The organism is Gelidimonas diazotrophica (genome assembly GCF_055694025.1).
Window position 1 is genome coordinate 1,034,614 of record NZ_CM146349.1, and the last position, 230,686, is coordinate 1,265,299.

At 55.0% G+C, this 230,686-nt stretch carries 207 protein-coding genes and 1 pseudogene (1 of these 208 cut by a window edge); 115 read left to right on the forward strand and 93 right to left on the reverse strand.

Features of this window, described 5'->3' with window-relative positions; translation table 11 throughout:
- A protein-coding gene (carB, locus tag KGFNPO_RS04820) for a carbamoyl-phosphate synthase large subunit (RefSeq protein ID WP_472633353.1) crosses the window boundary here: on the forward strand, window positions 1-2,563 show its 3' portion. Its footprint begins 656 nt before the window's first position; only the last 2,563 of its 3,219 coding nucleotides appear in the window; its start codon lies beyond the left edge, outside the window; its stop codon occupies window positions 2,561-2,563.
- A gap of 104 nt (window positions 2,564-2,667) precedes the next feature.
- Window positions 2,668-3,144 (forward strand): transcription elongation factor GreA, encoded by a 477-nt coding sequence (gene greA / locus KGFNPO_RS04825; RefSeq protein ID WP_472633354.1) that lies wholly within the window; start codon window positions 2,668-2,670, stop codon window positions 3,142-3,144.
- 192 nt (window positions 3,145-3,336) lie between these two features.
- Here the strand turns inward: greA and KGFNPO_RS04830 are convergent, their stop codons facing one another.
- A complete protein-coding gene (locus tag KGFNPO_RS04830) occupies window positions 3,337-3,810 on the reverse strand; it encodes a YhbY family RNA-binding protein (RefSeq protein ID WP_472615046.1) in 474 nt (157 codons plus the stop codon).
- Between the two features lie 47 nt (window positions 3,811-3,857).
- On the opposite strand from KGFNPO_RS04830, the gene KGFNPO_RS04835 reads away from it, so the two are divergent.
- The 4 genes from KGFNPO_RS04835 (at window position 3,858) to glmM (ending at window position 8,792) form a co-directional block, all read left to right on the forward strand.
- Window positions 3,858-4,502, forward strand: a complete 645-nt coding sequence (locus tag KGFNPO_RS04835; protein WP_472633355.1) for an RlmE family RNA methyltransferase — start codon at window positions 3,858-3,860, stop codon at window positions 4,500-4,502.
- 127 nt (window positions 4,503-4,629) lie between these two features.
- Complete coding sequence (gene ftsH / locus KGFNPO_RS04840) at window positions 4,630-6,516, forward strand: ATP-dependent zinc metalloprotease FtsH (RefSeq protein WP_472633356.1); 1,887 nt, start codon at window positions 4,630-4,632, stop codon at window positions 6,514-6,516.
- Window positions 6,517-6,600: 84 nt separating this feature from the next.
- Window positions 6,601-7,440, forward strand: a complete 840-nt coding sequence (gene folP / locus KGFNPO_RS04845) for a dihydropteroate synthase (RefSeq protein WP_472634391.1) — start codon at window positions 6,601-6,603, stop codon at window positions 7,438-7,440.
- Between the two features lie 20 nt (window positions 7,441-7,460).
- Window positions 7,461-8,792 (forward strand): phosphoglucosamine mutase, encoded by a 1,332-nt coding sequence (gene glmM / locus KGFNPO_RS04850; RefSeq protein ID WP_472633357.1) that lies wholly within the window; start codon window positions 7,461-7,463, stop codon window positions 8,790-8,792.
- Window positions 8,793-8,871: 79 nt separating this feature from the next.
- Here glmM and KGFNPO_RS04855 read toward each other — a convergent pair whose 3' ends face one another.
- The 5 genes from KGFNPO_RS04855 to KGFNPO_RS04875 all read right to left on the reverse strand — a co-directional run bounded on the left by KGFNPO_RS04855 (window position 8,872) and on the right by KGFNPO_RS04875 (window position 12,084).
- Window positions 8,872-9,789: a lipase family alpha/beta hydrolase gene (locus KGFNPO_RS04855; RefSeq protein WP_472633358.1), complete on the reverse strand. Its 918-nt coding sequence runs from the start codon at window positions 9,787-9,789 to the stop codon at window positions 8,872-8,874.
- Between the two features lie 164 nt (window positions 9,790-9,953).
- Window positions 9,954-10,457, reverse strand: coding sequence for an RDD family protein (locus KGFNPO_RS04860; RefSeq protein ID WP_472633359.1), 504 nt, complete (start codon window positions 10,455-10,457; stop codon window positions 9,954-9,956).
- 6 nt (window positions 10,458-10,463) lie between these two features.
- Window positions 10,464-11,090 carry a DUF3106 domain-containing protein gene (locus KGFNPO_RS04865; RefSeq protein WP_472633360.1) on the reverse strand — a complete coding sequence of 209 codons (627 nt, stop codon included), beginning with the start codon at window positions 11,088-11,090 and terminating at the stop codon, window positions 10,464-10,466.
- Between the two features lie 2 nt (window positions 11,091-11,092).
- Window positions 11,093-11,518: a DUF3619 family protein gene (locus KGFNPO_RS04870; RefSeq protein ID WP_472633361.1), complete on the reverse strand. Its 426-nt coding sequence runs from the start codon at window positions 11,516-11,518 to the stop codon at window positions 11,093-11,095.
- Window positions 11,515-12,084: an RNA polymerase sigma factor gene (locus tag KGFNPO_RS04875; protein ID WP_472615792.1), complete on the reverse strand. Its 570-nt coding sequence runs from the start codon at window positions 12,082-12,084 to the stop codon at window positions 11,515-11,517. The genes KGFNPO_RS04870 and KGFNPO_RS04875 overlap by 4 nt, the downstream gene beginning before the upstream one ends.
- A 537-nt stretch (window positions 12,085-12,621) precedes the next feature.
- Between KGFNPO_RS04875 and KGFNPO_RS04880 the strand changes: the two genes are divergently transcribed.
- The 8 genes from KGFNPO_RS04880 to KGFNPO_RS04915 all read left to right on the forward strand — a co-directional run bounded on the left by KGFNPO_RS04880 (window position 12,622) and on the right by KGFNPO_RS04915 (window position 20,240).
- On the forward strand, window positions 12,622-14,340 hold the full coding sequence (locus tag KGFNPO_RS04880) for an acetolactate synthase 3 catalytic subunit (RefSeq protein WP_472633362.1): 1,719 nt from the start codon (window positions 12,622-12,624) through the stop codon (window positions 14,338-14,340).
- A 1-nt stretch (window position 14,341) separates the two neighbouring features.
- Window positions 14,342-14,833 (forward strand): acetolactate synthase small subunit, encoded by a 492-nt coding sequence (gene ilvN / locus KGFNPO_RS04885; RefSeq protein WP_472633363.1) that lies wholly within the window; start codon window positions 14,342-14,344, stop codon window positions 14,831-14,833.
- 35 nt (window positions 14,834-14,868) lie between these two features.
- Window positions 14,869-15,885 carry a ketol-acid reductoisomerase gene (gene ilvC / locus KGFNPO_RS04890; protein ID WP_472633364.1) on the forward strand — a complete coding sequence of 339 codons (1,017 nt, stop codon included), beginning with the start codon at window positions 14,869-14,871 and terminating at the stop codon, window positions 15,883-15,885.
- 83 nt (window positions 15,886-15,968) lie between these two features.
- The gene (locus KGFNPO_RS04895; protein WP_472633365.1) at window positions 15,969-16,706 is read left to right on the forward strand and encodes an SIMPL domain-containing protein; all 738 of its coding nucleotides are present in this window, start codon (window positions 15,969-15,971) and stop codon (window positions 16,704-16,706) included.
- Window positions 16,707-16,717: 11 nt separating this feature from the next.
- Window positions 16,718-16,909, forward strand: a complete 192-nt coding sequence (locus tag KGFNPO_RS04900) for a hypothetical protein (RefSeq protein ID WP_472633366.1) — start codon at window positions 16,718-16,720, stop codon at window positions 16,907-16,909.
- Window positions 16,910-17,105: 196 nt separating this feature from the next.
- Complete coding sequence (locus KGFNPO_RS04905; protein ID WP_472633367.1) at window positions 17,106-17,744, forward strand: phosphatidylserine decarboxylase; 639 nt, start codon at window positions 17,106-17,108, stop codon at window positions 17,742-17,744.
- A 37-nt stretch (window positions 17,745-17,781) separates the two neighbouring features.
- Window positions 17,782-18,666, forward strand: a complete 885-nt coding sequence (gene pssA, locus KGFNPO_RS04910; RefSeq protein WP_472633368.1) for a CDP-diacylglycerol--serine O-phosphatidyltransferase — start codon at window positions 17,782-17,784, stop codon at window positions 18,664-18,666.
- Window positions 18,667-18,695: 29 nt separating this feature from the next.
- Window positions 18,696-20,240: a 2-isopropylmalate synthase gene (locus KGFNPO_RS04915; RefSeq protein ID WP_472633369.1), complete on the forward strand. Its 1,545-nt coding sequence runs from the start codon at window positions 18,696-18,698 to the stop codon at window positions 20,238-20,240.
- 165 nt (window positions 20,241-20,405) lie between these two features.
- On the opposite strand, the gene KGFNPO_RS04920 is transcribed toward KGFNPO_RS04915, so the two are convergent.
- Entirely contained in the window at window positions 20,406-20,942 is a 537-nt protein-coding gene (locus KGFNPO_RS04920) for a hypothetical protein (protein WP_472633370.1), read from the reverse strand.
- A 148-nt stretch (window positions 20,943-21,090) separates the two neighbouring features.
- Between KGFNPO_RS04920 and rpsO the strand changes: the two genes are divergently transcribed.
- The 3 genes from rpsO to dcd all read left to right on the forward strand — a co-directional run bounded on the left by rpsO (window position 21,091) and on the right by dcd (window position 24,427).
- The gene (gene rpsO / locus KGFNPO_RS04925) at window positions 21,091-21,360 is read left to right on the forward strand and encodes a 30S ribosomal protein S15 (RefSeq protein ID WP_472615064.1); all 270 of its coding nucleotides are present in this window, start codon (window positions 21,091-21,093) and stop codon (window positions 21,358-21,360) included.
- A 216-nt stretch (window positions 21,361-21,576) separates the two neighbouring features.
- The gene (pnp, locus tag KGFNPO_RS04930; protein WP_472633371.1) at window positions 21,577-23,703 is read left to right on the forward strand and encodes a polyribonucleotide nucleotidyltransferase; all 2,127 of its coding nucleotides are present in this window, start codon (window positions 21,577-21,579) and stop codon (window positions 23,701-23,703) included.
- Between the two features lie 157 nt (window positions 23,704-23,860).
- Entirely contained in the window at window positions 23,861-24,427 is a 567-nt protein-coding gene (gene dcd / locus KGFNPO_RS04935) for a dCTP deaminase (protein WP_472633373.1), read from the forward strand.
- Window positions 24,428-24,577: 150 nt separating this feature from the next.
- On the opposite strand, the gene KGFNPO_RS04940 is transcribed toward dcd, so the two are convergent.
- The 9 genes from KGFNPO_RS04940 to KGFNPO_RS04980 all read right to left on the reverse strand — a co-directional run bounded on the left by KGFNPO_RS04940 (window position 24,578) and on the right by KGFNPO_RS04980 (window position 37,095).
- A complete protein-coding gene (locus tag KGFNPO_RS04940) occupies window positions 24,578-25,327 on the reverse strand; it encodes an NADH-quinone oxidoreductase subunit B family protein (RefSeq protein WP_472633374.1) in 750 nt (249 codons plus the stop codon).
- Between the two features lie 8 nt (window positions 25,328-25,335).
- Complete coding sequence (locus KGFNPO_RS04945) at window positions 25,336-26,832, reverse strand: hydrogenase large subunit (RefSeq protein WP_472633375.1); 1,497 nt, start codon at window positions 26,830-26,832, stop codon at window positions 25,336-25,338.
- Window positions 26,832-28,286 (reverse strand): complex I subunit 5 family protein, encoded by a 1,455-nt coding sequence (locus KGFNPO_RS04950; protein WP_472633376.1) that lies wholly within the window; start codon window positions 28,284-28,286, stop codon window positions 26,832-26,834. Before KGFNPO_RS04950 ends, KGFNPO_RS04945 begins: the two co-directional genes overlap by 1 nt.
- A complete protein-coding gene (locus KGFNPO_RS04955) occupies window positions 28,283-28,897 on the reverse strand; it encodes a hypothetical protein (RefSeq protein WP_472633377.1) in 615 nt (204 codons plus the stop codon). Before KGFNPO_RS04955 ends, KGFNPO_RS04950 begins: the two co-directional genes overlap by 4 nt.
- Window positions 28,897-29,820, reverse strand: coding sequence for a respiratory chain complex I subunit 1 family protein (locus KGFNPO_RS04960; RefSeq protein ID WP_472633378.1), 924 nt, complete (start codon window positions 29,818-29,820; stop codon window positions 28,897-28,899). The genes KGFNPO_RS04955 and KGFNPO_RS04960 overlap by 1 nt, the downstream gene beginning before the upstream one ends.
- On the reverse strand, window positions 29,817-31,829 hold the full coding sequence (locus KGFNPO_RS04965) for a proton-conducting transporter transmembrane domain-containing protein (RefSeq protein WP_472633379.1): 2,013 nt from the start codon (window positions 31,827-31,829) through the stop codon (window positions 29,817-29,819). Before KGFNPO_RS04965 ends, KGFNPO_RS04960 begins: the two co-directional genes overlap by 4 nt.
- A gap of 889 nt (window positions 31,830-32,718) precedes the next feature.
- Window positions 32,719-34,983, reverse strand: a complete 2,265-nt coding sequence (locus KGFNPO_RS04970) for an Orn/Lys/Arg family decarboxylase (RefSeq protein WP_472633381.1) — start codon at window positions 34,981-34,983, stop codon at window positions 32,719-32,721.
- Between the two features lie 211 nt (window positions 34,984-35,194).
- Window positions 35,195-35,689, reverse strand: a complete 495-nt coding sequence (locus tag KGFNPO_RS04975; RefSeq protein ID WP_472633382.1) for a dihydrofolate reductase — start codon at window positions 35,687-35,689, stop codon at window positions 35,195-35,197.
- A gap of 86 nt (window positions 35,690-35,775) precedes the next feature.
- A complete protein-coding gene (locus KGFNPO_RS04980; RefSeq protein WP_472633383.1) occupies window positions 35,776-37,095 on the reverse strand; it encodes a cation:proton antiporter in 1,320 nt (439 codons plus the stop codon).
- A gap of 269 nt (window positions 37,096-37,364) precedes the next feature.
- Here KGFNPO_RS04980 and KGFNPO_RS04985 point away from each other — a divergent pair, with 269 nt between their 5' ends.
- Window positions 37,365-38,207 (forward strand): ferritin-like domain-containing protein, encoded by an 843-nt coding sequence (locus KGFNPO_RS04985; RefSeq protein WP_472633384.1) that lies wholly within the window; start codon window positions 37,365-37,367, stop codon window positions 38,205-38,207.
- Window positions 38,208-38,261: 54 nt separating this feature from the next.
- Here KGFNPO_RS04985 and KGFNPO_RS04990 read toward each other — a convergent pair whose 3' ends face one another.
- The 3 genes from KGFNPO_RS04990 to KGFNPO_RS05000 all read right to left on the reverse strand — a co-directional run bounded on the left by KGFNPO_RS04990 (window position 38,262) and on the right by KGFNPO_RS05000 (window position 40,754).
- Window positions 38,262-38,717: a tellurite resistance TerB family protein gene (locus KGFNPO_RS04990; protein WP_472615072.1), complete on the reverse strand. Its 456-nt coding sequence runs from the start codon at window positions 38,715-38,717 to the stop codon at window positions 38,262-38,264.
- A gap of 88 nt (window positions 38,718-38,805) precedes the next feature.
- The gene (locus tag KGFNPO_RS04995) at window positions 38,806-39,780 is read right to left on the reverse strand and encodes a thymidylate synthase (protein ID WP_472634392.1); all 975 of its coding nucleotides are present in this window, start codon (window positions 39,778-39,780) and stop codon (window positions 38,806-38,808) included.
- A gap of 623 nt (window positions 39,781-40,403) precedes the next feature.
- Window positions 40,404-40,754: a DUF5335 family protein gene (locus KGFNPO_RS05000; protein WP_472633385.1), complete on the reverse strand. Its 351-nt coding sequence runs from the start codon at window positions 40,752-40,754 to the stop codon at window positions 40,404-40,406.
- A gap of 325 nt (window positions 40,755-41,079) precedes the next feature.
- Between KGFNPO_RS05000 and KGFNPO_RS05005 the strand changes: the two genes are divergently transcribed.
- Both KGFNPO_RS05005 and KGFNPO_RS05010 read left to right on the forward strand, forming a co-directional pair.
- Entirely contained in the window at window positions 41,080-41,391 is a 312-nt protein-coding gene (locus KGFNPO_RS05005) for a cupin domain-containing protein (protein WP_472633386.1), read from the forward strand.
- A 45-nt stretch (window positions 41,392-41,436) separates the two neighbouring features.
- Complete coding sequence (locus KGFNPO_RS05010; protein ID WP_472633387.1) at window positions 41,437-41,988, forward strand: cysteine hydrolase family protein; 552 nt, start codon at window positions 41,437-41,439, stop codon at window positions 41,986-41,988.
- A gap of 5 nt (window positions 41,989-41,993) precedes the next feature.
- Here KGFNPO_RS05010 and KGFNPO_RS05015 read toward each other — a convergent pair whose 3' ends face one another.
- From KGFNPO_RS05015 to KGFNPO_RS05035, 5 genes are all read right to left on the reverse strand, one after another.
- On the reverse strand, window positions 41,994-42,254 hold the full coding sequence (locus KGFNPO_RS05015) for a hypothetical protein (RefSeq protein ID WP_472633389.1): 261 nt from the start codon (window positions 42,252-42,254) through the stop codon (window positions 41,994-41,996).
- A gap of 298 nt (window positions 42,255-42,552) precedes the next feature.
- Window positions 42,553-44,406, reverse strand: coding sequence for an ABC transporter transmembrane domain-containing protein (locus KGFNPO_RS05020; protein ID WP_472633390.1), 1,854 nt, complete (start codon window positions 44,404-44,406; stop codon window positions 42,553-42,555).
- Window positions 44,403-45,422 carry a lipocalin-like domain-containing protein gene (locus tag KGFNPO_RS05025; RefSeq protein ID WP_472633391.1) on the reverse strand — a complete coding sequence of 340 codons (1,020 nt, stop codon included), beginning with the start codon at window positions 45,420-45,422 and terminating at the stop codon, window positions 44,403-44,405. Before KGFNPO_RS05025 ends, KGFNPO_RS05020 begins: the two co-directional genes overlap by 4 nt.
- 122 nt (window positions 45,423-45,544) lie before the next feature.
- The gene (locus KGFNPO_RS05030; protein ID WP_472633392.1) at window positions 45,545-48,076 is read right to left on the reverse strand and encodes an FtsX-like permease family protein; all 2,532 of its coding nucleotides are present in this window, start codon (window positions 48,074-48,076) and stop codon (window positions 45,545-45,547) included.
- 13 nt (window positions 48,077-48,089) lie between these two features.
- Window positions 48,090-48,737 (reverse strand): ABC transporter ATP-binding protein, encoded by a 648-nt coding sequence (locus KGFNPO_RS05035; RefSeq protein ID WP_472633393.1) that lies wholly within the window; start codon window positions 48,735-48,737, stop codon window positions 48,090-48,092.
- Window positions 48,738-49,304: 567 nt separating this feature from the next.
- Here KGFNPO_RS05035 and KGFNPO_RS05040 point away from each other — a divergent pair.
- Window positions 49,305-49,673 carry a CzcE family metal-binding protein gene (locus KGFNPO_RS05040; RefSeq protein ID WP_472633394.1) on the forward strand — a complete coding sequence of 123 codons (369 nt, stop codon included), beginning with the start codon at window positions 49,305-49,307 and terminating at the stop codon, window positions 49,671-49,673.
- Between the two features lie 228 nt (window positions 49,674-49,901).
- Here the strand turns inward: KGFNPO_RS05040 and KGFNPO_RS05045 are convergent, their stop codons facing one another.
- The 3 genes from KGFNPO_RS05045 to KGFNPO_RS05055 all read right to left on the reverse strand — a co-directional run bounded on the left by KGFNPO_RS05045 (window position 49,902) and on the right by KGFNPO_RS05055 (window position 51,647).
- A complete protein-coding gene (locus KGFNPO_RS05045) occupies window positions 49,902-50,330 on the reverse strand; it encodes a hypothetical protein (RefSeq protein ID WP_472633395.1) in 429 nt (142 codons plus the stop codon).
- A 208-nt stretch (window positions 50,331-50,538) separates the two neighbouring features.
- Entirely contained in the window at window positions 50,539-51,168 is a 630-nt protein-coding gene (locus KGFNPO_RS05050; RefSeq protein ID WP_472633396.1) for a hypothetical protein, read from the reverse strand.
- A gap of 77 nt (window positions 51,169-51,245) precedes the next feature.
- Window positions 51,246-51,647, reverse strand: a complete 402-nt coding sequence (locus KGFNPO_RS05055) for a hypothetical protein (RefSeq protein WP_472633397.1) — start codon at window positions 51,645-51,647, stop codon at window positions 51,246-51,248.
- Between the two features lie 311 nt (window positions 51,648-51,958).
- Between KGFNPO_RS05055 and KGFNPO_RS05060 the strand changes: the two genes are divergently transcribed.
- The gene (locus tag KGFNPO_RS05060; RefSeq protein WP_472633398.1) at window positions 51,959-52,564 is read left to right on the forward strand and encodes a chemotaxis protein CheB; all 606 of its coding nucleotides are present in this window, start codon (window positions 51,959-51,961) and stop codon (window positions 52,562-52,564) included.
- 144 nt (window positions 52,565-52,708) lie between these two features.
- On the opposite strand, the gene KGFNPO_RS05065 is transcribed toward KGFNPO_RS05060, so the two are convergent.
- From KGFNPO_RS05065 to KGFNPO_RS05100, 8 genes are all read right to left on the reverse strand, one after another.
- Window positions 52,709-53,929, reverse strand: coding sequence for a hypothetical protein (locus KGFNPO_RS05065; RefSeq protein WP_472633399.1), 1,221 nt, complete (start codon window positions 53,927-53,929; stop codon window positions 52,709-52,711).
- 272 nt (window positions 53,930-54,201) lie between these two features.
- A complete protein-coding gene (locus tag KGFNPO_RS05070) occupies window positions 54,202-54,933 on the reverse strand; it encodes a hypothetical protein (protein WP_472633400.1) in 732 nt (243 codons plus the stop codon).
- Between the two features lie 24 nt (window positions 54,934-54,957).
- Window positions 54,958-55,524 (reverse strand): hypothetical protein, encoded by a 567-nt coding sequence (locus KGFNPO_RS05075; protein ID WP_472633401.1) that lies wholly within the window; start codon window positions 55,522-55,524, stop codon window positions 54,958-54,960.
- Window positions 55,521-55,808, reverse strand: coding sequence for a DnaJ domain-containing protein (locus KGFNPO_RS05080; protein WP_472633402.1), 288 nt, complete (start codon window positions 55,806-55,808; stop codon window positions 55,521-55,523). Before KGFNPO_RS05080 ends, KGFNPO_RS05075 begins: the two co-directional genes overlap by 4 nt.
- Window positions 55,809-55,977: 169 nt before the next feature.
- Window positions 55,978-56,772: a phosphonate ABC transporter, permease protein PhnE gene (gene phnE, locus KGFNPO_RS05085; protein WP_472633403.1), complete on the reverse strand. Its 795-nt coding sequence runs from the start codon at window positions 56,770-56,772 to the stop codon at window positions 55,978-55,980.
- A gap of 4 nt (window positions 56,773-56,776) precedes the next feature.
- Window positions 56,777-57,607, reverse strand: coding sequence for a PhnE/PtxC family ABC transporter permease (locus KGFNPO_RS05090; RefSeq protein WP_472633404.1), 831 nt, complete (start codon window positions 57,605-57,607; stop codon window positions 56,777-56,779).
- Window positions 57,608-57,614: 7 nt separating this feature from the next.
- Window positions 57,615-58,442, reverse strand: a complete 828-nt coding sequence (locus tag KGFNPO_RS05095; RefSeq protein ID WP_472633405.1) for a phosphonate ABC transporter ATP-binding protein — start codon at window positions 58,440-58,442, stop codon at window positions 57,615-57,617.
- Between the two features lie 13 nt (window positions 58,443-58,455).
- Window positions 58,456-59,334, reverse strand: a complete 879-nt coding sequence (locus KGFNPO_RS05100; protein WP_472633406.1) for a putative selenate ABC transporter substrate-binding protein — start codon at window positions 59,332-59,334, stop codon at window positions 58,456-58,458.
- Window positions 59,335-59,543: 209 nt separating this feature from the next.
- Between KGFNPO_RS05100 and egtD the strand changes: the two genes are divergently transcribed.
- The gene (gene egtD / locus KGFNPO_RS05105) at window positions 59,544-60,533 is read left to right on the forward strand and encodes an L-histidine N(alpha)-methyltransferase (RefSeq protein ID WP_472633407.1); all 990 of its coding nucleotides are present in this window, start codon (window positions 59,544-59,546) and stop codon (window positions 60,531-60,533) included.
- A gap of 18 nt (window positions 60,534-60,551) precedes the next feature.
- On the forward strand, window positions 60,552-61,760 hold the full coding sequence (gene egtB / locus KGFNPO_RS05110) for an ergothioneine biosynthesis protein EgtB (protein ID WP_472633408.1): 1,209 nt from the start codon (window positions 60,552-60,554) through the stop codon (window positions 61,758-61,760).
- A 192-nt stretch (window positions 61,761-61,952) separates the two neighbouring features.
- On the opposite strand, the gene KGFNPO_RS05115 is transcribed toward egtB, so the two are convergent.
- The 6 genes from KGFNPO_RS05115 to senB all read right to left on the reverse strand — a co-directional run bounded on the left by KGFNPO_RS05115 (window position 61,953) and on the right by senB (window position 71,882).
- A complete protein-coding gene (locus tag KGFNPO_RS05115) occupies window positions 61,953-62,627 on the reverse strand; it encodes a phosphatase PAP2 family protein (RefSeq protein ID WP_472633409.1) in 675 nt (224 codons plus the stop codon).
- Between the two features lie 221 nt (window positions 62,628-62,848).
- On the reverse strand, window positions 62,849-64,624 hold the full coding sequence (locus KGFNPO_RS05120) for a PAS domain-containing sensor histidine kinase (protein ID WP_472633410.1): 1,776 nt from the start codon (window positions 64,622-64,624) through the stop codon (window positions 62,849-62,851).
- A 171-nt stretch (window positions 64,625-64,795) separates the two neighbouring features.
- Entirely contained in the window at window positions 64,796-67,381 is a 2,586-nt protein-coding gene (locus tag KGFNPO_RS05125) for a chemotaxis protein CheB (RefSeq protein WP_472633411.1), read from the reverse strand.
- 165 nt (window positions 67,382-67,546) lie between these two features.
- Complete coding sequence (gene leuA, locus KGFNPO_RS05130) at window positions 67,547-69,253, reverse strand: 2-isopropylmalate synthase (RefSeq protein ID WP_472633413.1); 1,707 nt, start codon at window positions 69,251-69,253, stop codon at window positions 67,547-67,549.
- A gap of 460 nt (window positions 69,254-69,713) precedes the next feature.
- A complete protein-coding gene (gene selD / locus KGFNPO_RS05135; protein WP_472633414.1) occupies window positions 69,714-70,775 on the reverse strand; it encodes a selenide, water dikinase SelD in 1,062 nt (353 codons plus the stop codon).
- A gap of 114 nt (window positions 70,776-70,889) precedes the next feature.
- Window positions 70,890-71,882 (reverse strand): selenoneine biosynthesis selenosugar synthase SenB, encoded by a 993-nt coding sequence (gene senB, locus KGFNPO_RS05140; RefSeq protein WP_472633415.1) that lies wholly within the window; start codon window positions 71,880-71,882, stop codon window positions 70,890-70,892.
- A gap of 38 nt (window positions 71,883-71,920) precedes the next feature.
- Here senB and senA point away from each other — a divergent pair, with 38 nt between their 5' ends.
- Window positions 71,921-73,111 (forward strand): selenoneine synthase SenA, encoded by a 1,191-nt coding sequence (senA, locus tag KGFNPO_RS05145; protein ID WP_472633416.1) that lies wholly within the window; start codon window positions 71,921-71,923, stop codon window positions 73,109-73,111.
- A 265-nt stretch (window positions 73,112-73,376) separates the two neighbouring features.
- Here the strand turns inward: senA and KGFNPO_RS05150 are convergent, their stop codons facing one another.
- Both KGFNPO_RS05150 and KGFNPO_RS05155 read right to left on the reverse strand, forming a co-directional pair.
- Window positions 73,377-75,035 (reverse strand): methyl-accepting chemotaxis protein, encoded by a 1,659-nt coding sequence (locus KGFNPO_RS05150; RefSeq protein WP_472633417.1) that lies wholly within the window; start codon window positions 75,033-75,035, stop codon window positions 73,377-73,379.
- Window positions 75,036-75,317: 282 nt separating this feature from the next.
- On the reverse strand, window positions 75,318-76,565 hold the full coding sequence (locus KGFNPO_RS05155; RefSeq protein WP_472633418.1) for an HD-GYP domain-containing protein: 1,248 nt from the start codon (window positions 76,563-76,565) through the stop codon (window positions 75,318-75,320).
- Window positions 76,566-77,062: 497 nt separating this feature from the next.
- Here KGFNPO_RS05155 and KGFNPO_RS05160 point away from each other — a divergent pair, with 497 nt between their 5' ends.
- The gene (locus KGFNPO_RS05160; protein WP_472633419.1) at window positions 77,063-78,139 is read left to right on the forward strand and encodes a helix-turn-helix domain-containing protein; all 1,077 of its coding nucleotides are present in this window, start codon (window positions 77,063-77,065) and stop codon (window positions 78,137-78,139) included.
- Window positions 78,140-78,181: 42 nt separating this feature from the next.
- On the opposite strand, the gene KGFNPO_RS05165 is transcribed toward KGFNPO_RS05160, so the two are convergent.
- The 3 genes from KGFNPO_RS05165 to fabI all read right to left on the reverse strand — a co-directional run bounded on the left by KGFNPO_RS05165 (window position 78,182) and on the right by fabI (window position 82,398).
- The gene (locus KGFNPO_RS05165) at window positions 78,182-79,489 is read right to left on the reverse strand and encodes an MFS transporter (protein WP_472633420.1); all 1,308 of its coding nucleotides are present in this window, start codon (window positions 79,487-79,489) and stop codon (window positions 78,182-78,184) included.
- Between the two features lie 277 nt (window positions 79,490-79,766).
- Window positions 79,767-81,182, reverse strand: a complete 1,416-nt coding sequence (locus KGFNPO_RS05170; RefSeq protein ID WP_472633421.1) for a DEAD/DEAH box helicase — start codon at window positions 81,180-81,182, stop codon at window positions 79,767-79,769.
- Window positions 81,183-81,615: 433 nt separating this feature from the next.
- On the reverse strand, window positions 81,616-82,398 hold the full coding sequence (fabI, locus tag KGFNPO_RS05175) for an enoyl-ACP reductase FabI (RefSeq protein WP_472633422.1): 783 nt from the start codon (window positions 82,396-82,398) through the stop codon (window positions 81,616-81,618).
- Between the two features lie 319 nt (window positions 82,399-82,717).
- Here fabI and KGFNPO_RS05180 point away from each other — a divergent pair, with 319 nt between their 5' ends.
- From KGFNPO_RS05180 to truA, 12 genes are all read left to right on the forward strand, one after another.
- On the forward strand, window positions 82,718-84,517 hold the full coding sequence (locus tag KGFNPO_RS05180) for an extracellular solute-binding protein (protein WP_472633424.1): 1,800 nt from the start codon (window positions 82,718-82,720) through the stop codon (window positions 84,515-84,517).
- 144 nt (window positions 84,518-84,661) lie between these two features.
- Window positions 84,662-85,720, forward strand: a complete 1,059-nt coding sequence (locus tag KGFNPO_RS05185; protein WP_472633425.1) for a microcin C ABC transporter permease YejB — start codon at window positions 84,662-84,664, stop codon at window positions 85,718-85,720.
- A complete protein-coding gene (locus tag KGFNPO_RS05190) occupies window positions 85,717-86,748 on the forward strand; it encodes an ABC transporter permease (protein WP_472633426.1) in 1,032 nt (343 codons plus the stop codon). The genes KGFNPO_RS05185 and KGFNPO_RS05190 overlap by 4 nt, the downstream gene beginning before the upstream one ends.
- Entirely contained in the window at window positions 86,745-88,370 is a 1,626-nt protein-coding gene (locus tag KGFNPO_RS05195; RefSeq protein WP_472633427.1) for an ABC transporter ATP-binding protein, read from the forward strand. Before KGFNPO_RS05190 ends, KGFNPO_RS05195 begins: the two co-directional genes overlap by 4 nt.
- 203 nt (window positions 88,371-88,573) lie before the next feature.
- Window positions 88,574-89,413 carry a M48 family metallopeptidase gene (locus KGFNPO_RS05200; protein ID WP_472633428.1) on the forward strand — a complete coding sequence of 280 codons (840 nt, stop codon included), beginning with the start codon at window positions 88,574-88,576 and terminating at the stop codon, window positions 89,411-89,413.
- A 204-nt stretch (window positions 89,414-89,617) separates the two neighbouring features.
- Window positions 89,618-91,021, forward strand: coding sequence for a 3-isopropylmalate dehydratase large subunit (gene leuC, locus KGFNPO_RS05205; RefSeq protein ID WP_472633429.1), 1,404 nt, complete (start codon window positions 89,618-89,620; stop codon window positions 91,019-91,021).
- Window positions 91,022-91,045: 24 nt separating this feature from the next.
- Window positions 91,046-91,168, forward strand: coding sequence for an entericidin A/B family lipoprotein (locus KGFNPO_RS05210; RefSeq protein WP_472633430.1), 123 nt, complete (start codon window positions 91,046-91,048; stop codon window positions 91,166-91,168).
- A gap of 8 nt (window positions 91,169-91,176) precedes the next feature.
- Window positions 91,177-91,824, forward strand: coding sequence for a 3-isopropylmalate dehydratase small subunit (leuD, locus tag KGFNPO_RS05215; protein ID WP_472633431.1), 648 nt, complete (start codon window positions 91,177-91,179; stop codon window positions 91,822-91,824).
- A gap of 65 nt (window positions 91,825-91,889) precedes the next feature.
- Window positions 91,890-92,960 carry a 3-isopropylmalate dehydrogenase gene (gene leuB / locus KGFNPO_RS05220; protein ID WP_472633432.1) on the forward strand — a complete coding sequence of 357 codons (1,071 nt, stop codon included), beginning with the start codon at window positions 91,890-91,892 and terminating at the stop codon, window positions 92,958-92,960.
- A 116-nt stretch (window positions 92,961-93,076) separates the two neighbouring features.
- On the forward strand, window positions 93,077-94,204 hold the full coding sequence (gene asd / locus KGFNPO_RS05225) for an aspartate-semialdehyde dehydrogenase (protein ID WP_472633433.1): 1,128 nt from the start codon (window positions 93,077-93,079) through the stop codon (window positions 94,202-94,204).
- A 205-nt stretch (window positions 94,205-94,409) separates the two neighbouring features.
- Window positions 94,410-97,190 (forward strand): motility hub landmark protein FimV, encoded by a 2,781-nt coding sequence (locus KGFNPO_RS05230; protein ID WP_472633434.1) that lies wholly within the window; start codon window positions 94,410-94,412, stop codon window positions 97,188-97,190.
- 76 nt (window positions 97,191-97,266) lie between these two features.
- The gene (gene truA / locus KGFNPO_RS05235; protein WP_472633435.1) at window positions 97,267-98,106 is read left to right on the forward strand and encodes a tRNA pseudouridine(38-40) synthase TruA; all 840 of its coding nucleotides are present in this window, start codon (window positions 97,267-97,269) and stop codon (window positions 98,104-98,106) included.
- A gap of 336 nt (window positions 98,107-98,442) precedes the next feature.
- Here truA and KGFNPO_RS05240 read toward each other — a convergent pair.
- From KGFNPO_RS05240 to KGFNPO_RS05270, 7 genes and pseudogenes are all read right to left on the reverse strand, one after another.
- A pseudogene (locus tag KGFNPO_RS05240) lies at window positions 98,443-98,682 on the reverse strand (DUF2249 domain-containing protein); the annotation flags it as partial.
- Window positions 98,683-98,819: 137 nt separating this feature from the next.
- Complete coding sequence (locus KGFNPO_RS05245) at window positions 98,820-99,905, reverse strand: hypothetical protein (protein ID WP_472633436.1); 1,086 nt, start codon at window positions 99,903-99,905, stop codon at window positions 98,820-98,822.
- 251 nt (window positions 99,906-100,156) lie between these two features.
- Entirely contained in the window at window positions 100,157-100,336 is a 180-nt protein-coding gene (locus tag KGFNPO_RS05250) for a hypothetical protein (protein ID WP_472633437.1), read from the reverse strand.
- Window positions 100,312-100,563, reverse strand: coding sequence for a hypothetical protein (locus KGFNPO_RS05255; RefSeq protein ID WP_472633438.1), 252 nt, complete (start codon window positions 100,561-100,563; stop codon window positions 100,312-100,314). Before KGFNPO_RS05255 ends, KGFNPO_RS05250 begins: the two co-directional genes overlap by 25 nt.
- A gap of 56 nt (window positions 100,564-100,619) precedes the next feature.
- Window positions 100,620-100,886, reverse strand: a complete 267-nt coding sequence (locus KGFNPO_RS05260) for a hypothetical protein (RefSeq protein WP_472633439.1) — start codon at window positions 100,884-100,886, stop codon at window positions 100,620-100,622.
- 199 nt (window positions 100,887-101,085) lie between these two features.
- Entirely contained in the window at window positions 101,086-102,096 is a 1,011-nt protein-coding gene (locus KGFNPO_RS05265) for a DUF4062 domain-containing protein (protein ID WP_472633440.1), read from the reverse strand.
- Between the two features lie 165 nt (window positions 102,097-102,261).
- Window positions 102,262-104,019 (reverse strand): glutamine--tRNA ligase/YqeY domain fusion protein, encoded by a 1,758-nt coding sequence (locus KGFNPO_RS05270; RefSeq protein ID WP_472633441.1) that lies wholly within the window; start codon window positions 104,017-104,019, stop codon window positions 102,262-102,264.
- Window positions 104,020-104,215: 196 nt separating this feature from the next.
- On the opposite strand from KGFNPO_RS05270, the gene KGFNPO_RS05275 reads away from it, so the two are divergent.
- On the forward strand, window positions 104,216-104,974 hold the full coding sequence (locus KGFNPO_RS05275) for a sulfite exporter TauE/SafE family protein (RefSeq protein ID WP_472633442.1): 759 nt from the start codon (window positions 104,216-104,218) through the stop codon (window positions 104,972-104,974).
- 112 nt (window positions 104,975-105,086) lie between these two features.
- Here the strand turns inward: KGFNPO_RS05275 and KGFNPO_RS05280 are convergent, their stop codons facing one another.
- Together KGFNPO_RS05280 and KGFNPO_RS05285 are read right to left on the reverse strand one after the other, a co-directional pair.
- The gene (locus KGFNPO_RS05280; protein WP_472633443.1) at window positions 105,087-106,172 is read right to left on the reverse strand and encodes an alpha/beta hydrolase; all 1,086 of its coding nucleotides are present in this window, start codon (window positions 106,170-106,172) and stop codon (window positions 105,087-105,089) included.
- 453 nt (window positions 106,173-106,625) lie between these two features.
- A complete protein-coding gene (locus KGFNPO_RS05285) occupies window positions 106,626-107,114 on the reverse strand; it encodes a DUF1499 domain-containing protein (protein ID WP_472633444.1) in 489 nt (162 codons plus the stop codon).
- A 54-nt stretch (window positions 107,115-107,168) separates the two neighbouring features.
- Here KGFNPO_RS05285 and ugpQ point away from each other — a divergent pair, with 54 nt between their 5' ends.
- The 11 genes from ugpQ (at window position 107,169) to KGFNPO_RS05340 (ending at window position 121,992) form a co-directional block, all read left to right on the forward strand.
- Complete coding sequence (ugpQ, locus tag KGFNPO_RS05290; protein WP_472634393.1) at window positions 107,169-107,957, forward strand: glycerophosphodiester phosphodiesterase; 789 nt, start codon at window positions 107,169-107,171, stop codon at window positions 107,955-107,957.
- 144 nt (window positions 107,958-108,101) lie between these two features.
- Window positions 108,102-110,723 carry an alanine--tRNA ligase gene (gene alaS / locus KGFNPO_RS05295; protein ID WP_472633445.1) on the forward strand — a complete coding sequence of 874 codons (2,622 nt, stop codon included), beginning with the start codon at window positions 108,102-108,104 and terminating at the stop codon, window positions 110,721-110,723.
- A 287-nt stretch (window positions 110,724-111,010) separates the two neighbouring features.
- Complete coding sequence (locus KGFNPO_RS05300; protein WP_472615139.1) at window positions 111,011-111,238, forward strand: sulfurtransferase TusA family protein; 228 nt, start codon at window positions 111,011-111,013, stop codon at window positions 111,236-111,238.
- Window positions 111,239-111,737: 499 nt separating this feature from the next.
- Window positions 111,738-112,733 carry an ABC transporter substrate-binding protein gene (locus KGFNPO_RS05305; protein ID WP_472633446.1) on the forward strand — a complete coding sequence of 332 codons (996 nt, stop codon included), beginning with the start codon at window positions 111,738-111,740 and terminating at the stop codon, window positions 112,731-112,733.
- Between the two features lie 13 nt (window positions 112,734-112,746).
- Window positions 112,747-113,571, forward strand: coding sequence for an ABC transporter permease (locus KGFNPO_RS05310; RefSeq protein WP_472633447.1), 825 nt, complete (start codon window positions 112,747-112,749; stop codon window positions 113,569-113,571).
- A 12-nt stretch (window positions 113,572-113,583) separates the two neighbouring features.
- On the forward strand, window positions 113,584-114,375 hold the full coding sequence (locus tag KGFNPO_RS05315; RefSeq protein WP_472633448.1) for an ABC transporter ATP-binding protein: 792 nt from the start codon (window positions 113,584-113,586) through the stop codon (window positions 114,373-114,375).
- A gap of 308 nt (window positions 114,376-114,683) precedes the next feature.
- The gene (locus tag KGFNPO_RS05320; protein ID WP_472633449.1) at window positions 114,684-116,561 is read left to right on the forward strand and encodes a sensor histidine kinase; all 1,878 of its coding nucleotides are present in this window, start codon (window positions 114,684-114,686) and stop codon (window positions 116,559-116,561) included.
- Window positions 116,561-117,916: a sigma-54-dependent transcriptional regulator gene (locus KGFNPO_RS05325; RefSeq protein ID WP_472633450.1), complete on the forward strand. Its 1,356-nt coding sequence runs from the start codon at window positions 116,561-116,563 to the stop codon at window positions 117,914-117,916. The genes KGFNPO_RS05320 and KGFNPO_RS05325 overlap by 1 nt, the downstream gene beginning before the upstream one ends.
- Before the next feature lie 309 nt (window positions 117,917-118,225).
- Complete coding sequence (locus tag KGFNPO_RS05330; protein WP_472615146.1) at window positions 118,226-118,975, forward strand: electron transfer flavoprotein subunit beta/FixA family protein; 750 nt, start codon at window positions 118,226-118,228, stop codon at window positions 118,973-118,975.
- Between the two features lie 118 nt (window positions 118,976-119,093).
- Entirely contained in the window at window positions 119,094-120,023 is a 930-nt protein-coding gene (locus KGFNPO_RS05335) for an electron transfer flavoprotein subunit alpha/FixB family protein (protein ID WP_472633451.1), read from the forward strand.
- A 166-nt stretch (window positions 120,024-120,189) separates the two neighbouring features.
- Window positions 120,190-121,992 carry an acyl-CoA dehydrogenase gene (locus KGFNPO_RS05340; RefSeq protein WP_472633452.1) on the forward strand — a complete coding sequence of 601 codons (1,803 nt, stop codon included), beginning with the start codon at window positions 120,190-120,192 and terminating at the stop codon, window positions 121,990-121,992.
- A gap of 234 nt (window positions 121,993-122,226) precedes the next feature.
- On the opposite strand, the gene KGFNPO_RS05345 is transcribed toward KGFNPO_RS05340, so the two are convergent.
- Entirely contained in the window at window positions 122,227-123,483 is a 1,257-nt protein-coding gene (locus tag KGFNPO_RS05345) for a D-amino acid dehydrogenase (RefSeq protein ID WP_472633453.1), read from the reverse strand.
- 103 nt (window positions 123,484-123,586) lie between these two features.
- Between KGFNPO_RS05345 and KGFNPO_RS05350 the strand changes: the two genes are divergently transcribed.
- Window positions 123,587-124,075, forward strand: coding sequence for an Lrp/AsnC ligand binding domain-containing protein (locus KGFNPO_RS05350; protein WP_472633454.1), 489 nt, complete (start codon window positions 123,587-123,589; stop codon window positions 124,073-124,075).
- A 9-nt stretch (window positions 124,076-124,084) separates the two neighbouring features.
- Here KGFNPO_RS05350 and KGFNPO_RS05355 read toward each other — a convergent pair whose 3' ends face one another.
- Window positions 124,085-124,516 (reverse strand): NINE protein, encoded by a 432-nt coding sequence (locus KGFNPO_RS05355; RefSeq protein ID WP_472633455.1) that lies wholly within the window; start codon window positions 124,514-124,516, stop codon window positions 124,085-124,087.
- A 352-nt stretch (window positions 124,517-124,868) separates the two neighbouring features.
- On the opposite strand from KGFNPO_RS05355, the gene rpsP reads away from it, so the two are divergent.
- From rpsP to KGFNPO_RS05390, 7 genes are all read left to right on the forward strand, one after another.
- Window positions 124,869-125,120, forward strand: a complete 252-nt coding sequence (gene rpsP, locus KGFNPO_RS05360) for a 30S ribosomal protein S16 (protein ID WP_472615152.1) — start codon at window positions 124,869-124,871, stop codon at window positions 125,118-125,120.
- A 12-nt stretch (window positions 125,121-125,132) separates the two neighbouring features.
- Entirely contained in the window at window positions 125,133-125,687 is a 555-nt protein-coding gene (gene rimM, locus KGFNPO_RS05365; protein WP_472633456.1) for a ribosome maturation factor RimM, read from the forward strand.
- A gap of 55 nt (window positions 125,688-125,742) precedes the next feature.
- A complete protein-coding gene (gene trmD, locus KGFNPO_RS05370; protein ID WP_472633457.1) occupies window positions 125,743-126,489 on the forward strand; it encodes a tRNA (guanosine(37)-N1)-methyltransferase TrmD in 747 nt (248 codons plus the stop codon).
- Between the two features lie 124 nt (window positions 126,490-126,613).
- Window positions 126,614-126,997, forward strand: coding sequence for a 50S ribosomal protein L19 (gene rplS / locus KGFNPO_RS05375; protein WP_472633458.1), 384 nt, complete (start codon window positions 126,614-126,616; stop codon window positions 126,995-126,997).
- 72 nt (window positions 126,998-127,069) lie between these two features.
- A complete protein-coding gene (locus KGFNPO_RS05380; RefSeq protein WP_472633459.1) occupies window positions 127,070-127,741 on the forward strand; it encodes a CoA pyrophosphatase in 672 nt (223 codons plus the stop codon).
- A gap of 182 nt (window positions 127,742-127,923) precedes the next feature.
- A complete protein-coding gene (locus tag KGFNPO_RS05385; protein ID WP_472633460.1) occupies window positions 127,924-128,880 on the forward strand; it encodes a CobD/CbiB family protein in 957 nt (318 codons plus the stop codon).
- A 162-nt stretch (window positions 128,881-129,042) separates the two neighbouring features.
- Complete coding sequence (locus tag KGFNPO_RS05390; RefSeq protein ID WP_472615158.1) at window positions 129,043-129,375, forward strand: DUF3579 domain-containing protein; 333 nt, start codon at window positions 129,043-129,045, stop codon at window positions 129,373-129,375.
- Between the two features lie 417 nt (window positions 129,376-129,792).
- On the opposite strand, the gene KGFNPO_RS05395 is transcribed toward KGFNPO_RS05390, so the two are convergent.
- Window positions 129,793-132,684, reverse strand: coding sequence for an Rne/Rng family ribonuclease (locus tag KGFNPO_RS05395; protein ID WP_472633461.1), 2,892 nt, complete (start codon window positions 132,682-132,684; stop codon window positions 129,793-129,795).
- A gap of 575 nt (window positions 132,685-133,259) precedes the next feature.
- Between KGFNPO_RS05395 and KGFNPO_RS05400 the strand changes: the two genes are divergently transcribed.
- The 4 genes from KGFNPO_RS05400 (at window position 133,260) to KGFNPO_RS05415 (ending at window position 136,539) form a co-directional block, all read left to right on the forward strand.
- Window positions 133,260-134,267 (forward strand): RluA family pseudouridine synthase, encoded by a 1,008-nt coding sequence (locus tag KGFNPO_RS05400; protein WP_472633462.1) that lies wholly within the window; start codon window positions 133,260-133,262, stop codon window positions 134,265-134,267.
- 103 nt (window positions 134,268-134,370) lie between these two features.
- Window positions 134,371-135,030: an HAD-IIIA family hydrolase gene (locus KGFNPO_RS05405; RefSeq protein ID WP_472634394.1), complete on the forward strand. Its 660-nt coding sequence runs from the start codon at window positions 134,371-134,373 to the stop codon at window positions 135,028-135,030.
- Window positions 135,031-135,408, forward strand: coding sequence for a Rieske (2Fe-2S) protein (locus KGFNPO_RS05410; protein WP_472633463.1), 378 nt, complete (start codon window positions 135,031-135,033; stop codon window positions 135,406-135,408).
- Between the two features lie 126 nt (window positions 135,409-135,534).
- Complete coding sequence (locus KGFNPO_RS05415; protein ID WP_472633465.1) at window positions 135,535-136,539, forward strand: S49 family peptidase; 1,005 nt, start codon at window positions 135,535-135,537, stop codon at window positions 136,537-136,539.
- 295 nt (window positions 136,540-136,834) lie between these two features.
- Here KGFNPO_RS05415 and KGFNPO_RS05420 read toward each other — a convergent pair whose 3' ends face one another.
- Window positions 136,835-137,041 carry a hypothetical protein gene (locus tag KGFNPO_RS05420; protein WP_472633466.1) on the reverse strand — a complete coding sequence of 69 codons (207 nt, stop codon included), beginning with the start codon at window positions 137,039-137,041 and terminating at the stop codon, window positions 136,835-136,837.
- A 113-nt stretch (window positions 137,042-137,154) separates the two neighbouring features.
- Here KGFNPO_RS05420 and iscR point away from each other — a divergent pair, with 113 nt between their 5' ends.
- The 10 genes from iscR to KGFNPO_RS05470 all read left to right on the forward strand — a co-directional run bounded on the left by iscR (window position 137,155) and on the right by KGFNPO_RS05470 (window position 144,633).
- Window positions 137,155-137,634, forward strand: coding sequence for a Fe-S cluster assembly transcriptional regulator IscR (gene iscR, locus KGFNPO_RS05425; RefSeq protein WP_472633468.1), 480 nt, complete (start codon window positions 137,155-137,157; stop codon window positions 137,632-137,634).
- A gap of 19 nt (window positions 137,635-137,653) precedes the next feature.
- Entirely contained in the window at window positions 137,654-138,907 is a 1,254-nt protein-coding gene (locus KGFNPO_RS05430; protein WP_472633469.1) for an IscS subfamily cysteine desulfurase, read from the forward strand.
- Window positions 138,908-138,968: 61 nt separating this feature from the next.
- Window positions 138,969-139,367: a Fe-S cluster assembly scaffold IscU gene (iscU, locus tag KGFNPO_RS05435; RefSeq protein ID WP_472615164.1), complete on the forward strand. Its 399-nt coding sequence runs from the start codon at window positions 138,969-138,971 to the stop codon at window positions 139,365-139,367.
- A 57-nt stretch (window positions 139,368-139,424) separates the two neighbouring features.
- Window positions 139,425-139,748 carry an iron-sulfur cluster assembly protein IscA gene (iscA, locus tag KGFNPO_RS05440; protein ID WP_472615165.1) on the forward strand — a complete coding sequence of 108 codons (324 nt, stop codon included), beginning with the start codon at window positions 139,425-139,427 and terminating at the stop codon, window positions 139,746-139,748.
- Window positions 139,749-139,882: 134 nt separating this feature from the next.
- Window positions 139,883-140,398: a Fe-S protein assembly co-chaperone HscB gene (hscB, locus tag KGFNPO_RS05445; protein WP_472633470.1), complete on the forward strand. Its 516-nt coding sequence runs from the start codon at window positions 139,883-139,885 to the stop codon at window positions 140,396-140,398.
- A 27-nt stretch (window positions 140,399-140,425) separates the two neighbouring features.
- A complete protein-coding gene (locus KGFNPO_RS05450) occupies window positions 140,426-141,046 on the forward strand; it encodes a LysE family translocator (protein ID WP_472633471.1) in 621 nt (206 codons plus the stop codon).
- Between the two features lie 6 nt (window positions 141,047-141,052).
- Window positions 141,053-142,921, forward strand: coding sequence for a Fe-S protein assembly chaperone HscA (gene hscA, locus KGFNPO_RS05455; RefSeq protein ID WP_472633472.1), 1,869 nt, complete (start codon window positions 141,053-141,055; stop codon window positions 142,919-142,921).
- An 80-nt stretch (window positions 142,922-143,001) separates the two neighbouring features.
- Window positions 143,002-143,340 (forward strand): ISC system 2Fe-2S type ferredoxin, encoded by a 339-nt coding sequence (gene fdx / locus KGFNPO_RS05460; protein WP_472633473.1) that lies wholly within the window; start codon window positions 143,002-143,004, stop codon window positions 143,338-143,340.
- Between the two features lie 37 nt (window positions 143,341-143,377).
- Window positions 143,378-143,572: a Fe-S cluster assembly protein IscX gene (gene iscX, locus KGFNPO_RS05465; RefSeq protein WP_472633474.1), complete on the forward strand. Its 195-nt coding sequence runs from the start codon at window positions 143,378-143,380 to the stop codon at window positions 143,570-143,572.
- A gap of 215 nt (window positions 143,573-143,787) precedes the next feature.
- Window positions 143,788-144,633 (forward strand): class I SAM-dependent methyltransferase, encoded by an 846-nt coding sequence (locus KGFNPO_RS05470; RefSeq protein ID WP_472633475.1) that lies wholly within the window; start codon window positions 143,788-143,790, stop codon window positions 144,631-144,633.
- Window positions 144,634-144,718: 85 nt separating this feature from the next.
- Here the strand turns inward: KGFNPO_RS05470 and KGFNPO_RS05475 are convergent, their stop codons facing one another.
- The gene (locus KGFNPO_RS05475) at window positions 144,719-145,909 is read right to left on the reverse strand and encodes an acetyl-CoA C-acyltransferase family protein (protein ID WP_472633476.1); all 1,191 of its coding nucleotides are present in this window, start codon (window positions 145,907-145,909) and stop codon (window positions 144,719-144,721) included.
- Window positions 145,910-146,218: 309 nt separating this feature from the next.
- Here KGFNPO_RS05475 and ltaE point away from each other — a divergent pair, with 309 nt between their 5' ends.
- Window positions 146,219-147,238, forward strand: coding sequence for a low-specificity L-threonine aldolase (gene ltaE / locus KGFNPO_RS05480; RefSeq protein WP_472633477.1), 1,020 nt, complete (start codon window positions 146,219-146,221; stop codon window positions 147,236-147,238).
- 185 nt (window positions 147,239-147,423) lie between these two features.
- Window positions 147,424-147,990: a TIGR01841 family phasin gene (gene phaP / locus KGFNPO_RS05485; RefSeq protein WP_472633478.1), complete on the forward strand. Its 567-nt coding sequence runs from the start codon at window positions 147,424-147,426 to the stop codon at window positions 147,988-147,990.
- A 251-nt stretch (window positions 147,991-148,241) separates the two neighbouring features.
- On the opposite strand, the gene KGFNPO_RS05490 is transcribed toward phaP, so the two are convergent.
- The 3 genes from KGFNPO_RS05490 to prfB all read right to left on the reverse strand — a co-directional run bounded on the left by KGFNPO_RS05490 (window position 148,242) and on the right by prfB (window position 151,829).
- Window positions 148,242-148,943 (reverse strand): outer membrane lipoprotein, encoded by a 702-nt coding sequence (locus tag KGFNPO_RS05490; RefSeq protein WP_472633479.1) that lies wholly within the window; start codon window positions 148,941-148,943, stop codon window positions 148,242-148,244.
- Window positions 148,944-149,123: 180 nt separating this feature from the next.
- Window positions 149,124-150,653 carry a lysine--tRNA ligase gene (lysS, locus tag KGFNPO_RS05495; RefSeq protein ID WP_472633480.1) on the reverse strand — a complete coding sequence of 510 codons (1,530 nt, stop codon included), beginning with the start codon at window positions 150,651-150,653 and terminating at the stop codon, window positions 149,124-149,126.
- Window positions 150,654-150,724: 71 nt separating this feature from the next.
- Window positions 150,725-151,829, reverse strand: a protein-coding gene (gene prfB / locus KGFNPO_RS05500) for a peptide chain release factor 2 (protein ID WP_472615177.1) whose coding sequence is annotated in 2 segments (ribosomal slippage) — window positions 150,725-151,747 and window positions 151,749-151,829 — 1,104 coding nt in all. Because the reading frame shifts where the segments join, the coding sequence is not laid out codon by codon here.
- 510 nt (window positions 151,830-152,339) lie between these two features.
- Here prfB and KGFNPO_RS05505 point away from each other — a divergent pair.
- From KGFNPO_RS05505 to KGFNPO_RS05565, 13 genes are all read left to right on the forward strand, one after another.
- Entirely contained in the window at window positions 152,340-153,548 is a 1,209-nt protein-coding gene (locus tag KGFNPO_RS05505) for a cation:proton antiporter (protein ID WP_472633481.1), read from the forward strand.
- Between the two features lie 17 nt (window positions 153,549-153,565).
- Window positions 153,566-154,681, forward strand: coding sequence for a YbdK family carboxylate-amine ligase (locus KGFNPO_RS05510; RefSeq protein ID WP_472633482.1), 1,116 nt, complete (start codon window positions 153,566-153,568; stop codon window positions 154,679-154,681).
- Window positions 154,682-154,972: 291 nt separating this feature from the next.
- A complete protein-coding gene (locus KGFNPO_RS05515; protein WP_472633483.1) occupies window positions 154,973-155,224 on the forward strand; it encodes a heavy metal translocating P-type ATPase metal-binding domain-containing protein in 252 nt (83 codons plus the stop codon).
- The gene (locus tag KGFNPO_RS05520) at window positions 155,217-157,529 is read left to right on the forward strand and encodes a heavy metal translocating P-type ATPase (protein ID WP_472633484.1); all 2,313 of its coding nucleotides are present in this window, start codon (window positions 155,217-155,219) and stop codon (window positions 157,527-157,529) included. Before KGFNPO_RS05515 ends, KGFNPO_RS05520 begins: the two co-directional genes overlap by 8 nt.
- An 80-nt stretch (window positions 157,530-157,609) precedes the next feature.
- Window positions 157,610-157,750 carry a cbb3-type cytochrome oxidase assembly protein CcoS gene (gene ccoS, locus KGFNPO_RS05525; protein ID WP_472615183.1) on the forward strand — a complete coding sequence of 47 codons (141 nt, stop codon included), beginning with the start codon at window positions 157,610-157,612 and terminating at the stop codon, window positions 157,748-157,750.
- 258 nt (window positions 157,751-158,008) lie between these two features.
- Complete coding sequence (gene ccoN / locus KGFNPO_RS05530) at window positions 158,009-159,460, forward strand: cytochrome-c oxidase, cbb3-type subunit I (protein WP_472633485.1); 1,452 nt, start codon at window positions 158,009-158,011, stop codon at window positions 159,458-159,460.
- Between the two features lie 27 nt (window positions 159,461-159,487).
- Window positions 159,488-160,105 (forward strand): cytochrome-c oxidase, cbb3-type subunit II, encoded by a 618-nt coding sequence (gene ccoO, locus KGFNPO_RS05535; RefSeq protein ID WP_472633486.1) that lies wholly within the window; start codon window positions 159,488-159,490, stop codon window positions 160,103-160,105.
- 51 nt (window positions 160,106-160,156) lie between these two features.
- Window positions 160,157-160,312, forward strand: a complete 156-nt coding sequence (locus KGFNPO_RS05540; protein WP_472615186.1) for a cbb3-type cytochrome oxidase subunit 3 — start codon at window positions 160,157-160,159, stop codon at window positions 160,310-160,312.
- Window positions 160,313-160,314: 2 nt separating this feature from the next.
- Window positions 160,315-161,298, forward strand: a complete 984-nt coding sequence (gene ccoP / locus KGFNPO_RS05545; RefSeq protein ID WP_472633487.1) for a cytochrome-c oxidase, cbb3-type subunit III — start codon at window positions 160,315-160,317, stop codon at window positions 161,296-161,298.
- Window positions 161,299-161,336: 38 nt separating this feature from the next.
- Window positions 161,337-162,749 carry a cytochrome c oxidase accessory protein CcoG gene (gene ccoG, locus KGFNPO_RS05550; RefSeq protein ID WP_472633488.1) on the forward strand — a complete coding sequence of 471 codons (1,413 nt, stop codon included), beginning with the start codon at window positions 161,337-161,339 and terminating at the stop codon, window positions 162,747-162,749.
- A gap of 9 nt (window positions 162,750-162,758) precedes the next feature.
- Window positions 162,759-163,313: a FixH family protein gene (locus KGFNPO_RS05555; protein ID WP_472633489.1), complete on the forward strand. Its 555-nt coding sequence runs from the start codon at window positions 162,759-162,761 to the stop codon at window positions 163,311-163,313.
- Window positions 163,314-163,338: 25 nt separating this feature from the next.
- On the forward strand, window positions 163,339-163,596 hold the full coding sequence (locus KGFNPO_RS05560) for a hypothetical protein (RefSeq protein WP_472633490.1): 258 nt from the start codon (window positions 163,339-163,341) through the stop codon (window positions 163,594-163,596).
- 62 nt (window positions 163,597-163,658) lie between these two features.
- Window positions 163,659-164,417: a sulfite exporter TauE/SafE family protein gene (locus KGFNPO_RS05565; protein WP_472633491.1), complete on the forward strand. Its 759-nt coding sequence runs from the start codon at window positions 163,659-163,661 to the stop codon at window positions 164,415-164,417.
- 200 nt (window positions 164,418-164,617) lie between these two features.
- Here KGFNPO_RS05565 and KGFNPO_RS05570 read toward each other — a convergent pair whose 3' ends face one another.
- The 6 genes from KGFNPO_RS05570 to KGFNPO_RS05595 all read right to left on the reverse strand — a co-directional run bounded on the left by KGFNPO_RS05570 (window position 164,618) and on the right by KGFNPO_RS05595 (window position 172,212).
- Complete coding sequence (locus KGFNPO_RS05570; RefSeq protein ID WP_472633492.1) at window positions 164,618-166,756, reverse strand: 3'-5' exonuclease; 2,139 nt, start codon at window positions 166,754-166,756, stop codon at window positions 164,618-164,620.
- Window positions 166,753-167,124, reverse strand: coding sequence for a response regulator transcription factor (locus tag KGFNPO_RS05575; RefSeq protein ID WP_472633493.1), 372 nt, complete (start codon window positions 167,122-167,124; stop codon window positions 166,753-166,755). The genes KGFNPO_RS05570 and KGFNPO_RS05575 overlap by 4 nt, the downstream gene beginning before the upstream one ends.
- A 1-nt stretch (window position 167,125) precedes the next feature.
- Window positions 167,126-169,852 (reverse strand): ATP-binding protein, encoded by a 2,727-nt coding sequence (locus tag KGFNPO_RS05580; RefSeq protein ID WP_472633494.1) that lies wholly within the window; start codon window positions 169,850-169,852, stop codon window positions 167,126-167,128.
- A gap of 1 nt (window position 169,853) precedes the next feature.
- Complete coding sequence (locus tag KGFNPO_RS05585; RefSeq protein ID WP_472633495.1) at window positions 169,854-170,102, reverse strand: hypothetical protein; 249 nt, start codon at window positions 170,100-170,102, stop codon at window positions 169,854-169,856.
- Window positions 170,103-170,242: 140 nt separating this feature from the next.
- The gene (locus KGFNPO_RS05590; protein WP_472633496.1) at window positions 170,243-171,907 is read right to left on the reverse strand and encodes a cation acetate symporter; all 1,665 of its coding nucleotides are present in this window, start codon (window positions 171,905-171,907) and stop codon (window positions 170,243-170,245) included.
- On the reverse strand, window positions 171,907-172,212 hold the full coding sequence (locus KGFNPO_RS05595; protein ID WP_472633497.1) for a DUF485 domain-containing protein: 306 nt from the start codon (window positions 172,210-172,212) through the stop codon (window positions 171,907-171,909). The genes KGFNPO_RS05590 and KGFNPO_RS05595 overlap by 1 nt, the downstream gene beginning before the upstream one ends.
- A 444-nt stretch (window positions 172,213-172,656) precedes the next feature.
- Here KGFNPO_RS05595 and KGFNPO_RS05600 point away from each other — a divergent pair, with 444 nt between their 5' ends.
- Window positions 172,657-174,537 (forward strand): DUF294 nucleotidyltransferase-like domain-containing protein, encoded by a 1,881-nt coding sequence (locus KGFNPO_RS05600; protein ID WP_472633498.1) that lies wholly within the window; start codon window positions 172,657-172,659, stop codon window positions 174,535-174,537.
- 192 nt (window positions 174,538-174,729) lie between these two features.
- Here KGFNPO_RS05600 and KGFNPO_RS05605 read toward each other — a convergent pair whose 3' ends face one another.
- Window positions 174,730-175,569, reverse strand: a complete 840-nt coding sequence (locus tag KGFNPO_RS05605) for a universal stress protein (protein WP_472633500.1) — start codon at window positions 175,567-175,569, stop codon at window positions 174,730-174,732.
- A 238-nt stretch (window positions 175,570-175,807) separates the two neighbouring features.
- On the opposite strand from KGFNPO_RS05605, the gene KGFNPO_RS05610 reads away from it, so the two are divergent.
- Window positions 175,808-176,380 (forward strand): phasin family protein, encoded by a 573-nt coding sequence (locus KGFNPO_RS05610; RefSeq protein WP_472633501.1) that lies wholly within the window; start codon window positions 175,808-175,810, stop codon window positions 176,378-176,380.
- Window positions 176,381-176,393: 13 nt separating this feature from the next.
- On the opposite strand, the gene KGFNPO_RS05615 is transcribed toward KGFNPO_RS05610, so the two are convergent.
- The 5 genes from KGFNPO_RS05615 to KGFNPO_RS05635 all read right to left on the reverse strand — a co-directional run bounded on the left by KGFNPO_RS05615 (window position 176,394) and on the right by KGFNPO_RS05635 (window position 181,913).
- Window positions 176,394-177,038, reverse strand: a complete 645-nt coding sequence (locus KGFNPO_RS05615) for a response regulator (RefSeq protein WP_472633502.1) — start codon at window positions 177,036-177,038, stop codon at window positions 176,394-176,396.
- A gap of 170 nt (window positions 177,039-177,208) precedes the next feature.
- Window positions 177,209-177,673, reverse strand: a complete 465-nt coding sequence (locus KGFNPO_RS05620) for a universal stress protein (RefSeq protein ID WP_472633503.1) — start codon at window positions 177,671-177,673, stop codon at window positions 177,209-177,211.
- Between the two features lie 724 nt (window positions 177,674-178,397).
- Complete coding sequence (locus KGFNPO_RS05625) at window positions 178,398-178,859, reverse strand: sll1863 family stress response protein (protein WP_472633504.1); 462 nt, start codon at window positions 178,857-178,859, stop codon at window positions 178,398-178,400.
- Between the two features lie 169 nt (window positions 178,860-179,028).
- Window positions 179,029-180,723, reverse strand: coding sequence for a single-stranded-DNA-specific exonuclease RecJ (recJ, locus tag KGFNPO_RS05630; protein WP_472633505.1), 1,695 nt, complete (start codon window positions 180,721-180,723; stop codon window positions 179,029-179,031).
- A 137-nt stretch (window positions 180,724-180,860) separates the two neighbouring features.
- Window positions 180,861-181,913 (reverse strand): hypothetical protein, encoded by a 1,053-nt coding sequence (locus KGFNPO_RS05635; RefSeq protein ID WP_472633506.1) that lies wholly within the window; start codon window positions 181,911-181,913, stop codon window positions 180,861-180,863.
- Between the two features lie 209 nt (window positions 181,914-182,122).
- On the opposite strand from KGFNPO_RS05635, the gene crcB reads away from it, so the two are divergent.
- The 11 genes from crcB (at window position 182,123) to ftsB (ending at window position 194,112) form a co-directional block, all read left to right on the forward strand.
- The gene (gene crcB / locus KGFNPO_RS05640; protein WP_472633507.1) at window positions 182,123-182,506 is read left to right on the forward strand and encodes a fluoride efflux transporter CrcB; all 384 of its coding nucleotides are present in this window, start codon (window positions 182,123-182,125) and stop codon (window positions 182,504-182,506) included.
- Window positions 182,507-182,531: 25 nt separating this feature from the next.
- Complete coding sequence (locus tag KGFNPO_RS05645; protein WP_472633509.1) at window positions 182,532-182,849, forward strand: DUF190 domain-containing protein; 318 nt, start codon at window positions 182,532-182,534, stop codon at window positions 182,847-182,849.
- A 180-nt stretch (window positions 182,850-183,029) separates the two neighbouring features.
- Complete coding sequence (locus KGFNPO_RS05650) at window positions 183,030-184,295, forward strand: lipoprotein-releasing ABC transporter permease subunit (RefSeq protein ID WP_472633511.1); 1,266 nt, start codon at window positions 183,030-183,032, stop codon at window positions 184,293-184,295.
- Entirely contained in the window at window positions 184,288-185,058 is a 771-nt protein-coding gene (gene lolD, locus KGFNPO_RS05655; protein ID WP_472633513.1) for a lipoprotein-releasing ABC transporter ATP-binding protein LolD, read from the forward strand. The genes KGFNPO_RS05650 and lolD overlap by 8 nt, the downstream gene beginning before the upstream one ends.
- A complete protein-coding gene (locus KGFNPO_RS05660) occupies window positions 185,048-185,890 on the forward strand; it encodes a TatD family hydrolase (protein ID WP_472633515.1) in 843 nt (280 codons plus the stop codon). Before lolD ends, KGFNPO_RS05660 begins: the two co-directional genes overlap by 11 nt.
- Window positions 185,891-186,181: 291 nt before the next feature.
- Entirely contained in the window at window positions 186,182-188,635 is a 2,454-nt protein-coding gene (locus tag KGFNPO_RS05665) for a DNA internalization-related competence protein ComEC/Rec2 (protein WP_472633517.1), read from the forward strand.
- A 15-nt stretch (window positions 188,636-188,650) separates the two neighbouring features.
- Complete coding sequence (locus KGFNPO_RS05670) at window positions 188,651-189,457, forward strand: alpha/beta fold hydrolase (protein ID WP_472633518.1); 807 nt, start codon at window positions 188,651-188,653, stop codon at window positions 189,455-189,457.
- A gap of 344 nt (window positions 189,458-189,801) precedes the next feature.
- On the forward strand, window positions 189,802-191,460 hold the full coding sequence (locus KGFNPO_RS05675) for a CTP synthase (RefSeq protein ID WP_472633520.1): 1,659 nt from the start codon (window positions 189,802-189,804) through the stop codon (window positions 191,458-191,460).
- Window positions 191,457-192,308, forward strand: a complete 852-nt coding sequence (gene kdsA, locus KGFNPO_RS05680; protein WP_472633521.1) for a 3-deoxy-8-phosphooctulonate synthase — start codon at window positions 191,457-191,459, stop codon at window positions 192,306-192,308. Before KGFNPO_RS05675 ends, kdsA begins: the two co-directional genes overlap by 4 nt.
- Before the next feature lie 78 nt (window positions 192,309-192,386).
- Entirely contained in the window at window positions 192,387-193,670 is a 1,284-nt protein-coding gene (gene eno / locus KGFNPO_RS05685; protein ID WP_472633522.1) for a phosphopyruvate hydratase, read from the forward strand.
- Between the two features lie 64 nt (window positions 193,671-193,734).
- Window positions 193,735-194,112 (forward strand): cell division protein FtsB, encoded by a 378-nt coding sequence (gene ftsB / locus KGFNPO_RS05690; RefSeq protein ID WP_472633523.1) that lies wholly within the window; start codon window positions 193,735-193,737, stop codon window positions 194,110-194,112.
- Between the two features lie 34 nt (window positions 194,113-194,146).
- Here ftsB and KGFNPO_RS05695 read toward each other — a convergent pair whose 3' ends face one another.
- The 3 genes from KGFNPO_RS05695 to KGFNPO_RS05705 all read right to left on the reverse strand — a co-directional run bounded on the left by KGFNPO_RS05695 (window position 194,147) and on the right by KGFNPO_RS05705 (window position 196,671).
- The gene (locus tag KGFNPO_RS05695) at window positions 194,147-195,073 is read right to left on the reverse strand and encodes a delta(1)-pyrroline-2-carboxylate reductase family protein (protein WP_472633524.1); all 927 of its coding nucleotides are present in this window, start codon (window positions 195,071-195,073) and stop codon (window positions 194,147-194,149) included.
- A gap of 117 nt (window positions 195,074-195,190) precedes the next feature.
- Complete coding sequence (gene hslO, locus KGFNPO_RS05700) at window positions 195,191-196,144, reverse strand: Hsp33 family molecular chaperone HslO (RefSeq protein WP_472633525.1); 954 nt, start codon at window positions 196,142-196,144, stop codon at window positions 195,191-195,193.
- A gap of 2 nt (window positions 196,145-196,146) precedes the next feature.
- Window positions 196,147-196,671, reverse strand: a complete 525-nt coding sequence (locus KGFNPO_RS05705) for a gamma carbonic anhydrase family protein (protein ID WP_472633526.1) — start codon at window positions 196,669-196,671, stop codon at window positions 196,147-196,149.
- Window positions 196,672-196,728: 57 nt separating this feature from the next.
- Here KGFNPO_RS05705 and KGFNPO_RS05710 point away from each other — a divergent pair, with 57 nt between their 5' ends.
- Window positions 196,729-197,577 (forward strand): ferritin-like domain-containing protein, encoded by an 849-nt coding sequence (locus tag KGFNPO_RS05710; RefSeq protein ID WP_472633527.1) that lies wholly within the window; start codon window positions 196,729-196,731, stop codon window positions 197,575-197,577.
- 517 nt (window positions 197,578-198,094) lie between these two features.
- The gene (locus KGFNPO_RS05715) at window positions 198,095-199,123 is read left to right on the forward strand and encodes a patatin-like phospholipase family protein (protein ID WP_472633528.1); all 1,029 of its coding nucleotides are present in this window, start codon (window positions 198,095-198,097) and stop codon (window positions 199,121-199,123) included.
- Here the strand turns inward: KGFNPO_RS05715 and KGFNPO_RS05720 are convergent, their stop codons facing one another.
- Window positions 199,124-200,812 carry an acyl-CoA synthetase gene (locus KGFNPO_RS05720; RefSeq protein ID WP_472633529.1) on the reverse strand — a complete coding sequence of 563 codons (1,689 nt, stop codon included), beginning with the start codon at window positions 200,810-200,812 and terminating at the stop codon, window positions 199,124-199,126. It abuts the gene before it with no gap.
- A 61-nt stretch (window positions 200,813-200,873) separates the two neighbouring features.
- On the opposite strand from KGFNPO_RS05720, the gene KGFNPO_RS05725 reads away from it, so the two are divergent.
- The 10 genes from KGFNPO_RS05725 to KGFNPO_RS05770 all read left to right on the forward strand — a co-directional run bounded on the left by KGFNPO_RS05725 (window position 200,874) and on the right by KGFNPO_RS05770 (window position 210,336).
- Complete coding sequence (locus KGFNPO_RS05725) at window positions 200,874-201,761, forward strand: alpha/beta fold hydrolase (RefSeq protein WP_472633530.1); 888 nt, start codon at window positions 200,874-200,876, stop codon at window positions 201,759-201,761.
- A gap of 128 nt (window positions 201,762-201,889) precedes the next feature.
- Window positions 201,890-202,723, forward strand: coding sequence for a 3',5'-nucleoside bisphosphate phosphatase (locus KGFNPO_RS05730; RefSeq protein ID WP_472633531.1), 834 nt, complete (start codon window positions 201,890-201,892; stop codon window positions 202,721-202,723).
- A 162-nt stretch (window positions 202,724-202,885) separates the two neighbouring features.
- Window positions 202,886-203,773 (forward strand): protease HtpX, encoded by an 888-nt coding sequence (gene htpX / locus KGFNPO_RS05735; protein ID WP_472633532.1) that lies wholly within the window; start codon window positions 202,886-202,888, stop codon window positions 203,771-203,773.
- 92 nt (window positions 203,774-203,865) lie between these two features.
- The gene (locus KGFNPO_RS05740; RefSeq protein WP_472633533.1) at window positions 203,866-204,489 is read left to right on the forward strand and encodes an L-threonylcarbamoyladenylate synthase; all 624 of its coding nucleotides are present in this window, start codon (window positions 203,866-203,868) and stop codon (window positions 204,487-204,489) included.
- Between the two features lie 222 nt (window positions 204,490-204,711).
- Window positions 204,712-205,371: a site-2 protease family protein gene (locus tag KGFNPO_RS05745; protein ID WP_472633534.1), complete on the forward strand. Its 660-nt coding sequence runs from the start codon at window positions 204,712-204,714 to the stop codon at window positions 205,369-205,371.
- A gap of 10 nt (window positions 205,372-205,381) precedes the next feature.
- Window positions 205,382-206,584, forward strand: coding sequence for a tryptophan--tRNA ligase (locus KGFNPO_RS05750; RefSeq protein ID WP_472633535.1), 1,203 nt, complete (start codon window positions 205,382-205,384; stop codon window positions 206,582-206,584).
- A 28-nt stretch (window positions 206,585-206,612) separates the two neighbouring features.
- A complete protein-coding gene (locus KGFNPO_RS05755) occupies window positions 206,613-207,197 on the forward strand; it encodes a class I SAM-dependent methyltransferase (RefSeq protein WP_472633536.1) in 585 nt (194 codons plus the stop codon).
- A 101-nt stretch (window positions 207,198-207,298) separates the two neighbouring features.
- Window positions 207,299-208,201, forward strand: a complete 903-nt coding sequence (gene dapA, locus KGFNPO_RS05760; RefSeq protein WP_472633537.1) for a 4-hydroxy-tetrahydrodipicolinate synthase — start codon at window positions 207,299-207,301, stop codon at window positions 208,199-208,201.
- 74 nt (window positions 208,202-208,275) lie between these two features.
- Entirely contained in the window at window positions 208,276-209,466 is a 1,191-nt protein-coding gene (bamC, locus tag KGFNPO_RS05765; protein ID WP_472633538.1) for an outer membrane protein assembly factor BamC, read from the forward strand.
- 87 nt (window positions 209,467-209,553) lie between these two features.
- On the forward strand, window positions 209,554-210,336 hold the full coding sequence (locus tag KGFNPO_RS05770; RefSeq protein WP_472633540.1) for an MBL fold metallo-hydrolase: 783 nt from the start codon (window positions 209,554-209,556) through the stop codon (window positions 210,334-210,336).
- A 110-nt stretch (window positions 210,337-210,446) separates the two neighbouring features.
- Here the strand turns inward: KGFNPO_RS05770 and KGFNPO_RS05775 are convergent, their stop codons facing one another.
- Entirely contained in the window at window positions 210,447-210,674 is a 228-nt protein-coding gene (locus KGFNPO_RS05775) for a hypothetical protein (protein WP_472615231.1), read from the reverse strand.
- A 286-nt stretch (window positions 210,675-210,960) separates the two neighbouring features.
- Window positions 210,961-212,082, reverse strand: a complete 1,122-nt coding sequence (locus tag KGFNPO_RS05780; RefSeq protein ID WP_472633541.1) for a JmjC domain-containing protein — start codon at window positions 212,080-212,082, stop codon at window positions 210,961-210,963.
- 66 nt (window positions 212,083-212,148) lie between these two features.
- On the opposite strand from KGFNPO_RS05780, the gene KGFNPO_RS05785 reads away from it, so the two are divergent.
- Window positions 212,149-212,697 (forward strand): FKBP-type peptidyl-prolyl cis-trans isomerase, encoded by a 549-nt coding sequence (locus KGFNPO_RS05785; protein WP_472633542.1) that lies wholly within the window; start codon window positions 212,149-212,151, stop codon window positions 212,695-212,697.
- Window positions 212,698-212,878: 181 nt separating this feature from the next.
- Here KGFNPO_RS05785 and KGFNPO_RS05790 read toward each other — a convergent pair whose 3' ends face one another.
- Both KGFNPO_RS05790 and mutS read right to left on the reverse strand, forming a co-directional pair.
- Window positions 212,879-213,826, reverse strand: a complete 948-nt coding sequence (locus KGFNPO_RS05790) for a hypothetical protein (protein WP_472633543.1) — start codon at window positions 213,824-213,826, stop codon at window positions 212,879-212,881.
- 12 nt (window positions 213,827-213,838) lie between these two features.
- A complete protein-coding gene (gene mutS, locus KGFNPO_RS05795) occupies window positions 213,839-216,517 on the reverse strand; it encodes a DNA mismatch repair protein MutS (protein ID WP_472633544.1) in 2,679 nt (892 codons plus the stop codon).
- A 258-nt stretch (window positions 216,518-216,775) separates the two neighbouring features.
- On the opposite strand from mutS, the gene ada reads away from it, so the two are divergent.
- Window positions 216,776-217,903: a bifunctional DNA-binding transcriptional regulator/O6-methylguanine-DNA methyltransferase Ada gene (gene ada, locus KGFNPO_RS05800; protein WP_472633545.1), complete on the forward strand. Its 1,128-nt coding sequence runs from the start codon at window positions 216,776-216,778 to the stop codon at window positions 217,901-217,903.
- A 265-nt stretch (window positions 217,904-218,168) separates the two neighbouring features.
- Window positions 218,169-218,822, forward strand: a complete 654-nt coding sequence (gene alkB, locus KGFNPO_RS05805) for a DNA oxidative demethylase AlkB (RefSeq protein ID WP_472633546.1) — start codon at window positions 218,169-218,171, stop codon at window positions 218,820-218,822.
- A 162-nt stretch (window positions 218,823-218,984) separates the two neighbouring features.
- Here the strand turns inward: alkB and KGFNPO_RS05810 are convergent, their stop codons facing one another.
- From KGFNPO_RS05810 to KGFNPO_RS05855, 10 genes are all read right to left on the reverse strand, one after another.
- Window positions 218,985-220,016 (reverse strand): Glu/Leu/Phe/Val family dehydrogenase, encoded by a 1,032-nt coding sequence (locus KGFNPO_RS05810; protein ID WP_472633547.1) that lies wholly within the window; start codon window positions 220,014-220,016, stop codon window positions 218,985-218,987.
- Window positions 220,017-220,234: 218 nt separating this feature from the next.
- The gene (locus KGFNPO_RS05815) at window positions 220,235-220,939 is read right to left on the reverse strand and encodes an ABC transporter ATP-binding protein (protein ID WP_472633548.1); all 705 of its coding nucleotides are present in this window, start codon (window positions 220,937-220,939) and stop codon (window positions 220,235-220,237) included.
- Window positions 220,939-221,706: a high-affinity branched-chain amino acid ABC transporter ATP-binding protein LivG gene (gene livG / locus KGFNPO_RS05820; protein WP_472633549.1), complete on the reverse strand. Its 768-nt coding sequence runs from the start codon at window positions 221,704-221,706 to the stop codon at window positions 220,939-220,941. The genes KGFNPO_RS05815 and livG overlap by 1 nt, the downstream gene beginning before the upstream one ends.
- A complete protein-coding gene (locus tag KGFNPO_RS05825; RefSeq protein WP_472633550.1) occupies window positions 221,703-222,941 on the reverse strand; it encodes a high-affinity branched-chain amino acid ABC transporter permease LivM in 1,239 nt (412 codons plus the stop codon). The genes livG and KGFNPO_RS05825 overlap by 4 nt, the downstream gene beginning before the upstream one ends.
- A gap of 85 nt (window positions 222,942-223,026) precedes the next feature.
- Complete coding sequence (gene livH / locus KGFNPO_RS05830; protein WP_472633551.1) at window positions 223,027-223,953, reverse strand: high-affinity branched-chain amino acid ABC transporter permease LivH; 927 nt, start codon at window positions 223,951-223,953, stop codon at window positions 223,027-223,029.
- Between the two features lie 129 nt (window positions 223,954-224,082).
- The gene (locus KGFNPO_RS05835) at window positions 224,083-225,198 is read right to left on the reverse strand and encodes a branched-chain amino acid ABC transporter substrate-binding protein (protein ID WP_472633553.1); all 1,116 of its coding nucleotides are present in this window, start codon (window positions 225,196-225,198) and stop codon (window positions 224,083-224,085) included.
- 212 nt (window positions 225,199-225,410) lie between these two features.
- Window positions 225,411-226,838, reverse strand: a complete 1,428-nt coding sequence (gene lpdA, locus KGFNPO_RS05840) for a dihydrolipoyl dehydrogenase (protein ID WP_472634395.1) — start codon at window positions 226,836-226,838, stop codon at window positions 225,411-225,413.
- Window positions 226,839-228,182: a dihydrolipoamide acetyltransferase family protein gene (locus KGFNPO_RS05845; protein ID WP_472633554.1), complete on the reverse strand. Its 1,344-nt coding sequence runs from the start codon at window positions 228,180-228,182 to the stop codon at window positions 226,839-226,841.
- A 1-nt stretch (window position 228,183) separates the two neighbouring features.
- Entirely contained in the window at window positions 228,184-229,227 is a 1,044-nt protein-coding gene (locus KGFNPO_RS05850) for an alpha-ketoacid dehydrogenase subunit beta (protein WP_472633555.1), read from the reverse strand.
- A 2-nt stretch (window positions 229,228-229,229) separates the two neighbouring features.
- A complete protein-coding gene (locus tag KGFNPO_RS05855; protein ID WP_472633556.1) occupies window positions 229,230-230,462 on the reverse strand; it encodes a thiamine pyrophosphate-dependent enzyme in 1,233 nt (410 codons plus the stop codon).
- Window positions 230,463-230,686: the final 224 nt, after the last annotated feature.

Here is a 230,686-nt window from a genome sequence, read left to right on the forward strand (position 1 = left end):
AGTGGTGCGTGACAAGGCGGACAACTGCATCATCGTTTGCTCAATCGAAAATCTCGACCCGATGGGCGTGCATACAGGCGATTCGATCACGGTCGCGCCGGCGCAAACGCTCACTGACAAGGAATACCAGATCATGCGCAACGCCTCGCTGGCGGTTTTGCGCGAGATCGGTGTCGATACCGGTGGCTCGAACGTGCAGTTTTCAATCAATCCGGCAGACGGCCGCATGATTGTCATCGAGATGAATCCGCGTGTATCGCGTTCTTCTGCGCTGGCATCGAAAGCGACCGGCTTCCCCATCGCGAAAATCGCTGCCAAGTTGGCGGTCGGCTTCACGCTGGACGAGTTGCGTAACGAAATCACCGGTGGTGCAACCCCGGCTTCGTTCGAACCATCGATAGACTATGTTGTCACCAAAATTCCACGTTTTGCCTTCGAGAAATTCCCGCAGGCGGATTCCCATCTGACTACGCAAATGAAATCGGTGGGCGAAGTGATGGCGATCGGGCGCACTTTCCAGGAATCTTTCCAGAAAGCGTTGCGCGGTCTGGAAGTGGGCGTCGATGGCCTGAATGAAATGACCAAAGACCGCGAAATCATCGAAGAAGAACTCGGCGAGCCCGGCCCGGAACGTATCTGGTATGTCGGCGACGCATTTGCCCAGGGTTTTACACTCGAAGAAGTGCATCAGCTAACGCATATCGACATGTGGTTTCTGGTGCAGATCAAGGAAATTGTCGATATCGAATTGTGGCTGGAAACCCAGACCCTGGATGCGCTCGATAAACCGCTGTTGTACAAGTTGAAACAAAAAGGCTTTGCCGACCGTCGTCTGGCAAAGTTGCTTAAGACAACTGAAACTGTTGTACGTCAGAGGCGCCATGCGTTAAATATTCGCCCGGTCTACAAGCGGGTCGATACCTGCGCAGCGGAATTTTCGACCAAAACCGCGTACATGTACTCGACTTATGATGAAGAATGCGAAGCGCAGCCGACTGACCGGAAAAAAATCATGGTACTGGGCGGTGGTCCAAACCGTATCGGTCAGGGCATCGAATTCGATTACTGCTGCGTTCATGCAGCACTGGCGATGCGTGCGGATGGCTATGAAACCATTATGGTCAACTGCAACCCCGAAACGGTCTCGACCGATTACGACACCTCGGACCGGCTGTATTTCGAATCGCTGACGCTGGAAGACGTTCTTGAAATCGTTGCCATCGAAAAACCGTACGGCGTCATCGTCCAGTACGGCGGTCAGACGCCGCTGAAACTGGCACTCGAACTGGAAGCCAACGGTGTGTCCATCATCGGCACTTCGCCAGACATGATCGATGCAGCCGAGGATCGCGAGCGGTTCCAGCAATTATTGCAGGAATTAAACTTGCTGCAGCCGCCTAACCGGACTGCGCGCACTGAGCAGGAAGCGCTGGAAAAGGCAATGGAAATTGGTTATCCGCTGGTGGTGCGCCCATCGTATGTGCTGGGCGGTCGTGCGATGGAAATCGTGCACGAGCAACGTGATCTGGAACGCTATATGCGCGAAGCGGTCAAGGTGTCGCATGATTCGCCGGTATTGCTGGATCGTTTCCTCAACGACGCGATCGAGTGCGATGTCGATTGCATCAGGGATGGCACGCGCACCTTTATCGGCGGTGTGATGGAACATATTGAGCAGGCTGGCGTACATTCCGGCGATTCTGCGTGCTCGCTGCCGCCTTATTCACTGTCGCAGGAAACCATTGATGTAATGAAGCTTCAAACTGCACAGATGGCACAAGGCTTGAATGTGGTGGGTCTGATGAATGTGCAGTTTGCCATTCAGCAAAAGGACGGCAAGGATATCGTTTATGTGCTGGAAGTCAATCCGCGCGCCTCGCGCACGGTGCCTTTCGTTTCCAAGGCCACGGGTCTGCAACTGGCCAAGATTGCGGCGCGCTGCATGGTTGGACAGTCCCTGGATAGTCAGGGCATTCTGAACGAAGTAGTTCCGTCTTATTACAGTGTCAAGGAAGCGGTTTTCCCGTTCGTGAAATTCCCGGGCGTCGATACGATCCTCGGCCCGGAGATGAAATCGACCGGTGAAGTCATGGGAGTCGGCAAGACCTTCGGTGAGGCCTTTGTCAAATCGCAACTCGGTGCTGGCGTGAAGTTGCCCAAGTCCGGCAAGGTATTTATTAGCGTCAAAGCCAGCGACAAACCAATCGCAGTGCAAGTCGCCAAAGATCTGGCTCGGCTCGGATTTGCGATTGTTGCCACTAAAGGTACGGCAGCAGCCATCAGCGCCGCTGGGGTGCAGGTCACGATGGTCAACAAAAAGAGCGAAGGTCGCCCGCACGTGGTGGACATGATCAAGAATAACGAAATTGCCATGGTCATCAACACGGTCGAAGAAAAGCGTAGTGCGATCATCGATTCACGCGCCATCCGCACCTCTGCACTGGCAGCGCGTGTGACCACGTTTACCACTATTTTTGGCGCGGAAGCGGCGGTGCAGGGTATGGCGCATCTGGATAAGTTGCATGTCTATGATTTACAAGGACTGCATAAAACTCTACACTAAGACGATACTTAAATAGTTAAACCCTAACCTGCAGAGGTCATAAACGGTGTCGAGCTTGCTCGGTACCTTTTGTGGCCTCTGTAGCATTTATATAGTTGGAAATTATGAGCTCAGTACCTATTACCAAGCACGGCGCCGAACTTCTCAAGCAAGAGTTGCATCGTCTGAAAACAAAAGATCGCCATGAAGTTATTAGCGCAATCGCCGAAGCGCGCGCGCAGGGCGATTTATCTGAAAATGCCGAGTACGATGCGGCCAAAGAAAAGCAGAGTTTTATAGAGGGGCGTATTCAGAATCTGGAAGGTAAACTGGGCGCAGCCCAGATTATCGATCCATTGTTGCTGGAGGCCGAGGGACGCGTGGTGTTTGCTTCTACTGTCTACCTCGAAGATCTGGAGTCGGAGCAGAAAGTGACCTATCAAATCGTCGGTGAAGACGAGGCCGACATCAAGGAATTGAAAGTATCGGTGACGTCCCCAATTGCTCGCGCACTGATTGGCAAATCCGCCGGCGATGTGGTTGAAGTTATGGCTCCAGCAGGTATCCGCGAATACGAAATTCTGGAAGTGCGTTATATCTAAAGCGCATGCTCGGATGTGGTATCAGGGCTTTACGGGCTAAGTGGCCACGCCCGCCCTGTGTTCCGGATCGATTGCCAGTAATTGACTTTTGCAATGATTAACAGGCGTATATTAGAAAATGCACCGTTCTCCGCATATTAATAAAGCGAAAAAATTTATACTCCCGTTTTTCAGTGTTTTCGGTACTAGATGCTATTTGCTTCCGAGTGCGCTTTTTTTGGCACTGGTTTGACGGGGTTTGGCGCGTTTGATGGTGCCACCTTCGGTTACGCGCTCATTGCCTTTGAGCATCACCTTGCTCACTGAGGGGCGCTTTGTTCCGCTGGCGCTAGGTTTGACAATGGTCACCTCGCGCATGCCCCTGCCTTTTTTCTCGACGCGTCCTTTTGATGCTTCTTTTTGTGGACGGTAAACCACCAGAAGTTTGCCAATATGCTGCACTGGAGCAGCCTTGAGATTTTCGCAGATGGTGTCGTACATGGTAATCCGGGCTTCACGATCATCCCCGAAAACACGTACTTTGATTAATCCGTGCACATCCAGCCCCGCATCAATTTCTTTGAGCACGGCAGGCGTCAAGCCGGCTTCACCGATCAACACGATAGGATTGAGCGCATGCGCTTCTGAGCGGAGTGCGCTACGTTCTACGGGGGTAAGTTTCAACATGATTTCGGTAACCAACTAATATATTCTAAAGGCACTATTCTACGCGAATGGCTAAAAACAAATTAAACAAAAACTGGCTGCACGATCATATCAACGATCCCTATGTAAAGCTGGCGCAGAAAGAGGGTTATAGAGCCCGGGCTGCATATAAGCTCAAAGAGATTGATGAGGATGAAAAACTGGTCAAGCGCGGCCAGGTTATTGTTGATCTAGGCTCTACTCCAGGCAGTTGGTCGCAGTATGTGCGCAATAAACTCTCCGGCCAGGATGGAGGTGGCATTCATGGCACGATTATCGGTCTGGACCTGCTGCCCATGGAGCCAATTGCTGATGTGCACTTTATTCTGGGGGATTTTCGTGAGGACGGTCCCTTGCTTGCGCTGGAAAATGTGTTGGCTGGGCGCAAGGTAGATCTTGTGTTATCTGATATGGCTCCAAATTTATCCGGTATCGCTGTGACAGATGCGGCGCGCGTCGAATACCTGATCGACTTGGCAATAGATTTTTCCAAGGCACACATGAAGCCATCGGGCTGCTTATTGGTCAAATGTTTTAATGGCATGGGCTTCAATGATATTTTAGCAAAATTAAAACTGGAATTTAAAATTGTTGTACAGAAGAAACCAAAAGCGAGCAGGGACAAGTCTTCTGAGATATTTTTGCTGGGGAAAATTCTGAAAAATCCTGTGTAAATTACATTTCACACCTTGATTTTCATATTAGGCAGTCGCATATGCGCAATATCAAGCGCATGACATTGCGCGTAAAATAAGCACAGTGAGATAGGCAACAAATCGCGTTCGCGCTAAAGGAGTTCTTGTGAACAATATGTTTTCCAAAACAGCAATTTGGGTGGTGATTGCCCTTGTGCTATTTACCGTATTTAAACAGTTCGATAGCCGAGGAATGGCGGCTGGTGCTACACCTATTCAATATTCCGATTTTCTCGATGAGGTGAAGGCCCAGCGCATCAAGGAAGCGGTTATCGAGGATCGCAGCATCATTGCGACCACGAGCGACGGCAAGAAAGTTAAGACTTCAGTCACTTATCTAGACCGTGGTTTGATCGGCGACTTGGTCAACAATGGCGTTAAATTCGACATCAAGCAACCCGAAGAGCAGTCTTTCTTGTCGCAAATCTTCATTTCCTGGTTCCCGATGTTGTTGCTGATTGGGGTGTGGGTATTTTTCATGCGCCAAATGCAGGGTGGCGGCAAAGGCGGTGCCTTTTCTTTTGGCAAATCCAAGGCGCGCATGCTTGATGAAGCCAGTAATACGGTGACTTTCGGCGATGTGGCAGGTTGTGACGAGGCCAAGGAAGAAGTGCAGGAATTGGTCGATTTTCTGAAAGAGCCTGCCAGGTTCCAGAAATTGGGCGGCCGCATTCCGCGTGGTGTCCTGTTGGTCGGGCCTCCGGGCACAGGCAAAACTTTGTTGGCACGCGCCATTGCTGGTGAGGCGAAGGTGCCTTTCTTTACAATTTCAGGTTCCGATTTCGTTGAAATGTTCGTGGGCGTGGGTGCGTCGCGGGTACGTGACATGTTCGAGAATGCCAAAAAGAATGCGCCCTGTATTATCTTTATTGATGAAATTGATGCAGTAGGGCGTCATCGTGGTGCCGGCATGGGGGGCGGCAATGATGAGCGTGAACAAACGCTGAACCAGTTGCTGGTCGAGATGGATGGCTTCGAACCCAATGCCGGTGTCATTGTGATTGCCGCAACCAACCGTGCCGATGTTCTCGATAAGGCGCTGCTGCGCCCTGGGCGTTTTGACCGTCAGGTAGTGGTTGGTTTGCCTGACATACGCGGTCGTGAACAGATTCTGATGGTGCACATGCGCAAGGTGCCGGTTGCACCCGACGTCAAGGCGGATATTCTGGCCCGCGGCACTCCTGGTTTTTCTGGTGCTGACTTGGCCAATCTGGTCAATGAAGCCGCACTGTTTGCAGCCCGCCGCAATAAGCGACTCGTCGAAATGAAAGATTTCGAGGATGCCAAAGACAAAATCGTAATGGGCCCCGAGCGCAAGTCGGCGGTCATGCGCGAAGAAGAGCGCAGGAATACGGCTTTCCACGAATCCGGTCATGCGGTAGTAGCAAAGTTGCTGCCAAAAGCAGACCCAGTGCATAAAGTCACCATCATGCCGCGTGGTTTTGCGCTCGGCCTGACGTGGCAATTGCCGGAGCATGATCGCGTCAACATGTACAAGGACAAGATGCTGGAAGAAATTGCCATCCTGTTTGGTGGCCGTATCTCGGAAGAAATTTTCATGCATCAGATGTCGACCGGCGCCTCGAACGACTTTGAACGTGCTACTAAGCTGGCTCGCGCCATGGTCACTCGCTACGGCATGTCCGAGTCCCTCGGTACGATGGTGTATGAGGATACAGAACAAGATGCCTACTTTGGCCGCTCGTCTGCAAAGACAGTATCCGAGGCCACGCAACAAAAAGTTGACACCGAGATTCGACGCATTCTCGATGAACAGTACGCACTCTCACGTAAATTGCTGGAAGATAATCGTGAAAAAGTCGAGATGATGGCTAAAACCTTGCTGGATTGGGAAACCATCGATGCCGACCAGATCAACGACATTATGGAAGGCAACGCGCCACGTCCACCTAAAGATGGCATTCCGGTGAAGCGTTCTTCGTCCGATGACCATTCCGGTGATATATCGCCCACTGCAACTGCACCTGCTTAACAACGGAAAGTTGTACTCAGGCTGGACCCAGATGTAATTGCAAGGGTGAGACTATTCGGTCTCACCCTTTTTTCTATGGTTAATATGAAAAATTACTTTCAATGCGGGCGTTATCGCTTGCCGTTACACGAAGGTACGCGGCCACTCGTTATGGGTGTGCTGAATGTGACCCCGGATTCTTTTTCGGACGGGGGGCAATATCATGCGCTTGAGTCTGCGCTGTCGCATGCCGAACAGATGATTGCCGAGGGTGTTGATATCATCGACATTGGCGGTGAAACCACACGTCCCGGTGCCAAAGTGTTGCCTCTGGAAGAAGAATTGCAGCGCGTAATGCCGCTTGTCTACGCTTTACGCGATTGTGGCAAACCGATCTCGATCGATACCTACAAACCGCAGGTAATGCGCCAAGCCTTGGCAGCCGGCGCCGACATGATTAATGACATCAACGGTTTCCGTGCGGAAGGGGCGGTGGATGCTATTAAAGACAGTGATTGCGGATTGTGTGTGATGCACATGCAAAATCAGCCGCAAAATATGCAGAATTATCCGCAATATACAAACCCGGTGGATGAAGTGATTTGTTTTCTTCAGGAGCGCGTCGCGGTGCTGCAGGCAGCAAGTGTTTCCCGCTCACGCATTTGCATTGATCCCGGTTTTGGCTTTGGCAAAACTTTGCCGCACAACCTGGCTTTACTCAAGAGCATCGCCGCGATGCAGGAGACGCTGGACTTACCTTTGTTGGCTGGACTGTCGCGTAAATCCATGCTTGGTGCAATAACCGGGCAACCGGTTCAGAAGCGGCTTGCCGGCAGTCTTGCCGCTGCCTTGGCTGCGGCAGCAAATGGCGCCAAGATAGTGCGCGTGCATGATGTAGCAGAAACAATTGACGCTCTTGCCGTCTGGCAAGCGGCGACACGATAAATAGAATAATGAGGATCAATATGTCGAGGAAATATTTCGGTACTGACGGTGTGCGCGGTCGCGTGGGAGATGCGCCGATTACCCCTGATTTTGTCATGCGGCTCGGTTATGCAGCAGGAAAAGTGCTCACCCAGACCGGGCTGACCGATACCAAGCCAGCAGTATTGATCGGCAAGGACACCCGTATTTCCGGTTATATGCTGGAGGCGGCGCTGGAGGCAGGCTTTTCCGCCGCCGGCGTGGATGTAATGCTGGCAGGCCCGGTGCCGACGCCCGCAGTAGCCTACCTGACCCGCGCACTTCGTTTGTCTGCCGGTGTTGTTATTTCTGCTTCCCACAATCCTTACTACGACAATGGGATCAAGTTTTTTTCTGCCCAGGGCAACAAATTGCCGGATGCCGTCGAACTGGCAATCGAAGCTGCGCTGGAGACTCCCATGTCCTGCGTATCTTCTGAAAAATTAGGTAAAGCACGGCGTATTGATGATGCGCAGGGCCGATATGTCGAGTTTTGCAAATCGACTTTTCCAAATGAACTGGATTTGCGCGGGCTGAAAATTGTCCTCGACTGCGCTCATGGTGCCGCCTACCAGATTGCCCCGCTTGTATTTCACGAGCTGGGGGCTGATGTCGTGACTATTGGAAATCAGCCTAATGGCTTGAATATCAATGACGGCTTTGGAGCCACCTCGCCCGAGGCATTGATGGTTGCCGTGCGCGCCCATCAGGCTGATCTTGGCATCGCACTGGATGGCGATGCCGATCGCTTGCTGATGACCGACGCTAGCGGGTGCCTGTATAACGGTGATCAATTGTTATATTTGATGATCAAGGACCGATTAAAAAATGGGCCAGTGAACGGGGCGGTCGGCACGCTGATGACCAATATGGCACTGGAAGTTGCCTTGAAAAAAATGGGTGTCGGTTTTGCTCGTGCCCAGGTGGGTGATCGCTACGTGCTTGAAGTGCTGCAGGAACGTGGCTGGATTTTAGGCGGCGAGGGTTCTGGCCATCTATTATTTCTTGATAAACAGACGACAGGCGATGGCATCGTTTCAGCTTTGCAAGTTCTGTCTGCCCTGAAGCGCAGTGGTATGACGCTGGCCCAGTCGGTAGCTGATCTCCCGTTATTCCCGCAGACTTTAATCAATGTCAAAGTACCGGCCGGTTTCGATTGGCTGAAAAATGCTGGAATGGTGGCCGAGAAAGAAAAAGTGGAGCGTGAATTGGGTGACAACGGTCGTGTCCTGATCCGCGCGTCTGGCACCGAGCCACTGATACGTGTGATGGTTGAGGCTAAAAGCGCAGATTTGGCGCAACAGATGGCGCATCGTATTGCCGAGAAAATATGAACTCAAAATTATTATGGACTATTTGGCCATGGTATTACGGTGGAATAGGTACCTGCGGTTACGGGGCTTTCCTGAAAACCTAACCGTGCTCGGCTGCAAGCTTGATTTCTTCAAGAACCAGCGCTTGCACTACCGGGTGCAGCCCCAGTGCAACATGACCGATTTCAGACAATCCGATGTTTTTTGCGCCGGGCAGATGGCATGATCGTTGTGGCGCCACGATATTGTCGTGCAGCGAATAGATGGAGGTAATCAGCGCGCGACTGGCGGCATCTTCCGAGTTGGCCAAATTGCGCAGCCAGTCGGAGGGCTGGCCGTGCTCCGCATCGCCACACCATCGCATCTGCAGACTGTTGATACCAATGGAAAAATTCGCCAGCACAGTGCCATGATGCGGGGTGCCAACAGAGATGATTTTTGCTATCCTGCGGCCGCTGTACTGGCGCAGATATGCCCGTGCGACCAGCCCACCCATGCTGTGCGCCAGAATGATAATTTGCTCTTTCCCGGTTGCTTGGCAGAGGTATTTCACCGCTTTGTCAATGCCGGCAGCATAACCATCAATTCCACCCAATAGCGGCTCCAGGTCGATAGCTTTGTGACTGATGTGCGACTGCACCAGGCGCCGACGCATGCTGTGCCAATAGCCGCTATTGCAGCCATATCCATGTATGAGCAATACCGGCAACCCCGTTGCCTGCGGTGCAATAGCACCGGAAAATGATCGGAATGGCATATGCCACGAAGTCACCAGCATGCTAGCCCAGAATTCCTGCAGCAATAAGCGCATAGCCGTTTTCCAGCCAAGCCGCTGTTCGGCTGGTAGTGGGCTGCGGTGGCGGTAGGCAATGAAAAAGCTGTTGGCGATCAACATAAAGCGAGCGCCGACGACTGCGCTGAAACTCAAAATCCATGCCAAAGGAATGCTGGTAACAAGTAAAAAATCACGCAGCAGGATGTACAGACCAACGATTAGGACGATTTGTAAAACAATCAAAACATTTGTGAGGAGTGTAATCATGAAAAGCAAAGTGCGACCACATCGAGGCGGTGAGTGGTTAAATGCATTTTATTTTAAACGAATTTATGCGGGAGTATGCTATTAAACACCTTATTTTCCGCATAATAATAGGTGTATATAAATAATACATGTTTTGGTATTCATTTTGTGCTAACTGTTTTACTGGGTGCCAGACTGACCAATCTGGTGCCGGCAAGTTTGTCATGTAGAAACTGGCCGTCCTTATCCAGTTTTGCTGTCAGTGCCCACAAGCACATGCCGGCCGCTATAACGCTAATGCCTTCCCACCCTTTCACACCCAATGCAAAATTGAGTGCCATGGCCGGCAGAAACCACATCCATGCCAGAAGGTAACGTAGCGCCGCTTTGGCGAATGGGACGCTATCCAGACCAGGTGCTTCAAGTTTTATATGCCAGGTCTTCATCGCCAGTGTCTGGCCGCCGCGCATCCAGCTATACAGAAAATATGCACCCAAAACAATGAACAGCCAGAATTGTCGTGTGTGTCGCAATGTCAGAGCATGGCGGCTTTGCGTGAGGGTATCGAGCAGCAGCCCCGCAACGAAAACGACGCCAAAAACCAGCATGGCTTCGTACAGCATGCACACCAAACGACGTTTAAGCAGGGCAGGTGGTTTAAGCAAGGAGTTCTACTTTGTATTGAGTGGCGCGGAGGGCGTCAGTATACTGGAATCTTTGTCAGCTGTTTGATTGGGTTGCTGCGGTATTTTTTTGGGCTCGACAAGCAAAGTTTCATGGTTTTTGTGCGCCCTGGATAAGTTTGCTACTCTTTTTCTGCTGGCAGCGGCAGCAGCAAGACTTCTTTTCTGTTCAGCGGGAAGTTGTTGATACTTTTGCCAATGTGCGCTTTTTTGGCTTGGATTGATTTTTTTTGCACGCCAATAGTTCTCACGTGCAATGTGCCGTTGTTGTGGAGATAACTTGACCCATTCGCGCATCCGATTTTGTATTCGACGGCGCTCTTCCGGCTGCATCGAGGGAAATTTATTGCCGATTGCCAGCCATTTCGTTTTCTGGGCGGAGCCCATGCTGCCCCAATCGGCCGCCAATGGGGCAAGCGCCTGCTGTTGCGCTGCGGTTAATGTTGACCAGCCTGATTTGGCGTCGCTTTGGGATGCCGCGGCCGCTTTAGTTGTCGCGGCGGTTGTGCTTTGTGCCGCCGCTTCCGGGTTGGGGCCGCAGAGCGATAGTGCGATTGTTAAAGCAATAAGCGCGCATGCGCGAACTGTAGAGTGGAAAGTAATTTCATGCCCCATATTTACTCTCCGCGGTCAGTGAGATACGCGTTGAAACCATGATCGAGATAGGCGGCCGGCGGTAGTTCATCTGTCAGAATTGCGGTGTCGATATCTGCTGTGTCTGCAATACGCTGTTGCTGTTCAAATTGATAAATGCCGACTAGTCCGCCAATTAATACAAGCGCCGGCACGGCCAAGCCGATACGCCGCAACCAAGTGAATGGAGTATGCAAGCCTAATGTGCCGTGTGCGCCATATCCTGCAAGCCCTGCTGGTGTGACGGCTACGCGCAGCGGGGCATCTTTTTTCTTGCGCGACAATGCAATATTACGTGCCGTGGCCAATCTGGATACCGTGTCGTCTGGCAAGTTCGCCATGTTTTGATCCAGCGCGTGCCGAATTTTATAGGCGAATTCCAGTTCTTTGGCTTCTTTTGCGGTATTCATAATCGTATTCCTTTGGCGCGCAGAGAGATTGCGAGTGCATGCGTTGCCCTTGAACAATGCGTTTTTACACTTCCTTCAGAGCAACCCATTGCGTCGGCTGTTTCCGTTACATCCATGTCCTCCCAATAACGCATCAGGAATGCTTCTCGTTGACGGGCAGGTAGTTTTTGTACTTCCGCGTCAATCAAGGTCAGCACCTGCATGCGCTCTACCTTGTCCGCACTGGATTCGGTTGCCTGCGAATCTCCCTGCGCTTCATGGTGTTCGAGCAGATCGAAGTCTTCGCCTTCTTCAGTGTTGCCGCGCATTGCCGAAAAAAGCGTAACCCAAGTGTTGCGCACTTTTTCCCGACGGAAAAAATCCAGAATGGTGTTTTGTAGAATGCGCTGAAACAACATCGGTAGCTCAGCGGCTGGTTTATCGCCGTATTTTTCAGCGAGCTTGATCATCGCGTCCTGCACAATATCCAGTGCCGTTTCGTTTTTACGTACCGCATAGAGCGCGTGTTTGTAGGCGCGACGCTCAACATTTTCCAAAAAATCCGAGAGTTCTTTGTCAGTTGCCACGTGCAGAGATGATAATCGTACGTTAAATAAAGTAAATCCAGCCGGCGTCACAGTAAAACTGCAATTGAAGATACGGCATCGAACAGGCTGGGGGATTTGGCGCGGTTTTTAAATTACGGGGCAATCGTAGCAAATATGGGGAAATCCTGCCTGCTTTTTGTAAGGGATTCTTAATTTGCACAGGATTATGCTTGACCAAAATGGTGCTACGCATTAACGTTACATTCGCTTCGCAATCCCGGAGTTAATGGTCTTTTCGTGCGCCGCGCATGATGCAGTGCATCGATTAGACGTGCTTTTACTTAAGAAGCTGTTTGTTCTAACCCACGCCACAAGCGTGAGAAATCGTAGTGTCGCAACAAAACTCTGGCTGAACGAGTGGCGTTTAGCGCTCACTTTGAACCATGTCTACGGATATGCTACGAAGCGACGTGACCGCACAAGAAAGGGAAGCCTCGGATTGTTGTATTGCACAGCATGATTTCGTCAGGAAAGAACATCCGATCAATCTCCAATGGATCTTGAAAGGAATGTAGCATGAGTGCAGAAGAAATTTCAGGCGCAGAAATTGTCGTGCGTTGTCTGGCTGAAGAAGGTGTAGAACACGTTTTTGGCTATCCAGGTGGCTCGGTGCTTTACATATACGACGCCATTTTCAAACAGAATAAATTTCAGCATATTCTGGTGCGTCACGAGCAGGCTGCGGTGCATGCCGCCGATGCTTATTCGCGCAGTTCCAAAAAAATCGGTGTGGCCCTAGTCACGTCTGGTCCAGGCGTCACCAATGCGGTGACCGGTCTGGCTACTGCCTATATGGATTCGATTCCGATGGTGGTGATATCCGGTCAGGTGCCGTCGCACGCAATCGGGCAGGATGCGTTTCAGGAATGCGATACGGTGGGCATTACCCGTCCTTGCGTGAAACATAATTTTCTGGTCAAGGACGTCAAGGATCTGGCAACTACAATACGCAAGGCGTTTTTTATCGCTACTACCGGTCGTCCTGGCCCGGTTCTGGTCGATATCCCTAAAGATATCTCGATGCACAAGTGCGTCTATGAATATCCGCGCGAACTGGAAATGCGTTCTTACAAGCCGGTCGATAAAGGCCATTCGGGCCAAATTCGCAAGGCGGTGCAATTGTTGCAGCAGGCCGAGCGGCCGATGATCTATGCTGGTGGCGGCGTGATTTTGGCCAATGCTGCTCCCGAGTTGAATAAGCTGGTCGATAAACTGGGTTTTCCATGCACCAATACGCTCATGGGATTAGGTGCATGCAGAGCTTCCAGCGATAAATACGTGGGTATGCCCGGCATGCATGGTACCTATGAAGCGAACATGTCGATGCAGCATTGCGACGTATTGATCGCCATTGGCGCCCGTTTTGATGATCGCGTCATTGGCAATCCAAAACATTTTTGTTCGTCCCCGCGTAAAATTATTCACATCGATATCGATCCATCGTCGATTTCGAAGCGCGTCAAGGTGGATATTCCGATTGTTGGTAACGTCAAGGACGTGCTGCAGGAATTGCTGGCGCAACTGGATGCGTCCGAGCTCAAACCCAATGCAAACGCCCTGGCAAATTGGTGGAAACAGGTAAATGAATGGCGTAGTCGCGAGTGTCTGAAATACCCGACATCAACCGAGGTCATCAAGCCGCAATCGGTGGTGCAAAAATTGTGGGAAGTCACTAAAGGCGATGCCTTTATTACTTCCGATGTAGGCCAGCACCAAATGTGGGCAGCGCAATACTATCCATTCGACAAGCCACGGCGCTGGATCAATTCCGGCGGCTTGGGTACGATGGGTGTCGGTCTACCTTTTGCAATGGGCGTGCAGATGGCCAATCCGGATGCCACGGTCGCTTGCGTAACTGGTGAGGGTTCGATTCAGATGTGCATACAGGAACTGGCGACCTGCAAGCAGTATCACCTGACGCCTAAGATCATCATGCTCAATAACCGTTTTCTAGGCATGGTGCGTCAATGGCAGCAAATCGATTACGGCTCGCGCTATGCGGAGTCGTATATGGATTCGTTGCCGGATTTCACCAAGCTGGTCGAGTCTTACGGTCATGTCGGCATGAAGATCGAAAAACCGGGTGATGTCGATGGTGCAATGCGCGATGCGTTTGCGATGAAGGACAAGTTGGTATTCATGAATTTCATTACGGATCAAACCGAGAACGTCTGGCCGATGGTCAAGGCAGGCAAGGGTCTGACTGAAATGCTGTTGGGCTCGGAGGATCTGTAATATGCGACATATCATTTCTGTATTGCTGGAAAATGAGGCGGGGGCTTTATCGCGTGTAGTGGGCCTGTTTTCTGCACGTGGTTACAATATCGAGACTTTGACGGTCGCGCCAACGGAAGATGCAACCCTGTCCCGCATGACTATCGTCACAAGCGGGTCTGATGACGTCATCGAGCAAATTACCAAACACTTGAATCGCCTGATCGAGGTGGTCAAGGTGGTTGATTTGACCGAAGGTGCGCACATTGAGCGTGAATTAATGCTCATCAAAGTACGTGCAGTTGGTAAGGAAAGGGAAGAGATGAAACGCACCGCGGATATTTTCCGTGGCCGCGTCATTGATGTCACCGAGAAAACTTATACCATCGAACTTACTGGTAATAAGGGCAAGCTTGATGCATTTATCAATTCAATCGAGCGTACCGCCATCCTGGAAACGGTCCGCACTGGCGGTTCCGGCATCGGTCGCGGCGAACGCATCCTCAAAGTTTAATGTAATCATCACCTTCAACTGATTTAGGAATAATAATGAAAGTTTTCTACGATAAAGATTGCGACCTGTCGCTGATCAAAGGCAAAAATGTAGCGGTCATCGGCTACGGCTCGCAAGGCCATGCACACGCGCAAAATCTCAATGACTCAGGCTGCAAAGTTACGGTCGGCCTGCGCAAGGGCGGCGCTTCCTGGGACAAGGCTAAAAATGCAGGCCTGAATGTTGCCGAAGTCAATGACGCGGTCAAGGCTGCCGATGTCATCATGATCCTGTTGCCAGACGAGAATATCGCTCAGGTTTACAATGAAAACGTCGCGCCGCACGCCAAGCAAGGTGCCGTACTGGCTTTCGCGCACGGCTTCAATGTGCATTACGGCCAAGTCGTGCCACGCGCTGACCTCGACGTCATCATGATTGCACCGAAAGCGCCAGGTCACACTGTGCGTGGCACTTACACCCAAGGTGGTGGCGTACCGCACCTGATTGCCGTCCATCAAGACAAATCCGGCGTTGCCCGTGATATCGCGCTTTCCTACGCAATGGCCAATGGTGGTGGACGTGCTGGCATCATTGAAACTAATTTCCGCGAAGAAACTGAAACGGATTTGTTCGGTGAACAGGCTGTCTTGTGCGGCGGTACTGTTGAACTGGTCAAAGCCGGTTTTGAAACTCTGGTGGAAGCAGGTTATGCACCGGAAATGGCTTACTTCGAGTGCCTGCACGAGTTGAAATTGATCGTTGACCTGATTTATGAGGGCGGTATCGCCAACATGAACTACTCGATTTCGAACAACGCCGAGTATGGCGAATACGTAACCGGCCCGCGCATCGTGACGGAAGATACCAAGAACGCCATGCGCCAGTGCCTCAAAGACATCCAGACCGGCGAATACGCGAAGAGCTTCATCCTGGAAAACAAGGCCGGTGCACCGACCCTGATTTCTCGCCGTCGCCTGACTTCCGAGCATCAGATTGAGGAAGTTGGCAGCAAGCTGCGCGCGATGATGCCTTGGATCGCCAAGAACAAGCTGGTTGATCAAAGCAAGAACTAAGAAATAGTCGTATCCGTATTGTTGTTCATTTTTAAAAAAAGGGGTGTGCGGCGACGTACACTCCTTTTTGTCTGGGAAATGTCATGAAAAAAATCTGCACAGCAGTATCGTTATTGTTTGCAATCACCGGCGGGGCCATGGCTGCGCAAGTTGCAACTACCGGCACTCTGGTGAGCGTTTCTGCGGCCGGGGAAGTCCGGGCAGAAAACAATGAAGCGCGCGCCTTATTTTTTATCGAAGAGCAGGATAAGGACAAGGCAGCGGCCGCTTCGAGGGTTAACCAGAAAATGAAGCAGGGCGTAGATATTCTAAAGAAAGAAGATCCGCAAGCGAAACTGGCTTCGCGCAATTACTACACGTATCCGGTCTATGCAGAAGAACAACCGCAGAAAGGCAAAGGTGAGCCCAAGCGCTTGTTGACAGGCTGGCGGGTCGGGCAATATTTGGACATGAAAACCGAGAACTTGCAAAAATTGCCCACCACAGTAGCAGCAGCACAAAATATTCTGGCGCTCAACGGCGTCACATTCGGCCTGTCCGAAGCCTTGAGTAAGCGCCTTGATGCAGATCGCATTACCGACGCTTACCAGAATCTGATGGCGCGGGTGCAGGTGATTGCCAAGGCGATGGGGCGCAATGCAGCAGACGCCGTCATGGAGACGGTAGATTTTGACGGCGGCGATAATCCTGGACGGCCCTATATGGCGGCGTCAACGATGGGAAAATCGGCCAGAATGGATGGACAGGTTGCCGAAGCCAGTTTCGAGCCAGGAGAAAGTACGCTAGCCACGCGCGTGGTGGCGCACGTACGGTTCAAATGATGCGGTAGATTATGGACATTCTGTGCAAAGTTATCGGGTTGTTGCTGCTGTCCGGTTTGGCATCCTGTTCGAAGCCGGTGCCGCCGGAAAATAATCCGCTCATGGAGCCGGTGAAAGCGCTGGAACGAGCCAAGGCTGTGGAAAGCCAGATCATGCAGCAGGCCGAACTGCAAAAGCGCATGCTCGAAGCCGCAGAGAAATAGCGTGGTTTTCGTCGCAAGGAATTGACGTTATACTTGCCAGCCAAAATGTTTTTATGACATTTCCCTATTTTTCATGAGCATCGGAAGTGTAGGCAATTGGCGGGTAGGGCAGCGAAGCCGGCACCGCACCTACTGATTTAGAAATAGAATTACGCATTACAATTCGAGGCAAAAGCCTCTCTACTGGAGTTATTATTTGAATAATTACCCTCATCCGATCATTGCGCGCGAAGGTTGGCCGTTTTTGGCGATTGCCTTTGTAGTTGCCATTGTCGTTAGTACTTATTCAATCGCAATATCGATCCCATTCTGGATCATCGCCTTGTTTGTGCTGCAATTCTTTCGCGATCCTGCCCGGGTTATTCCACAACAGCCCAACGCAGTATTGTCTCCGGCCGACGGCCGAATCGTCGTGGTAGAAAAAGCGCACGATCCTTATGCCGGTCGCGAAGCGCTTAAAATCAGCGTCTTCATGAATGTGTTCAACGTCCATTCCAATCGGGCGCCGGTCGATGGCGAGATTGTGAATGTACAATATTTCCCCGGAAAATTCGTGAATGCCGACCTCGACAAGGCGTCGATAGAAAATGAGCGGAATGCGCTAACGATCACTGCATCGAATGGTCAAACCGTTACCTGTGTGCAGGTGGCAGGACTGATTGCCCGTCGTATCCTGTGCTATGTCAAAACAAGCGACAACTTGCGCCGTGGTCAGCGCTATGGATTCATCCGTTTCGGTTCGCGCGTGGATGTCTATCTGCCGCTGAGCGCAAAACCCAAAGTTGCGGTAGGCGACAAGGTATCGGCGACCGAAACGATTTTGGCCGAATTTTGATTCCTGCAACAATTGGGCATCACCAGAATGGAACTGCATGACAATCTTCAATCGTCGTAAAGCGAAAAGCAGCACCAACCTGTCGTCCAGGGCGCTTCGCGCAAAAAATAAATTATTGCACGGAGTGTCGCTGGATCAAGACGGGAATGCTGTTCGCCGGTTGCCGCGCCGCGGCATTTATCTGTTGCCCAATGCGGTGACTACCGCTGCACTGTTTTGCGGGTTCTATGCCATCGTGATGGCCATGAACCTGAAATTCGATCATGCGTCGATTGCCATTTTTGTCGCCATGGTGCTCGATAGCCTGGATGGCCGGATCGCCCGGCTGACGCATACCCAGAGCGAATTCGGCGCGCAATACGATAGTTTGTCCGACATGGTGTCATTTGGCGCCGCGCCCGCACTGGTGGTCTACGAGTGGTCCTTGCGCGGCATGGGCAAACTCGGCTGGCTTGCCGCTTTTGTTTATTGCGCTGGGGCTGCCTTGCGTTTGGCGCGCTTCAATACCAATATCACGGTGGTGGACAAACGCTATTTTCAGGGTTTGCCAAGTCCCGCCGCCGCCGCCCTGGTGGCGGGTTTTATCTGGCTGATGGACGACTTGCGTTTTGCCGGTGCCGATTTAAACTGGCTAGCCTGGTTCATTACACTCTCAGCTGGCCTGACGATGGTCACCAATGTCCCGTTTTACAGTTTCAAGGACATCAACTACCGAAAATCAGTCCCTTTCATCGCGCCTCTGCTGATTGTGCTGGCTTATGTTGCGGTATCGAGCGATCCACCCAAGGTTTTGTTTGGCTTATTTGTCTTGTATGGCTTGTCCGGGTATGTGCTGTATTTCTGGCGTTTGTTCAAGGGCAAGCCGGTCAGCATCATCCAGACCAAAACGGAATCGCACGACGATGATATCGATATCAAATAGAAATCTCGCGTCTTAATCAGGAGCACAGCATGGCCGCAGCAGAAAAACTCATCATATTCGACACAACTTTGCGCGATGGAGAGCAATCTCCAGGCGCTTCGATGACCCGGGACGAAAAAATCCGCATCGCCCGGCAACTTGAGCGTATGCGCGTCGATGTCATCGAGGCGGGTTTTGCTGCCGCATCCCAGGGTGATTTTGAATCGATCAAGGCGATTTCCGGCATCGTAAAAGATTCCATCGTGTGCTCGCTGTCGCGCGCCAATGACCGCGATATCGCACGTGCGGCGGAAGCGCTGGCACCAGCCGAGCGCTTTCGTATCCATACTTTCATCGCGACTTCACCGTTGCACATGGAAAAAAAGCTGCGCATGACGCCCGATCAGGTGTTTGAACAAGCCAAACAAGCGGTGCGATTTGCGCGAAAATTCACCGACGATGTCGAATTCAGCCCTGAAGATGCGAGTCGGTCCGACATGGATTTCCTGTGCCGGATACTGGAAGCGGTGATTGCCGAAGGTGCTACCACCATCAACTTCGCCGATACAGTCGGCTACGGTGTGCCGGAGTTGTACGGCAATATGCTGAAAAACGTGCGAGAACGGATTCCGAATTCGGACCAGGCAATCTGGTCGGTGCATTGCCATAACGACTTGGGCATGGCGGTCGCCAACTCGCTGGCCGGGGTCATGATCGGCGGTGCGCGGCAAATCGAGTGCACGATCAACGGCTTGGGTGAGCGCGCCGGCAATACGGCGCTGGAAGAAGTCGTGATGGCGCTGCGCACCCGCAAGGATTATTTCAATTTCGAAGTGGGTATTGACGCTACGCAAATCATGTCGGCTTCCAAATTGGTGTCGCAAATCACCGGTTTCGCGGTACAGCCGAACAAGGCCATCGTGGGCGCCAATGCGTTTGCCCACGCGTCAGGCATCCATCAGGACGGCGTCCTGAAGGCGCGCGATACCTATGAAATCATGCGGGCCGAAGATGTCGGCTTGTCGGCCAACAAAATTATTCTGGGAAAATTGTCCGGACGTAATGCATTCAAGCAGCGTCTGGACGATATGGGCATCGCTCTCGATTCCGAAGCGGAAGTCAATGCGGCATTCGCCCGCTTCAAGGAACTGGCCGACCGCAAATCGGATATTTTCGACGAAGACATCATTTCCCTGGTGTCCGACGAGCAGCAATCCCGCGAAAAAGAATGCTATCGATTCGTCGCACTATCGCAGCATTCCGAAACTGGCGAGCGGCCGGTTGCGAAAGTCGTATTTTCGATCGAGGGGAAAGAAACCTCCTGCGAAGGGCAGGGCAACGGTCCGGTTGACGCCACCGTCAATGCGATCGAGTCGATTACGCAAAGCGGCGCCGAACTGTTGCTGTTTTCAGTCAATGCCATTACCACCGGCACCCAGGCGCAGGGCGAAGTCACCATGCGCCTGTCCAAGGCCGGGCGTATCGTCAATGGCATAGGTGCAGACCCGGACATTGTGGTGGCATCTGCCAAAGCCTACCTGTCAGCATTGAACAAGCTGCAATCGAAGTCGGAAAAGCTCAATCCACAGTTGTAATGCCGGTGCTGGTTATGTACCGAGGAGCGCGCAGGCCTTGGCCGGCACGCTCAATATAGAAAATTATGGGGGGTATGCCCATAAAACATCACTTCCCGCATTAAATTTGTGCGCTGTTTAAAAACACAGCACGCAGTATGTTTTTATTCGTAAATGCTGCTTGTTCTACCGCATCCGATTGAAAAAATGTCTGCCTAGCAACTCTTCCCGCGGCTCCAGCCAGGTATCCGGCCCATTCATCATTTTTTGCACGATGCCATTGCGATCGAAATGAACGTGCATCATCGAATCCCACACGCCATTTTCCTTGTAGCGATAGGTCCACACCGTCAAGTCCGACAACGACAGATAAGAGGTTTCAGCCGGTTTGCCGAAAGTGTGCAAAATAGTTTCCTGGTTTGTCGCGCCGATCTTTACCGTTGCAAATTTTTGTGTGGTGAGCACTTGCTCATAAGATTTTAGACGTTTGCTGGCGTCCAGCCGCGCCATATAGGTTTGCTGTCCCCACGGGCCATGCACATACGCCAGGATGCTGTCGTCTCCTTCCTGGTAACGCGCGCTGGGTGCGCCCAGCTTGCTGATGATTTCGGCTTCGCTCTGGCCGGGCGTAACGGCCGCCACGCCAAGGTTGGCGCAACCTGCCAAACTTGCCAAGATGCAAGCCAGCAAAATTAGTTGGGCTGGTTTGGGGAATTTTTTCATCGGATTTTCTCGCTGTGACCAAGTGTTTGAATGGACTTTGCATTTCCGCTATAATGCGCGTCTGGTCTAAATTAAGACCAGATTTTTATTTATTTGTTCACGGTGTGTAGGGTTAATTACTCTGTGCATCGCATGTTAAAGGTTCATTATGACTATCGAAAAATCCGCAAAAGCTGCCATCGTTGCAGACAATGCCCGCGCCCAAAATGATACTGGGTCCCCAGAAGTGCAAGTTGCGTTGCTGACCGCGCGCATCAATGACCTCAATGGCCATTTCAAACAGCACGTTAAGGATCACCATTCCCGCCGTGGTTTGATCATGATGGTCAACCGTCGCAAAAGCCTGCTCTCTTACCTGAAGAGCAAGAACGTAAGCCGTTATCGCGACCTGATTCAAAAACTCGGTTTGCGCAAATAAGCAGATAACTAAGCAGTCAACGTTATTGCTCTCGGATCGTATAAGCCGAAATGCCTGCGCCAGTTCGCTGTCGCAGGCATTTTGCTATTTTGCGATTCTGCATCGCAATGTTTTTGGTGTAAAGCAAGAGGGTGGCACGTCAACATTGACTTGACACCTGCGGTGAGGTGAACGACAGCGCCTGAAATTCTGTCGGCAATTAGAAAGGAACTCTCCGTGTTTAATAAAGTCACTAAAACCTTCCAGTACGGCCAACACCAAGTCACGCTCGAAACCGGCGAAATCGCACGCCAAGCCTCTGGCGCAGTAATGGTATCGATTGAAGATACTGTTGTGCTCGCTACTGTTGTGGCACGCAAAGATGCCAAACCTGGTCAGGATTTTTTCCCCTTGACCGTTGATTATGTTGAGAAAACCTATGCTGCCGGTCGTATTCCCGGCGGTTTTTTCAAGCGTGAAGGCCGTCCTTCTGAAAAAGAGACATTGACTTCGCGCCTGATCGATCGTCCAATCCGCCCTCTGTTTCCAGAGGGTTACATGAATGAAGTGCAGATCATCATCCATGTGTTATCTGTCAATCCTGAAATCGACCCGGATATCGCAGCAATGATCGGTGCTTCTGCTGCGTTGAGCGTAGCCGGCCTGCCTTTCAACGGCCCGGTCGGTGCTGCTCGCGTCGGTTATGTCGATGGTCAGTATGTGCTGAACCCCACTACATCGCAGTTGGTGAACTCCCAGATGAATCTGGTGGTTGCGGGTACTGAACTGGCTGTATTGATGGTTGAATCCGAAGCACAGCAATTGTCAGAAGAAGTCATGCTGGGCGCTGTGATGTTCGGCCATGAACAAATGAAGGCAGTCATCGACGCGATCCACGATCTGGTGCGCGATGGTGGCAAGCCAGAAGTACAGTGGGCGCCGGCTGCCAAGAACGAGCCGTTGATTGCTGCTGTTGCCGCAGTCGCCGAGCCGCTGTTACGCGCTGCATATCAAATCAAGGAAAAGCAAGCTCGCACCGCCAAACTCAAAGAAGCGACCGCAAGCGTATCTGCTACCTTGGCCGAACAAGCTGCAGCACGCAGTGAAGCAGCTCCGGATGCGGCTGAAATTGGCAATATGCTGTTCGACCTCGAAGCCAAAATCGTGCGTTCCCAGATTCTGGACGGCGAACCGCGCATTGACGGTCGCGACACACGCACTGTACGGCCGATTTCGATCCGCACCGGTGTGTTGCCGCGCACCCACGGCTCCGCATTGTTCACCCGTGGCGAAACGCAGGCTTTGGTTGTTGCTACTCTCGGTACTGCACGCGACGAGCAAAAAATCGATGCCTTGATGGGCGAGTACGCTGATCGCTTCATGTTGCATTACAACATGCCTCCGTTCGCCACTGGCGAAACCGGTCGTGTCGGTACCCCGAAACGGCGTGAAATCGGCCATGGCCGTTTGGCCAAGCGCGCGCTTTTGGCAGCCTTGCCAGCGCCGGAAGATTTCAGCTATTCGGTCCGTCTGGTGTCGGAAATCACTGAATCGAATGGTTCTTCCTCGATGGCTTCGGTCTGCGGCGGCTGTCTGGCGCTGATGGATGCCGGCGTGCCGATGAAGGCGCACGTAGCCGGCATCGCGATGGGCTTGATCAAGGACGGCAGCAAGTTCGCCGTGTTGAGCGATATCCTGGGCGATGAAGATCACCTGGGCGATATGGACTTCAAGGTGGCCGGCACTGCAGAAGGCATCACTGCGCTGCAAATGGATATCAAAATCCAGGGTATCACCAAGGAAATCATGCAGGTCGCGCTGGCGCAAGCCAAGGAAGGCCGCATCCATATCCTGGGCAAGATGCAGGAAGCGGTACCGCACGGCAGCAAAACCGAGCTGTCCGACTTTGCACCGCGTCTGATCACGGTCAAGATCAATCCGGAAAAAATCCGTGACGTGATCGGCAAGGGCGGCGCAGTAATCCGCGCGCTGACCGAAGAAACCGGCACTCAGATCGACATCAGCGACGAAGGCATCGTGACCATCGCGTCGGTCGATGCCAGCGCCGGCCAGGAAGCCAAGCGCCGTATCATGGAATTGACGGCGGAAGTCGAAGTCGGCAAGATCTATGAAGGCACTGTCCTGAAATTACTCGATTTCGGCGCGATTGTCCAAGTCATGCCGGGCAAGGATGGCTTGCTGCACATCAGCCAGATCGCCAACGAACGCGTCAATGCGGTCGCTGACTATCTGAAAGAAGGCCAGCAAGTCAAGGTCAAGGTTCTGGAAACAGATGACCGTGGCCGCCTGAAGCTGTCGATGAAAGCTGCAGCCGCAGAATCCGGCGAAGCTGTGCCACAGTAGTAATCAGAGCGTGTCTGCATCAAACCGTCCGTACTGCAAAGCCGGGCGGTTTTTTGCATTTGCATCAGCTCGACTAAAATCAGGCCTGGAAATTTTCGAGCGATACCAGACCAGCTCCCGGCCTTTTATTCACTTTAGCTAAAATCGATCGTCCATTATGAGCATCAAATCCGATAACTGGATCCGCCGCATGGCACAACAGCACAGCATGATCGAGCCTTTCGAGCCCGGTCAGGTGCGTGAGAAAAACGGCCACAAAATCGTCTCCTACGGCACATCATCCTACGGTTACGACATCCGCTGTGCCAACGAATTCAAGATTTTCACCAACATCAACTCCACGGTAATCGACCCCAAGAACTTTGATGATGACTGCTTCGTGGACTTCACCGGCGACGTGTGCATCATCCCGCCCAACTCATTCGTGCTGGCGCGCACCATCGAGTATTTCCGCATTCCGCGTAGCGTGTTGACTATTTGCCTGGGAAAATCGACCTATGCGCGCTGCGGCATCATCGTCAATGTGACCCCGTTTGAGCCCGAGTGGGAAGGTTATGTGACGCTGGAATTTTCCAATACCACACCGTTGCCGGCCAAGATTTATGCCAACGAAGGTTGCGCGCAAGTGCTGTTCTTTGAAGGCGACGAGGTGTGCGAGACGTCTTACAAGGATCGCAATGGCAAATATCAGGGCCAGATGGGCGTGACACTACCCAAGGCTTGAGCCTTGATTTTTGTGAAGTAGGGAGTATCGTCTGTGAGTGCGTATTCCCGCACATATTCTATGCGTGTACGAAAATACGGATATGAGTATATTGATGCGCCGTAGCCTGGCGCCGGCATCTCGATTTAGGTGCTCTCATGCCGGTCGGCCTCAGCTTGGAATTCCAAGCAAGTCGAGAACGCCGCAAATAAATGTAAGCGGGTGCGGCGGGCAGCCTGGAATGTAGAGCGATGGTGTAAATCGATCCAGGAAACTGCGCTCGATTCCGGATGCTCCTTCAAATGGACTGCCGGAGATCGCGCATGCCCCGACGGCGATAACGAATTTCGGGTCTGGGATACCATCCCAGCATAGCTGTAGAGACTGCGCCATATTCTGGTTGAGCACACCCACCAACACCAAGCCGTCGGCATGCCGGGGTGAGGCCACGATGTCGATTCCGTATCTTCCAAAATCGAAATTAACATTCCACACCGCGTTGATCTCAAGTTCGCAGCCGCTGCATCCACCAGCAGAAACTACCCGAAGCTTGAGTGAACGACCGAACCTCTTGCGTAGCGCCGAGGACACCTTGATCGGGTCAATATCAGGTCGCGACTCGCTTACGACAAGTCCGGTACGTTCCGTGGACGCCAGCCTGAAATCGTTGACAAACGATATTTTGGCGGACGGACATGCCGGCTCGCAGTCACCGCACATCACGCAACGCCCCAAATCGATTTCGACCGGATTCAGGGTGATCGCATTAGTCGGACACGACGCCAGACAAGCGGTGCATCCTTCTTCACACGCGTTGGAGCCAACCACGGGCTTGCCACGAAAGCCTGCGGGATTTGCTTTCCGCGGGTCCTTGATATATTGGGTTCCTTGCGAAACCCTGACTGCGATTGATTTAAACATCATTTGTCCTAAAGATCATTTCCACAGTAGGAAAGATCAAAACTCTTATTGCAGATAGGGAAGTCCGATATCTCGTTATTTCTCACCGAAAGAGCTTCGCCAAACCAGTTCTGAAGTGACGGATCTTGCACTTTATAGTGAAGCAGACTTCCATCGTTTCCGGTCTCGATCACATGAACAACTTCTCCCCGGGAACCTTCGCGAACGGAAACGCAGAGCATGTCGGGGCGCAGCGCCTTAGTCACACGCGGCGCTGTGGCGCACAGATCGAGAGCTGGTTCTTTGAGAATCTGGGTGAGCCAACGGACCGACTCGTCGATCTCCCGCATGCGCAGCCGCAGGCGCGCCCAACAGTCGCCGCTTTCCTCGGTCACAACAGATATCGGGTAGGCGCCATGCAGGCGTCCAGGCATGCTCACTCGCGTATCAACCGTTACGCCACTGGCGCGCGTGGCAAGGCCGACCATCCCGATTTCTCTGGCAGCAGTTGTATTTATGACGCCAACATTCTGAAGCCGGGCCTGCACGCTACGTGCGCTAAGCATCAGCTCGTTGACTTGTGCAAAGTCCCGCGCAAACGCGGTGAGCGTAGCAAGCAGACCCTGCCGCAGCACGTCCGGCAGTCCAAACCGCACACCGCCCGGTCTGAGCCAACCGCGTCCAAAGCGACTGCCACAAATGAGCATCGACGCATTAATGATGGCAGTTCGCAGCCGCCCATAGGTCGCGGCACCTTGCAAAAAGGCAATGTCGCCGGACATCCCACCCAGTGCTCCAACGTGCATTGCCACCCGCTCCATCTCAAGAGCCACACCGCGAACCAGGTCTTGCTCAATGCTTACTTCCGTTTCCGACAACGCTTCCATCGCAGCGCAGTAGGCCCATGCATACGCAATGCTTGAGTCACCCACGATGGATTCAACGGTAGATGTCAGCAACAGCGGATTGCGGCGCAGCAATAGTTGTTCGACACCCCGATGCTGGTAGCCCAACTGAATTTCCAGATGGTGAACTTGCTCACCGAGGCACATGAAACGGAAATGTCCCGGCTCGATCACACTTGAATGAATGGGTCCTACCCCAACCTCGTGCACCTCGGCCCCGCGCACCTGGAAAAATGGGTAGTCCGTCATGTGCTGCTGGCGCGCACCTTCATGGCGAACCGGCTTGAGCCAGGGATGCCCGGCAGGAGTAATGTTCATTTGCTCCCATAGTTCGCGCTCGAACATGTGTACTGCCGGGTACCGGGGCGTGAGCGAATCGAAGCGATCGCCGCGCTTTGCATCGGCCCGCAATACTGAAAGTTGGCCGTCGGTTCCTTCGACCACGGCGGTCACGATAACGCTATCTGCGTCGTCGCCGACGTTGACATTGATCCGGCCGAAAAGCGTGAGTATCCTATCGCCGGAATCCAGGCGATCAGCGCACAAACGTGTAAATTCCTGCAGGCTGGTGCGCGGGATTTCGCGGGCAGGGAGGATGAGAATCGGTTCTGCGGGTTTCATTATTGTCCACCAATCGACTGAGCCACCAGCAGGAGAAGCTGGTTGACGGGTTCCGGTGTGTACACGCCTAGCAGGACCAGGGCGCCAACGAATCCTAGCTTTGGAATAGCGGTCACCAAGGGTTCATTGATAGTCGAACCCGTCCTGTTCGAGGGGCCCCAAAGCATCGGAAAGATCGAGCGGCCGGCCGCGACGAAAATGATAGTCAACATGGTGCACATCAGCGTGAAGGTGATCCAGTCGCTGGATTGCACGATGCCTGACAGGATCAGCATCTCCGCCATGAAGCTGCCGAATGGCGGGAATCCCAACAGGGCAAAAATACCCACCGCGAATAACAATCCCGAAAACGGCAGCACCCTGATCACGCCGCTCAACGCAGTGACATCGTTGGTTCCGTAGACCGCGCGTAGTCGGCCCGCCGTAAGGAACAACAGCGCTTTGACGAATGCACTGCTTACAACATATAAGACGACGCCGTAGGCCGCCACCTTGCCCACAGAAAGCCCGATAGCGATGACGCCCGACGAGCTAACACAGGCATAGGCGATCAGCCGCTTGTAGTTGCGTGCGGCCATGACCTGAATCGCTGCCACCGCCAACGAAAGGCATCCCATGATGAGTAACTCATGCGCGACGAAATTACTGTGGCTGCCGTGGAATACCTGCAAAATTCTGAATACAGCCAACACGCTGATGTTGAATTGCACGGCTGCCAGCAGTGCGCTGGTGCTGGTCGGGGCGGCTTCGTAGGTCTCAGGCATCCAGCCATACAGGGGCGCCAGGCCCAGCTTACCGCCGAGTCCGAACAGCATCAGCGCGAGCCCGAGGCGTTGCCAGTTATCGCCAGCCGAAGGCAGCGCCAATGCCAATTGGTCGAATGCGAAGTTGATCTCCAGGCCGTGCAGGTGCGCGGATCGGGTCAGACACATGAACCCGAGGAATGTTAGCGCCAGCGACATGCTCGAATACAGCATGTAGTGCCAGGCGACTCGCCGTGGCGTACTCGAACTGCCCTGCGCAACCAGCGGCACAGCGCACAGCGTGGTCACTTCGATGAGCGCCCATAACATGAGCAGGTTGTTCGACATTACTCCCAGGTTCATGGCTACCATGAACGCAAGTGAGAGGGCAGCTCTTGGCAGCATGTTTTCCGCCAGCACGCGAGAAGTTTGCACCCTCGAGTACATGTAGACGCTGATCCCGAGGAAGACTGTATTGATCAGCAACAGGAACAGCAATGAGGTTGGATCGAGCACGAAATAGCGCTGCACAAAGTACAGAGGCAAATTCGCGAGTGGAACCCGCACAAAGATCGCAAAACACACCAGAAAGTTGACTAAAGCCACCCCAACCAGCGCAGATCCCACCCAGCGGTGCCGCACCGAATTGATACTGGTGGCAGTGGGCTCGGTAGTGCGCTCGTTGGTTACCAACAATTCCGCGCCTTTCATAGAATTTCCTTTTGTTCTGCCTGAGCCACCGGTGCACCGGAAGCGAAGGGCGTTCCCAAGAGCCAGCATCCCACGCCGACAGTGAGGATATAGACCGCACCCAGAGCGGCATGCACCGGAAGGGGCCACGGTTCGGGTAGCAGTGACTCGAATAACGCCAGTGCATTTTCCATGAAGAGCAGGGCAACCAGTTGCGCCGGCGGGGAACTGTTGGTCGACAGAATAAGCAATGCGATCATCACCGTCGCAGCCACGACGCCGAGCGTGAGCGCACCGGGGTTAGTCATGGATACACCGCCGAATTCGAATGCCAGTACGATGAGTGCCGCACCGATTGCCCAGGCAAACAGGTTGGACGGCATCAGGTCCATGTTCGGCTCAGCCCGGCGGTGAATTGTGCGGCGCAGCAGAAACGGTGCCATGCAAACGCGCACGACTATGATCTCAAGCAACACCAGCAGCGCGTGGTTCGAGATCTCGGCGTGGTGAGCGATGCCGTTCCAGCCCAGCATGATCGCCTGCAAGCAGAGCCAAAAAGGCGCGGACCGGATTTTCCCAAAGAAGACCGGAATCACCGCGGCGAGAAGAAAGAAGATTAGTGGTAATGTCATTAGAGCCTTGCTCCCCAGCCTACGGCGGCCATACACAAGACGGCTGCAGCCGACGCCAGCAGCAGGTAGCGCGGAACCCATCGCATCGGCAAGCGAGCCATCAAGGACTCGACACATCCGACCGCCACCGCGACCGCGACCATGATGAACAAGGAGGTGAGAACACAAGCCACGGGCGCGACCAGCGGATCGAATGGATTGAGCAGGGCAGCAATCAAGCCCGCGTATATGCTCATCTTGAGCGCCGCCGCATAATGCATCGCCGCCAGATCAGGACCGCTGTGATCGAGGATCATCACTTCGTGAATCATGGTCAGTTCAAGGTGCGTATGCGGGTCGTCCACCGGCACGCGTGCCGCCTCGGTTTGCAGCAGGATGAACAGTGCCACGACAGCGGGAACCACCAGCCATCGGAAAGGTTCGGCTTGGTGAAGGTGACCAATCAGGCCGGCGAAGCTGGTGTATCCGGTGGCCACGCTGGCAGCGCCGATGAGCAGGAATAATGCCGGCTCGACGAAAGCGGAGAATGAGGCTTCGCGGGCGGCGCCCATGCCCTCGAACGCACTGCCGACGTCCATGGCAGACAGCATCATGAAAATGCGCGCCAGCCCGAGGGTGTATGCAAACAGAATGAAATCGAAATTGAACTGCACCAGCGATGCGCCGCCGAGGATAGGCGCGATCATTGCTGCCAGCAGGGACGCCATCAGCACCACATAGGCGCCGGCCCTGAACAGCGGTGTGGCCATGGTGCTATAGACCGGACGCTTTCCGAGCAAGCGGCGCAGATCCGACGCCAACTGTAGTATGCGGGGTCCCTTGCGGCCAGCCCACAACGACTTGATCCGGTTCACGATGCCGACCATCAGGATAGGCATTACTAGCGCAATGAGCACGTGAACGGTTGCGAGCAATGTTGTCATCGTAATGGCCCCCACAACAACAGCACCAGCCATCCGATTACGACGACGGCCACCAGACCCGCCGCAAAGGCGATCCGCGGATCGTCTTCGCGCAGTTTTTTGGATATGTCGGCGGCCGACGCGTCGCCGCGGCCGATGACGGAGAACAGGCGACGCTCAACCGCGTCGACGCAATTCGTGATCAAGTAACTATCGGACGGAAAGTATCCGACCGGGGATTTTTTGCGGCGCAGCAAGACCATCAGGCTGCGGAAGTGGGCTGCGAATTCCGAAGAGAAGCTGGCGCCGGTGTACTGCATCCGGGGACTCGGCGCAGCATAACCGCAAATCCAGGTCACATGGCTGGCTGCGGGCGCGGATGACAATTTTGATCGCAGCCACAGCACCAGAGCAATCGACGCGATGAGCCCTCCCGAAATCATGCCGATGTTAGTCAGCGAGTCGATGATAGGCGACAGTACCGCAGCTGCGGATACCGGCAACGGCCTCATTGCAAGCTCGGTGGGACCGCGTACCAGCATGAAGCCCAAGGCAGGTATGACGCCGAGCAAGATCACGCCTGCAGAGTGGAGGCCCATGGGCACCAGCATCCATCGACTCGCCTCGGTGGCGGCTGGGACACTGGCGTCGCGCGGCGCACCCAGAAAGACGACGCCAAAGGCGCGCGTGATACTTAATGCGGAGACCGCGCCTACGAACGCAAGCAATGCGGCTGCGACGCACAGTGCCAGCTTGGCCCAGACTCCCGCTGCGGCACCACTGAATAAGCCTGAATAGATCACGAACTCGCTGGCAAAACCGTTCAGAGGCGGTAGCGCAGAGATCGCGACGCCACCGATGATGAAGCTGGCCGCCGTTAAGGGCATGAGACGCGACAGTCCGCCGAGCCGTTCCATATCGACGGTGTGCATCACCTGATAAACCGCCCCCGCCGCGTAAAACAGCAGGCACTTGAAGAAAGCGTGATTCAGCAGGTGCAGCAAGCCGCCAGCGAAACCGAGGGCCGCCAGCGATGGGATGCCCCAGCTTAGGCCCAGGCAGCCGACGCCGAAGCCGATGCCGGCGATACCGACATTCTCGGTCGATGAATAGCCGAGCATTCGCTTCAGATCGCGTTGACCTACCGTGTACAAGCCCCCGATCAGCGCCGAACACGTCGAGAAGACGATCAGGAACCATCCCATCCACTCATCGGGCGTGCCGATCAGCAATATGAAGCGTATCAAAGCATACAAACCGGCCTTGTGAATGACCCCCGACATCAGAGCCGAGACATGGGCGGGCGCAGCAGCATGGGCACGCGGGAGCCAGGAGTGGAAGGGGAAGAAGGCAGACTTCAGGCCAAAGCTCGTAACCAACAGAAGGAACACGATGTTGCGTTCGGTGCCGCCGCTGTTGCTGAGCCAGTCGCCAAAGCTGGTCAGGAACCACGATCCGGAATGCGTGTACATGATCATGAAGGCGGCCACCAGGAAAATCAGGCCGATGTGCGTTGAGACCAGATAGTTGAATCCGGCAAAACGCACCTTCTGGTTGGTGTAGTCCCATATCACCAGTAGCCAGGCAGCGAGTGCTGCAATTTCCCATCCGAGCAGAAAGACCAGCGCGTGCTCGCCGGTATACACCAGCAAAAACGACACAGAAGTCAGATTGAGCAGAGCGAAATGCACTCCCAGATTGCGCTTGCCGTGGATGAACGGACGCATGTATCCAACCGCGTATATGCTTCCCAGCAACGTCATCGGTAATGACCAGGCCAAAAAAAACGCGCCAAGAGCGTCAAGCCTTACGCGCATTGTTCCTACCGGGTAAGCCCATGCCAGATCGCCAACGACTTGCTCCGCACCAAACAGGACCGGCAGTACCGTAATCAAAACTAATACCGTGGCAAGCAGTTGCGTAAGAACGCCGACACCGGCGCGGATGGTATTGCGCAAGGGAAGCAAACAAATGCCAGCTCCCAGAAGCAAAACAAGTACTGCAGCAATTAGTGCGGTAAGTGCGGTCATGATTCTTTCAAGTTAATGGCGGCCTGCGCTCGACTATTGGGTTGACGCAGGGCTTCGATCGATAAACGGTGTGTCTATCAAATTTCCCGCCTGGCAACATAGTCATGATTGGTTTTTACACCAACGAGTGGGTCACATGTTTCTGTGAGTTTTACAGTGCGTTCGTTGATACCGGAAAAAATAACTGGTAACAGAAATACATGTAATTTGTTCTTTGTTTCGTAGCCTGTTTTTTAGTTGCAGAGAACTTTTACAGGTGTACTCGCCAGCAACTGCTAGCGAGAGGTACATATTTCAGTTTTTGCCAGCGCATCTTGGCCATCACGGACTTGATTGGCGACTAGGTCAATCAAGTGCAAAACGGCACAAATTTGTTACTGCGAACGCTGACGAAAAGGGGGTTGATGTTAGCATATTTGGTGGCGGATATCCAATGTTTTCTTCCCGGGATGTGACCTTGGAGCCGTAATTCGGCATACACAAATCATGCATAAATACTTGGTCTTCCGTGTATGCGAAGCGCATCGCGCGGCAGCCGCAATTTTCCAGGCCGCTTTTCAAACATGATTCTCATCGACGCTGAGGCAATGCGACGCAGTAATCTTATTACTGCACCTTGTATTTTTGAAGTCGCTTTAATATATTGCGGTAACAGTGTATTTTTTGTATATACCCCACAATATAAAAAAGAGTGCTGGTGACTTTTCACTTCGTGGACATGAATGCGCCGGCCAGGCCGGCTGCATGCACTATTTTGATTTATACACCCGCCGCGGTGGCGGTTAGGAACTGTGAACTGTGCACTGTGATAAAGCGCCGATTTTTGAAATCAGCCACGGAGATGCGCCGTTAAAGCCTCTCCATGGCTAATATTCCGCACTGCATCAAATTATTGCTGAACGCAATCGACGTAGTAGCACAGCTTGCCGTCCACTTCGCCTTTCACCAGACCATGCACATCGGTCTCGAATCCCGGGAATTGTTCGTTGAAATCGCGGGCAAAGCGCAAGTAATCGACGATGATTTTGTTGAAGCGCTCGCCGGGGATCAGCAGCGGGATGCCGGGCGGGTAGGGCGTCAGCAGGATCGAGGTGACGCGGCCTTCCAACTCGTCAATCGGCACCCGATCGATGGTGCGGTGCGCCATCTTGGCGAAGGCGTCGCTCGGCTTCATGGCCGGCTGCATGTCGGACAAATACATCTCGGTGGTCAGGCGCGCCACGTCATAAGCCCGGTAGGTTTCGTGAATTTGCTGGCATAAATCGCGCAATCCCATTTGTTCGTAGCGCGCATTCTTGCCATTGTTGGCGGCGGCGAATTCGGGCAGGATGCGCCAGATCGGCTGGTTTTTATCGTAATCGTCCTTGAACTGCTGCAGCGCGGTCAGCAGCGTATTCCAGCGGCCTTTGGTGATGCCGATGGTAAACATGATGAAGAACGAATACAGTCCGCATTTCTCGATGATGACGCCGTGCTCGGCCAGATATTTGGTCACGATCGAGGCCGGGATGCCGGTTTCGCCGAATTTGCCGTCGATCGACAAGCCGGGCGTCACGATGGTGGCCTTGATCGGGTCCAGCATGTTGAAGCCCGGCGCCAGCTTGCCGAAGCCGTGCCAGGTATCTTCGGCCTTGATGACCCAGTCCTCGCGCGAGCCGATGCCTTCTGCGGCAAAGGTGTCCGGGCCCCAGACGTGGAACCACCAGTCCATACCGTATTCTTCATCGATCTTGCGCATCGCGCGGCGGAAATCCAGCGCTTCGAGGATCGATTCTTCCACCAGCGCAGTGCCGCCCGGCGCTTCCATCATCGCGGCGGCCACGTCCAGCGAGGCAATGATCGCGTATTGCGGCGAGGTCGAAGTGTGCATCAGATACGCTTCGTTGAAAGCATCCTTGTCGAGCTTGACCGACTCCGACTCGCGCACCAGGATCTGCGAGGCCTGCGACAGGCCGGCCAGCAATTTGTGGCTCGATTGGGTCGAGAAGATCATCGACTCCTTGGCGCGCGGCCTATCCTTGCCGATCGCGTGCATATCCTTGTAGAACTCGTGGAAGGTGGCGTGCGGCAGCCAGGCTTCGTCGAAATGCAGCGTGTCGATTTTGCCGTCCAGCATTTCTTTCAGCGTTTCGACGTTGTACACCACGCCATCGTAGGTCGATTGCGTGATGGTCAGGATGCGCGGTTTCTTGTTGGTCGCTTCACGGGCGAACGGGTTGGCTTCGATCTTCTTCTGGATGCTTTCCAGCGTGAATTCTTCCAGCGGGATCGGGCCGATGATGCCCAGATTATTGCGGGTCGGCATCAAAAATACCGGAATCGCGCCGGTCATGATGATCGCGTGCAAAATCGATTTGTGGCAGTTGCGGTCCACCACCACGATATCGCCCGACGCCACCGTCGAATGCCAGACCATCTTGTTGCTGGTGCTGGTGCCGTTGGTGACGAAATAGCAATGATCGGCATTGAAGATGCGCGCCGCGTTGCGCTCGGATGCGGCGACCGGGCCGGTATGGTCGAGCAATTGACCGAGTTCTTCGACGGCGTTGCAGACGTCGGCGCGCAGCATGTTTTCGCCGAAAAACTGGTGGAACATCTGGCCGATCGGCGACTTCAGGAAAGCCACGCCGCCCGAGTGACCGGGGCAGTGCCAGGAGTAGGAGCCGTCCTGCGCATAATGCACCAGCGCGCGGAAGAATGGCGGCGACAGGCCGTCCAGATAGGACTTGGCTTCGCGGATGATGTGGCGTGCGACGAACTCCGGCGTGTCTTCGAACATGTGGATGAAACCGTGCAGTTCGCGCAGGATATCGTTCGGGATGTGGCGTGAGGTGCGGGTTTCGCCATACAGATAAATCGGGATATCGGCGTTCTTGTAACGAATTTCCTGGACGAAGGCGCGCAGCGATTTGAGCGCGTGATTGGTTTCTTCCAGCGAGCCGCCGCCGAATTCTTCATCGTCAATCGACAGGATGAAGGCCGAAGCGCGGCTTTGCTGCTGCGCAAACTGGGACAGGTCGCCATAACTAGTGACGCCGACAACTTCCATGCCTTCCTGCTCCATCGCCTCGGCCAATGCGCGAATGCCCAGGCCGGAAGAGTTTTCTGAGCGGAAGTCTTCGTCAATGATGACGATCGGGAAGCGGAATTTCATGAGGTCTCCAATACAGTCGAATTACTTGGGAGACGCCTGGGCCAGTCGTGGCGAATGCCACTCCGCTTGCGCGCCGAAAAATTTAAGAACGGATTTTCCCAGATATGCGGGTCAATGGGGAAAAAAATAGCCCTGAATATCGTCAGAGCGCCGTCACAGCGGGAAAGCGTTATTTTAGAGCCACAAAACGGCGCTTGGAGGGAATATTCCGTTAACGTTTCTGATATGTCACGAACGCGTAATTAAAGTCGTTTTGTGCGCAATGATGCTGCTCTCTGGCAACTTCGCGCCAGTCTTGTGCGGAAATCGGCGGGAAAAAAACATCGCAATCAAAGTTTTTGTCGATTTCGGTCACGATCAAACGCTCTGCCAGCAGCAGTGTTTCGGCGAAAATCTGCGCGCCGCCGATGATGAAGGCTTCTGCCTCTCCAACCAGTTGCAGGGCAGCGGCGATGGAGGCCACAACTTCAACCCCGTCGTAGGATGTAGGGGCACGGCATGCCGTGCCCCTGCTGATGACGATATTGCGCCGGTTCGGCAGCGCCCGGCCGATCGAATCGAAGGTTTTGCGGCCCATGATGATCGGGTGTCCGGACGTGGTGCGCTTGAAGTGCGCCAAGTCTTCCGGCAAATGCCAGGGCAGGGTGTTATTGATGCCGATCCCGCGCAGGGCGTCGGTGGCGACGATGATGGTGAGTTTGCTCATGGAATGGCTGGCTTTTGGCTGAAACGGTTGAACAGCGAGGATACCAGAGGCAATCGGTGCAGGAACCTGTTTGGACTGACAGCTTTTTAAGGTTCGCGCTTGCGTCGCCAGAAAATATGCATCAAGGGCTTGACGCTGATGCCGTGCACCACGATGGACAGCGTGATCACAACTAGCGTCAATTGTATGAACTCCAGGGCCATCGGCTCTGGCAAGTCGTGCTGTATCGCATACATCAGGTAATACAAAGAGCCTATGCCGCGCACGCCGAACCAACCGGTCAGGTAGCGCATGCGCCATGGCGTGCCGCTACCCAGCATTCCCAGCATCACGCTCACGGGACGCGCCACCAGGAACAGGAAGAACGCAAAGCCCACCGCCCGCCAACTCCACGAATTAATAAACAGCATGCCGCCCACCAGCAGAATCAGCACCACTTCCGACAATCGCTCCAGATGTTCCTTGAACACCAGAGCGCCTTCGCTGACGGTTACCGGCGGTTCTGCATTGACCTCGGCATGGACATCAACACTGGAAGCGTCTTTTGATTCTGGCTGCGCCCGGCCAGACTGCTGGCCTTCGACGCCACTGGACAGCTTTAACTCGGTTTGATGCAGCGCGACGGCGGCGAAGAACACCGCCAGAAAGCCCCAGGCATCCATCAGCACGCTCAGGCCATACACGACTCCGATCAAGCCCAGCCCAAGAAAATCGTCCAGGAGTTTCCTGCTCTGCTGCGGGCCGCGTATCTTCCAGACCAGCCGTGCCAGGAATACGCCTGACGCCACGCCCAATGCGATGCCTGCCACCGTCGCCCATAGTACGTCCAGCAAGACCCAGCGGATTCCGGTTTCACCCACTTCATGCAAACCCAACATCCCCATGCCCAGCATCACAAACGGGAAGGCGCTGCCGTCGTTGATGCCTGCTTCACAGGTCAGGGTAAAACGCAGTTGGTCGTGGTCGCCAGGATGGCGGATTTGCACATCGGTTGCCAGCACCGGATCGGTGGGCGCGACGATGGCGCCCAGCAATATGCATGCGCCCAGCGGCAAATCCAACACATAGGTGCTAAAGACTGCGACCAGCGCGACGCTGGCCGTCATCGACACGGTGGCCAGTAGTACGGGGGTGCGCCATCGCTTGAAACTGATGGGCGCCGGCATTTTGACGCCGGCAGAAAATAGCGATATCAATACCGCGATTTCGGTCAGAATTTCCAGTAGTGCCGATTCATACAGCGGATTGAAGTGAAAGATATCCAGCACGGTAGGCCCTACCAGCAAGCCCGCCGCCAGATAAATAATGGCGGACGTGATGGGTAAATGCTTCAGTCTGGAAGAAGTCAGCCCCATGAAAAGCAGCAAACCGCCAACCAGTAAAAACCATAATGCAGTAGGAATCATGGTATCCGTTCAAACGATGACAAAGGCGGCAGGCAAGACGATTCGTCTATCGGATTCCGCACGGTGTTGCCATCTTGCATGGCGGGGTGAAGCTGAATGCGCTTGACAGCAGTTTACCCGTTTACGTCATCGCCGCAATGCGTTACGCGCTGCCGAGCGCTGGTGACCTCGGGTGACATTTGGTACTGCCGTATTGTTTTATACATAAGTGTTGAATCGAACCGCCGGCGCTTGTTATAGTCTTACCAAGAAAATAAGCGGGGATCGTTATGCCAAACCCAGATATGCACCTACCCATCGCCGCGTCGCATCCATGGTTGATTGAGCAGATTGCGTTTGACCGCATAGCGCATGAACGCATCGTCGCTGAGGACACGTGGTTTTATGTGCTTGCTGCGGCGTCCTTCGTCGAGAGTTTGGCGGATTTGTACGCAGACAACCTGTTGCGCCACATGGAGGACGATCCCGAAACCAGCCAATGGCTGCGCGAGCGCTGGGAACCGGAAGAGTTGCAGCACGGACGCGCGCTGCGTCGCTATGTGGAGACGGTGTGGCCCGCGTTCGATTGGCAAACCGCGTTTGACGGCTTTTGCGCAGACTATCGCCCGTATTGCAAACCCGAACTGCTGGAGCCCACGCGCACGCTGGAGATGGTGGCACGTTGTGTGGTGGAAGCAGGCACCGCAGGCCTGTATGCTCTGCTGCAGCAAATCAGCCCGGAACCGGTGCTCACCACGCTGGTGGGGCATATCCGTGACGATGAAGTGGGGCACTACAAATACTTCCACCACTTTTTCCTGCGTTATCGCGCGATAGAGCGTCCGTCACGCTGGCAAGTGGCGCGCGTATTGCGGCAGAGATTAGGCGTAATCGGTCAGGAGGATGCCTACCTGGCATTGAAAAATGCATTTGTAGTGCGCAACCCGGGGCAGACATTTAGTCCAGAAGATTTCCAGCGGTTTCAACACACAGCGGGTCACTGGGCACGCGCCGACTATCCTTACGAAATGACGGTGAAAATGCTGCTCAAGCCGCTGCGCCTGCCTGGCCTCATCAACCGCATGGCCTTGCCGCTGCTGGTGCACCATGCCCGGCGCGTGGTGGCGCCGTGAACGCCGGGGTTACCTTCGTCGGGGCGACCAAGGTAATCCCGGTCTTGAAAATAATTATTCCAGTTCAAATTCCGACGGATTAATCGCTAATTCCTTGGCGATTTTGACGGCTACCTTTTTCTCCGTATCATCAAAATTGCCATCGGAAGCGGCAATCGCAATAATCATGCGAATCAACAGGCGCGAAGCCTCGGCATTCGATTTCATCTTGCCCAATGCCTGATAAGCCTTGGCTTCACCAATGTCTTTATCGAATTCAATCTGCCCGACAAAATCCTGGAAAGCCTTGATGACATCACTGGTCGTAAAAATCGACAGTGCGTCATGGCTTTCAATGAATTTAATCATTTTTTGTTTTTCTTCTGAACTGATATTGCCATCAGCCATGGCAATCAATGCCGAACCAGCCATAGATGCATTCAGAAAATCCTTGTTTTTGTATTTCAAGGCTTCTGTCTTTAACTCACCGGCTTTTGTTTTTAGCTTACTCAGAAAATTATTGAAACTCATTATGGATTCCTTGGTTAAATATGTTGTTAGGTTTGACTGCGCACTTACTTTTTAATCTTACTTTTTATCTTACTTTTCAATCGCTTCCTTAAACTGCCATGGGCGCGGTTAAAGCGGGGTGGTGCTGATAGTTGCTCAATGAAAAATCGGACGGTTCTATTTTCTCAAGCCACTCTGGTTCGAACTTTCCTGTCGCAGCAAAATCCGGAATGCGCTCGGCAATGACTAACTCCGGCGCGGCGTATGGTGCGCGCTGCAATTGTTCCTGCAGCATATCGAGATGATTCTCGTAGATATGGGCGTCCCCGATGAAATACGTGAACCAGCGCGGTTTATACCCCGTCAGCCGGCCCACCAAGTGTAGCAGCGCTGCTGCTTCAGCCAGATTAAACGGCGTTCCTAAACCGATATCGTTGCTTCGGATATACAGGCAGAGCGAGATTTCCTTGCTCGCAGCATTCGGGATGAACTGGTACAAAAGATGGCATGCCGGCAGCGCAATGGAATCCAGATCGGCGCAATTCCAGCCGTGGAACAAAATGCGCCGGCTTCCAGGATTCGCGATAATCGTGCGCAGACAATCGCCCAGTTGATCGACTGCCTTATACAGAAGAATTTTGTTGGCGCCCTCGTCCTGCAGCGCCGATACCACCCGAAATCCTCTGCTTTGTGCGTCCGCAATTTGCAGCGTCTTGCTAGCGTCAAGCAGCTTGTAGGCCGGCCACGCGCGCCACTGGACGCCATACACCGGGCCCAGATCGTCTTCTTGCAGTCGATACGGGTTTGAAAGCCACTCGGCATTTTCGTTGGCGTTCTGGTCCCACACCTTGCAGCCCAGAGCGCGAAAATCGGCCGCACTGCGCGATGCTCGCAAAAATCCGACCAGTTCGCCCACCACTGATTTGAATGCAAGCCTCTTGGTTGTGATCGCCGGGAAACCGTCGTTTAACAAATCGAAGCGCAGCATGGCGCCAGGAATGCTGATCGTTCTTATCCCGGTGCGATTCTCTTGCCAACTCCCAGTGTCAATAATGGTTCGGACCAGATCGAGGTATTGCTTCATTGCATTTTTCCAATTCAGGTGCTGGATAGGTGGGGGCGCTTTTCGGTGGATTTTCTTGCGCGGGACCAGCGCAACGCAACACAACGCTATTTGCAGATTGACGCGCATCCGATGGCAGAATGTTGCGCGGGTGCCGGCACCGGTGCGATCTTTTTTTTCATGGGCATGATCATACACAGGGAGCATGAAGTTGCGTATTGGCGCAGGGTGATTCGGGTGAAAACGGAGTGTGAATTATATGGACTGATGTTGCGTGCTTTCCAAACGAAGCGCCGTAGGTGCGAATTTATTCGCATTCTTAACTATTCGATGCGAGCTGATGCGAATGAATTCGCACCTACGATCCAATCGCATTCCAATGGAGTTAATCGCCGATATTCTTCACCGGTCACTGTATCAACCTATTCTACTAATGAAATATAGTGGGGTATATATAAAAACATCATGTTTTACGCATATTTATAATGCGTATATAAATAATACATTGTGCAGTATATTTATTATTGCAAATCAGGCTTGGCGAGCGTAACCCGTCCATTTTTAATCTTCATGCGCTTGATGCATGCCGTCGGCATGGCGATAAAATCCTCCCTCGCCAACTTCGATTTCATCGATAGCCTTACTTACGGAGCCGGCTTTCCGGACAGCAATAACGGGTCTCTCAAACGAATGATGTGCTGTATGTCATCCTCATCGGTGACGCTAATACTGAGCAAGCCGGCAGCGCTCTCGTCCACAAATATCGTCTTTGGCTTATGAATCAGGTGGTCGAGCCCTTCCAGCCCGATTTCGAGCATGTCGCCCCTGGGGTTGTAGGTCACGCCGAACATCGGCACCCATTCTGCCGCGATATGGTCGCCGAGACTCAATCCCACCACCTCGATCTCGGCGCATTTCCGATCCAGGCCGCCAACTTTGGAAACGCCATCAAAAAACGTTTTCCATTCCGATTTTTCAATCTTGCGCGTAGTCATGATGCATTCTCCATCAAGTGAAATTACAGGCGTGTTGATTCGCGTGCCAAGCATGACAACAGAGTAGACCCGCATAAGCTGCATGTTTTGTCGAAAATCAAAAACCGCCTTGTTGGCATCCTCCAGATGCAATTGCGCGGTCTGCGACTCACTTGCGCGATTTTTCCACGTGGCAAAGAAATCGGCTGGCGTCGTGGTGTCATTTGAGCCACTATCAGTGTCGACGGGGAATTGCAACAATCAATCCCAGCGCGGAGACATAAATTATTTCGGCCTTGCGTTCAAGGACATTCCACCACCTCTTCATCAGGCATTTTGAAAAACCATGAAAATCATCCGAAGTCGTGAATTTGTCGCAGACCGCGCATGGGGCGCAATGGATGTCGCGAGCATGAATGGCATCACCACACGCGTGCACTGGACAGACCAGCCGTACGAATGGCACATCAACGACGGCAAGGAAGTATTTGCGGTACTCGATGGAACCGTCGAGATGTTCTACCGGGAAGATGGAATAGAGAAGTCGGTGGTGCTGCAGGCTGGCGATGTTTTCTTTGCCGACGTCGGCTGCGAGCACCTTGCACATCCTCGCGGCGAGGCACGCATTCTCGTTGTCGAGAAAGAGGGCAGTGTTTGAGGCAGTCGCTATTTTTTAATTATGCAATGAAAAGGAATTTACCCAATGAAAACAGCATTACTCATTATCGATATTCAAAACGATTATTTTCCCGGCGGGAAGATGACACTAGAAAACACCACGGAAGCAAGCAATAACGCGGCGGTCCTGTTATCGACTTTCCGTCGCATGCAACTTCCAGTGATACACATTCAACACATTGCAAAGCATGCCGGCGCGACTTTTTTCCTGCCCGATACCGAAGGTGCAAAAATCCACAAAAGTGTTGCGCCGTTAAGTAACGAGGCCGTCATCATAAAAAATTATCCGAACAGCTTCAGGGAAACTGCGTTGCTCGAATACTTAAAGGAGCATCAAATAACCAAGCTCGTGATCGCGGGCATGATGACCCACATGTGTATTGACTCGACTACCCGTGCCGCTTTCGATTTGGAATTTGATATCCAATTGGCACACGATGCCTGCGCGACAAAAGCGCTGTCATTCGGCGGCGTAGATATCCCCGCCAGCCATGTGCAGAATGCCTATATCGCCGCCTTGGATGGGAGTTTCGCCCAAGCTTTAAGCACGCAAGAGATCATTGCTGATTTAGGTTAGTTACGTTAAGGCTGTTTTTTGCTTAACTGTTTTTCAAACGCCACATCCAGCTTGCTGACGCGTCTGGTCACTTGCGGGCCGACGCTGTTGACGTACTTCACGAAGTCGTCCAGCGGTAGCGCCTGGCCCATTTTTTCCTGCACGCCCAGACCGGTGTTGAGTACCAGATAGAAAAGTTCGTCGCCGGTGCGCACCATCGAATAGGGCTTGTTGCCGTCGCGCGCTTTAAGGCGCTCGATGGCGGCGCTGGCTTTGGTTGATCGCATCTTGCTTGCTCCTCGGGAAAAATAGTTCGATGTGCAGTGTCGGTTTTCGCCGTGTGTGCTCGACTTGCAGATATTAATTTTTATAGGGAGTATGCCAAAAAACATCCACTATTGCGCATATTTTTAATGCGGTATATAAAAATACATAACATAGTATAAATTATTTCAATAAGACCGTAAGCCGCAATTCGTAGCGCCGCATGCACTGTGAAAATTTAGCATATTACCTACGGCGCAATGCGCTGCGCTTATTGACGCCCTACGAGAAAATGCTTGCCCGATGATTGAAAATTACAAATTATCCCGGCAACGTATGAAACTGCAGCGCCGCTAAATTCGCATACATTCCGCCCAGCGCAACCAGCGATGCGTGGGTGCCGGTTTCGACGATCTGCCCATCTTCCATCACGATGATGCGGTCGGCGCGCTGCACGGTTGCCAAACGGTGCGCGATGATGACGGTGGTGCGGCCGACCATCGCCGCTTCCAGTGCCTTTTGCACCAGCCGTTCGGATTCGGCGTCGAGCGCGCTGGTGGCTTCGTCCAGCAACAGCAGCGGCGGGTTCTTTAACAGTGCGCGGGCAATGGCGATGCGCTGGCGCTGGCCGCCAGACAGGCGCACGCCGCGCTCGCCCAAAAATGATTGATAACCTTCCGGCAGTTGTTCGATGAACTCGTGCGCGGCGGCCATTTTGGCGGCGGCAATCACTTCGTCGTCGCTGGCACCGGCCCGGCCGTAGCGGATATTTTCCAGCGCATTGGCGGAGAAGATGACGGTGTCTTGCGGCACGATGCCGATGGCGTCGCGCAATGTCTGTAAATCAAGCTGCTTGATATCGACGCCGTCGAGCGTGATCTGCCCTTGCTGCGGATCGTAAAAGCGCAGCAACAATTGGAACAGCGTGGTCTTGCCGGCACCGGATGGGCCGACCACGGCAACCGTTTCGCCCGGTTCGATTTCCAGCGTCAGTTGCGACACCGAGGCCGTCAGCGGGCGCGATGGGTAATGAAAGCTGACGTCTTTCAGCGCCAGCGCCGAGCCGACCGCAGCGCGCGGCGGTAACGGTTGCGGTTGGGCTGGCGATTGCACTTGCGAGTGTGCCGACAACAATTCCAGCAAGCGCTCGGTGGCGCCGGCAGCGCGTTGCGCCTCGCCCAGCACTTCCGACAGTGCGCCGATGGAGCCGGCCACCAGCACCGCGTACAGGATGAATTGCCCCAGTTCGCCGCCGCTCATGGTGCCTTGAATCACCGCATGGGCACCGAGCCACAGCACGAATACGATAGCCCCGAATACCAGCAGAATCGCCACCGCCGTCATCGTGGTACGGGTGCGGATGCGCTGCATCGCGGTATCGAACGCATCCTCGACCGATGCGCCAAAGCGCCGGCCTTCGATGGCTTCGTGGGTGAAAGCTTGTACGGTCGGCATCGCGTTGAGGATTTCGCCGGCCATCGCCGAGGCATCGGCAATCCGGTCTTGCGAGGCACGTGACAGTTTGCGCACCCGACGTCCGAAGAATACGATCGGCAGCACCACCGCCGCCAGCAAGACGATGATGATGGCGGTCAGTTTGATGCTGGTGACGAACAGCATGCCAAGCCCGCCGACGAACAGCAGCGCATTGCGCAGCGCCATCGAAATGCTGGTGCCGACCACGGCCTGGATCAAGGTGGTGTCGGCGGTCAGGCGCGACAACACTTCGCCGGTTTGTGTGGTTTCGAAAAACTGCGGACTCTGGGTAATAACGTGCCGGTACACCGCGCTGCGGATATCGGCGGTGACGCGCTCGCCCAACAACGACACCATATAAAAGCGGGCGGCGGTGGCGATTGCCAATATCGACGCGACGCCAAACAAGGCCAGAAAGTAAAAATCGACATTCTGAATGTTCTTGCTGCCGGCAGCGACGACAGCGCCGGCGTTGCCAAAGCCGAGATCGATCATCTGCCGGAACGCATACGGAATCGCCAGCGTGGCGCCCGCGGCGACCAGCAATGCAATCCCGGCCAGCAGGAATTCACGCTTGTAAGGCGCGAGAAAAGGCAGCAAGCCCTTGAGTGTGGACAAGCTGCTTTTCTGCGGCTTGAGCGCGATTGCGGTGCTGCTGGAAGTTGTACTGGTGCTGGAAGTTGTGCTGGTAGTAGTCATAATTTCTGTGGTTTGTCGTATCCGGTCATTTCAAGATAGCCGCGCCCGGCAGGTGCGCCGTCGCGGCTGATAGTCACAGCGCCTTCCCAATATACGGTGCCGGTGGAACGGCGCGCATCGAGTTCCTGATCATCCTGCAACGGGGTTATGTGCCAGCGATCGCCGCCGGTTTGTATCTGCATCGCCACCGGGTAAATCGCCTTGGTGCGCGGCGATTGCCAGCGCCGCTGCGGGGTAAATAGTACGGCGTCCGGCATGAATTGTGTCATCTTTCCGGCTGGATTGCGCAGCGCAGCATGGCTCCACAGTGTCGCGCCGGCTTTGCTTCTGATGCGAAACGCCATCAGCGCGCTGCCGTCATCCAGATTCGCGCCCAGCCAATCCCAGCCGGCTGCATCGGCGTCCAGCACGCTGCTCGACCATTCGTGATCGAGCCAGGCTGTGCCGGTTACGGTGAGCGGTTTACCCTGGCGGATCACAGTGCCGGCGACCGTCAATTGTGGCTCGCTGTAGTAATAACTGGCTTGTTGCGGCTTCGGCCCTTTGCGCGAGTAACCCTGTTCGCCTTGCAGCATCGGCGCTTGGTTTGGTTGCAGCGTCAGTTGTAACTCAAAATCGTGAGTACGGACCACCGCCTGATAGCGGCCATCGGCGCTGCGGGTAAGGTGCCAGTCGTCGAGCTTGACGTCGGTATCGCCTTGCGCCGCGTAAGCCAGGCCAAAACCCTGACGGGCGCTTTTTTCGCCATGCAGTAATTTTTTCTGGGCCGGATCGGACAAAGCCGCGTGCGCGATGATCAGTTGCTTCGGCGCAAAATTGCTCGGATTGGCGGCATCGTGCTCGGTGGCCGAGCGGAAGAAAGTGATCTGGAAACCGAGCGGCTTATGGTCCGGCGTTTGCAGCCAGCCGGTTGCGTACCACCATTCGGTGCGAAATTCAGGATGCGCGCCGAAATCGGATGGAAAAGTGAGCGGTTTGTCGGGCGTGACGGCGGCGAATTGCGGCGGCGCAGCCAAAGTATTTGGTAAGTATAAAATCTGCAAAAATAGAAGTACGCACAATAGTGCGGCTCTCCAGTAGTGCAGGCCTCCGTGCCTGCATGCAGGCACGGAGGCCTGCACTACTATTAAAAGACGCATCACCAATCCTCCTTCACCGCCCGAATCGCGCTGCCTGACAACGCTTGCCGTCCCGCCACCAGCGCCGTTAATGCGGCCGACGCCAGCAGCAAACCGGCAACCGTTGCCAGCAAGCCCCATGGCATGTGCAATTCCATGGTCCAGTGAAACGATTGCGGATTGACGATAAATACCAAAATCAAACTGATCAGCCAACCCAGCACGAAACCCACCGCAATCCCGATCGCCGTCAGCAAGCCGCCTTCTGCCGCCAATATCGCCAGAATCTGCCTGCGCGTCACGCCAATGTGACGCAACATCCCGAACTCCCGGGCGCGTGCCAGGGTTTGCGCGGAGAAGGTAGCGGCCACGCCGAACAGGCCGATCACGATTGCGATCAGCTCCAGCAAATAGGTCACGGCAAAGCTGCGATCGAAAATCTTCAGGCTGACAGCGCGGATCTGGCCCGGCTCAGAAAACTCCAGTGCGCTGCCGAACGGAAGCCGCTTCAGCGTGGCGCTGGCTTGTGCCGGATTGACGCCGGCTTGCAGCCATAGCGCAGCATCATTGACCGTCAAATCGCCGGTCAGGTTTTGATAATCCGATAGCCGGATTTGTATCGCTCCCGACTGCCGCGCATAGTCGCGCCAGATGCCGGCCACCACGAAGTCGTGAGGTTTGCCGCCAATCGGCAGACTAACGCGCTTGCCCACCGCATAGCCGTACAAATCGACCATTGCTTCCGAGACCCAGATCGGCATTGCATCGGAAGGGACGATGGTGGCGCCGATAACCGGCACCACCTTGCCCGGCGCGTTGACATCAATCGGGCGCGCCAGCAAAACCACATCGGCGCGGTCGGACGCCAGCGCCAGTTTCGACAGGCGCAAGAAATCGGCGCGATTGACGCCGTTGGCAGTGCGGATCGCTTGTTGTTCATTCGGCTGCAGGCCGCCAGTGTCGCCTGTCATCGCCGAGCGCACATAAAGTTGGGCCGGTAAAACCTGCGTCAACCAGTCATCGACCGAGACCCGGAAGCTGGCAACCATGATCGCCATCGCCACCATCAGCGCAAAACTCGACAGCACGCCGCCCAGCGCAATCGAAGCTTGATTCGGCGCATTCGCCAACCGCGCCAGTGTCAGGCTCAACACCACATTCGGTGTCTGTATCCGGCCCGTGAAAGAAAACAGGCCGGCTGCCAGACGCGGCATCAGCGCGATGCCGCCAATCAGCAGTAGCGCCACCGCCAGAAATCCGAATACCGGCAAGTCCGCCACCGGCGGCAATTGCGTGAATAGTGCACCCAATACCAGGCAAGCCAGCGCCGGCCAGGGCGATGCCAGTTTCGCCAGCGCAGCATCTTCGCTGCCGGATTTGAGCGCCAACGCAGGTTGGGCGCGGGCGGCTTCCCACGCCGGAGCCGCCGCGCCCAAAACAGCTACCGTCGTGCCGAGCACAAAGAACACCAACGCGGCAATAGGGCTGAAATGCACGCTCGGCTGCACGCCGGGGAAATAACCGCCGCCCAAATCGCCGCCGAAAAAATGCAGCGCGGCAGCCGCCATCCCGTATCCGGCTGCGATACCGCACGCGGCACCGAGTACACCCAGCGTTGCGCCTTCCAGCAATATTTGGCCCATCAAATGCCGGCGCGTCATGCCGACCACGCGCAATAACGCAAACTGGCTGCGGCGGCGCAACACCGACAACGCCTGGGTGGAAAACACCAGAAACGCCCCGGTAAACAAAGCCACCAGCGCCAGCACATTCAGATTGACGCGGTAAGCGCGCGACATATTGGCGGTGCGCGCTTCCTGATCGGCGGTTTCCGTCGCCAGCAAACGGCCTTGAAATTCGCGGTTGAGAGCAGCCTTGAAGGCAGCGCGATTGACGCCAGCGGCTAGTTTCAATTCGATGCGCGATAATTCACCGATGCGGCCGAAGCGCCATTGCGCCGCGCCTATGTCCATCACCGCAATGCGTTGTCCGGCGCGCGAGCGCAGCAAAGTGCCTGCCACCCGCAAGCGGATGGTGCGACTGCCTGAACGCAGTTGCAAAAACTCGCCTGACCGAATTTTCAGCCATTCCATGGCAGCCGGGGAGAGAAAAATCGCATCATCGGCGAGAGTGTCTAAAGGCTTATCGGCAGCGGGGACGCCGATCAGATCAGGCGCAATTTCGGCGGCGCGAAATACATCGATACCGAGAATTTTCAGCGCGCTGCGCTCACCCACAATGGCCGCGTCCAGTTCCAGCACCGGACTAGCCAGCGCCACGCCATCACGCTGCGCCAGCAGCGGGTAAAGCCGCTCGTCAAAGCGCGCCTGCACGCCGCGCACCTGCAAATCGGACAGGCCCGACAGGCTCTTGATCGCCGCCGAAAACTCATTAAAAGCCGCCGCATTGATCAGATGGATCGCAAACCCGAGCGCCACTCCCAGCGCAATCGCACCGATGGCGACCACCGCCCGCACCGGATGGGCGTGCCATTCGCCGAGCAACAGCCAGCGGGTCAGGAGTCGCAAACGGATCGGCATAGGCGCAGACATTGACGTAAGAAAATCAAGCCGGGCGCAAGCCGTTTTTGCTCAACACCAGCACGCGGTCGGCCAATTCCGCCGCCGCATACGAATGCGTTACCATGATCGCCGACGCGCCGCTAGCCTTGATTTCTGAGCGCAACAACAGCAACACGCTGTGCGCAGTGTCGGGATCGAGATTGCCGGTCGGCTCGTCGGCCAGCACCAGATTCGGCCGGTGCACCAGCGCCCGCGCAATCGCCACCCGCTGCATTTCGCCGCCGGACAATTGGCGTGGAAAATCCCCGCCGCGCCCCTGCAAACCCACCGCATCCAGCATTTCCTGCGCCCGATGCCGGCTTTCGCCATTCAGCAGCAAGGGCAGGGCGATGTTTTGTCGCAAGGTCAGATGCGGCAATACATGGAAAGCCTGAAACACGAAACCCATCTTCTTGCGCCGCAGCAAAGTCGCAGCGTCGTCATCCAGCGCCGACATGACGACGCCATCAATCACCACCTCGCCCGAGTCCGGCGTATCCAGCCCGGCAATCAAGTTCAACAGCGTCGATTTGCCCACGCCCGATTCGCCCATCACCGCAATGAATTCACCAGCAGCCAGCGTGTAAGACAAGTCATCCAGCACCGGTTGTGCATTGCGGTACGACTTGGTGATATGGCGCAGTTCCAGCATGGATGCTCCGGTGGGTGGCGGGTTTGGAGTTGCGGCGAATTGCTATTTATTTTTAATAATATAGGGAGTATCAATAAAAACTGCCATTCTCCCGCACATTTTTATTGGTTTTGATAAAAATACATTATTGAGTATATTTGTTAGTTAAATACGATTGATTGATGATTGGCGTTGCCGGCGAGTCGGATGCAAGCGCTGATTATCCTGCATACGGCGGTTGGACGGGCGCGAAGCAGCAGTGTTTAGGATAATCATCGCCCGAAAGAAGATTACACACAGTCCAAGTTGTAGGGCGTCAATAAGCGCAGCGCATTGCGCCGCATGATCCCGCCATGCAATCGGATTTCGGCAAAAGATTGACGATGAAAAATATGTGTTTCCAGGGTGCCTGGCATGACGATAATGCGACTTCGGTTGTATTGATCGCAGCATACGGCGCAATGCGCTGCGCTTATTGACGCCTTACGAATTGCGGCTTACGGCCTTGGAGTTGATCGGGCGGCGCAAGCGGTGACGCCGCGCATAGGTTAAGATTTTCCTTACCGCCCCAATTTCAGGAGATGTGTCATGAGTCCCAAATTGTGTTTTCCAGTCATTTTTACAGTCTTGCTATCCACTGCATGCGTGTCTCCAGTTGCTTGGACGCCTCGATCTGATCTTTTGGGTGATCCGGCACCAGTATCAGCCGCCGTGCGTGCGATTGTTATTACCCCGGACACTAAGTATGTAAACGTAACCGGCGGCGAAACCATCAAGTTCATTGTGGGTGACAAATCATTCGCCTGGGCTTTTGATGGCGCAAGAGACTCATTTTACTTAAACCAGATTGCACCACCAGGCGTGCTTGACCACAAAGTGTTCGCTTATGTCGCGCCCAATCCTCTATATACCGGCGGTAATGGCGATCGCGCGGGTGATGGCGGCGGTCATAAGTAACCCCCCGTGTCAGAACAGATGTCGCCTCGATAGGTTTTTAATCAACGGGGGGCGAACGCATGATTCGCGTGGAAGATCGCCGCAGTATTGCCTGCGACATTGAGCAAGCCTCTAACGACGGTGCGGTTACGAACCTGCTTGCCAACTCGCCGGCATCAGCTTGCGCTGAAGTCATGTAGGCCGGGTGCAACCCGCATAAAGAACACCAAGCACGAAGCCGCACATGGCTTATTTGTCATCCGGCACAACAAGTTCTCGCAACACGCCACCGTCACGCACGGTGCCGCTGGTCGTGCCTTCACCCTCTATGCGACGCTGACATGCATCACGGTCATTTGCCGGCAGTGCATTGCAACGTATCAAGGCATTTTGCTGATACGAACCTTTGCCGCTATCGAGCTGCCCTTTTTTTGACTCTTGGCGCGATGCCCCGGCCTCTTTCAGGCACGTTGCGCGATCCTGGTTTGACTGGCCGCTATTGCAAACTGCGCGATCTGCCTGGTAGCGTGCGTCCGCGTCTGACGCATTACTTGCCGCCATTGCTGTCGTTACGGCAAAAGCGGTGCTCAATACGAGTAGCGCCAGAGCCGACAGCCGAGTTGCTTTACGGTTGATATTAGTGGCTGCTGAAGCCCAATGAATTTGATTAATTGACATGATGATCTCCGATTTAGAACCTGAATCTATCGAAAAACGGTGCCTGCTGTATGTGCGCTACCCGACTTAGTGCGCGCTTAATTGTGCCCGCTAACGGAGCTCTGCGAGGCTTGCCTGGCGCAATCAAATTCCTTCCCACGGGCCTCGTAGAATGGATCTTTGCCGATGGGACCCAGACGCGCCTTATTGGCGCTTCTGTTCCTTTCTGTTAATAGCGCTCGCGGCGATCATCGCGCATCAACCGTTCCACCTCATCGCGCAACGCCGTCAACTCATTTCGTAATTGAAGCCGTTCTTGCCGGGTAACGATGCCATCAGACTTGAAACGGGCTTCTTGGCGTTCAATCTCGCGTTCCCTGCGCTCCAATCTGCGCGCTTCACCTTCCGTTATGCGACCGGAGCGAACCCCTTCTTCAATCCGATCGCCGATTCTGAATTCGCGACTGTCGATACCGGGCGTAGTGTCAGCCCGGTCAGACCGCTCATACTGCTCAGACTGTCGTGCATCAGCGCGAGGATTGGTGATTTTATATTCAACTTCAGCGCGAAGGGCATCCAGATCTTGCCTCAATTGCTGTCGTTCTTGCGGACTGGCAGAGCCATCAGACTTAAAGCGATTTTCCCGGATTTGAATGTCGCGTTCGCGGCGATACAGGTATTGCGCCTCAGAAGGGGTAATGTGCCCGGAGTCCAAACCTTGTTGAATTCGTGCGCTGATCTCTTGCTGGGCACGGTTGATATTGGGTGTATTCGTACTTTGCGCCATCACTGGGGAGATGCCTATGCCAGCAAACAAAGCAGAGGCTAATAAGGAGCGAGCTATCAATTTCGATTTCATATCGTTTTCCTCTTTTGTTTATGTTTTGACAAACAATGTATAGAACAATTTAGCGAAAGGCTTGAATAGCAACGTGTTTAATCGCGGTATGGGTTGTTCGGTCGGCGATCAAATCGATTTGGTACGCCGTCACCATCACCATCACGGTCACGGTCAAAGCGGTTTGGTACGCCGTCATAATCTCGATCATGCCGGGGGCGATGATCGCGATTCCAGCGACGTTGACGCCAGTCCTGCCTGTATGGCTGTTCCACATAGTAGGGTTGCGGCTGTACATAGTAGGGTTGTGGTTCCACATAGTAGGGTTGTGGTTCCACATAGTAGGGGCGCGGCTGCACATAGACCGGCGCTGGTTGCTCATAGAAACCCGGAACCCCGATACTGACTGAAACGTCAGCGCGCGCCATGGCAGGAGCGGCAGCTAACATCAGCATGGCGCCTGCCAATAATCCTGTGATAACTGCTAATCGGCTTTTCATCGTAAATCTCCTTGGAATATTTCCGGATTGATGTCCGTATTACATGCCAAACAACGATGCCCTGCAATACAGGATGAGTAACCGAGGTAACCAGATGTATCGGTACAGGGAAGCGGGAAGGGCAAGTCTGCTGATCAAATCAATTTCCAGTGCGCGCCAGCACCGGGCAGAAAAAATCTCGTGCCGTATTGATCCTCATCAGTTGTCTTTCTTGTAAGGTATGCTGGCAGTGCCTTATGATGATTTCTTGACAGACTGCCGGCTGCTATGAACGAAGCGTGCATTTTTGAACTGCTCTATTGGGGTGATATATGTCGATTACAGCGGGTGCCTCGGTGAAAGATTTTCCTATTGTTTGCGTCGGCGGTTCGGCCGGCGGTCTCGACGCCTATATTCGGCTATTGCAAAATCTTCCGGCTGACATGGGTGTCGCGATCGTCATCGTTAATCACATCACAATCATGCCTACTCATCTGCATGAAATTCTTCCTCGCTACACAACTATGCCGGTCGATCTCATCACGGAAAGTTTGCTAATCGAACCTAACCGTGTATTTATCATCCCTGAAAATCGGGATTTGCACGTTTGTGATGGAGAGTTCCGGCTAAAGCCAATCTCAAAGCCGCGGGGCTGGCCTGATGTCATCACGATTTTTCTACGGTCACTGACCCGTTATTGGGATGGCAAGCTTATCGCTGTTATCGTCTCTGGCTATGATGGCGACGGGGCCGCAGCGCTGTGCGGCATCCAACAAGTTGGCGGCATTACCATCGCCCAGAAACTGAGTACGGCGAGCCAGCCAGACATGCCGGAGAGCGCAATCGATAGCGGGTGCATCGATTTTGTGCTGTCGCCAGAAGATATCGCGCAAGAAATTGTGCGCATTGCGCGGCAGTCGAAGTCGAAGACGAAGTAACAAGAACTGCCGCTTGAGGGCGATATCACTGATCCAAATTGCCGATGTTAATCGATGTTAATAGCTGCTCAACTTGCAGATTGCAGAATCATTTCAGGAAGTAGGGTGCGCGGTGCGCACCGATTTGCGGCCAACCACGGCCAATCACGGCGTTTTCAGAATATTGCAGTTGTCCTTCAAGAAAGACAGGACTTCGACGAATTTTGTGTCCCAATCGTCCAGCAGGTATTTTTCTGCTTCCGCAAAAAAATCATCCCATAGCGCAACCAGGCCTTCGCGCATTTCGTATGGGGCAAATTGGTTGATGTATGCCGGCACCAATGCCGGATTAATGCCATCCTTGCGGATTTTTCGCACTATTTCCCGTGTTTTTTTCTCGTTGATACTGGTTTTTGGCGCGGCGCTTCCGGCCAGACAGAGGAATAGGGTCAGCAGGGAGTCCGAGTCCGATTTGCCTTCGGTGACACGGGTCCAATCTTTCGAGACGATGGCGTCGAAATTGCTCACATCGTCGGCGTCGTCGCTACGCAAGAAGTATTTTTGCTTGAGCTTGTCCAGCAACTCGGCCAGCGTGGTGGCTGGGTCGAGGATTTCCGGGATGTCGGTCTTGACGATTTTCTTGCGAATGCGCTCCACAATCACCTTGTACTTCTCCGGCATGTCGTCGGGGATCACGTGGGCACGTTTTCTGGCGTCGGCGGTAATGCCCTTGGTCCTGAGGGCGTCTATCAATTGTGCAAATTCGAATGCGTTCGGCATCGCGCCTGCCTTGCTCTGACTTTTGCTGGCGCTCAAACGCAGCAGTATTGCAGTGCGTATCACTAATTCGGCGGCTTCATCATCCAGTGCGTCAGCGGGCATTCCTGCTTGTTCGGCGAGCCAGATCGCTGCTGCAATTTCATCTTGGGCGCTTATGCGTTTCTTCTGTTCTTTCCGATAGGCAACTGGCGTCAGGCGCGACCATTTTTCCAGAAAATCCTTGACCTGCGTACTCTTGTGGCTGCCGATGATGGCGTCTTCCGGCAGGGCAAACAGTTTTTTGAGCAGCTCGGAACCGCCGCGCGAATGCGACAGGAAGGAATTGTCGCGCAACGATTGCGCTGCCTTTTCCACATCCCCAGCGGTTTTTTCTTCAAGGTACAGACTCACCAGATTGACCATGCGCGTCAGCGCAGTTTCCACATTCGGGCGCAGGTATTGGGAGCCAAAAAAGTCGGCAATCTGGATCATGCCTTTCGGCGCGTCATCCAGAATGGCGCGTACCTTGGTAGGATCAATGATGCCGTTTTGCACGCCGAAATGCAGCGCCTTTTCAAAAAACGGACGACCGTCGTACAGTGAAATCTTGTTGCTGTTATCGGGCATAGGAAATTGGAATTGGTTTAAAACGGTCTGATGCAGCACGGTGCAGGCAAGACATGAAAAGCATTGTCCACGAAAGACACGAAAAGCACGAACAGACTCAAGCGTAAATGCGCTTCGTAAATATAGGGTGTATAGCTATTTTTATGGCATTTACCGAATATATTTATTGGTAATAATGAATATACAATATCGTGTATATCTATTCCTACGCACCCCGTTACGATCTGTTTTCGTGCCTTTCGTGTTTTTCGTGGACAGTTGTACTGCATTATTTACAGCGCAGATTCCTCGCCCAATACAGCGGCAGGAGCTTCTTCCTGGACCTGTTCCTTGGCGTTCAAGGCCGCTTCTGCAAGCGCCTCAAGACGCATGCTGTCACGCCAGCGGGCGCGCAACATGAACAGAATTTCGCTGAACAGATCGGGGGTGACGTAGCGCAGCGTCCAGGTCAACTCCATCCAGTCGTGATCATTCACTTCTTCCAGGCTGAGGCGGGGGTGCTCGTCGGGGTCGGCTGCCAGGTCATAATCGACCAGAGCGGTTTTCGACTCATTGCCATACTTGAAAAGATCGAAGGTCGAGTATTGAAAGAAATGTTCAACCCGTTCGGCCTTGTCGGACAGATAGTCCACCAGCGCATCGCAGCCGCCATCGAGCGCGCCAATCGCACTCAGGAATTCGCCGGTATCGTGGTCTTCGCGAAAGATGACAGAGTTGATCATGCCGCGCAAATGCTCGTGGCTGACATCGTTGTAGCGCGTCTCCAGAACCACTGCGCGGGCGAATTGTTCCGGCGTGACCAGCATATTGACGATCGATTCCTTGGATACGTCATATTCCCGAATGATCGCCAGCAGGTCGGAGGGCGGCAGATCATCGAGGGCGACTACCAGTGCGTAATCGCCCTCGGTATCGGCCAGAGATACCAGCGCAAATTCCGCACCGATGATATCGCCGGCGCGGACCAGACTTTGTGCTTTCAGTAGTGCAGGAATGGTGTTCATGGGCTATCCAGTACGAAAAAGTGATTAGTTGTTACGGTCAAATCCCTGTTCGGCGAGCCAGTCTGATCCTGCTTCGGCAAGATCGGAATCTGCGTCATTCCTGTCATCATTTTCGTCGCCATAATCGTTGCCAGATTCGTCGCCATCCTCACTATCCGCGTCCTCTGCATCATCCGAACCGGCATGGAGCGGGATGCCGATATCGCCCCTGCAGTGCAGATATTCCAGGCCGGCTGTGACGATCAGGAATTGTTCGCCGTCCGGATGTGCAAGGATAGTTTTGGCAAGCTTGCTGGCCCATGCGGTTAATTCCAGCGACGGCAGCAGCGTTGTCCACAACGGGAAGTCTTCCGGCTCCTTGGTTACCAGCGCTTCCATTGCCTTGCCGCTGACAAAGTTGATGCCGTTATGGAAGGCGACTGCACCCATTTCCGGATAGTTCTTGATCATCGGCATCAGGGAAGGGATTTGGGCCCGCTTCGCTTCCAGTCGCGACGCCAGCACGTCATTGCCGGCAGAGTCGGTGCTCATGTCATCGAGTTCGGAATCGTAGGCGGATTTGAGGTCATGGAAAAATGGGGAAAGTCTCAATGCAGTACTCCTTGAATATAATTTGTCCAAATTTCTCTGGCTGTTTCAATCGGGTTGTCGAGCAGGTTGCGGCGGCGATTTTCATCATAGACAGACCGTTTTGCTGCGACCGACAGCGTGTCATACGCTTCCTTGATTTCCCGAAATTTGTCTGGTGCATCGTCCGATGCGTTCTTGTCCGGATGGAATAATGACGCTTTTTGCCGGAAGGCAGTTTTTACCTCCGCGAGTGAGGCGTCGCTTTCGATGCCTAATACAAGATAGTAATCTTTTATATTCTTCATTTAAGCTACTCTGGTATTTCGATGAGTATATTTAATAACAACAGTAAATATATGCGGAGAATGCCGCAAAAATAGTGATACTCCTTGTTTTTAAGAAATTGTCCGTAGGGGCAGGTTCCAAACCTGCCCTTGCATGATGGCCGCGAAAGGGCAGGTTTGGAACCTGCCCCTACCGGGTCATCACGCGCCGCAGCCAGAAACTGATTGCATCGACCACGCCGACCATCATCAGCATCGCAATGATGACGCTGGCGGCTTGCTGCATCTGGAATAGCGACAGGTGGTATTTCAGCATCTGGCCTAGCCCGCCGGCACCGACCACGCCCAGAATGGCGGCGGCGCGGATATTGTTTTCCCAGCGGTACAGTGTATACGACAGCATTTGCGGCAGCACTTGCGGCAGTGTGGCATAAAAGAAGGCCGCCATCGGCCGCGCGCCGTTAATGCGCAGCGTCGCCTCCGGTGCCGGCGGCAGGTTTTCCAGCGTGTCGGCGAACAGGCGTCCCAGTACGCCGGTGGTGTGCGCCGCCAGTGCCAGCGTGCCGGCGAACGGTCCCAGGCCGGCGGCAATCAGCAGGATCGAGGCCCAGACCAGTTCCGGTATCGAACGCAATATATTCAGTTTCAGACGGATCACCGCGCGCGCAGTGCGGCCAAAGCGGCCGCTGGCCGGCAGCGCCAACGCGATGCCGAGCACGACTGCGATGCCGGTGCCGAGCGCCGACATCGACAAAGTTTCCAGCGTGCCGATGGCGATTTTCAGCAGGAAAGGTCCGGCCAGCTCGGGCGGCGCGAAGCCATGCAAAAATTCCATGCTGGAGCGCAGCGCATCGGCACTGAACAATGCGCTCCATTGCAGCGGCAGCGATGCAAAACTGGCGACGATCAGTGCCAGCAGCGCAATGAGCATGGCAACAGCAGAAAAATCGGCTGCCGGCGGCGAGGGAACTTGACGGGTTTTCATGGCATTAACCCAAGCGCTTGCGCAAAAAGGTGCTGACCAGATCGGCGCCAGCCACCAGCAGCACGAAGATGATCAGCATGGTGGCGACTTCGCCGCCGGCCAGCATCTTCATCGATTCATCCATCCGTTGCCCGAGGCCGCCGGCACCGACGAAACCCATGATGACCGAGCCCCGGATCGCGCATTCCCAGCGATAGGTGGTGTAAGAAACCAATTCAGAGGCCGCTGCCGGCAAGGTGCCATACAGCAGCGCAGCCAGTCGGCTGCTGCCGTTTTTCAGCAGCGATTCTGTAGCATGGGCGTCGGTGGATTCGAGGATTTCGGCGTACACCTTGCCCAGCATGCCGCAGTAAGTCAGCGCGATCGCCAGCACGCCGGCAGTCGGCCCCAGCCCTACGATGCGCACGAACAGCAGCGCCCAGACCAGTTCCGGCACGCTGCGCAACAGCACCAGCAGCCAGCGGGAAATTTGCCGGATGATGAAGCCGGCCAGTCGCATGCGGCCGCTGCCGAGGCGGGAAATCGACAGCGACTGCGTCACCAGCAAGGTCAGCGGGATTGCTCCCAGCAATGCCAGAGTCAGGCCGGCGGTAGCCATGGCGACGGTTTGCCAGGTTGCTGCCAGCATCAGTTGCAGAAATTCGCCCGAATGGGCCGGCGGCACGAAATCGGCCAGGAAGCGCCCGGCAGCGCTCAGGCTTTGTGCATCGAGCAAAACCCAGGGTTTGAATTCGCTCGCCACCAGCATCGGCCACAGCAGCACCAGCGCGATGATGCTGCCCATCAGGCGGGCGCGCCAGGCTGGATCGGGGTGCTGCGAACGGGTTACAGGCATGGCGGTGTCAGCAGTGCCCAATGATGATTGCAGGTAGCGGCGGTGTACTGAAATTCGCCGGTTGCGACGTGCTGCCGGCATTCTGATACAGCGCCGCAATCATCGCGTCGGTCACTTGCGCACGCGCCGCATCGAATAGGATGCGGCCATCGCGCAAGCCGACGATGCGCGGGAAATGGCTGCGCGCCAGTTCCACCTGATGCAGGCTGCAGATCAGCGTCGCATTGCGGCTGGCAGACTCTTGTTGCAGCGCGGCCAGGGTTTGCAGCGCCAGTGTCGGGTCCAGCGCCGACAGCGGTTCATCGACCAGGAAAGCTTCGGCACTGGACACCAGCAGGCGCGCCATGCCGCAACGCTGGCGTTCGCCGCCGGACAAGCGATCGACCCGCGCATACAACTTGTCTTGCAAATTAAAGCGCGCCAACGCGTCATAGGCGGCTTGCGCGTTGAGTGCGCCTGGCTTGATCAGCGACGCCAGCGCCCGCCAAAATCCCCATTGTGGCAAGCGTCCGGCTAGTACTGCCGTCACCACGCGCTGGCGCGGCGGCAGCGGCGGCGTTTGCGGTGCCAGAAACAGCCGCGCGCGCAGCAGATGGCGCTCGGCGTGGGTCAAACTCCAAGGCGACATTCCGAAAGCGGAAAATTCGCCCGATTGGGCCCGATGGGCGCAGGCGAAAGTGTGCAGCAAGGTAGTCTTGCCGGCACCGGAAGGCCCGATCAGTGCGACCTGTTCGCCCTGGTCGATGGACAGGCTGACATCGGTCAGGGCGAAACCGGCGTTTGCCTGCGCGATCGAAGGATGGCGCACGCTGGCGCCATGTAGAACGAATGACATTGTTATTGCAGTCTTATTTCAACAAGCCGGCGTTGCGTGCTGCTGCTTCGATAGCTGCATAATTTTCAGCCTTGGTCGGGATGAATTTGCTGGCGCGTTGCAAGTCGAGGATTACCTTGTCGGCCGGATTCTTGGCGTCCAGCGCCAGGAAAGCGTCGGTCAGTTTCTTGCGCACTACCGGGTTCATGTCGGCGCGCACGGTCCAGTTGTAGTCGTAATAGCCGGGCGTGGTGTAGAACACATGCACCACTTTGGTGTCGACCTTGCCGCCAGCGACCAGTTTTTCCCAGACCGAAATATTCAGTGCGCCGGCATCGACCTTGCCGCCGGAAACTGCGGCAACGGTGGCGTCATGTGCGCCGGAGAAGGCGATGCGCTTCAGGTCGGTATCCGGATTGATCTTTGCAGCCAGCAGGTAGGAACGCGGCATCAGATGGCCGGAAGTGGACGATTCGGAACCGAAGGCAAAAGTTTTGCCTTTCAAATCTGCCAGTTTGGTGATGTCTTTGCTGGTAGTGATGAAGACCGATTTGAATTTCTCGTCTTCTGCGCGCTGCACCAGCGGCACCACCTGATTGTTGCTGCGTACTTTGGCCTGGATGAAAGTGAAGCCGCCGAACCAAACCATGTCGAGTTTGTTATTGATCAAGCTTTCGACCGAGGTTGCGTAGTCGGTTACCGGTGTGAATTCGACCTTCATCCCGAGTTTTTTCTCCAGGTAATCGCCCAGCGGCTTGAATTTGCGCTGCAATTCAGTCGGTGCTTCGTCGGGAATGGCCGACACGCGCAAAACCTGCTGTGCCTGTGACAGGCCGGATGACAGCAGCATGGCTGATGCGAGTGCGGTTGACAGCAGTGTTTTGAGCATTTTGGAGCACGAGAGATGCGACATGAAAAAACCTTTCTTAGTGTTTGCGAGAATTTTTGGCGCGATTTTGTGTCTATTTCAGGCGCGTATTATCCGCGAATTACCGGTTACGGGCATAATTGGTAAAAATTCAAGTCCAAGATGTCGCTCCTGGTGTTGCTGATTGTTGCTGGTTATTGCTGGTTTTTGCCGGTCTTTGCTTATTTCCGATCAACTTACCTGAATCCCTACTTATGCCACTACCACAGAGACTTTCCGCGTCGGGTGCGACTGCCGCAGATCTGCTGCACAACAGCGCGGCCAACGCAGAGGCGATACGCGCCGAACTGCAATCGGGCTTGCTGGCAGCGCCAGCCTTCGTTTCACCGAAATACCTGTACAACGCGCTCGGCTCCCGTTTGTTCGAGGCGATTTGTCTGGTGCCGGAATATTATCCGACGCGCACCGAGGCAGAGATTTTCGATGAAAACCTGGCGCAGATCGCACAGGCAGTCGGTGTCGGATCAACCTTGATCGACCTGGGTGCCGGCAATTGCGCCAAGGCGGCGCATTTGTTTCCTGCTTTGCAGCCGCGCCAGTATGTGCCGATCGATATCTCGGCCGATTTTCTGGCGCAGGCGCTGGCACCGATACGGCCGTGCTTTCCGGCTATCGAAATGATGGGAGTCGGGCTGGATTTTTCCAGCAGCCTGGAGTTGCCGGCTACCGTCAGGCACGAAAAACGGGTATTTTTTTACCCGGGCTCGTCGATCGGCAATTTCGCGCCGGCACAGGCGGCGGCCTTTCTGGGCCGGATACGCGCTGCTTGCGGCGCCGACGGCGCGCTGCTGATCGGGGTCGATTTGATCAAGGATCACGCCATCCTCGACGCCGCTTACGATGATGCGCTGGGAGTGACGGCGGCGTTCAACCTGAATCTGTTGCACCATCTGAACAGCTTGCTCGGCACCGATTTTGCGGTGCGCGATTGGCTGCATCGGGCGTTTTACAGCCCGCAGCAGAGCCGCGTCGAGATGCATCTGGAAGCGCGCCGACCGCTGACTGTGCGCTGGCCGGGTGGGCAGCGCCATTTTGCCGAATTTGATCGCATCCATACCGAAAACAGTTACAAGTACACCCCGCAATCGTTTGCTCAACTGCTTGGCGCAGCCGGTTTTGGCGCGATCCGGACCTGGACTGATGCGCGCGGCTGGTTTGCCGTCATGCATGCGCGGGCGGTATGACCGGACCAGGAGCCCGACATGCTCATTTCCCTGCTGGCTGAATACGACCTGACAAGACAGGCCACGTTGGCGCTGACTGAGCCATTGTCCGACGAGGATTGCTGCGTGCAATCGATGCCGGACGCCAGTCCGGTCAAGTGGCATCTGGCGCACACCACCTGGTTTTTCGAGACTTTTGTGCTGGAGCGGTTCGAGCTTAACTTCAAGCCGTATCATCCGGCTTTCCGTGTGCTGTTCAACTCGTATTACCACGGTATCGGCAACCGGCATCCGCGCGCCCAGCGCGGCCTGATCACGCGGCCATCCCTGGCCGAGGTGGAGGATTACCGCAGTAATGTCGATGCCCGCATGGCGGCGCTGATTCTGATCGCCGCTGCGTTGTCGCCGGCACGGTTGGCCGAACTGGTGCAACTGGTGACGCTGGGCTTGCAGCACGAACAGCAGCATCAGGAACTGTTGCTAACCGATATTCTGCATCTGCTTTCCTGCAATCCGATGCTGCCCGCTTATGCCAGCGGCGCGGTGCCGCCGCTGGCCTTGGTGTTGCCGCTGCATTGGCAACAGCATCAGGGCGGTTTGGTCGAGATCGGTCATGCCGGCGGCGGATTTTGCTTTGATAACGAGTTGCCGCGCCATCGGCAGTTTGTCGAACCGTTCGCGCTGGCGTCCCGGCTGGTGACGAATGGCGAATACCTGGCATTTATCGAGGATGACGGGTATCGGGAGCCCGCGTTGTGGCTGTCCGAAGGCTGGGATTGGCTGCAATCGCAGCAATCTCAACAACCGCTGTACTGGCGTCAGACCGACGGCGAGTGGCAGGAATTTACCCTGCACGGCCTGCAAACCCTGGATGTGGAGCGCGCGGCTACCCAACTGTCTTATTTCGAGGCCGATGCTTACGCCCGCTGGTTTGACGCGCGCCTGCCCAGCGAAGCCGAGTGGGAGTGTGCGGTGGATAGCCAAGCGCAGTCAGATGAACAAGCTTTATTGCAATTATTCGATACTGCATGGCAATGGACATCGAGCAGTTATGCGCCGTATCCGGGCTTTCGGGCCTCCTCAGACACGATCGGCGAATACAACGGCAAATTCATGGTCAATCAATATGTATTGCGCGGCGCATCCTGCGTCACGCCGGTGGATCATGTGCGCTCCAGCTACCGCAATTTTTTCCCGACCAGCGCGCGCTGGCAATTTACCGGCATCCGTCTGGCGCGGTCTCTGTGATTTTGTTGTATTGAAATTATAGGGGAGTATGCCTAAAAACAAGGTATCTTCCGCATATTTTAATTGGTTTCTAAAAAAATACTATTTATAGTATATTTAATAAAAATTGTGCGATATCAAGTCGGGTGTAGGGGCGGGTTCCAAACCCGCCCTTTCGTGGCCAAAGTGCAAGGGCGGGTTTGGAACCCGCCCCTACAATTCAACGCGCATATTAGCGAAATTCTGCACTTTTCCCGTAACGCCGAGTTCCGTGTCGTGATGCAACTTCCAATTCGCACGGGTATACGGTTCGTTATGGCCGGAGAGGGCGAGCGCCACTTTGATTAGCACGCTTTGCGACGGTACCGGTTCTACATACGACATGCCTATCAGGCCGATGAGGGTTGCGACCATCAGCGCACGGTTCAGCAGGGGCTTTTCCAGCTTGCAAGATAATGCGATGAAGCCCAGGCTGACCGCCGTGCCGAGCATCCCGCCCGATACCGCTTCCGCTACCGAATGGACTTGCACCGCAATGCGCGAGGTGCAAATCAGCGCCCCCAGCAGCAGCCCGACCAGCACTCCGGCGGTGCGGGTCGCAGTGCTGGCATTTTGCAGCACCAGGTAGAACAACACCGGCATCACTGCCATGGCCCGCATCGCGTGACCACTGAAGCCGGTAAAATCCAGCGCCGGGATGCCGATGCCCCAGCCGATAAAGGCGATTTTCGATGCAACCACAATCGTCAGGCCGGTGCCAAACAAGCCGCACCACCACAAAGACATGCGCCAAGCTCCTCCCAGCGCAAGCCAGGCGGCAAAAGCGGCAGCCGCAGGCATCATTACGGTACTGCCGCCATAGCTGGTAATCGTGGTCCAGTAATGCATGTAAAGAATTTCCTAAAAAAATAAATAACTGTTGCGCACGTTACATGTAAGACATGAAAAACATTGTCCACGAAATACACGAAAAGTACGAAAGAATACACAACCCTCCTTTCGACTGTGGCAGAGAAGGTTTGTTCGTGTCTTTCGTGGACCGCATTTTTTGTGCGTATCAGTGAATAAAAAAATCCCGTCCAGGCGCAAGCCCAGCTGCCGGATACGTGTTATTTAGCGTTCTCAGACGGGTACGCAATCGGGATGATGACGCTCAAAGCGGTGCCTTGGTTCTCGCGGCTGTCGATGATCAGTTCGCCGTGCAGCGTGTTGACGCGTTCCTTGATGCCGATCAGTCCATACGAATGTGTTTTCCTGTGGCTATTCGGGGGCAGGCCGATGCCGTCGTCGGCCACTTTCATCAATACGTTGCCGGCCTCTTGCGACAGGCTGATCGTGACCTGATTGGCCTGGGCGTGGCGGCTGACGTTAGCCAGCGATTCCTGCAGGATGCGAAACAGTGCGGTGGCTTGATCGTCATCGAGCTTGTACTGCGCATCGGCGCCGCTGATGTTCAGGGTGCAGGCAATGCCGCTGCGGCGCTGAAATTCCTTGACCTGCCACTCGAACGCCGCCGGCAGGCCCAAGTCCAGTACCGGCGGGCGCAGATTGTTGATGATGCCGCGCACCGATTTGATGGTGGTATCGATATCATTGAGCGCCGTCCTGACCCTCGCGTTGAGTCGCGGATGGCTGTGTGCGGTGCGTGCTGCCAGCATCGACGCATCGATGCGCAAGGCCATCAGATTCTGCCCCAGTTCGTCGTGAATTTCGCGTGCGATGCGCTTGCGTTCGCTTTCCTTGACGACTTCCTGATGCGCGGCCAGGCTGCGGATGGTTTCCTGCGATTGCAGCAAGGCATCTTCGGTTTGCTTGAATTCGGTGATGTCGAGCACAGAGCCGACCAGCGTTTGTGGCTTCTGGTTTTCGTTGTACAGGACGTTGCCCTGTAACCGGACGTGCCGTATCGTCCCGTCCGGGCGAACAATCCTGGTGATGCTGCTGAAGTTGTTATCGTGCTCGATTGCGTGCTGGATCATCAGATATGCCGCCTTGCCATCTTCCGGATGCATAACTTGCAACATATTTGCTATGCTGGGAGTAAATGCCTGAGGCGGCAGGCCACAAATCCGGAAAAATTCATCCGACCAGAGTGATACGCCGCTGACAATGTCGCGCTCCCAACTACCCACATGCGCCACTTGTTGCGCCTGATGCAAGATATATTGGGTGTGCTTCAGCGCTTCTTCAGTGCGCTGGTGTTGGGCAATTTCCGCGTTGAGTTGTTCATTGGTCTGGATAAGTTCCGCAGTGCGTTCCTGTACCTTTGCTTCCAGGTCGTCATGGGCGTTGTGCAGTGCTTGTTCGGCCGCCTTGCGCAGGCTGATGTCTTCCACCACCAGGCGGCAGGTGTGCTCGGCGGCATCGGCATTGGCTTCGATATGGGCGAAAAACGGGCGTTGCTCGGCATTCAGAAGCTGCACTTCGCACGACTGTTTTGTCTCGCTGGCAAATACCCGTATCAGAAAAGCATTGAAGGTCGGACGTGATTCGGGCGAGATGAAAGCGCCAAAGCGCCGTCCCACCAGTTTGGAGCGCGCCAGCCCGATCAAACTGGCGCCGGTCAGGTTGACTTCATGCAAGGTAGCGTCGCGGCCCAGCGTGAAATACCCGATCGGGGCAAACTCATAAAGATCGGTATAGCGCGCCAACAGCAATTCGATTTCCCGTCGGGCATCTTGCAGTTCCAGCAGTTCGCTATTTTGCAGCGCGAGTTCGATTTGATTGACTTGCAGTTCGTGCAGTTGCTTGCGTACATCCGTGTCACTGAGCAATGTTGCCGGATTGCGGCCGTCCTTGCGCAACACCTGCTCCGCTCTCAGACGCAGATGATCGGTGCCTGTGGAGTCATTAGAACTATTCATTTTTTGTTTGTTAGCAGTCATTAATATCTCCTTTCAGGTCTTTGCAGGTCATAGTGGTCAACACTTTAGCTGGCATACTGCGCAAGATGGAATGCATTGCTTATTTATACATAATTTAAGTTTAGACGCAATATGTTTGGTGCGATGAAAAGTGTGCTGAGTATGTTGCAATCAGCGGCCGCGCGCGTCATCTTATTTCTTGGCGGCGCTGATTTTCAGGCGCAGCTCTGCTTCCAGATGTTTGGCGACGGTGATGTCGGTGAAGGTCATTACCACACCGTCGATCACGTTTTCCAGCGTGCGGTAAGGCATGATGCGCGCTTTGAACCAGCGACCATCGCCGGTTGCAATCTGTTTTTGCGAAAACACCAGCGTGCGCAGCACTTCGCGGGCGTCCTGCTGCAGTTCCGGATAGCCTAAATCAGTGACAATGTCGCTCAACGGGCGTCCGATATCGCTGCCGATCAGTTTGAAAATCTGGGTCGCATGGGTGGTGAAGCGCCGTACATGCAGTGATTCGTCCAGAAATATGGTGGCAATGTCGGTGCTGTTGAGCAGGTTTTTCATGTCGTTGTTGAGCAGCGACAGATCGTCTACCTTCGATTGCAGTTCGGTATTGACGGTTTGCAACTCTTCGTTCAGGGATTGCATCTCTTCCTTGGAGGTGGTCAATTCCTCGTTGGTGGATTGCAGTTCTTCATTGGTCGACTGTAATTCTTCATTGGTGGCGGTAAGTTCTTCCTGCGAGGTCTGCATCTCTTCGCGGATGAGCAGGATCTCTTCGCGGGCGCGTTCCAAGTCGGCTTGCGGCACATGGTCGAGCAGGGCGGTGGTTGGAGCCGTCTTCACCAGTGGTGTGGCCACATCGGTAAATACGATCATGACCATGCCATGCAGCAGTTCCGGCTTTTCAATCAACTGCACCGTTATATTGACGGTTTGCACTGCGTCGCCGCTGCCTTCGAGCCGCAAATTTTCCAGCATGACGGCGCCAGTCTGGCGCACCACTTTTTTGAATGCGCTGCTCAACTGGTGGCGCAAGCTGTCGCGCGCCATCGCATAAATATTCCAGTTGGCTTTGCCTGCAGCCGGTTCCAGATATTTTCCGGTGCGCCCATTGATGTACAGGATGTCGCCCTCGGCGTTGACCAGAACTGCTGCCGGCGTGCATTGCTGCAATAAAAACTGATCGGCTTGAAACTGCAGGTTGGTGGCCGGGTTGACGACCTTGTTTTGCTCCTGCACGACGCTTAATCCGACCGGAAATTTGACTGGAAAATCGACCGCCGTAGTGCGCAAGGTATTGCTAAGACGCCGATACAGCCGCGCCTTGCTGTCCAACGACACGAATAGACTGGTAAAGCTGCCGGTGGTTTCGGCGCTTCCCAGCAGCAAAATGCCGTCGCGGTTGAGTGCGTAGTGAAACAGCGGTATCAGTCTGGCTTGCAGTTCCGGCCCGAGATAGATCATCAGATTACGGCAGGTCAGGATGTCGAGTTTGGTGAAAGGCGGGTCCATGATGATGTTTTGCGGGGCAAAAACCACCATTTCCCGGATTTCCTTGCCAATCCGGTAGCCTTTTTCCTCGGCTATGAAAAATCGACTCAGGCGCTCGGCAGAAACATCCGCAGCAATATTGGTGGGAAAGAGTCCCTGACGCGCACGGTCGATCGCATCATGATCCAGATCGGTGGCGAAAATCTGCAATGAATAGCGCGCTTTCGGCTTGATCCGTTCCAGCGTTTCCTTGAAAACAATGGCCAGCGAGTACGCCTCTTCGCCAGTCGAGCAGGCCGGCACCCACGCCCGCAGCACTTTGCCATTCGGATGCGCGGCCAATAGCGCAGGGAGTGTTTCATTTTGCAAATAATCCCAGACCTGCGGATCACGGAAGAAATTGGTGACGCCGATCAGCAATTCCTTGAACAGCAAGTCCTGCTCCTGCGGATTTTCGCGCAGATAGCGCACGTAATTGCTAATCGCGTCGATCTGGTGCAGGCTCATGCGGCGCTCGATGCGGCGGTATACGGTGTTTTTCTTGTAGAGCGAAAAATCGTTGCCGGTGCGCTCGCGCAGCAGGATGACGATTTTTTCCAATGCGCTCTGGGACTTGCTTTCCAGAATCGGTTCATGCCCGGTGTTCGGGCGCACTTGCCGCAGATAGGTTACGATTTTTCCCGGCAATTCCTCTGCAGGGGCGACGATGTCGGCCAGTCCGGCATTGATCGCGCTGTGCGGCATCGCATTGAATTTGGCGCTGGCCGGCTCCTGCACCAGGGCCAGTCCGGCTTTTTCCTTGATGGCGCGCAAGCCCAGCGTACCGTCCGAACCCATGCCAGACAGAATGACGCCGATCGCCATTTCACGCCGATCTTCGGCCAGCGCCCGAAAGAAGAAATCAATCGGTAAACGCAGCCCCCGCGGCGCTGCCGGTTCCAGCAGGTGCAGCAGGCCGTGCAGGATCGACATATCTTTGTTGGGCGGAATCACATAGACGCAGTTCGGCTTGACCTTCATGCGGTCGGTGGCTTGAAAAACAGCCATCGGGGTGACGCGCTGCAGTAGCTCGGGCAGCATGCCTTTGTAGGTCGGGTCCAGGTGCTGGATCACGACATACGCCAGCCCGCTTGCCAGCGGCACGTTTTCAAGGAATTGCGTCAGCGCTTCCAGTCCGCCGGCGGAGGTGCCGATGCCAACCACTGGCGGCATGCCGGTCTTCGGTTTTGCTTTGGAAGCGACGATTTTCTTCACTGAAGTTGATTGGTCCGGGTTGGCCATGCATTCTTTCTTGCCCGCCAAGCGCGGGATTTCGGGTGCTAGTTCACAATTGTATCAATGCTGGGCGCGTTCAATAATCAATCGATATTGCGACGGCGCAAAGTAGCCGCGGGATCAGAGGCGGGCAGGGTAACACTAACCCATGCCCCGCCACTGTTTGCGCAACTACCCGCTGATAATTACCTGAGCACTACTGACCGCCTGCTCCCGCTGGCGCAGCGCCAGTTGCCGGTTGACGGCGCTCAGTACCGCCTTGAATGAAGCGGTCACGATATTGCCATCGAGGCCGACGCCGAACAGGGTTGGGCCATTGTCGAGACGCAACTCGACGTAGCAAACCGCCTGCGCATTGGCGCCGGAACCGATCGCATGTTCGTGATAATCCATCAACTGAATATCCAGACCGAGCGCATTGACGAAGGCATCGATCGGCCCGTTGCCGCCGCCCGCCAGCGCCATTTGCTCGCCATTCTGGACGATGTCGATTTCAATCTGGACCGCTTCCGCCTTGGCAGAATCTTCTTCCATGCGGTGCGCCTGATAGGCGTAGGGCGTGGTGTGAGCGAGGTATTCCTGCTCGAAAATGGCGTAGATGTCTTGCGCCGCGACTTCGCCCCCGGTGCGGTCCGTGGTTGCCTGCACCGCGCGGCTGAATTCTATCTGCAGCCGGCGCGGCAGCGACAAACCGTATTCCTGTTCCAGCAAATACGCCATGCCGCCTTTGCCGGACTGGCTATTGATGCGGATCACCGCATCGTAGCTGCGCCCGAGATCGGCCGGATCAATCGGCAGATACGGCACGTCCCACTGTGCCTCCGCCTGCTGCTGGGCCAGACCTTTTTTGATCGCATCCTGATGCGAGCCGGAGAAGGCGGTAAACACCAGATCGCCGACATACGGATGGCGCGGATGCACCGGGATCTGGTTGCACTCTTCGACGCAGCGCCGCACGCTATCGATATCGGAAAAATCGAGTCCCGGATGCACGCCTTGGGTGTACAGATTCATTGCCAGCGTCACCAGATCGACGTTGCCGGTACGCTCGCCATTGCCGAACAAACAGCCTTCAACCCGATCCGCGCCGGCCATCATCGCCAATTCGGCTGCGGCCACCGCGCTGCCGCGGTCGTTGTGCGGGTGGACGCTGATGACGATCGCGTCGCGCCGTGCCAGATTGCGGTGCATCCACTCGATCTGGTCCGCATACACGTTCGGCGTGCTGGATTCGACGGTGGCCGGCAGGTTGAAGATCATCTTGTTATCCGATGTTGGCTGCCAGACTTCGGATACCGCATCGCATACTTCTTTGGAAAAATCCAGCTCGGTCTGGCTGAACGATTCCGGCGAGTATTCGAAACGCCAGGCGGTTTCCGGATGCATCGCAGTCAAGTCCTTGATGTGCCGGGTGCCGCTGATGGCGAGCGCCTTGATGTCAGCGCGCGACATTTTGAAGACGATGCGGCGAAAAGCCGGCGCCACCGAGTTGTACAGATGCACGATTGCGCGTTTGGCGCCGAGCATGGCTTCGATCGTGCGGTCGATCAGGACCTCGCGCGACTGGGTCAACGCAATGATGCTGACGTCGTCCGGAATCCGGTTTTCATCAATCAACATGCGCACGAAATCGAAATCGGTTTGCGAGGCGGAAGGAAAGCCGACTTCAATTTCCTTGAAGCCGATCTTGACCAGCATCTCGAAAAAACGCAGCTTCTTTTCCAGGCTCATCGGCTCGATCAATGCCTGATTGCCGTCGCGCAAGTCGCTGCTCATCCAGATCGGCGCTGTGGTGATGATCTGATCCGGCCAGCTGCGGTTGCTTATTTGGACAACGGGAGACGGGCGATATTTGGCTGCAGGGTTGGGCAACATCATGATGAATCCTTTGGGTTTTGAGAGGAAATGGTAACAACAAGTTTGAACAATTGATGTGGCAGCGAGGCTGCCTGACGGCCACTTAACGCAAGGCCAGGCAACCGATCGGTAGCGGTAGCAGCAGCAGACCCAGCAGACCCAGCAAACGCGCAACAACCATCATGGCGACAAAGGTGCCTTGCATGATGGTTACAGGATTCATTGTGGAATGCATGTTGAATATTGGATCAGCAGTATTGTTTTCTTGCCGGACTGCTGGCAGCGCGCTGCCAGCAGGGTAAAACAGAAGGCGGGCGTTTTACGCCAGCGGCAGTCGTAGCAAGCCTGCTAGCGGAGCGCCAGCAGGCTGTACAAAGTTCGGAAGGGGGAATTGAGCGAATGACATGGGCTCAATGTAGTTGGCGCCAGCGGGGTTTGTCAAGCCTCTTGCGGTATTTTCCGCATATTGGCGATGTTGCAATTACGCTGCGGTGACGACTATCCCGGTTGGTCCTTCGATCATTTCGCCAATCACCGCTGCGTCGGCAAAGCCTTCACGGGCGAATAATGCAAGGACTTCATCAACCGCGGCCGGATCGCACGAAACCAGCAGGCCGCCGGAAGTTTGCGGGTCGCATAGCAACGCTTGCTGGGTTGGCGTGATGGCGTTCGCCAGTGTCACATCGTGACCATAGGCTTCCCAATTGCGGCTCGACGCGCCGGTGATAAAGCCTTGTTCAGCCAGTTGCTGGACGTTCGGCAGCAGCGGAATCTGCGCCATGTCGAGCTTGGCGCTCAGCTTGGCACCACGCGCCAGTTCCAGCAAATGGCCGAGCAGGCCGAAGCCGGTGACGTCCGTCAGTGCATGGACGCCAGACAGTTCGGACAGGGCTATTCCCGGCTTGTTGAGCTTGGTGGTGTTGGCTATCATCGCCGCATAGCCGGCGGCGTCCAGCGCATCTTTCTTCAGCGCGGCCGACAGAATCCCGACGCCGATCGGTTTGCCGAGAATCAGCTTGTCGCCTGCTTTGGCGTCGGCATTGCGCTTGACCTTGGAAGGGTGGATCAAGCCCATCACGACCAGACCGTAGATCGGTTCGACCGAATCGATGGTGTGGCCGCCGGCAATCGGAATCCCGGCTTCGGCGCAGATAGCTTCGCCGCCGCGAATGATTTGTCCAATCACTTCAACCGGCAGTTTGTTGATCGGCATCCCGACCAGGGCCAGCGCCATGATCGGCGTGCCGCCCATCGCATACACGTCGGAGATTGCATTGGTGGCGGCGATCCGGCCGAAGTCAAACGGGTCATCGACGATCGGCATGAAAAAATCGGTGGTGGCAATCAGCGCCTGCTCGTCATTGAGCTTGTAGACCGCGGCGTCATCGGCGGTCTCGATGCCGACCATCAACTCTTTCGGCACCGGGAAGCCGGCTGAATTTTTCAGGATTTCAGACAGTACGCCGGGTGCAATCTTGCAGCCGCAGCCGCCGCCGTGGGAAAACGCGGTCAGTTTGATTTTCAAGTCGGTCGGTGTATTCATTGGGATTGCCTTAGTAATGTGATGGGTTGTCCAACGTGAAAGTCGCGTAGCGGCTCACTTTGCTCCCCTCTCCCGGCATGGCTTTTCCTGGTGCCCGAATCGCCATGCGATTCGCTAGCGGGAGAGGGGCTGGGGGAGAGGGGCTTTCAGCAGATTATCCATCAACTGCAGCAAAGCGGTTTTTTCCCGCTCTGGTGAAAATAGCGGTGCACGCGCCGCACATTGCCTTTGCAGCAGCGCGTAAAACGCCGGGTCGGCGATACTTTGGTCGATCAGGCGCGCCAGTTGCCGGCTGTCCCCCAGCGGAAAATACCCGGCGTAGTCGTCGCCCAGCATGCCGCGGTTGCCGGATATGTCGCTGGCCAATATTGGCACGCCGCTGGTAATGGCTTCGATAATCACATTGGCGCCGCCTTCCATCCTGGAACTGATGACCATCAGATGGCTGCGCTTCAAGCGCTGGCGGGTGGTCGCATGCGGCAGGTTGCCGAGCCAGCGGTAGCGCACTTCCTGTTGTTCGGTTTGTGCCGCCAGGCGACCCAGAGCAGGCTCCAGCGCGCCGCCGATATGGATCAGCCGCGCTTGCGGCGATTGCACCAAATGGGCGGCACGCATGAAGGTGGCCGGGTCCTTTTCGTCGCGCAGGTGGCCTATCATCGTTATATTCAGGTGCCGCCCTGTTGTCGGTGTTGTCCGCACGACGGCTTTCAGAGTGCGCGTCGATTGGTGGATGACTTGTGTTTTTGCGCGCAGATCGGCCGTCAATTCCTGCTGTCCCGACGCTTGCAATACCACCAGTTGCGTGGCAAGTTGCAGTGAGCGTTGCGCGCTGGCATCGGTTTGGATGTCGCGGTACAGATCGGTGCCGGTCAGCACCACCACCAATGGAGATTCTGGCTGGGTCGCGGCAAATGCCGCAATCGATTCCGCAGAGCGCCGTGCGTGCAATGCGATCATTGCATCAATTTTCTGGCCGTCCCACTCGGCGGCGATGCGTACTCGATAATGTTGGCGAAGAAATTGCGACCAGCGCCGGGCGGTTTGCCAGTTGCCGTTATTGGCTTTTGCCAGTGCGGGGCTGATAATGACAATCTGCGGTGGGGGCAAAGAATGCTCCTTGATAGCGCGAAAATTTTCCGAAAAATATGATAAATCCTTCGTTTCGAAACGCCTCTTCGGAAGAACTGGCAGCGGCCTTGCAGGATGCGAGGCATTATACGCTGCTGCTGTTCGATCGTTTTTCGGCCGCCAGCCTGGATGTATCAGCGCATGTGCCGTTTTTGCCCATCATCAATCCGCCGCTGTGGGAGTTGGGGCATATCGCCTGGTTCGCCGAATGGTTCGTGCTGCGCGAGGCCGAGTCGAGCAACCCCGCTGCGGCGCAGCGCCCATGTTTGCTGACACAGGGCGACGACTGGTTCGATTCGAATACCGTGTCGCACCGCACGCGCTGGCTGATCGATTTGCCCAACGCCGGCGCGCTCAAGATGTATTGCCGCGAGATATTGGATCGGGTGCTGGATAAGCTGGAGAAATCAGGCGCATCAGGCCGTGACCTGGCGCCTTACCAGCTGGTGCTGGCGCATGAAGATATGCACGGCGAGGCTTTCGCGATGACCTTGCAAACCCTGGGTCTGGAAGCACCGCCACGGATAAACCAAACGACGGCAGCGCCAGCGCCGCACATTGCGATCGATTTTCCCGGCGGCACGATGCTGCTCGGTAGCGCACCGGAGTCCGGCTTCGTGTTCGACAACGAAAAATGGGCACATCCGGTGCTGGTGCCTGCCTTCAGTATCGATGCAACATTGGTGTCGAATGCCCAGTACAGCGATTTCATTGCCGATGGCGGTTATCAGAAGTCGGATTTTTGGAGCACTGCCGGCCGCGCATGGCTGATGCAGCAGGAACGTTCGGCACCGCGTTACTGGCAGCGCGATGGTCTTGGGTGGTGCACTGAAAGTTTCGGCCGGCTGACCGCTTTGCCTGCCCATCAAGCGGTGCGCCATGTCAGCCTGTTCGAGGCGCAGGCTTACTGCCGCTGGGCCGGTCGCCGCTTGCCGAGTGAATCCGAGTGGGAGTACGCGGCCATCTCGGGTCATGCGGCTTTTCAATGGGGCAGCTTGTGGGAATGGACCTGTACGCCGTTCGAGCCTTATCCCGGCTTTGCGGCGGATGCCTATCGCGAGTATTCGGCACCCTGGTTTTGCACGCATCAAGTCTTGCGCGGCGCATCTTTTGTAACCCGGCCGCGGATGCGTTCGCCGAAATTCAGGAATTTCTATTTGCCGCAACGCGACGATATCTTCGTCGGCTTCCGGACTTGCGCTGCATGACGCTTGGCTGGATTCAGATTACATGTTGATACTCTTTCCGCAGGGCATGAAACAGGAATTGCTGTGGAGTAACCAAGTCGTTGAAACGATTCCATATCCATATCCATAGCCAACTCCTGATTGAAGTGTTATTTCAATATAGGTCATTGCTATCAACATGCAATCTGAATACAGCCTGTTTTTTGTACTGTGATGGTCAATCAACTTCCAATTTCCTCCGCCTGTCAGCGTTGATTAACCTCTGGCGTCAAATCAACGCTTTTCGTTAAAACGAAGGCCTACTTTCTATGGATAAACATAGGTTTGGCCGGGATGGAAGTGCCTTCATCTTGGACTTGTTGGTGAGCTTTGTGACTTTGCCTGTCGATAAGGAGCGCGAAACTCGCCCGCCGGACATGAGTTTGAACGCGTCCACCAGTTGCGATAGATTGTCCGCCTGATCTTTCATGGTCGCGGCGGCGGCGGCGGCCTGTTCCACCAGCGATGCATTCTGCTGGGTTATTGCATCCATCTGGGTTATCGCTAGGTGAACCTGTCCTATTCCGGCACTTTGTTCCCGGCTGGAAGTTGATATTTCGCCCATGATCGCCGCCGCCCGTTTGATCGAATCGACAATTTCATTCATGGTCTTGCCGGCGTCGTCCACCAGTCTGCTGCCGACATCGACTTTTTCTACCGAATCTCCGATCAGCGTCTTGATCTCCTTGGCGGCGCTTGCGCTGCGTTGGGCAAGATTGCGTACTTCCGCAGCTACCACTGCAAAGCCGCGTCCCTGTTCTCCTGCGCGGGCTGCTTCCACTGCCGCGTTCAGCGCGAGAATATTGGTTTGAAAAGCGATGCCGTCGATCACGCTAATGATATCGACAATCCTGCTTGAGCTTTCCTTAATCGAATTCATCGTATTCACCACATGACACACCGCTTCGCCGCCTTTGATTGCAATGTCGGACGTGGATATCACCAAGTTACTGGCTTGATGGGCATTGTCGGAATTTTGCTGCACGGTGGCCGTCAACTCTTCCATTGCCGAGGCAGTTTCTTCCAGGCTCGATGCCTGCGACTCGGTACGTGCCGACAAATCGAGAACGCCATCGGCGATTTCACCGGCACCGAAATTGACCAAATCAATTGATTGTGTAATCTGTCCAATCAGAAGTTTCACATTGATCTGCAAGACCTGTAGCGACTGCACGACTTTGGCTATTTCGTCTTCACCTTTTGCCGTGATCTTGCCAGTCAGATCGCCTGAGGTCATGCGCTCTATGTCTATCGAAACACTTTTCAGCGGAGCAACAATGCTCTTGAAAAGCATGAGTCCAAAAAACACGGTAAGAATCACGCTCAGTATCGCTACTGTGATCGCCCATCCGGCAAGGTTCAGGTTGGCGCCACCTTGCACGGACCAGGCAAAAACCGCATTAACTATGGACAAGAGAAAAAGCACGCCGAACGCCATAGACAGCTTGGCTGTGATTGAAAAGCCTTTGAGGACTTTCAAGAAGTCGAGTGGGGACCGCAAGAATGCGCTTCCTTCGTGGATTACGAGCCGTTTATTGCCGGACTTGATCGCGCGATACGCGTCATCTGCCGCCTTGACCTGGTCTCGTGTTGGCTTGCCCCTGATTGACGTATAGCCGACAATCTGATGGTTCTCCATGAGTGGCGCAACATTGGCTTCGACCCAGTAATAATCGCCATTTTTGCAACGGTTTTTCACCAGTCCAGTCCATGCCTTGCCACCTTTCAGCGTGCGCCACATGTCGTCAAAAGCTTCTTCCGGCATATCGGGATGCCGCACGATATTGTGCGGTTTCCCCAAAAGTTCCTCTTCACTAAATCCGCAGATGTGCAGAAAATCCTGGTTGATGTAGGTAATTCTGCCCTTCAAATCCGTCTTGGAAACAATCGTTTCTGAATCCTGCAAGATGTATTCATTATTTGTGACAGGCAAGTTCGTGCGCATTTTGTTTTAGTCCATTAATTGTTCTTGGCGGGTGTCGCGGAATGCATTGCTACTTCAATATTGAGGCTGGCAATCTGGCTTGATCCATCCCGAAGAATAGTGACGACTTTGAAATAACTTTCCGAATTTTGATATATTCATTTTGGCTGGCATATGTGCTTATTTGAAGTATGTGTTTTTGCGATTAATGCGACACTCGTTCGTCCTGTGTCGTGATGTGCAACGCGCTGCGGAGCGCTTCGTTTAGTCCAGCATGTTTTCGCTGAAACGCCGTTGCACTATCTCTACGTCTTCGCGAGCGGCGATCAAGGCCGCTACACAATCATGATCGAACTTGCTGCCGGCCATTTCCTGCAGGAATGCAAATGCTTTGTCGTTGCTCCACGCTTCTTTGTAAGGGCGACGGCTGGTCAGGGCGTCGAACACATCGGCGACTGCGGCGATTTTTGCCTCGATCGGAATTTCTATCCCTATCAAACCGCTGGGATAACCGCTGCCGTTCAATGCTTCGTGGTGGTGCAAGGCGATGTTGCGCAAGATTTCGACATGCGGCAAATCGTCCAATCCAAGATTTTCCAGCATCCGGTCGATGATTTCCGTCCCTTTCAGAGTGTGCGTCTTCATCAGGTCGAATTCTTCTTCTGTCAACTTGGCTGGCTTGAGCAGGATGCTGTCTGGAATGCCGATTTTTCCGATGTCGTGCAGCGGCGAAAACAGGAAAATATGTTCCACAAGATCGTCGTCGAGCTGATGTTTCTTCGCAACGTCCAGGGCGATCAGGCGCGCATAATTGGCCATGCGGTCGAGGTGCGCGCCAGTTTCAAAATCACGATGCTGCGCCATCTCTGCGGCCGTTTTGACGATCGCCGCCAGGTTGCTAATACTCGATATTTCGTGGATCACCAGCAGCGACAACAAGTGGCCGAACATATCCATATAGTGCAGTACCAGATCGTCGAAAACCTGTTTGGAATAGGAATTGAAGAACAGGAAGCCGAAAAATTCTCCATTGGAAAACATCGGCATGGTGTAGCTCGCGCCGTATTTTTGCGCGGCGATGCGACGGGCGTGCTCGGCGGGCACGCGGCGGAAAATATCGAGATCGTTCACCACCCGTGGCCGACCGACTTCCAGGATTTCCTGTAACGAGACGGAATCTGCCAGCTTTGCGTTGTACAGGCTCAACGACGGATCGCCACTACTGCTGTGTACAAATGTTTTGAGTAAATCCGTTTTTTTGTCGTAGATTGCCACCGCAATCCGGTCGATGAAAGGGAAGCGCTGTTTCAGCAAAAGATGAACGTATTCGACTTTGTCTGGCAGAGGTAATTTGTCGTTCAATACGGCAAATACATCCGTGTGACCAAACATGGCATTGAGATCAATTCTGTTTTTCGTCGGAGAGCTCATCTTGATTTTGTCTGCTTCCATCATATTGCGAGAATCTTCTTTAGCCGGGTCATGCGTCGGGAATTGATGTTCGATTTTCATGGTTCGTCCAGCCAGACCAACACGATGCATCATCTCTGATTTGAAAAAATTTGTACTGGGTAGCGGACGCTTTCGGCGACATCAAAATTCTTCCCGATTATCGCTACTGCCTGACTTGGCGTTGGCGACACGCTTGTGCTGAATTCGTTTGGTGACACGTTCTGGTCCGATTGCTGGATCGTGGTGGTGGCCAAAAACTGGGAGATACTGCCCCGCCGGCAACCACCTGTGTGCCGGCGGGGCCGCCTGCGCGAAGGCGGCGGTGTATCCTTTTCCCTGTACTATCGTTAATTAACGAGCATTAAATTTATAATTGAGCAATTATAATTAGCCTGTTTTCATGGACTTGACCGTACGTCTCAGTTTTTAAAAAATTTGCTGTTATCCAACACAATTCGTCAGTTCTCTACCCGCTGCGTTTGCATGATGGTGGGTGCGCCCCTGAAAAATATGTCCTTCATACCGTTTATTGCGCATTACCCAATTCATGACAACCGATGACGCTATCCTCTGAAACTGGAAATCACGCGGCTGGTGAGCAACCGGCAGATAACGCTGATCAGCGCATGGTTTGTGGCCGTCCTGCGCCTGCGCCCGGCATCATCCATAGTCATTTCAACGTGCAGGGCGAGGCGCCGCAGCGGCAGTTACTGGCTTGGCGCGATCGGGTCGGCCACATCATTGATGTGCTGCCTTCGTTGGCGCAGCTTGAAAATCCGTTCAGCGCATCGATTGACTGTTATGCGATTGGTGAACTGGCATTCACCGACTGTCGCACTGACCCGCTGTTGCTGGAGCGCTCAGTGGCACGCATCTCTACAGATAGCATCCGCGATTACGTTTTTCATGTGTTTATAGAGGGAGGAACCGAGTCCGTGACGGGTTTTTACCCGCAGCGCCGTAGCGTGTCATCCGTGGCGAGCATTGTTGCGCTGGATATGAACCAGCCGGTGCGCATGCAGCGCAATGCTTGCCGGGTGCTGACTTTCTTCGTGCCGCGGGCGCTGGTGGATGCGGCTTTTCCTGACGCGGAAACCTTGCATGGCCGTGTCATTAAAAACACGACGCCGCTGATGCGGCTGCTCATCGAGCATGTTGCGTCGCTGAATCAAAACATGGCGAGTATCAGCGCAAGCGAAGCAAGCCGCGCCTTGCGCGTCGGCGTCCAGCTCCTGGTCGCAGCTTTTGGCAAACAGGCGCGATTGAGCGGCACTACGCGCGCGGCAGTCCGCGCAGCCATGTTCGGCCAAGTGCGGCGCTATATTCAGGCCAACCTCCATCAAGCAGAGCTATCTCCTGAAAGCCTGCTTATTGCGTTGCAATTACCCCGCGCTACTTTGTATCGTTTGTTTGAGCATGAGGGCGGTCTTGGCGCTTATATTCGCAACTGCAGGCTGCGCGAGGCGGCAGATGAGCTGGTCAGATTTCCGGATCTGGCTGTGATGAATATTGCTTACGGGCTGGGCTTCAAGAGCGCTTCGGATTTTACCCGCGCATTTCGCCGGGCCTACGCCATGGCGCCGCAGGATTTGCGCGCCCATGCGTTTGAGCTGCGGCGTGTCAGAGGCAAATAAACGGATGCGAATGGCGGTAAGTAACACAACGATGCCTGCCTGTCAGCGAGCCTCAACCGTATCTGGAAACCGACTCAGGGCAAACAGGCTGATGCACAGCGCTGCCAGCAGATACCACGCGGGAGCCATCGGGTTTCCCGTCACTCCTATTAGCCAGGTCACAATGAATGGCGAAAAGCCACCGAAAATCGTTACACCGAAGCTGTAGATTATCGACATTCCGGCCGCGCGATGGTGACGCGGAAAAGCTTCGAGCATCATCACCGAGTTGGCGCCGCCATTGCTTAGCGCCACGGCGGCATATCCACAGATAATCAATAATGAAAGCAGTTCCTTCGCTTCATGCGTCAACGCTAGAAATGCCGGGAAAACTAGCACGAAGCTGCTGGTCAGCGTCAAGTACTGGATCGGCTTGCGGCGGCGTTGTCGGTCGGCGACGCGGGCCAGCGCTGGGTTGGCAAAAAAAATCACCGTACCGGCGAGACAGGCCGAAAGCAGGCTAAGGATGGGCGACAGATGCAGCGTCGTGACCAGATAGGTCGGTATGTAAAACACCATGATGTACATACTGGCAGAGGGTCCCGCCATCAACAATATTCCGAACCACAGCGTACGGGGATGTTGCGCGAAAACACTCTTCAAGGTAGGCCGGGCAGGCCAATATGTTGCTTCCATCGGAGCCTCCACCAACTGGCGACGGATATACCAGCCAACCGGCCCGATTAGCATCCCCAGGATGAAGGGAATACGCCATCCCCAGTCTTGCATAGATTCGCGCGTAAACACTGCCGTGGTGAATGCTGTGATCAGAGCTCCGGCAAGCGCGGCCGCGCCTTGGCTGGCTGACCGCCAGCTAACTAAATAACAGCGGCGATTTTTGCTGGCTAATTCCATCAATACGGCAGAAGCGGGACCGATTTCGCCCCCTGCCGCAAACCCCTGCAAGAGCCTTGCAAACACAATGAGCAGCGTTGCCGCCACGCCGATGGATGCGTAAGACGGCGTGAATGCGATGATCCCGGTGCCCAGCGTCATCAGTGTGATGGAGAAAGTAAGCCCCGCCTTGCGTCCCTTGCGGTCGGCCAAATTCCCGATGATCATGGCTCCCAGGGGGCGCATGAAGAAACCAGCGCCAAATGTCGCAAGTGCCATCAGCAGTGATGTGAAAGGATTGCTTGATGGGAAAAAAATTTTGCCGATATTCACAGCGGAAAAACTGTACACCGTAAAGTCATACATTATCAGGCCGTTGCCAATGGCCGCCGCCACGATGACGCGCCTTGTCTGCATCGCAGTGCGCGCAGCAGCTTCCGTAGCGGGTATTTGGATGGTCGGGGAAACGGTGGTCATTTTTGTATTTATTCTGCTTTAGCTATCTGTTCCGTTTTCTCGTGACCGAGCAAGTGCGTAACATCAGTTAATAAAAGGGCGCTTGGTGGCGCATTTTTATTGGATATATCAGGGCTTGTGCATGGATTCTATTTGGCATACAGCATAATGTATTTTCAAAGTTGTAATGAAAATATACGGGAATCGGCATGTTTTCTGGCATACCCAAGGTAAACGTAAAAATGGCCGCCGGATTGCTCCGGCGGCCATTTTCTATCTTGTGACTACTTGTTGCCGATTACCGATTGCCATCGCTGTAAGAGCGACGCGCACCACCGGTGTCGCCGGTGCGGCCTTTGTAGCCGCCGCCATTACCGTTGGCGCTACGCGGTGCAGCATTCGGATTGCTGAAAGTGCGCTGGCCTGGTTTGGCGCTGCCACGATTGTCGCCCGGCTTCCAGCCGCCTGCTTTAGATGGCGAACGTGAAGTAGACGCTGTCTTTTTAGGCTCAAAACCTTCAACCACATCGACTGGAATCAATTGCTTGGTGAAGCGTTCGATACGCTTGACGTTCATGCCTTCAGCATGATTCACCAATGACACGGCAACGCCGTTACGACCGGCACGGCCAGTACGACCGATACGGTGGACGTAATCTTCCGGGAATTTTGGCAAATCGTAGTTGAACACATGCGTGATCGCAGGGACGTCGATACCGCGGGCGGCAACGTCGGTGGCAACCAATACGCGAACTTGACCACGGCGCAGCGAATCCAGCGTGCGGTTGCGCGCACCCTGATGCATGTCGCCATGCAGCGCAGCAGCGGAGAAGCCGGCGATGTTCAAACGGTCGGCGATGGTGTCGGCGTCACGCTTGGTGGCGGTAAATACAACTGCCTGGTCCATCGTGGCGTCGCGCAACAGATGGTCGAGCAAGCGATTCTTGTGCGACAGATCGTCTACAAAGTGGACTTTCTGGGTAATGTTTTCATGCTTGGTGGCGGAGCCGGCAATTTTGATCACAACTGGATTGTTGGTGATTTGCTGTGCCATGCGGCCCACTGTGCCGTCCAGCGTAGCGGAGAACAACATGGTCTGGCGTACCGCAGGAGTGGCAGCAACGATTTTTTCGATGTCTTCGATGAAACCCATATCCAGCATGCGGTCGGCTTCGTCCAGTACCAGAATTTGCAGCTGGGAGAAGTCGATCTTGCCCGATTCCATATGATCAATCAGACGTCCAGGCGTGGCGACCAGAATTTCCGGATTTTTCGCCAGCAATTGCATCTGTTTTGGATAAGGCATGCCGCCCAGGATGGAAATAGTTTTCACACGCTTCATGTGCGAACCGTATTTTTCAGCGGCATTGGTAATTTGCAGCGCCAATTCACGCGTCGGCGTCAGTACCAGCATTTTTGGCTGTGCCGGCTGAAAACGTGGACGGTCGCCGCGGGCGCGGGCTGCCTGGCGTTCTTGATTGGAAGTTTTGTTTTGTCCCGCATCGGCTGGTTGCTCGATGGAGGCGAATTTGTGCAGTGCGGGCAACATGAACGCGGCAGTTTTGCCGGAACCTGTTTGCGACGAAACCATCAGGTCGCGGCCTTGCAATGCTGCCGGAATTGCTTGTTCCTGAACTGTAGTCGGCTTGGTGTAACCGGCCTCAGTCAATGCCTGGATTACGGACGCGTGTAGGCCTAGAGCTTCAAAAGTCATTCTTATCTTTCGTAAAAGTCAGCGTTCATGCAAATGCGAGAACGCAAAATAGCAACGCCAACCAACGAAATGACTTGAAATGAATACAAAGAAATTTCGGCACAAAAGCTTTGCGCCGGGACTGTGTCGGTGTGACACAAAAGGCGGGAAGGCTTTAAATGCTGCATTCTGATGAATGCGGCATAGGCTTGCGAAGCTGCTAATTTATTGCGGGTTTGTTGTCTTTACGCCTTGTATTGCAGCGCAAGGACGACATAATACATCAATTTTGCTGCACTTGCACCAACTACTTGATGTTACGCAGGGTGCATGCAAGACACGAAAAGCACGAAAGAATGCATGACACCATCCTTTCTACAGCGGCAGAGAAGGTTTTTTTTCGTGTCTTTCGTGCTTTTCGTGGACTGATTTTTTGTGCCTAAACATCAACTGCTTAATCTGCGTTAATTCCCATTACATGCGAGAAACCGCCATCGACGTATGTGATTTCGCCGGTGACGCCAGCCGCCAGATCCGACAGCAGGAAAGCGGCGACATTGCCGACATCTTCAATCGTTATGTTGCGGCGCAGCGGAGCATGTTCGGCGACAAAGCCGAGCAATTTGCCGAAATCCTTGATGCCGCTGGCAGCCAGAGTCTTGATCGGGCCGGCAGAGATGCCGTTGACGCGAATCCCTTTTTTGCCGACTGATTCCGCCAGATAACGCACGCTGGCTTCCAGCGAAGCCTTGGCCAGCCCCATCGTGTTGTAGTGCGGAATTGCGCGCACTGAACCGAGGTAAGTCAGCGTCAGCAATGCCGAATTGGCGCGCAGCAGCGGCATTGCGGCCTTGGCCAGCGCCGGAAAGCTGTAAGCCGAAATATCATGCGCCATCGCGAATGCTTCACGGGTGAAACCGTCAAGGAAATCGCCGGCAATCGATTCGCGCGGCGCGAAACCGATCGCATGCACCAGGCCGTCGAGCTGCTGCCAGGATTGGCCCAGATCGGTGAACAGGGCGTTGATTTGCGCGTCGCTGCTGACGTCGCAATCGTAAATCAGTGTGCTGTCGAATTCCTTGGCGAAATCGATGGTGCGTTCCTTGAAGCGTTCGCCGACATAGGTGAATGCCAGTTCGGCGCCTTCGCGTTTGCATGCCTTTGCGATACCGTATGCGATGGAGCGGTTTGACAACAAACCAGTGATCAGAATCTTTTTGTCTTGCAAGAATGCCATGTGTGTCTCCAGGTGCTATCGCAGGATAGAAGCGGCTTTCAGCGCCAAACTGGCGGGAAGCTGCTGCATATCTTATTCATTATTCGAATAGGGGTTGTTTCTTCGGTGCGGCCGAGTTTTTTATAAATAGCTCGGGATTGTAGGTTGTAGCCGACGGGACGGCAACTGTTCTTGCGATACTTCCTTGCGATACTGTTCCGGTCGAAGTATAAATGTTCGCGTTCGTGCCGGGTGCCTTTCGGTAAAATGGCATAAAAAAAGAGGGAGTTGTGATGCACGATATGCACTTTGGTTGCCGGCGCCTGCTCTGGTGCGCCGGATGAAAAAAAGTCTGAATGCCTTATTGCTGTGCGCCAGTTGCCTGGTGTGCGCCAGTGCCTTGGCCGCGCCTGCCTTTTCGCTCTACGACACGCCGCGCTATGGAGCCGATTTTACCCATTTCGATTACGTCAATCCGGCCGCGCCCAAGGGCGGCGAGCTGTTCCTGGCCAATCCCGACCGCCGCACCAGTTTCGACAAATTCAATCCTTTTTCGATGAAAGGCGTTGCCGCTGCCGGTGTCTCGACCCTGATGTTCGAGACGCTGACAGTCGGTTCCAGCGATGAAGTGGCAACCATGTACGGCTTGCTGGCCGACGACATGGTACTGGCGCCGGATCGCATGTCGATGACGTTCCGGCTCAATCCGTTGGCGCGCTTCAATAATGGCGATCCGGTGCTGGCAGCGGATGTCAAGCATTCATACGACATGCTGGTGACCAAGGGCGCGCCGCAATTCAAGTCGGTGTTTGCCGATGTCAAGCAATGCGTGGTGACCGGCGAGCGCAGCGTGCGTTTCGATTTCAAGACGTTAAACCATGAATTGCCGCTGATCGTCGGCAGCGTGCCGGTGTTTTCGCGCAAGTGGGGCGCGAAAACGGAATTCGACCGGATTCAGCTGGAGCCGCCGATCGCCTCCGGCCCGTATCTGATCGATAAATTTGATATTGGCCGCGCCATCAGCTTCCGGCGCAATCCGTCGTATTGGGGCACGAACGTGCCGTCGCGCAAGGGCATGTTCAATTTCAACCGGATCAATTATCGTTTTTACCAGGATGACGTGGCGCGGCTGGAAGCGTTCAAGGCGGGCGAGTTCGATGTCGTGGTGGAATACAGCGCAAAGAACTGGGCGCGCAGTTACAACGGCCCGAAATTCACCAGCGGCGAGATTGTCAAGCGTGCATTGACGCATTCCAACGGCGCCGGCATGCAAGGTTTCGTGATGAATTTGCGGCGGCCGCAATTTCAGGATATTCGGGTGCGCCGTGCATTGGCGCTGGCGCTGGATTTCGAATGGATGAACCGGCAACTGTTTTACAGCCAATACACGCGCATTTATTCGTTCTTCAACAATAGCGAGATGGCCGCGACCGGTTTGCCGTCGGAGGATGAGCTGAAGCTGCTGCAACCGTTGCGCGCCAAGCTCGACCCGGCGGTGTTCGGCCCGGCTCCGCTGCCGCCCAGCACCAATCCGCCGGCGTCGTTGCGCGCCAATCTGCTGCAAGCCCAGGCCTTGCTAAAACAAGCCGGATGGGAATACCGCGACGGCGCGCTGCGCAATGCCAAGGGCGAACCGTTCGCGTTCGAAATTATGGATGACCAATCGGCGCTGTCGCGCGTCATCAGCGTGTATGTGCGCAATTTGCAAAAGCTGGGTTTCCAGGTCAAGCAGCGCACTGCCGATTTTGCGCTGGTGCAAAAGCGCATGGAGGAATTCGATTTCGACATGACCAGCACCCGGTTCCCCGATGTCACCAGCCCGGGCAATGAAATGTTCGACATGTTCGGCTCCAAAGCGGCCGATCAGCCGGGTTCGAACAATGCCTGGGGATTGAAAGACGCTGCGGTGGACCGCTTGGTGGAATTGCTGGTGGCGGCAAAAACACGGCGCGATTTGGTGGCGGCGGCGCGAGCCTTGGATCGGGTCTTGCTGCACAAGCATATCGTCGTCACGCACTGGTTTTCATCGACGCATCGGGTCGCCTACCGCAATCGCTTCGGCATTCCCGCCAAGATGCCGCTGTATTACCAGGCCGATCCGTATGTGATTTCGAGTTGGTGGGAAGTAAAGCCTAAATAATAAAAATTAGGGAGTATGGTTAAAAATAGTGCCTTTGCCGCATATTTTATATGCGGAACATAAAAATACAATTGGTAGTATAAATAATTGTCAGAAGGCGTGTAAAAGCGTCATTTTCGATCCATTCAGATAAATGAGGCGACGATGAATCTGTGGGCTTACATAGCGAAACGCCTGTTGCTGATGCTGCCGACCTTAATCGGCGTGGTCAGCATCACCTTTGCGGTGATCCAGTTCGTGCCCGGCGGTCCGGTTGAACAAGCGTTGCTGGAGCTCAAGGGGCGCGGGGCGGCGGGCGAGGCATCCGGCGGCGGCGCGGCACAATATCGTGGCCGGCAAGGGATCGATGCCGAGCGCGTGGCGGAGATCAAGGCGCTGTATGGCTTCGACAAGCCGGCCCCGGAGCGTTTCTGGAAAATGCTGAAAGGCTTTGCCACCTTCGATCTGGGGCAGAGTTTTTACCATCACAAGGATGTCTGGGAACTGGTCAAATCCAAGCTGCCGGTGTCGATCACGCTGGGATTGTGGACTTTTTTCCTGACCTATTTCGTTTCGCTGCCGCTGGGGATTGCCAAGGCGATCCGCGAAGGCAGCCGTTTCGATGTGTTGTCGAGCATGCTGGTGTTGATCGGCTATTCGATTCCGGGTTTTGTGCTGGGCGTGTTTTTGCTGGTGATGTTCGGCGGCGGCAGTTTCGTACAGTGGTTTCCTTTGCGCGGCCTGACTTCGGACAATTGGGAATCCTTATCTGTGCTGGGCAAGGTGCTCGATTATCTGTGGCACATCACGCTGCCGGTGAGCGCTTCGGTGGCCGGTTCGTTTGCGGTGATGACGATGCTGACCAAAAACACTTTTCTGGAAGAAATCCGCAAGCAATATGTGCTGACCGCGCGCGCCAAGGGTTTGAGCGAAAACACGGTGCTGTACAAACACGTGTTTCGCAATGCGCTGATCCCGCTGGTGACCGGCTTTCCGGCGGCCTTTATCGGCGCCTTCTTTGCCGGCAGCTTGCTGATCGAAACCCTGTTTTCGCTCGACGGTCTGGGTTTGCTGTCGTATGAATCCGTGGTGCGGCGCGATTATCCGGTGGTGATGGGCACGCTGTATCTGTTTACCCTGATTGGCTTGGTGGTTAAATTGTTGGGCGACCTGTGTTACGTCTGGGCCGACCCGCGGGTGCAGTTTGAAAGTCTGAACAAATGACAACTTCCTCCATCTCACCCGGACGCCGCATCTGGCTGCGTTTCAAGCAAAACCGTCGCGGTTACTGGAGCCTGATCCTGTTTTCCGTTTTGTTCGGACTCAGCCTGATGGGCGAATTGCTGTCCAACGATAAGCCGCTGGTGGCCCGTTACAACGGCGAATTAGTGTTCCCGGTGCTGATAACGTATTCGGAAAAAAGCTTCGGCGGCGATTTCGATTCGCAGGCCGATTATCTCGACCCTTTCATCCGTGAGCAATTCAGCAAAAATGGCAACTGGGCGATTTATCCACCGAACACGTACAGCTTCGACACCCTGAATTATTTTGCCAAGTCGCCCAATCCAGCGCCGCCGTCCAGCGAAAACTGGCTCGGCACCGACGACCGCGGCCGCGATGTGAGCGCCCGCTTGCTGTACGGTTTCCGGGTATCGGTGCTGTTTGCGCTGGCGCTGACTTTTACCGGCGTGCTGCTGGGCATGATCACCGGCGCGGTGCAGGGCTACTTTGCCGGCAAGACCGATTTGCTATTCCAGCGCTTCATGGAAATCTGGAGTTCGATGCCGGAACTGTACTTGCTGATTATCTTTTCTTCGATCTTCGAGCCCAGCATCGGCCTGTTGTTGATATTGCTGTCGTTGTTCGGCTGGATGGGTTTGTCGGACTATGTGCGCGCCGATTTTCTGCGCAACCGCAATCTGGAATACGTGCAGGCGGCGCGTGCGCTGGGCTTGTCGCATGGGCAAATTATCTGGCGTCATGTGTTGCCGAATAGCCTGACGCCGGTGGTTACTTTTCTGCCGTTTCGCATGAGCGGCGCAATTCTGGCGCTGACCAGCCTGGATTTCCTCGGACTGGGCGTGCCGCCATCCACGCCCAGCCTGGGCGAACTGCTTGCCCAGGGCAAAAACAATCTGGATGCCTGGTGGATCGCGCTGTCGACCTTCGCGGTGCTGACTATCACTTTGCTGCTGCTGACCAATATTGGCGACGCCTTGCGCAATGCGCTGGATGTACGGAGGAAGGCATGAGCTTGCTGGAGATACACAACCTGAGCGTGGCCTTTGGTTCATCCACCGTGGTCAATGACGTCAGCTTCACGATTGCTGCCGGCGAAAAGCTGGCGATTGTCGGCGAATCCGGTTCCGGCAAGACCGTCACCGCCTTGTCGATATTGCGGCTGAATCAGGATGCGCGTTATGACGGGCGCATCGCGTTCGAAGGCAAGGATATCCTGAGCCGCTCGGAAGCGGCGATGCGCGCTGTGCGCGGCAAGGACGTGGCGATGATCTTTCAGGAGCCGATGACGGCCTTGAATCCGCTGTTTACCATCGGCAACCAGATTGCCGAAGTCCTGATGCAGCATGAAGGCATCAGCACCAAGGCGGCGGCGTTGCGCACCGTCGAGCTGCTGGACAAAACAGGCATTCCCGAGCCGGCGCGGCGGGCCTTGTCGTATCCGCATCAACTTTCCGGCGGCCAGCGCCAGCGTGCGATGATCGCCATGGCGCTGGCTTGCAAGCCCAAACTGCTGATCGCCGACGAGCCGACGACCGCGCTGGACGTGACGATTCAGGTGCAAATTTTGGAGTTGTTGAATCAATTGCAGCGCGAAGAGAACATGGCGGTGCTGATGATCTCGCACGACCTGAATCTGGTGCGTCATTTCGCCGACCGGGTGGGCGTGATGGAGCAAGGCCGTCTGGTTGAAATCGCGCCGACTGCAGAATTGTTTGCCCATCCGCGCCAAGCCTACACGCGCAAATTGCTGGCCAGTCGTCCGCAACGGCAGGTTAATCCGGTGGCGACCGATGCGCCGCTATTGCTGGCTGCGCAAAAGTTAAGTTGCACCTTCCAGATCAAACAGGGTTGGTTCAAAAAATCGCAATTTATCGCCGTCGATGACGTCACGCTGACGCTGCAACAAGGCGAAACGCTGGGCATCGTCGGCGAATCCGGCTCCGGTAAATCGACGCTGGGGATGGCTTTGCTGCGGCTGTCGTCGGCCAGCGTCGAAGGCCGGATTCAGTTTGACGAACAACCGGTGAGCGCAATGTCGAGCGCCGCGATCCGGCCCTTGCGCGCCAAGATGCAGGTGGTGTTCCAGGACCCATTCGCCTCGCTGTCGCCGCGCCGCACCATCGAGCAAATCGTCGGCGAAGGACTGGCTTTGCACCAGCCGCAACTGAACGCCGTCGCGCTGCGCGCTGCCGTGGTCAGTGGCTTGCTCGAAGTCGGCTTGAGCGCCGATATGCTGTCGCGCTATCCGCATGAATTTTCCGGCGGCCAGCGTCAGCGCATCGCGATTGCCCGCGTGCTGGTGCTGAAGCCGGCGCTGATCCTGCTGGACGAGCCGACTTCGTCGCTGGACGTTTCGGTGCAGCAGCAGGTGTTGTTGTTGCTGGCGGAATTGCAACGTAAATACGGCATGGCGTATTTGTTCATAAGCCACGATCTGGCCGTGATCCGCGCGATGGCGCACCGGGTCATGGTGCTGAAAGATGGCAAGGTACTGGAAACCGGCCTGACCGAGGCTGTCATGTCGCAGCCGAGCCATCCGTACACGCAACGGTTGCTGGCGGCTTCGGCGTATGCGCTGGATGGGCAAAGTTCGAAGGCGGGTTTGGAGCGTGGCCCAGCGAAAGAAGAATGATTGCAGGCGTAGGATGGGTGAAACCCATCATTTGCGTTGATAGCGATTGAAAAGTGATGGGTTTCACCAATCCTACTAAAAAACAGGGAGTATAGTCAATAATATGCTTATTCCCGCTTGTATTATTGCGGATACTAAAAATACAGTATTAAGTATAATTAATAGCGCAGAAACTGATCCGCTGCCCGCCAAGGAGGCACAAGATGAAAAAATCCCATGTTCGTATAATTTCCAGGCCGCTCGGTGCGCTGGCCGCTGCGCTGATTCTGGCATCCTGCAGCACGGTCCAGACTACCCAGGGCGGCGCTGTCGGCGTTGGCCGCACCCAAAGAATGTCCGTGTCGGAGCAACAGGTGGAACAGGCGGCGCGCCAGCAATATGCGGAAGTGCTGGAGGATGCGAGGAAGAAGGGCACGCTGAACCGGGATGCCGCGCAAATAAGCCGGATTCGCAGCATTTCGAGTCGCCTGATTGCGCAGACTGGCGTATTCCGTCCTGACGCGCGCAACTGGCAATGGGAACAGAACCTGATTGCCGCGCCCGAAGTCAACGCCTGGTGCATGCCCGGGGGCAAGATTGCGGTGTACACCGGTCTGATTGAAAAATTGCGCATCAGCGACGACGAATTGGCTGCGGTGCTCGGCCATGAAATCGCCCACGCGTTGCGCGAGCATGCGCGGGAGCGGGCTTCGCAACAGGTGGGAACCGATCTGGCCTCGGCCGGCGTAGAAATACTCGGGTCCATTTACGGCATCGGAGGGCTGGGCAAGGTCGCCAGCACCGGCTTGCAACTCGGCATCGGCTTGCCGAATTCGCGCTTGCACGAGACCGAGGCCGACCGCATCGGCGTTGAATTGGCCGCCCGCGCCGGTTTCGACCCGCGCGCTGCAATCAGCCTGTGGCAAAAAATGGCGCAAGTGAGCAATGGTTCGTCGCCGGAGTTCCTGTCGACGCACCCTTCGCGCGAAAGCCGCATCAGCGATTTGACCGAATATGCGCAGCGCGTGATGCCGCAGTTCGAGCAGGCCAGGAAAAAGCGCTGATACGGCGCTGATGCCGTGCGCACTGGACATGGGGGCGTGGGAGGGGCGCGCGATCTCGCCCGGTAAATTTGCCGCGCCCGTATTCGACTTCGAACTGCGTACAAATATGCCATAATCCAACGCTAATTCACGCATTTGCACGCGTATTTACACCCGAATTTACACCGAAATTTATACCGAAATTTACACTAAGCAGCTTAAAACATGGCCAAGACGCTCTACGACAAACTTTGGGATTCGCACGTTGTACATGCGGGCGAAGACGGTACCACGATACTGTATATCGACCGGCATCTACTGCACGAAGTCACCAGCCCGCAAGCTTTCGAGGGGCTGAAACTGGCCGGGCGCAAGCCGTGGCGGGTGGCCGCCAATCTGATGGTGGCGGACCACAATGTGCCCACTACCGACCGCATCCACGGCATTGCCGATCCAACTTCACGGCTGCAAGTCGAAACGCTGGATGCGAACGCCGATGAATTCGGCCTGACCTACTTCAACATGCGCGACAAACGCCAGGGCATCGTCCATGTGATCGGGCCTGAGCAGGGTGCAACGCTACCCGGCATGACGGTGGTCTGCGGCGATTCGCACACTTCCACCCATGGCGCATTCGGCTGCCTGGCGCACGGCATCGGCACTTCCGAAGTCGAACACGTGCTGGCGACGCAGACCTTGCTGGCGAAAAAATCCAAGGCAATGTTGGTGCAAGTTGACGGTGCACTGCCGTTCGGCGTCACCGCCAAGGATATCGTGCTGGCCATCATCGGCAAGATCGGCACCGCCGGCGGCACCGGTTACGCGATTGAATTCGCCGGTTCGACCATCCGCAGTCTGTCGATGGAAGGCCGCATGACTGTCTGCAACATGGCAATCGAAGCCGGTGCCCGCGCCGGCATGATCGGCGTCGATGAAACCACGATCAATTATGTCAAGGGACGGCCGTTGTCCCCGGTCGGCCCGCATTGGGACCGCGCAGTGGATTATTGGCGCACGCTGCATACCGATGCCGGTGCTCGCTTCGACCTGGTGGTGACCCTGAATGCAACCGAAGTCAAGCCGCAAGTAACCTGGGGTACTTCGCCCGAGATGGTGGTATCGATCGAGGATCGGGTGCCGGACCCGGATCAGGAAAAAGATGCAGTCAAGCGCGATGCAATGGAAAAAGCGCTGGCTTACATGGCTTTGAAACCGAACACTGCGATCTCCGACATCCGCATCGACAAGGTTTTCATCGGTTCTTGCACCAACTCGCGCATTGAGGATTTGCGCGCCGCCGCCGCGGTTGTACGCGGCAAGTACCGCGCTTCGAATGTGCGGCTGGCGATGGTGGTGCCAGGCTCCGGCCTGGTGAAAGATCAGGCCGAGCGTGAGGGACTGGACAAGATTTTCCGGGATGCCGGTTTTGAATGGCGCGATCCGGGTTGTTCGATGTGTCTGGCAATGAATGCCGATCGACTGGAACCTGGCGAGCGTTGTGCATCGACCTCGAACCGCAATTTCGAAGGACGCCAGGGGCAGGGCGGTCGCACCCATCTGGTGTCGCCCGAAATGGCCGCTGCCGCTGGTATCGCCGGACATTTCGTCGATGTGCGGCTGTTCCGTTAAACCACTTATCACTAAAAAATAAATATGAAAAAACTATTCGCCCTGAGTTGTATCGTTTTCTTCCTGAGCGCCTGCAACACCATGGAAGGGTTTGGCAAGGATGTCCAAAAAGTAGGCACCAAGGTTGAGGGTGCGGCGAGGAAATAAAGCACATCATGGAAAAATTTACCGTACTCGATGGTTTGGTAGCACCGCTGGATCGTGCGAATGTGGATACCGACGCCATCATCCCGAAGCAGTTCCTGAAATCCATCAAGCGCTCCGGTTTTGGGCCGAACCTGTTTGACGAATGGCGTTATCTCGACCATGGCGAGTCCGGGCAGGATAATACCCGGCGTCCGCTCAATCCCGATTTCGTCTTGAATCAGCCGCGTTATCAGGGTGCTGCGATTCTTTTGACGCGCAAGAATTTCGGTTGCGGCTCATCGCGCGAGCATGCGCCCTGGGCGCTGGAGCAATACGGTTTCCGGGCCGTGATTGCACCGAGCTTCGCCGATATTTTCTTCAATAACTGCTACAAGAACGGCTTGCTGCCGATTGCCCTGACCGAGTCGCAGGTGGATCACCTGTTTGACGAGGTCAAGGCGTTTCCGGGTTTCCGGCTTGTGATCGATCTGGAGAAACAGTTGGTGACGAGCACCAATGGCAGCGTAGCGTATCCATTCGATATCGATACCTTCAGGAAGTATTGCATGCTCAACGGACTGGATGACATCGGCCTGACATTGCGTCAATCTGACCTGATTCACGCGTTCGAAGAACGGCACATTGCCTCCCAACCTTGGTTGGCCAATACTATTTGATGCTTGCATCTTTACCGACTAATTAGTCAGTCAATCATTTAGTCATTTAATTGCAAAGAACAACAATGAAAATCGCAGTCTTGCCGGGCGACGGCATCGGCCCTGAAATTATCGAACAAGCGGTGTTGATACTTAACGCGCTGGGCGAATCTTTTGAGATGGAAACTGCGCCTGTCGGCGGTGCCGGTTATGCGGCGCACGGTCATCCACTGCCGGAAGGCACGCTGAAACTGGCGAAAGAGGCCGATGCCATTTTGTTCGGCGCGGTCGGCGACTGGAAATACGATACGCTGGAACGTTCGTTGCGCCCGGAACAGGCAATTCTCGGCTTGCGCAAGAACCTGAATCTGTTCGCCAATTTTCGGCCGGCTATTTTGTATCCGGAACTGGCTGGCGCATCCACTCTGAAGCCGGAAGTAGTTTCCGGGCTGGATATTTTGATCATCCGCGAACTGACCGGCGACGTTTATTTCGGCCAGCCACGCGGTGTGCGCGAATGTCCGGACGGCCCGTTCAAGGGCCAACGCGAAGGTTTCGACACCATGCGCTATGCGGAAGGTGAAATCCGCCGGATTGCCCATGTCGCATTTCAGGCGGCGCAAAAGCGCGACAAGCGCCTGACCAGCGTCGACAAGGCCAATGTGCTGGAAACCTTCCAGTTCTGGAGAGATATCGTCACCGACGTCCACCAGGAATATCCGGACGTGGCGCTGGACCACATGTATGTTGACAACGCCGCCATGCAGCTGGTGCGGGCACCGAAGAAATTCGACGTGATAGTGACCGGCAATCTGTTCGGCGACATCTTGTCGGATGCCGCGGCGATGCTGACCGGTTCGATCGGCATGTTGCCATCGGCTTCGCTGGACGCCAACAACAAGGGTTTGTATGAGCCGTCACATGGCTCCGCACCTGATATTGCCGGCAAAGGCGTGGCCAACCCGCTGGCCACGATTCTGTCGGCAGCAATGATGCTGCGGTTCTCGCTGAACAAGGCGCAGCAGGCGGATCGGATTGAAGCCGCCGTCAAGAAAGTGCTGGCGCAGGGTTTGCGTACACCGGATATCTTTGAGGCGGGCACGCGCAAGGTCGGCACCCAGGAAATGGGCGCGGCGGTGTTGCAAGCACTGGCTTGATTTAACGTGAAAGTCGCATAGCGACTCACTTCGCTCCTCTCTCCCGCATGCGGGAGAGAGGTTGGGAGAGAGGGCTGCTTTATTGAAATATTTTTGAAATTGCACGTGAGGAAATTATGAAATTAGTCGGTTTAGTCGGTTGGCGTGGCATGGTTGGTTCGGTCCTGATGCAGCGCATGCAGGAAGAGGGCGATTTCGCCCATATCGAACCGGTATTCTTTTCGACCTCGAACGCGGGCGGCACAGCGCCCACGATGGCGAAGAATGAAACGACGTTGAAAGACGCCAATGACCTTGATGCGCTCAAGAAATGCGACATCATCGTCACGTGCCAAGGCGGCGATTACACCACCGAAGTATTCCCAAAATTGCGTGCAGCAGGCTGGAACGGCTACTGGATCGATGCGGCATCGACCTTGCGGATGCAGGACGATGCGATTATCGTGCTCGATCCGGTCAATCTGGGCGTCATCAGAACTGCGCTGGACAATGGCGTGAAAACCTATGCGGGCGGCAATTGCACCGTGTCTTGCATGCTGATGGGTTTGGGCGGCTTGTTCCAGCACGATTTGGTGGACTGGATGACTGCGATGACGTATCAGGCTGCCTCCGGCGGCGGGGCCCAGCACATGCGCGAATTGCTGACTCAGTTCGGCACCATCAATTCTTCGGTGAAAGCGTTGCTGGACGACCCGGCTTCCGCCATCCTGGAAATCGACCGTCAGGTGCTCGCCACACAACATGGCATGGGCGCTGATGAAACCCAGCAATTCGGTGCTCCTCTGGCCGGCAACCTGATTCCGTGGATAGACAAGGACCTCGGCAACGGCATGTCGCGCGAAGAATGGAAGGCCGGCGCCGAAACCAACAAGATTCTCGGCAAGGGTGAAGGATTCGGTTCCAGGGCGATTCCGGTGGACGGCCTTTGCGTACGCGTCGGCGCGATGCGCTGCCATTCCCAGGCATTGACCATCAAGCTCAAAAAAGATGTGCCGCTCGATGAAATCAACGACATCATTGCGCAGAATAATCAATGGGTGAAAGTGGTGCCGAACAACCGCGAAGCATCGATGCGGGATTTGACGCCTGCTGCAGTTACTGGCAGCCTGACCATCCCAGTGGGGCGCATGCGCAAGATGCAGATGGGCAGTGAATATCTTTCCGCATTTACGGTTGGCGACCAACTGTTGTGGGGTGCAGCAGAACCCTTGCGAAGGATGCTAAGGATATTGCTGGAAGCATAATTTTTTGTTGTAAATATACAAATCCAACCCACTGAATTTTATTCGAGAGAATGTTTGGTGGGTTTTGCATATCAAGTGTGGGCTTAGTGAATGTGGTTCGCTTGCACGGCAAAGATTGTAATGATATGTTGATCGCTCTGAGAACAATATTGCCCGGAAGCAGTAACTGTGTTTCTTGTAAGGTAAGCTAACCGTAAGCATAAATATGCCAATCAACATGCATCCAAAAAGTCCGTCCAAATTCATTTCCTTTAGCCTGAGAACACTAGTCTTTGCTGTGGCTTCGACCGTATTGTGTTCTGCAGCGCATGCTGCCGGCTTGGGTAAATTGACGGTTTTGTCCTCGCTCGGACAGCCGCTCAGGGCGGAAATTGAACTATCTTCTACCTCTCAAGACGAGGCCGGATCTTTAGTGGCGAAACTGGCCCCAACCGATGCATATCGACAAGCTAAAATTGATTTCAATCCTGTCTTGCTGTCATTGCGTTTCGCTATTCTGCAGCGTGGAGGGCGGCAAGTCATTAGCATGACTTCAACGCAGCCAATCAATGAGCCGTTCGTTGATGTGCTGCTTGAACTGGGCGGGAACAAAGGCCGCCTGATTCGCGAATACACTTTCTTGCTGGACCCGGTTGACTTGCGCCTGAGTCAGAATGCCCAGGTAGTTACACCGGTGGCGGTGCCCGTTGCGCCAGCGCCGGCAACCGCAGCGTCCGCCCCGGGATTGCCCCTGCAAGAAAGGACCGCACGGGTCAACAATCCGGTGGTAAAAGAACGTTCCAAGGCAATCGAAGACAAAAAATCCGCCAGTTATAGAGTCAAGAGCGGGGATACGCTGACTGTTGTTGCATTGAAATTCAAGCCGGAAGGTATTTCGCTGGATCAAATGCTGGTTGCATTGTACCGGGCGAATCCGAATGGATTTGTCGGCAACAACATGAACCGGATGCGTGCCGGCACTGTTTTGTCGGTTCCCGACAGTAATACTACAAGCAACGTCGCGTCACCTGCCGCTTCTGCCGTCGTGATTGCTCAGGCTGCTGATTTCAACGCTTATCGTAACCAACTTGCCGGCAAGATTACCCGAGACGCAGCAAAATCTTCTGCAGCAACGAAACAAAATGCGCAAAGTGCGGCAGGCAAGATTGAGACCAAAGTCGAAGAAACGCAGGCAACTGTTTCTGAATCAAAAGATAAATTACAGTTATCCAAAGCGGTTGCCGGGGCCGGCAGCCCAGCCGGACTAGCTAACGGAGCTGCGCTTGGTGGCGAAAACACAATTGCAGCCGATAAAGCGCTAGAAGAGGCCGGTGCGCGCATCAAGATCCTGGAGAAAAATTTAAGCGATTTGCAACAACTTCTGGAGATCAAGAATAAATCGCTGACGGAACAACAACTTAATGCACAAACTGCTCAAACTTTGAAAGTGGCGCAGCCAGCAACGCCTGCTCCGGCTGCCACGTTGCCAGCGGCACCGAAAGCGAAATCGGTTGCTGCAGAGCCGCTCGCCAAAACAAGTTTCTTTGACGAATTACTGGATAATCCTTTATTGCTGCCTGGCGCCGGTATTCTGATCGCCATTCTGGGCGCCTTTGGTATCTACAGTAATCGCCGCAGAAAGAAACCGCACAATAAATTCGACGACAGCACGTTTGCCGCATCGAGTCTGCAAACGAATTCACTTTTTGGCTCGACCGGCGGCCAAAGCGTGGATACCAACAATAGCGTCTTCAATTCCAGTTTTGCACCGTCAGCCAGCCAACTCGACGCCAATGAAGTCGATCCGGTCGCTGAAGCAGATGTGTACATTGCCTATGGGCGCGATGCTCAGGCTGAAGAAATTTTGAAAGAGGCGTTGAGGACGCAACCGGACCGCCATCCGGTACGCCTGAAGTTGCTTGAAATTTATGCGAATCGCAAGGATTTACGCTCTTTTGAGATGCTTGCCAGCGAACTGTATGGAATGACAAAGGGGGAAACCGATGAGTGGCATCAGGCTGCCCGGCTTGGTGCGGCGCTGGACCCGAATAATCCTTTATATGCGGGTGGCGCGCTTCCTGAAGAAGTCGCTGCCAAGGCCGTTGCATTGGGTGCGCCAACCTTGCCCCTGGAAGAACTTGATCCTGAAGCTCTGCTGGGCAATTCGCAATCGCATGCCAACGTTGATTCGGCGGAGTTTGCATTCGAAGCTATCGAACCGGTACCGGTAATTGGACCCAAGCTTGATTCTGCCGCATCGATTGATCCGGTTCCTGATTATATTGCCGAGGCAGAGAATTCGATTTCCAATGGACTTGATTTTGATTTGGGCGAGATTGCCGACTCTACATCGGAATTCGATGCAGCCGCGACCAAGGATAACGAACCTGACGATAGCAGCATTGATTTTGTAACTGATTCCCTGGCTGAACCCGTCATGCCGGAAAAGGAAGTGGAGGCCGCACCTAATTCCACTTTTCCCAAGTTCGATTTGGATGAAGTCGATTTTGATTTCCTGGGAAGCACAGCAACTGACAAAGCAGATGCCGGGCAGGATTCGCAGCTACCATTGGCGGATGCGGCTCATGCCGCTTTGCCTGTAATGGATGCTGAAACTGAAACTGAAACTGAAACTGAAACTGAAACTGAAACTGAAACTGAAACTGAAACTGAAACTGAAACTAACGCCGAAATTGAAACTGAACCTGAAACGGAAGCTTCTGTCGAGCCGGCAACACCAGGGCTAGAGTTCGATTTATCTGGATTTGATCTGGATTTTGATCCAGTCGAGCAGCCAAGCGCGTCTACTCCAGGTGAATTAGATCAAGGGCTGCAATCCGATGTGGTTTTTGGAGATGTTGAAATGTCGACAAAACTCGACCTGGCAGTTGCTTACCAGGAAATTGGCGACAAGGAAGGTGCTCGCGAATTGCTCGATGAGGTGTTGATGGATGGCACAGCGGCGCAAATCGAGAAAGCCAAAATCATGCTGGCCGAACTGGTCTGATTACTTATGTTGCAAAGGGCGGGCGCAGCGTTTTGCTGACGCCCGTTTTATTTTTTTGATATTGAATGGATCTGAATTGAAGCGCATTGCCCTCGGTATTGAGTACGACGGTTCGCCCTGGTCTGGCTGGCAAACCCAGCCGGATGGCAGGACAGTTCAGGATGTGCTGGAATCCGGACTCGGTAAATTCACCCGGCGCGAGATGGCAACCGTGTGCGCCGGCCGCACCGATGCAGGTGTCCACGCAATAGAACAAGTAGTGCATTTTGATACCGATATAAGCCGGGAAACAGCTTCCTGGGTGCGCGGCGTAAATGCATTTTTACCGCCATCGATTGCAGTGCGCTGGGCCTGCGAAGTCAAGCACGATGACGATGCGGTTGATCATGCGGCTGACCACGCATCCGGCCACGTAGCTGATAAATTCCATGCGCGCTTTAGCGCGAGCGCGCGCACTTATCATTACGTCATCTATAACCATCCGGTCAGGTCGCCACTGCTGACCGGAAAAGTCGGCTGGGTATTTCGTGCGCTGGATGAAAACAACATGCGTATTGCAGCCCAAGCGCTGATTGGCGTACATGATTTCTCCGCGTTCCGGGCCTCGCAGTGCCAGGCAAAATCTCCGGTGCGGACGATGCATGCGATCGATATTGTGCGCAACGGCAATCTGATCGTAATTACCTTGCGTGCCAATGCCTTTTTACATCACATGGTTAGAAATATCGTCGGGTCGCTGATATTCATTGGTATCGGTAAAAAGCCATCCGACTGGCTAAAAGAAGTGCTGGAAGGGCGCGATCGGAAGTATGCAGCGCCAACCTTCATGCCCGATGGGCTGTATCTGGCGAAAATTGAATACGATCAAAAATGGCGATTGCCGCAGGCGGAACTGGATCTTTTGCCTTGGAGGTAAGTGGCTGGACCCGGAGGTTGGCGCTGCGCTTGCGAAGCCCAACACGCAGTCTGAAGGATTGCCAAGTTATTTAAATATTCTGGAGTATATGCAATATTGCATCAATATCCGCTTTATTTAATTGGCTCTTAAAAAATACAATAACCAGTATGTTTTCAACAGAAAATTACTGGATTGGGAATGGCGCCATCGTTGCTGCCATGGCAGCAACGATGGCATTGCAGATCAGGAACCCTTGCAGCCACAACCGCCGCCACCACCGCCGCATCCGCCCGCTTGCGGCGCATCATCGGCATTATGCGTATCAGACGCGGCTGCTGCCGGCTGTTTTGGGTGGATAGTGAAATCAATCACCACGGCATCCGGGCCATTTTGCACATATTCATGGCGAACCTGGCCATCGTAGCGCTGCTGAATCTGGCTCAACAATGGCAGCGGATCATGATCGTTGACAAAGCGCATCACATCGCCTTGCTCCAACGATTCCAGTGCACCAAAAATGGCCGCATGGCGCAAGCGTTTGGAAACGCCGCGTACATCGAATTGATAAACTTCAGGGCTTGCTTGGATTGACATAATAAATTCCGGAAAAGTAATACGTCATCCTATTTATTGCGCCGAGCGATTGCCTTAAGACCGATCAAGTTTTTGCAAAAGTGTTCAGCGTCGGCTCCGCCGTGTGCACCATACAACGGCTGGCGGCCTCCAGGCTCCTAGAATGCAAACCCGACACCGATCAGCAGCACGTCGGTGTCGCGGTGGTAGTCGGTAAGGACGCGGTTCCATGAAAATCGCAGCAGGAAGTCCTGACTCAAGCGGTAACGCGCGCCTATCGAGAGCAAGCCTGTCAATCGCTTGCGCTCGTCTTCGACGTTGCGCTGGTCCTGCCCCCGGTCGAAGGCGAGGTAAGGCCCGGCACCAACTCCCAGCGCAAGCCGTTCGTTCAGCGGGCGTACCAGCCAAAGTTGCGTGGCTACGCCTTGGCGGCGCAGCAGGTGAGCATCGTTTTCGTTCAGCCAGGTGAACGTCCAGTCCAGATTGCGGCCAAGTCCGCGCCGGTATTCCAGACTGGTGGCCGTCGCATCTTCAGAGTGGAAGCTGTTGACTATGGTTTGCCCCGCCGACAGCGTCAGTTCGTGGCCGATGGCCGACCGGTTTGACGACGACATGGCGCTCTGCGCATCCGGCACCGGCGAGTCATAGTCATCAAGACGGTAGCCGACACCGAGTAGCACGGAAGAAGTGTCGATGCCGGCGGGCACAATAACCCGGTTGGCGCGCAACTGCACGAACCAGCGCTGTTGCGTCTGCCAGGTCGCTGCCAGGCTGGCCAGCATGCCCCAGCCGTGCTCGTTGAGGTGATCGGCGCTGTTGATGGAAGTGGTGTCGAAGTAAAAATAAGGACCGATCCCGGCGGCAACCGAGAGCCCCGGCTGCAGCGCGTTGGTGCGCGCCCAAATCTGGGCGCCGAAACCGTCGCGGTGATGGTTGGCCGGGTGGCCCTCGTTCAGATAGGTCAGGCCCAGCGCCGCATGATTGCCGAGCCGGTGTTGGTAGTCCAGCGACCAGGCATAGGTATGTTCATCCGTATGCTGCTGTTTCAATCCCCCAGCCAGTACGGAAAGCTCCTGCGCATGCACAGAGTGCGCGGCCAGACTCAACAGCAGGCAAATGGCAAAAAGCGCATCACGCATCTTGATTGACTCCGTCAACTCGGATACCGGGGGCAGAACACGATTTATCCAGATAAAACCGATGCCGACAGCGGGCACCGAATCACGCGCCTTCGAAGCGGACACGCTTGATTATAAGATTATCGTATTTGCAATGTTGATGGCTAATGCAAGGTTTCTTGCTTGATGTCGAGTCAGCTGCAGTTATTCGCCTGCACTTGCTGTGAAACAACGCTAGCTACGCTTGTAGGATTTAAGAAATACATGGGGTATGCGATAAAAACATCGACTTGCCGCATGAATTCAATATGAGTTGAAAAATACCGTATTAAGTATATTGCAGGCGCAGAATGCGAAAGAAATGCAGATTATGCATGCTAGGGACGCTGTTTTTCTGTCCCGGATTGTGCCGGCGTGGGTAAAAATCCCAAGCGTTGGGCCTTGTCTACCGCCTCAAACACCGCTTGTTTGACGAATTTTTCCAGTGTGGCGGTGTCACGCAATTTCTCAGCAATAGGGTCGGGCTGCTGATTTAAATCGATTGAATCTTGTTCCATGATGCCTCCTCGTAAATTGTATCCGGCACGCCAATCGCACCTGCCGCAATTAACTGCGGGTTAGCAGGTTCAGAATTGTCGAATACGCTCCATTCGTCCGCAATCGGCAAATACAGCGAGCGAAAATTTTGCACGCTACGCGCATAGCGTCGTTCGATCACATCGGGCGGAATATCATGCCCGCCCATCCGCACGCGCAGCGCAACCCGTTCTTGCGCCAGCCTCACAGTATTGAGCCAGACATAGCAAAGATCAACCCGATAGCCTTGCGCTTTCAGTTTAGTCAGAAAGCCGAAAAGGTACGACTGGACAAGGTAGATTCAAACGCAAAACTCTTGCCCGAGCCAGCCAATTCATGCAAGCGACGCAACATGATGCGTCCCGCTTCAAACGCAGCGGCTTCCGGATTAAAAGCGGAAAGCCCGGCAGCGATTTGATCCGCATTCACAAAATCCGGAATCGCCAGATAGTCACGCAGGACCAGCGGTGCAATGGTGGATTTACCTGCACCGTTGGGACCGCCTATGACGATTACGTGAGGTTGGGACATCTTGATTTATTCAGTTATTGAAGTGGAGTTGATCTTGAGTGTTGGGCTGGTAACGATTTAATTTAGTAAGGTGCAATTGTAGGGCGTCAATAGCGAAGCGTATTGCGCCGTATGGCACGAATCATATGCGGCGCAATACGCTTCGCTATTGACGCCCTACGTGACGGTGTGCAACTTACGGCCTTTATGGCCTTACGTTTTATGCAGGCCTTCGTTCAGCTTTGATTCCCAGAAGGTATTTTTCGCCATAGGGCGTTAGCCTCCAGTATCTCGCGTTATCTGCAATCGCGCGTTTCTTCATCCCCGGCACGATAAGACCAAGCGCTTGTAGTTGCACTCTGATACGGTCTTCGAATACGTATGGCATAACCATACTTCTTAGCGAATTAAAGGGTTGAATCGCGGGAGGATTTATTTGGTGATTAAAGCACAGGCGAACACGGTTCATCAATTCTTCGTCAGTACATTCACTCATCATCGATGGGCCGCAGTACGAGAACAGAGTGTCCCAGGTAGACACTAGAGTCATTCGCTTCTTGGTACCTTTGTCGTCAGTACTCAGGTTCATCTGGACTTGCAGAGTATCGTTACCCTGCGCGAGTTGTTCTGATCCTTGCGGAGCAGTGCTTGTTCCAAGGAGTGCGTCGATTTGATTCTGTGCGAACTTTGCTCGTAGGTCTTGAAGTTCTTGAAGCATTGCGTCCGTTGCAGCGTATTTTCCTGGAATCCATCCAGATGACGGATGTCGCTTTCTAAGTTGGACAAGACTCCGAGAGACTTTTCCTCCAAGATCCTCCGGCGTGAGCCAGAACTTGCAGTGCTTTTCCTTCGCTTTCTCGCGAAAAGCATTTAACTTAACCTGCAGTGCTTCAGTTTTTTCAAAATTGGCTGCAGTAAGATTCTCTGGATTCTGATGAAGGAATGCGATTATAGGTTTGCTGATACTGACTGCATAATTGAACTCCATTTCAGTGTAGCCAACACCGTCCACGTTGGTAGATCCATACTTGCCAGCGAGGATCAAAACATAGTAATCGCAGCCGTCGATAACGTCTTTTATCAAAGTCCATGCATCTTCGTCTGTGGCGGGAAATAACTCCATGCCAGCTGGGATGCAATCAAGTTCCAATAACGCATGAATTACGGATTTTCGTTCCTCAACGAGATCTCGATATGTCGAAGATACGAAGACCTGATGCTTAACTTCCATTAAAATTTCCTTTGCAAAAAGTGGCGGGTCAGGTTTGATATTGCAATAAATCGGTAGGTTGGGCTACAAAGCCCAGCATTCAGAATCGATAGTAATCGTTAAAAAAGCTGGGCTTTGCAGCCCAAGCTTCTATGGGTTATATAAGTGAAGCAAGCAGCGAAACTTCTACTTCCCCCAACTATCCTTCAAAGTCACCACCCGATTAAACACCGGTTTCCCCGCCACCGAATCCACCCGATCCACCACAAAATAACCTTGCCGCTCGAACTGATAGCGGTCTTCCGGCATGGCGGCGGCCAGGCTGGGTTCCAGGTAGGCCAGCACCACTTCCTTGGCGTTTGGGTTCAGGGCCAGTTTGAAATCCTTGCCGCCGGCGTCGGGCTGTGGGTCGTTGAACAGGCGGTCGTACAGGCGCACTTCGGCTTGCAGCGCTTCGTGGCTGCTGACCCAGTGGATGTTGCCTTTGACTTTGTAATTGGCGCTGCCTTCAGTGCCGCTTTTACTGTCGGGGAAGTAGTTGCAATGCACCGCGATTACATTGCCGTCGGCGTCTTTGTCGCAACCGGTGCATTCGATTACATAGCCGTAGCGCAGCCGTACTTTGTTGCCGGCCTTGTCGCCGACCGGCGGATAGAGGCGGAAATAGCCTTTGCTCGGCTCTTGCATGAAGTCGTCCTGCTCGATCCAGAGTTCACGGCTGATGTTGAAGTGGCGCAGGCCGCGTTCCGGGTAGTGCGGGTGGATCGGGGAGGTGCAGGCGTCGCGCAATTGTTCGGGGAAATTGTCGATGATCAGTTTTAGCGGGCGCAATACGGCGGCGGCGCGCGGCGCTTTCGGGTCCAGGTCTTCGCGCAGGCAGCCTTCGAGCGTGCTCATGTCGATCCAGCCGTCGGATTTGGTGACGCCAATGCGTTCGCAGAACAGTTGGATCGATTCCGGCGTGTAGCCGCGGCGGCGGATGCCGACGATGGTCGGCATGCGTGGATCGTCCCAGCCATCGACGATGCCTTCTTCGACTAGTTGCAACAGTTTGCGTTTGCTGGTGATCGCATAAGTCAGGTTCAGGCGCGCAAATTCGTACTGGTGCGGCACCGGCTGCTGGAAGAAGCCGCCTTCGGCGCAGCGCTCTATGATCCAGTCGTAGAACGGGCGGTGATCCTGGAATTCCAGCGTGCAGACCGAATGCGTGATGTGTTCAATCGCATCCGACAACGGATGCGTGAAATCGTACATCGGGTAGATGCACCAGGTGTCGCCGGTGCGGTGATGGTGCGCGTGGCGGATGCGGTAGATGGCCGGGTCGCGCAGGTTCATGTTGGGCGAGGCCATGTCGATCTTGGCGCGCAGGATGTGTTCGCCATCCTTGAATTCGCCTGCCTTCATGCGGCGGAACAGGTCCAGCGATTCGGCGGCCGGGCGCGCGCGGAACGGCGAGTCGATGCCGGGCTGGTTGAAGTCGCCGCGATTGGCCGCCATGTCTTCGGCGCTTTGGCTGTCGACATAGGCGTGGCCGCTGTTGATCAGGTATTCGGCCATGTTGTAGAGCTGGTCGAAGTAGTCGCTGGCGTAGTGCAAATGTTCGATGCCGTCCTGTTCCCAGCTGAAGCCGAGCCACTTGACGCTGTCGATGATGGTGTCGACGTATTCCTGATCTTCCTTGGCCGGGTTGGTGTCGTCGAATCGCAGGTGGCAGCGCCCGTTGTAATCGCGCGCCAGGCCGAAATTCAGGCAGATCGATTTGGCATGGCCGATGTGCAGGTAACCGTTCGGCTCGGGCGGGAAACGGGTGATTACGTTCGGCAAACCGGGGCGCTCGTAGGTGCCGGCCTGGAGGTCGGCCTCGACGATGGCGCGCAGGAAGTTGGAGGTGGCTGGAAGTGTTGTGGCGGCTTGGCCATTGCCTTTTTTGATGTCGGTGCTCATGTGTGTTCTTTGATGAGGTGTTGGATTGATATTGGTTGAAAGCATTCTACCGTAGAGGCTGACAGGCAGGCGGCTAGTGTGGCTGATGCAATAGTGCAACAGGCGGCCGCGCCAGACGTTAGACTGATGGACTTTGATTGGCCCGGTTGCACCGAACCGCGCCGAATCGCCATTTTGCTTCCAAGCCTGCCATCCGATGACTGAAATACTATTGCTGTGCCTGTTCGCCTTTTTCGCCGGCCTGATCGATGCGGCAGTCGGCGGCGGCGGCTTGATCCAGATTCCTGCGCTGTTCAATTTCATGCCGACTACCGTGCCGGCGGCTTTGTTCGGCACCAATAAGGTGGCGGCGATTGCGGGTACTTTTTTCGCCGCGCGCTCGTATTTCAAGCGGGTGCGCATCGCCTGGACGCTGGTGTTGCCGGCTGCGGCCAGCGCGTTCGTGATGGCGTTCGCCGGAGCGGCGACGGTGTCGATGGTGCCGAAATCGTTGCTGAAACCGGTGGTGTTCTTGCTGCTGGTGGTGATCGCAATTTATACGCTGTGGAAGAAGGATTTCGGCGCCATTCACAAGCCGGTGCAGGTCGGCCGGCGCGAAAAGATTATTGCGGTGCTGATCGGCGGCGCGATCGGTTTTTACGACGGCTTGTTCGGCCCCGGCACCGGCAGTTTTTTGATCTTCCTGTTCATTCGCTTTTTTGCGTTCGATTTCCTGAATGCATCGGCTGCATCCAAATTCGTCAATCTGGCGACTAACGCCGCCGCGCTGGCTTTCTTCGTGCCGGCCGGTTATGTGTTGTGGCAGGTCGCGCTGCCGATGGCGGCAGCCAACATCTTCGGCGCGGTTTCCGGCACCTGGCTGGCGCTGCACAAGGGCGCCGGATTTGTACGGGTATTGTTCCTGGTGCTGGTGACGACGCTGATCATGAAGCTCGGCTACGAGATCTTCTTTTAACTGATTCAGCGCTGTTTCGATGGGATTATCGTGCGGGCGTTGCGCGTTTTTATGGCCGCCGCAAGTTTTTTGGCTGCGGCGCGCAATGATCATTAGTCATATTAGTCAATAACTAACGCGCGCTCGAAAAAGCCTTCTTCAGTGCGTCCGCCGCCATTTTTTCCGCTGCTTTTGCTTTCGGCACGACGGCTCCCATGCCAAAGAACTCGTGCGTCACGCCGGTATATTCTTTATACGTAACCTTTACGCCGTCTTTCTTCAATCGGTCGGCATAGCTCTTTCCCTCCGATCGTAGCGGGTCGATTTCAGCGGCAATCACCGTAGCCGAAGGCAGCCCTTTCAAGGATTTTGCTTTCATCGGCAATGCGTATGGATTGTCGCCGTCCTCCTCCTTGCTGGAGTAGTGCTTGAAGAACCACTGCATCGTGGCCTTATTGAGCGGTTTGGCTTCGGCATTTTCCTGATACGACGGGGTATTGAAGCCGTTATTAACGACTGGATAGACCAGCAATTGATGCACCGGCAAAGGCGCCTGTTTGTCCCGCGCCATCAGCGACACCACTGCCGCCAAGTTGCCGCCGGCGCTTTCGCCGCCTACCGCAACACGCTTTGGATCGCCATTGATTTCTTTTGCATGTTCCAGCACCCAGGTGTAGGCGGCGTAGGCATCGTTGGGCGCGGCTGGAAATTTATGCTCGGGCGCCAGGTGATAGTCCACCGCCACCATGATGGCTTGTGCGCCTTTGGCCAAGGCACGCGGCGAGGCATCATACGTTTTCGTGTCTGCGATGACAAAGCCGCCGCCGTGGTAGTACAGCATGACCGGAAACGGTCCTTTTCCTTGCGGGGTGTAGACGTGAATCGGAATTTCGCCGGCTGGCCCCGCAATCGTCATGTCTGTCACGCGCACGCCAGGTTCGGGGTCTGTGCTTTTTCCTTGATCCTGCAATACTTTCTTGACCGCATCCGCCGGCGTGGGCTGTTTGCGCGCTTCTTCGGGGGTTAAGGTTTCAAGCGGTTTTGCGCCAAGCGCTGCCAGCGCATCGAGCACTTTTTGCATATGGGGTTCGGCCTTTGCCTGCTTGCTGGCTGATTTTGCGTCATTTTTTACGTCATTTTTTGCATCATTTTCTTGTGCAAGAGAGAAGCCGGCAGCCAGGAGGAGTGCGGTGGGAACAATAAAATAGGTGCTTTTCATGCCAAGTTCTTTCTGATTGTTATTCAAAATTGATTGGGAGCATTCCTGGACATTGCAAATATGCAAATTTGGCTGATTTTGCCCACCCACTCGAATAGGCAGTGGATTGCCTGCTGAGCGGGGTGAGCTAGATTAGTCATGGTGTTCTTCTTGTTCGTTCCTGCTTGCGCAACAATTAGTTGAAATTAGTGCAAACCCGGATCGATTTCAAGCGGGGGATGATTGGTTTGTGCGTAACAACAAATTCATTGTGCTGGTTCAAATCAGCCCGCCATAGCATTGCTACGGATTAACGCGCGCTGTTTCAATCAACAGCGCTGGCGCCGGACTTAGTTCATACAGTTTTATTGGGAGTATGGCGATAAATGCAGCATTTCCTGCATGTATTCATTGCGGATATTAAAAATACGTAATCCAGTATTTTTTTAACGCCAAGTTAGTCCGGAACGCCTGTCACTGTGCTGCAAATGCGCTTCGAATTGTTTCCAGTCGCTTGCGGTTGACGCCGAAATCCTTGCGCCCCAAGCGCGATGCCGAGCGCATCTGGATCACGCCGGCTGGTTCGTCGAGTGCAAATTCGACATCGTCGATATATTTCATAAGCGGGGTCTGAAATTGTGCGTACAGATAGCCGGGTTCGGCGCTGATGACGGTGGCGCCGCGCATGCCGCGCACGATGGCGGTCAGCCTGGCGAAAGCCGCTTTGCCGTCGCCGCCATAAGCGAGCGGGGCGATCACGTGATAATCGGTGTGCGGATGCAGCGCGGCTTGGCTGGAAACGCTGTTCCAGGCGTCAGCCCGCGGCGCTTTTAGCTGTCCGTTGTGCAGTCCCAGATCGGCCGGCTGCTTGCCGCCAAGCAGTCCGGCCTGACCGACCGCCAGCACCAGCAGCGGAATGACGATGAACACGACGATGGAGATCACACGCAGAGTTTGGCTCATGATGGGCGGCTGGCTGGTATCAATGATTGGTATATTACCGTCATGCTTAAAACTCTGTGGCCCTATCCGAAAATCGTCGCCCATCGTGGCGGCGGCGCGCTGGCTCCCGAAAACACGCTGGCGGCGATGCGTTGCGGCCTGGCACACGGCTTTCATGCGGTCGAGTTCGATGTGATGTTGAGCCGGGACGGGATTCCGGTGCTGATGCATGATGAGCAATTCGGCCGCACCGTCAGCGGTGTCGGCAGCGTGCCGGAGTCTAGTGCGGCGGAACTGGCTGCGTTGGACGCCGGTAGCTGGTTTGGCAGCGCATTTGCCGGCGAACCGGTGCCGCGTTATGCGCAGGTGGCGGCGTTCTGCCGGGCGCATCGGATCTGGATGAATGTCGAACTCAAGCCGGCCGCTGGTTTCGAGGTCGCAACCGGGCGCGTGACGGCGGCGCTGACGCGGCAACTGTTTGCCGACGAAATCGCCGCTGAAATTGCGACTCCAAGTGTCGCTCCGCGCGCTTTGCCCTTGTTTTCTTCATTTTCTTTCGAGGCATTGATGGCGGCCCGGGCCGCTGCACCTGAAATTCCACGTGGCTATCTGGTGGATGTAATCCCGCCCGACTGGCGCGCACGATTGCTTGCGTTGGCGGCAGTGGCGCTGCACACCAATCATCAAAATCTGTCGCGCACACTGGCGCAGCAGGTAAAAGCGGCGGGTTATGGCCTTTTTTGTTATACCGTCAACGACCCGGCGCGGGCCACGGAAATTCTGTCCTGGGGCGTGGACGGATTTTGCACTGACCGCATCGACCTGATCGGCGCTGATTTTTCGCCGGGTGCGGCGGCGACGTAATTGCTGACAAATAGCCAATTTATAGCCAATTTATAGCCGCTTAATGGACGGTAAGTGGCGGGTAAATGCCATTTACCCATCACGTATAATCGTTTTTCTTGCAAAGCATTTTTTATAACGCATTCTTATTTTTAGCCAAAGCACATGAACTCGTCCGAAATCCGCGATAAATTTCTCCAGTTTTACGAATCCAAGGGCCATACGGTGGTGCGCTCATCGAGCCTGATTCCCGGCAACGACCCGACCTTGTTGTTTACCAACTCCGGCATGGTGCAATTCAAGGACGTGTTTCTGGGCCAGGACAAGCGCAATTACACCCGCGCCACGACTGCGCAGCGCAGCCTGCGTGCCGGCGGCAAGCACAACGATCTGGAAAACGTCGGCTACACCGCACGCCACCATACTTTTTTCGAGATGCTGGGCAATTTCTCGTTCGGCGATTACTTCAAGCGCGACGCGATCCATTACGCATGGGAATTGCTGACTTCGGTCTATAAGATGCCGAAAGAAAAGCTGTGGGTGACCGTCTATTTCGAGGACGACGAAGCGTATGCGATCTGGGAAAAGGAAATCGGCGTGCCAGCCGAGCGCATCATTCGCATCGGCGACAACAAGGGCGCACGCTACGCGTCGGACAACTTCTGGCAGATGGCGGAAACCGGCCCATGCGGGCCGTGCAGCGAGATTTTTTATGATCACGGCGCCGAAATCTGGGGCGGCCCTCCCGGCAGCGCCGAAGAAGATGGCGACCGTTACATCGAGATATGGAATCTGGTCTTCATGCAGTTCAACAAGGACGAGAAGGGCGTGCTGCATCCGTTGCCAAAACCTTGTATCGACACCGGCATGGGGCTGGAGCGCATCACCGCAGTGCTGCAACATGTGCATTCCAATTACGACATCGACAGCTTCCAGACGCTGATCATCGCTGCGGCGCGTGAAACCGGCTGCATGGACCTGACCGACAATTCGCTCAAAGTGATTGCCGATCATATCCGCGCCTGTTCCTTCCTGGTCGTCGATGGCATCATTCCCGGCAATGAGGGGCGCGGCTATGTGCTGCGCCGCATCGTGCGCCGCGCGTTGCGCCACGGTCACAAGCTGGGTCAGACCAAACCGTTCTTCTTCAAGCTGGTCAAGGATTTGGTGGGCGTGATGGGCAATGCCTATCCGGAACTGACCGAGGCCGCATCCCGCGTCGAGCAGGTATTGCAACAGGAAGAAGAACGCTTCGGCGAAACGCTGGAACACGGGATGAAACTGCTGGAAACCGCGCTGGCCAAGAACAGCAAGAAGCTCGATGGCGATACCGCCTTCGCCTTGTATGACACTTTCGGCTTCCCGCTCGACTTGACCGCCGACATCTGCCGCGAACGCAATATCACGCTCGACGAGGCAGGTTTCGATGCTGCGATGGCGCGCCAGAAGTCAACCGCGCGCGCCGCCGGCAAATTCAAGATGGCGGCTGGCATCGAATACAGCGGCGACAAGACCCAATTCGTCGGTTACGACCGTTTGACCCAGGCCGGAAAAGTCGTTGCGCTGTATGTGGACGGCACTGCAGTACTGTCGATTACGGCAGGCCAACATGCGATTGTGGTGCTCGATAGCACGCCGTTCTATGCGGAATCGGGTGGCCAGGCGGGCGACTCCGGCGTGCTGGAATCGGTCTATGGCGCGGATACGGCGAGCTTTGAAGTGGAAGATACTCAAAAGATTCAGGCTAACGTTTTTGGACATCATGGCATTCTGAGCAAAGGCGTGCTGGCTGTTGGCGATACGCTCAATGCGCAGGTCGATGCGGCTGTGCGCGCACACAGCATGCGCAACCATTCGGCCACGCATTTGATGCACAAGGCGTTGCGCGAAGTGCTGGGCAGCCATGTGGCGCAAAAAGGTTCGCTGGTCGACGCCGACAAGACCCGCTTCGATTTCAGCCATAACGCACCGATGACGGCTGACGAGATCGGTCGCGTCGAAGACATCGTCAATCGCGAAATTCTCGCCAATGTCGCGACCCAATCGCAAGTGATGTCGTATGACGACGCGGTCAAGCACGGCGCGATGGCGCTGTTCGGCGAGAAATACGGCGACGAAGTGCGGGTGCTGGACATCGGCTCCTCGCGTGAATTGTGCGGCGGCACCCATGTATCGCGCACCGGCGACATCGGCCTGTTCAAGATCGTCGCCGAAGGCGGCGTCGCGGCCGGTATCCGCCGCGTCGAAGCCGTCACCGGCGAAGGCGCGCTGGCGCTGGTGCAGACCCTGAGCCGCCGGGTGCAGGACGCTGCGGCCGCACTGAAAGCGCAACCGGAAGAATTGACGCAGCGCATTATGCAAGTGCAGGACACCATCAAGACGCTGGAAAAAGAAGTCGCCGCGCTGAAATCAAAACTCGCTTCCGGTCAGGGCGATGAATTGCTCAAGCAAGCGGTAGTTGTGAATGGCATCAAGGTGCTGGCTGCAACGCTCGATGGCGCCGATGTGGCGACGCTGCGCGAAACTATGGATAAGCTCAAAGACAAACTGAAAACCGCTGCCATCGTGCTGGCCGCCGTCAATGACGGCAAGGTCAGCCTGATCGCTGGCGTGACTGCCGACGCGACTGCAAAAGTCAAAGCCGGCGAACTGGTGAATTTTGTCGCGCAACAGGTCGGCGGCAAAGGCGGCGGTCGCGCCGACATGGCGCAAGCCGGCGGCACCGATCCGAGCGGTCTGGCGCAAGCGTTGGACGGCGTTGCGGCTTGGGTCGGCGAGCGCACCTGAGGATTGTTACGGCTAGCCGGCTTTGCCTGATTTGAGGTTTTGCCCGGTCTGTGGCGCTGCGCCGATCATCGATTTCATGCCGATCGGCGCAGCTGCGTTCATGCACCAGATTGAACGCAATGAGTTGTTTTTAATCGCATTAACATTAACTCTCCATGATTTTGCACCGGTTTATTGCAGGCAAAGATCACGATTGAAGATTATTTTGCTGCGACGCACCATGAAAATGCGTTTTTCGTGAAATTTGGCGTATTATTTAACGACTAAATTATCCACGGATAGAAATCATGCAATTTAATAAAGAGATAGATGCACGCGGTCTCAATTGCCCTCTGCCTATTCTGAAGACCAAAAAAGCGTTATCTGAAATGTTGAGCGGGCAAATATTGCACGTGCTGGCAACAGACCCTGGTTCGGTGCGGGATTTTCAGGCGTTTTCGAAACAGACCGGTAATGAATTGTTGTCGCATGAAGAACACGATAGGGAGTTTGAGTACTACGTCAAACGCAAGTAATTTATAAGTAAATCCCCCCCCCGCTGTACCGCCTCCGGCGTTTTGATTCGAAACGACCGGTGCGCTCATTTTCCCCTTGCACCATCCTGCCCTCTATTATTTCTGCACCGCAATATTAACGCCTGCTGTTTTTAGCGATAGTCCCAAAAATTAGCAAGAGATTGGACCTGCGTGGACCTGCGTGGACCCGTGTGGACCTGCCTGGACCGGCGTTCAGTGCCGGTGGCGGCGCATTCCCAAAAACTATTGCTGCCTGCATGGCGCCGCAATATCTGTGCGGAAATCCAGCCTCGGATTGCTTGCCTAGTGCGGAAAGCCAGAAAATTCCTGTTTTCCAAGCTTTGAAATTTTTATAAATATTCCTTTTTATTCATGGTGTTAGGCAAGTGTCCTGCAGTTTTTGGAAGCTGGCATGAAAGATGCTGTTACAGGTGGCAGGGTATTGCTGCCGTGCGCCCGAAATACAACGCATACGATAAATCCAAAACAGGAGAAGACAATGAATTCAAAACACCATATCAAGACATTCCTCGCCACACATACTCTGGCTGCACTGGTCGCGGTGGCCGGATTTCCGCTGGTAGCGAATGCCGCTGACCTGGTCCGTCTGGGCAATCTGAAATTCGCCCACTACGGTGCGGTCGCCTACATGAAAGAAATTGCACCCAAGTACAACCTGAAAATTGAAGAACGGGTATTTTCCAAGGGGCTCGATATCGTCCCAGCGATCATCGCGGGTGAAATCGATGTATCGGCCAGTGCGCTGGAAGCGGCAATATCAGGCCGGGCCAGCGGGGTCAAGGTGTATCTGGTAGGCGGGTTTGCGAAAGGCGGTGTACGCATCGTCGGACGCCCGGACCTGAATATCCGCAGTATTGCCGAACTTAAAGGCAAAAAAGTCGGTGTCACCAGAGGTGGTCCGCAGGAAATTCTGCTGTTTACCGAGCTGGCAAAAAACCATCTGACATGGTCGGATAAGCCGGGCAAGGATGTTCAGATCATGTACATGGGATATCCGGACCTGAACCAGGCCCTGATGACGAAAAACATCGATGCGATGAGCCAGTCCGAGCCCTATTCGACCCAGGCGCTGAATAAAAAATATGGCGCGGAAATCATGCGTCCGTATGACACTCCGCTGGGCGAGCCGGTGCGGGCGCTGGTGATGACGGAAAAAATGTACAAGGAACGACCTGACGTGGCAGCACGTTTCATGCAGTGCTTTGTGGCGGCCACACGCCATTTCATCAGCGATCCGATAGCGGCCGAGACGTATGTCCGTGCATCGATGTTCAGGAATCAGGTCAGCAGCGAGGATTATCGCGACGCGATGGAGAATGCCTCGTTTACTGAAGATATTTCCATCAATCACGTGCAACTGACCACCGATTACATGGTGAAATACGGCATCGGCAAGATGTCAAGCCCTCCGGCAGCGCTCGATTGGGTCAAGCTCGATTTGCTGGGCAGCGCCAAGAAAACAGTTAAAAACTGAGTCGGGAGCCGGCATGAATCTCTCTTTCCTCAAGAAGTTGCTGCACGGCGCGATCGTGCCGCTGATTGCGCTGGCGCTGTGGCAGGCGCTGTCGTTTTTCGGATTGATCAATCCCCAGATCGTGCCGTCGCCGCTGGCGGTGGTGCGCAAGTGGGGCGAATATCTGGCGCCAACAGAAGCCTACGCCCCGGAACTGGGGAATTACGCGCTGTGGCTGCTGTCCGGCGAATTGCTGCACGACGCTTATGCCAGCATGTCGCGCGTGATTGGCGGATTCCTGATCGGCGCGGTGCTGGCGCTGCCGCTCGGGCTGTTGATGGGGACCAATAAAACGATCTACAAATTGTTCGATCCGCTGATTCAGGTGCTGCGTCCGATTCCGCCGATTGCGTACATTCCTTTGGCGATTTTATGGTTTGGCTTGGGTAATCCTCCCGCGTTCTTTCTAATCAGCATCGGCTCTTTCTTCCCGATCCTGATGAACACTATTGCCGGTGTGCGTCATGTCGATGGCATTTATATCCGGGCAGCGCGCAATCTTGGCGCCGGGCAAATGACCATGTTCCGGCGCGTGATTCTGCCGGCCGCCACGCCGTATATTTTGACTGGCGCCCGGATTGGCATGGGAACCGCATTCATCGTGGTGATCGTGGCGGAAATGATCGCCGTCAACAATGGCCTTGGATTTCGGATTCTGGAAGCCCGCGAGTATTTCTGGTCGGACAAAATCATCGCCGGGATGTTTACCATCGGCTTCTTCGGCCTGGCGATCGACATGGCAATGAACGCGTTGAACAACCACTTGCTGAAGTGGCATCGCGGACTCGAACACAACTAATCTGGAGACAATATGACAACCATCAGAATTGAAGCGGTCAACAAGGTATTTTCTGGCGACGGCGGCGATGTGGTAGCGCTCAAGGATATCAATCTGACGATTGCCGGCGGCGAATTCATTTGCTTGCTCGGCCCATCGGGTTGCGGGAAATCGACGCTGCTCAACGCCATAGCCGGATTTTCACATCCGACCTCGGGTGGCATCTGGGCCGGTGACGTGCGCGTCGCCAAGCCTGGCCCGGATCGCGGCATGGTGTTTCAGGAATATGCGTTGTTTCCCTGGATGACGATTCAGCAAAACATTGCGTTCGGTCTCGAAATCGCCGGACGTCCGGCGTCTGCGATCCGGGAACGGGTCGAATTATTGCTGAACATGTTGAGCCTGCATGAATTCCGGGATCGTTTTCCGAAGGACTTGTCCGGCGGCATGCGGCAACGGGTCGCCATCGCACGGGTGCTGGCGCTCGATTCCCCGATCATGCTGATGGATGAACCGTTCGGCGCGCTCGATGCATTGACCCGCCGCAACCTGCAGGATGAGTTGCTGAAGATATGGAAAGAGTTCGGCACCACCATCGTTTTCGTGACTCACAGTATTGAAGAGTCGATCTATCTGGCCGACCGCACCATCGTCATGACGTATCGCCCCGGTACCATCAAGCGCGATGTGCGGATCGCGCTGCCGCGCCCGCGCGACCCGAGCGACCCCGAGTTCAACCGCTTGAAGCGGGAACTCGGTACGCTGGTGATGGAAGAGCAGCAACGCCATCGCCAGGATGAAATGCTGGCAACAACGGCGGATTGAGGCGTTCTATTGATCCGGAACGATGATGCTGCGGAAAGGATTTTCCAATAAACTAGCCTTTCCGCACCTTCAGTTCTACAATTTATGCAGGGGTATAGTAAAAAATACTGCTTCTTCCGCTTTATTTTATTGCCATTTGAAAAATACATTGGACAGTATATTTTCATTGACGAAACGGTGGAAAGCTCCGACTTTCGCGCTGCCGAGTCCCATTCGCCTGCCTGCCGCGGTGTATGATGGCGCGCCAGTCGATGCCGGGGGTGCATCGATGTTGTCACAAGGTGTGGTTTAAACGCGGAGTTCAGCCAGTGTTCGCTCATCGCAATCTCAAAAACTCGGTCATGGTAGTGCTGGCACTGGGCTTGCTGGTCGCGGTTGTGGTTTTTGCCTACTGGTTTGCGAAACGCCGCAGTCTGGATGATATGCATCGGATACTGGCGCCGCGTGCGGAGTTTTACGCGGCAACTCTCGACGGCATCCTGAGTAAATATGAATTCCTTCCCCTGGCGCTGGCGCAAAGCGCTGAAGTGGCCGATCTGCTGCAACACAAGGACGCGGCAAAGGTGGCGCGCGTCAATGGCTATCTCGAGAATATCAATACCCGTGTCGGTGCCTTCGCCGTCTACGTGCTGGACCCTCAGGGCGTCGTGTTCGCATCGAGCAACTGGCGAGAGCCGACTTCGTATGTTGGCCAGAACTATGCGTTCCGACCGTATTTTGAACAAGCCATTCGCGGCGGGATCGGACGTTTCTACGGTATCGGCGTATCGACCGGCGAGGCCGGATTGTTCATTTCCCAACCGATTCGACGTGGCGGACGCATCATCGGCGTCGCGGCGGCAAAAGTAAGTCTTGACTGGATCGAACGGTCATGGCGAGCGCCGGGCGCCACCGAGCGGATATGGGTGACCGATTCCAATGGCGTAATCATCCTGTCCTCATTTCCCGGTTTGAAATTTACCACCCTGGTGCCGTTGTCGGATGCGCGCAGAAAAACGATTAGCCAGCAGCGCCAATTCATGCATGAAGCCTTACCCTCGGTTGACCATCCGGTGCTGGAACAATTTGCAGATGGGGCGAAGGTCATTTCCCTGACTCACCCGGCGCATGACCGTGCAGCGCCTAGCGGCGAGTTTCTTGCCGTGGGGCGTCGCCTTGCACCTTTGGAATGGCAAATTACCGTGTTGTCCGATCTGGCTCCGGTGCGCGCGGTAGCCAGAAATGCGGCGCTCGCTGCGACGCTTGCCTGGGCGGTAGTATTGCTCGGCGTATTGTATGCAAGGCAACGCCGCAGGCGGATACATGAACGGCTGGCCGCGCAAGCAGCACTCAAGTGTGCCTACGATGAGCTGGAAATCAAGGTTGGACAACGGACTTCGGATTTGCTCGATGCCAATCAGCGTCTGCAAGCCGAAGTGGCCGAGCGCGAGCGCGCAGAACAAACGCTGCGCTGTGCCCAAGCCGAACTGGTGCAAAGCGGGAAACTGGCCGCGATCGGACAGATGGCGGCGGGCGTCACCCATGAACTGAACCAGCCGCTGGCCGCACTGCAAACTTTTTCTGACAATACCCGGGTATTCATTGCGCGGGGCCGCACCGAGGAAGCGCTGGAAAATCTTTCCATCATCTCCGATCTGGTTAAACGGCTTGGTTACATTACCTCGCAGCTGAAAGCATTTGCGCGGCGTAGCGACGATGCCAGAAGGCCAGCCCATGTGCAGAAAGCCTTCGCACAGACGATGCTGTTGCTGCATGCAAGAATTGCCGCAGAACGGATACAGCTGAGCGCCGCGTGGCCGCAGCAGCCACTCATAGTACTGTGTAGCGAGATCGGGCTGGAGCAGGTTTTTACCAACCTTCTGTCAAACGCGATCGATGCGATGGCCGAATCCGCTACCAAGCGAATCGAGCTCAAGATCGTGAAAAATGCCGATTGCCTGGAAATCTACATCTGCGATACAGGAACTGGAATTCCTGCGACTCTGATCGAGAAGATATTCGATCCGTTCTATACCACCAGGGAGCAAGGCTTGGGGCTGGGGCTTTCGATTAGCGCAGGGATCATTCGCACCGCCGGCGGGCTGCTATCGGTTCGAAACCGGCCAAGAGAAGAGGGCGGCGGTGCGGAATTTATCATCAGGCTGACATGCGTATCCGAGTGTGATGCCGAAAAGAGGGAAACATGATGCAGGAGCGAAGTTTTGACGGCATGCAGGTCTTGTTGGTGGAAGACGATGCGATTGTCAGGAAGGGGGCCAAGCAGGCGCTGGAATTGGCCGGTCTTTCCGTCATCCCGTGCGCCACTGCCGAGCAGGCGCTCGAATATTTATCACCTGAGTTTCCCGGCATTGTGATCAGCGACGTGAAGTTGCCCGGTATCGACGGCCTGGAATTGTTGCGCATGGCGGTCGCGCAAGATGCGTTGTTGCCTGTCATTCTGGTTACCGGCCATGGCGATGTCTCGATGGCGGTGAGCGCAATGCGGCAAGGCGCCTACGATTTCATCGAGAAACCATTTTCCTCCGATCTGCTGGTAGATGTGAGTTATCGCGCGCTGGATAAGCGGCGGCTGGTACTGGAAAACATCGATCTGCGCCGCCAACTGGAAAACCGCGAGGGCATCGAGGCGCGCATTGTCGGGCGCAGCAATGCCATTGCCAAGGTCAGGCAAACGGTATTGAATCTGGCGGCAAAGTCGGCAGACATCATGATCCTGGGCGAAACAGGCACGGGCAAGGAACTGATTGCACGCTGCCTGCATGACTTCAGCGATCGCAGAGACCATCACTTTGTCGCGATTAATTGCGGCGCCTTGCCGGAATCCATTTTTGAATCCGAGCTGTTCGGGCATGAAGAAGGGACATTTACCGGCGCCAACCGGCAACGCATCGGCAAGATTGAATACGCTAGCGGGGGTACGCTTTTTCTGGATGAAATTGAAAGCATGCCGCTCTCGCTGCAGGTCAAGCTGTTGCGCGTGTTGCAGGAAAGGCAGGTGGAGCGGCTGGGGTCGAACCAGGTGATTCCGATCGATTTGCGAGTGATTGCCGCGACCAAGGACGATCTGCGCATTCTGGCCGAGCAAAACAAATTCAGGGCCGACCTTTACTACCGCTTGAATGTTGCCAGCATGACCCTGCCCGCGCTGCGGGATCGGCGCGAGGATATCCCGCTGTTATTCGAATTTTTCGTTTTGCAGGGGGCGGTACGCTATGGCCAGACTGCGCCCTTGATCGGGATCGAATTATTGCGTGCATTGATGGCGCAGAAATGGTCCGGCAATGTGCGGGAACTGCGCAATATTGCCGATCGCTTTGTCCTGGGATTGCTCGACGACATGTTGATGCCATCCGGTGTGCGGCGCGAGGGTTCGCTTGCCGAGCAGGTCGACGCATTTGAAAAATCCATTATCGAGGATGGCCTGCGGCGTCTGGAGGGTAATGTGGTTGCAGCGGCCGAGAGCCTGAATATCCCGCGCAAAACGCTGTATGACAAGTTGAAGCGATTTGAGATATCGACAGAAAAATTCCGATCCAGATGAATGAAGCGTCTGGCAAGACTGGCTAAAGTGCGTTGGTCGGATTCAGGATTTTCTTGCGTTGATTAATCTGTAGTAATCACCCGTGTAAAATGCGCTGCTGCAGCATCGATGTGATAAAACCTTACAACTACTGCCAGCAGAACTGAATATAGGCAATTCTTGAAAACAAGCGGCATTCAGGCGCTGGAATAAATAGAACGACCGTCTTAAATTATGTCTCGGTGTTTATGATTCGCTTTATAATTCAATTTCATTTACGTTAACGTCAATTAAACTTCATTTGCAAAATTGCACAGTAAAGGCAGAACTATGAAAGTCTTGGTCCCGGTCAAACGCGTGGTGGATTACAACGTCAAGGTGCGTGTCAAGTCAGACAACACTGGCGTCGATATCGCCAACGTCAAAATGTCGATGAATCCATTCGATGAAATCGCACTGGAAGAAGCGATGCGCCTGAAAGAAGCAGGCAAAGTTACTGAAGTTGTCGCCATTTCGTGCGGCGTGACGCAATGCCAGGAAACCCTGCGCACTGCGATGGCCATCGGCGCCGATCGCGCCATCCTGGTCGAAACAGAATCCGACATCCAGCCGCTGGCTGTGGCCAAGCTGCTCAAGGCACTGGCCGACAAGGAACAACCGCAACTCATCATCCTCGGCAAACAAGCCATTGATGACGACTGCAACCAGACCGGTCAGATGCTGGCGGCCTTGCTGGGCTGGCCACAAGCCACTTTTGCCTCCAAAGTCGTGCTGGAAGATGGCAAAGTCACCGTCACCCGTGAAGTCGACGGCGGCCTGGAAACACTTGCTTTGACCTTGCCTGCGATCATCACCACCGACCTGCGCCTGAACGAACCGCGCTACGTCACGCTGCCGAATATCATGAAAGCCAAGAAAAAACCGCTCGACACAGTCAAGCCGGCCGATCTGGGTGTAGACGTCAGTTCGCGCCTGAAGACCCTGAAAGTCGTCGAGCCAGCCAAGCGCAGCGCCGGCATCATGGTGCCAGACGTCGCCACGCTGGTTGCCAAGCTCAGAAACGAAGCGAAAGTCATTTGATTCACTGAATGACGCATTGATCGATTTATTCATTGATTGATTTACGGACAATAGGCGCAGATTGTGGCGCTTCGTCCTTTTCACTTCATCCTGCTCATCCTGTTATTAGGAAAACATCATGGCTGTACTCGTCATTGCTGAACACGACAACGCTTCCTTAAAAGGAAGCACGCTCCACACCGTCACCGCTGCCGCCGCTTGCGGCAGCGATCTTCATATTCTGGTAGCGGGCCACAATTGCGGCGCTGCCGCCCAAGCCGCGGCCCAGATCGCCGGCGTCGCCAAGGTTTTGGTGGCCGATGCCGCCGCTTTTGCCGACGGCTTGGCCGAGAATGTGGCGGAACAAGTGTTGGCAATCGCCAACAACTATTCCCACATCCTCGCGCCTGCCACTGCCTACGGCAAAAACATCCTGCCTCGCGTGGCGGCCAAACTCGACGTTGCTCAGATCTCCGAAATCACCCGGGTTGATGCGCCCGACACCTTCGAGCGCCCAATCTACGCTGGTAACGCGATCGCTTACGTCCAGTCGAGCGATCCGATCAAGGTCATCACCGTGCGTTCAACCGGCTTCGATGCCGCTGCTGCCGGCGGCTCCGCTGCAGTTGAAAACATCGCAGCGGTAGCCGATTCCGGCAAATCCGCCTTCATCGGGCGGGCAGTCGCGAAATCGGACCGTCCTGAACTGACCGCCGCCAAGGTCATCGTATCCGGTGGGCGCGGCATGGGTTCCGGCGACAACTTTAAGATCCTCGAACCGCTGGCTGACAAGCTTGGCGCCGCAATGGGTGCCTCGCGCGCTGCAGTCGATGCCGGCTTCGTGCCGAACGACTGGCAAGTGGGGCAGACCGGCAAGATCGTCGCGCCGCAGCTGTATATCGCGGTCGGTATCTCGGGCGCGATCCAGCATCTGGCCGGGATGAAGGATTCGAAAGTCATCGTTGCCATCAACAAGGATGCGGAAGCGCCGATCTTCAGTGTGGCCGATTACGGTATCGTCGGCGATTTGTTCGATGTGGTGCCGGCACTCGTGGCGGAATTAGGTTAATTCGCCGATACCGTTATTAAAGCGACGGGACTTGTGGTCTTTGTCGCTGGATTGACAGGCACAAGCCTCTCAATCCTCAATAATTGCAGGGTCTGTTAGCAATGGGTTCTTGACCGAGCCTGTCGCTAACAGACCTATATTTTTGCCCATTTACTGGAGTTATACGATGAGTTATGTTGCACCTTTGAAAGATATGCTGTTTGCGATGAATGAACTCGCTGGTTTGGCTGCCGTGAACGGCTTGCCGGGTTGCGAAGACGCGACGCCGGAAACCGTTGAGGCGGTGCTGGAAGAAAATGCCAAGTTCTGTGGCGAGGTCATTGCCCCTCTGAATTGGGCGGGCGACCAGGCGCCGAGTACTTGGCGCGATGGTCAGGTCACTACTACCAAGGGTTTCAAGGAAGCGTTCAAGGCCTACGGCGAAGCCGGCTGGCAAGGCGTGCAACATCCAGTCGAATTTGGCGGCCAGGGTTTGCCAAAACTGGTGGCAACGCCGTGCATCGAAATGCTCAACTCTGCCAACCTGTCTTTCGCCCTGTGCCCATTGCTGACCGATGGCGCGATTGAGGCGCTGATGACTGCCGGTACAGACGAACAAAAGTCGATTTATCTGGAAAACCTGATTTCCGGCAAATGGACCGGCACCATGAACCTGACTGAGCCGCAAGCCGGCTCCGACCTGGCAGCGGTACGTACCCGTGCGGTGCCGCAGGGTGACGGCACTTACAAGGTATTCGGCACCAAGATATTCATTACCTACGGTGAACACGACATGGCCGAAAATATCGTCCATCTGGTGCTGGCCCGCACCCCCGACGCGCCTGAAGGCGTGAAAGGCATTTCACTGTTTGTGGTGCCGAAATTCATGGTCAATGCCGATGGTTCGCTCGGTGCGCGCAACGATGCGCATTGTGTCTCGATTGAGCACAAACTCGGCATCAAGGCCAGCCCGACCGCAGTATTGCAATTCGGCGACCACGGCGGCGCCATCGGTACTTTGGTCGGTGCAGAAAATCGTGGTCTGGAATACATGTTCATCATGATGAATGCGGCCCGTTTCGCAGTCGGCATGCAGGGCGTAGCTGTCGCCGAGCGCGCCTATCAGAAAGCCGTGCAGTTCGCCAAGGACCGCGTGCAGTCGCGCGACCTGGCCGGCTCCGCCGGGCCGGTAGCTATCATCCATCATCCGGACGTGCGCCGCATGTTGATGTCGATGCGCTCCCAGATTGAAGCATCGCGTGCGCTGGCTTACGTCGCCGCCGCCGCTTCCGACATCGCGCATCACCATGCCGATGATGCGACGCGCAAGACCAATCAGGCTTTTTACGAATATCTGGTGCCGATCATCAAGGGTTGGTCGACCGAGATGTCGCTGGATGTGACCTCCACCGGCGTGCAGGTGCATGGCGGAATGGGCTTCATCGAGGAAACCGGCGCAGCGCAGCATTATCGCGATGCCAGAATCCTGACCATTTACGAAGGCACCACTGCAATCCAGGCCAATGATCTGGTCGGCCGCAAGACGGTGCGCGATGGCGGTGCGACTGCCAAGGCGATCATTGCCCAGATACGTGCGACTGAAGCGGCGCTAGCGGCACACTGCGCACAACATGCGTCAGCCGATCTGGCCGCCATCGGCACGCAACTCGCTGCCGGCGCGACTGCGCTGGAAGAAGTTGTTACTTATGTGGCCGGCAACATGAAGTCCGACATCAAGGCTGTGTTCGCCGGTTCGGTGCCTTACCTGAAGCTGGCGGGCATCGTGCTTGGCGGCTGGCAAATGGCGCGTGCGGCATTGATTGCCGACCAAAAGCTGCAATCAGGCGAGGGCGATGCCAAGTTCTACCAAGCCAAGATCGGTACCGCGCGTTTCTTCGCAGATCACATCCTGTCGCAGGCGGCCGGCTACCGGACTGCAATTGTTGCGGGCAGCGCGGGCGTCTTGGCGCTGACCGAAGACCAGTTCTGATGTAGTTCCCGGTCTCCACGATGAAAGGGCAGCTGTCAGGCTGCCCTTTTTTGTTGCAACAATTGTTGAAGGAGAGCACGTCTGCGATTAATTATCAAACTAACCGGTAAACCTGGTTTGCACGTCAACGGATCAGTTCAAAAATGTCCGGGGGCGGCAGGATATTGAGTTTAATCTCAGGTTTAATCTATCTCAGTCCGGTTAAGCTATTGGTAGTGCTTGTAGATGCAGGTCTCAAGTTTTTGCATACCTGCGCACACCCAGATCCTCCGCTGCAATTTCCGGTGTCTTGCCCGACATCAAATCTGCCAGCAATTGTCCCGAACCGCACGACATGGTCCAGCCCAAGGTGCCGTGGCCTGTATTGAGCCATAAACCGGGGATGGCAGTTGGGCCGATAATCGGAGTGCTGTCTGGAGTCATTGGCCGCAGTCCGGTCCAGAAGGTAGCTTGCTTGACGTCGCCGCCGTGCGGGAACAGGTCGGTGACCACGTACTCCAATGTCTCACGCCTGCTGTCATGCAGTTCCAGGTCGTAGCCGACCAGATTGGCCATGCCGCCGACGCGGATGCGGTCATTGAAACGGGTCACTGCGACTTTGTAGGTTTCGTCCAGAATAGTCGAGACCGGAGCTGCCGCTGCATCGGTAATCGGCACCGTGATCGAGTAGCCCTTGACCGGATAGACGGGAACATCCACCATGCCGCGCAACAGGGCGGTCGAGAAACTGCCGAGCGCCACCACAGTTGCATCCGCTTCCACAGTTTCGCCTGCCGAGCGCACCCCTTTCACTTTGCCGCCTTCGATCACCAGACTGTCAATGCTGCGGTTGAACAGGAAACGTACACCGGCAGCTTGCGCCAGTGCGGCGAGTTTGGTGGTGAAGAGTTGGCAATCGCCAGTCTCGTCGTTGGGCAGGCGCAGGCCGCCGCTCAATTTATCTTTTATCTGCTCCAATGCAGGTTCGGCACGACTGAGTTCATTTCTGGTGAGTAACTCGAACGGCACGCCCATTTCTTGCAGGACCGCGATATCCTTGGCAGTGTCATCTACTTGCTTCTGGGTGCGAAATACTTGCAAGGTGCCCTGTTGACGTCCTTCGTAATCGATGCCGGTGTCGGACCTGATGGCCTTGAAGCAATCCCGACTATATTCGGCCAGCCGCACCATGCGCGCCTTGTTGACCGCATAGCGTTTCTCGGTGCAATTGGCTAGCATTTGGGTCAGCCATTGCAGTTGAAACAGCGAGCCATCCGGCTTGAGAGACAAGGGCGGATGTTTTTGCAGCAACCACTTGATCGCTTTCGCGGGTACGCCCGGACCAGCCCAGGGTGATGCGTAGCCAGGGGAGATTTGTCCGGCGTTGCCGAAGCTGGTCTCCAGTGCGACTTCGGGCTGGCGCTCGATTACAGTCACATCATGCCCGGCACGTGCCAGATACCAGGCGCTGGTGACGCCGACTACACCGGCTCCAAGAATCAGAATGCGCATTAGAATCTCCTGAAAAAATACATATATATTATTAAGTATTGCTATGGTAGTGATTACAATCTAGTAAATGTTCATGTATTTCAGTGTTTTAAAGGAAAAAATAATGCGTACTCAACGACAACCTGTGCGCACTCTGGATAAGCTCGATCGCAAGATACTGACGCTATTGCAGCAGGATGGCCGTATGGCGATGACTGAGTTGGCTAATGCGGTCGGCTTGACGATCACCCCTTGCATCGAGCGTGTCAAGCGCATGGAGCGTGACGGCATCATTACCGGTTATCACGCACGGGTTAATCCCTTGACGCTGGATGCGGGTTTGCTGGTGTTTGTTGAAATTACGCTGTCGGCCAAATCCGGGCGGACTTTTGATGATTTCCGACGCGAAGTGGTGCGGATTCCACAAGTACTGGAGTGTCATCTGGTCTCGGGCGACTTCGATTACATCATCAAGGCCCGCATCAAGGAGATCGGCCAATATCGAAAATTGCTGGGCGATATCCTGCTGCAGTTGCCGGGAGTAACACAATCAAAAAGTTTTGTCGTAATGGAGGAGGTCAAGGAAACATTGACGTTACCGACAGACGTATGACTCTCTGGGTCATCCGAAAGCGCCGCCGGTCAGTAATAGGTCCGAAATGCGCGCCATCGCAGCAATCAGAGCGGTCGCACCGGCGCCGACAGTCAGTACCAGCAATATTGCCAAAGGCCAGTCCGACATGGATTGTCGTCCTGAATTGGGATTGAAGCGCGCATCCCAAGCATCATCGGACGTGACGCCGATAGTCAGCGATTCGATGCATCCCGCCAGCACAGACAGGACGAACAGACTGCCTGTAAACATCCAGGGTTGATCAGGTGCCATCAGAGCGATCAGCACAGAGACCGGAAGACTGGCAAAGTGCAGCCACGCCCATTTGTCTTGCCAACCATGTAAATACACCCGATGCAGGCCCAGACCGCCCAGAAACGTGGCTAAAAAAGTGGCAACAGTCTTGTTTTTGTGGCGAGAGCACATAATTTCGTTAATCATGGTTAATTAATACAGGGAGTATGGCTTAAAACGCATAGTTTTCCGCATGTATATTAGATGTTATTTAAAATGCACTATAGAGTATGGTGCATGACCATACGGTATTTTTGAAATTCATAGCCTTTAACGATTCTGCTGAATTTGAACTATTATTCCGGACATTGTCTGGACGACTGTTAAGCCCATGTTGAATACCGGATAAATGGAAGTCTTGATAGCGCTGCGTGCAGATGGTTTTGCCATGGTTGACAACTGCGCGCAGCCGGCAATATGTTTCTTGTTGCAGGGGTAGTGGTAATCGAGCTATAATTTACGGCTTTTTCCGCATTCGAACACTTTTTTGGAAATAAATATGGTCGTCATTCGTTTAGCTCGTGGAGGCGCAAAAAAGCGTCCTTTTTTCAATATCGTAGCAACTGATTCACGCAATCGTCGCGACGGTCGTTTCATCGAACGCATCGGTTTTTATAACCCGATGGCTGCAGGCGGTGAGGAATCGATTCGCATTGTGCAGGATCGCCTGGCTTACTGGCAGGGCGTTGGCGCACAATTGTCGCCTACAGTGGCTCGCCTGGTTCAGGCTGGCAAAAAAGTAGCTGCTTAATTGTCGCTTAGCTTGTCGCTTAAAATTGCAGCAGGGGTGCAAATCCCTGCCGATTTAGTGTTGGTGGGTTACGTATCTGGTGCTTACGGAATTCACGGCTGGGTTCGCATCAGGCCTTATTCTGCTGATGCTGATGCGCTGCTGAACGCTAAAACATGGTGGTTTGACCAGCCTGATGTGCATCCTGTCGATGTGATTCAGGCAAAGTTGCATGTCGACGATGTCGTTGCGCAATTGGTCGGAGTCTCAGGTCGTGACGCGGCGGAAGCGCTGAAGGGCACCGCCATACAGATTCCTCGCAGCCATTTTCCTGCTCTGGCAGATGGTGAATTTTACTGGGTTGATTTGATCGGCCTGGATGTTAATGATCTGGAAGGTGCGCCTCTGGGCGTCGTCCAGGATTTGATGAGTACCGGTGCGCATCCGATTCTGCGTGTGGCGGTGGTGGATCTCCAAATCAAGAATAAGCCGGCACGGGAGTTATTGATTCCTTTTGTGGATCAGTTCGTCAAGACGGTTGATTTGCAAGCGCGAAAAATTACGGTTGACTGGGGTCTGGATTATTAGATTCCTGCGCACCATATTCTTGAGCTGGCTGACATTGTTGGGATAAGGAGGCGAAATGCAATTTGATGTCGTCACACTCTTTCCCGAAATGTTTGTTGCGCTGACGCAGTCCGGTGTTACACGACGTGCATTTGAACAAAAAAAATGTGATTTGACGTTATGGAATCCCCGTCAGTTCACATACGACAAGCATCGCACCGTGGATGATCGGCCATATGGCGGTGGACCAGGGATGGTGATGCTGGCGCAGCCTCTGGATGCAGCCATTGGCGCTGCCAAGCAGCGTCAGAGCGCGTTGGGGTTGCCTGTTCCGAAAGTGGTGTATTTGTCGCCACAAGGCAAGACGCTGAATCACCGGCGTGTAATGGAATTGACCAAGCAGCCCGGTCTTATACTGTTGTGCGGGCGTTACGAAGCGGTTGATCAGCGTTTGCTGGACGACTGCGTTGATGACGAAATCAGCCTCGGCGATTTTGTTCTGTCAGGTGGTGAATTGCCTGCGATGGCCTTGTTGGATGCGATCATCCGACAATTGCCTGGCGTACTACATGATGATTCATCTGCGATTGAAGATAGTTTTGTCAACGGTTTGCTCGATTGTCCGCACTACACAAGACCAGAAAACTATCATGAAGTGCTGGTGCCTCCGGTATTATTGGGTGGTAATCATGCGGATATCTGTAAATGGCGACGTCAGCAGGCGCTCGAAGCAACTGCCAGGAAGCGGCCTGATTTGCTAGCTAAAACGCGTGAGGAAGGTTTGCTGACAGTTGCAGATGAAAAATTTTTAAGGTGTTTGTAGTTGGTAATAAAGAGCGGCTAAAACCATTTGGTTTGCCGCATGTTTAATCCCATCCTCTACTGGGCAATGTTTGCTAGCTGTTCGCAAACTATGTGCGCCAGCAAGATGGTATATGGAGTTAAAAATGAATTTGATTCAACAACTTGAACAAGAAGAAATTGTTCGCTTGGGTAAAAATATTCCCGTATTTGCACCTGGCGATACCGTCATCGTCAATGTGAACGTCGTAGAAGGCACGCGCAAGCGCGCGCAGGCTTATGAAGGGGTAGTTATTTCTCGCCGTAATCGTGGCTTGAACTCCAACTTCATCGTTCGCAAGATTTCTTCCGGTGAAGGTGTCGAGCGTACATTCCAGTTGTATTCCCCATTGATTGCTTCAATTGAAGTCAAGCGTCATGGTGATGTGCGTCGTGCCAAACTGTATTATCTGCGTGAGCGCTCGGGTAAATCGGCGCGTATTAAAGAAAAATTGCCAAATCGTCGTACGGCGGCAAAAAAATCCGCATAACGTCTGGTATGTGTTTTGTGTGAAAAAAGGGTGCCCGACGGTGCCCTTTTTTTGTTGAAGCAGAGGTGACTTTTGTCCAAACTGATTTTTGACCCGAAAATTGCACCAGTGGTGTCGATTGCAGGCGAACTGGCTGTGCCATCGGAACACCTGGTGTCGTCGTGGCTGCGACAGCGCTTTGCCAGTCCGCCCGTGTGGCACCCCGAAATCACGGACGAACATGGCTTGAGATTGCAGCGATTGCCGCTACGCCCAGCATCGGTGCTAATTCCTCTAGTGGCTAGAGAGGGTGGGATGACTTTGCTTCTGACCCAGCGTACTGCACATTTGCATGATCATGCAGGGCAGGTCAGTTTTCCTGGCGGCCGTGCCGAAAAAATCGATGCGTCGGCCATTGAGACCGCCTTGCGGGAAACCGAAGAGGAAGTTGGTATTCATCGTAATCGTCTGGATGTATTGGGCACCTTGCCCAACTATTGCACCATTACCGGTTATCTTGTTACTCCGGTAGTTTCAATCGTCACGCCTCCGTTCGATTTCCAGCCAGACCCTTTTGAGGTCGCCGAGATTTTCGAGGTTCCGCTCTCATTCTTGATGGACGGTGCGCATCATCAGCGCCGCACAATCGAATTTCCGGCGGGACTTGGTCGCCGAACATTTTACGCCATGCCTTATGAGCGATTTTTCATATGGGGTGCGACTGCAGGCATGCTGCGTAACCTGTTCCATTTTCTGAGAGCTTAATTTATTGTTGCCGCGGTATGCGCTCAGGATGGAATGGCATCGCTTACTGTAAATTCCGATTATAAAATTACGTTTTTCCATATCATCGCCAGTACTCTGTTTTTTTCTGATCGTATAAAGCTGTTTGATTCTATTGATGCGCTAGGTTAAGGTAGAGCTTCACTGATTTTTAAGATGTTCCAATGACCTTTCTCTCCATACTTTGTGCTTTGTTGATTGAGCAACTCAAGCCGTTACGCGCGGACAATCCGATTTATACCGAAATCAAAGCTCTGGCAGTCCGTATGGAAGGCTGGTTCAACGCCGGTCAGGCACATCATGGACAGCGCGGCTGGATTTTCATGATGCTGGCGCTAATGCTGCCCACCATATTGATTTACTGGCTAAGCATCAAAATCAGCCCGATTGCTGCCTTTGCCTGGAATGTCTGCATAGTGTATCTGACGCTCGGTTTCAGGCATTACAGCCATTTTTTTACTTCTATTCAATTGGCACTGAATGCCGGCGACGATGTGACCGCTCGTAACTTGCTGGCAGAGTGGACTCGGCAGGATACAGTCGGTATGGAAGTTGCTGAAATATCGAGGATTGCAGTCGAAAAAGCCCTGATTTCCACACATCGGAATGTGTTTGGTGTTTTTTTCTGGTTCCTGATGCCATTGGGCCCTGCCTGCGCAGTCATGTATCGCGTTGCCGAATATCTGGCACGTGCTTGGAATGATCCAGATCGTGTGGGCAGCAAAACGTTCGGCCAGTTTTCTGCCCGCGCGTTTTATATCATCGACTGGATTCCGGTGCGTTTGACAGCAGTGGCATTTGCCATAGTGGGCAATTTTGAAGATGCCATTTATGCTTGGCGCAATTTTGCAGGTAACTGGAAGGATGAAGCGATTGGTATCATCCTTTCCTCTGGCGGCGGTGCCATGGGCTTTCGGCTTGGCACACCGTTTGAAAATGCGACCGACATATTGCCTGTGGATGCCGCTATAGTGGACTCGATTGCCATTGAAGTTGACAGCGCACCGGGAGATGAACCATCGATCCGTGCGCTGCAGAGTACGGTGGGTCTGGTGTGGCGCGCACTCTTGCTTTGGATGTTATTGCTCTTGCTATTGTCGATGGCAGTCTGGCTGGGTTAGTCTCTCAGAGGCTATTGGTTGCTGTCGATTTCATATTGTGGCTTGCTTTTTCGTGCGCAAGTCTTCTATAAGATATAATACGTAAGAATTTTAAAGGCTTGATGCTACATAATGGCGGCAAGCAAACCTGAATAGCAGATACTATAGAAATTAGCTGCAAACATGGCGCATAAAGATATAGACCCGATCATCAAAGAGTTTTTCATACTCGGCATTAACAGTAATGGAAAACAGTTTCGCCCAAGCGATTGGTCTGAACGTCTATGTGGGGCCATGTCTTGCTTTCAGCAGGGCGGAGGCAGAAACGCCCATCTCCAGTATTCGCACTACGTGCGTCCGATCCTGCTCAACGGCATTCGTTCAGTAGTGGTGAACGAAAAATTGCGCCTGATTGAGCCGCTGGCATACCATTTTGTTGTTGATTTTGCAAAAGATAATGATTTGCAAGTGGTCGATGCCTGTTTGCTGCCCGAACCCGATAAGAAAAAAATCTAAAAATGCCTTTCCAAGCTGCAATCGCAGTTGATTTTCTGGTCTGTGCTGCTTAAAAATAAGTTATTTGTTGAGAGTAAGCAATTAGGCGCGATGCGCCCAGACTACTTTACATTTGAAAATTGGTTAACAAAATAGCAATAATTTCTGGAATTACTTTTGGTAAGGCAATGTGTTTCTAACCATACTGCGATAATTAACGGTACTGAGGTGGGTTGTTGAGCGCCTTTAATGAAGTAGTTTCCCTTTGTATTTTCAAGTATTCAGGTGTGGTGTGCTTGATTTTTCCATCAGTATCGTGTTTGCTGCGTATTCCAAAAATGACTACCATAGTGAAGAATGTAAAAAAAGGAGAGCCAAGGCTCTCCTTTTTTACATATAAAATCTGGCTATTTTGTTGAAATAAAACAGTCCATCAGATTAACTGCGTGTTTCTACCTGTGATAATGGTTCCGTCGATAACGATGGTAATGGCTTGCGCTCGCGATGCACTTCCACGGGGGGAGCAATTTTGTCAGCAGCTTCCTGTGCTGCGCGCAATTTCTCTGGGTCCGTAGTGGCTTGCATAAGACCAGCCGAGGCAAGTACTTGCTGCAAATCGATGGCGGTGCTTGGCATCGAAACTGCAGAGATGGGGGTAGATGCAATCGGTGTTTCCTCCTCAACCGGAACAGCAACTGGCACAGTTACCTCAATCATCTCAACCGGAGCAACCACCTTACTCGGAGCAGCCATTTCATGCGGCGCAGTGGATTCACTTGATGTCGTTTCTACATCATTAATCTCGACAACAGGTATTGGAGCAATAGCGGTCGGTGCCGGGGTTATCTCGATGAACGCATTTACCGCGATTTCAGGCACTGTCTCGATCCGGGTTGTAGCAGGTGCTACGATGGACACGGCGTCAGATACTATTGGCGTCGAGTGAACCATATTGGCCCAAGTTGATTCAACAGTCGCTTCAGTTGCCTCTGTAACGGCATTATCATCGACGGATTCGAGTTCGTCGCCGGCCTCGCGATCGCGACGGTTGCGGTTGCGGCCACCGCGGCGGCGGCGGCGGCGCGGCTCATCGCCCTGCTCACTGGTTTCTGCGCTCGTTAGGGCGGCATCTTCCATAGTCGGTTCACTGCTATCCGTATTGTCGGGTAGAAGTATTGGTGCAGCAACAGCTACGGATGCAGTACTGGCGTCAGTGACCAATGGTAGCGATGCAAGCGGCAACGCTTCTTCAATTTTCAACTCTGCAGCATCGGAATCCTTATTTTCAACGCGGCTGCGTTGCTGCCGCTCTCCACTATTGCGACCACGACGACCTTCATTTCCTTCTTCAACTTCGCGTGGCGGCCTGGGTTGGCGCGGAGGGCGTGGCGTACGTATCTCCATAACCTCGCTTACGACGGGCTTGACTATTTCGTCACTGACATCAAGCCGTGCAGTGTCACGTTCTTCGCGGCTGCCACGGTCTTTGCCAGTGCGACCGCCTCGGCTGCGTGGGCCGCGGCTGTTGCGCTCATTGCGTTCGCGGCTTGTTTGTGGCTTTTCCTCGTTGATAATGACTGGAGTGGCAACGGTCGTGAGCGGTTTTTTGCCGAACAACAAGTCCATGAATTTGCTTAAGAAACCTTCCTTAATCGGCTTTTTCGCGGCCTCGGCAGAGGCGTTTGCCAAAGGAGCTACCGGTGTGCGATCTACCAGCGGGGCAGGTTGAGATGGCGTGATCCCTTTGACCATAGCTTCCTGGCGAGGCTTTATTTCCTCTTTTTGGCGTTTACCGTAACCGATGTCGGTTTCAGCCTCTTCCACCATGGTATAGCTGGCCTGGCTGTCTTCCAAACGCGGATCGTCCAGTTTAATGCGTTCGAGCTTGTAATGTGGAGTTTCCAGGTGTTTGTTCGGAATCAGGATTACGGTAACGCGATGGCGAGTCTCTATTTTTAGTATTTCGCCACGTTTCTCGTTAAGCAGGAAGGCTGCAACATCCACTGGAGCCTGTACGTGGATGGCGGCCGAATGTTCTTTCATTGCTTCTTCCTGGATGATGCGCAGGACTTGTAAAGCGGAAGATTCGGTGTCGCGGATATGGCCAGTGCCGTTGCAGCGAGGGCAGGTTACATGGCTGCCTTCCGATAACGAAGGGCGCAAACGCTGGCGTGACAATTCCATTAGGCCGAAACGGGAAATTTTGCCCATCTGGACCCGAGCACGATCGTAGTGCAGCGCATCTTTCAGGCGAGTTTCAACTTCACGCTGATTTTTTGCGTTCTCCATGTCGATGAAGTCGATCACGATCAAACCGCCCAGATCGCGCAGGCGCATTTGGCGGGCAACTTCTTCGGCCGCTTCAGCGTTGGTATTGAAAGCCGTGGCTTCGATATCTGAGCCGCGTGTTGCGCGCGCTGAATTGACGTCGACTGATACCAGTGCTTCAGTATGGTCAATCACAATCGCGCCGCCGGACGGCAATGGCACAGTCCGCGAATAAGCGGTTTCGATCTGATGCTCGATCTGGAAGCGGGAAAACAGTGGTACGTCATCGCTATAGCGCTTGACGCGATGCACCATGTCGGGCATCACATGGCTCATGAACTGGTGTGCCTGTTCGTAAATGCCATCAGTATCGATCAGGATTTCGCCGATGTCTGGCTGGAAATAATCGCGAATAGCGCGGATCACCAAAGAAGATTCCTGGTAAATCAGGAATGCGCCCGGCGCTGACTTGCCGGCGCCTTCAATCGCACGCCAGAGCTGCATCAGATAATTTAAATCCCATTGCAGTTCGTCCACATTGCGTCCAATTCCTGCCGTGCGGGCAATGACGGACATGCCGCTTGGTAAATCCAGCTTGTCCATGGTTTCGCGCAGCTCCTGGCGGTCTTCGCCTTCTACTCGGCGCGAAACACCGCCGCCGCGCGGATTGTTCGGCATCAGAACCAGATAGCGGCCCGCCAGCGAAACGAAGGTGGTCAAAGCGGCGCCTTTATTGCCGCGCTCCTCTTTTTCCGCCTGCACCATGATTTCCTGGCCTTCACGCAAGGCATCCTTGATCGAGGTATTGCGGACATCGACACCTTCTTTGAAGTAACCGCGCGCGACTTCCTTGAACGGTAGAAAACCGTGACGTTCTTCACCATAATTGACGAAGCAGGCTTCCAGAGAGGGTTCTATGCGGGTGATGACGCCCTTATAGATGTTCGACTTACGCTGTTCGCGTCCGGTCGCTTCGATATCGATATCGATGAGTTTTTGCCCATCGACAATAGCTACGCGCAATTCTTCTTGCTGCGTGGCATTAAACAACATGCGTTTCATGTATATGCTCCATGACCAAAAGGCCAACTTAAATGCTGTCTGATCTGTTTGTTAGCAGGCAGCAAATGTATAGGGATGCACGCGAAACGATAGCTTGGGGAGGGAATTGCCTTATTCTGAAGAAGACGGGCCATAGGCGCCGAATTCAACATGGGCGCGGATGGAGTCAATCTGGTTGCCGAGTGCGCACATCGTCAGTGGTGCTTCTGTCGTCGAATCTATCGATTCAGATGCGTGGCGGTGAGCAGTTAAAATGAGCTAAACAAATTACGGGTTTAGCGAAAGCGGCAATAGTAATCAACCACATCAACCAGCAAGCCTTCTTTTATGTTTAGTATGAAGGTGGGCTTACCGGCAATATATCCTTGTAATCCAAACAATCTTTTCCAACATCCTTTGCGTTATCCGATTACAACAACGGTGCAACCTTGATTCGCACAGGATGATGCGTACACATCTTTTCCACCGAATTTGCAAATTGGCGAGGCCAGTGGAGACGCCCCTGTGTAGAATGTCTTTATTATTCTTACACTTGCGACGGTTTTTAACTGAAGCGAAATGATTATATATTCAAAATGAAGGACTTAATGAGATTTTCTGGGAATGAGGCTCAAAAGCCGGTTCATCATCCGGAGCCGCAAAACCAGTCGCCCGCGCGATTCGTTAATATCGCTGAAGAAGACGCCGGGCAGCGGATCGATAATTTCCTGCTGCGCGTATGCAAGGGTGTGCCAAAAAGCCATATTTACCGGATTTTGCGTTCTGGGGAAGTTCGCGTCAACAAAGGGCGGATTGATCAAACATATCGGTTGCTGCCGGGTGATATGGTGCGTATCCCGCCGATTCGCGTGTCGGAAAAGAAAGCGCAATCGGTACCTGGCGCGGAATTTAAAATATTGTTGGAGGATAATCATCTTCTTGTGATTGATAAACCTGCAGGCGTAGCTGTACATGGAGGCTCTGGAGTAAGTTATGGTGTGATAGAACAGTTGCGTGCAGCCCGTCCTGATGCGAAATTCCTTGAACTGGTGCATCGACTGGACCGCGATACCTCAGGTATTTTATTGCTGGCGAAAAAACGCTCTGCCTTGGTGCACCTGCATGAACAGATCCGTGAAAGGCAACTGGACAAGCGTTATCTGGTTCTAGTGCATGGTGATTGGCAAAATCAGCGACAGCATGTCAAATTGCCTTTATTTAAATACACTACTTCCGAAGGAGAGCGCAGGGTGCGGGTGCAGGCGGATGGCTTGGCATCGCACACCGTATTTACATTATTAAAAAATTACGGCGCGTTTGCATTGCTTGAGGCGGAATTGAAAACAGGCCGCACCCACCAGATTAGGGTGCATCTGGCTTCGAGCGGATTTGCGATTGCAGGCGACGATAAGTATGGCGATTTTGCCCTCAACCGTGCGTTGTTGAAAGCGACTGACGCGCGTGGTGTACTAAAACGCATGTTTTTGCATGCGCATCAAATCACTTTTAATCATCCCGAAACGGGCAAGCCTGTGACTTTAAAAGCAGCACTGGCACCGGAATGTGAAAATTTCTTGAAAAGCATGGAACGTGTGCCTGCTTGAAAGCGCTGAGTTAAATTGATATAACAAGAGCATATTTAATGCTACTTTTAACACTTTACCAACATATTAATTAATGGAGTTGGCAGTATGTGCTGCCAAAAAAATGGCAAGAAAGCAATTTGATTTAATTGTGTTTGATTGGGACGGCACCTTGATGGATAGCACTGCGACTATCGCCAATTGTATTCAGGCATCGGCCAGGGATTTGGGCTTGCCGGTACCGGACGACAAGATGGCTTCGCACGTGATCGGTTTGGGTTTGCAAGAGGCTATGGAAGCAGTATTGCCAGGTGTCGATCCGAAATATTATTCGCGCATGATTGAGCGCTATCGTTACCATTATTTGACTAAAGATCACGCATTGACCTTATTCGAGGGCGTCCCTAAAATGCTGGCTGAGTTAGCGCAAGATGGGTATTTTCTTGCTGTCGCAACCGGCAAGAGCAGGGTTGGCTTGAACCGGGCTCTAGACGCTGTCAATTTGTTGTCTTTATTTGATGCGACACGTTGTGCGGACGAAACTTTTTCCAAGCCGCACCCAGCCATGCTGCAAGAATTAACCCGTGAACTTGGTCAGGATATAAAGCGCACAGTCATGATCGGCGATACCACACACGATCTGCAGATGGCTGCCAATGCAGGTGCCGCCGGCATTGCTGTAGAGTATGGCGCACATCCAGAGCATCAATTGCGAATAATGAATCCGTTGTTTTCAGCCAGTTCCGTGCCGTTGTTACATGACTGGTTGTGTCGGTACGCGTAAATGAGAATAGTCGATGTAATCATTCCAATCTGTGGTTCGGATGAAGTCCAGGAAGGTGGAAATGGGGTGCGTTTTCCCGTTACTGCGGGGGGAGAAGATGCCGTGGGCTTCGTCGTGCGTCATAAAGGTATCGTGCGTGGCTTTCTGAACCGATGCGCGCATGTCCCAATGGAATTGGATTGGAATCCAGGTGTTTTTTTTGAATCCAGTGGCTCGTATCTCATGTGTTCAACACATGGAGCACTTTATATTCCAAGTACAGGAAAGTGTGCCGGAGGACCTTGCCGTGGTGCAAACTTGCGGGTAATAACAGTCCTTGAGGTCGATAACGAGATTTTTTGGCAGACGGATGACTACATTCGCCCGGCAATGGCCTGATACAGTATCTCGATAGTTAAACGGCAGCAATTATTCCCGTCATTTTTTCGTAAATATTCTATCAATCGCTTTCGAAGCCGCGTTTGCATTTTGCGGCCATCAGGGCAAACGTAAATAGCTAAAACCATGAGTGATAATGACTTCGACAGTTTATCTAGGAAGAATTCAATGGACCAAATGAAATCCGACAATAAAAAAGATGGATGGGAGCGTGAGGTATTGGAGAAATTAGCTTTTTCCACAATCAGGGAGCAGCGAGCTAGCCGTCGTTGGGGAATATTTTTCAAGCTTTTAACGCTTTCTCTCCTTTTTTATGGCTTTTGGCTGATATTCAATCTGGGTGATGCCACTATGAGCACGCAGGGGCGCCATACCGCGCTGGTAGAGATTAATGGGACAATTGAGGCCGGAGGCAGTGGTGCGGCTGATGTGGTTGTTCCCGCGCTGAATAATGCATTTTCTGCAGATTCGTCCGTTGGCGTCATTTTGCGTATCAATAGTCCCGGTGGAAGTCCGGTCCAGGCCGGCATGATCAACGACGAAATTGTGCGGATGCGGAAAACGTATCCGGGCAAGCATCTTTATGTTGTCGTTGATGAAGTTTGCGCATCCGGCGGTTATTACATTGCTGCAGCCGCAGATAAAATTTATGTCAATAAAGCCAGTATCGTCGGTTCTATTGGAGTGCTGATGGATGGTTTCGGCGTAGCTGGTTTGATGGAAAAGCTCGGCGTTGAGCGTCGGTTGCTTACTGCAGGAAGTAATAAGGGTTTCATGGATCCATTTTCGCCGCAATCTGAAAAAGATAAAGTTTATGCTCAAACCATGCTGGATGAAATTCATACGCAATTTATCGATGCGGTACGCAAAGGCCGCGGAGCGCGCCTAAAAGAGTCGCCCGAGATATTTTCCGGTTTATTCTGGAGTGGGGCCAAGGCAATTGAGTTGGGCTTGGTTGACGGGTTGGGAACAGTTGATACAGTCGCTCGCGAAGTAATTAAAGCTGAAGATATTGTCGATTACACCGAGCATGAGGGCTTGCCTGACCGAGTCTTGAAAAAATTCGGAGCTGCGGTGGGGGCCGCAGCAGTCAAGTCGGCATGGCACGGCACTCTGCCGATTTTGCGATAAATGATGGCAAACTAAATCTGAGAAAAAGCATCCTTGGATGCAGTTTGAGGTTTTTTTTTGCCGTACTGTTACAAAGAACTGCAAGCTTAATAAATAGAGATATTCTTGCTTTTGTTTTTTAAACGCAAATATTTCCTTGTAACTTTTGAGTCACTGCCTATATTTAGAATGTGATCAGTTGGTTCCGCAAGGAGGTGAATATTCACACAATATTTGAGTTTTAGAAGTGATAAGTTTGGATACGAGAACACCACTCGCAACCGCATTCAATGCGGGTCGAGGAGTATGATGCTCCTTAAAAATGCTCCCTCAATACAAGGGGAATGAAAGCGGCGGCGCAATACCGCCGTTTTCGTTTTGATTCTGAGTTTTCTTTCTGCAGTCGAATAACGCCTGCTCGCAGGTGTAAAGAGTACATCTTGGCAGAGCCAGCCATCGTTCGACCAATCCAGTTTTCTGAAAAAAAAATAGCGCCCACCAGGATCAGGCTCTCCTCATCCATTCTTGATGCTTACCTGACGGATTTACTCAGGTTTGCTATACTTGACAAAATCGTTTGGGAATTAAATAAATTTTTAATGGTTTGCTGAATGTGTTTTTAGGACTGGGGTTTTGATGCGTCTGACAACAAAAGGCCGTTTTGCGGTGACTGCCATGATTGACTTGGCTTTGCGTCAGGATAATGGCCCTGTCAATCTGTCTGGCATCAGCCAGCGGCAGGAGATTTCACTTTCTTATCTCGAGCAACTGTTTGGCAAGTTGCGTCGCCATAAGATTGTGGAATCTGTGCGTGGTCCAGGAGGGGGTTACAGTTTGGCGCGCAAGGCCGAGGATGTAACGGTGGCAGACATTATAATTGCGGTTGATGAGCAGCTTGACGCGACCCAATGTGGTGGCAAGGAAAATTGTCAGCACTCGAAACCGGAAACCGGTGGCCGTTGTATGACGCATGACCTGTGGACAACCTTGAATGCAAAAATGGTCGAATATCTCGATTCCGTGTCGCTCAAGGATCTTGCCGATCAGCAAATACAAAAGAATAATGAACAAAACGTGATTGTCATGCAATCGCGCCGTACCCACGTCGTCGCCTGATGATATTTGGAGCTTGAGAATGAATGCACCGTTGGAAAAAAGCCTGATCGAGTCATTGAAGGCACCGCATTTCCCTATTTATATGGACTATTCTGCAACAACGCCGGTTGATCCGCGCGTCGCTGACAAGATGATCCCTTACCTGCGTGAGCAGTTTGGCAATCCTGCTTCGCGTAGCCACATGTACGGTTGGTCGGCTGAAAAAGCCGTGGAGGAGGCGCGTGCGCAAGTCGCCGCGCTGGTGAATGCTGATCCGCGCGAAATTATCTGGACTTCCGGCGCTACCGAAAGCAATAACCTCGCTATCAAGGGTGCAGCCCAGTTCTACAAGACCAAGGGCAAACACATCATTACCGTCAAGACCGAGCATAAGGCAGTGCTCGATACGGTACGCGAACTGGAGCGGCAAGGCTTTGATGCGACCTACCTGCAGCCGCAAGAAAATGGCTTGATTACGATTGACCAATTGAAGGAAGCGATCCGTCCCGACACGATCCTGGTATCGGTGATGCTGGTCAATAACGAAATCGGCGTAATTCAACCGATTGATGAGATTGGCGAGCTATGCCGCGCCAAAGGCATCATTTTTCATTGTGATGCAGCCCAGGCAACCGGCAAAGTCGAGATCGACCTGGAAAAGTCCAAGGTTGATCTGATGACCTTCACCGCACACAAGACTTATGGCCCGAAAGGTATTGGCGCTCTGTATGTGCGGCGCAAGCCACGGGTACGCATCGAGGCGCAAATGCATGGCGGCGGACACGAACGCGGCTTGCGTTCCGGCACTTTGCCAACGCACCAGATCGTCGGCATGGGTGAAGCTTTCCGTATCGCCAAAGAGGAAATGGCGACAGAAATGGTCCGTATCAAAGCATTGCGTGACCGTCTGGCCAAGGGTTTGCAGGATATTGAAGAGGTCTACATCAACGGCGACATGGAGCACCGTGTGCCGCACAATCTGAATGCAAGCTTCAATTTCGTCGAAGGCGAATCGCTGATTATGGCGATCAAGGATATCGCGGTATCGTCCGGCTCCGCCTGCACTTCGGCCAGTCTGGAACCTTCCTATGTATTGCGGGCGCTGGGCCGCAGCGATGAACTGGCGCATAGCTCGATTCGGTTCACCATCGGCCGTTTTACAACTGAAGAAGAAATTGATTTCACCATCGAACTGATGAAATCTAAAGTGGCTAAATTGCGCGAACTGTCACCGCTATGGGACATGCACAAAGAAGGAATCGACATTAGCTCAATCAAGTGGGCAGCCCACTAAGCTGGATTTTTTCGTATCGAAATGTGAAACGAATCAACGTATTGTTTTAAGGAGTATCAAAATGGCTTACTCGGAAAAAGTTCTTGATCACTACGAAAATCCTCGCAATGTCGGCACGTTCGACAAAGGTGACGATTCTATTGGTACTGGCATGGTTGGTGCGCCGGCTTGCGGCGATGTGATGAAGCTGCAAATCAAGGTCGGCGCAAATGGCGTGATCGAAGATGCCAAGTTCAAGACTTATGGTTGCGGCTCCGCCATTGCGTCCTCGTCGCTTGTGACCGAATGGGTCAAGGGCAAGACGCTGGATCAGGCACTGGATATCAAGAACACGCAAATTGCCGAAGAACTCGCGTTGCCGCCGGTGAAAATTCACTGCTCTATCCTGGCTGAAGATGCGATCAAGGCAGCGGTGCTGGACTATAAAACCAAGCACGGCGCGCAATCGCCAGCGGCATAAGTATTTGGTGCAAACAGCATTCCTTCTTCCAATAGGGGGAAGGGTATGGAGAAAATCATGGCAATCACTCTGACTGAAAAAGCAGCGAAACACATCAGTCGTTACATTGACCGGCGTGGTAACGGCATCGGTCTGCGTTTCGGGGTTCGTACCACCGGTTGTTCCGGGTTGGCCTACAAGCTCGAATATGTTGACCACATGGAAGCGGAAGATATCGTGTTCGAATCGTATGGCGTCAAGGTATTCGTCGATCCGAAGAGTCTGTCCTATATCGATGGCACCGAACTGGATTTCGCTCGCGAAGGCTTGAACGAAGGTTTTAAGTTCCATAACCCGAACGTCAAGGACGAATGCGGTTGCGGAGAATCGTTTACGATCTGAGGTATTTTGCAGAGTGCAGATTATCGCTTTCTATTTCCCCCCCATTCTCTGCTGAAAATGATGGGCATATTGCCCGAAAATGAGCCTGTTGATGTTTGGACAGGCTTTTGTTTTGATTATTGTGCAACTACAAAATGCAAAATCACTTCGACTTATTCCAGTTGCCGCAACAGTTCACGATCGATGCCAATGCTCTGGATGCCGCATATCACGAGGTCCAGAGTCGTGTTCACCCTGATAAGTTTGTCAGTGCCACCGACGCCGAAAAACGGGTTGCAATGCAATGGGCGACCCGTGCCAATGAAGCTTATCAAACCTTGAAAGATTCGCTCAAGCGTGCTGCTTATTTGTGCGAACTGCATGGCATCGACCTGCAGACGGAATCGAATACCTCGATGCCGACGGCATTTTTGATGCAGCAGATGGAATGGCGCGAAGCGCTCGATGATGCCCGGGCGGCCAAGGATGTGTCGGCGCTGGACCGGATTGATGCCGAATTGCGTACGGTACGCAAGGACCAAGTGGCGCGGATCGGCACTGCGCTCGATAGCGGAGATTTCACGCAAGCAGCACTGGGCGTGCGCCAATTGATGTTTCTGGAAAAATTCGGCCACGAGATCGGTGATACATTCGCCGCCCTGGAAGCTTGAGTTCCAAATGCACGAAAGTGACAACTAATGCCTGATATCTGGTTATTCCTGGCCGCTGCAGCGACTGTGACGCTGGCACCGGGGCCGGACAATATTTATGTGCTGACCCGCGGCATTACGCAGGGTAAAAAGGCCGGCTTGGTGTCCGCGCTGGGTTTTAGCTCCGGACTGATTTTTCATACCTTGCTGGCGGTACTTGGTTTTGCGGCAATGATCAAAGCTTCGCCGGTTGCTTATGACGTGATTCGCTATGCTGGAGCCGCCTATCTGATCTACCTCGGTGTGCGTACTTTACGCTCTGGTGCAATCGTCAACACGGGCGCATCTGCCACTCTGGTTGCGCCGATCAGAATTTATTGGCAGAGCGTGATCGCGAATATCCTCAATCCCAAAGTAACGTTGTTTTTCATCGCTTTCCTGCCGCAGTTCGTCAATCTACAGGCTGGACATGTCGCAGCACAAATGTTGCTGCTGGCAGCATTATTCATTCTGGTAACGCTATGCATATTCGGGAGCCTCGCCTTATTTTCCGGAATAGTCGGGGCCTACCTGCAGCGTAACGCTTCCGCTTCCCTTTATTTGAATCGTCTGGCAGGGTGCGCCTTTATCGGCCTCGGTATCCGCATCGCCTTGCCGGCATCACGGTAACTTCGCATGGCACTCTTACAAATCGCAGAACCCGGTATGTCCACCGCGCCGCACCAGCATCGGCTGGCGGTCGGGATTGATCTGGGCACCACCAATTCGCTGGTCGCCACCGTACGCAACAGCATCCCCGAAATCCTGATGGATGCAGAAGGGCGCTGCTTGCTGCCTTCCATCGTGCGCTATCTGCCAGGCGCTCAGGTGCATATCGGCCACAAGGCGCAAGCGGCGCAAACCACGGACCCGAAAAATACTATCGTGTCGGTCAAGCGTTTCATGGGGCGCGGCCTGAAGGATGTTCCGTATGTCGAGAACCTGCCATACGATTTCCAGGATGCGCCCGGCATGGTGCAGATCAATACCATTGCCGGCGTGAAAAGCCCGGTGGAAATTTCCGCTCAGATCCTTGCCACCCTGCGCCAGCAGGCGGAAGACGCGCTCGGCGCCGATCTGGTCGGCGCGGTCATTGCGGTGCCCGCGTATTTCGACGATGCGCAGCGCCAAGCCACCAAGGACGCTGCCAAGTTGGCTGGCTTGAACGTATTGCGCTTACTGAGCGAGCCGACTGCAGCGGCGATTGCTTACGGACTGGACAATGGCTCCGAAGGAATTTATGCGGTGTATGACCTTGGCGGTGGCACCTTCGATATTTCGATCCTGAAGCTGACCAAGGGCGTGTTCGAGGTCTTGTCCACTGGCGGCGATTCTGCCCTGGGCGGTGACGATTTCGATCATCGTCTGTTTTGCTGGATCATCGAACAGGCAAAGCTGGCTCCGCTGTCGGACCGGGATACTCGCCTGTTGATGGTCAAGGCCCGCGAAGCCAAAGAGCTGCTGTCCTCCAAATCCGAGACCCATATCGATGCAGTGCTGAATTCGGGCGAGAACGTGCATCTGGTATTAAGCGCCGCTAAATTCGTCGAGATTACCCAGCATTTGGTTGCCAAAACCCTGTCGCCTTGCCGCAAGGCGCTGCGCGATGCGGGCTTGTCGACGGAGGATATCGATGGTGTGGTGCTGGTTGGCGGCGCGACCCGGATGCCGCATGCCCGCAAGGCAGTCGGCGATTTCTTCCAGACCACGCCGCTGGCTAACATCGATCCGGACCAGGTAGTCGCACTGGGCGCGGCGATTCAAGCCAATTTGCTGGCGGGTAATCGTGCTGCAGGCGACGACTGGCTGTTGCTGGATGTAATTCCGCTGTCGCTCGGAATCGAAACCATGGGCGGTTTGGCGGAAAAAGTCATTCCGCGCAATGCCACCATTCCCTGCGCCAGGGCGCAAGAATTCACCACCTTCAAAGACGGTCAGACTGCGCTGGCGGTGCATGTGGTGCAGGGCGACCGGGAACTGGTCAGCGATTGCCGTTCGCTGGCGCGCTTCGAGTTGCGCGGCATCCCGCCGATGGCGGCCGGTACCGCACGCATTCGCATCACTTATCAGGTCGATGCGGACGGCTTGCTGTCGGTGTCGGCGCGTGAATTGCGTTCCGGCGTGGAAGCCTCGATCGTGGTCAAGCCATCGTACGGCTTGGGCGATGACGAGGTAGCCCGCATGTTGCAAGATTCGTTCGCGTCGGCGGATATCGACATGCAGTCGCGCGTCTTGCGCGAAGAGCAGGTCGAGGCCGAACGGATCATGCTGGCAACCCAGTCGGCGCTCGAAAGCGATGGCAACTTGTTGCTGTCCGATGACGAGCGCATCGCAATCGAGGTCTTGCTGCAAGGCGTGCGTGAGCAAGTGCAGGGCATTGATCATGTAGCCGTTCGCGCTGCGGTCAATGCGCTGGCGCACGGCACTGAACAATTCGCCGCCCGGCGCATGGATCGTAGCGTGCGTTCTGCGTTGGCAGGCAAGAAGCTCGATGAAATCGCCTAAGGCTAGAATAACGCTTTAACAATTTAATGCGTCGTTTCCTGCCAGAGACGACAGCTCATCCCATTATCGAGGTAAATATAGTGCCCCAAATCGTCATACTTCCCCACCCGCAACTGTGTCCGGAAGGCGCGGTCATTGATGCGCCGGTCGGCAAATCGCTGTGTGATGTTTTGCTCGACAGCGACATCGAGATCGAACACGCATGTGAAAAATCCTGCGCCTGCACCACTTGCCACGTCATCATCCGCGAAGGCTTTGCCTCGCTGGAAGACGCAACCGAAGCCGAGGAAGATTTGCTCGACAAGGCCTGGGGTCTGGAACCGGCTTCGCGCCTTTCCTGCCAGGCGCTTGTGGGCGAAGAAGATTTGGTAGTGGAAATTCCAAAATACACAATCAACCACGCCCGCGAAATGCATTAGTTGCATTATTCGCAGGCAGGTCAGACCGGAGAACCGCATGAAATGGACCGATACCCAGCGTATTGCGGAAGAGCTTTTCGATAAATTCCCGCAGATTGATCCGTTGACGGTGCGCTTTACGGATTTGCATCGTTGGGTATCTGAACTGGATGGTTTCGACGATCAGCCTGAACATTCGGGCGAGAAAATACTCGAAGCGATTCAGATGGCCTGGATCGCCGAAGCAGAATAGATTCAGTCTAAAATGGCAGCGAAATACACGCTGGTACGTGATCACAAGGCGTTTTAAACGCGTTCAGTGTGGATAATCATACTATGTTGTGTATTTTTTAACCCGCAATATAAATATGCGGTAATGGCAATGTTTTTAGTGATACTCCCTGTTTTTAAAATTACGTAGGAATTTTTCCGGCACTTTTTTCTGCGTTCAGAATGGATGGTTGTGCAATGACAGATGTAAAACCCGCAGGCCAGATGCATGAGATCCGGCCCGGCCAGTCGATTGAACTGCTCAAGGAATTGCATATCTTGACGCGTGACGGCAAGATGAATCAGGATAGCCGCCGCAAGCTCAAGCAGGTGTATCACCTGTATCAGTTCATCGAACCATTGATGCAGCAAGTGTTGCAGGAGCGCAGCGAAATCCGTTTGGTCGATCACGGGGCCGGGAAGTCGTACCTGGGCTTCATTCTGTACGATCTGTTTTTCAAGTCGCTGGCCGGCTCTTCGCGTATTTATGGTATCGAAACCCGGGATGAACTGGTCAGGAAGTCCGAAGAATTGGCAGCACGGCTGGATTTTCCCGGCATGTCTTTTCTTAATCTGTCGGTAGCCGAGTCTACATTGTCCGACTTGTTGCCAGCCGAGGTCGATATCGTCACCGCCCTGCATGCCTGCAACACGGCTACCGACGACGCGATTCATTTCGGCTTGAAAAAGAAGGCCCGTTTCATGGTGCTGGTACCCTGCTGTCAGGCTGAAGTCGCTTCGGTGCTGAAAAGGAACAAGGGCAAAACGTTGGCAAAAAGCGCGTTGACCGAAATCTGGCGTCATCCGCTGCATACGCGCGAATTTGGTAGTCAGGTCACCAATGTGTTGCGTTGCCTGCAACTCGAAGCGCATGGTTATCAGGTCAACGTGACCGAACTGGTCGGCTGGGAACATTCTATGAAGAATGAATTGATCATCGCCACTTACCAGGATTTGCCGCGCAAGCGTCCGTCTGAACGACTGGAGGAAGTCTTGGCAACGCTGGGGCTGGAAGAAATGACAGAGCGATTTTTTACCACATAGCGCTAATGCTCTGTAAACGTTAAAAACCCGCGCATCGTCTCCGATGCGCGGGTTTTTTTACTGACTAAGCTTTGGTAGTAACGACTCAGAGGCGTTCGATGACCGCTGCAATGCCTTGGCCGCCGCCAATGCACATGGTGACTAGGCCGTAGCGCTTGTTGGTGCGAATCAGTTCATATACGCACTTCACGGTCAGGATCGCACCGCTTGCGCCCAGTGGATGGCCCAGCGCAATTGCGCCGCCGTTCGGGTTTGTCCGTGCTGGATCGAGTTCCAGGCCGCGGCAAACACCCAACGACTGCACTGCGAAAGCCTCGTTCGATTCGATTACATCCAAGTCGTCCAGTGTCAGACCGGCGCGTTTGAGCGCAAGTTGCACAGCAGGAATCGGGCCGGTACCCATGATCGCGTTATTGACGCCACAAACCGCATACGAAACTATACGTGCCAGTGGTGTAAGGCCAGCGCGTTCCGCTGCAGATGCTTCCATTAATACGCAAGCAGCAGCGGCGTCATTCAGGCCGGAAGCGTTACCGGCAGTCACGGTACCGCCTTCTTTCTTGAATGCCGGCTTGAGCTTCGCCAGGCTTTCCAATGTCGTATCCGCTTTTGGATGCTCGTCGGTATCGAAAACGACTACGCCTTTGCGCGTTTTGATTTCGATTGGCACGATTTGCGATTTGAAGTGGCCGGCAGCGATCGCGGCAACCGCTTTCTTTTGGCTATTCACGGCAAAGGCGTCCTGCTCTTCGCGCGAGATGCTGTATTTGTCTGCCATGTTTTCAGCCGTGATGCCCATGTGGCCCACGCCAAACGGGTCGGACACAGCGCCAACCAGCATGTCGATCATCTTGGTATCGCCCAGGCGGGCGCCCCAACGGGCCGACGGAACGGCAAACGCGGCACGGCTCATGGTTTCAACGCCGGCGCCGACGGCAATGTCGGTGTCGCCCAACTGAATCGCATTGCTTGCGGTAATGATGGCTTGCAGGCCGGAGCCGCACAGGCGGTTCAGGGTCAGTGCCGCCGATTCCAGCGCCATGCCGGAATTGATGCCGACCACGCGCGAAACGTACATGTCGCGTGCTTCGGTGTGGATCACGTTGCCGCACACGATCTGACCGGCGCTCGCAGGATCTACCTTGGCGCGGGAAAAGGCTTCCTTGACTGCATACGCGCCAAGGTCGCAGGCTGCTATGTCTTTCAGGGTTCCGCCATAAGTGCCAATTGCAGTACGTGCTGCGCCGACGATCACTACTTGTCTTACGTTTGCCATGTCATTTCCTTGTGATTAAATTATCTGTAGTTAATTATCTGTAGTTAACGAATGATACGAAATATGCAGCGATGCCAAGCGCGCAAACTTGCATCCAAGTTAATTATAGCGCGCAACAACACATAAATTTCTTGCTATAAAGCGGAAACAAGCATGCTTGACAAGGGTAATATCGGGGGTGCTTAATTCGCTACGGTAGCACAGGTTGGGTGGCTACCATCTGCTTCAGAGAGATAGTATGCGCTGCATCAATTCATTGCTATTATTGCATCTATTAAATCGGTATGCGCCAAAAAAAGGAAAATAAAGATGACACGACCAACAATCGACCTGCGTAGCGATACGGTCACCCAACCTTGCGCCGCCATGCGCGCCGCAATGGCGCAGGCACCGGTGGGCGACGACGTTTATGGCGATGACCCCAGCGTCAATCGTTTGCAGGCACTGGCGGCAGAGCTTTTCGGTTTTGAAGCGGCGCTATTTGCGCCTTCCGGCACCCAGACTAATCTGATTGCCCTGCTAACGCACTGCGGACGCGGCGATGAATACATCGTAGGCCAGCAGGCGCACACCTATAAATATGAAGGCGGTGGCGCCGCCGTTCTTGGCAGCATCCAGCCGCAGCCGCTGGCGCATCAGGCCGATGGCAGCCTGGCGCTGGAAGATATTGCCGCTGCCATCAAACCGGACGACTTCCATTTCGCCCGCAGTCGTTTGCTGGCGCTGGAAAATACCATTGGCGGGCGTGTGCTAGGCGCCGATTATCTGCGGGCTGCTACCGATCTGGCCCATCAGCGCGGTTTGGCTACCCACCTCGACGGCGCACGGATCTGCAACGCGGCGGTGCAGCAGGGCATCAGCCTGAAAGACGCCGTCCAGGGTTTTGACAGCGTTTCGGTTTGCCTGTCGAAGGGGCTCGGCGCACCGGTCGGTTCGATACTGTGCGGTAGTCTCAGCTTTATCGGTCATGCCTTGCGCTGGCGCAAGATGCTGGGTGGCGGCATGCGTCAGGCTGGCATCCTGGCCGCTGCCGGCATCTATGCGCTGGAGCATAACGTTGTGCGCCTGGCCGAGGATCACGCCAATGCACTGTATCTGGCGCAAGGGTTGGCAGAGATAACTGGCTTGGCGGTGCAGGTGCCGCAAACCAATATCGTGTATGTGGATTTGCCGCCACAGTGCTTGCCGGATCTTGCGGCTGCGCTGCATGAAAGCGGCATCAACGTCAGCGTGAGTGCCCATATGCGGCTAGTGACACATAAGGATGTGTCGCGTCAGGACATGGCGTATGTAATTGAGGTATGTGCGCGCTGTATTGGGGCGAACTGACCTGCTCGCGGTTCAATCGATGTACCAATAGTGCCGTGTGAGACAGCAGTGCTGTTTGTTTTTGTTCTTTTATGCTGCGCTGCACAAATAATTCTGGACAATTTTTTTCTGCATGTGTAAAGTGTATTTGTGCAGTGCAGCATTACTTGGTTTAATCATCCATCTTTATCAGCAAGGAGAATGTTATGTCTACAATTCAAGAACAGTTTCTGGAAGCCAGCAAGTCGCATTTTGAAGCACAATTGGCAATGATCAATTCATTGACTGCCAAGGTGTTTGGCGAAGCTGAAAAAATCATCACACTGAACGTCAATGCCGCCAAAGCTACATTCGAAGATTCTGCAGCCGCAGGCCAAGAGTTGCTGGCTGCAAAAGACGCGCAAGATTTTATGAAGATTTCCGCTGCCCAGACACAGCCGAGCGCGGAAAAAGCAATGGCGTACAGCCGTGAACTGGCCAGCATTACTGCCGCCAGCCAAAAGGAACTGACCAAGGCTGCAGAGGCGCAGATCGCAGAAACTAGCGAAAAACTCACGAAGATGATCGCCGAACTGACCAAGAATGCTCCGGCCGGTTCCGAAAGCATGGTTGAGATGCTCAAGTCGGTGGTTGCCAATACCAATGCTGGCTACGATCAGATGCTGCAAACTACCAAAAAGGCAGCAGAAACATTGGAAGAAAATGTTGCCAAGGCATCTAAAAGCTTTTCCGAAGCAGCACAGAAGTCGACTGCCAAAACTGGTAAGAAGTAATTTGGTGACGACAATCTAAAAAAGGGTCGCAATGCGGCCCTTTTTTGCGTTTACCGGTTGCTGCCGATTATTTTATTGCGAGATGAAACTGCCCAAATGTTTTGATGGGATTAATAAAAAATATTGGAGTATGCTAATTAATACATGCTTTTCCGCATAATATGAATGGGCTTATTTAAAATACACAAGCATGTATAACTCAGGTGACGATTTTCTCGCGGACTGGAACGACAGACAACCTCACAGATTGTTTATCCTTGCGAAGTCAAGCTGCCGTTGACCACTTTGATCCGGTCACCGCTGCGCCATCCAGATTGCCCGGAATCAGCAAAACTGCGCATGCTGCCGTCTTCCATGCGGACCCGGATTTCATAATTGGTGGTGGTGCGGGTGCGTCTTTCAACTTCATTGCCGGCAAATCCACCGCCGACAGCACCGGCTACGGTTGCCAGTTTTCTACCGTTGCCGCCGCCGACCTGATTGCCCAATATGCCGCCGAGAACGGCACCGGCGACAGCGCCGATACCGTTCGGTTGCGCCGCTTGCTGGATCGCATTCACTGATTCAATCGTGCCGCAATTGCCACAGATTGCGGCCTGCACCGGTGGCACATAAGCGTTTTCACTATAGCTCGGAGCCTGTTTATAGACTGGCTTATGCACCGGCTTAAACACTTGTTTGTGCGTGGGTTGGCTTTGTACGTCCGAAGCGGAACTGGCATCTTTCGTGGCTGCGAACTGTTTTACTTCCGTGGTCGGCACCAGCGGCGCTACTTTATCGGCGGCGGGCATTGGCGCCGATGATGCAAGTACGGCTACCGGTGTCGTGCTGCTGTTTGAATTTGGTAGCAAGCCGGTCATGGCGGCCACGCCGACCAGACTGAGCAACATGACCGAGACAGCGGCACCTGCAACCAGCGGGTGGATTTTGCTTGATGGTTTTTGATTTTCCATTATCAGTCCCTAATGCCATTGATTATTTTGATGACGTGATTATCAATGCTAAAACGCAATGCAAAAAGCCGGATTGTGTGTCAGTTGTAAGGCTATGTAAGCGGAATATTCCTGGCTTCCTGGTGCAAATGCGATGGGGCCGCATTGCGCGGCCCATGAAACTACCTACTTACAGAAAAATCAGTCTTCGCGGCGCAAATGCGGAAACAGGATGACGTCGCGGATATTCGGCGAATCGGTGATCAGCATGATCAAACGGTCGATACCGATACCGCAGCCGCCGGTCGGAGGCAGACCGTATTCGAGCGCGCGGATGAAGTCGGCGTCGTAAAACATCGCTTCCTCGTCGCCGGCATCCTTGGCCGCGACTTGGGCCTGAAAGCGCGCAGCCTGGTCTTCCGCATCATTCAACTCGGAAAAGCCGTTGGCGATTTCGCGCCCGACGATGAACAGTTCGAAGCGCTCGGTGATGCCGGGCTGGGTATCGGAAGCGCGCGCCAGCGGCGATACTTCGACTGGGTAATCGATAATATAGGTTGGCTCCCATAGCTGCGCTTCGGCGGTTTCCTCGAACAAGGCCAGTTGCAGCGCACCCAGGCCGGCGCTGGCGAACGGCTGGACGCCGAATTTTTTCAGTTCGGCTTTGATGAATTCGGCATCGTGCAGTTGTTCGTTGGTGTAATGCGGCGCGTACTTGTTGATGGCGCCGACGATGGTCAGGCGATGGAACGGCTTGGTCAGATCCAGTTCATGGCCCTGGTACGTTAGCAGGGCAGTGCCGTGCGCATCGATGGCGGCCTGGCGGATCACCGCTTCGGTGAAATCCATCAGCCACAGGTAATCGACATACGCGGCATAAAATTCCATCATCGTGAATTCCGGATTGTGGCGCGGCGATACGCCTTCATTGCGGAAGTTGCGATTGACTTCGAATACGCGGTCGAAGCCGCCGACTACCAGGCGCTTCAGATACAGCTCGGGCGCGATGCGCAGGAACATTTGCATGTCCAGCGCGTTGTGATGGGTAATGAAAGGCTTGGCTGTCGCACCGCCGGGAATGGTGTGCAGCATCGGTGTTTCGACTTCCATGAAGTCGTTTTTTTCCATGAAACGGCGAATCGACGAGATTGCAGCGGTACGCGCCTTGAAAGTGCGGCGCGTTTCTTCGCTCATGATCAGGTCGACGTAACGCTGCCGGTATTTGGTTTCCTGGTCGGAAAGGCCGTGGAACTTGTCGGGCAGCGGACGCAGCGATTTGGTCAGCAGACGCAGCTTGGTGACCTTGATCGACAATTCGCCGGTCTTGGTCTCGAACAGCGTGCCTTCAGCGCCGAGGATATCGCCCAGGTCGTAGTGCTTGAACGCTGCATGTTCCGCTTCGCCGGTCACGTCGTTGGTGATGTAAAGCTGGATGCGGCCGTCGGCTTTGGGCCCGGAAGCGTCCTGGATGGTGGCGAAGGAAGCTTTGCCCATGACGCGCTTGAGCATCATGCGCCCGGCAACCACCACCGTCACCGGTTCGGTCAGGAGCGTTTCACGCGCGGTTGTGCCTTCGTATTGCGCCTGTAGTGCGGCGGCCTTGTGCTGTGGCCGAAAATCGTTCGGGAAGGCAATTCCCTGGGTGCGAAGTGCAGCAAGTTTGCTGCGCCGTTCGGCGATGATCGAATTTTCGTCTAGCGGCGTGGCCGCTGGTTCATTGTGCTTGGTCATATTATTTTAGGCAATGTGTGCAAAATGGCGAGATGGCGCGTGGGCGTATCGGGCCGGAGTGCGAAGTGAGTTTAGACGCCCTGTTTCAGCGAGGCAGCGATGAATTCATCCAGATCGCCGTCCAGTACCGCTTTGGTGTTGCCGGTCTCGAAACCGGTGCGCAAGTCCTTGATGCGCGACTGATCCAGCACGTAAGAGCGGATCTGGTGGCCCCAGCCGACATCGGTCTTGGAGTCTTCCAGCTTTTGCTGTTCGCTCATGCGGTTACGCATTTCCAATTCAAACAGTTTGGCTTTGAGCATGTCCCACGCTTCGGCGCGGTTGCGATGCTGGCTGCGGTCGTTCTGGCATTGCACCACGATACCTGTTGGTCCATGCGTCAGGCGCACTGCGGAATCGGTCTTGTTGATGTGCTGGCCACCGGCGCCGGAGGCGCGATAGGTATCGATTCGCACGTCGGCCGGATTGATGTCGATATCGATCGAATCATCGACTTCCGGGTATACGAACAGGCTGCAAAATGAGGTGTGGCGACCGTTGGCGGAGTCGAACGGCGATTTGCGCACCAGTCGATGCACGCCGGTTTCGGTGCGCAGGAAGCCGTAGGCATAATCGCCTTCGACTTTCAGGGTCGCGGTCTTGATGCCGGCCACTTCACCGTCGGACTGCTCCAAGATTTCGACCTTGAAATCCTTGCGTTCGCAATAGCGCAAGTATTGGCGCAAGATCATCGAGGCCCAGTCTTGCGCTTCGGTGCCGCCGGCACCGGACTGTATGTCGATGAAGCAGTTGTTTGGGTCCATCGGATTGCTGAACATGCGCCGGAATTCCATCGCGGCAACACGGGTTTCGATATCTTTGGTGTCGGCTTCTACCGCTTCAAGCGTGTCTTCATCCTGCTCTTCGCGCGCCATCTCGAACAGGTCGCGGGTATCGCGCAGATCAGCTTCGATCTTGATCAGGGAGTAGACGATGTTTTCCAGCGACTTTTTTTCCTTGCCCAAGTCCTGCGCCCGTTTCGGGTCATTCCAGACAGTGGGGTCTTCCAGTTCCGCGTTGACGGATTCGAGTTTCTCGGACTTCAGATCGAAGTCAAAGATACCCCCGAAGTTCGGTTTCACGGCTAGCCAGGTCGGCGAGCAAGGCGGAGAGGGCGTTTAAGCGTTCAGCTTCCATGATGTAATTATCTGCAATCAAACCGCAAATTATACCCGAGCAAGTAGCAAGAATTGTTATGCGCGTTCATTCCTGCATTGCCTAAAATGCACGCTATTGACGCCGCATTGCTTATCGATCCATGGCTATAGCGTTGCGCAGCACGCATCAGCAGCCGAAATTTCTTCAAAATGCCCAGATGGATATTGAAACAGCAGCGCTTCTTCAAAGCAATTTTTGCCATTATTTTTCATTTTGGTAATATCTGTACTTCTTTTGCGAGGCAAAAATTTTTTTCACAAATGCGTTATTCGTTAGAATGTGTCTGCGCAGGTCTCCAATAATCATGTTGTCCGATTAATTTCTTTAGCGGTGTGGAACAAGAATAATCGTCGTCGGACAAGCACTTTTCAGGCAGTTGCCCGTATTTCTTCGTGGTTTTCAATAGGTTCAATAGCGGTTTTTTGCCTACGATAATTACAGGCATGCATTTTTATCCATGCGCTACCTTACCTGCCATAGGAAACCCATATGTCATCATTCAGTTTTTTTCCAGACCTGCCAGGCAGCCTTAATGTTTTGACCGCTTTGGGGTTGATACTGATTGCGGGGATTTTTGGCGCGCGGCTGGTTCAGCATATTGCTCCGGTGCCGGCGATTACCGGTTATGTGCTGACCGGGTTGTTGATCGGCCCCGTTGGACTGAACCTGATCAGCGCCACCGCGCTCAATGAGCTGGAGCTGATTGTCGAGTTGGCGCTGGGTTTATTCGTCTTTGAATTGGGGCGGCGTCTTGATTACCGCTGGCTGTTGAAAGAACGGTGGCTGCTGATCACCGGCGTAGCCATCAGCATCAGCGTGTTTGTAGCCTTGTTTGCATTGTTGCTCAGTCTCGGGCTCGACACCCTGAGTGCGGCGCTGGCTGCGGCCATCGGGATGGCGAGCTCGCCGGCGGTGACGCTCAACGTGGTGCAGGAAGTCAGGGCCGAAGGTCAGGTCAGCGCCCGCATGCTCAATATCGTTGCCATCAACAATTCGCTGGCTTTTCTGTTGTTTATCCTGTGTCTGTCGGTGTTGCATTGGCAGTACGGCGCCAGCTGGAGCGTCGCCCTGCTGCATCCGTTGTATCTGATTTTCGGCTCCATCGTGTTCGGCTTACTGGCCGGCAGATTGCTGGTTTTTGCCAGCCGCCACCTGGGGCCGGAAAGTCACGCGCAGCGGATCGTGGTGTTTGCGCTGGTTGCAGCCACTATCGGAATTGCCGACATGTTCAAATTCCCGGCGCTGGTGTCGTTGCTGGTATTTGCCGTCAGCAGCCGCTATCGCGACCGTCAGCAAGTGGTGGTCGAATCCGAATTCAGCCAGATCAACAGTCTGCTGTGCGTCATCTTGTTCGTGTTTGCCGGCGCTCGTCTGGAACTGGCGCATCTGGGACAATTCTGGCTGATTGGCCTGGCGTACATTGCAGTGCGGTTGACCGTCATGACTGGGCTGGGCGCGGTGCTGGCGTCCAGGAACGGCTTGCATGCGCGCCAGGGGGCGCTGCTCGGCTTGGGTTTGTTGCCGATGTCCGGGGTTGCGATCCTGACCGCACAATATGTTTCCAGTATTCATCCCGAGTTCGGCGCGCAACTCTCGGCGCTGGTGCTATCGGTGGTGGTGGCGCTGGAAATCATCGGCCCGATTTCGACCCATTACGCACTGCTGGCGTCGGGCGAATCGAATATACCTAAACCCTGAGAGCTGAGGAGAAAATCATGCTGGAATTCACATCTTCCAAGCCGCTGACGATGGGTGTCGAGCTGGAGTTGCAAATTGTCAATCGGCGCGACTACAACCTGACCCGCGGCTGTCCTGATTTGCTGGCGCTACTGGACAAGACCGCGCACGGCTATGACATCAAGCCCGAAATTACCGAAAGCATGATCGAGATTGCCACTTCGGTGCACACCAATCATCGCGATATGCTCTCCGAGCTAACGGCGATGCGCACGCTGTTGGTTACTGCTGCAGACAAGGTCAATGTCGGCCTCGCAGGCGGTGGCGCGCATCCGTTTCAGCATTGGGACGAGCAACGCATTACGCCGGTTGCGCGCTACCATTTGGTGTCGGAACTGTATGGCTATCTTGCCAAACAATTCACCGTGTATGGCCAGCACATCCATATCGGCTGCGCCAATGGCGATGAGGCGGTGCGACTGGTGCATCTGCTGGCGCGCTACATTCCGCACTTCATCGCGCTGTCGGCTTCCTCGCCGTTTTATCAGGGCGTCGATACCGCATTCCAGTCTTCGCGCCTGACCAGCATCAACGCGTTTCCCTTGAGCGGCTGCATGCCGTTCGTGCTGGACTGGGCAGCGTTCGATGCGTATTACCAAAAAATGGCGAGTTTGAATATCGTTGCCAGCATGAAGGATTTTTATTGGGATATTCGGCCCAAACCGGAATACGGCACGGTGGAAATCCGGGTTTGCGATACTCCGCTCGGGATTGAAACGGCGGTGCAACTGGCTGCCTACGCGCAAACTCTGTGCAAATATTTCCTCGATCATCGTGCGCTGTGCCCGACCCAGGATACTTATCTGACGTATTCGTATAACCGTTTCCAGTCGTGCCGCTTCGGTCTGGCGGGCTTGGTGATCGACCCGGCCCAAAATACCCAGTTGCCGATCAAGGACGACATTCTGAACACGCTCGACATGCTAGGCGACACTGCGCGCGAACTCGGCACCACGGACGTGATCGCGGCAATCCGGGACAGCGCAAACAAGAGCAGTTCCGATTCGGACTGGTTGCGCGCCGCCTATGCCGAAACAGGTTCGTTGAACGAAGTGGTGCGGCGGCAAGCGGAAGTGTGGATGGGTAACGCTTGAAGCTTCTTCATTTATATTAATAGGGGAGTATGGCAAAAAACATGGCGTTTTCCGCATTATTTCATTGCGGATTATTAAAATACAATGGTATGTATTTTTGTATTGAAAAATCCTTGGAAAAACCGTATCGGCAATCCGCCCGTTTTGTGTTTGGTCGTGCGCACGCTTAAATCGGTGTCTGAATCAGGCACAATGGCAGCTGTGGCGACAACAAAGCAGAATCATGAGCATGTGCAATTCTTTCAATCCTTCGATTAAAAACGCCAGCGCGCAACGCTTGCTGCCCGGATAATGTTGCGCAAACTATTTTCCGCGCTGACCGCGATGCTCGCCAGATCGGCTGCCGCCAACCCGAAAATCGCATGCTTCCACTGCGGCGAACTGGTACGCCAGAAACGCGTGGTGCAAGTCGTGTTCGACGGTGTTGGCCGTGACGTCTGTTGCCACGGCTGCGCCGCCATCCTGTCCACGGTCGAACAACTGGGCCAGTCTGAACAATACCTGGCCCGCAAACAGCAATTAGAGATGGACGCCGATGCCTAATTCACACTCAGCCTCAACCTCCCCCGGCAGCCTTGCGCCGGCCACTGGCGACGACGCTACCCTGAAACACGAAAAATTGACGATTGGCGGCATCCGTTGCGCCGCCTGCGTGCAATTGATCGAGTTTCGCCTGCAACAACTGGCCGGCGTGACTGCCTTCAAGGTCAATAGCGCCAGCCATCGCGCCGAAATCACCTGGGATAATCGCAGCACATCGCTGCCGCGCATCGTGGCGGCTATTTCGGATTTGGGCTATAGCGCATTGCCGGCCGGTTCGCAAGGCTCGCTGGAAGAGCGCGAAAAGAAAATGGCTCTGTGGCGCTTGTTTGTGGCCGGGTTTGCGATGATGCAGGTGATGATGTATGCGTTTCCCGCATATCTGGTTCCAGTGGCTAGCGTGGGTGGCGATCTGACGCCCGATATCGACTTGCTGCTGAAACTGGCGAGTCTGGCGCTCACGGTGCCGGTGGTGGTGTTCTCCGCCTGGCCATTTTTCCGCGCCGCCTGGCGCGATCTGCGCAATCGGCATGTCGGCATGGATGTGCCGGTCTCGGTGGGCGTGCTGGTAACTTTTTTTGCCAGCATCTGGGCCACTTTTGCCGGCGGCCCGGTGTATTACGATTCGCTCATCATGTTCGTGTTTCTGCTGCTGGCGGCGCGCACCATCGAAGCCAAGGTGCACCGAAAAAGCACCTCGGCCTTGCGTGCGTTGATCCAACTGGTGCCGGCGCACGCTGAAAAACTGGCCGATTATCCGAACTCGCGCCAAGTCATTCAGGTTGCCGCAGAGTCGCTGCTAGCCGGCGACAACATCCTGGTGCCGGCCGGCGCACACATTCCGGTCGATGGCGTGGTTATCGAAGGCCAGAGCGAGTGCGACGAAGCCTTGATGACCGGCGAATCGCAGCCGGTGCTCAAATCCCCTGGCAGCAAGCTGATCGGTGGCGCACTCAACCTGATCGGACCGCTGGTAATGCAGGCCGAGCAGGTGGGCGACCAGACCCAGCTCTCGTCGCTGGTCAAGATGATGGAAGCCGCAGCCAATGAAAAACCGCCGCTGGTGGCGCTGGCCGACCGTCATGCCAGCCGCTTCCTGTTTTCGATCATGCTGTTGGCTATCGCGTCCGGCATCGTCTGGTGGCAAATCGATCCGGCCCGTGCGCTGTGGATTGCCGTGACTATCATCATAGTTACCTGCCCTTGCGCATTATCGCTGGCCACCCCGGGCGTGATGTCGGCGGCAGTCGGACGGCTGGCCAGGAATGGCGTGCTGATCGCGCGCGGCCGGGCGATTGAATCGCTGGCACGCACCACGCATGTGGTGTTCGACAAGACCGGCACGCTCACCCACGGCCAGCTACGCCTGCTCGATACGCTGTTGCTGCGACAGGATGCAATCTGGAACGGAGCTTCCGCGCAGGCGGCAGCGGCCAGCCTGGCCGCTGGCTCGCTGCACCCGGTGTCGCAGGCACTGGCAGCGTCACCAACTTCAGTAGTGGAGGACGAACGGCGCGCACAAGGTATTCCGGAGTTTGAACGCATCACGGAAATTGCCGGTCAGGGCTTGCAAGCCGGCGCTGGCAGCGGACAGACTTATCGTTTGGGAAGCGTGCATTTCGTCCAGCAACTGCACTCCCAGCCACTGGAAATTCCGCCGCAATATGCTGGCAAGACTCTGGCTGCATTCGGCGACGCAGACGGCTGGATTGCGCTGTTCGTGATGCAGGATGGCTTGCGTTACGACGCCAGGGATTTGATTGCTTTTCTGCTGCAGCAAGGTAAGAAAGTCATGCTGCTGTCAGGTGACAGAATGGATGTGGTGGCGCAAGTCGGGCAGGAACTCGGCATTGCAGAAGCGTTCGGGGAGTTGGGTCCGGCACAGAAATATGCGGCGATTAAAAAAATTCAACAACAAGGTGGGATGGTCGCCATGGTCGGCGACGGCATGAACGACGGGCCGGGGCTGTCGCTGGCTGATGTGTCGATCGCGATGGGGCAGGGCGCACCGATTTCACAGGCAAGAAGCGATGTGATTCTGATTTCAAACCATCTGGGCGACTTGCGGCACGCATTCCAGACCTCGGTCAAAGCCATGCTGCTGATCCGGCAGAACCTGGGCTGGGCCCTGCTGTATAACGCGATTGCCATTCCCGCTGCAATGTCGGGTGTGCTGGCGCCGTGGCATGCGGCAATCGGGATGTCCCTGAGTTCTCTGGTGGTGGTACTCAATTCGCTGCGCATATCATCTCAAAATACGCAATCGCAGCGCAATTTGAATGGCACAATAGCGGCTGTTGCGCAGTGAGCTTTGGCCTGCGTTTCGAATGTCGCGGGTGATTTTTGTCCGGACCAAGCATTTTTTGTCGATATGGGTAATTGCTTTCTATGGATATACTTTATTTACTGATTCCAATGAGCGTCGTGCTGGTATTTGCCATCGGCGCGGTTTTCTGGTGGGCAATAAATCATCGTCAGTTCGATGACCTCGATGAAGTATCCGAACGCATTCTGAATGATCCCGATTAATGTGTATGGTTCTCGGCGGAAACTGCGCCAGGAATGATAAAAAATATCGCAACAGAGACTGGCATATCCATTTTTTAGCCAGTCGCTTGCATATTTGTCGCTAACGCGAAAAACCAACTACAAGCCTTCCTATTTCACCGCAGCTGGTCGGCGTCTGCGGCGCCCTGCCGAATTTGATTTAGATCAACGTTTGATTTCCAGCCAGCACTTAAAGTGGCGTCAGAATTTAACAACCGAGCTTAATAACCGAGCTAAAACATGAGCCAATCAAAAGTAGATACCTACAATTATCGTGTGGTGCGCCAGTTTTCCATTATGGCGGTAGTCTGGGGCCTGGTAGGCATGACGGTGGGCGTGCTAATTGCCGCCCAACTGGCTTGGCCGGAGCTGAATTTGGGCATCCCCTGGCTGAGCTTTGGCCGATTGCGCCCATTGCATACCAACGCAGTGATTTTTGCGTTTGGGGGTTGCGGCCTGTTTGCCACCTCATACTATGTAGTGCAGCGCACCTCGAATGTGCGTTTGTTTTCCGATAAGCTGGCGGCATTCACTTTCTGGGGCTGGCAACTGGTGATTTTACTGGCGGCTATTTCGCTGCCTCTAGGCTATACCCAAGGCAAGGAATATGCCGAACTGGAATGGCCGATTGACATTCTGATTACCCTGGTCTGGGTAGCTTATGCAGTGGTGTTTTTCGGCACACTGGCTAAGCGTAAGGTTGCGCATATCTACGTGGCAAACTGGTTTTATGGCGCTTTCATTCTGGCTGTCGCCTTGTTGCATATCTTTAATTCTGCCGCCATCCCAGTATCTTTTACCAAATCGTATTCGGCCTATGCCGGCGTGCAAGATGCAATGGTGCAATGGTGGTATGGCCATAACGCGGTTGGTTTCTTCCTGACTGCAGGTTTCCTGGGAATGATGTATTACTTCATTCCTAAAGTCGTGGAACGTCCGATTTACTCGTACCGTCTCTCTATCGTCCACTTCTGGGCGCTGATTTTCACTTACATGTGGGCCGGTCCGCATCATTTGCATTACACAGCTTTGCCTGATTGGACACAATCGGTAGGCATGGTGTTTTCACTGATTTTATTGGCACCATCGTGGGGCGGCATGATTAACGGCGTAATGACATTGTCCGGCGCTTGGCACAAGTTGCGTAGTGACCCGATTCTGCGCTTTTTGATCGTGTCCCTGTCGTTTTACGGTATGTCCACCTTCGAAGGCCCGATGATGGCCATCAAGACAGTCAATGCGCTTTCGCACTACACCGACTGGACTATCGGTCACGTACATTCGGGTGCCTTGGGCTGGGTTGGGTTCGTTACCATCGGCAGTCTGTACTACATGATTCCGCGTCTGTTCGGGCGTACTTCGATGTACAGCAAATCGCTGATCGAGGTGCATTTCTGGGTGGCCACGATTGGCGTAGTGCTGTATATCGCATCGATGTGGATTGCCGGCGTGATGCAGGGCCTGATGTGGCGCGCTGTTAATGTCGACGGCACCCTGACCTACACTTTTGTTGAATCGGTCAAGGCTACCTATCCGTACTACATCATTCGATTGACCGGTGGAGTGCTCTATCTTGCCGGTATGTGCGTGATGGCTTACAACGTATTCAAAACCATTGCAGGAGTAGCGCCTTCGGAAGCGAAGATTCCGGTATTGGCACCAATGGCAGGTCATTCGACTGCCAAAGCCTGAATCAACAGACGCTATTAGGAGAGAATAATGCGTAAATTTACTCATGAAATGATTGAGAAGAATGTCGGCTTGTTACTGGTGCTGATTATTCTGGTGCTGAGTGTCGGCGGCCTGGTGGAAATTGTTCCATTGTTTTTTCAAAAATCCACCACGCAGCCGGTGGCTGGCTGGAAACCGTATTCGGCACTGCAATTGTCGGGCCGGGATATTTACTTGCGTGAGGGTTGCTATAACTGCCATTCACAGATGATTCGCCCGTTTCGGGCCGAGACCGAGCGTTACGGGCATTATTCGGTCGCAGGAGAATCTGTTTATGATCATCCATTTCAGTGGGGTAGTAAACGCACTGGACCGGACCTGGCCCGGGTCGGCGCGCGTTACAGTGATAACTGGCACCGCACTCACTTGAACAATCCACGCGATGTTGTGCCGGAATCGAACATGCCAGCTTATCCGTGGCTGTCTCAAAACACGCTCGATGCAAACGATGTCGCGCCCAAAATGCGTGCTTTGCGCAAGGTAGGCGTTCCATACACCGATGTCGAAATTACGCAAGCTGCAGCAGAAATTGACGGCAAAACAGAGCAGGATGCACTGATTGCCTATTTGCAGATACTCGGCACTGCAATCAAGAACAAGGATTAAGCGCTGGCCGGAGTGAATAATATCTAGGCAGGTCGAGATAGCGAGGGATGTATGAATTTCACATTGATAAGCAGCATTGTTACGGTACTGAGCTTTGTGGCTTTTGTCGGTATTTTATTTTGGGCTTACAGCCGAAATAATAAGGAGCACTTTGATGCGCTCGGCAAGTTACCTATTGATAACGATAATGAAACGACAGGAAACTGATCATGGCAGATTTTTTTAATCAGGGGTGGAGCATCGGGATCGCCATCGTGGTGGCGCTCAGTATCTTGGCGTGCGCATGGCTGTTATGGTCGCAATCAAAAGTACGGCTCAAGTTGGGTCAGGACGGCAAGCCTTTGCCAGCTGAAACCACCGGGCATGTCTGGGACGGTAATTTGTCTGAAAACAACAATCCATTGCCGCGCTGGTGGATGGGCCTGTTTTACATGACGATAGTATTCGGCGTTGTATACCTGGCGCTATATCCGGGCATGGGAAGCTGGCAGGGCGCATTCGGCTGGAGCCAGTTGAGTGAATACAAACAGGAAGTGGATGCAGGCGAGAAACAATACGGTCCATTATTCAACAAATTCCTTGCAATGGATATTCCGGCGGTAGCGAAAGATCCGCAAGCCAGAGAAATCGGCCAGCGACTCTTCCTCAATTCCTGTGCGCAGTGTCACGGATCTGACGCGCAGGGTACCAAGAGTTTTCCGAATCTGACTGATAAGGATTGGTTGTACGGTGGCGCACCGGAAACCATTAAAACCACTGTACTTGCGGGACGAAATGGTCAGATGCCGCCGATGGGTGCTGCCGTGGGAAATGAGGATGATGTACGCAATGTTGCCAACTACGTGCTGAGCTTGTCAAAATCAACGCACGATCCAATCAAGGCAGCACTGGGCAAACCCAAGTTTATGGTGTGTGCCGCTTGTCATGGAGCCGACGGCAAAGGCAACCAGGCGTTGGGAGCGCCCAATCTGACTGACAAGATATGGTTATACGGCGGCGACATTAATACCGTCATGGAAACCATTAATAAAGGACGCACTAACCTGATGCCCGCTCACAAGAGCATGTTGGGCGAAGCTAAAGTGCATCTGTTGGCAGCGTATGTATGGGGGCTTTCGAATAATCCATCTTCCGATGGGCAAATTTCTACCTCGGATGCCAAGACAGTCGGATTATTAGCAAATACCAAATAAAACAGGATATCTACCTTAGACAGGCAGTAACGATTTAAATGGAAATTAAGCCACTCAAGCAGTACAGCGCCAAGGAAGTTGACCAGTCGCTTTTCGAGACTGGCAAGAAGATTTATCCACGGGCGCTGACCGGCTGGTTCGCGACATGGCGCTGGACTATGGTTTGGTTCACCCAAATCATTTTTTACGGGACCACCTGGCTCACATGGAACGACCGCCAGGCGGTACTTTTTGATTTGGCTGCCCGTAAATTTTATATTTTCGGCATGGTTTTCTGGCCGCAGGATTTTATTTATCTGGCCGTCTTACTGGTCATTGCGGCTTTATCGCTATTCTTGTTTACGGCCGTGGCGGGCCGTGTTTTCTGCGGATACGCTTGCCCGCAAACCGTCTACACAGAAATTTTCATGTGGATCGAGAGCAAGATTGAGGGCGACCGCGCCAAGCGCATGCGCATGGATGATGCGCCGATGTCGCCACGCAAATTTATTCTTAAAACAGCCAAGCATGTCGCCTGGATCGCGGTTGCACTCTGGACCGGCTTTACGTTTGTCGGCTATTTCACGCCGATTCGCACCCTGGCCGCAGAAGTTGCCAGCTTTGATCTCGGCCCGTGGCAAATATTCTGGATACTGTTTTACGGTTTTGCCACCTACGGCAATGCCGGCTGGATGCGGGAGCAGGTTTGCAAGTACATGTGCCCTTATGCGCGTTTTCAAAGCGCGATGTTCGATAAAGACACCCTGACCGTGACTTACGATGGGCTGCGCGGCGAACCGCGCGGCTCACGCAGCAAGCAAGCCGACCTCTCGACACTCAATCTTGGCACCTGCATTAATTGCACTCTATGCGTGCAGGTATGTCCGACTGGCATTGACATTCGTAACGGCTTGCAATACGAGTGTATCGGTTGCGGCGCTTGTATTGACGTCTGCGATCAGGTCATGGACAAGATGCATTACCCACGAGGCTTGATTCGGTATACCACCGAGCATGCGCTAGCGGAAAATCTGAGCAAGCGCGGCATCTGGGGCCGCGTCCTGCGCCCGCGCACCTTGATTTATTCGGGGATTCTGGGCTTAATCATCTTGATTACCGCTCTATCACTGGCCACGCGCTTGCCACTGAAGGTGGATGTGATTCGGGACCGCGGCATGCCGCGCATCATGGAAGACGGATCGGTGCATAACGTGTATCGCCTGCAGGTAATGAATACCGAGGAAACTCCCCACCGATACACGATAGAAGTTGGCGGCATTCCGGGCGCGGAAATCATTTCCGATAACAACTTTGCCGTTCCGGCGGCGTCCACGACGGCAGTGCCGGTCAGGGTTCGGGTAGCATCGGGCCAGGCTGAGCCTGGCTCCAATAAAATCATCTTTACCGTGCAAGATCATGATGACAAGAGCGTGTCAGTGAGCGAAAAAGCGGTATTTCTGATCCCGCGTTAAGGAAACATTATGCAAGCAAATCTTCATCCCGAACTTCAGCCAGGCAAAGCTCAAGCTGTGCATTGGTACAAGGAACCTTGGGTCTGGTTAGTGATTGCAGGGCCGGCGATCGTTATGGTTGCTGGTTTTTATACCGCTTTTCTGGCTTTTAACGGTAGCGATAAAGTGGTTGCCGAGGATTATTACAAGCAGGGTTTGATGATCAATACGAATATCCAGCACGATGCCAATGCCCGTGCCCGCAACATGTCTGCGGATATGGATTTTGATCGGGTAACTGGCCGCATTGCAATCCATGTGAAAAGTGACGCCGCCCTCCCGGACTCCTTGCAGTTAAGCATTGCAGAATCCAGCCCGCGTTCTGCCGTCAATGAATTCATCCGTCGTGGCACTCTGAATCGGACCAGTCCGGGCACTTACCAGTTGATGTACTTGCCGCCATCTGCGCCTGCGCAGCAGGCTAACCTGCTTTGGCATGTCAAGATCGAAGCTCCCGATTGGCGGCTCACCGGCGACTGGTCCGATCCAATGCACGCCCAGTTACAACTCAAGGCAATCAATTGATTCATTACAGCAGAAGGGGTGGAATGTGAAGAGTACCGAAGCGGTGTACCCAGCGGTTGCCGTGCGCAGTATCCTGATGGTGATACTCTGGCCTTCATTCCTGACAGCATGTGTGGCAAGCGGACTGCTGTTCAGCCTGGTCGATCCGGAGCAGCTGATTCTTCTGGATAATAGAATTGAATTAAGCAATCTGGGTGTGTACACCATAGGTTTTTTTGTGTTCTGGTTATTGGGGACAATCTCCAGCGGCCTGACGGTTTTGTTGTCGACCGATTCCAAATAATCGGAAATAATCTGAAATTGCGCAGCGCGCTTTGCCCGCAGTCCTCGGGGATTTAATTCGACATGCTTTCCGTTCCATTAGTTATTGCAGCGCTATCCGCCGGCCTGCTTGGCGGTGCGCATTGTATTGGCATGTGCGGCGGTATTGCAAATCTACTCGGTTCTGCCGGATCTACAGGTTCTTCCGAGCGCAAAGTCATACCGATCAAACTGCAACAATCAGATGCGCCGGGTAGAGCATGGCGCATGCCAGCATTGCTGCATGCCGGCCGTATCTGTACCTATGGCGTGCTCGGCGGTATAGTCGGTGCGCTGGGTGCCGCCGGCTTGCTTTTCAAACCATATCTGCCGGTGCAGATGACCATGTTTATTGTCGGTAATTTGGCCTTGGTCTGGCTTGGGCTGCGTTTGGTCGGTTATGCGCCAGGATTGATGCTGCTCGATCGACTGGGGCAAAAAATCGCCTCTAGTGTAAAACTGCCGATCCGATTTTCATTGGCCGCACAGACGCGCCGCCATCCATTTCTGGTCGGTATGACCTGGGGTTGCATGCCCTGCGGTCTGGTTTATGCGGTCCTACCATTTTCACTGCTATCGGGCGGTGCTTTTTCCGGTGCGGTGCTGATGCTGATTTTTGGCCTGGGCGCCTTGCCATACCTGCTGTTCGCGCAGGGGATGGGCCAGTGGCTCAATCAGCGCGTTTTGCCTGTCATTTTGCGTGGCAGCGGTGCGGTAGTGTTGATCGGCATCGGCCTGTTCGGGTTGTGGCATTACGATATGACGGGCTTGCCGGCTATATTCTGCATCACGCCAATACATTAATCCTGGAGCCGAGGCCAAAGTTCAGAAACGCCTTATGCACTGTGCTGCAGAATCTACGGTTCAGGCACCGCTTAATCGGCTGAAATGGACGCCACAAATCCAATAAAAATGGTGGAGTATATGCATATTTATAGTGTCTCCCGCATGTATTAATTGCACATATAAATATACAGATATAGGTATATGTTTTCTTCCAAGTGCTAATAGTGGACCCGTGCGTAGGGCGTCAGTTGTGCGGCGTCGCGCGCTTGCTTGAGGGTGAAGATACCTTTTTCGGCCAGCAATGGAATCATCTTGAGCAGCACCTCAGCGGTGACAATGGCGTCCCCCAATGCGGTGTGGCGACCGACAATATCTACCCCCAGGCGAATTGCGATTGCTTCCAGCGAGTGCTGTTCCTGGTGCGGATGAATCACTTGTGACAGCAACAGGGTGTCGAGTACCGGTTGGCTGAAGTTGATACCGGTTCTTGCCTCCAGCATCTGTAAAAAACGCATGTCGAACGCTGCGTTGTGCGCCACCAGAATGGTGTCTTGGGCGAAGCGATGGAATTGCGGCAGCACTTTTTCTATCACCGGCTGACCGATCAGCATGGCGTCGCTGATGCCATGGATGGCGATCGATTCTGCGCTGAGCTTGCGGCCTGGTTGTATCAGTTGATCCAGGTTTTCATGTGACAGCAGGCGGCCATTGACGATATGCAGTGCGCCCAGCGAGATGATTTCATCGCCGGCCGCTGGTTCCAGCCCGGTGGTTTCGGTGTCGAATACGGTGTAGCTGAGTTGCGACAGCATTTGCTGATCGAGCGCTGCGGTCTGGCCCGATTGCTGGAACAGATTAAAGTCGTAAAATTCCGGCCGCGCGGATGTGCTGCGGCGGATATCGAGTGCTGCCCGCGCTGCCGCCAGCGGCAATAACAAGCGGTAGCACGAGGTCTGCCGCGCCAGGTCAAACCGGTAAACCGCTTCGCCGCCCTGACCGGCAATCACCGCGTTTAAGGTGAGTAATGGATTGGTAGCGCCCATCTGGAGCGGCGTGTTTTCCCATAATCGCAAGGTTTCTGCCGCCACCGGCGCACCGCGCCAAGTCAGATCCAGATGGGCCAGGCGTTCGGTACGCTGCAAATCTAAATGCAGCGTACTGACATTGCATTGGGTGGACAGGCGCTGCGCCAGATACGCCAGTGATTGTGTCAGTGCATAACTATCCACCTTCAGCCACAGCGCTGGATCGATGGTGTCGCTGCTGTTGATGCGCAGGCTTGGCGTAGCGATGCGCCGCTGCAACAGTGCAATCAGATCGACGCCACGCATCTGTTCAAGCTGCCAACCTTCGTTTTGACAATCAGCCTGGCCCTGTTCCACCTGGTTGATCTGGCGTGCCAGACGCTGCGATTCATCATCTATGACGGCGGTGAACTGGCTTCTTTTTTCGCTACTCATGTCGGGGAATTGCTGCATCGTTTCCAGCGCTGCGCGGATGTTGGCCAGCGCCGCGCGCGTGTCCTGGGTAAGCGACTGCAGCAATGTGTCGCGCTGGCTTTCTGCGGCAACGTTGCGGGTGATGTCTTCCAGCGTCAGCACAAAGCCGTCTAGCGCCTTGCTGCCGTCCAGCACCGCAGCCATGTGCGCGCGCACCAACTGGCCATTGGCCAGGGTGGCAACAAAGTCGGAGACTGCTCGCGCTGATGGTTCGGTCTCTTGTTGGCGCTGGTGCTGGATTTGTTCCAGTGCATGCACGATCAAGTCGCGCTCAATCACGCCAAAAATAGAGCGCCCCAGCCCAATCGTGGTGCCGGTCGCATCGTGCGCCTCCAGCAATTCGGTGGCGTGAGTGTTGTAGAGCAGGATGCGACCTTCGATATTGCAGACCAGCACACTTTGGGCCAATTCCGACATCAGCACTGCCAGCCGGTTTTTTTCTTCCGCCAGCGCGCGATTGGCCTGCGCAATTTTGGCTTGAACGTCAAGTTGCAGCGCCTGAAAAGTAGTTGCGAGAGTGTTGATTTTTCCTGCCAGCACGCGTACTTCTGCCGCCCCCTGCGGTGTTGCGCGATGTTCCGGGTTGGTGCTCAGCATTATTACCACATCTTCAGCCAGCAGCGCCAGCGGACGCACGTAGCGGTCCTGCAGCGCTGCAAGGCCGGTGCCCAATCCCAGCAGTAGCAGCAGCGCCAGTGGAATTAAAAGTGGCAGGCGCGAACCCAAGAGTTGGGCCAGCAACGCCTGTTCCCCAGCCTCCAGGCTCGATGACAAAATCAGAAACGGGAGGGCGAAAATCCCCAGCAGAACTGCATACAGCAGTGCCAACACCAGCCAAAAACGCATTTTCGCCATCATTCGTGCGCCAGCAGGCGCTGCACCTGTGCGATCAGATCCTTGGTGGAAAACGGTTTGGTGACATAAGCATCGGCTCCCAGCGCGATCCCTTTGCTCACTTCTATTTCGCGCCCCTTGGCCGAGAGCATGACGATCTTGATCCGGTTCCACTGGCTGTTTTCGCGCACCCTCTGGCAAACTTCGAAGCCATTGAGTTTTGGCAGCATGATGTCCAGCAGCACCAGGTCAGGCTGGAAAGAGGCAATTTTTTGCATCGCATCTTCACCGTCACGTGCGGTAGCGACTGCATAACCGCTTTGTTGCATCAGGAATTCAAGCGAGATGACTATGTTCGGTTCGTCATCGGCAATCAGGATTTTATGGGTCATGTTATGTCTCCGGCGTTGCTGCCAGTGGTAGCGTAAACGCAAAAGTTGCGCCTTCGCCCGGCCGGGATTGGACCCATAACCGGCCACCGAAATGATGAATGATTTCCCGGCTGATCGGCAAGCCGAGTCCGGTTCCTTGCGGTTTGCCGGTCAGCGTGTCGCCGCCCTGGCGGAATCTGTCGAAAATCAATTCCTGGTCTTGCTGCTGCACGCCGGGGCCATTGTCGTGGACCGCCACTTGCCACTGATCGCCAAGCGTATCCAGGCTGACGCGGATGCGGCCCTGGGTTTGATCGCAGAACTTGACTGCATTCGACAGCAGATTGAGCATCACTTGCATCAGACGGTCATGGTCCGCCACGATGGGTGCCGGCTGCGATGGCAATTCAAGCGTCAGGTGGATGCCATTCTCCTTCAGCAACTGGCTGATGGTGCTGAGCGAATCGGTAATTACATCCCTCAGATCGAGCGCTACAGCTTGCCATTCTGCCCTGCCGGAGCCGATCTTGGCAAGATCGAGTACATCGTTGATCAGCCGGGTCAGGCGTTCGCTTTCCTTGATCACTATATCCAGATACGCACTGCGCTGAGCGGCTGCCAGACTGGGATTGTCGCGCAGTATTTCCGAGAAGGCGCGAATCGATGTCAGCGGCGTGCGCAGCTCATGGGTTATGGTCGAAATGAAATTATCTTTTAAATGGTCCAGCTCGGTCAGTCTGGCATTGGCGGCCTTCAGCTCAGTCGAGGCTTGTTCCAATTCGTGCGATTTTTGCTCCAGTTCACGGCTGTAGGCGATTACTTGCGAAGTTTCATTCAATATCGCCATGACTTCTTCTAGCCCGAGCGGCTCTTCATCTACCACCGATGCGATCATGGCACGCGCCGAAGCCGCGCCAATGGTGCCGGCTAGCTGGATTTCAGCGAAATGCACCAGTTCGGCATCGGCCATCTTGAGATTTTTGGTACCGCGCTGCCGGCTGTGCTGGGCCAGCAATGCATCGGCTCGGGCGGCTCCCAGGAAGCGCCGCAACAAATCCGACAGTACCTCGACCGAGGCACTGCCGCGCCATACGCGGGTGCCAAGCGCGCGGGCGTCCACAAACAAAATCGCCTGGGCTTTTTCGGCGGCATTCTGACGCCCTGTGAGCGAAACCCCAACATACAAGCCCAGATTAGCCAGCAGGCTCCAGAACAGCGCGTGCGATACCTGATCCAGCCCGTTCAAGCCGAACAGTTGGCGCGGTTTCAGCCATTCGATGCCAAACGGCCCGAGTTCGATAAAACTTTCTGGCAGCCAGCCGGACTGTGCAAACGAGGGCAGCAGCAGGGTGTACAGCCAGAGCAGAAAGCCGGCGCATAAGCCGGTCAGCGCGCCGCCCAGGGTACCGTTTTTCCAGTAGATGCCACCCAGCATGGCCGGTGCGAACTGGGCCACCGCCGCAAATGAAATCAGGCCGATCGAGACCAGCGCATAGGTTTCTCCGGCCAGGCGAAAATACGCGTAGCCCAGCATCATCAGCAGCACGATCGCGCCGCGCCGGATATTGAGTAGAAACTTGCTCAGGTCGGCATGCCGGTTGCGCCGAAAGGACGCGCTGCGCAACAGCAGCGGCATTACCAGGTCGTTGCAGACCATGGTGCTCAGGGCGATGCTTTCGACGATGATCATGCCGGTTGCCGCGGACAGTCCGCCGATGAATACCAGCAGCGTCAAGCCTTGCTGCTGCGTTTGCATCGGCAGCGCGAGCACGAACATGTCAGCATCGACACTGCCATCGGGGAAGTGCATGATGCCGCCAAACGCAATCGGCAGCACAAAGATGTTGATGATCAACAGATACAGTGGCAACACCCAGATGGCGCGGTTGAGGTGGCTTTCATTGATGTTTTCAATCACTGCTATCTGAAACTGGCGCGGCAGAAACAGCAATGACAGCATCGACAGCAGGATCAGTGAAGCCCAGCTGCCGAAGGCGATGCTGCCAGTGTCGCTGCCGACGGTGAGCAATTTTTGCAATTGCGGAACCAGTTGGGCCTGCTGGAACAGGTCGCCAAAACCGTCGTACATGCTGAAGGTAACGAAGATGCCGACCGCCAGGAAGGCCACCAGCTTGACGATGGATTCGAATGCGATGGCGGCCACCATGCCTTCATGCCGTTCTGCGACATCCAGATGGCGGGTGCCGAACAGGATGGTGAAGGTTGCCAGCAGCAGCGCAATATACAGCGTGGTGTCGCTCCAAATCGGCCCCGCCTCGATACGCCCGGTCATGATGCTCGGATAGTGCAGCAGCACGGAAAAGCTGGCCGAGACGGCCTTCAGCTGGAGCGCGATGTAAGGCACGATACCGACTACCGCAATGATCGTCACCAGACCTCCCAACAAGGCACTTTTGCCATAACGTGAAGCGATGAAGTCGGCAATCGAAGTGATGCGGTTGGCTTTGCTGATGCGGATGATCTTGCGCAGCACCATCCACCACAGCGCGATCATCAGCGTCGGGCCTAGATAGATCGGTAGAAATCCGATGCCGCTTGCAGCGGCGCGCCCGACGCTGCCGAAGAAGGTCCACGAAGTCGCATACACCGCCAGTGATAGTGCATAAATCGTCGGATTGTTGATAATGCTGGCACCGGCGTCGGCCCGTTTGTCGCCGTAATACGCAATCGCAAACAGCACGCCCAGATAGGCGAATGACGCCAGTACGATGACCCAGCCCTGCAGCATGTCAGTCTTCCGCAGTCAGCGCCCGGGCGTTGCCGGCCGCATGGCTCTCGGGGTGCGACGATTTTTCCGCAATATACGCCAGCAGGCCGATAATCAGCGCCCAGACAATAAACAGATAAGCATACAAAATAGGGATGCCGAACCAAGTGTTTGCATCGTTGAAAAGTGCCAGCAGCGGGTAATTCAACAGGAGCCAACCGAGGACGAATATGGCGGCAAAACGCTGGCCGGTAAGGTTGTGTTGGAACATGGAATATCCTTTGCGGCCTGACTTTGGATGGGATCGATATTGCACTAAAAGTGCAGCGATAGTCAAACTTGCAGAGTCGAACCTGCATTAAAAAAGCCCCGGAAATTACTTGCCGGGGCTGTGTGCTTCACATCATGCGCTTAGTGACCGGAAGCGCCGACAGCACCGATACCGGTTTCCGAACGCACTTTCTGCGCTTCGTAACCGGCACGGTCGATACGGGCCCGATCGCTGTTGTCGAGAATCGAAAACAGCCAGATGCCGACGAAACCGGCAGTCATCGAGAATAATGCCGGCGAGGTGTACGGGAAGATCGCATCCGCGTGACCCAGCACGTCAACCCATACCGACTTCGATACCACCGTCAAGCCAACTGCGGTAATCAGGCCGAGGAAGCCGCCGATGGTGGCGCCGCGCGTGGTGCAATCTTTCCACAAGACCGACATGAACAGCACCGGGAAGTTGGCCGACGCGGCAATCGCGAACGCCAGCGACACCATAAAGGCGATGTTCTGTTTCTCGAACACGATACCCAGCACCACCGCAATGATGCCCAGGATTATGGTCGTAATGCGCGATACCCGTAGCTCGTTGGCGCTGGTCGCCTGGCCTTTTTTGAACACGGTTGCATACAGGTCATGCGACACCGCCGAGGCGCCGGACAGCGTCAAGCCTGCCACAACAGCCAGGATGGTTGCGAACGCTACTGCCGAGATGAAGCCGAGGAACACGTTGCCGCCTACTGCTTTGGCCAAATGGATAGCTGCCATGTTATTGCCGCCCAACAGCTTGCCGGCAGCATCCTTGAACTCAGGGTTGGTGCTTACCAGAACGATGGCGCCAAAACCGATGATGAAGGTCAGAATATAGAAGTAAGCGATCCAGGTGGTGGCCCAGAATACCGATTTGCGTGCTTCCTTGGCACTTGGTACCGTGAAGAAGCGCATCAGGATATGCGGTAAGCCGGCAGTACCGAACATCAGAGCCATACCGAACGAAATGGCTGAGATAGGGTCTTTGATGAAAGTACCCGGACCCATGATGGCGTCTTTCTTTTCATGAATTTCAACCGACTTGGCAAATAGGGCTTCAGGGCTGAAATTGAATTGCGACATGACGACAAAGGCCATGAATGTGGCGCCTGCCAGCAGCATGATGGCCTTGATGATCTGTACCCAGGTGGTTGCAGTCATGCCGCCGAACAATACATAGATCATCATCAGACTACCGACGATCACGACTGCGATCCAGTATTCAAGGCCGAACAGCAGCTTGATCAACTGGCCGGCACCCACCATCTGTGCGATCAGGTAAAAAGCGACTACCACCAGCGTACCCGACGCCGCAAAGATACGAATCGGCGTTTGCGAGAAGCGATAAGCTGCTACGTCGGCAAAGGTGAAGCGGCCGAGGTTGCGTAGCCGCTCCGCCATCAGGAAGGTAATGATAGGCCAGCCGACCAGGAATCCGATCGAATAGATCAAGCCGTCATAGCCATTCAGATAAACTGCAGCCGAAATGCCCAGAAAGGATGCTGCCGACATATAGTCGCCGGCAATCGCCAGACCATTCTGAAAGCCGGTGATGCCGCCGCCTGCGGTGTAAAAATCGGCTGCGGACTTGGTTTTGGCAGCGGCCCATTTGGTAATGAACAGGGTGAAGATGACAAACGCGGCAAACATGCTGATTGCCGTCCAGTTGGTCGGCTGCTTGACAGCCTGACCAAGATCGGCGCCGGCAGCATAAGCGGCGCCTGCCAGCGAAAACAGTGCCAGCGCACCAAAAATACGTTTTATATTCGACATTAAAGAACCTCTTTACGGATTTTAGCGGTTAGATCATCGAATTCGGTATTGGCGCGTCGAACGTAGATGCCTGTGATGATGACGGTAAATACAATCACGAAAAGCCCGATAGGCATGCCCCAGGTCATGACGCCTGCCCCCATTTTGGTGGAGAGTAATTCCTTGTCGAACGCGATCAGCATGATGAAGCCGTAATACACGATCATCATGAGCCAGGTCAGGGTCCAGCCATAACTTGAGCGGGTTGAAACCAGCTTTTGATAGTTAGGGTTGGATTTTATCTTTTGAGCAAGATCATCTTCCATTTTTGAAATCTCCTATAGTTAGATTGTCAGTACGCGAGGTCGAATTGATAGAGACGTTGGCGCAGGAAAATTATCGGTTCGCCTGGCGCCATTTGATGTAAAGAGATGTTTAAATCATCGTCACAATATGGCCTCAACAATCAGGCTATCTTCAATTACTTACTTCACACTTACTTTGTGCGCAATCCTTGAATAGGAAAATTAATGCGCTGGGGCAGCTAAGTGCAGATGCGCGGCGCAGCCGGGCCGGGATTTGGCGCTGATTTAATACTGTTCTGTGTAATTATTTATCGACATTAAATACGTGCGGTAAATGCACTATTATTGGCTATACTCCTATAGATTTCCTTATTCCATAAACGCTGCTCCTTTTTCTTTATTCATGTGCGGGCCGATCCTATGCGCCAGACCGAATCCTCCTTGACCGACAAGGAGCTTGCCAAGATGGCAGACTTAGAACCATTTTCCACCTTGGCGCAGCAACGGTTGCGGGAGCTATTCGAGGCAGCCCGGCCGGTTCGCTTTGCCGCCGGCGCACCGATCTTTGATTCCCAGCTTCAGCACGGACAGCGCGCCATCCTGATTATTCGCCAGGGACGGGTGTCGGTGCGCAGCACAGCCATAGAAAATGGTGCCGGCGAGCTGCTCGGTCCCGGCATGTTGCTGCCGTTCGATCTCGCTCTGCCGGGGCGGGAGTCGGACGAGACCTATACCGCCGCCGAGGATTGCGTGTGCTGGTCGCTGGCGGCGCCTGGCATTGCCGCGTTGCTGGCAGAGCCGGCGGTGCTGCGCTGGGCCATCGCCCAGTGCTGGCGCCATCACGAGCGGATGCTGCACGATATCGCGGCCGATATTGAATCCAACCGCATCGCCGCACAGATCAAGTTTCAGCCTTTGAGCAGCCTGATCAAGCACAGCCCATTGAGCGTCGACGCATCGGATAGCGTCAGCCAGGCGATTGCACTCATGACCCAGCACAAAATCGGATCGGTGATCGTGACCGCTGCCGGGCGCGTGGCCGGCATACTGACCGAGTCCGATACGCTGCGGCGGGTACTCGCGCCCGGCCTGGATCTGGCGCGCCCGGTCAGCACGGTAATGACGCCGGCGCCGGTATGTTTGCCGATGACCAGTTCGGTGGCGGAAGCGGCGCTTACCATGGCCAGCCGCTCGATTCGCCACCTGCCGGTGGTGTCGGAGGATGGCGCGCTGGTTGGCGTAATTTCGGAGCGTGACCTGTTCGTGCTGCAGCGTACCGGCTTCGGTCATCTGGAAGCCCCGATCGAGCGGGCAACTTCGGTGGCAGCGCTGCGCAATGCGGTCGATAGCATCCGCACCACCTGCAGCGGCCTGTTTCGTTACGGCATGAGCGCCGAGCAGATCACGGCCATGGTCTCTGCGCTCAATGACCGGGTGCTGGTTCAGCTAATCCACATCGTCGGCGAGCCGGTGATGCAGGAGGGGCAAGAGGGGCAAGGGGGGCAACCAGCGCGCTATTGCTGGCTGGCCTTTGGCTCGGAAGGGCGCCAGGAGCAGACCTTTTCCACCGATCAGGACAATGGCATCATTTTTGCGCCGCCGCCGGGCGCCGATGCGGCTGCAGTCACGGCGCTGCGCAATACATTGCTGCAGTTCGCGTCCAGCGTCAATCTGGGGCTGGATGCCTGCGGCTTCCCTCTGTGCGAGGGCGACATCATGGCGCGCAATCCCAAGTGGTGCCTTACTTTCGATGAATGGAAGAGCCGTTTTGCCACATGGATTTGCACGTCCGACCGGCAGGCGTTATTGCTTTCAAGTATCTTCTTCGATTTACGCCCGCTGTACGGGGATGCGGCACTGGCGGAAACCCTGCGCGACACTCTGTTTGCGCTGTGTCGGGATAATCCGCTGTTTCTGCATCTGATGGCCAAGAATGCGCTGGAAACCTCGGTTCCGCTGGGCGTGCTGTCGCGCTTCTCCACCGACGGCGGCAAGTTCGGAGGGACTATCGACCTGAAAAAACGTGCGGCCCGACTGTTTGTGGATATCGGCCGAATCTTTTCTCTGGCGCACGGTGTGCGCGCCACCAATACCGCCCAGCGCCTGCTGTTGGGCGGCGCCAGGGCGCGGCGAAAACCGGCGGCAATCGAGGCCGATGTCGCAGCCTTTCATTTCATCCAGACCATCCGCATCCGCGGTCAGCTCAACCGTTCCGCGGACAGTCACGACGATCCTAACCGGATCGATCCCTATGCCTTGAACGAAATCGATCAGCGGGTTTTGATCGAAGCATTACGGCAGGTAAAGCTGTTGCAGGCGCGCTTGCGGGTGGACTATCAGATATGAGCCGGCCGTAAGCAATGGGAAAGCCCAGCCCCGAACTTGGAAAGTCGGACGATGGGCATGAAGGTTGTTCAATTAATTAACTGAAAAGCATTGTCCACGAAAGACACGAAAAGCACGAAAAGGTTTTTTGTTCGTGTCTTTCGTGTCTTTCGTGCTTTTCGTGGATCAAGCCTGGCCGTTTGCCGGCCGATTCTAATGCGACATCAGCACCGGCACTGTCATGGATTGCATCATGGTGCGGGTGGCGCCTCCAAGTATGGTTTCACGGAAGCGCGAATGACCGTAACCGCCCATGACGATCAGGTCCACATGCATATCGCTGGCCAGTGATAACAGGCTGTTGCCAATATCGATGTTGCTAGCTTGTAGCGATACTTCCACCTTGACGCCGTGGCGGGCCAGGTACAGTGCGATATCGGCGCCGGGTTCGACGCCGTGGGTATCGGTCTTGGCGTCGTTGTTGAATATCACGACATGGACGATCTCGGCCCGTTGCAATAGCGGGATCGCATTGGTCACTGCGCGGGTGGCTTCCTTGCTGCCATCCCACGCGATCAGGATGCGTTTTCCGATTTTTTCAAAGTGTCCTGCATAAGGAATCACCAGCACCGGGCGGCCGCTATGGATCAACACATATTCCGGAAAATCCGACAGCACGGTGGGCGATGCTTGATCCGGGTCGATTTGTCCAATCACCACCAAATCGCTGTAGCGGGCCTGCAAGCAGATACCGCCGGCAGCCTCGTCATCGATCACCCGCTGCTCGAATGAACTGACGCCGATTTTCTGAACCAGCGGCGCGAATTGCTGCAGCGCCAGGCTGGCGCGCTCCCTGAGAAACGCCATGTGCGAGATCAAGCCCGGATCGTTGTCGCTGATGGTCTGGTCCCGATACAGGTAACGGGATACGCCGGTCATCGCTGCGCCTATCAGGTGGGCATTTTCAGTCAGTGCAATTTCACTTGCAATCCGGATGCAATCTGCTGCGTGTTTTGACTCGTCGACGTGCACGAGAATGGTCTTGAACGACATGGCGTACTCCTTGGTTGATGTACAACTAAAAACAGTAATGTGGGCCGCTCCCGACAGGTTTGATCAATATCAATATTTTTAGCCGCAACGGTGGAAGCGGTTAGTGAATCAACTTTTGATATTGCTCAAACCACGATTCCCTCCAAGTACAAGAATATTCTTTCATGCGGTGGCCGGATTCTTTGTTTGCCGCAGAATGCCACCCATGGTTTCTCATTAATTCTCCAGGAGCACCATTATGCAAAACCCCGAAAACGCTTTGTCCAATTCCTATAAAAATCAGTTGCATGCAACCCAGCAACTGGCAGAAACAGTATTAACCTGCACCGAAAAAATCGATCAGGTAGTTCTGAGTACAGCGCATGCGTTGTTCAATGAGCAAATGCAACTTGCGCAGGCGCTGTTGACTAGCCGTGATATGAATCAGATTGCCTTGCTGCAATCGAGTTTTCTTTCACGCACGCCGGATTACATTAGCAAATCCCAGAAAGAGATGTTGCAAATATGTCAGGAAATGCAAAATAAGGTCGGAAAAAGCATTGAGCAGTACTTTGAACATGCCAGTAACGCACAACTGATGCCTATGCCCATGATGCCGATGCCCATGACGGGGAGTAAGGGCAATGGTGACTTAATGAGGCCAATGAGCGATCTGTTTAATGTCTGGAGCATGGCCTTGAAGGAGGCGTCGACGCTTGCGACCCATAATATCGAGGTCGCTCGCACCAACTTTGAAAAAGTCAGCGACACCATCACGGAAGAAAAGAAAGCCGCAATCAAATCCGCAACCTTCCACGAAAAGCAGAAGTAAGAATTTTCCGGCGTCAGCGATGCGGGGTGTTAATAATGTTTTGCGCCACCGCATACTGCACCAGTTGCGCGAGCGAATCCATATGCATTTTGTGAAGCAAGTTGGTTTTGTGGGTGCTGATGGTTTTTACGCTTAAATGCAAGGATTTGGCAATTTCGGTAATCGATTTGCCATGCACCAGAAGATTGAAAACCTCGAATTCGCGGTTTGACAGCCGGTCGTGCGGCAATATCTCGTGCGGCTCCATGATTTCCAGCGCCAATTGCTCGGCGACTTCGGCGCTTATGTAGGGGCGACCGGCCGCCACTTTTTCAATTGCGCTGAGCAATTGCGTGCCGGCGCTTTCCTTGGTCAGGTAACCGCGCGCTCCCGCGCGTATCGTGCGCACTGCATATTGCTCTTCTTCATGCATGGTGAGCACCAGAATCGGCAGTTTTGGCGCTTCGCTCTTGATTTGCCGGATCAGTTCGACCCCGCTGCGCCCAGGCATCGAAAGATCCAGCAGCAGCAGGTCAAATCCGCCTTCCCTGACTTTTGCCAGAACTTCAAAGCCGTTAACGGCTTCGCCGACGACTTCGATATTTTCTGCGCCGTCCAGAATGCGTTTGAGGCCTTCACGCATGATGGTGTGATCGTCTGCAATGACTAAACGTATCATCGGTTTAACCATTCTTGAAAGGTAGGGTGATTCCTTGAGTGGGACAGCAGCATTGATCGCAAGCCCGGGCGGAACGATGTTGTGAATGTAGCACTTATTCGTTCCGGGCCTATGGTGTGTACGACTATCCTGCGATACAACGATTAGCAATCAATAATTACTCGCTCTAATCAAGTGGTGCTTGATTTCCCCACCCGATATACCAGCACCGGGATCTTGCATAAGGAAAGAACTTTCGAGGTAACGCTGCCCAGAATCAGTTGTCCCCAGCCGCCGCGTCCGTGCGACCCCATGAAAATCAAGTCGCACTGATTTTCCTGGGCTGCGTGGGCGATATTTTTCGCAGGAGTATCCGCAAATTCGATTAACCCGGTGAATTTCAGACCGGCGGCCTCTGCCGATTTCTGTATCGTCTGCAAGTAACTTTCCCCTGCCTGGCGCATTGATACCTTGTACTCTTCTTCAGACGGATAGCTGGGGGGGATGATTTCCACATAGATCGGATACTGGTAATCGGGGGCGACGTAAACCCCCACCACTTCAGCATTTAATTGCCGGGCAAATTCCACACCGGCTTGTGCGGCAGTGTTGGAGAAGTCGGAACCATCGGTTGGAATCAAAATCTTTTGATACATATGGCCTCCTTGAAGAAATATATTCCGAAGTGTTAAAGGTGACAGGCTGCTTGTGACTATGCTTTGCGAATGAACAAACTGCACTCCTGATAATTGCAAACAATTGCAAATTGGCAATCGGAGTATAGGGGATTGTGGCAATGGTGGCTAGATTTTCCGTATGGCTGTTGCTGCAAGACATGAAAAGCATTGTCCACGAAAGACACGAAAAGTACGAAAGAATGCAACACAGTTCTTTCGTCTGCGCCCGAGAGGTTTTTTCGTAACTATTCAGCCCGCACTGGATAACCCCTGGCCTCTCTCCCACTTGTGGGAGAGAGGCGTAAAAACCCCTTGTATGCTCTCCCGCTTGCGAGAAAAAGCGGGGGAGAGGGAATGCAAACGGTCGTTACCTGGCGACTAAGCAGGTACGCTTTTTCGTGTCTTTGGTGTTTTTCGTGGACTGAATTTTTTGTGCGGTAATCAGTCAGATTAGAAAATACGGCAACCAAGTGGCAAGTGATCAGGATCAGGCCGATCACTATGGATTCATTTATGCTGATGGGAACTGGTGGCGGCCGATTCTGGCGCTTGGCGGGACTGCATCTTGCGCCGCTGGGAGCAATTGCGTATGTTCAATGTCTGCCAGAAAATCATAAAAATGCGAGAGTATGCTTTCTTTCAATGCCTTTCCCGCATTAAAATAATGCGGCATTAAAAATACAACAAACAGTATGTTTTTATCTCAATACGAACTGCCAGTCGCATTCGATTGCTTGCCGGACTTTTCGACTGATCCTTTGAGCTTGTCGATCGCGGCGGTGAAAGATGTCTTCATGTCTTGCCAGGCGCTTGCGCTGGCGTTTTTGAGCGCGTTGAATTTGGTCTCAAGATCTTTGAGATCCTGGTTGAAACCCTGGATATCCGTTGCCAGCTTTTTCTTCAGAGCAGCACTGGCGTCTTGCGCCTTGACTTTCAAGGCATCGACTTGCGCTTTCAACTGATCGATTTGCTGGCGCGCCATCTGCAGCGTGGATTCGCGCTCGCTCGGGGTAGTCGCCGCTGCGCCGCTCGCTTGCGTTTGTGGTGCCGATGGTTCTGTCTTCCCCATTTTCGGCAACGGCGTTTCAGCCTTTTCGCACCCTGCCAGCACGCTCAGACTGGCCGTCAATGCAATTGCAATCACAGATAATCCGCTTCGTTTCATCTTGGGCCTCATCGGGAAAAAGAGAAAAGCGTGGGATGCCTGCAGCAAGGACGACGTACATCGCAGACCGGCCCAAGCTGCCGCATTTCACACATTTCCAGCCTAATGCAAGAGCCTGCAGTTTGTCTGATAAAAATCAAATCGCCGCCATAAAAGCCAGCCTTGCCCGTTAGGCCGCTTCCGCATGCTCCACCATCAGTTGCACCCGTGTTACGCCGTTGTATTCGTTGGCGTCGAGCCGGAAAGCAACGCGGGTGCGTTCCGGCAGCGCATCGGCGTGGCCGAACCAGATTGCGTCATAGCGCTGGCCGTTTTTTTCCAACTGCAGTTTCAGGTGCCGTTCCTTCAGCACGCGCTGACTGATGACGCGAAATTCGTCGCAAAACAGCGGCGGCGCGAAACCCTGGCCCCACACCTGACCATCCATGATTTCGATGAACTGGGTGGTGAAGTAAGCATCTTCCAGCGCGCCGTCGGTTTCGATGATGCGCTCCAGTTGATGCGCGCCGAGCCAGGATTGGCCGACGGCCTCGAACGCTTTTGAAAACGCCGGCAAGGCATCGGCGCGGATCGTCAAGCCAGCCGCCATCGCATGGCCGCCGAATTTTTCGATCAGGGTCGGGGCTTGTTTCGACACCAGATCAAGCGCATCGCGTAAATGAAAGCCCGGTATCGAACGCCCCGAACCTTTAATCAATCCTGCACCGCCGGGCGCGAAGGTGATGGTCGGGCGATAAAATTTATCTTTCAGGCGCGAGGCGACGATGCCGATCACGCCCTGATGCCAGCTTTCGTCGAACACGGTGATGGTGCTGCTGTCCTGCGGCGCGAAGTCGTCCAGATGCAGCAGCGCGGCGTCTTGCATGTCGGCTTCGATTGCGCGTCGTTCGATATTGATTTCATTGAGCTGTTGCGCAATCGCCCAAGCCCGGCCTTCATCGTCGGTGGTCAGGCATTCGATGCCGAGCGCCATGTCGGCCAGCCGTCCGGCCGCGTTCAGCCGAGGCCCGAGCGCAAAGCCGAGATCGAACGGCGTGGCGCGTCGAGCCTCGCGCCCGGCGGCACGAAACAGCGCCGCCACGCCGGCGTGCATGCGGCCGGCGCGCATGCGCTTCAATCCTTGCGCCACCAGAATGCGATTATTGGCATCGAGCTTGACCACGTCGGCCACGGTGCCGAGCGCAACCAGGTCGAGCAGCACGTCCAGTTTGGGCTGAGTCTGGGCATCGAATACGCCGCGCTGGCGCATTTCGGCCCGTAGCGCCAGCAGCACGTAAAACATCACGCCCACGCCGGCCAGGTTTTTGCTGGGAAAGCCGCATTCCGGCTGGTTCGGGTTGACGATCACGCGTGCATTCGGCAGCGTGTCGCCCGGCAAGTGGTGGTCGGTAACCACCACTTCGACACCGCGCCGGTTGGCTTCCGCCACGCCGTCGATGCTGGCGATGCCGTTATCGACGGTGACGATGATGTCGGGCGATTTTTCGCGGATGGTCAAATCGACGATTTCGGGCGTCAGTCCATAACCGTATTCGAACCGGTTCGGCACGATGAAGTCGACCTGCGCGCCCAATGCACGCAAGCCGCGCAAGCCCGCCGCGCAAGCAGTGGCGCCGTCGCAGTCGTAATCGGCGACGATCACCAGCTTTTTGTGGGCGGCAATCGCATCGGCCAGAAACGCCGCCGCCTCATTAATGTGCAGCAAGCCGCCGGGCGCCATCAATGCCTTCAACTCGCTGGACAATTCAGTCATTTCGGTCAGACCGCGCGCCGCATACACGCGCGCCAGAACCGGATGGACGCCGCTCTGGCGCAGCATTTCGGAGGCGCGGAAAGAATAGGGGCGGGTGGTGATTCGGGTCATGGTGTGGTCTTTTTAAACGGATGTTAGCTAGATATGCACGTCCCAAACAAGACGAGTCGGAATAAGTAGGTCGGGTTAGCGCAGCGTAACCCGACATTCCCAGCCGCAAATGTCGGGTTACGCTGCGCTAACCCGACCTACAGAAGCTTGTTCAGCGACGGCTGCAACCAGAACTGCCGCAACGCCATCCGGCTGGCGCGGTAACTGCGCAATTCTTTGTTATGGTTCAGGATCAGCCCAATGCTGCTGATTTTGCCAGCCTTCAAGGCGTCCAGCAGCGGCGCGAACCAGTGCAATTCCAGTTCCTGCACTTGCGCCAACCAGCGGCCCCAATCGCCGGCCAGAGCCGCTTCCAGCAGCGCGTCGAGCACCAGTAAACCCTGTTGCGGCGCAGCCGAAATCAGCTGCCTGGCAGTCATGCCGCGAGTTTGGCCCAGCGCGCCCATCCACTTGGGCAGGTTGATCGCGGTTGTGTAGGCGGTTTGTGCTGGAGTTTGGACCATGACGGTTGGCGTACCGCCCCACAGCCAGAGCGAATTAACCGGCTTTTGGCCGCGCATTTCACGCTCTTGATTGATCGCATGATCGTGCCAGTGCATCTGGACTTCATTTTGCAACTTGCGCCAGTCGCGCTCGCCATCGCCCTTGGGCATCCAGATATCGATGTTGTGGCCGCAGGCCGCATCCGGCGTAGAAGTGCGCAACGCATTCCAGGCATCGGCGCGCATGAACCAGGTGTGTGCATCGCCATAACGCAACTGCATCCCAACTTCCGTAAATAGCGGTTCGGCCAAGTCGAACAGGGTGCGGGACTCCTGCTCGGAAATCGCTAACTGCCGCTGATCCATCAGCACCAGATGGTCGCGCGTGACATGAATGTGGACCGGCTGCAGCATGAACCAGACGCCGTCGTCCGGCTCCAGATCAAACATTTTCATCGCCGCCGCCGCCACCGGCGGGCTGCCGTTCTGCGCCAAGTGCTCAGCCAGCCCGAATTGCTGCGCCAGCCAGGCTTCGTGCGGCAAGGCGTTGGCAAAACCGTCGAAGGTCTGCCATTGCGGCGCTTGCGACACGATTTTGGCGCGTCCCAGCAGGGTGGCCAAGGCCGGGGTTTTCAATTGCCTGATCAGGTCAGACGCCAGTTCGGGCGGCGGCAGGCCGAACGGCAGCAGGATTTCAATATGACTCATGCCGCGATTGTAGGACAAAAAGCGCATATTAATCCCGCAGCTTCTCAGCAAACAGCAAGCGTCATTTACCCGCATGATGTTGGTTTTTCATCGAACTTTCTTGTTGCTCGCGGAGAGTCGCAGTAATCTACCCGCACTAATAATTGCCATGCAGAGTCGATCATGCCGGAAGAATGTTTGTATAAAATTAAGAAAGTGGATTGAGCGCTATGATTGCTTCGATCATATCCATCGCTTTGGGCGCCTCGCTTGGCGCCTTGCTGCGCTGGCGGCTGGGGCTGGCATTGAATGCAATCTGGCCGAACTTGCCACTCGGCACTCTGGTGGCAAACCTGGTCGGCGGCTTGCTGATTGGTATTGCGAGCGAAGTTTTGATCAGCCGGAGCGCCATTCCGCCCGAGTGGCGGCTGGCCATCATTACCGGTTTTTTGGGCGGCTTAACCACGTTTTCAACCTTTTCGCTGGAAGTCAGCACGCAACTGCAGCAGGGCAGAATCGCCAATGCCGGGATTGAAATAATGGTCCATGTGGTGGGTTCGGTGCTGCTGACAATCGTCGGCATCGTGATTGCGCAACAAGTGTTGCGCGCCTGATTCAGTCTGATTTGAGGAGAATTGCATGACCGGTTATCAACTGACATTCTTTACCCAGCAAGACCGCCGTCATGGCCATTTGCCGCTTGCCGAATGGCTGATGGCGCTGGTGCAGTCGATGCAAATTCGAGGAGCAACCCTGCGCACCGCGCAGGAAGGCATCGACAGCCATCACCGGCTGCATTCCGCCCATTTTTTCGAGCTGGCCGATCAACCGGTCGAGGTCACCATGGTGGTTTCTGAAGAAGAGTCGGAAAAATTGTTTGCGCTTTTAAATGCGGAACCCGGGTTGCATCTTTTTTACGCTAAAACCGCGGTTGAATTCGGCACCATCGGAACGTAGGGGCACGGCATGCCTTTGGGTGTACTGGCACGGCATGCCGTGCCCCTACGGGGTATCACCCAACCAATTGGCCGGGCGCGGATTGAAACGATAAATACCACAAACGTTATAACGTATCATTCTGCATCGCCCGGCCAATTGGCTGGGCACGGACTGAAACAAACAAACGGGAATTGCACATTGAGTATCTTAAAAAACCTGCCGTTTGAATGGCTGGTCGGCTTGCGCTATACCCGCGCCGGACGACGCAGCGGGCGCAATAGTTTTATTTCCTTCATTTCACTGATTTCGATGGCCGGCATCGCGCTCGGCGTGGCGGCGCTGATTGTGGTGCTGTCGGTGATGAACGGCTTTCAAAAGGATGTGCGCGACCGGATGCTGTCGGTGCTGGCGCATATCGAAGTATTTGACGCTAGCGGCGCCATGACCGACTGGCAGGGCACCGCCAGGCAAGCGATGCAGGATAAGGAAGTCATCGGGGCCGCGCCGTATGTAGCCACGCAAGCTATGCTCACGCGCGACGAAATCCTGCGCGGGGTCGTCATCCGCGGCGTGTTGCCGCAACAGGAACGGGCGGTCTCGGATGTGGCCAACCAGGTGCGTCAGGGCAGTTTCGATGATTTAAAAGCGGGTGAATTCAACGTGGTGCTGGGCGGCGAACTGGCGCGCGCGCTGCATGTGGAAATTGGTGAAAAAGTGACAATGCTGGCGCCACAAGGACAGGTGACGCCGGCCGGCGTGCTGCCGCGGCTGAAACAATTCACCGTGACCGGCATCTTCGAGGCTGGGCATTTTGAATACGATTCGACGCTGGCTTTCATCCATCTGGAAGACGCGGAAAAGATGTTCCGGCTGGCAGCGCCGTCCGGCCTGCGTCTGAAAATCAGCGACATGCAGCGCGCACCGCAAGTGGCGCAGGATTTGTCGAAACTCCTTTCCGGCGACTTGATCATCAGCGACTGGTCGAAGCAAAACCGCAACTGGTTTGCCGCGGTGCAGACGGAAAAACGTATGATGTTCATCATCCTGACCCTGATCATCGCAGTGGCCGCCTTCAATCTGGTTTCGACCCTGGTGATGACGGTGACCGACAAGCAGGCCGATATTGCGATTTTGCGCACGCTGGGCGCATCGCCGGGTTCGATCATGAAAATATTCATGATCCAAGGCGCGCTGGTTGGCTTGCTCGGCACCGGAATCGGTGTCTTCCTGGGTATTCTGGTGGCGCTGAATGTCGATGTGATCGTGCCGGTTATCGAACATTTGCTGGGCGTGCAGTTCCTGCCCAAGGATATTTACCTGATTTCCTCGCTGCCGTCCGATTTGCGCTGGCCCGATGTCTACACCATAGGTTGCGTGGCGGTGGTGCTGGCTTTCCTCGCCACTTTATATCCGAGCTGGCGCGCCGCGCGCGTGCGGCCGGCGGAGGCGTTGCGCTATGAATGATCTCAACCACCATCTCAGGGAGCACTCGTTGCCGTCGCTGATCCAACCCGTCGTATTGTCGTGTCGTGGTCTGTCCAAAAAATTCGTCCAGGGAGCATATTCGGTCGATGTGCTGTCCGGCATCAACCTCGATGTGCACAAGGGCGAGCGGGTGGCGATTGTCGGCGCGTCCGGCTCCGGTAAATCGACCTTGCTGCATTTGTTGGGCGGCCTCGATACGCCGACCTCGGGTAGCGTATCCCTGCTGGGGCGCGACTTTGCCAGCCTGAACGAAAAAACGCGCGGCGATGTGCGCAATACCGCACTCGGTTTCGTGTACCAGTTCCACCATTTGCTGCCGGAATTCTCGGCGCTCGACAATGTCGCGATGCCGCTGCTGATCCGGCGTCTCAAGCGCAGCGATGCGCAGCAACAGGCGGCAGCGATCCTGACGCGGGTTGGATTGGGGCACCGCGTCACGCATGTGCCGGGCGAACTCTCCGGCGGCGAGCGGCAGCGGGTTGCGCTGGCGCGCGCGCTGGTGACGCAGCCGGCGTGCGTGCTGGCCGACGAGCCGACCGGCAACCTCGACCGCAAGACTGCACATCAGATTTTCGATCTGATGCTGGAATTGTCGAGTACGCTCGGCACCGCCTTCATCATCGTGACGCACGATATCGAACTGGCGCGGCGTTGCGACCGCGTGCTGCGTCTGGCTGAAAATGGCTTGCAGCCCTATGTTGAACAAGTTGAACAAGTTGGGCATATCGAGCATGTGGATTGACAGCCATTGCCACCTGGATGCGCACGAATTCGGCGACGACGGTGGCTTGGCGGGCGCATCAGTGGCGCAAAAGGCGGCGCAACTGGGCGTCGACTGGATTGTCATCCCGGCGGTGGAGTCCGCCAATTTCGCGGCGGTTGCCGCCTTAGCGCACAGCCAACCCAATTGCGCGTATGCGCTGGGGATTCATCCGATTTTCGTGCCGCAGGCGCAGCAAGCCGATTTAGACGCTTTGCGCCAGAGCGTGGCGGCTGCAATGCAGGACCCACGCTTGGTCGCAATCGGCGAAATCGGACTCGATTTCTTCCTGCCCGACCTGAAAACTGCGGCCATGGCTGAAAAGCAGACCTATTTCTACCGCGAACAATTGAAAATCGCCCGCGACTTCGGCTTGCCGGTGCTGTTGCATGTGCGGCGCTCGCAGGATTTGATACTCAAGCAGTTGCGCATAATTGCCGTCCCCGGCGGCATCGCGCATGCATTCAACGGCAGCATGCAGCAAGCGCAAGCTTTCATCGATCTCGGTTTCAAGCTGGGCTTTGGCGGCGCGATGACTTTCCCGCGTGCATTGCAGATTCGCCGTCTGGCCGTGGCGCTGCCGCTGGAATCTATCGTGCTGGAAACCGATGCGCCGGACATTTCGCCGGCGTGGCTGCACCCGGCGCGCAACAGCCCGGAACAGTTGCCGCAGATTGGTTTGCATCTGGCCGAGTTGCGCGGGCAAGCGGCCAGCCATGTCGCCAGCGTTACCTGCGCCAACGTTGCGGCGGTGCTGCCGAGATTGGCAGCGCTGGCTGCGCTGACTGCCGCCGGCTCTCCAGATGCCCGATGATATTAGTAATTGTTCAGTCGTATATCAATCAAAAGTCAGTAGCGTGGTTTTTGTAGGAGCGCACCCGGGCGCGACTGGATTGTGAATAGCTACCGGGGAATCGCGCCCGGGTGCGCTCCTACAGAAGCTGCTTCGATTTAGATGTCTCCCAAAGCGGACTGAATAGTTACTGGCATTATAAAAAATGGCAGGGTATGCCGATAAATGGCTTATTTACCGCATATATTCATTGCGGTATTTAAGAATACGCAATGCAGTATGTTAAACCCTTCAGTTCCCATATAAATACTCATGCGTAGCGCCATCATCGGTTTTGTGATCGGTATCGTCTGGCTGCAAAACCAGCCGGTGTTGCCGTCATTGACGCTTGCGTTGCTGTTGCTGGCTGCGGCAGCGATGCTCGGCGTGGCGGCGCGGCGCTGGCCGCGACCGGTTTTGCGACCGGCTTTGCTGCTAGCCTGCGGTGCCGCGCTGGGCTTTGTCTGGGCCGGGCTGCTGGCGCAGCAGCGTCTGGCGCATGCGTTGCCGGACGATTGGGAAGGGCGCGACGTGACGCTGATTGGCACCATTGACAGTCTGCCTTACCGCTTCGATCAGGGCGTGCGCTTCAATCTGGCGCTGGAGCAGATGCTGGTGTTGCAGCCGGACGGCAGCACCTTAGTGGCATCCGACTTGCCGCCCGATTTCCCCCCTAAAATCGCCTTGTCCTGGTATTCGATGCCGGCAGCGGATGTGGTGCCGGCAGTCGGGCCCGGCGAGCGCTGGCAACTCACGGTACGGCTGCAAAAGCCGCACGGCAATGCTAATCCCGACGGTTTCGATTATGAAGTCTGGCTACTGGAGCAAAATCTGCGCGCCACCGGTTATGTGCGCCCGGATGCGCAAGCGACGCTGAAGAACCGGCGCTTGTCCAGTTTTGTGTTCAGCGTCAGTAATCTGGTCGAATACTGCCGCGCCGGTTTGCGCGAACGCATTTATGCCGCATTGCCCGAGCATGAATATGCCTACGCCGGCGTAATTGTCGCGCTGGTGGTGGGCGACCAGCGCGCCATCGCGCAAAGCGACTGGAAAGTGTTCAACCGTAGCGGCATCGGTCACCTGATTTCGATTTCCGGCTTGCACATCACGATGGTGGCCGGCTTGTTTGCCGCATTGGCGCAATGGCTATGGCGGCGTTCATTGTTTACCAGCGCCGAGTTGCCCTTGCTGCTGCCGGCGCAAAAAGTCGCAGCCTTAAGCGGGGTCGTGATTGCGCTGCTGTATGTGCTGTTGGCCGGCTTCGGGGTGCCGGCGCAGCGGACCTTGTACATGTTGACGGTGGTGGCGGTCGCGCTCTGGTGCGGTCGCTTGACCAGCGTTTCGCATGTGCTGTGCACTGCATTGCTGGTGGTAGTTGTGCTCGACCCCTGGGCCGTGCTTTGGCCCGGATATTGGCTGTCATTCGGTGCGGTGGCGACCATCCTGTACGCCAGCGTCGGACGCGCCCAGCCGCAGCACCATCTGACCGAAACGCCCGACAGAATGACGCGCTGGCGTCAGATTCTGACATCCGCCGCCCATACCCAGTACGTAGTGACGCTGGGTCTGGTGCCGATGACGATGCTGCTGTTTGGCCAAGTGTCGCTGGTCAGTCCGGTGGCCAACGCGGTCGCGATTCCACTGGTCGGTTTGCTGGTGACGCCGCTGGCTTTATTGGGCAGCGTGCTGCCGGCACCATTATCGGGCTGGATTTTGGCCGTCGCGCATGCGCTGGTGGCGTGGCTGGCGGACGGGTTGCAGTGGCTGGCCGGTTTGCCGTGGGCAGTCTGGTCGGCGCCGCTGCCGTCCTGGTGGATTTTTCTGTTCGCCGCGCTGGGAACCTTGTGGTTGCTGGCGCCGCGCGGCTGGCCGCTGCGTTGGCTGGGTTTGGCAGGCTGGCTGCCGCTGGTGCTGAACAGTCCGACCCAGCCGCAGCCGGACCAGATGTGGGTGACGGCTTTCGATGTCGGCCAGGGCATGGCCTTGCTGATTGAGACAAAGCAACACCGGCTGCTGTACGACACCGGTGCGTATTATTCGCCGCAATCGAATGGCGGCAACAGGGTCATCCTGCCGTACCTGAAGGCGCGCGGTATCGCGACACTCGATGGATTGGTCGTGAGCCACAACGATAGCGATCACTCCGGCGGCGCGCTGTCGATTCTGGATGAAATCGAGGTCGGCCAGGTCTGGTCTTCGCTGGCGCTGACAAGCCCAATCGTCGCTGCCGCGCCGCGTCATCAGCATTGCGTGGCAGGGCAATCGTGGCAGTGGGATGGGGTCCGGTTCGAAATGCTGCACCCGCAAGCTTTGATCCTGGATAACCCGAAACAGAAGCCGAATGCGCTCAGTTGCACCCTGAAAATCAGCACCGGCAGCCTTTCGATCCTGCTGCCGGGCGATATCGAGGCGGCGCAAGAATCCGAGTTGCTTGGCAGTAATCGTGACGCATTGCGTGCTAATGTGCTGCTGGCGCCGCATCATGGCAGCGGCACTTCGTCGACCGTGGCTTTCCTGGACGCAGTGCGTCCGGATCTGGCGCTGTTTCAGGTCGGCTACCGCAACCGTTATCGGCATCCGAAGCTAGAAGTGTTCGAGCGTTATGGCGCAATGGGAATACAGCGCCTGCGCAACGATGCATCCGGCGCAATCACCTTACAATTCGATCAGGCAGTACACATTTCCGAATATCGCAGCAGCCATGCCCGCTACTGGTATGGACGCTGAAACAAAAAAAATATAATGACAAGCAAACCACTACTCCATTTCGCCCACGCCAACAGTTATCCGGCCGGCACTTATCGCGTATTTTTCCAGCATCTGCAACAGCATTACCGGGTTCAGGCGCTCGACATGCATGCTCACAACCCGAAATATCCAGTCAAAAACGGCTGGCGCGCGCTGAAACAGGAATTGATCGACGACATGGCGGCGCGCTATACCGAACCGGTGATCCTGGTCGGCCATTCACTGGGCGGCATGCTGAGTCTGATGGCGGCCAAGGATCGGCCCGATCTGGTGCGTTGCGTGGTGTTGCTGGATTCGCCGGTGGTGGCGGGATGGCGCGCATTGCTGTTGCGGGTCGCTAAATCGACCGGTCAGGATTTAAAATTCTCGCCGGCCAGGCTGTCGATCAAGCGCCGCAACGTGTGGCCCGATGCCGACGCCGCATTTGCGCATTTCGCCGCCAAGAAGATGTTTGCGATCTGGCCGCCGCAAGTGTTGCGCGACTACCTCGACAGTGGGCTGGTGCCGCATCCGGATGGCGTGACCCTGCGCTTTACGCGTGAGATCGAGACCTCCGTCTATCGCAGCCTGCCGCATCATCTCGGCATAATTGTGCGGACACCGTTCCCGGTGCCGGTCGGGTTTGTCGGCGGCACCGATTCAGTCGAGTGCCGGCAAGCCGGTATGGCTGCAACCCGGCGTCTGGTCGGACGGCATAACCGGAAAATTCCGGGCAGCCACCTGTTTCCGATGGAGTCGCCGGCGCTGGCCGCTAGCACCCTGCACGATATGATCCGGTCGCTGGTGCCGTCGCGGGAGTAGACCTTGCTACGCACTTGTCCACGAAAGACACAAAAAGCACGAAAGAACTGAATAAATATGGGAACGATTTTTGTAAGTTGGGTTAGCGGCTTCATCGCGTAACCCGACATTTGCGGCTGAGAATGTCGGGTTACGCTATCACTCACCCAATCTACTGATTCCGATTCATCCGTCCTGGACATGGGTATCTAACATCAGTGGGTAATTTCCCCTGAGCATCAATCCTTTTTTACGGCTTGCCGATCTGCCTGAATGGGCCAGATTGGGCTGGGATAGTGGCAAGTACGGTGCCGGTTTGCGGTATAATTTCAATTTCCCGCTCGTGCCGCTCGGCACCTTCTGCAATGACCAAGTTTGTATTCGTAACCGGTGGCGTCGTCTCTTCCCTTGGCAAAGGAATTGCAGCCGCCTCCCTCGCCGCGATTCTCGAATCCCGCGGCCTCAAAGTCACCCTTCTGAAGCTCGATCCGTATATCAACGTCGATCCCGGCACCATGAGCCCGTTCCAGCATGGTGAAGTGTTCGTAACCGACGATGGCGCCGAGACCGATCTCGACCTCGGTCATTACGAGCGTTTCATTTCGACCCGGATGAAGAAGGTCAATAATTTCACTACCGGCCAGATTTACGAATCGGTGATCCGCAAGGAGCGCCGTGGCGAGTACCTCGGCAAGACCGTGCAGGTGATTCCGCACATTACCAACGAAATCCAGGATTACATCCATCGCGGCGCTTACGGTTACGACGTCGCGTTGGTTGAAATCGGCGGCACCGTCGGCGATATCGAATCGCTGCCGTTTCTGGAGGCGGTGCGCCAGTTGAGCCTGCGCGCCGGCCGCAATGCTGCCGCATTCGTGCACCTGACGCTAGTGCCTTACCTGGCTTCCGCCGGCGAACTGAAGACCAAGCCAACCCAGCACAGCGTGCAAAAATTGCGTGAAATCGGCATTTCGCCGGACGCCTTGCTGTGCCGCGCCGACCGTCCGATTCCGGATGACGAACGGGCCAAGATTTCCCTGTTTTCCAATGTGGTCGAAGAAGCCGTGATCTCGGTCTGGGATGCCGACACGATTTACAAGATTCCGCAAATGCTGCACGACCAGGGCCTTGATGACATTGTCTGCGAAAAGCTCGGCCTGTCGCCGAAGCCCGCCGATCTGTCGATGTGGACCAAGCTTATATACGCGCTGGAACATCCGAAGACCGAAGTCACCATCGGCATAGTCGGCAAATACGTCGATCTGACCGAATCCTACAAATCCCTGACTGAAGCGTTGCGTCACGCCGGCATTCATACCGAAAGTCGCGTCAATATCGAGTACCTGGATTCCGAGGAAATCGAAGAAAAAGGTACCGCAGCACTCGCCAAGTACGATGCGATTCTGGTGCCGGGCGGCTTCGGCAAGCGCGGCGTGGAAGGCAAGATCGCCGCCGCCCAGTTCGCGCGCGAACACAAGATTCCTTATCTGGGAATCTGTCTCGGGATGCAGGTTGCCTTGATCGAATACGCGCGCAACATGGCCGGCCTCGCCAATGCCAATTCGACCGAATTCAACCCGGAAACCGATCAGCCGGTGGTGGCACTCATCAATGAGTGGCAAAACCATGACGGCCAGGTAGAACGGCGCGATATCAATTCCAACCTCGGCGGCACCATGCGTCTCGGTGCGCAAACCTGCACGGTCAAGCCGGGCACAATGGCAGCGGAAATCTATGGCACTACGGTGACTGAGCGCCATCGCCACCGCTACGAAGCGAATAACCATTATCTGGGTCGGGTCGAAGAAGCCGGCATGGTTGTGTCGGCCCGTACTCCAACCGAAAATCTGTGCGAAATCATGGAGTTGCCACGCTCCGGACCGAACGCGCATCCGTTCTATTTCGGCGTGCAATATCACCCGGAATTCAAATCGACCCCGCGCGATGGTCATCCGCTGTTCACCGCCTTTATCAAGGCAGCGCTGGCCTACAAGCAGGCCGCCCAAGTTACGGAGACTGCATGAGGCTTTGCGATTTTGAGGTCGGTCTCGACCATCCATTTTTCCTGATCGCCGGTCCGTGCGTAATCGAGTCGCGCCAGATGGCTCTTGACACCGCTGGTCAGTTGAAGGAAATCACCGCGGCGCTGGGAATTCCATTCATCTACAAATCATCCTTTGACAAGGCCAACCGTTCTTCCGGCACTTCTTTCCGCGGCCTCGGCATGGAAAAAGGGCTGGAAATTCTGGCTGATGTAAAGCAGCAGATCGGGGTGCCGGTCCTGACCGATATCCACGAGATCGACGAAGTCAAGCCGGTGTCCGCCGTGGTCGATGTGTTGCAAACGCCGGCTTTCCTGTGCCGTCAGACCGATTTCATCCATGCTTGCGCGCAGTCCGGCAAGCCGGTGAACATCAAGAAAGGCCAGTTCCTGTCGCCGCACGACATGAAGAACGTGATCGACAAGGCGCGTGCCGCCGCCAGGGAAGCCGGTTTGCCGGAAGATAATTTCATGGCGTGTGAACGTGGCGCATCGTTCGGTTACAACAACCTGGTGTCCGACATGCGTTCGCTGGCGATCATGCGCGAGACCGGTTGTCCGATCGTGTTCGACGCTACCCATTCGGTGCAATTGCCGGGCGGGCAGGGCGCGACTTCCGGTGGACAGCGCGAATTCGTGCCAGTGCTGGCGCGGGCTGCGGTAGCGGTGGGCATTTCCGGCATCTTCATGGAAACCCATCCGAACCCGGCAGAAGCAATGTCGGACGGCCCAAATGCAGTGCCGCTGGCGCGCATGCGCGAATTACTGGCGACCTTGATCGATCTGGACCGGATCGTAAAGAAAAACGGATTCCTCGAATCCAGCTTCTGATTCAAGCCGATTTCTGCTAATCCTCAAGCAATTCAGTACCAGATTACCAATCTACAAAATTCTTTTTTGGAGCTTTACATGAGCGCTATCGTTGACATCATCGGCCGTGAAATACTCGATTCACGCGGCAATCCTACTGTCGAATGCGACGTACTGCTGGAATCCGGCGTCATGGGCCGTGCTTCAGTGCCGTCCGGCGCATCGACCGGTTCGCGCGAAGCGATCGAACTGCGCGACGGCGACAACAGCCGTTACTTCGGCAAGGGCGTACTAAAAGCCTGCGAACACATCAACACCGAAATCTCCGAAGCGATCATGGGACTCGACGCCAATGAACAAGCGTTTCTGGACCGCACGCTGATCGACCTCGACGGCACCGAAAACAAATCCCGCCTGGGCGCCAACGCCATGCTGGCAGTCTCGCTGGCAGTTGCCAAAGCGGCTGCCGAAGAAGCCGGCCTGCCGCTGTACCGCTATTTCGGCGGTTCCGGCGCAATGCAGATGCCGGTGCCGATGATGAACATCATCAACGGCGGCGCCCACGCCGACAATAACCTGGACATCCAGGAATTCATGATCATCCCGGTTGGTGCACCGAGCTTTCGCGAAGCGATTCGCTATGGCGCCGAAGTATTCCACACCCTGAAAAAAATTCTGCAAAGCAAAGGCTTGACCACAGCAGTCGGCGACGAAGGCGGTTTTGCGCCATCGGTCGCCAACCACGAAGAAGCCATCAAGCTGATCATTCAGGCCATCGAAGAAGCCGGCTTTGAACCGGGCACCCAGATCGCATTGGGTCTGGATTGCGCCGCCAGCGAATTCTACAAGGATGGCAAATACCACCTGGCCGGCGAAGGCTTGACGTTGTCGGCAACCGATTTCACCAACTTGCTGGAAACCTGGTGCGACAAGTACCCGATCATCTCGATCGAAGATGCAATGGCTGAAAACGACTGGGAAGGCTGGGCAATTCTGACCAAAGCCCTGGGCCAGAAAGTCCAGCTGGTGGGCGACGACCTGTTCGTGACCAACACCAAGATTCTGAAGGAAGGCATCCAGAAGGGCATCGCCAACTCGATCCTGATCAAGATCAATCAGATCGGCACCCTGACCGAGACTTTCGCTGCGATTGAAATGGCCAAGCGCGCCGGTTATACCGCAGTGATTTCGCACCGCTCCGGCGAGACCGAAGATTCCACCATTGCCGATATTGCGGTCGGCACCAATGCACTGCAGATCAAGACCGGCTCGATGTCGCGCTCGGACCGCATGGCGAAATACAACCAGCTGCTGCGCATCGAGGAAGATCTGGGCGACATCGCCAGCTATCCTGGTCGTGATGCGTTCTACAACCTGAAATAAACTTGAATTTTCCGGTCGCAAAACTGAATTTTTGCGACTGGGCTCTTGATCCTGATTTTTCCCGATGCGCCTGATCACCATTTCCCTAGTGCTATTACTGGCGCTGATCCAACATCCACTCTGGTTAGGCAAGGGCGGTTGGTTGCGTGTGTGGGATCTGGATCATCAAGTCAATGAGGCGCTTGACAAGAATATTGCGCTCAAGGCGCGTAACGACAAGCTCGAATCCGAAGTCAAGGATTTGCAGAATGGCACCGGCGCCATTGAGGAGCGGGCCCGGTCTGAGCTGGGCATGATCAAGGAAGGCGAAATATTCGTTCAGTTGCTGGCGCCTAGCGCGAGTGGCGCGCCGCTTCAGATAGCGCCGCCGCCAGTGCCAAAGTTAGCACCGAAGTCAACACCTAGCCTCAAGACGCCTGCAGCTAAAAAACCTGCTCGGTAGCGCCGTCTGCCTTTTTGGAAGATTGAATCCAGGTTTATGCCAGCGATCCCAGCGCCACCCGTGCAGCGGCCAGATCCCAGGCGGCCTGCCCTACGGTTTTAAATACCGGCATTTTCGGCATTTGCGACAAGTGGACCGTGCCATCCAGTAGCTGCGATAGCGCAACTACCTGGCTCCAATCGACTTCAGCCTGCAGCAGGTCGCCTGCTTCATGCCGGGCGCCGTCCAGATCGTCCACTACTATTTGCCGCTGATGCAGTAACTGCGGCGGAAATTCCGCCATCTCTGGCTTGAACGCGCCCACTCCGATAGCCAGCGTAGTGGCGGCAATCTGCGTCGGAATGACCGGGGTTTTGGAAGTGGTTAAGGCGATCACGACATCGGTCGCGGGCAACTCCGATTCCAGTTGCGCTGCGCAAAGTGGCACAGCGGTAATCCCGGCATGGCGCTCGCGCAACGCAGCGCAAAATGCTTGCGCCTTGTGGGCCGTAGTGGCGGCGATCCAGAACCGCGACACGCCAAAAAAATCCACCAGCGCATCGACGTGCGCTGCAGCCTGAATTCCGGCGCCGATGATCAGCACTGATTCGGGCGTTTTCGGCAGCAAGGTCTGAATTCCCAGCAGCGTGACGGCCGCGGTGCGGCGCGCGGTAACGGTCGGGCCATCCAGCAACATCAGCCTGCGCCCGGTGGAAGTTTCAAAAACGATCACTTCGCCCTGAATTGCCGGCAAGTCGTGCTGCGCATTGCCGGTGTGCACGGTAATCAATTTGGTTACGCTAATGTCGCTGCCGATGGCTGGCATGCACAGCAAAACGCTGGCCGGATCAATCGGCACCACCAGACGCTCGGGAGCCTGGATGTGCCGCTGGGCTAACTCGCGCATCGCCTGCGCGATTGCTGGCACCAGTCTGGAATAAGGCAACGCCTGCGCAGTTTGAATCGAATCTAAAATTTTCATGGTAATAGCTTTATATTTTTTATAAGGAGTATATGCAAAAACACATACGTTCCCGCATGCTTTATGTGCGATGTTAAAAAATACCTAGGTGGGTATATTTTTTGCTAAAAACTGCGCTCAATGCTTGAATGCGCTGTTAGGCAGCAAGTGTTCGACCGGCACGTCGGTAACAAACAATTGCGCGCAATCGACTTTATCGAACGCGTAGTGCTGGCCGCAAAAGTCGCAATTAATCTCCAGCGCGCCTTGCTCCTGCAGCGCTTCGGTGATTTCGTCCTGACCCAGCATTTTCAGCATGTTGCCGACTTTTTCGCGGCTGCAGTTGCAATGAAAGCAAGGTTGCCGGGGTTCGAAGACGCGGATGGTTTCTTCCCAGAACAGGCGGTGCATCAGAGTGCTGATGTCGGTCGATAGCAACTCGTCGCGCTGCAAGGTAGTTCCCAGCGCCACTGCGCGGTGCCAGGTTTCCAGGTCATCTTCGATCGGGGCGTCGATGCCGCCGTTGTTGGGCAGTTTTTGCAGCAGCAAGCCGCGCGCTACCGCGCCGTTGGCGGCGAGCCAGAGCTTGGTGTCGAGTTGCTCGGAGCGCAGCATGTAATTCTCGATTACTTCCGCCACCGTTTCGCCGTCCAGCGGCACGATGCCTTGATAGGCTTGCTGGCCTGGCAGTTTGTCGTGCGGGTCGAGCGTGATCGCAAAGCGGCCTTTGCCGTGTGCATGTATCAGTTGCTGCAAGCCGGCCGCGTCGTCGATGACAACATCGGGCGCGAGTTTGGCGGTGGCGCGCAGTTGCAGGTCGGCGTCGCATTCGACCACCAGCAGCCGCACCGGGCCATCGCCGTGGATCTGCATGATGATCGCGCCATTGAATTTAAGATTGGCCGACAGCAGGGCGGCTGCCGCCAGCATTTCGCCCAGCAGCGTCTTGACTGCTGGCGGGTAATCGCTGTGCACCAGAATCTGCTGCCAGGTGTCGGATAGTTCCACCAGTTCGCCGCGCACTGCCGCGTTTTCGAACATGAATTTTTGCAGCGTATCTGCTGTGTCTGCGGTATTTTCTGTAACTGCCATCATTATCCGATCCGTTTGCATTCTGTTTTGAACAATTGACCGCGCGCGACGTAACTGGCGGCGCTGGCCTGGAGTTGCGCCACGTCCTGTTCGCTCAAGCTGCGCACGGCTTTGGCCGGCGCGCCGATGATCAGGCTATTGTCGGGAAATTCCTTGCCTTCGGTGATCAGCGCACCCGCGCCGACCAGACAATTTTTGCCGATTTTTGCGCCATTCATGATCACGGCCTGGATGCCAATCAGCGAACCGTCGCCGATGGTGCAGCCGTGCAGCATCGCCTGATGGCCGATCGTGACATTTTCGCCGATGGAAAGCGGATAACCGATGTCGGTATGCAGCACGCAGGATTCCTGCACATTGCTGTTTTTACCGACGCTGATAAGTTCATTGTCGCCGCGCATCGTGACTTCGAACCAGACGCTGGCGTTGGCTGCAATGTCGATTTTGCCGATCAGGTTGGCGCTGTCGGCGATAAAGGCGGAAGGATCAATCCGGGGCGCGTGTTCGCCCAATTGGTAAATGGCCATGTTGTTCCGTAAAATAAGGGGTTAAATTTTTTATGGCGTCATTTTAACGCTGCCCGCATGAATCCATCTTCCCCGCCCGATTTCTCCCCGCCGCCCGCAGAATTGCAAGAGTTGCGTGATTTGCGTGCCGCCGCGCTGTTCTGGCTGTGCGAGCCGGACCCGGTCACTAAAGCCGCAGGCGTGAGCGCGCTGGCGCAGGCTTGGCCGACGGGCGCGATGGCGCTCGATGTGGCGGCGACGCTGACGACGGATCGCACCATTCCGGGCCAGCCGGCCAAACCGGAACTGGTGTCGCCGCTGGCGGTAAAACGGCGCGCAATGCACACCGTCGAAGGCCGCGCAATCCTGATCCATGCGCTGGCGCACATCGAATTCAATGCGATCAATTTGGCGCTGGATGTGATCTGGCGCTTTCCGGATATGCCTGTTGCGTATTACGCCGATTGGTTGCAAGTGGCAGCCGAGGAAGCGCTGCATTTCTCGCTGCTGGCCGGGCATTTGCGCGCTCAGGGTTACGCTTATGGCGATTTCCCGGCGCATAACAGTTTGTGGGAAATGGCCGCCAGGACTTCCGACGATATTCTGGCGCGCATTGCGCTGGTGCCGCGCACCATGGAAGCGCGCGGGCTGGATGCCGCGCCGCCGGTGCGCGCCAAGCTGGCGCAGGCCGGCGACCTGGCGGCAGCGGCGATCCTTGACATCATTTTGCGCGATGAAATCGGCCACGTCGGCATCGGCAACCGCTGGTACGACTGGCTGTGCCGGCAGCGCGGCCTGGAACCGGTCGCAACTTACGCCCGGCTGGCGCAGGAATTCGCAGCGCCGGTGCAGCGCGGCCCGTTCAACCTGGAAGCGCGGCGGGCCGCCGGTTTCAGCGAGGCGGAACTGGCGGCGCTGGGGCAGTGAAGCGTTGCGCGCTTACACTCTGCCGGGACTTCTCAATTTTTATGATAGCTCCCTCTCCCACTTGTGGGAGAGGGCTGGGGAGAGGGTGCTCGCAATGAATAAAGTGGGCCAAAACAAGACTGAATCTTGATTGTATTGCCACATAATACGGCCGGAATATTTGCTAAATCCCTCTCCCTAACCCTCTCCCACAAGTGGGAGAGGGGACCAAGCAGTCCTCACCTAGTGAGGCTAAACAGTTACCAATTTTTACAGTATTTGGCAGTATATAAAGATGCAGCATGTTCTATATGCGGTAAATACCATGTTTATCAGCATACTCCATATCTACTAGCAGATTTAGAGGTCGCTGCCGGTGTGGCCGTCTAGCTAAAAAAGTATTTTCCTGTCCGTGCTGCGCTGCAGCAAAATTCGCTGTAGCATACGCAATAACAATCCCATTGCAGTTCCCAGTTCCTAATTTCGTTAACCCCTACTTTCGCATCGTTTTGAAGCGTTACTAGCCGGAGGAAACAGTGTGAAAAGAAAAATCGTGAGTTTGGCCTTGCAGGGCGGTGGCTCGCACGGGGCTTTTACCTGGGGCGTGCTGGATCGCTTGCTGGAAGACGGCAGGATTGATATCGATGGCATCAGCGGCGCCAGCGCGGGGGCGATGAATGCAATCGCGCTGGCTCATGGCTATACCTTGGGCGGGCGCGATGGGGCGCGGCAGGCGCTGAAGGATTTTTGGGATTGCGTGGCCGGCAAGTCGCCGTTCAGCCTGATGCCGGACGATGCCACTTCCGCGCTCGATATCGGCACGCAATCGAATCCACCGCCGATCTTCAAGGCGATGCTGTCGATGGCGCGCTTTTTCTCGCCTTACCAACTCAATCCTTTCGATATCAATCCCTTGCGCGACATTCTGACGGATCAGATCGACTTTGACCGGATCAGGGCCGAATGCAAGCTCAGGCTGTTCATCGCGGCCACGCATGTCAGCAGCGGGACGCTGAAACTGTTCCGCAACAAGCAACTCAGTGTGGATACCCTGCTGGCGTCGGCTTGTTTGCCGACCATTAATCGCGCCGTCGTGATCGACGGCGAATCGTACTGGGATGGCGGCCTGACTGCGAATCCGCCGCTATTTCCGTTGCTGCATCGCTGTTCTGCGCATGATGTGATGGTGATCCTGCTGCATCCGTATCCGCGTCCGGAAATCCCAACCAGCGCCGATGAAATCGCGCACCGCTTGACTGAAATGGGTTTTAGTTCGACCTTTTTTACCGAGTTGCAGGGCCTGGCGCTGGCCAAGCGGGAAGCGCAGCGTGGCTGGCTTTCGTTTGGCCGCCTGGAGCGCCGCCTGAAAAAACTGAATTTGCATTTGATCGACGCCCAGGAAATGATGAGCCAGCTGAATGTCCACAGCAAGCTCAATGCGCAGCCGGGCTTCATCCACGCACTGCGCGACGAAGGCAGAAGCCAGGCCGAGGCCTGGCTGGCGCAAAATTTCGACAGCATCGGCGCGCGTTCATCGTTCAATCTGGCGCGCCTGTTGCATGGCTGATCAGGTTTGATCGGCGGCGCGTTCCTGTTCCATCAGGCGCAGCACGCGGCGCTGGATTTTGCCGGTGGTGGTCATCGGCAATTGCGCGATGAATTCGATTTCCTTCGGATATTCATACGGCGCCAGTTTGCCGCGTACATGATTTTGTAATTCGGCAATCAAATGCTGGTCGCCGATGATGCCGTCGGTTAGCACCACGAAAGCTTTGACGATGTTGCCGCGTTCGCGGTCCGGCTTGGGCACCACGACCACGTTGGCCACTGCCGGATGCTTGAGCAGGCAGTTTTCGATTTCGGAGGGGCCGATGCGGTAGCCGGCGGCCTTGAACATGTCGTCGGCGCGGCCTTCATACCAGAGGTAGCCGTCGCCATCCATCCGCGCCAGATCGCCGGTGCGACACCATGCGCCGCTGTATTTGCTGCTGGTCGCTGCCGGATTCTTGAAGTAGCCGACAAAGATTACCGGGTCTGCATCGCCGTGGATGTCGGTGCGGTTGAGCGCCACTTCGCCAATCGTGCCGGCACCAACCGGATTGCCGTCGTCGTCGATCACCGCGACCCGGTGACCGGGGTAAGGGCGGCCCATGCTGCCGGCTTTGGCCGGCCATTGCAGATAGGAATTGCCGACGATGTAATTTACCTCGGTCTGACCAAACATTTCATTGACCGTAATCCCGAGCGCGCTGCGGCACCAGTCGAACACTGCATCGCCGACCGCTTCGCCGGCACTCATGATGGCGCGCAACTGCAGCGTGTGATGCTGTTTTGGAGCCGGCATCGCTTTCATCATCATTTTCAGCGCGGTGGGGAACAGGAAGGTATTGGTGATGCGGTATTTTTCCAGCAGCGTGAAAGCAGTTTCTGCGCTGAAGCGGCCGCGGTAACCCAGAATCGGCTTGCCGAAATACAGGGTCGGCAACAGTGCATCCATCAAGCCGCCGGTCCAGGCCCAGTCGGCTGGCGACCAGAATACGTCGTTGTCTTGCGGAAAGCCGTTTTGCGATGCAACAAATCCGCTCAGGTTGCCGATGATGGCCGAGTGCGGAATCAACGCGCCTTTCGCCGGGCCGGTGGTGCCGCTGGTATACACCAGAATCGCTGCATCGGAGGCCAGTGTTGCAACCGGCGTAAAGTCGGCGCTTGCCTGCGCCATTTTCTGCTGCCAGTCCAGCGCATCGGGCAAGCTGCATTCGAGCGCCAGCACATGTTTGAGATCCGGGCAAACGGCGCGTATCTGTTGCAGATGGGCCGCGCCGGCCTGATCGACGATAACTACCGACGCCGCGCTATCCTGCAAGCGATATTCCAGCGCATCGGGGCCAAACAGGGATGACAACGGCATCGCGATCGCGCCGAGTTGATGGCAAGCGATATGGGTAATAGCCGTTTCGGGACATTGCGGCAGAATGATCGCCACGCAATCGCCGCGTTGCACGCCGAGCTGGCGCAACAGGTTGGACAGCCGGTTGGCCTGTTCTTGCAGCGCAGCATAGGTGAGCGTTGCGGTGTGGCCGCTTTCATCTTCGTAATAAATCGCGATGCGCTTGCTGCTGTTGCTGTCCTTGGCCCAGCGCGTGCAACAGACTTCGGCAATATTGAGTTCGGTCGGCACCTGCCAGCGAAATGCCTGGTAGATCGCGGCGTAATTGTCTGCCCCATCTGTCGCCAGTGTGGAATTGGGTGAATTCATCGGGTCTCCAGTATAATTATTGAACGGTCGTGCTTTTTAATCGCTGGTTAAACAAATATTTATGGAAATCATCAAACAATCTCGCTCTGAATTTATCACGCTTCGCGGCCTGCAATACCATGTGCGCCATTGGGGTAATGATGATGCGCCAAAACTGTTCATGCTGCATGGCTGGATGGACGTGTCGGCCTCGTTCCAGTTCGTGGTCGATTGCCTGCAGCAGGATTGGCATGTGATTGCGCCGGACTGGCGCGGCTTTGGCCTGACACGATCAATCGGCGCTGACTGTTACTGGTTTCCGGATTATGTGGCCGACCTGGATGCAATATTGGATTGCTACGCGCCGGAGCAGGCGGTCAATCTGCTGGGGCACAGCATGGGCGGCAACGTGGCTGGCATTTACGCCGGCGTGCGGCCGCAGCGCGTCGGCAAGCTGATCAATCTGGAGGGTTTCGGCATGCCTGTGACACATGCGCAGCAAGCGCCCAAGCGTTACGCCCAGTGGCTCGATGAGTTGCGCCAAAAGCCGGTACTACGCACTTATCCGAGCCAGGCGGCGGTTGCCGCCCGGCTGCAAAAGACCAATCCGCGCCTGAACAATGCGCGGGCGGCTTTCCTTTCTGCACATTGGGCAATGGAAAATAGCGACGGTGCCTGGGAAATTCTAGGCGACCCGGCGCATAAAATGACCGGGCCGCTGCTGTATCAGGTCGAGGAAATAATGGCTTGCTGGCAGGCAATCACGGCGCCGGTGCTGTGGGTCGAAGCCAGCGATACCGATGTCTGGAAGTGGATGGGGCCGAAATCGGAGGCCAGAATCGAGATCGATCGCCGCATCGGTTTCATCCGCAATGTCACCACCGCAATGATCGACGACGCCGGCCACATGCTGCACCATGATCAACCGGAAGTTCTGGCGTACCTGGTGGAAGATTTTTTGCTAGAGTAAAAATTACACTGGTCCCGGTCGATGCACTGACGAAGCGAAAAATGTGCACTTGCAGCATTAGTCTTCCAAGGGGGGTACAATAAATCTCCCCCTGATGCGCAAGCCGCTACCATTTTTATGCTATTTCCATGTTAAATGCCGATCTACATTGCCATTCCAACGTCTCCGATGGCCTCCTGACGCCACAGGCGCTGGCTGCGCGCGCCAAACTTAACGGCGTTGAGCTGTGGGCTTTGACCGACCACGATGAAGTTGGCGGCATTGCCCGGGCCAGAGTGGCCGCGGCCGAGAACGGGCTGCGCTTTGTGGCAGGGGTTGAGGTTTCCGTCACTTGGGCGGCGCAGACGGTGCACATCGTCGGCTTGCAGGTTGATGAAACCAATAGTGCGTTGTTGCAAGGCTTGCAGGCGACGCGCGGCGGGCGCGAACACCGCGCACGCGCAATCGCTGCAGAACTGGCACAGCATGGCATTGCGGATGCTTACCAGGGCGCGCTCAAGTATGTGGGCAATCCGGATTTGATTTCCCGCACCCATTTTGCCCGCTACATCGTCGATCTGGGCCATCAACCGGACATCAGCGCGGTGTTCCGCCATTATTTGTCGGAAGGCAAGCCCGGTTACATACCGCACAGCTGGGCCACGCTGAAAGATGCCGTCGGCTGGATACGTAGCGCCGGCGGCACTGCAGTCGTGGCGCACCCGGGGCGCTATAAATACAGCGCGCTGGCGCTTGGCGCATTTTTGGATGAATTCAAGCAGCTCGGCGGCGCCGCTATCGAGGTTGTTACCGGCAGCCATACGACCGACCAGTATCCGATTTATGCCAAGGTGGCGCAGGATTACGGCTTCATGGCGTCACGCGGTTCGGATTTTCATGGACCGCACGAGTCGCGCGTCGATCTGGGCGGATTGCCGCCTTTGCCGGCTGGCGTTATACCGGTCTGGCATGACTGGGCTTGACTTGACCGTTCCACGACTGGGCTATCGTTCCGGCCGTTTTTATAGCAGCGCAAATAGTCGCGTAATACGTACATTCTGCCAGTCTTGCACTCTTGAAATTTCTTTGTGAACGCCTTATCTTCGGAATAACTTATTTCTGATCCAGTCGATAAAAGGCCTTAAATGAAACGCATTGTCCTGTTCCTCGCTACCAACCTTGCCGTGATGCTGGTTATGTCAGTCGTATTGTCGGCATTGGGCGTGAACCGCTACTTGACTGGCAGCGGCCTGAATCTGGGCAGCCTGATGGCGTTTTCGCTGGTGGTCGGTTTCACCGGCGCGATTTTTTCTCTGCTGATTAGCAAACCGATGGCGAAATGGTCCACCGGTGCGCGCGTCATCGATGCGCCTTCGTCGTCCACCGATCTGTGGCTGCTCGATACGGTGCGCCGCCTAGCCGAGAAAGCCGGCATCAGCATGCCGGAAGTTGCGGTATTCGATGGCGCGCCGAATGCCTTTGCCACCGGCGCATTTAAGAACTCTGCGCTGGTTGCGGTTTCCACCGGCTTGCTGGAAAGCATGACTAAGGAAGAAGTCGAAGCCGTCATCGGGCATGAAATTTCCCACGTTGCCAATGGCGACATGGTGACCATGGCCTTGATTCAGGGCGTGGTGAATACCTTCGTGGTCTTTTTGGCGCGGGTGGTGGCTTATGCGATCGACAAGGCCGTGTTCCGTGGTGGCAATAACGATCGCGGCCCCGGCATCGCCTACATGGCTACGGTGTTCGTCTGCGAGCTGGTGTTCGGCTTGCTGGCATCCATCATCGTGGCCTGGTTTTCGCGCCAGCGCGAATTTCGCGCGGACGCCGGATCAGTGCAGTTGCTGGGTCGCACCGAGCCGATGGTGCATGCGCTGGCCCGTCTGGGCGGCGTTGAACCGGGCGAGTTGCCGAAGTCGATGGCAGCGTCCGGGATTAGCGACAAGCCGGGCTTTTCAGCGCTGTTTTCGACCCATCCACCGATTGAGGCGCGTATTGCAGCTTTAACTGCGCTGCGTGGCGGCCAATAAATTTGTAATTATCCTTAATCCCATATTTAACTCACATTTAACCCACTACAGCGACGGTAGTCTTTACGCTACCGTCGTTTTCATTTTCCATCATGAGCCAATTTTTTCAGTTACATCCAGATAATCCGCAACCGCGCTTGCTCAAGCAGGCCGCGCAAATCATCCATGCCGGCGGCATCGTTGCATTGCCGACCGATTCCTGCTACGCGCTGATCTGCCATCTCGATGACAAACATGCGGTCGAACGCTTGCGCCGTATCCGCGGCATTGATGACAAGCATCTGTTGACCTTGCTGTGCCGCGATTTGAGTGACATCGCAGTTTATGCGCGGGTCGACAATACACAGTTCCGCATGCTCAAGGCCGCCACGCCCGGCCCGTATACCTTCATTCTGGAAGCCACCAAGGAAGTGCCGCGCCGTTTGAGCCATCCATCGCGCAAGACGATCGGCTTGCGGGTGCCGGAAAACCGCATCGCGCAAGCTTTGCTGGAAGAGTTGGGGCAGCCCTTGCTGGGTACGACCTTGATCTTGCCGGGACAGACAGATCCTTTGAATGATCCGGAGCAGATTCGCGAACTCCTGTCCAAGCAAATCGAACTGATTGTGGATGGCGGGACGCGTGGCCTGGGAGTGACTACCGTGATCGATTTGGTTGGAGATGAGCCGGTGCTGGTGCGCCTGGGGCGCGGCGACGCCGCATTATTCGGCTTGTAAAAAAACCCAGGAAGAATCCGCAGCTTATGGCATAGTCTGGCATGTATTTTTTGATATCCTCTATTTATATGCGGAAAGAGTACTATTTTTACATATACTCCATTGTATTTAAAATACAATGAGAATGTAAATAGCATTTGCTCCGGTTTTTATCGCGCTTGATGCGATATCTACAATCGCCGCAAACCGATTGCGGTCCATCCCCTCTGATAAAATCCAGCCATGAATGACATGATCCAAACCGTCGCGGTATATGCGCTCCCGGTATTATTCGCCATTACCCTGCATGAGGCGGCGCATGCCTATGCGGCCAAGTATTTCGGCGATTTGACTGCTTACCAGCAGGGGCGCATGAGCCTCAATCCGCTGAAGCACATCGATCCTTTCGGCACCATCCTGATCCCGATTATGATGTATTTCGCTACCAGCGGCGCTTTTCTGTTCGGTTATGCGAAGCCGGTCCCAGTAGATTTTTCACGTCTGCGTAATCCGAAGAAGCAAATGGCCTGGGTCGCTCTGGCGGGCCCGGCGGCGAATCTATTCATGGCGCTGCTGTGGATGATATTCGGCATTCTGCTGGCTGCGCTGCAGGTAGACGACGTGTTTTTCATGCGCATGGTGCAAGCCGGAGTGCTGGTCAATCTGGTGATCTTTGCTCTCAACCTGTTTCCGCTGCCGCCGCTGGACGGCGGACGCATCGTCACCAGCCTGCTGCCGGATAAATATGCGGTTCAGTTTGCCCGCATCGAACCTTACGGCTTCTTCATCCTGATTGGACTGATGTTGCTGCGTGTGCTGGAATATTGGCTGATACCGGTGATGGTGATTGCCAATACCGTATTGAAATTAATCGTTTCTCCTTTGAACTTACTTTTGAACTGACCGACTAACTATGTATCCTGATCGCGTTGTTTCCGGCATGCGCCCCACCGGCGCCTTGCACCTTGGCCATTATCATGGCGCCTTGAAAAACTGGATAAGGATGCAGACCGAAATGCCGTGCCTGTTCTTTGTTGCCGACTGGCATGCATTGACTACCAACTACGACGACCCTTCGCAGATAGAAGCCAGCACCTGGGACATGGTGATCGATTGGCTGGCGGCCGGCGTGGACCCGTCCGAAGCGACACTCTTCATTCAATCCCGGGTGCCGGAACATGCAGAATTGCACTTGCTGCTGTCGATGGCCACGCCGCTGGGTTGGCTGGAGCGGGTGCCGACCTACAAGGATCAAATCGAAAAGTTGTCGCACAAGGATCTCACCACCTACGGTTTTTTGGGTTATCCATTGCTGATGGCTGCCGATGTGCTGATTTATCGCGCCACCCAGGTGCCGGTAGGCGAAGACCAGGTGCCGCACGTCGAGATAACGCGCGAAATCGCCCGTCGTTTTAATCATTTATACGGCAAGGAAAAAGGCTTCGAGGAAAAAGCGCAGGACGCGGTCAAGAAACTCGGCAGCAAGCGCGCCAAGATGTATAACCAATTGCGCACCGAATTCCAGCAGCAAGGCAAGGAAGATGCTCTGGAGCAAGCCAAAGCCATGCTCGATGATGCGCAAAGCTTGTCGATGATCGACCGTGAACGGCTATTCGGCTATCTGGAAGGCAGCCGCAAGCTGATTTTGGTCGAACCGCAGGCGCGTCTGACTGAATCCTCGCGCTTGCCGGGGTTGGATGGGCAAAAAATGTCGAAGAGTTACGGCAATGCGATTGCGCTGCGCGAGGACAAAGAGTCGGTCACCAAGAAAATTCGCACCATGCCGACCGATCCGGCGCGGGTGCGTCGCACTGACCCGGGCGATCCGGAAAAATGCCCGGTGTGGCAGTTGCACCAGGTGTATTCCGATTCCACCACCAAGGAATGGGTGGTCAAGGGTTGCACCTCCGCCGGCATCGGCTGCATCGAATGCAAGCAACCGGTGATCGACGCGGTGCTGAAAGAGCAAGAACCGATGCGCGAACGGGCCCAACAATACCTCGACGATCCGTCGCTGGTGCGTGCAATCGTCGCCGATGGCTGCGACAAGGCACGCAAACTGGCGCAGGAAACCATGCGCGACGTGCGCGAGGCAATGGGTTTGAGCTATAGCTAGCCTAATAAGCATCAATAAGCCGATCCGGATGCGCCATCTTGCCACTTCGCCCACAGATCAGGGTGCGCCTTCCGCCTGGGTGCAGCGCTTTGCTGCGCTGATTCCGCCAGGACCAGTGCTGGATCTGGCTTGCGGCAGCGGTCGCCATGCGCGCCTGTTGGCGACATTGGGGCATCCGGTGTTGGCTGCGGATCGCGACCCGGCTGCGCTGGCGAGTGCGGCCGGGCAGGGCGTTGTCACCATGCAAGTCGATCTGGAAGCCGATGCTGCGGCATGGCCTTTCGAAGCCGGACATTTTGCTGCGATTATTGTTACAAACTATCTGCATCGGCCTTTGTTCCCGCATATTTTGGACAGCTTGGCAAACGGTGGCTTGCTGATATTTGAGACTTTCGCCAGCGGCAATGCGCTCTATGGCAAACCGTCCAATCCGGATTTTTTGTTGAACCGGGGCGAATTGCTCGAAGTGCTCAGGCAGCAACCTTCAGTTACCATGCATGTGCTCGCATTTGAAGACGGCTATACCGAGGCGCCGAAGCCTGCGATGGTGCAGAGGATTTGCGCCATCAAAAACGCGGCAGACTTTGCTCCTGGTCAGCCGCGATTGTTTTGAAACCCTATGCAAGCAAAAAAGCTAAACAGCAACACTGCACCACGGCCGCGGGCTATCCGCTACAATTAATCCTTTATATCCCAACGTATTAAAGACTCTCTATGATTAAGGGCAGCATAGTAGCAATCGTCACCCCCATGCACGCAGACGGCAGCCTCGATCTGCCTGGCTTGCGCAAACTAATCGACTGGCACATCGCAGAAGGCACCGACGGTATCGTGATCGTCGGCACCACCGGCGAATCGCCGACGGTCTCGGTGGAAGAGCACTGCGAACTGATCAAAGTCGCGGTCGAACATGTCAACAAGCGCATTCCGATCATCGCCGGCACCGGCGGCAATTCCACTTCCGAAGCAATCGCGCTGACGCGTTATGCCAAAGAAGCTGGCGCCGACGCATCCCTGCTAGTGGTGCCGTATTACAACCGGCCCACGCAGGAAGGCATGTATCAGCACTTTAAAAAAATCGCCGAATCGGTTGATTTGCCGGTGATTCTGTATAACGTTCCCGGCCGTACCGTGGCCGATATGCATAACGACACCATCCTGCGTCTGGCGCAAGTCCCGGGCATCATCGGGGTCAAGGATGCCACCGGCAACATCGGTCGCGGTACCGACCTGATCCGCCTGGCACCACAATCTTTCGCGGTATATTCGGGCGATGATCCGACCGCCATGGCTCTGATGTTGTGCGGCGGCAAAGGCAATATTTCGGTAACCGCCAACGTGGCTCCACGCGCGATGCATGCATTGTGCATGGCGGCAATGGAAGGCAATGTGGCGCGAGCAATTGAAATCAACAATCGATTACTGCCGCTGCACAACAAACTCTTCATCGAACCAAACCCGCTGCCGGTCAAGTGGGCGTTGACTGAAATGGGTTTGATTCCGCCGGGGATACGGCTGCCGCTGGTGCCGATGTCTGCGCAGTACCAGGATACGGTACGTGCAGCTTTGCGTGAGTCCGGTGTATTGCCGGGTGCATTACAGGGTATATCGCAGTAAGCGCCGACTTCTTTAACGGCCGGAGAGGTTGCATTGCTCCGGCTCCGAACATCGCTTTTTCATTCCGAAACGATATGACTATTCGCAAGAACACTCAGATGGATCAACGTAAGATCGCCCAGCGTGGCATTGTTTATGGCCTGGTTTTGGCTGGCCTGGCCGGTTGCAGTTCCATCGGTTCCATGCTTGAGTCAGACAAACTCGATTACAAAAGCGCGAGCAAGGCGTCCACATCTTCTCTGGAAATTCCACCGGATCTGACGCAGTTGCAGCGCGACAACCGCTATACAATTCCCGATATCAATAACCGTGGCACTGCAACCGCTTCTGGTTTTAACTTGCAACAAAATGTGCAGCGTCCAGCCGCAACAGCTGCAGCGGTTGCGCCCAAGACGGTGGCCGACATGCGCATCGAACGGGCTGGCGACCAACGCTGGCTGGTCATCAAGCAAGCGCCGGAAGTGTTGTGGCCGCAAATCAAGGAATTCTGGCAGGAATCCGGCTTTTTGATCAATATCGAATCTCCTGAAACCGGCGTGATGGAAACCGACTGGGCAGAAAATCGGGCAAAAATTCCGCAGGATATTATTCGCAAAACCCTGGGTAAGGTTCTGGATTCGTTGTATTCGACTGGCGAACGCGATAAATTCAGGACACGGCTGGAGCGTGGCGCTGATGGCACCACCGAAATTTTTATCAGTCACCGCGGCGCGCAAGAAGTGCTGACTGGCAGCGACAAGGAAACTACGGTATGGACGCCGCGCCCTGCAGATCCTGAGCTTGAGGCCGAATTTCTGGCACGTTTGATGGCGCGCTTTGGCGTCGAGACAGCGCAGGCCAAGGTGATGGTGGCGAACGCCGCGCCGGTGCAGGCACGGGCCAGGATCGTCAAGGCAGGCGGCGCCAACGGCACCTATGTCGAAGTTGATGAAAACTTTGATCGGGCCTGGCGTCGGGTAGGCCTTGCTCTGGACCGGGTCGGATTCACAGTGGAAGACCGCGATCGCAGCCAGGGCCTGTATTTTGTCCGTTACGTGGATCAAGACCTGGACGCCAATAACAAGCCTACTGCCGAGAAAGGCTTCCTGTCCCGCCTGTTTTCATCCAGCCCTTCGGACAAGGCCAAAAAAGCACAGCGTTATCGGGTTGTGGTCAAGGGTGTTGCCGCAACCAGCCAGATATCTGTCCTGGATGACAAGGGAAATTCTGAAACTTCATCGGCGGCCGGAAAAATCCTATCTTTGCTGAATGAGCAATTGAAATAAATTACGGGTGCTTAGGTTGCTTATGGCGTTTATGGTGTTCATAACGCTGAAGGTTCTGAGGGTGCCAATTATTGCTGTAGCTGTATTTTGAAGTTCTCCAGCCTGGGCAGCGGCAGCGATGGTAACGCGCTGCTGATCTGCGCCGCATCGGGTATCACGCGCACCACGGTGATGCTCGATTGCGGCTTTGGCATGCGTGAGGCCGAACGCAGATTACTCCGACTGGGCATGACGCCAGGAGATTTGTCCGGCATCGTGGTCACCCATGAGCACCAGGATCATGTCGGCGGCGTATTCACGCTGGCGCGCCGCCACCGCATTCCTGTCTGGCTCAGTTTCGGCACTTATCAGGCTGTAGTGCATAAATGCGATGGGGTCGAACTGCATTTTTGCCGCGATGGCGATAATTTGACCATTGGCGACTTGTCCTTGGCGCCTTACACGGTGCCGCATGATGCGCGCGAGCCGCTGCAATATATCGCAACCGATGGAAACTCCACACTTGGCGTGCTGACCGATGCAGGCCAATCAACGCCGCATCTGGTGCAGGCTCTGGACAGATGCGACGCCCTTTTGATGGAGTGCAATCACGATCGGGTGATGCTAGCCAATTCCAAATATCCGCATTCACTCAAAAAGCGTATCGGCGGCGGCTATGGACATCTTTCCAATGAAAGCGCGTCAGAGATTCTGCGTCAGATCGACAAGTCACGCCTGAAGCGGCTAGTCGGAGGCCATCTCAGCCTGCAAAACAATACACCTGAACTTGCTCTGACAGCTTTAATGCGGGGTTTGGATGGTCATCAGGCCGAGGTGACAGTGGCCTGTCAACAGGATGGATTCGACTGGATCGACTTGTCGCCGGCTTGATTTATTTTTGTGTCCACGGTATGGACAAGTTTTTTGCTGCAGCGCAATAAAATTTGTTTCGGATGCAAAAAAGCCAGCCGACTGGCTGGCTTTTTTAGGCAATCTTACGATTACTTGGCTGGTGCATCAGCAGCTGGTGCGGCAGGAGCAGCTTCAGCAGCTGGTGCAGCAGGAGCAGCTTCAGCAGCTGGTGCGGCAGGAGCAGCAGGAGCAGCTTCAGCAGCTGGTGCAGCAGGAGCAGTTTCAGCAGCTGGAGGAGTAACAATAACTTCTTCTTTTTTGCCGCAGCCAACCAAAACGATAGCCAACAGGGAAGCTAACAAGAGTGATTTTTTCATGGGTATTCCTTAGGTTGAATAAATTACAAATTTATGCGATGAATAATTACCGGTAATTATCGCTCAATAGGTTGGTCCTTGTTCGAATATGCACTTTTTGGTGCACTGCGATACTTATGACCCTACCAACCCGAGATTATAGTGATTTTTCAGAGTTCTGCTATAAGTGCTTAAATTATTTTTTGTAATATCGCAACATATGCCGGCTTAAATCCAGTAGCCCGAGATGAAGGCGCGCCATTCCGTAAATTTGATTAGGTATTATGTGTTGTCAATATAGAAATATTCAAGCCAGATTCAGCCAACCGTCCCTGTACCACAAATGCAGTGCCTCATGTACGTCAAGCGAAGCAGTGGCTACTTCCTTGCCGTCCAGTGCACGGCTATCTGCCAGCAAGTCAAGCGTGGCCTTGTCGGCGCGGGCGACAGCGAACGATTCTCCATTGATGAAGACATGTTTGCCGCGATACAGCATTTGGGTTTTGCGGGACAGCGTCAGGCCGCGCTTGATGGCCGCCTGGATGAATTTTTCGGCAGAGAGCGGGCGTGCTGGCGGCTTAAAAGTGACGCTAGCTTTCGGCTCCGACAGGTAGCCGCCCAGAAAGAGCGCCATATCGTCTTCGGTGAATTGCACCTTGATCAATTCAGCCGAGATGCGCGACAGCATGGCGCGACTGATTTCGGCCGGGTGCGCAGTCGGTTTCAGGTCCGGGTCGGCGTATTTTCCGGGCAAGTCGATCGAATCGGCCATGAATTGCAGAAATGCTTCGCCCAGTTCCTGGTAGGCCGGGGCCCGGAATCCGATCGAGTAGGTCATGCATTCGCCGAGCGCGACGCCGTCATGGGCATAATGGGGTGGCAGGTACAGCATGTCGCCCGGTTCCAGCACAAACTCTTGTTCCGGCTGAAAATCGCGCAGAATCTTGAGTGGCAAGCCTTCGATGATGCTCAGGTCTTTTTGCGCCCCGATACGCCAGTGACGCTGGCCGTGCGCCTGCAACAGAAACACGTCGTAGGAATCGAAATGCGGGCCGACGCCGCCGGTATCGGTGGCGTAGCTGATCATCAGGTCGTCCAGGCGCGCATCGGGCACGAAACGGAACTGCCGCAGCAGCGCATCGGCCGCGTCATTATGCAGATTGACGCTTTGCACCAATAGCGTCCAATTCTTTTGGTGGAGGTCGGGAACGGCTTCAATCGGACCGTTGTCCAGTTTGTATTCCTGATCGAAATGGCTCAGTAGCCGGGATTCGACATCCTCTTGCCGGGCCAGCGCAAACAGGGCCTGGCGCGATAGCAGCGGCTTGAAGTCGGGAATGGCTTGCCGGATCAGCAGCGGTTTTTTATGCCAGTAATCGCGGAAGAATTGTGCCGGCGTCAATCCGCCCAGGAGAGTGAGTTTTTTCATGTGCGCATTATAGTCAAGCTAGCTGGGCAGGTATAATCTGGCCATTAACCTCAGAAAGGATTGAACATGAAGATTGCCAAAAATACGGTAGTGACTGTGCAATACAAACTGTCAGATGCACAAGGTAATCTGATCGAAGAGGGTCGTGAGCCGATGGTGTATCTGCATGGCGGCTACGAGAATACCCTGCCTAAGATCGAGGAAGCGCTGGAGGGCAAGGAAGCCGGCTTTGAGACCACACTCCAGGTTGAGCCGGACGACGCCTTCGGTGAATACGATGCCGAGTTGGTCAAGGTCGAGTCACGCAAACATTTGCCGAACCCGCTGGAAGTCGGGATGCAGTTCGAAGGCACGCCGGAAGAAGAAGATGGAGACGACAGCGGGTTAATTTTTACCGTGACCGATATCACCGACGACAAGGTGGTGCTGGATGGCAATCATCCGCTGGCAGGCATGGCATTGCGGTTTTGGCTCAATGTCAAGGAAGTTCGCGCCGCCACCGAGGAAGAAATTGTGCATGAACACGTGCATGGTGCGCATGGCCACCATCATGGCGATGACGATGATCTTGATGAAGACTCGGGCGACGCATTTCGTTCCCATCCGCTGCACTAAATCGGCTGCTACTGGACGCAAAACTTGCAATAAAAAAACCGCAGACTGCGTTCTCTGCGGTTTTTTTACGTCTGGCGATTTTGAACACGGTTTCTGTGCGGAATATATACTGATAATAGTATTTTTAGTAATCGCTTAATATATAAGCGGCAAGCGGCATTTTTATACACATACTCCTTGCTTAATCTGCGGTCGATGATGCTGCGAGGCGAAACAGCGTGCGGCTTGCCGGTTGGACGCTGATCTTTGCCCAGCCGGTGCTCAGGCCCATGCTGCCGATGTTTGCCTGCCAGTTGATCGCATCCGGTTTTGCTTGCGCCTGGCCGTGCAGCAGCAGCACCTTGCCAGGGAATTTTTTTGCCAGTGCGGCGAGTTGCTTGCGCACTTCGATAAAGCCATCGCGCCGCCCTCTGAGCTTGGCCAGTTTCACCGCATCGGGCACGATTAACGGGTTGCCGTCGCAAAACAGCACGATCGCCCGATTTTTTCGCTGCGCCGCATGGATGAAGATCCGCTCCAGCCATTCGCGATTGGCGATTAGACGGTCTTCGAATTCGCTGTTGCGCCCGGCATCCGGCAGGTAATGGTTGTTGTCGGCGGGAAAATTGATGGTTGCAAACAGGACGTTGCCATATTCCCACCGGGCATTTTCCGCATAGCTGCGAAATTTGGCGCTGCTGCTCTGGCGAATCAGCGTGGTGCTGGTGCTGCCAAACGAAACATCGTCCGAAAAAAACAGTTCGCGTACGCGATTCAATTTTTGAATCGCGATCGATTTGCCGTTTTTGGCTTTGCAATTCACCCAGTCGCTGGCGGCAAGCGATACGATCAACGCGTTTTCAGATCTGCCGAAGATTTTTCGGCTGCGAGAATACACATTGTCGCTGCAGCTCTCGGTGTCGGATTTGATGCCATTGACAACCACGAACCCAAGGTTTTCTGCATTACTGGCATTGATTGCCTGCTGCAGCGGATTTTTATTGGCGTCAAGCTGGAAGGTATGCGCAATCACGCCAAAGTCGAAGCTATTCGGTTGCGCCCCTGCAGCCACGGATGGAGCCAGCAGCAAGCCGGCCAAAAGTGGTGATAAAAACGGCAATAAAAATGGAAATAAAGCCGGTCGATTCATCGCGGCGCGCATTCAGGCATTTGCCAATTGTTTGAGGCGATACAGCGCATCGAGCGCTTCACGCGGCGTCAGTGCATCCGGTTCGATTTCGGCCAGCGCGTCGGTGACGGCATTGCGTGCGGCTGGTTCTGGTTCGATTTCCGGCGGCTCAGACGGGATTGCGCTGGCCGCTGCAAACAGGTCCAGTTGCGGCGATGCTTGCACCGAATGCGCCTCCAGCGTAGCCAGATGCCGGCGCGCGGCGCGGATCACCGTCGGCGGCACTCCAGCCAGTTGCGCTACTTGCAAACCGTAACTTTGCGAGGCCGGGCCGGCTTCCACCGCATGCAGGAACACGATATTGTCCTTGTGTTCGACCGCCGACAAATGCACGTTGGCCGCGCTCGGATGCAGTTGCGGCAGTTGCGTCAGTTCAAAGTAATGGGTGGCGAACAGCGTCAAGCTTTTGGTGGTTTCGATCAGATGCCGGGCAATCGCCCAGGCCAGCGCCAGGCCATCGAAAGTGGAGGTGCCGCGCCCGACTTCGTCCATCAGCACCAGCGATTGCTGGGTGGCGCCGTGCAGGATGGCGGCCGATTCGGTCATTTCAACCATGAAGGTGGAACGCCCGCCCGCCAGATCGTCGGCCGCGCCGATGCGCGTGAAGATGCGGTCGATCGGGCCAATCGTGGCGCTGGCGGCCGGGACATAGCTGCCGACATACGCCAGCAGGGTAATCAACGCCACCTGGCGCATGAAAGTCGATTTGCCGCCCATATTGGGGCCGGTGATCAGTTGCAGCCGGCGCTCGGGGTTGAACAGACAATCGTTGGCGATGAAGCGTTCGATCTGGTTTTCCACCACCGGATGGCGGCCTTGCACGATGTCAATGCAGGGCTCGGCTACCAGCGTCGGTGCGCACCAGTTGTGGCGTGCAGCGTGGCTTGCCAGCGCCACCAGCACATCGAGTTGCGCTACTGCATGAGCGATGTTTTGTAATACGGCAATAAACGGCGCCAACGCAGTGAGCAATTCTTCATACAGGTATTTTTCGCGTGCCAGCGCCCGTTCCTGGGCCGACAAGGCCTTGTCCTCAAACGCCTTGAGTTCCGGCGTGATGTAGCGCTCGGCATTTTTCAGGGTTTGGCGGCGTCGATAATCGTCCGGCACCTTGTCGGTCTGGCCGTGCGTGACTTCAATGTAAAAGCCATGCACCTTGTTGTATTCGACCCGCAAATTGGCGATGCCGGTGCGCTGGCGCTCTCTGGTTTCCAAGTCGAGCAGAAATTGCCCGGCGTTTTCCGACAGGCCGCGCAATTCATCGAGTTCCGCGTCGCAACCGGTTGCGATCACGCCGCCGTCGCGCACCATGGCGGCCGGCTCCATCATCACGCTGCGCGTGAGCAGATCGAGGCAGTCTTGCGGCGTAGCTAATGCATCTTGCAGGTACGCCAGCAAGTCGGTGTCGGCGGCGCTATTGCAGCGCGTAACCTGGTCGCGCAATGCCGGCAATTGTTGCAAGCCGTCACGCAGGCTGGCCAAGTCGCGCGGACGGGCGGACACCAGCGCGATGCGGGTGGTGATGCGTTCGATATCCGGGATCGCAGCCAACAGTCGCGACAGCGCATCGTTAGCGTCGTACTGCTGTAGTGCGGCAATCGCGCCAATGCGTGCCTGGGCGATGGATTTGTCGCGGCTGGGATGGTGCAGCCAGTGACGCAGCAGGCGCGAGCCCATCGCGGTGCGGCAATGATCCAGCAAGGAAAATAACGTGGGCGCCGCCGATGAAGCATCCTGGCCGCGTATCGTTTCGCTGATTTCAAGATTGCGCCGGGTAGCCGCATCGAGCCCGATGAATTCGTTTTCGGACTCGACCGTCAGCGTGCGCACATGCTGCAAACTCTTGCCCTGAGTCGCTTGCGCATAGCGCAGCAGGGCGCCGGCCGCACCGATGGCGGCGCTCAAACCCTCTGCACCGAAACCGCTCAGGGTGGCGACATTGAGCTGTTCCAGCAAGGCTTTTTGGCTGCTGGAGAAATCGAAATGCCAGTCTGCCACCCGCACGGTTTTATCGGCGATATTCGCTGGCAGCGCGAAATCACCGCCATCGGCCAGCAGGATTTCGGCCGGTACGATGCGCTCCAGTTCTTGCTGCAGGCGCGTATCGGACGGTTTCGCCTGTTGTGTAAATTCCATCAATTTCAATGCGCCGCTGGCCATCGAGAGCCAAGCCAGGCCGATAGTGACGGTTTTGCGTTGCGTGACTTTGCATAGAGCCAGCAAAGGCTGCTCGGATTTTTCCGCCAGCAGATGCGGGTCGCTCAAGGTTCCAGGCGTGATGACGCGCTGGACCTTGCGCTCGACCGGGCCTTTACTGGTTGCCGGGTCGCCAATTTGCTCACAGATCGCAACCGACTCGCCCTGCTTGATGAGTTTGGCCAGATACTGGTCGGCGGCATGAAAAGGAACGCCCGCCATTTTGATCGGATTGCCGGCAGACGCGCCACGTTGGGTCAGCGTGATGCCCAATAAGCGTGCAGCTTTCTCCGCATCCTCGAAAAACAGCTCATAAAAATCGCCCATCCGATAAAACAGCAATGTGGATGGATAGTCCGCTTTAATGCGGAAATATTGCTGCATCATCGGAGTGTGCTTTTCCAGGGGCTTGATTGCTCTAGCTTCCTCCTGGATTTCATTGATTTCTACCGCCATTCAATCCTCTCGTGTGGTGTCAACTAAAGACACTTTTTTTCAAGTTTTTCGCTAAAAAGTAGCAGCTCGGTAGCATGGTTACTGACTTTGTCGATGCGCATCGAAAGTTGCGGTTTGCATCCTGAGCATTGCCCATTGCCTAAAGGCGATACGACCATTTGCGCCATAGCAGGATTTAAAAGCAAGCGCCGGAGTGCAGTGTACTGTAGTCGTTGCTAAACTTGGTTTCAACAAGTAGCTCGTTGAAAGGAATACACCATGAACATATCAGCGAAAAATGCACAACGCGCAGCCGTCACCCTCGGCGATCCGCGCTGGGCTGCGGTTGTCGCTCGTCAGCCCGAGGCTGATGGCGCGTTTTATTACTCGGTCAACAGCACCGGCGTGTATTGCCGTCCTTCCTGCGCAGCCAAGTTGGCGCGGCCGGAGAACGTGCGTTTCCACGCGAGTTGCGCGGACGCCGAACTGGCCGGATTTCGGCCCTGCAAGCGTTGCAAACCGGACCAGCCTTCGCTGCTTGAGCAATATGCAGTCAAAGTCACTGCAGCCTGTCGGATTATCGAAACATCGCAGAGCGTGCCGGGCCTGCAGGAACTGGCACAGCGCGTCGGCGTAAGCCCCTATCATTTTCATCGCCTGTTCAAGCAGGTCACCGGATTGACGCCAAGGGGATATGCGGCGGCGCAGCGCGAGCAGCGGGTGCGCAATGCACTTGATCGGTGTGACACGCGCATGGGCACCATCACGGCAGCCATTTTCGACGCCGGTTACAACGCCAACTCCCGTTTTTATGAAAAATCGAATGCAGTGCTGGGGATGACGCCGACCAAATATCGGGCCGGCGGCGTCAACACGGAAATCCGTTTCGCGATTGGCGAATGCACGCTCGGTGCGATTCTCGTGGCCCAAAGCGAGCGCGGCGTTTGCGCGATTCTGCTGGGCGACGATCCCGACGCGCTTGCGCGCGATCTGCAAGATCGCTTTCCTCGCGCCACGCTGATTGGCGGCGACAGTGCATTTGAGCAATTGGTGGCCACGGTGGTCGGTTTTGTCGAGGCGCCGGGTAAGGGGCTGGGTCTGGGCCTGAACTTGCCGCTGGATATACGCGGCACCGCATTTCAACAACGGGTCTGGCAAGCGCTACGCGAGATTCCGGCCGGCCAAACCGCAAGCTACACCGAGATCGCACACCGGATTGGCGCTCCGAAATCGGTGCGGGCGGTGGCTGGGGCGTGCGCCGCCAACACGCTGGCGGTGGCGATTCCATGCCACCGGGTGGTGCGCAGCGATGGCGGCCTGTCCGGCTATCGATGGGGCGTCGAACGCAAGCGCGCGCTGCTGGAGAATGAAGCGCGCGCATTGCTGCAACAGGATGTGCAGGGATAACAAGTCTGCAATGGCAATCTGACGTATTGCTCACGAAGGACATGAACAACACGAACATAACTCAGAACCCAACTAGTTCCATAAAAATAGGGAGTATCACTATTTTCATGGCATTTGCCGCTTATATTAATTGCTGGTATTAAATACACTGCAGATAGTACATGGCATGCGCCGAACCCTTGCCTGCGCGTAAACCATTTTTTATGCCTTTCGTGGAGATTGTTTTTCAGCATGATGAACCTGCAACATCAGAGGCGTAGCATCCGTGACAATGAATCTATTCGACGACACTGAGCAAGACCGCACCTGGAGCGAGGAGTTGTGTCCAGGTGCGGTAGTGCTGCGCGGTTTTGCGCTGGAATGTCAGACGACTATCTTGGCGGCCTTGCACGAAATCACAGCCAAAGCGCGGTTTCGCCAGATGGTCACGCCAGGCGGTTTTCGGATGTCGGTGGCGATGACCAACTGTGGCGCCTGCGGCTGGGTGTCTGATCGTAGCGGCTACCGCTATGACGCGCTGGACACCGACAGCGGCCAGCCTTGGCCGCGCATGCCGGAGGTGTTCCTGAATTTGTCCCAAGCGGCTGCGGCGAGCGCCGGTTTCCAGAACTTCGAACCGGACGCTTGCCTGATCAACTGCTACCAACCGGGCGCACGCCTGTCGCTGCATCAAGACAAGAACGAGCGCGACTTTGGGCAACCGATCGTCTCGGTCTCGCTCGGCATTCCGGCAGTCTTTTTGTTTGGCGGTTTCCGGCGCGACGACAAGCCGATGCGGGTGCCGCTGATGCATGGCGACGTGGTGGTGTGGGGCGGTCCGGCTAGGTTGCGCTATCACGGCGTGATGCCGCTAAAAGCGGGCCATCATGCGTTGTTGGGCGAACAGCGCATCAATCTGACATTTCGCAAAGCAGCCTGATTTTGAAATCGGATATTGAAAGCCGCGATGGGTGTTGATCACCCCTGGATATTTGAAAAAAAGTGAAGAAAATCCGTTCGCCCTGTATTGCCATTCAGTAAGTAAAGAAAAATCTGTTTGGCCTGAATAGCCCACAGGGCATATATATTCCCAATCCCTAATTTATCGCTTGAAGCGTGCTTCCGCCATTTCGTCCGCCACCACGCTGGTCGGTAATTCTTCACGGTCGGCGCGGGCGAAGACTTCAGCCAGGGTGTCGCTGATTTTACGCACCTGGGCTTCGACTTCGGCCTCCGGTTTGTGGAAATATTCGTAACAGACCTTGATGATGCCACCGGCGTTGAGTACGAAATCCGGTGCGTACAGCACGCCTTTTTGACGCAGCAGTTCGCCCACGTCGGCGGTGGCAAGCTGGTTATTGGCAGCGCCTGCCACGATCTTGGCTTTCAGGCGGGACAGAGTATCGGGGTTGAGCGTAGCACCCAGCGCGCATGGGGCGTAGATGTCGGCCTGGACGTCGTAAATGGCGTCGGTCGCTACGATTTCGGCGCCGAACTCTGCGCGCGCGCGTTCCAGAGCGGCGCGATCGATGTCGGCCACGATCAGTCTGGCGCCGGCGGCATGCAGGCGGCGGGCGTAGTCGTAACCGACGTGGCCCAGACCCTGCACCGCAACGGTCAAGCCTTCCATCGTGTCACGCTTGAGGTGGTGCTTGACGGCCGCCTGAGCGCCGACAAAGCAGCCCAGTGCGGTGTGGGGCGATGGATCGCCACTGGCCCCGAGGCCGGCGACATAGCGGGTTTTGGTGGCGACATGCGCCATGTCTTCCGGGCTGGTGCCAACGTCTTCGGCCGTGATGTAACGGCCGCCGAGGCGTTCCAGCGCTTCACCCAGGGCTTCGAACAGGGCCGGCGTCTTGTCGGTTTTGGGGTTGCCGATGATGACGCTTTTGCCGCCGCCGAGGGGCAGGCCGGCGACCGCGTTCTTGTAGGTCATGCCGCGCGACAGGCGCAGCACGTCGTTGATGGCCATCGCTTCGCTGGCGTAATTCCACATGCGGCAACCGCCCATGGCCGGGCCGAGGTTGGTGTTGTGGACCGCGATGATGGCTTTGAGGCCGGATTTTGGTTCGCAGGCGAATACCACTTGTTCGTGGTCGTCGAAATTGAGTTCATTGAAGATGAAAGCGGTCATGCTGATGGCTCCGCGCGGATGACAGACACTCGACCGGATAAGGGCGGGTGATGCTTTTCCACATTGTTTATGGTTAAAGGTCAGTAGGTAAAACGAGGCGTTTGCGGCGGGTTGGTGCCGACAAACGATACAAGCGGCGATTTTGTCGCCTCCGTATACTATAAATTACCGCTATAAATTATCGGTTCTCGAAACTCAGAAACGTAGTTACACGCGCCTCAACCCTCGCCCAGATACGCTTTGCGCACTGCATCGTTGGTCAACAAATTGGCGCCGGTATCGGCCAGCACCACGCAGCCGTTTTCCAGCACGTAACCGCGATCAGCCACATTCAGCGCCTTGTTGGCGTTCTGCTCGACTAAAAATACTGTTACGCCCTGCGCGCGAATGGTGCGGATGATCTCGAAAATCTGCGCGATGATCAGCGGCGCCAGGCCCAGCGTGGGCTCGTCCAGCAACAGCAGGCGCGGCCGGCTCATCAGGGCGCGACCAATCGACAGCATTTGCTGCTCGCCGCCCGACATGGTGGCGGCGCGTTGATTATTGCGCTCCATCAAGCGCGGAAACAGCTTGAAAACGTGTTCGATGCCGGCGTCGATTTCCCCACTGCTAGCGAAAAAGGCACCCATCTTCAGGTTTTCCAGCACGGTCAGGCTGGGGAACACGCGCCGTCCTTCCGGCGAAATCCCGATCCCCATGCGCATGATTTCATGCGTTGCGCACTGCGTGATATCGCGCCCTTCAAACAGGATCTTGCCGCTGGAGGCGCGCGGTTTGCCGCAGAGCGTCATCAGCAGCGTGGTTTTGCCGGCGCCGTTGGCGCCGATCAGGGTCACGATTTCGCCCTGTTTGACTTCGAGCGAGACACCGTGCAAGGCTTCGATGGCACCGTAGTGAGTGTGTACCTGCTCAAACTGCAACATCATTCTTCTCCCAGATAAGCTTTGATCACGCGCGCATCGTTGCGTACCTCGATTGGCGTTCCCGTTACGATCGGCTTGCCTTGCTCCATCACCAGAATGCGGTCGGAAATGCCCATGATCAGGCTCATGTCGTGCTCGATGAGCAGCACGGCCACGTCATGTTCGCGTCGCAGGCGGTCGATCAATTGCTGCAATTCCTGCTTTTCCTGCGGATTCAGGCCGGCTGCCGGCTCGTCCAGCAGCAGCAGGCGTGGCTTGGTGATCATGCAACGGGCGATTTCCACGCGGCGCTGAAGGCCGTACGACAGTGTGCCCGCTGCGCGGTTGGCCAGCGCCCGCAAGTTCAGCTGGTCGAGCCAGTAGGCGGCACGCTCCAGTGCCTCGCGCTCGGAGCGTCGATAGCCGGGTAGTTTGAGCAGGCCCGGCAACAGCCCCGTGCGGAGCTGGGTATGCTGCGCCACCAGCAGGTTTTCCAGCACGGTCATGCTCTTGAACAAGCGGATATTCTGGAACGTGCGCACCAATCCATGGCGCGCCACCAGATGGCTCGGCATGCCGCCGATAGCGGTGTTGTCGACCAGAATAGCGCCGTCGGTCGGCCGGTAAAATCCGCTGATGCAATTGAATACGGTGGTTTTGCCGGCGCCATTGGGGCCGATAATCGCAAAAATTTCTTTTTGCATCACAGAAAAATCGACGCCATCGACTGCCAGCAAGCCGCCGAAACGCATCGACAGCCCCGCAACTTTCAATAATACGGCGCTCATTGCGGCAACTCCACATGTGGGCGAGTGGCGGGCAGCAAGCCCTGCGGACGCCACATCATCATCAAGACCATCACCAGGCCGAAAAACAGCATCCGGTATTCGGCAAAGCCGCGCGCCAGTTCCGGCAATACAGTCAGCAAAATCGCTGCCAGAATCACGCCCAGTTGCGAGCCCATGCCACCCAGTACCACGATGGCCAGGATCAATGCTGACTCGATGAAGGTAAACGATTCCGGTGTGACCAGGCCCTGCCGGGCGGCAAAGAAGCTGCCGGCGAGTCCGGCAAAAGCCGCGCCCAGCGTAAAGGCGGACAGCTTGACCCGGGTCGGATTGATGCCGAGTGAGCGGCAGGCGATTTCATCTTCCCGTAACGCTTCCCAGGCCCGTCCCATCGGCATGCGGATCAGGCGACTGGTCACGAAGTAGGTAAACAGCACCAGCAGCAACGCCATGAAATACAGGAAGATCACCATGTGCCCACCCTCATAGGGCAGACCGAGCATTTGGTGGAAGGTGGTGCCGCCTTCCACGCTGGCGGTGCGCGTCATTTCGATCCCGAACACGGTGGGTTTGGGAATGCCGGACACGCCATCCGGGCCGCCGGTCAGGCTGGTCAGGTTGTTGAGCAGCAGGCGAATGATTTCGCCGAAGCCGAGCGTGACAATGGCCAGATAGTCGCCGCGCAAGCGCAATACCGGAAAGCCCAGCAGAAAGCCGAATAGCGCCGACATCCCGGCGGACAGCGGCAGGCATTCCCAGAACGTCAGGCCGAAATACTGGTTCAGCAGCGCATAGGTGTAACCGCCCACCGCATAGAACGCAACATAGCCCAGATCGAGCAGGCCGGCAAAACCGACCACGACATTCAAGCCCAGTCCGAGCACGATATAAATCAACGCCAGGGTGGCCACGTCTACCGCGCCGCGTGAGCCGAAGAAAGGCCAGAGCACGCCGATTACCAGCAGCAACAGCACGATAGCGCGTTGTTGCCCCGGCTGCATCCGGGGTAGCGCCGGCCAGCGCACACTGGCGCGTACGTCTGCCGTGGTGCGCGCCAGCCACGGTTTGGCGAGTTGAAACAGAAACACCAGCGCCACCGCAATCAGTACCGGTGTCCAGTTTGGATGCAACACGACCCGATAGCCTTCAAACTGCAATCGCAGCCCGAGGATAGGAATCGTCAGAATGGCGGTTACTACTGCCGCCGCCACGGCGTTCTTGAATGTATGTCCCATCGGGCGTCCGTTCTATTCTAATGTCTCGTGTTTGTGACTCAGGTCAGCCTGGTCAGCCTGCTATCGCTTGTTGGCGTGCATTGCTTCACACTTTTTCCACATCCGGTTTGCCCAGCAAGCCAGTCGGACGGAATAGCAGAATCAGCACCAGCAGGCCGAACGACACCACGTCTTTATATTCGGAAGGCATGTAGCCTGCGGCGAAGGTTTCCGCCAGGCCCAGCAGTACGCCGCCCAGCATCGCACCCGGAATGCTGCCGATGCCGCCCAGCACCGCCGCGGTGAAGGCCTTGATGCCGACAATGAAACCGATGTACGGATTGAGCTTGCCGACCGATAAGGCGATCAGCACTCCGCCCACCGCAGCCAGCATGGCGCCCAGAACGAAGGTGAAGGAGATCACGCGGTTGGTATCGATGCCCAGCAGATTGGCCATTCCCATGTCTTCGGCACAGGCACGACAGGCGCGCCCCATGCGTGAACGTCCGATAAACAGCGTCAGGGCCACCATCAGCAGCAGCGTTACGCCAACGATCAGCAGACGCGAATAGGGAATGGTGACAGTGAAGTCGCTACCCATTTGAAACTCGATGGCGCCCGAGATCAGCATTGGCACCGACATGTCGCGCGAACCCTGGCCCAGTTGCACGTAGTTTTGCAGGAAGATCGACATGCCGATGGCCGAGATTAGCGGCACCAGGCGCGGCCCTCCGCGTAGCGGCCGGTAGGCGACCCGCTCGACCGTCCAGCCGTATAAGCCCGTCACCAGCATCGATACCATCAGCGCCGCGCCCAGTATCAGCGGCAACGGATAGCCGGCTTGCACGCCGATGGCGGTGAGTGTGACCAGGCCGACATAAGCCCCGATCATGTAAATTTCGCCATGCGCGAAATTGATCATTCCGATAATGCCGTAGACCATGGTGTAGCCGATGGCGATCAGCGCGTAGATTGCGCCCAGACTTAGACCGTTGATAAGTTGCTGGGTAAATTGCGGAAGCAGCTCATTCATGGATATGTATGCATGGGAAAAAGAAATTATAGATGGCACGCGCCCCCATCCATATTGCGATGGGGGGCAGGTACAAGGTTGAGATCAAATTTGCCCGGATACCATGTGCAGGTACCGTGCCGCTACCGACTACTTGGCTTCGCTCTTGGTAGCGTCCTTGTGCCAGGTATACACAACGAACTTGAAGGATTTCAGATCGCCCTTGGCGTCATATGCCACGTTGCCGATCGGCGTTTTGAAAGGATGGCTGTGGATGTAGGCGGCAACCTTGGTCGGGTCGGTGCTCTTGGCGCCGGTCATGGCGTCGGCGATGACCTTCACGGCTGAGTAGGCAGACAATTGGAACGGCCCGCTCGCGTCACGTTTTTTGTCTTTGAAGGCTTTGACCAGGGCGGCGTTTGCCGGGTCGGCAGCAAAGTCGGCCGGCAGCGTCACCAGCATGCCTTCGGAGGCCGGGCCGGCGATCGCCGTAATGTCCTTGTTGCCAACACCTTCCGGCCCCATGAAGGCTGCTTTGATGCCTTGCTCGCGCGCCTGGCGCATCAGCATGCCCATTTCCGGGTGATAACCACCGAAATAGACAAAATCCACGCGTTGCGATTTCAGCTTGGTAATGACGGCTGAATAATCGCTGTCGCCTGCGTTGATGCCTTCAAACAGCACGACCGGAATCTTCGCTGCTTCCAGGCTCGCTTTGACTGAAGAGGCAACGCCCTGTCCATACGATTGCTTGTCATGCAGAATCGCCGTTTTTTTGGGTTTGAGCTTTTCGATCACATACTTGGCGGCGGCAGGGCCTTGCTGGTCATCGCGGCCGATGGTGCGGAAAATGAATTTGTGCGGTTTGTTTTCAGTCAGTTGCGGCGCGGTGGCCGAAGGCGTGATCATGACTACGCCTTCATTCTCGTAAATATCGGAAGCTGGAATGGTGGAACCCGAGCAGACGTGACCGATCACGTATTTGATGCCCTGGCTGACGATTTTGTTGGCCACCGCCACCGCCTGCTTCGGCTCGCAGCTGTCATCCATGATCACGGCTTCGAATTTATTGCTGCCGCCGGCAGCGTTGATCTGTTCGATGGCAGTCAGTGCGCCGGCCTTGACCATATCGCCATACTGCGTCACGGCGCCAGTCATCGGACCGGCGATGGCGATTTTTACGGTTTCCGCGTGGGCAACGCCTGCAAAGGAGACGGCAGCACTGACGGCCAGGGCAATTTGTGTAAGGCGATTCAACGATTTCATAAAAATTCTCCAATTTATTTTGTTATGGTTGCGGTACGTGTCGGTACGGCATGACAACGCCCGGGTTTCCTATTATATCTATAGGAATTTATAAAAAAGGCTGCCAGTTTCAGGTGCAGCCGATTTATTTTTTGCCGTAGAGTTAGATTAAGCCACGGCTTGAAATTTTAGATGTTCCAATTCTGGCAGGGAATTCGCCAGGCGAGAGGTCGTTAGACATGCAATGCATGTCCGAGCGCGCGCAGCGCCGCTTCCTGTACCGCTTCGCCGAGTGTCGGATGGGCGTGGATGGTACCCGCCACGTCCTCAAGCAGTGCGCCCATCTCAATCGAATGACAGAACGCTGCACTCAGTTCGGATACGTTGCGCCCCACCGCCTGCCAGCCGACAATCAGATGGTTGTCACGGCGAGCCACCACGCGCACAAAACCGTCCGTGGACTCAATGGTCATGGCGCGGCCGTTGGCGGCGAACGGAAATAGTGCATTGATGCAGTCAAGCCCTGCTTTCAGCGCGCTTTGTGGCGTCTGACCGACGACCACCACTTCGGGATCGGTGAAGCATACAGCGGGCATTGCGGCCGGCAAGAAATGACGGCGTTTGCCGGCAATGATCTCGGCCACCATTTCACCCTGTGCCATGGCGCGGTGCGCTAGCATCGGCTCGCCCGTCAGGTCGCCAATCGCCCAGACGTCGCGCATCGAGGTGCGGCATTGGTCGTCGATTTTCACCGCGTGGCCCGCCATGTCGAGCATCAAGCTTTCCAGGCCCCAGCCTTGCGTGCGAGGGCGACGGCCGACCGCCACCAGCACTTGGTCGGCCGGCAGTTCAGATTCTTCGCCCTGCGTGTTGCGTACACGTACCGCGTCGCTGCTCGCGTTCAATCCCTGCACTGTACAGCCCAGATGCAATTTCACTCCCAGCCGTTGCAGCGCGGCAGCTACCGGTTTGGTCAGATCTTCGTCGTAGGCAGGCAGTACGCGGTCGATCGCTTCGACCACGCTTACCTCGGCACCCAGCTTGCGATAGGCGATACCCAGCTCCAGTCCAATGTATCCGGCACCGACAACCACCAGACGCCGGGGCAGCGATGATGGCGACAAGGCTTCGGTAGAACTGATGACGGGGCCGCCGAACGGCATGTTGGGCAGCGCCACCGACTGCGAGCCGGTTGCCAGTAACAAGTGCTGGCAACCGATACGCAGCGGTGCAGATCCTGCCACCGCATCTGCACTTTCTGTGCCGTTCTGTTGCACCTCGACCGTTTTGCCGTCGATGATGCGGGCCCACCCTTTAATCACCTGCACACCGTTTTTCTTCAGCAGCGCCGCCACGCCAGAGGTCAGTTTGGTGACGATGCCATCCTTCCAGTGCACTGTTTGCGCCAGTTCGATACGCGGTGACTGGACATGGATGCCGAGCGCCGAGTCGGCAGCATAATGGCACGCCTTTTCAAACTCGTCGGCGGCGTGAATTAATGCCTTGGACGGGATGCAGCCGATGTTCAGACAGGTTCCGCCAAGCTGCTCGCCTTCGATGAGGGTAGTGGCAATACCCAGTTGTGCAGCACGAATTGCGGCGATATAACCGCCAGGGCCACCGCCGATTACCAGCAATGTAGTTGATTGTGTGTTCAATATTTACTCCACGAACAGGGTTGCCGGACATTCCAGATAGCCGCGCAGCGCTTGTATGAACTCGGCTGCGTGCATGCCATCGACTACCCGGTGATCGAATGACGACGATAAATTCATCATTTTTCGCGCCACCACCAGACCGCCACGCATCATCGGCCGTTCGACCATCTTGTTGACGCCAACGATGGCCACCTCGGGATGATTGATTACCGGCGTGGAGACGATGCCACCCAAAGCGCCCAGGCTGGTAATGGTGATGGTGGAACCGGAGAGTTCCTCGCGCGTCGCCTTGCCGCTGCGCGCAGCTTCGGCCAGACGTGCCATTTCTGCTGCGCACGACCACAGGTCACGCGTCTCCGCATGCCGCAACACCGGCACGACAAGGCCAGCGTCGGTTTGGGCGGCAATGCCGATGTGGACCGCACTGTAGCGCGTAACGATGCCGGCATCGTCGTCGAAACGTGCATTGATTTGCGGAAACTCGCGTACCCCGAGCACCACCGCGCGCATCAGCAGCGGAAGCAAGGTAAGCCGGCCACGTTCAGCGCCCCATTGATTGTTCAGACGCGTGCGCAACGCTTCGAGTTCGGTTACATCGATTTCTTCGACATAGGTAAAGTGCGGAATGCGCCGTTTGGCCTCCTGCATCTTCTGCGCTATCTTGCGGCGCAGTCCGATGATCGGCAGCGCTTCTTCGTCATTTCGCTCCTGGTAGCGCATTTCGTTCTTGGCTGCGCCTTGTGGATTTGCGCCGCGAGCGATATTAGCAACATAAGCATCAAGGTCTTGCTGCATGATCCGGCCCGCCGCACCGCTACCTTGCACGTATTGCAGTTCGACACCCAGATCCCAGGCGCGTTGACGCAAGGCGGGCGACGCGATGGGTTTTTCGCCGGCTTGCCGCGTTGCAGAGGCGGCATGTGCAGGTGCCGTCTTCGCAGTATTGTTCAGTGCCGGGATTTTCTTGGGTGCAGCCACAGCCACAGGCGGTGTGATTGGTGTGGATGCAGTCGCAGCCGTGGATGGCACATTCGGCACATTCGGTTCGGCTGGCGTCGCGATGGAGGCCGCCGCGTTGCTGGCACTGGCGTCAACGTTGCCTTTGCCCTCGATTTCAATCCGTATCAGTTCAGCGCCTACCGCTATCACTTGTCCGGCTTTCCCGCCCAAGGCCAGGACGGTGCCTACCACCGGTGACGGAATCTCGATGGTGGCTTTGTCGGTCATTACATCGGCCAGCACCTGATCCTCGGCCACGGCGTCGCCTGGTTGTACACGCCACACTACTAATTCGACTTCTGCAATGCCTTCGCCGATATCCGGCATCTTGATTACATGAATACCCATGTCATGCCTCCATCGTACGTTTGAATGCCGCAGCTACCCGCGCCGGTCCGGGGAAATAAGCCCATTCCTGCGCATGCGGATAAGGCGTGTCCCAGCCGGTCACGCGCTCGATCGGCGCTTCAAGCTGATAGAAGCAATGTTCTTGCACCAGCGCCGTCAATTCGGCACCAAATCCGCCGGTGCGCGTCGCCTCGTGCACGATCACGCAGCGGCCAGTCTTTTTAACCGAAGCAATAATGGTCGGCAAATCCAGTGGCCACAGGCTGCGTAAATCGATAATTTCAGCATCGATCCCGCTCTCCTTTGCTGCGGCTTCCGACACGAAAACCATGGTGCCGTAAGTGAGCACTGTCAGAGCAGTTCCAGCACGAAACACCGACGCTGTCTCCAGCGGTATCGTGTAATAGCCTTCCGGCACTTCGCCCAGCGGATGCTTGGACCACGGCACTACCGGTTGGTCGTGATGGCCATCAAACGGTCCGTTGTACAGGCGTTTTGGTTCGAGAAAAATTACCGGGTCGTCGTTTTCAATCGAGGCGATCAGCAAGCCCTTGGCGTCGTACGGATTGGACGGCATCACGGTGCGCAGTCCGCAGACATGGGCAAACATTGCTTCCGGGCTTTGGCTGTGGGTTTGCCCACCGTAAATGCCACCGCCGCAGGGGGTTCGAATCGTGATCGGCGCGGTGAAATCTCCGGCCGAGCGAAACCGCAGTCTTGCCGCCTCGGAAACAATCTGGTCGTAGGCTGGGTAGATGTAATCGGCGAACTGGATTTCGAGCACTGGCCGCAAGCCATACGCTCCCATGCCGACGGCCGCACCCACGATTCCGCCCTCGGAAATCGGGGTATCAAATACCCGCGATGTGCCGTATTTTTTCTGCAAGCCTTCGGTGCAGCGAAATACGCCGCCAAAATAACCCACATCCTGGCCGAACACGACCACGTTGTTATCGCGTTCAAGCATCACATCCATGGCCGAGCGCAAGGCCTGGATCATGGTCATGGGCGTCTTTTTTTCGTTCATGTTTTTATCTGCGCTCATGGTCAAATTCCTAGCTGCTGGCGTTGTACTCGCAAATGTTCCGGCATCTCTTTATAGATATCGTCAAACATCTCGGCAGGGCTGAAAACATTGCCGCTCGCCATCGTGCCGTATTGCTCGGCTTCTTTTTGCGCGGTAATAACTTGCAACTCCAACTCCTTCTGGGTTTCTTCATGCTCTTGTTCTGACCACGCGCCAATACCGATTAAATACTGTTTGAGTCGTGCAATCGGATCGCCGAGCGGGAAGTGCGCCCAGTCGTCGGCCGGACGGTACTTGGACGGATCGTCCGAGGTCGAGTGCGGACCGGCGCGATAGGTGACCCATTCGATCATGGTCGGACCCAGGTTGCGTCTAGCCCTTTCGGCAGCCCACTTCGAGGCCGCATAAACGGCGAGGAAATCGTTGCCATCAACCCGCAACGACGCGATGCCGCAGCCGACACCGCGTGCCGCGAAAGTGGTGTCCTCGCCGCCGGCGATAGCCTGGAATGTTGAGATGGCCCACTGGTTGTTGACCACATTGAGAATGACCGGCGCCCGATATACATGGGCAAAAGTCAGAGCGGTATCAAAATCGGCTTCGGCAGTAGCGCCATCGCCAATCCAGGCTGAAGCAATCTTGGTGTCGCCCTTGATGGCAGAGGCCATTCCCCAGCCCACTGCCTGAATGTACTGGGTCGCCAAGTTGCCGGAGATCGAGAAGAAGCCAGCCTCACGCACCGAATACATCACCGGCAACTGCCGTCCCTTGAGGGGATCGCGCTCGTTCGACATCAGCTGGCAAATCATATCCACCAGAGGCACGTCGCGTGCTATCAGGATGCTTTGCTGACGATAGGTGGGAAAGCACATGTCATCGATGTTGAGCGCCAGCGCTTGTGCCGTCCCGATGGCTTCTTCGCCCAGGCTCTGCATGTAAAAAGACATTTTTTTCTGGCGCTGTGCGATCAGCATGCGGGCATCGAAGATGCGCGTTTTCATCATGGCGCGCAGCCCGGCACGCACTGTTTCCAGTTCGATTTCCGGTACCCACGGCCCGACGGCGTGACCTTCATCGTCGATCACCCGCACCAGCGAGTAGGCAAGATCCAGGGTGTCAATCGGCGACGCTTCAACCGGAGGTCTGCGCACCTCGCCGGCTGGCGATAGCCGCAAATAAGAAAAATCAGTCGCATGACCCGGGCGCCCAGTAGGCTCCGGCACATGCAGACGAAGGGGTTCGTTCTGCCGCATTCGTATCTCCTCGCGCGATTGTGTCGTGCGTTTTGTCGTTATGTTCGGCCCGGTGCATGGTGGTGACCGGTACCGACCTTTTGTTGCTTTGAAGCTTGCGTGATTGCCGCTGGCTTCATTTTTCACTGATAGGAAATCCAATTGGATCGACCGAAGTATCCTCGTCGTCCATAAGCATGTCAACACGAAGTCGTCGTAATGTCAGGGCTGTCCCATCAAAATTA

Coding starts and splice junctions, on each gene's coding strand:
- KGFNPO_RS05845 (WP_472633554.1), bottom strand. CDS start 228,182: ATGGGTATTCATGTAATCAAGATGCCGGATATCGGCGAAGGCATTGCA.
- KGFNPO_RS05520 (WP_472633484.1), top strand. CDS start 155,217: ATGCCTAATTCACACTCAGCCTCAACCTCCCCCGGCAGCCTTGCGCCG.
- KGFNPO_RS05165 (WP_472633420.1), bottom strand. CDS start 79,489: ATGACCACCGTTTCCCCGACCATCCAAATACCCGCTACGGAAGCTGCT.
- KGFNPO_RS05605 (WP_472633500.1), bottom strand. CDS start 175,569: ATGTCGTTCAAGACCATTCTCGTGCACGTCGACGAGTCAAAACACGCA.
- KGFNPO_RS05035 (WP_472633393.1), bottom strand. CDS start 48,737: ATGCTGGAACTGCGCCATATCACCAAGTCGTACCGCAATGCACAACCG.
- KGFNPO_RS05695 (WP_472633524.1), bottom strand. CDS start 195,073: ATGAAAATTTTAGATTCGATTCAAACTGCGCAGGCGTTGCCTTATTCC.
- rplS (WP_472633458.1), top strand. CDS start 126,614: ATGAATTTGATTCAACAACTTGAACAAGAAGAAATTGTTCGCTTGGGT.
- KGFNPO_RS05315 (WP_472633448.1), top strand. CDS start 113,584: ATGACAACCATCAGAATTGAAGCGGTCAACAAGGTATTTTCTGGCGAC.
- dapA (WP_472633537.1), top strand. CDS start 207,299: ATGATTAAGGGCAGCATAGTAGCAATCGTCACCCCCATGCACGCAGAC.
- KGFNPO_RS05310 (WP_472633447.1), top strand. CDS start 112,747: ATGAATCTCTCTTTCCTCAAGAAGTTGCTGCACGGCGCGATCGTGCCG.
- egtB (WP_472633408.1), top strand. CDS start 60,552: ATGCTCATTTCCCTGCTGGCTGAATACGACCTGACAAGACAGGCCACG.
- KGFNPO_RS04990 (WP_472615072.1), bottom strand. CDS start 38,717: ATGAGTTTCAATAATTTTCTGAGTAAGCTAAAAACAAAAGCCGGTGAG.
- ltaE (WP_472633477.1), top strand. CDS start 146,219: ATGACACGACCAACAATCGACCTGCGTAGCGATACGGTCACCCAACCT.
- KGFNPO_RS05575 (WP_472633493.1), bottom strand. CDS start 167,124: ATGACCCATAAAATCCTGATTGCCGATGACGAACCGAACATAGTCATC.
- KGFNPO_RS05660 (WP_472633515.1), top strand. CDS start 185,048: ATGTGGATTGACAGCCATTGCCACCTGGATGCGCACGAATTCGGCGAC.
- KGFNPO_RS05120 (WP_472633410.1), bottom strand. CDS start 64,624: ATGACTGCTAACAAACAAAAAATGAATAGTTCTAATGACTCCACAGGC.
- KGFNPO_RS05510 (WP_472633482.1), top strand. CDS start 153,566: ATGCTGGAATTCACATCTTCCAAGCCGCTGACGATGGGTGTCGAGCTG.
- KGFNPO_RS05780 (WP_472633541.1), bottom strand. CDS start 212,082: ATGAAAAAACTCACTCTCCTGGGCGGATTGACGCCGGCACAATTCTTC.
- KGFNPO_RS04865 (WP_472633360.1), bottom strand. CDS start 11,090: ATGGGGCATGAAATTACTTTCCACTCTACAGTTCGCGCATGCGCGCTT.
- KGFNPO_RS05280 (WP_472633443.1), bottom strand. CDS start 106,172: ATGAAAAGCACCTATTTTATTGTTCCCACCGCACTCCTCCTGGCTGCC.
- KGFNPO_RS04880 (WP_472633362.1), top strand. CDS start 12,622: ATGAGTGCAGAAGAAATTTCAGGCGCAGAAATTGTCGTGCGTTGTCTG.
- KGFNPO_RS05775 (WP_472615231.1), bottom strand. CDS start 210,674: ATGAAAAAATCACTCTTGTTAGCTTCCCTGTTGGCTATCGTTTTGGTT.
- htpX (WP_472633532.1), top strand. CDS start 202,886: ATGAAACGCATTGTCCTGTTCCTCGCTACCAACCTTGCCGTGATGCTG.
- KGFNPO_RS05410 (WP_472633463.1), top strand. CDS start 135,031: ATGAGAATAGTCGATGTAATCATTCCAATCTGTGGTTCGGATGAAGTC.
- KGFNPO_RS04995 (WP_472634392.1), bottom strand. CDS start 39,780: ATGAAGCAATACCTCGATCTGGTCCGAACCATTATTGACACTGGGAGT.
- KGFNPO_RS05745 (WP_472633534.1), top strand. CDS start 204,712: ATGAATGACATGATCCAAACCGTCGCGGTATATGCGCTCCCGGTATTA.
- glmM (WP_472633357.1), top strand. CDS start 7,461: ATGTCGAGGAAATATTTCGGTACTGACGGTGTGCGCGGTCGCGTGGGA.
- KGFNPO_RS05325 (WP_472633450.1), top strand. CDS start 116,561: ATGCAGGAGCGAAGTTTTGACGGCATGCAGGTCTTGTTGGTGGAAGAC.
- KGFNPO_RS05335 (WP_472633451.1), top strand. CDS start 119,094: ATGGCTGTACTCGTCATTGCTGAACACGACAACGCTTCCTTAAAAGGA.
- KGFNPO_RS05090 (WP_472633404.1), bottom strand. CDS start 57,607: ATGCCTGTAACCCGTTCGCAGCACCCCGATCCAGCCTGGCGCGCCCGC.
- KGFNPO_RS05755 (WP_472633536.1), top strand. CDS start 206,613: ATGCGCCATCTTGCCACTTCGCCCACAGATCAGGGTGCGCCTTCCGCC.
- eno (WP_472633522.1), top strand. CDS start 192,387: ATGAGCGCTATCGTTGACATCATCGGCCGTGAAATACTCGATTCACGC.
- KGFNPO_RS05285 (WP_472633444.1), bottom strand. CDS start 107,114: ATGAGCCAAACTCTGCGTGTGATCTCCATCGTCGTGTTCATCGTCATT.
- KGFNPO_RS05070 (WP_472633400.1), bottom strand. CDS start 54,933: ATGAACACCATTCCTGCACTACTGAAAGCACAAAGTCTGGTCCGCGCC.
- KGFNPO_RS05825 (WP_472633550.1), bottom strand. CDS start 222,941: ATGGGACATACATTCAAGAACGCCGTGGCGGCGGCAGTAGTAACCGCC.
- rpsO (WP_472615064.1), top strand. CDS start 21,091: ATGACTATCGAAAAATCCGCAAAAGCTGCCATCGTTGCAGACAATGCC.
- kdsA (WP_472633521.1), top strand. CDS start 191,457: ATGAGGCTTTGCGATTTTGAGGTCGGTCTCGACCATCCATTTTTCCTG.
- KGFNPO_RS05170 (WP_472633421.1), bottom strand. CDS start 81,182: ATGACTTTTGAAGCTCTAGGCCTACACGCGTCCGTAATCCAGGCATTG.
- KGFNPO_RS05645 (WP_472633509.1), top strand. CDS start 182,532: ATGACCGGTTATCAACTGACATTCTTTACCCAGCAAGACCGCCGTCAT.
- KGFNPO_RS05470 (WP_472633475.1), top strand. CDS start 143,788: ATGACAGATGTAAAACCCGCAGGCCAGATGCATGAGATCCGGCCCGGC.
- KGFNPO_RS04940 (WP_472633374.1), bottom strand. CDS start 25,327: ATGTTTAAATCAATCGCAGTCAGGGTTTCGCAAGGAACCCAATATATC.
- KGFNPO_RS04970 (WP_472633381.1), bottom strand. CDS start 34,983: ATGAAATTCCGCTTCCCGATCGTCATCATTGACGAAGACTTCCGCTCA.
- KGFNPO_RS05595 (WP_472633497.1), bottom strand. CDS start 172,212: ATGGAAGATGATCTTGCTCAAAAGATAAAATCCAACCCTAACTATCAA.
- hscB (WP_472633470.1), top strand. CDS start 139,883: ATGCAAAATCACTTCGACTTATTCCAGTTGCCGCAACAGTTCACGATC.
- trmD (WP_472633457.1), top strand. CDS start 125,743: ATGCAATTTGATGTCGTCACACTCTTTCCCGAAATGTTTGTTGCGCTG.
- egtD (WP_472633407.1), top strand. CDS start 59,544: ATGCCACTACCACAGAGACTTTCCGCGTCGGGTGCGACTGCCGCAGAT.
- KGFNPO_RS05790 (WP_472633543.1), bottom strand. CDS start 213,826: ATGAATCGACCGGCTTTATTTCCATTTTTATTGCCGTTTTTATCACCA.
- KGFNPO_RS05080 (WP_472633402.1), bottom strand. CDS start 55,808: ATGAAGAATATAAAAGATTACTATCTTGTATTAGGCATCGAAAGCGAC.
- ccoG (WP_472633488.1), top strand. CDS start 161,337: ATGGAAATTAAGCCACTCAAGCAGTACAGCGCCAAGGAAGTTGACCAG.
- senA (WP_472633416.1), top strand. CDS start 71,921: ATGATAAATCCTTCGTTTCGAAACGCCTCTTCGGAAGAACTGGCAGCG.
- leuA (WP_472633413.1), bottom strand. CDS start 69,253: ATGATGTTGCCCAACCCTGCAGCCAAATATCGCCCGTCTCCCGTTGTC.
- ada (WP_472633545.1), top strand. CDS start 216,776: ATGAACATATCAGCGAAAAATGCACAACGCGCAGCCGTCACCCTCGGC.
- KGFNPO_RS05835 (WP_472633553.1), bottom strand. CDS start 225,198: ATGAAATCGTTGAATCGCCTTACACAAATTGCCCTGGCCGTCAGTGCT.
- folP (WP_472634391.1), top strand. CDS start 6,601: ATGAAAAATTACTTTCAATGCGGGCGTTATCGCTTGCCGTTACACGAA.
- KGFNPO_RS05515 (WP_472633483.1), top strand. CDS start 154,973: ATGTTGCGCAAACTATTTTCCGCGCTGACCGCGATGCTCGCCAGATCG.
- KGFNPO_RS05065 (WP_472633399.1), bottom strand. CDS start 53,929: ATGCCCGATAACAGCAACAAGATTTCACTGTACGACGGTCGTCCGTTT.
- livH (WP_472633551.1), bottom strand. CDS start 223,953: ATGAATGAGCTGCTTCCGCAATTTACCCAGCAACTTATCAACGGTCTA.
- KGFNPO_RS05030 (WP_472633392.1), bottom strand. CDS start 48,076: ATGTCTGCGCCTATGCCGATCCGTTTGCGACTCCTGACCCGCTGGCTG.
- fabI (WP_472633422.1), bottom strand. CDS start 82,398: ATGGCATTCTTGCAAGACAAAAAGATTCTGATCACTGGTTTGTTGTCA.
- KGFNPO_RS05195 (WP_472633427.1), top strand. CDS start 86,745: ATGAGCTTGCTGGAGATACACAACCTGAGCGTGGCCTTTGGTTCATCC.
- pssA (WP_472633368.1), top strand. CDS start 17,782: ATGACAATCTTCAATCGTCGTAAAGCGAAAAGCAGCACCAACCTGTCG.
- KGFNPO_RS05330 (WP_472615146.1), top strand. CDS start 118,226: ATGAAAGTCTTGGTCCCGGTCAAACGCGTGGTGGATTACAACGTCAAG.
- KGFNPO_RS05400 (WP_472633462.1), top strand. CDS start 133,260: ATGAAGGACTTAATGAGATTTTCTGGGAATGAGGCTCAAAAGCCGGTT.
- KGFNPO_RS05580 (WP_472633494.1), bottom strand. CDS start 169,852: ATGCTGCAGGGCTGGGTCATCGTACTGGCGTCATTCGCCTATCTGGGC.
- KGFNPO_RS05190 (WP_472633426.1), top strand. CDS start 85,717: ATGACAACTTCCTCCATCTCACCCGGACGCCGCATCTGGCTGCGTTTC.
- KGFNPO_RS05540 (WP_472615186.1), top strand. CDS start 160,157: ATGAATTTCACATTGATAAGCAGCATTGTTACGGTACTGAGCTTTGTG.
- KGFNPO_RS05610 (WP_472633501.1), top strand. CDS start 175,808: ATGCAAAACCCCGAAAACGCTTTGTCCAATTCCTATAAAAATCAGTTG.
- KGFNPO_RS05115 (WP_472633409.1), bottom strand. CDS start 62,627: ATGCATTACTGGACCACGATTACCAGCTATGGCGGCAGTACCGTAATG.
- KGFNPO_RS05045 (WP_472633395.1), bottom strand. CDS start 50,330: ATGTCAATTAATCAAATTCATTGGGCTTCAGCAGCCACTAATATCAAC.
- KGFNPO_RS05585 (WP_472633495.1), bottom strand. CDS start 170,102: ATGTTCCAACACAACCTTACCGGCCAGCGTTTTGCCGCCATATTCGTC.
- KGFNPO_RS05055 (WP_472633397.1), bottom strand. CDS start 51,647: ATGAAAAGCCGATTAGCAGTTATCACAGGATTATTGGCAGGCGCCATG.
- KGFNPO_RS05620 (WP_472633503.1), bottom strand. CDS start 177,673: ATGTATCAAAAGATTTTGATTCCAACCGATGGTTCCGACTTCTCCAAC.
- recJ (WP_472633505.1), bottom strand. CDS start 180,723: ATGACCCGAATCACCACCCGCCCCTATTCTTTCCGCGCCTCCGAAATG.
- KGFNPO_RS04945 (WP_472633375.1), bottom strand. CDS start 26,832: ATGAAACCCGCAGAACCGATTCTCATCCTCCCTGCCCGCGAAATCCCG.
- KGFNPO_RS04980 (WP_472633383.1), bottom strand. CDS start 37,095: ATGATTCCTACTGCATTATGGTTTTTACTGGTTGGCGGTTTGCTGCTT.
- alaS (WP_472633445.1), top strand. CDS start 108,102: ATGAACTCGTCCGAAATCCGCGATAAATTTCTCCAGTTTTACGAATCC.
- KGFNPO_RS04900 (WP_472633366.1), top strand. CDS start 16,718: ATGGACATTCTGTGCAAAGTTATCGGGTTGTTGCTGCTGTCCGGTTTG.
- KGFNPO_RS05300 (WP_472615139.1), top strand. CDS start 111,011: ATGCAATTTAATAAAGAGATAGATGCACGCGGTCTCAATTGCCCTCTG.
- KGFNPO_RS05180 (WP_472633424.1), top strand. CDS start 82,718: ATGAAAAAAAGTCTGAATGCCTTATTGCTGTGCGCCAGTTGCCTGGTG.
- ccoP (WP_472633487.1), top strand. CDS start 160,315: ATGGCAGATTTTTTTAATCAGGGGTGGAGCATCGGGATCGCCATCGTG.
- greA (WP_472633354.1), top strand. CDS start 2,668: ATGAGCTCAGTACCTATTACCAAGCACGGCGCCGAACTTCTCAAGCAA.
- KGFNPO_RS05740 (WP_472633533.1), top strand. CDS start 203,866: ATGAGCCAATTTTTTCAGTTACATCCAGATAATCCGCAACCGCGCTTG.
- leuC (WP_472633429.1), top strand. CDS start 89,618: ATGGCCAAGACGCTCTACGACAAACTTTGGGATTCGCACGTTGTACAT.
- KGFNPO_RS05810 (WP_472633547.1), bottom strand. CDS start 220,016: ATGACCGCTTTCATCTTCAATGAACTCAATTTCGACGACCACGAACAA.
- leuB (WP_472633432.1), top strand. CDS start 91,890: ATGAAAATCGCAGTCTTGCCGGGCGACGGCATCGGCCCTGAAATTATC.
- KGFNPO_RS04870 (WP_472633361.1), bottom strand. CDS start 11,518: ATGAATACCGCAAAAGAAGCCAAAGAACTGGAATTCGCCTATAAAATT.
- ccoN (WP_472633485.1), top strand. CDS start 158,009: ATGAGCCAATCAAAAGTAGATACCTACAATTATCGTGTGGTGCGCCAG.
- KGFNPO_RS04830 (WP_472615046.1), bottom strand. CDS start 3,810: ATGTTGAAACTTACCCCCGTAGAACGTAGCGCACTCCGCTCAGAAGCG.
- KGFNPO_RS04915 (WP_472633369.1), top strand. CDS start 18,696: ATGGCCGCAGCAGAAAAACTCATCATATTCGACACAACTTTGCGCGAT.
- phnE (WP_472633403.1), bottom strand. CDS start 56,772: ATGAAAACCCGTCAAGTTCCCTCGCCGCCGGCAGCCGATTTTTCTGCT.
- KGFNPO_RS05785 (WP_472633542.1), top strand. CDS start 212,149: ATGAAGATTGCCAAAAATACGGTAGTGACTGTGCAATACAAACTGTCA.
- bamC (WP_472633538.1), top strand. CDS start 208,276: ATGACTATTCGCAAGAACACTCAGATGGATCAACGTAAGATCGCCCAG.
- ilvC (WP_472633364.1), top strand. CDS start 14,869: ATGAAAGTTTTCTACGATAAAGATTGCGACCTGTCGCTGATCAAAGGC.
- KGFNPO_RS05340 (WP_472633452.1), top strand. CDS start 120,190: ATGAGTTATGTTGCACCTTTGAAAGATATGCTGTTTGCGATGAATGAA.
- KGFNPO_RS05725 (WP_472633530.1), top strand. CDS start 200,874: ATGGAAATCATCAAACAATCTCGCTCTGAATTTATCACGCTTCGCGGC.
- KGFNPO_RS05000 (WP_472633385.1), bottom strand. CDS start 40,754: ATGACTACGCGCAAGATTGAAAAATCGGAATGGAAAACGTTTTTTGAT.
- KGFNPO_RS05395 (WP_472633461.1), bottom strand. CDS start 132,684: ATGAAACGCATGTTGTTTAATGCCACGCAGCAAGAAGAATTGCGCGTA.
- KGFNPO_RS05185 (WP_472633425.1), top strand. CDS start 84,662: ATGAATCTGTGGGCTTACATAGCGAAACGCCTGTTGCTGATGCTGCCG.
- phaP (WP_472633478.1), top strand. CDS start 147,424: ATGTCTACAATTCAAGAACAGTTTCTGGAAGCCAGCAAGTCGCATTTT.
- KGFNPO_RS05270 (WP_472633441.1), bottom strand. CDS start 104,019: ATGAGCACCGACATCAAAAAAGGCAATGGCCAAGCCGCCACAACACTT.
- KGFNPO_RS05230 (WP_472633434.1), top strand. CDS start 94,410: ATGCCAATCAACATGCATCCAAAAAGTCCGTCCAAATTCATTTCCTTT.
- KGFNPO_RS05710 (WP_472633527.1), top strand. CDS start 196,729: ATGAATCCATCTTCCCCGCCCGATTTCTCCCCGCCGCCCGCAGAATTG.
- KGFNPO_RS05275 (WP_472633442.1), top strand. CDS start 104,216: ATGACTGAAATACTATTGCTGTGCCTGTTCGCCTTTTTCGCCGGCCTG.
- hscA (WP_472633472.1), top strand. CDS start 141,053: ATGGCACTCTTACAAATCGCAGAACCCGGTATGTCCACCGCGCCGCAC.
- KGFNPO_RS05600 (WP_472633498.1), top strand. CDS start 172,657: ATGGCAGACTTAGAACCATTTTCCACCTTGGCGCAGCAACGGTTGCGG.
- KGFNPO_RS05345 (WP_472633453.1), bottom strand. CDS start 123,483: ATGCGCATTCTGATTCTTGGAGCCGGTGTAGTCGGCGTCACCAGCGCC.
- dcd (WP_472633373.1), top strand. CDS start 23,861: ATGAGCATCAAATCCGATAACTGGATCCGCCGCATGGCACAACAGCAC.
- mutS (WP_472633544.1), bottom strand. CDS start 216,517: ATGGCGGTAGAAATCAATGAAATCCAGGAGGAAGCTAGAGCAATCAAG.
- KGFNPO_RS05420 (WP_472633466.1), bottom strand. CDS start 137,041: ATGGATGAGGAGAGCCTGATCCTGGTGGGCGCTATTTTTTTTTCAGAA.
- KGFNPO_RS05670 (WP_472633518.1), top strand. CDS start 188,651: ATGACAAGCAAACCACTACTCCATTTCGCCCACGCCAACAGTTATCCG.
- KGFNPO_RS05570 (WP_472633492.1), bottom strand. CDS start 166,756: ATGATGGCGAAAATGCGTTTTTGGCTGGTGTTGGCACTGCTGTATGCA.
- lysS (WP_472633480.1), bottom strand. CDS start 150,653: ATGACCAAGCACAATGAACCAGCGGCCACGCCGCTAGACGAAAATTCG.
- KGFNPO_RS05060 (WP_472633398.1), top strand. CDS start 51,959: ATGTCGATTACAGCGGGTGCCTCGGTGAAAGATTTTCCTATTGTTTGC.
- KGFNPO_RS04920 (WP_472633370.1), bottom strand. CDS start 20,942: ATGAAAAAATTCCCCAAACCAGCCCAACTAATTTTGCTGGCTTGCATC.
- rpsP (WP_472615152.1), top strand. CDS start 124,869: ATGGTCGTCATTCGTTTAGCTCGTGGAGGCGCAAAAAAGCGTCCTTTT.
- KGFNPO_RS05705 (WP_472633526.1), bottom strand. CDS start 196,671: ATGGCCATTTACCAATTGGGCGAACACGCGCCCCGGATTGATCCTTCC.
- KGFNPO_RS04965 (WP_472633379.1), bottom strand. CDS start 31,829: ATGACCGCACTTACCGCACTAATTGCTGCAGTACTTGTTTTGCTTCTG.
- KGFNPO_RS05730 (WP_472633531.1), top strand. CDS start 201,890: ATGTTAAATGCCGATCTACATTGCCATTCCAACGTCTCCGATGGCCTC.
- leuD (WP_472633431.1), top strand. CDS start 91,177: ATGGAAAAATTTACCGTACTCGATGGTTTGGTAGCACCGCTGGATCGT.
- KGFNPO_RS05555 (WP_472633489.1), top strand. CDS start 162,759: ATGCAAGCAAATCTTCATCCCGAACTTCAGCCAGGCAAAGCTCAAGCT.
- KGFNPO_RS04955 (WP_472633377.1), bottom strand. CDS start 28,897: ATGACATTACCACTAATCTTCTTTCTTCTCGCCGCGGTGATTCCGGTC.
- ftsB (WP_472633523.1), top strand. CDS start 193,735: ATGCGCCTGATCACCATTTCCCTAGTGCTATTACTGGCGCTGATCCAA.
- KGFNPO_RS04960 (WP_472633378.1), bottom strand. CDS start 29,820: ATGACAACATTGCTCGCAACCGTTCACGTGCTCATTGCGCTAGTAATG.
- iscR (WP_472633468.1), top strand. CDS start 137,155: ATGCGTCTGACAACAAAAGGCCGTTTTGCGGTGACTGCCATGATTGAC.
- KGFNPO_RS05505 (WP_472633481.1), top strand. CDS start 152,340: ATGTCATCATTCAGTTTTTTTCCAGACCTGCCAGGCAGCCTTAATGTT.
- KGFNPO_RS05720 (WP_472633529.1), bottom strand. CDS start 200,812: ATGAATTCACCCAATTCCACACTGGCGACAGATGGGGCAGACAATTAC.
- KGFNPO_RS05615 (WP_472633502.1), bottom strand. CDS start 177,038: ATGATACGTTTAGTCATTGCAGACGATCACACCATCATGCGTGAAGGC.
- KGFNPO_RS05750 (WP_472633535.1), top strand. CDS start 205,382: ATGTATCCTGATCGCGTTGTTTCCGGCATGCGCCCCACCGGCGCCTTG.
- KGFNPO_RS05160 (WP_472633419.1), top strand. CDS start 77,063: ATGACGCTATCCTCTGAAACTGGAAATCACGCGGCTGGTGAGCAACCG.
- KGFNPO_RS05815 (WP_472633548.1), bottom strand. CDS start 220,939: ATGTTGCAGTTTGAGCAGGTACACACTCACTACGGTGCCATCGAAGCC.
- KGFNPO_RS05095 (WP_472633405.1), bottom strand. CDS start 58,442: ATGTCATTCGTTCTACATGGCGCCAGCGTGCGCCATCCTTCGATCGCG.
- KGFNPO_RS05260 (WP_472633439.1), bottom strand. CDS start 100,886: ATGTCCCAACCTCACGTAATCGTCATAGGCGGTCCCAACGGTGCAGGT.
- KGFNPO_RS05490 (WP_472633479.1), bottom strand. CDS start 148,943: ATGGAAAATCAAAAACCATCAAGCAAAATCCACCCGCTGGTTGCAGGT.
- KGFNPO_RS04985 (WP_472633384.1), top strand. CDS start 37,365: ATGCCAAACCCAGATATGCACCTACCCATCGCCGCGTCGCATCCATGG.
- ilvN (WP_472633363.1), top strand. CDS start 14,342: ATGCGACATATCATTTCTGTATTGCTGGAAAATGAGGCGGGGGCTTTA.
- KGFNPO_RS05250 (WP_472633437.1), bottom strand. CDS start 100,336: ATGGAACAAGATTCAATCGATTTAAATCAGCAGCCCGACCCTATTGCT.
- KGFNPO_RS05350 (WP_472633454.1), top strand. CDS start 123,587: ATGCGTACTCAACGACAACCTGTGCGCACTCTGGATAAGCTCGATCGC.
- asd (WP_472633433.1), top strand. CDS start 93,077: ATGAAATTAGTCGGTTTAGTCGGTTGGCGTGGCATGGTTGGTTCGGTC.
- KGFNPO_RS05850 (WP_472633555.1), bottom strand. CDS start 229,227: ATGAGCGCAGATAAAAACATGAACGAAAAAAAGACGCCCATGACCATG.
- KGFNPO_RS05675 (WP_472633520.1), top strand. CDS start 189,802: ATGACCAAGTTTGTATTCGTAACCGGTGGCGTCGTCTCTTCCCTTGGC.
- KGFNPO_RS05015 (WP_472633389.1), bottom strand. CDS start 42,254: ATGCGATCAACCAAAGCCAGCGCCGCCATCGAGCGCCTTAAAGCGCGC.
- KGFNPO_RS05210 (WP_472633430.1), top strand. CDS start 91,046: ATGAAAAAACTATTCGCCCTGAGTTGTATCGTTTTCTTCCTGAGCGCC.
- selD (WP_472633414.1), bottom strand. CDS start 70,775: ATGAATACACCGACCGACTTGAAAATCAAACTGACCGCGTTTTCCCAC.
- KGFNPO_RS05450 (WP_472633471.1), top strand. CDS start 140,426: ATGCCTGATATCTGGTTATTCCTGGCCGCTGCAGCGACTGTGACGCTG.
- KGFNPO_RS05625 (WP_472633504.1), bottom strand. CDS start 178,859: ATGAAACGAAGCGGATTATCTGTGATTGCAATTGCATTGACGGCCAGT.
- KGFNPO_RS05415 (WP_472633465.1), top strand. CDS start 135,535: ATGAGTGATAATGACTTCGACAGTTTATCTAGGAAGAATTCAATGGAC.
- KGFNPO_RS05635 (WP_472633506.1), bottom strand. CDS start 181,913: ATGAGTCATATTGAAATCCTGCTGCCGTTCGGCCTGCCGCCGCCCGAA.
- KGFNPO_RS05475 (WP_472633476.1), bottom strand. CDS start 145,909: ATGGCAAACGTAAGACAAGTAGTGATCGTCGGCGCAGCACGTACTGCA.
- KGFNPO_RS04895 (WP_472633365.1), top strand. CDS start 15,969: ATGAAAAAAATCTGCACAGCAGTATCGTTATTGTTTGCAATCACCGGC.
- KGFNPO_RS05050 (WP_472633396.1), bottom strand. CDS start 51,168: ATGAAATCGAAATTGATAGCTCGCTCCTTATTAGCCTCTGCTTTGTTT.
- KGFNPO_RS05855 (WP_472633556.1), bottom strand. CDS start 230,462: ATGCGGCAGAACGAACCCCTTCGTCTGCATGTGCCGGAGCCTACTGGG.
- KGFNPO_RS05125 (WP_472633411.1), bottom strand. CDS start 67,381: ATGGCCAACCCGGACCAATCAACTTCAGTGAAGAAAATCGTCGCTTCC.
- KGFNPO_RS05200 (WP_472633428.1), top strand. CDS start 88,574: ATGAAAAAATCCCATGTTCGTATAATTTCCAGGCCGCTCGGTGCGCTG.
- KGFNPO_RS05010 (WP_472633387.1), top strand. CDS start 41,437: ATGAAAACAGCATTACTCATTATCGATATTCAAAACGATTATTTTCCC.
- crcB (WP_472633507.1), top strand. CDS start 182,123: ATGATTGCTTCGATCATATCCATCGCTTTGGGCGCCTCGCTTGGCGCC.
- iscU (WP_472615164.1), top strand. CDS start 138,969: ATGGCTTACTCGGAAAAAGTTCTTGATCACTACGAAAATCCTCGCAAT.
- KGFNPO_RS05385 (WP_472633460.1), top strand. CDS start 127,924: ATGACCTTTCTCTCCATACTTTGTGCTTTGTTGATTGAGCAACTCAAG.
- KGFNPO_RS05390 (WP_472615158.1), top strand. CDS start 129,043: ATGGCGCATAAAGATATAGACCCGATCATCAAAGAGTTTTTCATACTC.
- KGFNPO_RS05100 (WP_472633406.1), bottom strand. CDS start 59,334: ATGTCGCATCTCTCGTGCTCCAAAATGCTCAAAACACTGCTGTCAACC.
- KGFNPO_RS05020 (WP_472633390.1), bottom strand. CDS start 44,406: ATGACTACTACCAGCACAACTTCCAGCACCAGTACAACTTCCAGCAGC.
- KGFNPO_RS05040 (WP_472633394.1), top strand. CDS start 49,305: ATGAGTCCCAAATTGTGTTTTCCAGTCATTTTTACAGTCTTGCTATCC.
- KGFNPO_RS05265 (WP_472633440.1), bottom strand. CDS start 102,096: ATGGAAGTTAAGCATCAGGTCTTCGTATCTTCGACATATCGAGATCTC.
- iscA (WP_472615165.1), top strand. CDS start 139,425: ATGGCAATCACTCTGACTGAAAAAGCAGCGAAACACATCAGTCGTTAC.
- KGFNPO_RS05155 (WP_472633418.1), bottom strand. CDS start 76,565: ATGAAAATCGAACATCAATTCCCGACGCATGACCCGGCTAAAGAAGAT.
- KGFNPO_RS04950 (WP_472633376.1), bottom strand. CDS start 28,286: ATGAAAGGCGCGGAATTGTTGGTAACCAACGAGCGCACTACCGAGCCC.
- ccoO (WP_472633486.1), top strand. CDS start 159,488: ATGCGTAAATTTACTCATGAAATGATTGAGAAGAATGTCGGCTTGTTA.
- livG (WP_472633549.1), bottom strand. CDS start 221,706: ATGAGCGCCGTATTATTGAAAGTTGCGGGGCTGTCGATGCGTTTCGGC.
- KGFNPO_RS05305 (WP_472633446.1), top strand. CDS start 111,738: ATGAATTCAAAACACCATATCAAGACATTCCTCGCCACACATACTCTG.
- KGFNPO_RS05590 (WP_472633496.1), bottom strand. CDS start 171,907: ATGTCGAATATAAAACGTATTTTTGGTGCGCTGGCACTGTTTTCGCTG.
- ccoS (WP_472615183.1), top strand. CDS start 157,610: ATGGATATACTTTATTTACTGATTCCAATGAGCGTCGTGCTGGTATTT.
- iscX (WP_472633474.1), top strand. CDS start 143,378: ATGAAATGGACCGATACCCAGCGTATTGCGGAAGAGCTTTTCGATAAA.
- KGFNPO_RS05005 (WP_472633386.1), top strand. CDS start 41,080: ATGAAAATCATCCGAAGTCGTGAATTTGTCGCAGACCGCGCATGGGGC.
- KGFNPO_RS04975 (WP_472633382.1), bottom strand. CDS start 35,689: ATGAGCAAACTCACCATCATCGTCGCCACCGACGCCCTGCGCGGGATC.
- KGFNPO_RS05430 (WP_472633469.1), top strand. CDS start 137,654: ATGAATGCACCGTTGGAAAAAAGCCTGATCGAGTCATTGAAGGCACCG.
- KGFNPO_RS04835 (WP_472633355.1), top strand. CDS start 3,858: ATGGCTAAAAACAAATTAAACAAAAACTGGCTGCACGATCATATCAAC.
- lolD (WP_472633513.1), top strand. CDS start 184,288: ATGAATGATCTCAACCACCATCTCAGGGAGCACTCGTTGCCGTCGCTG.
- KGFNPO_RS05665 (WP_472633517.1), top strand. CDS start 186,182: ATGCGTAGCGCCATCATCGGTTTTGTGATCGGTATCGTCTGGCTGCAA.
- KGFNPO_RS05405 (WP_472634394.1), top strand. CDS start 134,371: ATGGCAAGAAAGCAATTTGATTTAATTGTGTTTGATTGGGACGGCACC.
- KGFNPO_RS05355 (WP_472633455.1), bottom strand. CDS start 124,516: ATGATTAACGAAATTATGTGCTCTCGCCACAAAAACAAGACTGTTGCC.
- hslO (WP_472633525.1), bottom strand. CDS start 196,144: ATGGCAGTTACAGAAAATACCGCAGACACAGCAGATACGCTGCAAAAA.
- KGFNPO_RS05565 (WP_472633491.1), top strand. CDS start 163,659: ATGCTTTCCGTTCCATTAGTTATTGCAGCGCTATCCGCCGGCCTGCTT.